The 225,453-nt window shown below is 60.7% G+C and carries 216 protein-coding genes and 3 tRNA genes (2 of these 219 running past the window's edge); 123 read left to right on the top strand and 96 right to left on the bottom strand.

What is annotated here, in order from left to right; all coding sequences use genetic code 11:
• On the bottom strand, positions 1–914 hold the 5' portion of the coding sequence (argJ, locus tag M0H32_RS10145) for a bifunctional glutamate N-acetyltransferase/amino-acid acetyltransferase ArgJ (protein ID WP_248153509.1). The gene continues 328 nt to the left of window position 1, outside the view; only the first 914 of its 1,242 coding nucleotides appear in the window; it begins with the start codon at positions 912–914; the stop codon falls past the left edge of the window.
• Between the two features lie 154 nt (positions 915–1,068).
• A complete protein-coding gene (locus M0H32_RS10140) occupies positions 1,069–1,953 on the bottom strand; it encodes a peptidylprolyl isomerase (RefSeq protein WP_248153507.1) in 885 nt (294 codons plus the stop codon).
• A 270-nt stretch (positions 1,954–2,223) separates the two neighbouring features.
• Here M0H32_RS10140 and secA point away from each other — a divergent pair, with 270 nt between their 5' ends.
• From secA to M0H32_RS10105, 7 genes are all read left to right on the top strand, one after another.
• Positions 2,224–4,992 (top strand): preprotein translocase subunit SecA, encoded by a 2,769-nt coding sequence (gene secA, locus M0H32_RS10135; protein WP_248153505.1) that lies wholly within the window; start codon positions 2,224–2,226, stop codon positions 4,990–4,992.
• Positions 4,880–5,695, top strand: a complete 816-nt coding sequence (locus M0H32_RS10130; RefSeq protein ID WP_282449313.1) for a sulfotransferase family 2 domain-containing protein — start codon at positions 4,880–4,882, stop codon at positions 5,693–5,695. Before secA ends, M0H32_RS10130 begins: the two co-directional genes overlap by 113 nt.
• A 93-nt stretch (positions 5,696–5,788) precedes the next feature.
• Positions 5,789–6,823 carry a glycosyltransferase family 2 protein gene (locus tag M0H32_RS10125; RefSeq protein ID WP_248153501.1) on the top strand — a complete coding sequence of 345 codons (1,035 nt, stop codon included), beginning with the start codon at positions 5,789–5,791 and terminating at the stop codon, positions 6,821–6,823.
• Complete coding sequence (locus tag M0H32_RS10120) at positions 6,813–7,241, top strand: GtrA family protein (RefSeq protein ID WP_248153500.1); 429 nt, start codon at positions 6,813–6,815, stop codon at positions 7,239–7,241. The genes M0H32_RS10125 and M0H32_RS10120 overlap by 11 nt, the downstream gene beginning before the upstream one ends.
• An 18-nt stretch (positions 7,242–7,259) precedes the next feature.
• Positions 7,260–8,765 carry a glycosyltransferase family 39 protein gene (locus tag M0H32_RS10115; protein WP_248153499.1) on the top strand — a complete coding sequence of 502 codons (1,506 nt, stop codon included), beginning with the start codon at positions 7,260–7,262 and terminating at the stop codon, positions 8,763–8,765.
• A gap of 59 nt (positions 8,766–8,824) precedes the next feature.
• On the top strand, positions 8,825–10,039 hold the full coding sequence (locus M0H32_RS10110) for an adenylate/guanylate cyclase domain-containing protein (protein WP_248153497.1): 1,215 nt from the start codon (positions 8,825–8,827) through the stop codon (positions 10,037–10,039).
• A gap of 35 nt (positions 10,040–10,074) precedes the next feature.
• Positions 10,075–10,869 carry an alpha/beta fold hydrolase gene (locus tag M0H32_RS10105; RefSeq protein ID WP_248153496.1) on the top strand — a complete coding sequence of 265 codons (795 nt, stop codon included), beginning with the start codon at positions 10,075–10,077 and terminating at the stop codon, positions 10,867–10,869.
• A 190-nt stretch (positions 10,870–11,059) separates the two neighbouring features.
• On the opposite strand, the gene M0H32_RS10100 is transcribed toward M0H32_RS10105, so the two are convergent.
• Positions 11,060–12,244 carry an NAD(P)/FAD-dependent oxidoreductase gene (locus M0H32_RS10100; protein ID WP_248153494.1) on the bottom strand — a complete coding sequence of 395 codons (1,185 nt, stop codon included), beginning with the start codon at positions 12,242–12,244 and terminating at the stop codon, positions 11,060–11,062.
• Positions 12,245–12,386: 142 nt separating this feature from the next.
• The gene (locus tag M0H32_RS10095; protein WP_248153493.1) at positions 12,387–14,324 is read right to left on the bottom strand and encodes a methyl-accepting chemotaxis protein; all 1,938 of its coding nucleotides are present in this window, start codon (positions 14,322–14,324) and stop codon (positions 12,387–12,389) included.
• Between the two features lie 209 nt (positions 14,325–14,533).
• Here M0H32_RS10095 and M0H32_RS10090 point away from each other — a divergent pair, with 209 nt between their 5' ends.
• Positions 14,534–15,400, top strand: coding sequence for a DMT family transporter (locus M0H32_RS10090; RefSeq protein ID WP_248153491.1), 867 nt, complete (start codon positions 14,534–14,536; stop codon positions 15,398–15,400).
• A 13-nt stretch (positions 15,401–15,413) separates the two neighbouring features.
• Here the strand turns inward: M0H32_RS10090 and M0H32_RS10085 are convergent, their stop codons facing one another.
• Positions 15,414–16,319 carry a YihY/virulence factor BrkB family protein gene (locus M0H32_RS10085; RefSeq protein ID WP_248153489.1) on the bottom strand — a complete coding sequence of 302 codons (906 nt, stop codon included), beginning with the start codon at positions 16,317–16,319 and terminating at the stop codon, positions 15,414–15,416.
• Positions 16,320–16,481: 162 nt separating this feature from the next.
• Here M0H32_RS10085 and M0H32_RS10080 point away from each other — a divergent pair, with 162 nt between their 5' ends.
• The gene (locus tag M0H32_RS10080; protein ID WP_248153488.1) at positions 16,482–18,170 is read left to right on the top strand and encodes an acyl-CoA dehydrogenase family protein; all 1,689 of its coding nucleotides are present in this window, start codon (positions 16,482–16,484) and stop codon (positions 18,168–18,170) included.
• A 198-nt stretch (positions 18,171–18,368) separates the two neighbouring features.
• On the opposite strand, the gene M0H32_RS10075 is transcribed toward M0H32_RS10080, so the two are convergent.
• Positions 18,369–18,794, bottom strand: a complete 426-nt coding sequence (locus M0H32_RS10075; protein ID WP_248153486.1) for a DUF4399 domain-containing protein — start codon at positions 18,792–18,794, stop codon at positions 18,369–18,371.
• Positions 18,795–19,049: 255 nt separating this feature from the next.
• Here M0H32_RS10075 and M0H32_RS10070 point away from each other — a divergent pair, with 255 nt between their 5' ends.
• The 3 genes from M0H32_RS10070 (at position 19,050) to M0H32_RS10060 (ending at position 19,961) form a co-directional block, all read left to right on the top strand.
• Positions 19,050–19,214, top strand: coding sequence for a hypothetical protein (locus M0H32_RS10070; protein ID WP_248153485.1), 165 nt, complete (start codon positions 19,050–19,052; stop codon positions 19,212–19,214).
• 41 nt (positions 19,215–19,255) lie between these two features.
• Positions 19,256–19,504 carry a hypothetical protein gene (locus tag M0H32_RS10065; protein ID WP_248153484.1) on the top strand — a complete coding sequence of 83 codons (249 nt, stop codon included), beginning with the start codon at positions 19,256–19,258 and terminating at the stop codon, positions 19,502–19,504.
• An 82-nt stretch (positions 19,505–19,586) separates the two neighbouring features.
• The gene (locus tag M0H32_RS10060; RefSeq protein WP_248153483.1) at positions 19,587–19,961 is read left to right on the top strand and encodes a YkvA family protein; all 375 of its coding nucleotides are present in this window, start codon (positions 19,587–19,589) and stop codon (positions 19,959–19,961) included.
• Here the strand turns inward: M0H32_RS10060 and M0H32_RS10055 are convergent.
• Positions 19,958–20,422, bottom strand: a complete 465-nt coding sequence (locus tag M0H32_RS10055; RefSeq protein ID WP_248153481.1) for a translation initiation factor IF-3 — start codon at positions 20,420–20,422, stop codon at positions 19,958–19,960. The genes M0H32_RS10060 and M0H32_RS10055 overlap by 4 nt on opposite strands.
• A 313-nt stretch (positions 20,423–20,735) precedes the next feature.
• Between M0H32_RS10055 and infC the strand changes: the two genes are divergently transcribed.
• Positions 20,736–21,275 (top strand): translation initiation factor IF-3, encoded by a 540-nt coding sequence (gene infC / locus M0H32_RS10050; protein ID WP_248153557.1) that lies wholly within the window; start codon positions 20,736–20,738, stop codon positions 21,273–21,275.
• Positions 21,276–21,344: 69 nt separating this feature from the next.
• Here the strand turns inward: infC and M0H32_RS10045 are convergent, their stop codons facing one another.
• Positions 21,345–21,575, bottom strand: coding sequence for a hypothetical protein (locus tag M0H32_RS10045; RefSeq protein WP_248153480.1), 231 nt, complete (start codon positions 21,573–21,575; stop codon positions 21,345–21,347).
• A gap of 71 nt (positions 21,576–21,646) precedes the next feature.
• Between M0H32_RS10045 and M0H32_RS10040 the strand changes: the two genes are divergently transcribed.
• Complete coding sequence (locus M0H32_RS10040) at positions 21,647–22,564, top strand: LysR family transcriptional regulator (RefSeq protein WP_345779327.1); 918 nt, start codon at positions 21,647–21,649, stop codon at positions 22,562–22,564.
• Between the two features lie 317 nt (positions 22,565–22,881).
• Here the strand turns inward: M0H32_RS10040 and M0H32_RS10035 are convergent, their stop codons facing one another.
• Positions 22,882–24,009 (bottom strand): porin, encoded by a 1,128-nt coding sequence (locus M0H32_RS10035; RefSeq protein WP_248153477.1) that lies wholly within the window; start codon positions 24,007–24,009, stop codon positions 22,882–22,884.
• Between the two features lie 706 nt (positions 24,010–24,715).
• Between M0H32_RS10035 and M0H32_RS10030 the strand changes: the two genes are divergently transcribed.
• Positions 24,716–25,132, top strand: coding sequence for a Ros/MucR family transcriptional regulator (locus tag M0H32_RS10030; protein ID WP_248153476.1), 417 nt, complete (start codon positions 24,716–24,718; stop codon positions 25,130–25,132).
• A 59-nt stretch (positions 25,133–25,191) separates the two neighbouring features.
• On the opposite strand, the gene M0H32_RS10025 is transcribed toward M0H32_RS10030, so the two are convergent.
• On the bottom strand, positions 25,192–26,106 hold the full coding sequence (locus tag M0H32_RS10025; RefSeq protein WP_248153474.1) for a GlxA family transcriptional regulator: 915 nt from the start codon (positions 26,104–26,106) through the stop codon (positions 25,192–25,194).
• Between the two features lie 97 nt (positions 26,107–26,203).
• Between M0H32_RS10025 and M0H32_RS10020 the strand changes: the two genes are divergently transcribed.
• Complete coding sequence (locus M0H32_RS10020) at positions 26,204–27,049, top strand: MBL fold metallo-hydrolase (RefSeq protein ID WP_248153473.1); 846 nt, start codon at positions 26,204–26,206, stop codon at positions 27,047–27,049.
• Positions 27,050–27,268: 219 nt separating this feature from the next.
• Here M0H32_RS10020 and M0H32_RS10015 read toward each other — a convergent pair whose 3' ends face one another.
• The 4 genes from M0H32_RS10015 to ppk2 form a co-directional block, all read right to left on the bottom strand.
• Positions 27,269–28,273, bottom strand: a complete 1,005-nt coding sequence (locus tag M0H32_RS10015; RefSeq protein WP_248153471.1) for a Gfo/Idh/MocA family protein — start codon at positions 28,271–28,273, stop codon at positions 27,269–27,271.
• Positions 28,274–28,299: 26 nt separating this feature from the next.
• The gene (locus M0H32_RS10010; RefSeq protein WP_248153470.1) at positions 28,300–28,818 is read right to left on the bottom strand and encodes a COG3904 family protein; all 519 of its coding nucleotides are present in this window, start codon (positions 28,816–28,818) and stop codon (positions 28,300–28,302) included.
• 171 nt (positions 28,819–28,989) lie between these two features.
• Positions 28,990–29,181 (bottom strand): hypothetical protein, encoded by a 192-nt coding sequence (locus M0H32_RS10005; RefSeq protein ID WP_248153469.1) that lies wholly within the window; start codon positions 29,179–29,181, stop codon positions 28,990–28,992.
• A gap of 39 nt (positions 29,182–29,220) precedes the next feature.
• A complete protein-coding gene (ppk2, locus tag M0H32_RS10000; protein ID WP_248153467.1) occupies positions 29,221–30,129 on the bottom strand; it encodes a polyphosphate kinase 2 in 909 nt (302 codons plus the stop codon).
• Positions 30,130–30,311: 182 nt separating this feature from the next.
• On the opposite strand from ppk2, the gene M0H32_RS09995 reads away from it, so the two are divergent.
• The 7 genes from M0H32_RS09995 to M0H32_RS09965 all read left to right on the top strand — a co-directional run bounded on the left by M0H32_RS09995 (position 30,312) and on the right by M0H32_RS09965 (position 38,594).
• Positions 30,312–30,959, top strand: coding sequence for a TetR/AcrR family transcriptional regulator (locus M0H32_RS09995; protein WP_248153466.1), 648 nt, complete (start codon positions 30,312–30,314; stop codon positions 30,957–30,959).
• Complete coding sequence (locus M0H32_RS09990; protein ID WP_248153465.1) at positions 30,956–32,563, top strand: carboxyl transferase domain-containing protein; 1,608 nt, start codon at positions 30,956–30,958, stop codon at positions 32,561–32,563. The genes M0H32_RS09995 and M0H32_RS09990 overlap by 4 nt, the downstream gene beginning before the upstream one ends.
• A gap of 3 nt (positions 32,564–32,566) precedes the next feature.
• Positions 32,567–33,082, top strand: a complete 516-nt coding sequence (locus tag M0H32_RS09985) for an O-acetyl-ADP-ribose deacetylase (protein ID WP_248153463.1) — start codon at positions 32,567–32,569, stop codon at positions 33,080–33,082.
• Complete coding sequence (locus tag M0H32_RS09980) at positions 33,082–35,076, top strand: acetyl-CoA carboxylase biotin carboxylase subunit (RefSeq protein WP_248153462.1); 1,995 nt, start codon at positions 33,082–33,084, stop codon at positions 35,074–35,076. The genes M0H32_RS09985 and M0H32_RS09980 overlap by 1 nt, the downstream gene beginning before the upstream one ends.
• Positions 35,063–36,694 carry an acyl-CoA synthetase gene (locus M0H32_RS09975; RefSeq protein ID WP_248153461.1) on the top strand — a complete coding sequence of 544 codons (1,632 nt, stop codon included), beginning with the start codon at positions 35,063–35,065 and terminating at the stop codon, positions 36,692–36,694. The genes M0H32_RS09980 and M0H32_RS09975 overlap by 14 nt, the downstream gene beginning before the upstream one ends.
• A 254-nt stretch (positions 36,695–36,948) precedes the next feature.
• Positions 36,949–37,809: a hydroxymethylglutaryl-CoA lyase gene (locus tag M0H32_RS09970; protein ID WP_248153459.1), complete on the top strand. Its 861-nt coding sequence runs from the start codon at positions 36,949–36,951 to the stop codon at positions 37,807–37,809.
• Positions 37,806–38,594 (top strand): crotonase/enoyl-CoA hydratase family protein, encoded by a 789-nt coding sequence (locus tag M0H32_RS09965; RefSeq protein ID WP_248153458.1) that lies wholly within the window; start codon positions 37,806–37,808, stop codon positions 38,592–38,594. Before M0H32_RS09970 ends, M0H32_RS09965 begins: the two co-directional genes overlap by 4 nt.
• Positions 38,595–38,731: 137 nt before the next feature.
• Here M0H32_RS09965 and M0H32_RS09960 read toward each other — a convergent pair whose 3' ends face one another.
• The 7 genes from M0H32_RS09960 to M0H32_RS09930 all read right to left on the bottom strand — a co-directional run bounded on the left by M0H32_RS09960 (position 38,732) and on the right by M0H32_RS09930 (position 46,178).
• Positions 38,732–39,475 (bottom strand): hypothetical protein, encoded by a 744-nt coding sequence (locus M0H32_RS09960; protein ID WP_248153456.1) that lies wholly within the window; start codon positions 39,473–39,475, stop codon positions 38,732–38,734.
• A 287-nt stretch (positions 39,476–39,762) separates the two neighbouring features.
• Positions 39,763–40,584: a response regulator gene (locus M0H32_RS09955; RefSeq protein ID WP_248153455.1), complete on the bottom strand. Its 822-nt coding sequence runs from the start codon at positions 40,582–40,584 to the stop codon at positions 39,763–39,765.
• A gap of 257 nt (positions 40,585–40,841) precedes the next feature.
• Positions 40,842–41,645 (bottom strand): hypothetical protein, encoded by an 804-nt coding sequence (locus tag M0H32_RS09950; protein ID WP_248153453.1) that lies wholly within the window; start codon positions 41,643–41,645, stop codon positions 40,842–40,844.
• Positions 41,646–41,726: 81 nt separating this feature from the next.
• Positions 41,727–42,530, bottom strand: a complete 804-nt coding sequence (locus M0H32_RS09945) for a hypothetical protein (RefSeq protein WP_248153452.1) — start codon at positions 42,528–42,530, stop codon at positions 41,727–41,729.
• A gap of 95 nt (positions 42,531–42,625) precedes the next feature.
• Positions 42,626–42,701 (bottom strand) — tRNA-Thr (locus M0H32_RS09940).
• Positions 42,702–42,881: 180 nt separating this feature from the next.
• The gene (locus tag M0H32_RS09935) at positions 42,882–44,765 is read right to left on the bottom strand and encodes a heme biosynthesis HemY N-terminal domain-containing protein (RefSeq protein ID WP_248153450.1); all 1,884 of its coding nucleotides are present in this window, start codon (positions 44,763–44,765) and stop codon (positions 42,882–42,884) included.
• A 78-nt stretch (positions 44,766–44,843) separates the two neighbouring features.
• Positions 44,844–46,178, bottom strand: a complete 1,335-nt coding sequence (locus tag M0H32_RS09930) for a COG4223 family protein (protein WP_248153449.1) — start codon at positions 46,176–46,178, stop codon at positions 44,844–44,846.
• Positions 46,179–46,236: 58 nt separating this feature from the next.
• On the opposite strand from M0H32_RS09930, the gene M0H32_RS09925 reads away from it, so the two are divergent.
• Positions 46,237–46,893, top strand: coding sequence for a hypothetical protein (locus tag M0H32_RS09925; protein ID WP_248153448.1), 657 nt, complete (start codon positions 46,237–46,239; stop codon positions 46,891–46,893).
• 20 nt (positions 46,894–46,913) lie between these two features.
• Here M0H32_RS09925 and M0H32_RS09920 read toward each other — a convergent pair whose 3' ends face one another.
• A complete protein-coding gene (locus tag M0H32_RS09920; protein ID WP_248153446.1) occupies positions 46,914–47,630 on the bottom strand; it encodes a uroporphyrinogen-III synthase in 717 nt (238 codons plus the stop codon).
• A 7-nt stretch (positions 47,631–47,637) separates the two neighbouring features.
• Positions 47,638–48,564 carry a hydroxymethylbilane synthase gene (gene hemC, locus M0H32_RS09915; protein ID WP_248153444.1) on the bottom strand — a complete coding sequence of 309 codons (927 nt, stop codon included), beginning with the start codon at positions 48,562–48,564 and terminating at the stop codon, positions 47,638–47,640.
• Positions 48,565–48,693: 129 nt separating this feature from the next.
• On the opposite strand from hemC, the gene tsaD reads away from it, so the two are divergent.
• Positions 48,694–49,764, top strand: a complete 1,071-nt coding sequence (tsaD, locus tag M0H32_RS09910) for a tRNA (adenosine(37)-N6)-threonylcarbamoyltransferase complex transferase subunit TsaD (RefSeq protein WP_248153556.1) — start codon at positions 48,694–48,696, stop codon at positions 49,762–49,764.
• Positions 49,765–49,779: 15 nt separating this feature from the next.
• Here the strand turns inward: tsaD and M0H32_RS09905 are convergent, their stop codons facing one another.
• Entirely contained in the window at positions 49,780–50,175 is a 396-nt protein-coding gene (locus tag M0H32_RS09905; protein ID WP_248153442.1) for a hypothetical protein, read from the bottom strand.
• A gap of 237 nt (positions 50,176–50,412) precedes the next feature.
• On the opposite strand from M0H32_RS09905, the gene M0H32_RS09900 reads away from it, so the two are divergent.
• The 9 genes from M0H32_RS09900 (at position 50,413) to M0H32_RS09860 (ending at position 57,201) form a co-directional block, all read left to right on the top strand.
• A complete protein-coding gene (locus M0H32_RS09900) occupies positions 50,413–50,916 on the top strand; it encodes an NUDIX hydrolase (protein WP_248153440.1) in 504 nt (167 codons plus the stop codon).
• A gap of 26 nt (positions 50,917–50,942) precedes the next feature.
• Positions 50,943–51,419 (top strand): NUDIX hydrolase, encoded by a 477-nt coding sequence (locus M0H32_RS09895; protein ID WP_345779326.1) that lies wholly within the window; start codon positions 50,943–50,945, stop codon positions 51,417–51,419.
• Entirely contained in the window at positions 51,406–52,413 is a 1,008-nt protein-coding gene (locus tag M0H32_RS09890; RefSeq protein WP_248153435.1) for an NAD(P)H-dependent glycerol-3-phosphate dehydrogenase, read from the top strand. Before M0H32_RS09895 ends, M0H32_RS09890 begins: the two co-directional genes overlap by 14 nt.
• Positions 52,414–52,722: 309 nt before the next feature.
• Positions 52,723–53,013 (top strand): YciI family protein, encoded by a 291-nt coding sequence (locus tag M0H32_RS09885; RefSeq protein WP_248153433.1) that lies wholly within the window; start codon positions 52,723–52,725, stop codon positions 53,011–53,013.
• The gene (locus M0H32_RS09880) at positions 53,014–53,439 is read left to right on the top strand and encodes an EVE domain-containing protein (RefSeq protein WP_248153431.1); all 426 of its coding nucleotides are present in this window, start codon (positions 53,014–53,016) and stop codon (positions 53,437–53,439) included.
• Between the two features lies 1 nt (position 53,440).
• On the top strand, positions 53,441–54,100 hold the full coding sequence (locus M0H32_RS09875; RefSeq protein WP_248153429.1) for a class I SAM-dependent methyltransferase: 660 nt from the start codon (positions 53,441–53,443) through the stop codon (positions 54,098–54,100).
• A gap of 152 nt (positions 54,101–54,252) precedes the next feature.
• On the top strand, positions 54,253–55,425 hold the full coding sequence (locus M0H32_RS09870) for a M20 aminoacylase family protein (protein WP_248153427.1): 1,173 nt from the start codon (positions 54,253–54,255) through the stop codon (positions 55,423–55,425).
• Positions 55,426–55,631: 206 nt separating this feature from the next.
• Entirely contained in the window at positions 55,632–56,426 is a 795-nt protein-coding gene (locus tag M0H32_RS09865; RefSeq protein WP_248153425.1) for an AlbA family DNA-binding domain-containing protein, read from the top strand.
• A gap of 1 nt (position 56,427) precedes the next feature.
• The gene (locus M0H32_RS09860; RefSeq protein ID WP_248153423.1) at positions 56,428–57,201 is read left to right on the top strand and encodes a sulfite exporter TauE/SafE family protein; all 774 of its coding nucleotides are present in this window, start codon (positions 56,428–56,430) and stop codon (positions 57,199–57,201) included.
• A gap of 68 nt (positions 57,202–57,269) precedes the next feature.
• On the opposite strand, the gene M0H32_RS09855 is transcribed toward M0H32_RS09860, so the two are convergent.
• The gene (locus M0H32_RS09855) at positions 57,270–57,503 is read right to left on the bottom strand and encodes a hypothetical protein (protein ID WP_248153421.1); all 234 of its coding nucleotides are present in this window, start codon (positions 57,501–57,503) and stop codon (positions 57,270–57,272) included.
• A gap of 634 nt (positions 57,504–58,137) precedes the next feature.
• On the opposite strand from M0H32_RS09855, the gene leuB reads away from it, so the two are divergent.
• The 7 genes from leuB (at position 58,138) to M0H32_RS09820 (ending at position 64,013) form a co-directional block, all read left to right on the top strand.
• Positions 58,138–59,250, top strand: coding sequence for a 3-isopropylmalate dehydrogenase (leuB, locus tag M0H32_RS09850; protein ID WP_248153419.1), 1,113 nt, complete (start codon positions 58,138–58,140; stop codon positions 59,248–59,250).
• Between the two features lie 185 nt (positions 59,251–59,435).
• Complete coding sequence (locus M0H32_RS09845; RefSeq protein WP_248153417.1) at positions 59,436–59,855, top strand: hypothetical protein; 420 nt, start codon at positions 59,436–59,438, stop codon at positions 59,853–59,855.
• 229 nt (positions 59,856–60,084) lie between these two features.
• Entirely contained in the window at positions 60,085–62,259 is a 2,175-nt protein-coding gene (locus M0H32_RS09840) for a methyl-accepting chemotaxis protein (RefSeq protein WP_248153416.1), read from the top strand.
• Positions 62,260–62,347: 88 nt separating this feature from the next.
• Positions 62,348–62,737: a VOC family protein gene (locus M0H32_RS09835; RefSeq protein WP_248153414.1), complete on the top strand. Its 390-nt coding sequence runs from the start codon at positions 62,348–62,350 to the stop codon at positions 62,735–62,737.
• Positions 62,738–63,082: 345 nt separating this feature from the next.
• On the top strand, positions 63,083–63,640 hold the full coding sequence (locus M0H32_RS09830) for a hypothetical protein (protein ID WP_248153412.1): 558 nt from the start codon (positions 63,083–63,085) through the stop codon (positions 63,638–63,640).
• A 26-nt stretch (positions 63,641–63,666) separates the two neighbouring features.
• Positions 63,667–63,741, top strand: a tRNA-Gly gene (locus M0H32_RS09825).
• A gap of 59 nt (positions 63,742–63,800) precedes the next feature.
• The gene (locus M0H32_RS09820) at positions 63,801–64,013 is read left to right on the top strand and encodes a VOC family protein (RefSeq protein WP_248153410.1); all 213 of its coding nucleotides are present in this window, start codon (positions 63,801–63,803) and stop codon (positions 64,011–64,013) included.
• Positions 64,014–64,187: 174 nt separating this feature from the next.
• Here the strand turns inward: M0H32_RS09820 and M0H32_RS09815 are convergent, their stop codons facing one another.
• Together M0H32_RS09815 and M0H32_RS09810 are read right to left on the bottom strand one after the other, a co-directional pair.
• Positions 64,188–64,619 (bottom strand): YqaA family protein, encoded by a 432-nt coding sequence (locus M0H32_RS09815; RefSeq protein WP_248153409.1) that lies wholly within the window; start codon positions 64,617–64,619, stop codon positions 64,188–64,190.
• Complete coding sequence (locus M0H32_RS09810) at positions 64,616–65,065, bottom strand: MarR family winged helix-turn-helix transcriptional regulator (RefSeq protein WP_248153407.1); 450 nt, start codon at positions 65,063–65,065, stop codon at positions 64,616–64,618. The genes M0H32_RS09815 and M0H32_RS09810 overlap by 4 nt, the downstream gene beginning before the upstream one ends.
• A 67-nt stretch (positions 65,066–65,132) precedes the next feature.
• Here M0H32_RS09810 and M0H32_RS09805 point away from each other — a divergent pair, with 67 nt between their 5' ends.
• Positions 65,133–65,537 (top strand): antibiotic biosynthesis monooxygenase family protein, encoded by a 405-nt coding sequence (locus M0H32_RS09805; RefSeq protein WP_248153406.1) that lies wholly within the window; start codon positions 65,133–65,135, stop codon positions 65,535–65,537.
• Positions 65,537–66,016: a cytochrome b gene (locus M0H32_RS09800; RefSeq protein WP_248153404.1), complete on the top strand. Its 480-nt coding sequence runs from the start codon at positions 65,537–65,539 to the stop codon at positions 66,014–66,016. The genes M0H32_RS09805 and M0H32_RS09800 overlap by 1 nt, the downstream gene beginning before the upstream one ends.
• Positions 66,017–66,096: 80 nt before the next feature.
• Here the strand turns inward: M0H32_RS09800 and M0H32_RS09795 are convergent, their stop codons facing one another.
• Complete coding sequence (locus M0H32_RS09795) at positions 66,097–68,310, bottom strand: esterase-like activity of phytase family protein (protein ID WP_248153402.1); 2,214 nt, start codon at positions 68,308–68,310, stop codon at positions 66,097–66,099.
• Between the two features lie 240 nt (positions 68,311–68,550).
• Between M0H32_RS09795 and M0H32_RS09790 the strand changes: the two genes are divergently transcribed.
• Entirely contained in the window at positions 68,551–69,750 is a 1,200-nt protein-coding gene (locus tag M0H32_RS09790; protein ID WP_248153400.1) for a multidrug effflux MFS transporter, read from the top strand.
• A gap of 323 nt (positions 69,751–70,073) precedes the next feature.
• Complete coding sequence (locus M0H32_RS09785) at positions 70,074–71,156, top strand: pyridoxal-phosphate dependent enzyme (RefSeq protein ID WP_248153399.1); 1,083 nt, start codon at positions 70,074–70,076, stop codon at positions 71,154–71,156.
• 30 nt (positions 71,157–71,186) lie between these two features.
• Here M0H32_RS09785 and M0H32_RS09780 read toward each other — a convergent pair whose 3' ends face one another.
• Complete coding sequence (locus tag M0H32_RS09780) at positions 71,187–71,678, bottom strand: arsenate reductase ArsC (protein WP_248153398.1); 492 nt, start codon at positions 71,676–71,678, stop codon at positions 71,187–71,189.
• 248 nt (positions 71,679–71,926) lie between these two features.
• Here M0H32_RS09780 and M0H32_RS09775 point away from each other — a divergent pair, with 248 nt between their 5' ends.
• The 6 genes from M0H32_RS09775 to M0H32_RS09750 all read left to right on the top strand — a co-directional run bounded on the left by M0H32_RS09775 (position 71,927) and on the right by M0H32_RS09750 (position 77,079).
• A complete protein-coding gene (locus tag M0H32_RS09775; protein ID WP_248153396.1) occupies positions 71,927–72,064 on the top strand; it encodes a hypothetical protein in 138 nt (45 codons plus the stop codon).
• A gap of 111 nt (positions 72,065–72,175) precedes the next feature.
• The gene (locus M0H32_RS09770; RefSeq protein ID WP_248153394.1) at positions 72,176–73,210 is read left to right on the top strand and encodes an aspartate-semialdehyde dehydrogenase; all 1,035 of its coding nucleotides are present in this window, start codon (positions 72,176–72,178) and stop codon (positions 73,208–73,210) included.
• A 79-nt stretch (positions 73,211–73,289) separates the two neighbouring features.
• Positions 73,290–74,021, top strand: coding sequence for a TenA family protein (locus M0H32_RS09765; RefSeq protein ID WP_248153393.1), 732 nt, complete (start codon positions 73,290–73,292; stop codon positions 74,019–74,021).
• 12 nt (positions 74,022–74,033) lie between these two features.
• On the top strand, positions 74,034–74,927 hold the full coding sequence (locus M0H32_RS09760) for a DMT family transporter (protein WP_248153391.1): 894 nt from the start codon (positions 74,034–74,036) through the stop codon (positions 74,925–74,927).
• A gap of 69 nt (positions 74,928–74,996) precedes the next feature.
• Complete coding sequence (locus M0H32_RS09755) at positions 74,997–75,359, top strand: hypothetical protein (protein ID WP_248153390.1); 363 nt, start codon at positions 74,997–74,999, stop codon at positions 75,357–75,359.
• Positions 75,360–75,363: 4 nt separating this feature from the next.
• Positions 75,364–77,079, top strand: coding sequence for a methyl-accepting chemotaxis protein (locus M0H32_RS09750; RefSeq protein WP_248153388.1), 1,716 nt, complete (start codon positions 75,364–75,366; stop codon positions 77,077–77,079).
• A 72-nt stretch (positions 77,080–77,151) separates the two neighbouring features.
• Here the strand turns inward: M0H32_RS09750 and M0H32_RS09745 are convergent, their stop codons facing one another.
• From M0H32_RS09745 to M0H32_RS09735, 3 genes are read right to left on the bottom strand one after another with little or no spacing between them, the layout of a single operon-like run.
• Positions 77,152–80,268 carry an efflux RND transporter permease subunit gene (locus M0H32_RS09745; protein WP_248153387.1) on the bottom strand — a complete coding sequence of 1,039 codons (3,117 nt, stop codon included), beginning with the start codon at positions 80,266–80,268 and terminating at the stop codon, positions 77,152–77,154.
• Entirely contained in the window at positions 80,265–81,398 is a 1,134-nt protein-coding gene (locus M0H32_RS09740; protein WP_248153386.1) for an efflux RND transporter periplasmic adaptor subunit, read from the bottom strand. Before M0H32_RS09740 ends, M0H32_RS09745 begins: the two co-directional genes overlap by 4 nt.
• Before the next feature lie 16 nt (positions 81,399–81,414).
• The gene (locus M0H32_RS09735) at positions 81,415–82,302 is read right to left on the bottom strand and encodes an ABC transporter six-transmembrane domain-containing protein (RefSeq protein WP_248153384.1); all 888 of its coding nucleotides are present in this window, start codon (positions 82,300–82,302) and stop codon (positions 81,415–81,417) included.
• Between the two features lie 484 nt (positions 82,303–82,786).
• On the opposite strand from M0H32_RS09735, the gene M0H32_RS09730 reads away from it, so the two are divergent.
• Both M0H32_RS09730 and M0H32_RS09725 read left to right on the top strand, forming a co-directional pair.
• Positions 82,787–83,875, top strand: a complete 1,089-nt coding sequence (locus tag M0H32_RS09730; protein ID WP_248153383.1) for an HD-GYP domain-containing protein — start codon at positions 82,787–82,789, stop codon at positions 83,873–83,875.
• A 274-nt stretch (positions 83,876–84,149) separates the two neighbouring features.
• Positions 84,150–85,232 carry an HD-GYP domain-containing protein gene (locus tag M0H32_RS09725; RefSeq protein WP_248153382.1) on the top strand — a complete coding sequence of 361 codons (1,083 nt, stop codon included), beginning with the start codon at positions 84,150–84,152 and terminating at the stop codon, positions 85,230–85,232.
• A gap of 56 nt (positions 85,233–85,288) precedes the next feature.
• Here the strand turns inward: M0H32_RS09725 and M0H32_RS09720 are convergent, their stop codons facing one another.
• The 7 genes from M0H32_RS09720 to M0H32_RS09690 all read right to left on the bottom strand — a co-directional run bounded on the left by M0H32_RS09720 (position 85,289) and on the right by M0H32_RS09690 (position 92,505).
• Positions 85,289–85,807, bottom strand: a complete 519-nt coding sequence (locus M0H32_RS09720) for a DinB family protein (RefSeq protein ID WP_248153381.1) — start codon at positions 85,805–85,807, stop codon at positions 85,289–85,291.
• Positions 85,808–85,818: 11 nt separating this feature from the next.
• On the bottom strand, positions 85,819–86,529 hold the full coding sequence (locus M0H32_RS09715) for a carbonic anhydrase (RefSeq protein ID WP_425607308.1): 711 nt from the start codon (positions 86,527–86,529) through the stop codon (positions 85,819–85,821).
• Between the two features lie 67 nt (positions 86,530–86,596).
• A complete protein-coding gene (locus tag M0H32_RS09710) occupies positions 86,597–86,908 on the bottom strand; it encodes a P-II family nitrogen regulator (RefSeq protein ID WP_248153379.1) in 312 nt (103 codons plus the stop codon).
• Between the two features lie 4 nt (positions 86,909–86,912).
• Positions 86,913–87,950, bottom strand: coding sequence for a sodium-dependent bicarbonate transport family permease (locus M0H32_RS09705; RefSeq protein WP_248153554.1), 1,038 nt, complete (start codon positions 87,948–87,950; stop codon positions 86,913–86,915).
• 116 nt (positions 87,951–88,066) lie between these two features.
• Positions 88,067–88,444, bottom strand: coding sequence for a hypothetical protein (locus M0H32_RS09700; protein ID WP_248153378.1), 378 nt, complete (start codon positions 88,442–88,444; stop codon positions 88,067–88,069).
• A 118-nt stretch (positions 88,445–88,562) separates the two neighbouring features.
• Positions 88,563–90,311, bottom strand: coding sequence for a sensor domain-containing diguanylate cyclase (locus M0H32_RS09695; protein ID WP_248153377.1), 1,749 nt, complete (start codon positions 90,309–90,311; stop codon positions 88,563–88,565).
• Positions 90,312–90,507: 196 nt separating this feature from the next.
• On the bottom strand, positions 90,508–92,505 hold the full coding sequence (locus M0H32_RS09690; RefSeq protein ID WP_248153376.1) for a protein meaA: 1,998 nt from the start codon (positions 92,503–92,505) through the stop codon (positions 90,508–90,510).
• 277 nt (positions 92,506–92,782) lie between these two features.
• On the opposite strand from M0H32_RS09690, the gene ccrA reads away from it, so the two are divergent.
• Complete coding sequence (gene ccrA, locus M0H32_RS09685) at positions 92,783–94,078, top strand: crotonyl-CoA carboxylase/reductase (RefSeq protein ID WP_248153375.1); 1,296 nt, start codon at positions 92,783–92,785, stop codon at positions 94,076–94,078.
• A 201-nt stretch (positions 94,079–94,279) separates the two neighbouring features.
• Positions 94,280–94,819 carry a CAP domain-containing protein gene (locus M0H32_RS09680; RefSeq protein WP_248153374.1) on the top strand — a complete coding sequence of 180 codons (540 nt, stop codon included), beginning with the start codon at positions 94,280–94,282 and terminating at the stop codon, positions 94,817–94,819.
• Positions 94,820–94,844: 25 nt separating this feature from the next.
• Here M0H32_RS09680 and M0H32_RS09675 read toward each other — a convergent pair whose 3' ends face one another.
• From M0H32_RS09675 to M0H32_RS09665, 3 genes are all read right to left on the bottom strand, one after another.
• On the bottom strand, positions 94,845–95,363 hold the full coding sequence (locus M0H32_RS09675; RefSeq protein ID WP_248153373.1) for an SH3 domain-containing protein: 519 nt from the start codon (positions 95,361–95,363) through the stop codon (positions 94,845–94,847).
• Positions 95,364–95,527: 164 nt separating this feature from the next.
• Entirely contained in the window at positions 95,528–95,962 is a 435-nt protein-coding gene (locus M0H32_RS09670; RefSeq protein ID WP_248153372.1) for an SH3 domain-containing protein, read from the bottom strand.
• Positions 95,963–96,140: 178 nt separating this feature from the next.
• Positions 96,141–96,872: a glycoside hydrolase family 25 protein gene (locus M0H32_RS09665; RefSeq protein ID WP_248153371.1), complete on the bottom strand. Its 732-nt coding sequence runs from the start codon at positions 96,870–96,872 to the stop codon at positions 96,141–96,143.
• Positions 96,873–97,057: 185 nt separating this feature from the next.
• Here M0H32_RS09665 and M0H32_RS09660 point away from each other — a divergent pair, with 185 nt between their 5' ends.
• Positions 97,058–98,251 (top strand): cation:proton antiporter, encoded by a 1,194-nt coding sequence (locus M0H32_RS09660; protein ID WP_248153370.1) that lies wholly within the window; start codon positions 97,058–97,060, stop codon positions 98,249–98,251.
• Between the two features lie 69 nt (positions 98,252–98,320).
• On the top strand, positions 98,321–99,130 hold the full coding sequence (gene xth, locus M0H32_RS09655) for an exodeoxyribonuclease III (protein ID WP_248153369.1): 810 nt from the start codon (positions 98,321–98,323) through the stop codon (positions 99,128–99,130).
• A gap of 185 nt (positions 99,131–99,315) precedes the next feature.
• On the opposite strand, the gene M0H32_RS09650 is transcribed toward xth, so the two are convergent.
• Entirely contained in the window at positions 99,316–100,290 is a 975-nt protein-coding gene (locus M0H32_RS09650; RefSeq protein WP_248153368.1) for an NADPH:quinone oxidoreductase family protein, read from the bottom strand.
• Between the two features lie 159 nt (positions 100,291–100,449).
• On the opposite strand from M0H32_RS09650, the gene M0H32_RS09645 reads away from it, so the two are divergent.
• Positions 100,450–100,995 carry an RNA methyltransferase gene (locus M0H32_RS09645; protein ID WP_248153367.1) on the top strand — a complete coding sequence of 182 codons (546 nt, stop codon included), beginning with the start codon at positions 100,450–100,452 and terminating at the stop codon, positions 100,993–100,995.
• Positions 100,996–101,057: 62 nt separating this feature from the next.
• Positions 101,058–102,401, top strand: a complete 1,344-nt coding sequence (locus M0H32_RS09640) for an NADase-type glycan-binding domain-containing protein (RefSeq protein ID WP_248153366.1) — start codon at positions 101,058–101,060, stop codon at positions 102,399–102,401.
• A gap of 10 nt (positions 102,402–102,411) precedes the next feature.
• On the opposite strand, the gene M0H32_RS09635 is transcribed toward M0H32_RS09640, so the two are convergent.
• Together M0H32_RS09635 and M0H32_RS09630 are read right to left on the bottom strand one after the other, a co-directional pair.
• Positions 102,412–103,131 carry a M15 family metallopeptidase gene (locus M0H32_RS09635; protein ID WP_248153365.1) on the bottom strand — a complete coding sequence of 240 codons (720 nt, stop codon included), beginning with the start codon at positions 103,129–103,131 and terminating at the stop codon, positions 102,412–102,414.
• Positions 103,121–103,687 (bottom strand): sigma-70 family RNA polymerase sigma factor, encoded by a 567-nt coding sequence (locus M0H32_RS09630; RefSeq protein ID WP_248153364.1) that lies wholly within the window; start codon positions 103,685–103,687, stop codon positions 103,121–103,123. Before M0H32_RS09630 ends, M0H32_RS09635 begins: the two co-directional genes overlap by 11 nt.
• 378 nt (positions 103,688–104,065) lie before the next feature.
• Here M0H32_RS09630 and M0H32_RS09625 point away from each other — a divergent pair, with 378 nt between their 5' ends.
• Together M0H32_RS09625 and rlmN are read left to right on the top strand one after the other, a co-directional pair.
• Complete coding sequence (locus M0H32_RS09625) at positions 104,066–104,572, top strand: invasion associated locus B family protein (protein WP_248153553.1); 507 nt, start codon at positions 104,066–104,068, stop codon at positions 104,570–104,572.
• Positions 104,573–104,882: 310 nt separating this feature from the next.
• Positions 104,883–106,040: a dual-specificity RNA methyltransferase RlmN gene (gene rlmN, locus M0H32_RS09620; RefSeq protein ID WP_248153551.1), complete on the top strand. Its 1,158-nt coding sequence runs from the start codon at positions 104,883–104,885 to the stop codon at positions 106,038–106,040.
• Between the two features lie 293 nt (positions 106,041–106,333).
• Here the strand turns inward: rlmN and M0H32_RS09615 are convergent, their stop codons facing one another.
• The 3 genes from M0H32_RS09615 to M0H32_RS09605 all read right to left on the bottom strand — a co-directional run bounded on the left by M0H32_RS09615 (position 106,334) and on the right by M0H32_RS09605 (position 111,455).
• Positions 106,334–108,475, bottom strand: coding sequence for a methyl-accepting chemotaxis protein (locus M0H32_RS09615; protein WP_248153363.1), 2,142 nt, complete (start codon positions 108,473–108,475; stop codon positions 106,334–106,336).
• Positions 108,476–108,803: 328 nt separating this feature from the next.
• A complete protein-coding gene (locus M0H32_RS09610) occupies positions 108,804–110,990 on the bottom strand; it encodes a xanthine dehydrogenase family protein molybdopterin-binding subunit (protein ID WP_248153362.1) in 2,187 nt (728 codons plus the stop codon).
• A 3-nt stretch (positions 110,991–110,993) separates the two neighbouring features.
• On the bottom strand, positions 110,994–111,455 hold the full coding sequence (locus M0H32_RS09605; protein ID WP_248153361.1) for a (2Fe-2S)-binding protein: 462 nt from the start codon (positions 111,453–111,455) through the stop codon (positions 110,994–110,996).
• Between the two features lie 180 nt (positions 111,456–111,635).
• Between M0H32_RS09605 and M0H32_RS09600 the strand changes: the two genes are divergently transcribed.
• Entirely contained in the window at positions 111,636–112,256 is a 621-nt protein-coding gene (locus M0H32_RS09600; RefSeq protein WP_248153360.1) for a TetR/AcrR family transcriptional regulator, read from the top strand.
• 44 nt (positions 112,257–112,300) lie between these two features.
• A complete protein-coding gene (locus M0H32_RS09595; protein ID WP_248153359.1) occupies positions 112,301–112,951 on the top strand; it encodes a hypothetical protein in 651 nt (216 codons plus the stop codon).
• Here the strand turns inward: M0H32_RS09595 and M0H32_RS09590 are convergent, their stop codons facing one another.
• The 3 genes from M0H32_RS09590 to M0H32_RS09580 are packed head-to-tail and all read right to left on the bottom strand — an operon-like array spanning position 112,952 to position 116,078.
• Entirely contained in the window at positions 112,952–114,505 is a 1,554-nt protein-coding gene (locus M0H32_RS09590) for an efflux transporter outer membrane subunit (protein WP_248153358.1), read from the bottom strand. It lies immediately after the preceding gene.
• Positions 114,506–114,513: 8 nt separating this feature from the next.
• Complete coding sequence (locus M0H32_RS09585; protein ID WP_248153357.1) at positions 114,514–115,665, bottom strand: HlyD family secretion protein; 1,152 nt, start codon at positions 115,663–115,665, stop codon at positions 114,514–114,516.
• Positions 115,662–116,078 (bottom strand): DUF3302 domain-containing protein, encoded by a 417-nt coding sequence (locus M0H32_RS09580; protein ID WP_248153356.1) that lies wholly within the window; start codon positions 116,076–116,078, stop codon positions 115,662–115,664. Before M0H32_RS09580 ends, M0H32_RS09585 begins: the two co-directional genes overlap by 4 nt.
• A 252-nt stretch (positions 116,079–116,330) precedes the next feature.
• Here M0H32_RS09580 and M0H32_RS09575 point away from each other — a divergent pair, with 252 nt between their 5' ends.
• Both M0H32_RS09575 and M0H32_RS09570 read left to right on the top strand, forming a co-directional pair.
• On the top strand, positions 116,331–117,551 hold the full coding sequence (locus M0H32_RS09575) for an argininosuccinate synthase (RefSeq protein ID WP_248153355.1): 1,221 nt from the start codon (positions 116,331–116,333) through the stop codon (positions 117,549–117,551).
• Between the two features lie 10 nt (positions 117,552–117,561).
• Positions 117,562–118,245: a hypothetical protein gene (locus M0H32_RS09570; RefSeq protein ID WP_248153354.1), complete on the top strand. Its 684-nt coding sequence runs from the start codon at positions 117,562–117,564 to the stop codon at positions 118,243–118,245.
• A 40-nt stretch (positions 118,246–118,285) separates the two neighbouring features.
• On the opposite strand, the gene M0H32_RS09565 is transcribed toward M0H32_RS09570, so the two are convergent.
• The 4 genes from M0H32_RS09565 to folP form a co-directional block, all read right to left on the bottom strand.
• Positions 118,286–119,395 (bottom strand): phosphatase PAP2 family protein, encoded by a 1,110-nt coding sequence (locus M0H32_RS09565; RefSeq protein WP_248153353.1) that lies wholly within the window; start codon positions 119,393–119,395, stop codon positions 118,286–118,288.
• A 176-nt stretch (positions 119,396–119,571) separates the two neighbouring features.
• Positions 119,572–120,798 carry a sulfatase-like hydrolase/transferase gene (locus M0H32_RS09560; protein WP_248153352.1) on the bottom strand — a complete coding sequence of 409 codons (1,227 nt, stop codon included), beginning with the start codon at positions 120,796–120,798 and terminating at the stop codon, positions 119,572–119,574.
• 312 nt (positions 120,799–121,110) lie between these two features.
• Positions 121,111–121,644: a 2-amino-4-hydroxy-6-hydroxymethyldihydropteridine diphosphokinase gene (gene folK, locus M0H32_RS09555; RefSeq protein WP_248153351.1), complete on the bottom strand. Its 534-nt coding sequence runs from the start codon at positions 121,642–121,644 to the stop codon at positions 121,111–121,113.
• On the bottom strand, positions 121,645–122,478 hold the full coding sequence (gene folP, locus M0H32_RS09550) for a dihydropteroate synthase (protein ID WP_248153350.1): 834 nt from the start codon (positions 122,476–122,478) through the stop codon (positions 121,645–121,647).
• 190 nt (positions 122,479–122,668) lie between these two features.
• On the opposite strand from folP, the gene M0H32_RS09545 reads away from it, so the two are divergent.
• Complete coding sequence (locus M0H32_RS09545; protein WP_248153349.1) at positions 122,669–124,243, top strand: alkaline phosphatase D family protein; 1,575 nt, start codon at positions 122,669–122,671, stop codon at positions 124,241–124,243.
• Positions 124,244–124,454: 211 nt separating this feature from the next.
• Here the strand turns inward: M0H32_RS09545 and M0H32_RS09540 are convergent, their stop codons facing one another.
• Both M0H32_RS09540 and M0H32_RS09535 read right to left on the bottom strand, forming a co-directional pair.
• Positions 124,455–125,666: a multidrug effflux MFS transporter gene (locus M0H32_RS09540; protein ID WP_248153348.1), complete on the bottom strand. Its 1,212-nt coding sequence runs from the start codon at positions 125,664–125,666 to the stop codon at positions 124,455–124,457.
• Complete coding sequence (locus tag M0H32_RS09535) at positions 125,663–126,124, bottom strand: MarR family winged helix-turn-helix transcriptional regulator (RefSeq protein ID WP_248153347.1); 462 nt, start codon at positions 126,122–126,124, stop codon at positions 125,663–125,665. Before M0H32_RS09535 ends, M0H32_RS09540 begins: the two co-directional genes overlap by 4 nt.
• Positions 126,125–126,328: 204 nt before the next feature.
• Between M0H32_RS09535 and typA the strand changes: the two genes are divergently transcribed.
• Positions 126,329–128,152, top strand: coding sequence for a translational GTPase TypA (gene typA, locus M0H32_RS09530; RefSeq protein WP_248153346.1), 1,824 nt, complete (start codon positions 126,329–126,331; stop codon positions 128,150–128,152).
• A gap of 116 nt (positions 128,153–128,268) precedes the next feature.
• Here the strand turns inward: typA and M0H32_RS09525 are convergent, their stop codons facing one another.
• Positions 128,269–128,817, bottom strand: coding sequence for a DUF805 domain-containing protein (locus M0H32_RS09525; protein WP_248153345.1), 549 nt, complete (start codon positions 128,815–128,817; stop codon positions 128,269–128,271).
• 276 nt (positions 128,818–129,093) lie between these two features.
• Between M0H32_RS09525 and M0H32_RS09520 the strand changes: the two genes are divergently transcribed.
• Together M0H32_RS09520 and M0H32_RS09515 are read left to right on the top strand one after the other, a co-directional pair.
• Complete coding sequence (locus M0H32_RS09520; protein WP_248153344.1) at positions 129,094–129,990, top strand: sulfurtransferase; 897 nt, start codon at positions 129,094–129,096, stop codon at positions 129,988–129,990.
• Positions 129,991–130,312: 322 nt separating this feature from the next.
• Positions 130,313–131,365, top strand: coding sequence for a MaoC family dehydratase (locus M0H32_RS09515; RefSeq protein WP_248153343.1), 1,053 nt, complete (start codon positions 130,313–130,315; stop codon positions 131,363–131,365).
• A 210-nt stretch (positions 131,366–131,575) separates the two neighbouring features.
• Here the strand turns inward: M0H32_RS09515 and M0H32_RS09510 are convergent, their stop codons facing one another.
• The 3 genes from M0H32_RS09510 to M0H32_RS09500 form a co-directional block, all read right to left on the bottom strand.
• On the bottom strand, positions 131,576–132,841 hold the full coding sequence (locus M0H32_RS09510) for a L,D-transpeptidase family protein (protein WP_248153342.1): 1,266 nt from the start codon (positions 132,839–132,841) through the stop codon (positions 131,576–131,578).
• 308 nt (positions 132,842–133,149) lie between these two features.
• Positions 133,150–134,109 carry an acetyl-CoA carboxylase carboxyltransferase subunit alpha gene (locus M0H32_RS09505; RefSeq protein WP_248153341.1) on the bottom strand — a complete coding sequence of 320 codons (960 nt, stop codon included), beginning with the start codon at positions 134,107–134,109 and terminating at the stop codon, positions 133,150–133,152.
• A gap of 183 nt (positions 134,110–134,292) precedes the next feature.
• Positions 134,293–135,126 carry a DUF3108 domain-containing protein gene (locus M0H32_RS09500; protein WP_248153340.1) on the bottom strand — a complete coding sequence of 278 codons (834 nt, stop codon included), beginning with the start codon at positions 135,124–135,126 and terminating at the stop codon, positions 134,293–134,295.
• Positions 135,127–135,469: 343 nt separating this feature from the next.
• On the opposite strand from M0H32_RS09500, the gene rpmB reads away from it, so the two are divergent.
• Positions 135,470–135,766, top strand: coding sequence for a 50S ribosomal protein L28 (gene rpmB, locus M0H32_RS09495; RefSeq protein WP_248153339.1), 297 nt, complete (start codon positions 135,470–135,472; stop codon positions 135,764–135,766).
• Positions 135,767–135,784: 18 nt separating this feature from the next.
• Positions 135,785–136,471: a queuosine precursor transporter gene (locus M0H32_RS09490; protein WP_248153338.1), complete on the top strand. Its 687-nt coding sequence runs from the start codon at positions 135,785–135,787 to the stop codon at positions 136,469–136,471.
• A 211-nt stretch (positions 136,472–136,682) separates the two neighbouring features.
• Here M0H32_RS09490 and M0H32_RS09485 read toward each other — a convergent pair whose 3' ends face one another.
• From M0H32_RS09485 to M0H32_RS09470, 4 genes are all read right to left on the bottom strand, one after another.
• Entirely contained in the window at positions 136,683–137,723 is a 1,041-nt protein-coding gene (locus tag M0H32_RS09485) for an esterase-like activity of phytase family protein (protein ID WP_248153337.1), read from the bottom strand.
• 17 nt (positions 137,724–137,740) lie between these two features.
• Positions 137,741–139,651, bottom strand: a complete 1,911-nt coding sequence (gene cobT, locus M0H32_RS09480) for a cobaltochelatase subunit CobT (protein WP_248153336.1) — start codon at positions 139,649–139,651, stop codon at positions 137,741–137,743.
• Positions 139,652–139,658: 7 nt separating this feature from the next.
• Complete coding sequence (gene cobS, locus M0H32_RS09475; RefSeq protein WP_248153335.1) at positions 139,659–140,645, bottom strand: cobaltochelatase subunit CobS; 987 nt, start codon at positions 140,643–140,645, stop codon at positions 139,659–139,661.
• Positions 140,646–140,708: 63 nt separating this feature from the next.
• Positions 140,709–141,299 (bottom strand): DnaJ domain-containing protein, encoded by a 591-nt coding sequence (locus M0H32_RS09470; protein WP_248153334.1) that lies wholly within the window; start codon positions 141,297–141,299, stop codon positions 140,709–140,711.
• Between the two features lie 188 nt (positions 141,300–141,487).
• On the opposite strand from M0H32_RS09470, the gene M0H32_RS09465 reads away from it, so the two are divergent.
• Positions 141,488–141,784: a BolA family protein gene (locus M0H32_RS09465; RefSeq protein ID WP_248153333.1), complete on the top strand. Its 297-nt coding sequence runs from the start codon at positions 141,488–141,490 to the stop codon at positions 141,782–141,784.
• An 849-nt stretch (positions 141,785–142,633) separates the two neighbouring features.
• On the opposite strand, the gene M0H32_RS09460 is transcribed toward M0H32_RS09465, so the two are convergent.
• The 3 genes from M0H32_RS09460 to M0H32_RS09450 are packed head-to-tail and all read right to left on the bottom strand — an operon-like array spanning position 142,634 to position 145,741.
• Entirely contained in the window at positions 142,634–143,977 is a 1,344-nt protein-coding gene (locus tag M0H32_RS09460; protein ID WP_248153332.1) for an HlyC/CorC family transporter, read from the bottom strand.
• Complete coding sequence (aroB, locus tag M0H32_RS09455) at positions 143,974–145,092, bottom strand: 3-dehydroquinate synthase (RefSeq protein WP_248153550.1); 1,119 nt, start codon at positions 145,090–145,092, stop codon at positions 143,974–143,976. Before aroB ends, M0H32_RS09460 begins: the two co-directional genes overlap by 4 nt.
• 49 nt (positions 145,093–145,141) lie before the next feature.
• Positions 145,142–145,741, bottom strand: a complete 600-nt coding sequence (locus M0H32_RS09450) for a shikimate kinase (protein ID WP_248153331.1) — start codon at positions 145,739–145,741, stop codon at positions 145,142–145,144.
• A 178-nt stretch (positions 145,742–145,919) separates the two neighbouring features.
• Here M0H32_RS09450 and M0H32_RS09445 point away from each other — a divergent pair, with 178 nt between their 5' ends.
• The 3 genes from M0H32_RS09445 to M0H32_RS09435 all read left to right on the top strand — a co-directional run bounded on the left by M0H32_RS09445 (position 145,920) and on the right by M0H32_RS09435 (position 148,690).
• Positions 145,920–146,063: a hypothetical protein gene (locus tag M0H32_RS09445; RefSeq protein WP_248153330.1), complete on the top strand. Its 144-nt coding sequence runs from the start codon at positions 145,920–145,922 to the stop codon at positions 146,061–146,063.
• A gap of 3 nt (positions 146,064–146,066) precedes the next feature.
• Positions 146,067–146,990, top strand: a complete 924-nt coding sequence (gene xerD / locus M0H32_RS09440; RefSeq protein ID WP_248153329.1) for a site-specific tyrosine recombinase XerD — start codon at positions 146,067–146,069, stop codon at positions 146,988–146,990.
• A 77-nt stretch (positions 146,991–147,067) separates the two neighbouring features.
• Entirely contained in the window at positions 147,068–148,690 is a 1,623-nt protein-coding gene (locus M0H32_RS09435; RefSeq protein WP_248153328.1) for an AMP-binding protein, read from the top strand.
• Positions 148,691–148,696: 6 nt separating this feature from the next.
• Here M0H32_RS09435 and M0H32_RS09430 read toward each other — a convergent pair whose 3' ends face one another.
• From M0H32_RS09430 to M0H32_RS09420, 3 genes are all read right to left on the bottom strand, one after another.
• On the bottom strand, positions 148,697–149,827 hold the full coding sequence (locus M0H32_RS09430; RefSeq protein ID WP_248153327.1) for a GNAT family N-acetyltransferase: 1,131 nt from the start codon (positions 149,825–149,827) through the stop codon (positions 148,697–148,699).
• Positions 149,817–151,196: a lipopolysaccharide biosynthesis protein gene (locus tag M0H32_RS09425; protein ID WP_248153326.1), complete on the bottom strand. Its 1,380-nt coding sequence runs from the start codon at positions 151,194–151,196 to the stop codon at positions 149,817–149,819. Before M0H32_RS09425 ends, M0H32_RS09430 begins: the two co-directional genes overlap by 11 nt.
• Positions 151,197–151,606: 410 nt before the next feature.
• A complete protein-coding gene (locus M0H32_RS09420; protein WP_248153325.1) occupies positions 151,607–152,167 on the bottom strand; it encodes a TetR/AcrR family transcriptional regulator in 561 nt (186 codons plus the stop codon).
• Positions 152,168–152,283: 116 nt separating this feature from the next.
• Between M0H32_RS09420 and M0H32_RS09415 the strand changes: the two genes are divergently transcribed.
• The gene (locus M0H32_RS09415; RefSeq protein WP_248153324.1) at positions 152,284–153,051 is read left to right on the top strand and encodes an SDR family NAD(P)-dependent oxidoreductase; all 768 of its coding nucleotides are present in this window, start codon (positions 152,284–152,286) and stop codon (positions 153,049–153,051) included.
• 53 nt (positions 153,052–153,104) lie between these two features.
• Here M0H32_RS09415 and M0H32_RS09410 read toward each other — a convergent pair whose 3' ends face one another.
• Complete coding sequence (locus tag M0H32_RS09410) at positions 153,105–153,503, bottom strand: YchJ family protein (RefSeq protein ID WP_248153323.1); 399 nt, start codon at positions 153,501–153,503, stop codon at positions 153,105–153,107.
• Between the two features lie 92 nt (positions 153,504–153,595).
• Between M0H32_RS09410 and M0H32_RS09405 the strand changes: the two genes are divergently transcribed.
• Entirely contained in the window at positions 153,596–154,567 is a 972-nt protein-coding gene (locus tag M0H32_RS09405) for an endonuclease/exonuclease/phosphatase family protein (protein ID WP_248153322.1), read from the top strand.
• 223 nt (positions 154,568–154,790) lie between these two features.
• Here M0H32_RS09405 and M0H32_RS09400 read toward each other — a convergent pair whose 3' ends face one another.
• Positions 154,791–155,150, bottom strand: coding sequence for a c-type cytochrome (locus M0H32_RS09400; RefSeq protein ID WP_248153321.1), 360 nt, complete (start codon positions 155,148–155,150; stop codon positions 154,791–154,793).
• A 187-nt stretch (positions 155,151–155,337) separates the two neighbouring features.
• Here M0H32_RS09400 and ggt point away from each other — a divergent pair, with 187 nt between their 5' ends.
• Positions 155,338–157,083 (top strand): gamma-glutamyltransferase, encoded by a 1,746-nt coding sequence (gene ggt, locus M0H32_RS09395; RefSeq protein WP_248153320.1) that lies wholly within the window; start codon positions 155,338–155,340, stop codon positions 157,081–157,083.
• Between the two features lie 76 nt (positions 157,084–157,159).
• Here ggt and map read toward each other — a convergent pair whose 3' ends face one another.
• The 4 genes from map to M0H32_RS09375 are packed head-to-tail and all read right to left on the bottom strand — an operon-like array spanning position 157,160 to position 159,123.
• Positions 157,160–157,933: a type I methionyl aminopeptidase gene (gene map / locus M0H32_RS09390; protein ID WP_248153319.1), complete on the bottom strand. Its 774-nt coding sequence runs from the start codon at positions 157,931–157,933 to the stop codon at positions 157,160–157,162.
• A gap of 1 nt (position 157,934) precedes the next feature.
• A complete protein-coding gene (locus M0H32_RS09385; protein ID WP_248153318.1) occupies positions 157,935–158,141 on the bottom strand; it encodes a ParD-like family protein in 207 nt (68 codons plus the stop codon).
• Positions 158,142–158,195: 54 nt separating this feature from the next.
• Positions 158,196–158,702, bottom strand: coding sequence for a TetR/AcrR family transcriptional regulator (locus M0H32_RS09380; protein WP_248153317.1), 507 nt, complete (start codon positions 158,700–158,702; stop codon positions 158,196–158,198).
• Between the two features lie 52 nt (positions 158,703–158,754).
• On the bottom strand, positions 158,755–159,123 hold the full coding sequence (locus M0H32_RS09375) for a hypothetical protein (RefSeq protein WP_248153316.1): 369 nt from the start codon (positions 159,121–159,123) through the stop codon (positions 158,755–158,757).
• A 224-nt stretch (positions 159,124–159,347) separates the two neighbouring features.
• Between M0H32_RS09375 and M0H32_RS09370 the strand changes: the two genes are divergently transcribed.
• The 4 genes from M0H32_RS09370 (at position 159,348) to M0H32_RS09355 (ending at position 165,101) form a co-directional block, all read left to right on the top strand.
• Positions 159,348–160,133 (top strand): ThuA domain-containing protein, encoded by a 786-nt coding sequence (locus tag M0H32_RS09370; RefSeq protein ID WP_248153315.1) that lies wholly within the window; start codon positions 159,348–159,350, stop codon positions 160,131–160,133.
• A gap of 75 nt (positions 160,134–160,208) precedes the next feature.
• On the top strand, positions 160,209–161,276 hold the full coding sequence (locus M0H32_RS09365) for a Gfo/Idh/MocA family protein (protein ID WP_248153314.1): 1,068 nt from the start codon (positions 160,209–160,211) through the stop codon (positions 161,274–161,276).
• 675 nt (positions 161,277–161,951) lie between these two features.
• Positions 161,952–163,859 carry a DUF262 domain-containing protein gene (locus M0H32_RS09360; RefSeq protein ID WP_248153313.1) on the top strand — a complete coding sequence of 636 codons (1,908 nt, stop codon included), beginning with the start codon at positions 161,952–161,954 and terminating at the stop codon, positions 163,857–163,859.
• A gap of 342 nt (positions 163,860–164,201) precedes the next feature.
• On the top strand, positions 164,202–165,101 hold the full coding sequence (locus M0H32_RS09355) for a hypothetical protein (protein ID WP_248153312.1): 900 nt from the start codon (positions 164,202–164,204) through the stop codon (positions 165,099–165,101).
• Between the two features lie 95 nt (positions 165,102–165,196).
• Here M0H32_RS09355 and M0H32_RS09350 read toward each other — a convergent pair whose 3' ends face one another.
• The 5 genes from M0H32_RS09350 to M0H32_RS09330 are packed head-to-tail and all read right to left on the bottom strand — an operon-like array spanning position 165,197 to position 172,376.
• Positions 165,197–165,937 carry a M48 family metallopeptidase gene (locus tag M0H32_RS09350; protein WP_248153311.1) on the bottom strand — a complete coding sequence of 247 codons (741 nt, stop codon included), beginning with the start codon at positions 165,935–165,937 and terminating at the stop codon, positions 165,197–165,199.
• The gene (locus M0H32_RS09345) at positions 165,934–168,903 is read right to left on the bottom strand and encodes a type I restriction endonuclease subunit R (RefSeq protein ID WP_248153310.1); all 2,970 of its coding nucleotides are present in this window, start codon (positions 168,901–168,903) and stop codon (positions 165,934–165,936) included. The genes M0H32_RS09350 and M0H32_RS09345 overlap by 4 nt, the downstream gene beginning before the upstream one ends.
• Positions 168,900–170,222 (bottom strand): restriction endonuclease subunit S, encoded by a 1,323-nt coding sequence (locus M0H32_RS09340; RefSeq protein WP_248153309.1) that lies wholly within the window; start codon positions 170,220–170,222, stop codon positions 168,900–168,902. The genes M0H32_RS09345 and M0H32_RS09340 overlap by 4 nt, the downstream gene beginning before the upstream one ends.
• On the bottom strand, positions 170,212–171,738 hold the full coding sequence (locus M0H32_RS09335; RefSeq protein ID WP_248153308.1) for a type I restriction-modification system subunit M: 1,527 nt from the start codon (positions 171,736–171,738) through the stop codon (positions 170,212–170,214). The genes M0H32_RS09340 and M0H32_RS09335 overlap by 11 nt, the downstream gene beginning before the upstream one ends.
• An 11-nt stretch (positions 171,739–171,749) precedes the next feature.
• Positions 171,750–172,376: a restriction endonuclease subunit S gene (locus M0H32_RS09330; protein ID WP_248153307.1), complete on the bottom strand. Its 627-nt coding sequence runs from the start codon at positions 172,374–172,376 to the stop codon at positions 171,750–171,752.
• A gap of 180 nt (positions 172,377–172,556) precedes the next feature.
• Between M0H32_RS09330 and M0H32_RS09325 the strand changes: the two genes are divergently transcribed.
• From M0H32_RS09325 to M0H32_RS09300, 6 genes are all read left to right on the top strand, one after another.
• Positions 172,557–172,808: a hypothetical protein gene (locus M0H32_RS09325; RefSeq protein WP_248153558.1), complete on the top strand. Its 252-nt coding sequence runs from the start codon at positions 172,557–172,559 to the stop codon at positions 172,806–172,808.
• A gap of 127 nt (positions 172,809–172,935) precedes the next feature.
• The gene (locus M0H32_RS09320) at positions 172,936–173,109 is read left to right on the top strand and encodes a YegP family protein (protein WP_248153306.1); all 174 of its coding nucleotides are present in this window, start codon (positions 172,936–172,938) and stop codon (positions 173,107–173,109) included.
• A gap of 478 nt (positions 173,110–173,587) precedes the next feature.
• Positions 173,588–173,869 (top strand): helix-turn-helix transcriptional regulator, encoded by a 282-nt coding sequence (locus M0H32_RS09315; protein WP_248153305.1) that lies wholly within the window; start codon positions 173,588–173,590, stop codon positions 173,867–173,869.
• Positions 173,869–176,046, top strand: a complete 2,178-nt coding sequence (locus tag M0H32_RS09310; RefSeq protein ID WP_248153304.1) for a VapE domain-containing protein — start codon at positions 173,869–173,871, stop codon at positions 176,044–176,046. The genes M0H32_RS09315 and M0H32_RS09310 overlap by 1 nt, the downstream gene beginning before the upstream one ends.
• 374 nt (positions 176,047–176,420) lie before the next feature.
• Positions 176,421–177,659 carry a tyrosine-type recombinase/integrase gene (locus tag M0H32_RS09305; RefSeq protein ID WP_248153303.1) on the top strand — a complete coding sequence of 413 codons (1,239 nt, stop codon included), beginning with the start codon at positions 176,421–176,423 and terminating at the stop codon, positions 177,657–177,659.
• Between the two features lie 236 nt (positions 177,660–177,895).
• The gene (locus tag M0H32_RS09300) at positions 177,896–178,060 is read left to right on the top strand and encodes a hypothetical protein (RefSeq protein ID WP_248153302.1); all 165 of its coding nucleotides are present in this window, start codon (positions 177,896–177,898) and stop codon (positions 178,058–178,060) included.
• 200 nt (positions 178,061–178,260) lie between these two features.
• Here the strand turns inward: M0H32_RS09300 and M0H32_RS09295 are convergent, their stop codons facing one another.
• Positions 178,261–178,818 carry a hypothetical protein gene (locus M0H32_RS09295; RefSeq protein ID WP_248153301.1) on the bottom strand — a complete coding sequence of 186 codons (558 nt, stop codon included), beginning with the start codon at positions 178,816–178,818 and terminating at the stop codon, positions 178,261–178,263.
• Between the two features lie 57 nt (positions 178,819–178,875).
• A complete protein-coding gene (locus tag M0H32_RS09290; RefSeq protein ID WP_248153300.1) occupies positions 178,876–179,595 on the bottom strand; it encodes a hypothetical protein in 720 nt (239 codons plus the stop codon).
• 141 nt (positions 179,596–179,736) lie between these two features.
• Between M0H32_RS09290 and M0H32_RS09285 the strand changes: the two genes are divergently transcribed.
• Positions 179,737–179,943 carry a helix-turn-helix domain-containing protein gene (locus M0H32_RS09285; RefSeq protein ID WP_248153299.1) on the top strand — a complete coding sequence of 69 codons (207 nt, stop codon included), beginning with the start codon at positions 179,737–179,739 and terminating at the stop codon, positions 179,941–179,943.
• 204 nt (positions 179,944–180,147) lie between these two features.
• On the opposite strand, the gene M0H32_RS09280 is transcribed toward M0H32_RS09285, so the two are convergent.
• Positions 180,148–180,222 (bottom strand) — tRNA-Gly (locus tag M0H32_RS09280).
• A gap of 244 nt (positions 180,223–180,466) precedes the next feature.
• Here M0H32_RS09280 and M0H32_RS09275 point away from each other — a divergent pair.
• From M0H32_RS09275 to M0H32_RS09260, 4 genes are all read left to right on the top strand, one after another.
• Positions 180,467–180,988, top strand: a complete 522-nt coding sequence (locus M0H32_RS09275; protein WP_248153298.1) for a prolyl-tRNA synthetase associated domain-containing protein — start codon at positions 180,467–180,469, stop codon at positions 180,986–180,988.
• Positions 180,989–181,125: 137 nt separating this feature from the next.
• A complete protein-coding gene (trxA, locus tag M0H32_RS09270) occupies positions 181,126–182,106 on the top strand; it encodes a thioredoxin (protein ID WP_248153297.1) in 981 nt (326 codons plus the stop codon).
• Between the two features lie 83 nt (positions 182,107–182,189).
• On the top strand, positions 182,190–182,867 hold the full coding sequence (locus tag M0H32_RS09265; protein ID WP_248153548.1) for an LON peptidase substrate-binding domain-containing protein: 678 nt from the start codon (positions 182,190–182,192) through the stop codon (positions 182,865–182,867).
• Positions 182,868–182,897: 30 nt separating this feature from the next.
• Positions 182,898–183,092, top strand: a complete 195-nt coding sequence (locus M0H32_RS09260) for a Trm112 family protein (RefSeq protein ID WP_248153296.1) — start codon at positions 182,898–182,900, stop codon at positions 183,090–183,092.
• Positions 183,093–183,316: 224 nt separating this feature from the next.
• On the opposite strand, the gene M0H32_RS09255 is transcribed toward M0H32_RS09260, so the two are convergent.
• Positions 183,317–183,613 (bottom strand): YggT family protein, encoded by a 297-nt coding sequence (locus M0H32_RS09255; RefSeq protein ID WP_248153295.1) that lies wholly within the window; start codon positions 183,611–183,613, stop codon positions 183,317–183,319.
• A gap of 226 nt (positions 183,614–183,839) precedes the next feature.
• Here M0H32_RS09255 and M0H32_RS09250 point away from each other — a divergent pair, with 226 nt between their 5' ends.
• Positions 183,840–184,643, top strand: coding sequence for a MipA/OmpV family protein (locus tag M0H32_RS09250; RefSeq protein WP_248153294.1), 804 nt, complete (start codon positions 183,840–183,842; stop codon positions 184,641–184,643).
• 273 nt (positions 184,644–184,916) lie between these two features.
• Here M0H32_RS09250 and M0H32_RS09245 read toward each other — a convergent pair whose 3' ends face one another.
• From M0H32_RS09245 to M0H32_RS09225, 5 genes are all read right to left on the bottom strand, one after another.
• Positions 184,917–185,747 carry a pentapeptide repeat-containing protein gene (locus M0H32_RS09245; RefSeq protein WP_248153293.1) on the bottom strand — a complete coding sequence of 277 codons (831 nt, stop codon included), beginning with the start codon at positions 185,745–185,747 and terminating at the stop codon, positions 184,917–184,919.
• Positions 185,748–186,145: 398 nt separating this feature from the next.
• A complete protein-coding gene (locus M0H32_RS09240; RefSeq protein WP_248153292.1) occupies positions 186,146–187,159 on the bottom strand; it encodes a patatin-like phospholipase family protein in 1,014 nt (337 codons plus the stop codon).
• A gap of 308 nt (positions 187,160–187,467) precedes the next feature.
• Entirely contained in the window at positions 187,468–188,250 is a 783-nt protein-coding gene (locus M0H32_RS09235) for a 3-hydroxybutyrate dehydrogenase (protein WP_248153291.1), read from the bottom strand.
• A 295-nt stretch (positions 188,251–188,545) separates the two neighbouring features.
• Positions 188,546–189,433 (bottom strand): 4-hydroxy-3-methylbut-2-en-1-yl diphosphate synthase, encoded by an 888-nt coding sequence (locus tag M0H32_RS09230; RefSeq protein ID WP_248153290.1) that lies wholly within the window; start codon positions 189,431–189,433, stop codon positions 188,546–188,548.
• 122 nt (positions 189,434–189,555) lie between these two features.
• Entirely contained in the window at positions 189,556–190,341 is a 786-nt protein-coding gene (locus M0H32_RS09225) for a hypothetical protein (protein WP_248153289.1), read from the bottom strand.
• 218 nt (positions 190,342–190,559) lie between these two features.
• On the opposite strand from M0H32_RS09225, the gene ispG reads away from it, so the two are divergent.
• From ispG to queF, 8 genes are all read left to right on the top strand, one after another.
• The gene (ispG, locus tag M0H32_RS09220) at positions 190,560–191,819 is read left to right on the top strand and encodes a flavodoxin-dependent (E)-4-hydroxy-3-methylbut-2-enyl-diphosphate synthase (protein WP_248153288.1); all 1,260 of its coding nucleotides are present in this window, start codon (positions 190,560–190,562) and stop codon (positions 191,817–191,819) included.
• A gap of 21 nt (positions 191,820–191,840) precedes the next feature.
• A complete protein-coding gene (gene pdxY / locus M0H32_RS09215) occupies positions 191,841–192,737 on the top strand; it encodes a pyridoxal kinase (protein ID WP_248153287.1) in 897 nt (298 codons plus the stop codon).
• Positions 192,730–193,467: a DUF429 domain-containing protein gene (locus M0H32_RS09210; protein WP_248153286.1), complete on the top strand. Its 738-nt coding sequence runs from the start codon at positions 192,730–192,732 to the stop codon at positions 193,465–193,467. The genes pdxY and M0H32_RS09210 overlap by 8 nt, the downstream gene beginning before the upstream one ends.
• A 12-nt stretch (positions 193,468–193,479) precedes the next feature.
• Entirely contained in the window at positions 193,480–194,226 is a 747-nt protein-coding gene (locus M0H32_RS09205; RefSeq protein WP_248153285.1) for a hypothetical protein, read from the top strand.
• A 382-nt stretch (positions 194,227–194,608) separates the two neighbouring features.
• Positions 194,609–195,298 carry a 7-cyano-7-deazaguanine synthase QueC gene (gene queC, locus M0H32_RS09200; RefSeq protein ID WP_248153284.1) on the top strand — a complete coding sequence of 230 codons (690 nt, stop codon included), beginning with the start codon at positions 194,609–194,611 and terminating at the stop codon, positions 195,296–195,298.
• Entirely contained in the window at positions 195,291–195,674 is a 384-nt protein-coding gene (gene queD, locus M0H32_RS09195) for a 6-carboxytetrahydropterin synthase QueD (RefSeq protein WP_248153283.1), read from the top strand. The genes queC and queD overlap by 8 nt, the downstream gene beginning before the upstream one ends.
• Complete coding sequence (gene queE, locus M0H32_RS09190) at positions 195,671–196,399, top strand: 7-carboxy-7-deazaguanine synthase QueE (RefSeq protein WP_248153282.1); 729 nt, start codon at positions 195,671–195,673, stop codon at positions 196,397–196,399. Before queD ends, queE begins: the two co-directional genes overlap by 4 nt.
• 318 nt (positions 196,400–196,717) lie before the next feature.
• Positions 196,718–197,185, top strand: a complete 468-nt coding sequence (queF, locus tag M0H32_RS09185; protein ID WP_248153281.1) for a preQ(1) synthase — start codon at positions 196,718–196,720, stop codon at positions 197,183–197,185.
• A gap of 369 nt (positions 197,186–197,554) precedes the next feature.
• Here the strand turns inward: queF and M0H32_RS09180 are convergent, their stop codons facing one another.
• The gene (locus M0H32_RS09180) at positions 197,555–198,151 is read right to left on the bottom strand and encodes a hypothetical protein (RefSeq protein WP_248153280.1); all 597 of its coding nucleotides are present in this window, start codon (positions 198,149–198,151) and stop codon (positions 197,555–197,557) included.
• Between the two features lie 330 nt (positions 198,152–198,481).
• Complete coding sequence (locus tag M0H32_RS09175; protein ID WP_248153279.1) at positions 198,482–198,871, bottom strand: bleomycin resistance protein; 390 nt, start codon at positions 198,869–198,871, stop codon at positions 198,482–198,484.
• A 184-nt stretch (positions 198,872–199,055) separates the two neighbouring features.
• Here M0H32_RS09175 and M0H32_RS09170 point away from each other — a divergent pair, with 184 nt between their 5' ends.
• Complete coding sequence (locus M0H32_RS09170) at positions 199,056–199,742, top strand: hypothetical protein (protein ID WP_248153278.1); 687 nt, start codon at positions 199,056–199,058, stop codon at positions 199,740–199,742.
• Positions 199,739–200,947, top strand: coding sequence for a helix-turn-helix domain-containing protein (locus M0H32_RS09165; protein WP_248153277.1), 1,209 nt, complete (start codon positions 199,739–199,741; stop codon positions 200,945–200,947). The genes M0H32_RS09170 and M0H32_RS09165 overlap by 4 nt, the downstream gene beginning before the upstream one ends.
• 85 nt (positions 200,948–201,032) lie before the next feature.
• Here M0H32_RS09165 and acnA read toward each other — a convergent pair whose 3' ends face one another.
• Complete coding sequence (acnA, locus tag M0H32_RS09160) at positions 201,033–203,708, bottom strand: aconitate hydratase AcnA (protein WP_248153276.1); 2,676 nt, start codon at positions 203,706–203,708, stop codon at positions 201,033–201,035.
• A gap of 454 nt (positions 203,709–204,162) precedes the next feature.
• On the opposite strand from acnA, the gene M0H32_RS09155 reads away from it, so the two are divergent.
• The 19 genes from M0H32_RS09155 (at position 204,163) to M0H32_RS09065 (ending at position 223,402) form a co-directional block, all read left to right on the top strand.
• A complete protein-coding gene (locus M0H32_RS09155; RefSeq protein ID WP_248153275.1) occupies positions 204,163–206,955 on the top strand; it encodes a bifunctional aconitate hydratase 2/2-methylisocitrate dehydratase in 2,793 nt (930 codons plus the stop codon).
• 480 nt (positions 206,956–207,435) lie between these two features.
• Entirely contained in the window at positions 207,436–208,161 is a 726-nt protein-coding gene (locus M0H32_RS09150) for a DUF4129 domain-containing protein (protein ID WP_248153274.1), read from the top strand.
• On the top strand, positions 208,158–209,483 hold the full coding sequence (locus tag M0H32_RS09145) for a hypothetical protein (protein WP_248153273.1): 1,326 nt from the start codon (positions 208,158–208,160) through the stop codon (positions 209,481–209,483). The genes M0H32_RS09150 and M0H32_RS09145 overlap by 4 nt, the downstream gene beginning before the upstream one ends.
• On the top strand, positions 209,473–210,429 hold the full coding sequence (locus tag M0H32_RS09140) for an AAA family ATPase (RefSeq protein WP_248153272.1): 957 nt from the start codon (positions 209,473–209,475) through the stop codon (positions 210,427–210,429). The genes M0H32_RS09145 and M0H32_RS09140 overlap by 11 nt, the downstream gene beginning before the upstream one ends.
• A 17-nt stretch (positions 210,430–210,446) precedes the next feature.
• A complete protein-coding gene (locus tag M0H32_RS09135) occupies positions 210,447–211,724 on the top strand; it encodes a DUF58 domain-containing protein (protein WP_248153271.1) in 1,278 nt (425 codons plus the stop codon).
• A complete protein-coding gene (locus M0H32_RS09130) occupies positions 211,724–212,722 on the top strand; it encodes a stage II sporulation protein M (RefSeq protein WP_248153270.1) in 999 nt (332 codons plus the stop codon). The genes M0H32_RS09135 and M0H32_RS09130 overlap by 1 nt, the downstream gene beginning before the upstream one ends.
• Positions 212,722–213,642, top strand: a complete 921-nt coding sequence (locus M0H32_RS09125) for an RDD family protein (protein ID WP_248153269.1) — start codon at positions 212,722–212,724, stop codon at positions 213,640–213,642. Before M0H32_RS09130 ends, M0H32_RS09125 begins: the two co-directional genes overlap by 1 nt.
• Positions 213,643–213,834: 192 nt before the next feature.
• A complete protein-coding gene (locus M0H32_RS09120) occupies positions 213,835–214,611 on the top strand; it encodes a DUF7847 domain-containing protein (RefSeq protein WP_248153268.1) in 777 nt (258 codons plus the stop codon).
• 108 nt (positions 214,612–214,719) lie between these two features.
• On the top strand, positions 214,720–215,577 hold the full coding sequence (locus M0H32_RS09115; RefSeq protein WP_248153267.1) for a hypothetical protein: 858 nt from the start codon (positions 214,720–214,722) through the stop codon (positions 215,575–215,577).
• Positions 215,578–215,784: 207 nt separating this feature from the next.
• A complete protein-coding gene (locus tag M0H32_RS09110) occupies positions 215,785–216,567 on the top strand; it encodes a hypothetical protein (protein WP_248153266.1) in 783 nt (260 codons plus the stop codon).
• Positions 216,568–216,666: 99 nt separating this feature from the next.
• A complete protein-coding gene (gene ccmA / locus M0H32_RS09105; protein WP_248153265.1) occupies positions 216,667–217,383 on the top strand; it encodes a heme ABC exporter ATP-binding protein CcmA in 717 nt (238 codons plus the stop codon).
• Positions 217,380–218,051, top strand: coding sequence for a heme exporter protein CcmB (ccmB, locus tag M0H32_RS09100; RefSeq protein WP_248153264.1), 672 nt, complete (start codon positions 217,380–217,382; stop codon positions 218,049–218,051). The genes ccmA and ccmB overlap by 4 nt, the downstream gene beginning before the upstream one ends.
• A gap of 82 nt (positions 218,052–218,133) precedes the next feature.
• Positions 218,134–218,901: a heme ABC transporter permease gene (locus M0H32_RS09095; protein ID WP_248153263.1), complete on the top strand. Its 768-nt coding sequence runs from the start codon at positions 218,134–218,136 to the stop codon at positions 218,899–218,901.
• Between the two features lie 4 nt (positions 218,902–218,905).
• Entirely contained in the window at positions 218,906–219,088 is a 183-nt protein-coding gene (gene ccmD / locus M0H32_RS09090; protein WP_248153262.1) for a heme exporter protein CcmD, read from the top strand.
• Positions 219,085–219,720, top strand: coding sequence for a DsbE family thiol:disulfide interchange protein (locus tag M0H32_RS09085; protein WP_248153261.1), 636 nt, complete (start codon positions 219,085–219,087; stop codon positions 219,718–219,720). The genes ccmD and M0H32_RS09085 overlap by 4 nt, the downstream gene beginning before the upstream one ends.
• Positions 219,721–219,872: 152 nt before the next feature.
• Positions 219,873–220,646 carry a DUF1223 domain-containing protein gene (locus M0H32_RS09080; protein WP_248153260.1) on the top strand — a complete coding sequence of 258 codons (774 nt, stop codon included), beginning with the start codon at positions 219,873–219,875 and terminating at the stop codon, positions 220,644–220,646.
• Between the two features lie 269 nt (positions 220,647–220,915).
• A complete protein-coding gene (locus tag M0H32_RS09075) occupies positions 220,916–221,809 on the top strand; it encodes a cation diffusion facilitator family transporter (protein WP_248153259.1) in 894 nt (297 codons plus the stop codon).
• A 28-nt stretch (positions 221,810–221,837) separates the two neighbouring features.
• A complete protein-coding gene (locus tag M0H32_RS09070) occupies positions 221,838–222,662 on the top strand; it encodes a carbohydrate ABC transporter permease (protein ID WP_248153258.1) in 825 nt (274 codons plus the stop codon).
• Between the two features lie 56 nt (positions 222,663–222,718).
• Positions 222,719–223,402 (top strand): HAD family hydrolase, encoded by a 684-nt coding sequence (locus tag M0H32_RS09065; protein WP_248153256.1) that lies wholly within the window; start codon positions 222,719–222,721, stop codon positions 223,400–223,402.
• Between the two features lie 53 nt (positions 223,403–223,455).
• On the opposite strand, the gene M0H32_RS09060 is transcribed toward M0H32_RS09065, so the two are convergent.
• Positions 223,456–224,676, bottom strand: a complete 1,221-nt coding sequence (locus M0H32_RS09060) for an ammonium transporter (protein WP_248153255.1) — start codon at positions 224,674–224,676, stop codon at positions 223,456–223,458.
• A 314-nt stretch (positions 224,677–224,990) separates the two neighbouring features.
• Positions 224,991–225,453 carry the 3' end of an ammonium transporter gene (locus M0H32_RS09055; RefSeq protein ID WP_248153254.1) on the bottom strand. Its footprint extends 878 nt past the window's final position, so 463 of the gene's 1,341 nt are visible here — the last part of the coding sequence; its start codon lies off the right edge, out of view; it ends in the stop codon at positions 224,991–224,993.

Raw genomic sequence — 225,453 nt, 5'->3', positions numbered from 1 at the left:
CTGGCAGAGGCATCGCTCTCGGCGCCTTCGACGCGCACTTCGACGAATTTCCGTGCGCCCTCGCCGTCGCGCACGATCTGATGCGCCAGATCGACCATCACGTCGCCAAGCGCGGCCCGCAGCACATCCACCCGCGGATCGTCCAGGCTGGCCACCGGCTCGACACCGGCTTCCGCGGCTGCCCCTGTTGCAAACAGCAACACCGTGTCGGATGTGGATGTGTCGCTGTCGACGGTCACGGCGTTGAAGCTGCCGTCAACCTCGCCGCTCACAAGCGCCTGCAGCACCGCCGGCGCAATCGGCGCGTCAGTGAAGATGAAGGACAGCATGGTCGCCATGTCCGGCGCGATCATGCCCGCACCCTTGGCGATGCCGTTGATCGTCACCGTCGCGCCGTCGAGTTCGATAGCGGCGGTGGCCACCTTCGGATAGGTGTCTGTGGTCATGATCGCCTTGGCTGCGTCCAGCCAGGAGGCACTGCCCTGATTGGCCTTCAGCTCATCGACGACGCCCGAAAACTTTTCCGCGGGCAGCGGCTCGCCGATAACGCCTGTCGACGCCAGGAAAATCTCGGCTTCGGCGCAGCCAAGCGCACCGGAGACAATCTCGGCGGACAGTTCAACGGCCGCCTTGCCCTTCTTGCCGGTAAAGGCATTGGCATTGCCGGAATTGACCAGAAGAGCCCGCGCCTTGCCGGCGCCGACCCGTGCCTTGCACCAGTCAACCGGCGCCGAGGAGCATTTGGACTTGGTAAAGACCCCGGCGACCGACGTACCCGCGCTCACCGTGGCCAAAAGCACATCCGTCCGGCCCTTGTACTTGATCCCGGCGGAGGCGGTGGCAAAGGCCACGCCCTTGATCTCCGGCATGTCCGGATAGGAGGCAGGTGCGAGGGGGGAAACGGTCGTCGACATCGAAGCAGTCCCGGTCAAAGAATGAATTGACGTTCCCTAGCCATAAGCACTGGACCTGCGCAAGTCTTTTCGACCTGCAGTGCCCCGTCAATCCAGACAGCAAAAACCCGGCAGCCGTGGCCGCCGGGTCCTTAAGTTGGGGTGTTAAGCCGTCTTATTCGGTCGTCGCGGCGGCACCGGCGGGCGCTGCCTCCGTTTCGTCGGTCTTTGCCAGGTCCTCATCGATTATTTCAATGGCGACCTGGTCCTTCAGCTCGGCCATGCGCGCGTCATAGGCTTCGCGCATCAGCTGCTGGCGCAGACCTTGGGCAACCTCCTCCAGCTCCGGTTTGGCCTGACGGCGCTTGTCGTTCAAGAGGATCACGTGCCAGCCGAACTGGGTCTCGACCGGTTCCTTGGTGTAGGACCCCGGCTCAAGCGCGAGCGCGGCCTCTTCGAACGGCTTGACCATCTGGCCTTGCGTGAAATAGCCGAGGCTGCCGCCATTCGGGCCGGACGGGCCGGTCGATTTTTCACGGGCCAGTTCGGCGAAATCGGCGCCTTCGTCGAGCTGTTTGATGATCTCTTCGGCTTCCGCCTTTTCCTTCACCAGGATGTGACTGGCGCTGAGTTCTTCCGGGCCTTCGTAATCCGCAAACTGCTCGTCGTAAGCGGCCTTCACGGTGTCTTCGGTGATGCCGCCGTCGATCTTCTGGCCGAGATAGGCGTTGCGCAGCGCGCGCAGTTCCAGGAATTCCAGCTGTTTCTGGAAATCGGGATCCTTGTCCAGGCCGGCTTCACGCGCCGCATGCGCCATAAGCTCCATGTCGATCATGACGTCCAGCAGCAGCTTGCGCCATTGCGTCGGCGGGAAACGCTGCAATTCCTGGCCAAGGTCCTGAGCGGCAAATGCCATATCGGCTTCCGTGATTTCCGCGTCGCCAACCTTTGCGACCACGTCGCCGGGCTCTGCCGCGGACAACGAAGCGGATCCGAGCGTCAGGGCCAGGAAGGAAACGGCAAGCGCCTGAGCCGGCCTGCGCATCGAAATTCGGAACATGAGAAGTCCTTTACCTATCGGAACTGTAAACTAATTGCGCCCGACCTTTCGGAGGGCGACGCTACTTTGCGCATTCCTGCGGCGTTGACAAGCATTCAGCCCCCTCTTATCTGTCGAGCGTTCCGGCTGCAAAGTCCGGATGGCATCTTTTCGGCCGCGTTCACCGGCCAGCGCGTTGCGCTTGGCGGCAACGTGGACAGCAATTGAGACGATTTCATGGGCAGGCGCCGGACAGCCAGTTGGCGCCGCCCGTTAGGGAAGGACCGCCACATGGCTGGCCTTGGCGCTTTAGCACGTAAGATTTTCGGTACGGCGAACGACCGGAAGGTAAAGACATTTCGGGCAGGGGTCGAACAGATCAATGCCCTTGAGCCGGAAGTTCAGGCGCTCTCGGACGAGGCCCTCAGGGCACGCACCGAAGAGTTCCGCACCCAGCTGAAAAACGGCGCGAAGCTTGACGATCTGCTCGTCCCGGCCTTTGCGACGGTCCGCGAAGCGGCCCGCCGGGCGCTTGGCCAGCGGCACTATGACGTGCAGCTGATCGGCGGCATGGTGCTGAATTCCGGCGAAATCGCCGAGATGCGCACCGGTGAAGGCAAGACGCTGGTGGCAACCGCGCCCGTCTACCTCAATGCCCTGAGCGGCAAGGGCGTGCACGTGGTCACCGTGAACGACTATCTGGCGCAGCGCGACAGCGACTGGATGGGCCAGGTCTACAAGTTCCTCGGCCTGACCGTCGGCTGCATCACGCATGGACTTTCCGATGAGGAACGCCGCGCGGCCTATGCCGCCGACGTCACCTACGGCACAAACAACGAATTCGGCTTCGACTATCTCCGCGACAACATGAAGCATGACCGCGCATCGATGGTTCAGCGCGGCCACTCCTTCGCGATCGTGGACGAGGTCGATTCCATCCTGATCGACGAAGCGCGGACACCGCTGATCATCTCCGGTCCGCTGGAAGACCGCTCCGAGTTCTACAACACCGTCGATGCCTTCATCCCGCACCTGACGGACGAAGACTACGAACTCGACGAAAAGGCGCGTTCGGCAACGTTCACCGAAGCCGGCAACGAAAAGCTCGAAAATCTCCTGAGCGAAGCGGGCCTCCTGAAGGGCGAGTCGCTTTATGACGTTGAAAACGTCTCCGTCGTGCACCACCTGCAGCAGGCGCTGAAGGCACACAAGCTGTTCCAGCGTGACAAGGACTACATCGTCCGTAACGGCGAAGTGGTCATCATCGACGAATTCACCGGCCGCATGATGCCGGGCCGCCGCTTCTCCGAGGGCCTGCACCAGGCCCTGGAAGCCCGCGAAAAGGCACGCATCCAGCCGGAAAACCAGACCCTGGCGTCGATCACGTTCCAGAACTATTTCCGCATGTACGACAAGCTGGCCGGCATGACCGGCACGGCCTCCACGGAAGCGGACGAGTTCGCCGACATCTACAAGCTCGAAGTGGTCGAGATCCCGACCAACGTTGACGTCAAGCGCATCGACGACGACGATGAGGTCTACCGGACCGTTCAGGAAAAGTTCAACGCCATTGTCCAGCTGATCGATGACTGCAAGGAGCGCGGCCAGCCGATTCTGGTCGGCACGACCTCGATCGAGAAATCCGAATATCTGGCCGAGCTCCTGAAAAAGCACGGTTACAAGCAGATCGATCTCAGCGATCCGGCGGCCTTCGCGGCGGCCCAGAAAAAGGACGGCGGCAAGAGCAAGGTCTTCGCCGTGCTCAACGCCCGCTACCATGAACAGGAAGCCTTCATCGTTGCCCAGGCAGGCCTGCCGGGCGCCGTGACCATCGCGACCAACATGGCCGGCCGCGGCACGGACATCCAGCTCGGCGGAAACGCCGAGATGCAGATCGAAATGGAACTCGGTGACATGCCCGAAGGCGAAGAGCGCAGCGCCAAGGAAGCGTCGATCCGCTCCGAGGTTGAAGTGCTCAAGCAGAAGGCGCTGGCTGCCGGCGGTCTTTACGTGATCGGCACCGAGCGTCACGAAAGCCGGCGCATCGACAACCAGCTGCGCGGCCGTTCCGGCCGCCAGGGTGACCCGGGCCATTCAAAATTCTTCCTGTCCCTTCAGGACGATCTGATGCGCATCTTCGGCTCCGAGCGCATGGATTCCATGCTGCAAAAGCTCGGCCTGGAAGAAGGCGAAGCCATCATCCACCCCTGGATCAACAAGGCTCTGGAAAAGGCGCAGCAGAAGGTCGAGGCACGCAACTTCGACATTCGTAAGAACCTTCTGAAATTCGATGACGTGATGAACGACCAGCGCAAGGTGGTCTTCGATCAACGCATCGAACTGATGGACAGCGACGCCATCCAGGACGCGGTCTCCGACATGCGCCACGACGTCATCGACGCCCTGGTTGCCAGCCACATTCCGGAACGCGCCTATCCTGAACAATGGGATACGGAAGGCCTTCAGGAAGAGGTCAGGAAATACCTGAACCTGGATCTGCCTATCAAGGATTGGGCGGCCGAGGAAGGCATTGCCGACGAGGAGGTCAAGGACCGCCTGCGCAAAGCCGCCGACGAGGCCATGGCCCAGAAGGTTGCCAAATACACACCGGACATCATGCGTCAGGTGGAAAAGGCGGTGCTCCTGCAGACGCTCGACAATCTCTGGCGCGAGCATCTGGCCAACCTCGACCATCTGCGTTCGGTCATCGGTTTCCGCGGCTACGCTCAGCGCGATCCGCTGCAGGAATACAAGACCGAAGCCTTCACCTTGTTTGAATCCATGCTGACCCAGCTGCGCCAGATGACCACCGCCCAGCTGCTGCGCGTGGAACTGGTTACCGAGCAGGCACCGCAAATGCCGGCGGAGCCGGAAATGCACGCCCATCACATCAACCCGCTTACCGGGGAAGATGAGATGGCGCTGGCAGATGCGCAGATTGGCGCGGCTGCTCCGCGCGATCCGAACGACCCCTCCAGCTGGGGCAAGGTCGGCCGCAACGAAGCCTGCCCCTGCGGGTCCGGAAAGAAATTCAAACACTGTCACGGCGCACTCGTCTGAGCGCCGTGACACGCCCCTAACGAGAACGCAGCTCAAAAAGGCGCACCTCTTTTTCAAGAACCGGAAGCAGCCGCAATGCTGCTTTCTCTGGATCCCGAAGACCGCGGGCACATCGTTTTTGAACTGGCTCCGAGCCGAGACCGGCATGGAGGAGCTGCTGGAGCGCAAGACCGCTCCGACATTTCCAAATGTCGGAGCGGTTACCTTCGGCCACTACAATTACGTGACCCTGGTCGAACTCGGCTATGTTTCTCAGAGCAATAACAGGAACTCCTACAAGTTCACCGTTGTGCGCAATCCCTACACGCCTGCGATTTCGCTCTACAATTACATGATCGACACCGACAAGATCGGGGATATGTCCTTCGAGAAGTTCCTCGATGAAGTCCTTATGAACAGGCCGCCAATCGGACCTTACAACTCCTGGGGTCTGTCTCAGACCAATCCGCAGATCGACTGGCTGATCTCGCCGAAAGGCGGCCTCATTGCCGATCAGGTGTTCCGCTTCGAGGCGCTGGACACGGTTGAAGCCGAGCTTTCGGCCGGGCTTGGCTTTACCGCCCGCTCGCACCTGCCCAAACTCAACACCTCGAAACAGTCGCCGCAGTTTCAGCAAAAGATCCTCGACAGCCGCGAGAACATCGAGAAGATCAACGAGATCTACAAACGCGATTTCCTCTGGTTCGACTACGAAATGCTGTGATCCCCCAACGGCGCTGAGCCGTTTCCCGCATTCCACTGGCCTTTTTCGTGAAATTACGGCAGGTTGCGCCGGTTGAAACCATCCGAGCCGCATATGCAGATACCCGTCTCTTCCAATGTCTATGTTTCCCGCCGCGAGGAAAAGCGCCCGGCAAGCCCCCTGTTGAGCCTGGTCGTGCCCGTTTTCAACGAGGAAGAAGTCATAGAGCATTTTCTGGCGGCCACGAGACCTGTTCTGGACCAGACGGGGTTTGACTATGAATATGTTTTCATCGACGACGGCAGCCGGGACGGCACTGCGGAAATTCTCACCCGGGCCCTGAAAAATGGCCTGCCGGGACGGCTGCTCGGCCTGTCCCGGAATTTCGGCAAGGAAGCGGCGCTCTCCGCCGGTCTCGAAGCGGCCAGGGGCGACATCGCCGTGATCATCGATGCCGACCTGCAGGACCCACCCGAGCTGATCCTGCAGATGCTGGACGGCTGGCGCGCCGGATATGATGTTGTCTATGGCCTCAGGATCGACCGCTCGTCCGACACGCTTATGAAGCGTTCGACCGCCGATATGTTCTACCGGTTGTTCAACCGACTCGCCAACATCAACATGCCCGCCAATGCAGGCGATTTCCGGCTCATCGACCGGGTGGTGATCGACGCCCTCCTGCGCCTGCCGGAACGCAACCGGTTCATGAAAGGCCTGTTTGCCTGGGTCGGTTTTCCGGCGATGGCACTGCCTTATGAGCGCCCCGCCCGCAAGGCCGGAACCGGCAAGTTCAATTACTGGAAATTGTGGAACTTCGCGCTCGACGGCCTCACCGGCTTCACCACTTTGCCGCTTCGCGTCTGGTTCTATGGCGGTGCGCTGATTTCGATCGGTGCCTTTGCCTACGCGTTTTATCTGATCTTCCGGGTTTTCTTCAGCGGGATCGACGTTCCGGGCTATGCCTCGCTGATGGTGGCTCTCCTGTTCTTCTCCGGCGTTCAGCTGCTGTCGATCGGCATGATCGGCGAATACATCGCCCGCCTGTTCAACGAAGCCAAGCAGCGGCCGGTCTTCATTCTGCAGGATGTGATCGAGGGTGCGCCGGCAGGCGGCGCGGAACAAACGGACACGAAGGCCGATGTCCGATAACCATCGCCAGAACCTGAAGAGGGAATCCGCCGCCGCCGGCAAGTTCGCGCTTGTCGGCATTCTGGCGACCTTGACCCATGCCGCTGTGGCGACCGGCCTGCTTCAATCCGGCACCCTGCCGGCCTTTCCCGCCAATATCTGCGGCTTTCTGGTCGCTTTCGGGGTTTCCTTCAGCGGTCACTATTTCTGGAGCTTTGCCCACCTGCGCCAGCAGGGCAAAGCCTTGAAAAGCATGACACGGTTTCTTGTGATCGCGCTTTCCGGCTTTGCATTGAATTCCTTTGTCCTGGCGCTCTGGCTGGAGCTGACGCCCTGGCCGGATCTGTTCGGCCTGCTGGTATCGATCGCCATCGTGCCCGCCCTGTCCTTCCTCGGTGCGCGGTTATGGGCCTTTTCCCATCACCCCGCCGAAACCTGACCCTTGCGAGACACCCGCATGACGGCCCCACGCGCAGCCCTGATCTATGGCGGAGTGATCTGCCTGCTTTATGCCCTTGTCCCGACACTGACCTTCCCGACCCCGCCACTTGATGTGGTCGAGGGCTTCGCCTGGGGACGGGAGATGCAGCTGGGTTACACCAAACATCCGCCCATGCAGGCCTGGCTGCTGGAGCTGAGCTACCGGCTGACCGGCGGGGGCACTTATGGCGGCTACTGGCTGAGCGCGCTCTGCGCCGCACTGGGATATCTGTTCATCTGGCGCCTGGCGCGGCGCCTCGGCCTGACCGACTGGCAGGCCTTCTGGGCCTTGGTCCTGACCAGCGTGACGTTCTACTTCACCCTGCCGATGCCGGAATTCAATCCGAACATCCTGCAGGTGCCCATCTGGGCCGGAATGATACTCTTCTTCCACCGGGGTCTGGACAAAGGTCGCCTGAGCGACTGGATCCTGCTCGGCGCGCTCGCCGCCTTCGGCCTTTATACAAAATACTTTGTTGCGCTTCTGATCGGCACCATCGGTCTCTACACCCTGGTGTTTGCCGACGCCCGGCGCCATCTGTTCACGCCCGGCCCCTGGGTCTGCATGCTGATCTGTGCACTCCTGCTGGTGCCGCATCTGATGTGGCTGGCCGAGACGGATTTCCTGACCTTGCAATATGCCGCCAGCCGCAGCAAACCTGCGGCCGGCTTCGCCGATCACCTGGTCAATCCCATGAATTTCCTCGGCGCGCAGATCGGAAACCATGCCGGCCTGATCCTTGTGCTGCTGGCTGGTCTCGGCTGGACGGGCCTGAAACAGGCCCGTGCGCGCAGATTGGCGGCATGTCACCCGCTGCCGTCCTACCAGGAGCGCTTCCTGCTCTGGTTCGCCGCCTTGCCGCTGGCCGTCGTTCTGCTGGCTTCCGCCGCCACCGGCAACGAATTCGAGCATATGTGGGGCACGCCGATGTTCGTGCTCTCCGGCATGCTCGCCGTTCGGTATCTCGCGCTGCCCACGCTGTGGCCGTTTCCGCGCCGGGCCCTGGTCACGGCCATCGCCATCCAGGCGATTTTCCTGGGCGTTTTGTTAGGGCAGGCCGTGCTGGAACCGCACTGGAAAACAAAGCACACACGGATCCACTATCCGGCCGGGGAGATTGCACAGCATCTGGCCGGCGTCTGGAAAGCGGAAACGGGCACTGACCTTGCCTATGTTGCCGGTGACATGTGGTCGGCCGCCAATGTTACGCTCTATGCACCTGGCCGGCCGTCCATGTTTTACCTGCACAGCCGGACGCTTTCTCCCTGGATCGATCTTGCGGACGTGCAGAACAAGGGCCTGATGATCGTCTGGCGCGGTGACAGCGACCGGCCAATCAACGAAATAAGGGCCTATTATCCGGACGTGAAACGTGACGGCTCCAAATCCTTTGCCTACCTTGGAAACGGCAAGATCCCGGACGTCACCATAAACTGGTCGATTATTCCACCCGGCACTGTTGCGGAAGCGCCCGAAAATTAACCGCCACAGCTGTCCACGACCGTCTGGAAACCCGCACAAAAGACCACTACCTTGGCGCCATGATCAGTATGGCGGAAATCGACGGCATCGAAGACTGGCTGATTGGCCAGGCACTTGGCACACCGGATATGGCGGCAATGTTCGGCGAGATGTGCGAACGGCTGCGCCAGTGCCATGTACCCATCGACCGGGCAATGCTGGCGTGGTCGACCCTGCATCCCTTGATCGAAGCCGAGATCGCGTTCTGGGAAAGCGGCAACGCGGTCCAGCACGAAACCATCGCCCATTCGGAGGAAGAATCGGAGGACTGGCTGAAGAGCCCTGTGCGCGCCGTTCTGGTCAGCGGTGAACCGATGCTGCGCCGGCGGCTTACCAACGCCAACGCCCCGATGGAATTCCCGCTCCTGGAACGTCTCGCGGAGACCGGTTACACGGATTACATGGTCGTACCGACACCGTTCGACATTCCCTCGATCCCCAGCGAATTCAACAGCACGGGCCTTGTCGTCAGCTGGGCCACGCGGGAACCGGCGGGTTTTTCCGACGAGGCCCTGACCGCCATCAACTACATCCAAAGGCGGCTGGCACTGGCGGCCCGCGCCACGCTCGAAGGTCAGATCAGCAGGACCATCGCCGAGACCTATCTGGGTAAGATTGCAGGCAACAAGGTGTTGAGTGGCCAGATCCGCCACGGAGACGGCGAGACCATCGATGCGGTGATCTTTTTCTCCGATATGCGCAACTCGACCGCGATCGCTGAGTTTCTCGGCCCGGACGCCTATCTCAGCTTTCTGAACACCTATTTCGAGGCCACGGCCGGCGCCATCCTCGACCGGGGCGGCGAGGTGCTCGACTTCATCGGCGATGCCGTTCTGGGTGTTTTCCCGATCGGCCCCCAGGACCTGGACGACGCCATCCGATCCGCGATCGCCACTGCGGATGAAAGCCGCAACCGCCTTCGCGCCCTGAATGCCGACCCGGCACTTGCCCATCCTCTTCAGGCCGGCATCGCGCTCTCGGTCGGCTCGGTCATGTTCGGCAATATCGGCGTCGCCCACCGGCTGACATTTTCTGTCATCGGCCAGACGGTTCACGCGGCCGCCCGCATCGAAAGCCTCACCAAGTCCGTCGGCACGGATGTGCTCATGACGGAAGATATCGCCCGGCTGGCGGGCACAAGGTCACAGCCGGTCGGCTCCTTCGAGCTCAGCGGCTTCACCGACCCCCAACCGCTGTTCACGCTTGCCGAAGAATCCAGCGCCACCCCGTCCTGACACCCGCCTTTTTCCCACCTGACAAAGCAGACTTCATGACAGATCTCCGCCCGAATGCCCCAAAACACCTGCCCCACCGCGAGCAAGCCGCAACCGGAGAAGACAACGGCGCACCGATCGTGCTGCTGCACGGTTTTGGCGGCGACCGGCAGACCTGGCTGAACATCCAGACCGGACTTGCCCCCCGCAAGAGCTCCATCGCGTTTGACCTTCCGGGGCACGGCGAGGCGCTCGACTGGCCACGCATCGGCAATGCGGGCATCGCCGCCAAAGCCGTTACACAATCCCTGGAAGCGCTGGACATCCCGCGGGTGCATCTGGTCGGCCATTCCATGGGCGGCGCCGTCGCCGCCCTGATCGCGCTGCGCAATCCCGACCTGGTCGCCAGCATGACCTTGCTTGCGCCCGGCGGTTTCGGCCCGGAAATCAATCACCGCCTGCTGCGCCGCTACGCGGTGGCGTCGGATCCGGAGATGATGGAAGTGCTGCTGGAGCAGTTCTTTGGCTGGGAGTTCAAACTGCCGAAGTTCCTCGCCAAAACCGCGGCTGAGAGCCGGGCGCGGCCCGGGGCCGCGGCGGCCCTTGAGACGATTGCCGGCGAAATCATCGACGGAACAGTGCAAAAGACCCTGCCCCGCGACGAACTGGCGGCCCTGACCATGCCGATCAAGGTCGTGTGGGGCACACAGGACCGCGTGTTGCCGACCCGCCAGGCGCACAAGCTGCCCGGCACCGTCGCCACGCACATCTTCGAGCGTGTCGGCCACATGGTGCATCTGGAAATCCCGAAGGAAACCACCCGGCTCATTCTGCAGAATGCGGTTGGCTGAGTAAATGTCTGCTGCGACCGAACGCATCAGACATTCCTGCCCCTTCCATCGTCATTGCAGGGCTTGACCCTGCAATCCATGCCGTTGCTTTGCCACAAGGATGGCATTGCAGTTTGGGCCAGCAATGGCGTGGATGCCATGGTCAAGCCATGGCATGACGAGAATTATACACTTCCGCAATCTGCCCGCCTCATGCCTCCGGCAGCAGGTCGTCGCGCCAGGTCTCGCCGATGACCCGGCGGGCCATCATGTGCGAGCGTGGCGAGTTGATGCTGTCGACGGCAATCAGCCGGCCGTCTCTCAGATAGGCGACATAGAATTTGCTGTCTGCGGGCGAGCCGGCGACCTTGGTCTCGTCATAGCCTTCCGACAGGCCGGCGATCTGGAGCTTGATGTCATATTGGTCGGACCAGAACCAGGGCAGCGGGTCGTAGTCGACGTCCTGGCCGAGCAAGGCTTGCGCCACTGCCTTTGCTTGGTCGATGGCGTTCTGGACGCTTTCCATGCGCACGGAGCGCTGGTAGCGGCCGGAATAAAAGCGGGTGCAATCGCCGGCCGCAAAAATATCCGGATCGCTGGTCTGGCCGCACCCATCCACCAGAATGCCGTTGTCCACTTCCAGGCCAGCATCTTCCGCCAATTTGTCATTGGGCTCGGCGCCAACGGCGACCAGCACCAGCTCGGCCGGAACAACTTCACCGCCGCTCAAACGCACACCGGTGACACTGTCGCCCCCTTCAATGGCCTCGACACCGGTGTTGAGCTTCAGATCGATGCCCTCGCCCTGGTGCAGCGTGGAGAAAAAATCGGACACCGTCTGGCTGACCACCCGTTTCATCGGCCGGTCCAGCGCCTCGATCACGGTGACGTCCTTGCCGAGCGACCTGGCGACGGCGGCGACCTCCAGACCGATATAGCCGGCGCCGATGATGGCGATCCTTCGGCTTGCCTGCATCATGTCCCGGATCACGTCGACATCGGCAATGGAGCGCAGCGTGACGACACCTGTCTTGTCGGCCCCATCCAGCTTGAGGAAGCGCGCGTTCGTGCCGGTCGCCAGGACGAGCTTGCCATAGGGCAGCGTGTCGCCGTTTTCCAGTTCCAGGCGCTTGGCAGCCCTGTCGATCCGGGTCACGCGCGTGTTCGGAATATGATCGATGTTGTTGGTGGTGAAGAACGCCGGCGGACGCAGCCACAGGCCTTCTGCGCCGATTTCGCCTGCAAGAAATTTTTTCGACAGCGGCGGGCGTTGATAGGGCGGATGGGGTTCGTCACCGATGAGCCGCAGCGGACCTTCAAATCCGCCCTGCCGCAGGGATTGGGCAACCTGCGCGCCGGCCTGACCGGCGCCGATGATGACGATTTCTTCCTGCATTCCGCTCCGCCCTCTTCAAGCACGCCCTCTCGGGCTATCGTGAGAAGAATGGCTAGCACGAAGAAACACGGTCCGCCAGAAGGGCGAAACGCCGCGTCGGGTCTGACGCGGCGTTTTGTAGGAAATCGGATTTGCGGGCCGGTCAGGCGCTGCGCACGCCCTGGAGGAACTGCGCCACTTCCTGCCGGATCAGAGCACCCTGCTGGCCGAGCGATTCTGCCAGTTGCTCGACTTCCGAACCGTTCGAGCGCGCCAGTTCCGCCGCGGAACCGACCGCTTCCATGCGGGTCACACCTTCTTCCGAGCGGGTCGAGGCGCTGGAGACGTTTTCGGAAATCACCTGCACCGCTTCGTCCTGCTGCTGCACTGCTGAGGCAACGGCCGAGGCAAGGCCTTCCATGTCGGCAATGATCCGGTTGACGTCTTCGATGGCTGCCACGGCCTGGCCGGACGATCCCTGGATCGCCTCGATCTGGGTGGCGATGTCTTCGGTCGCCTTCGAGGTCTGGTCGGCGAGCTGTTTCACTTCCGCGGCCACAACCGCGAAGCCCTTGCCGGCCTCGCCGGCCCGAGCCGCCTCGATGGTGGCGTTCAGCGCAAGCAGATTGGTCTGGTTGGCAATATCGCGAATGAGGCCCATGACTTCGCCGATCCGGTCGGCAGCACTCGAGAGTTCCTGCATCGTCGACACGGTCGAGGAAGCGCTCATAACCGCCTGCTGGGCGACCTCGGTGGACTTGTTGGCCTGGCTGGCGATTTCGGCAATCGACGCTGCCAGTTCCTCGGCCGAATGGGCCGCGGAGGTCACGTTCTCGGCCGCGGTGCGCACCGCATCCTTGGCCTCGCCCGACTGATTGGCAACATCGTCGGCGGATTGTTCCATCGACTGGGACGTCTGGCGCAGCTCGCCATTCGCCCTGTCGAGACTGTCGAGAGCCGCGGACACCGTGCCTTCGAAACGGCCGATCAGGCCGTCGAGCCGGGCGACGCGCTCCTCTCGCTGGCGGTTTTCCAGGTCCTGGGCGCTGGCGAGCTCCGCGCGTTCCACGGCATTGTCCCGGAACACCTGCACCGTGCGGCTCATGGAGGCCAGTTCGGTGTTGCCGGCCATTTCGGGAAGGTCGAGATCTGTCTGACCGCTGGCCAATGCTTCCATCGCCGCCTGCAGGCGTGCCAGCGGCCGTGCAACGGACTGACCGATCAGGATCGCGATGGCGGGCAGAAGGATCAGGAGAACCAGGATGGTGCCGCCAATGGCATAAGCTGCGATGGACCGGGCCGTTTCCAGCTGCGCCGAGGCTTCCATCTGCATGGTATTGGCCGCCTGGTTCAGTGATGCGATGTGCGGCGGAACAAGACTGAACAGATCCTTCAGCAGCTGCTCCTGCTTGGCTTTATCGGCGTTGGCGACCGTGTACTCGTCGAACGTGACCTTGTACTGGGCCATATTGTCGGCGAGTTCCTTTTTGATCGCGTCGGAGATATAGACCTTTTTCAGCAACTTTTCGAAAGCGGCAAACTGGTTGTCGAACACTTCCTTGGCCGCAGGAGTGTTGTTGAGCGTGAACTCTTTCTCGGCCAGCTGTACCGCCAGGATCGCGCGGGCCAGTTTTTCAAAATCCGGTCCGCCTCCGAATTTCATTTCCTCAGCAAGACGGTCCTTAACGGCCCCGGCATACTGGTTGAGACCCGCGAGCTGTCCCTGGGTCGCGTCATAGCCGATTTTCTGCTGCACCGCGTCGAGCATTTCGAAAGCGCCCTTGGTGCCCGCGAGCGTGTCACGGACATCGGCAATTTCGGCGGAATAGGCCGCGGCAGCCGGGTTGGTCTCAACCTCGTTCAGAATGCCGTTTGCCGTTTCGAGCTCGGCCGCGAAAGTTGCAAAGCTCTCCGATGACGGCGCGCTGAGATAATGTTCTTCAATCGTGCGCAGTTTCCCGCCGGCTTCAGACAGGCTGCCGACCTGTTCCGCCAGCGTCGAGCTGCCGCTCATGCGCGCGAAGGCGGAATTGAGCTCGCCCTGGCTCCAGAAGAAGACCCCGCCTATTGCCAGAAGCCCGACAATCGTAAACAGGCTCAAGGCAAGAATCCTGACCTTGACCGACAAGTTGAACAAGATCTGAAAAGGTGATTGAGATCCGAAGGCCACCAGCGTATGTCCCTTAACACGAACGTTGGCCCCGTAGAGTTGGCTAAAATTGCCAATTTACAGTTAACACCCAGGCGACACCGCCGAACCCACGCTCTTCTTCCGCTACGGCATTTTTCTCTTAGCCTTTGAGGTGCCTCTTGATTTCCCTTGCCAGACTATCGCCGGCAATCTTCGTGCTTCTGTGGTCGACCGGGTTCGTTGGCTCCAAACTGGGCGCCCCGTATATCGATCCAATGGTGTTTTTGACAGTGCGGTTCGTGATCGTCCTGCCCGTGCTGATTCTGTTGGCGATGCTCCTGGCAAAGTCCTGGCCAAAGACACCGGTGGCCATTTTGCACTGCGTCGTCACCGGCATGCTGGTGCACGGGATCTATCTCGGCGGGGTCTTCTGGGCGATCAAGCAGGGCATGCCAGCGGGGCTGTCGTCGATCATTGTCGGGCTTCAGCCCGTGTTGACGGCCCTGATGGCCGTCGCGCTTCTGAACGAGACGATTTCGGTGAAGCACTGGCTATCCATGGCGATCGGCGCGACCGGCCTCGCGCTGGTGCTCGGCCCCAAATTCGACCTTGGCGGCTCTGGCATCACGCCGGCAACCATCGGTGTGGTGTTCATTGCGGTCGCCGCCATCAGTCTCGGCACCGTCTATCAGAAGCGGTTCGTACAGCAGACCGATCTCCTGGCCGCGACGGTCTGGCAATATGTCGGCGCCCTCATCGTCACCGCTCCACTCACCCTGACCGAAAGCTGGCGGATCATGTGGTCCGGTGAACTGATCTTCGCCATGGCCTGGCTTGTGCTGGTGCTGTCGGTCGGGGCCATTCTCCTGCTGATGGTGCTGATCCGTGACGGCGCGGTTTCGAAGGTCGCCAGCCTGTTTTATCTGGTGCCGGTCGCCACCGCGGTGGAAAGCTATTTTCTGTTCGGCGAGACGCTGACCTTGATCCAGATTGCCGGCATGGCCCTGGTGATCGGCGCGGTTCTGACCATTCGAACGGCCAGATAGGCCGACAGGACCATCAGAAACTCGGCGGCGTTGCCTCTGCCGGAACGGTCATTTCCCGCCGGTCTCTCTGGCGCTGCCAGTAGCGCCGCTGCCGCAAGATTGCGGCATTCAGTTCACCGCCCAGGATGAACACCAGCGCGCAGATATAGAGAAAGATCAGCGCGGTCATGATCCCGGCGAGACCGCCATAGGTGGAGACGTAGTTGGCGAAGCTGGCGAGGTAAGCACCGAAGGCGCTGCCGGCAATGATCCACATGACCAGGGTCGCCAGGACCCCGGGCCACAGATCCCGGAACCTGCGGGTGCCCGACGGTAGCAGCCAATGTGTGATGAACAGCCCCATCACCAGAAGCGAGCCGGCCAGCGTGAACCGGGCGACATTGATCGACAGCAGAAAGGCCTCCACCTTGGGCATATAGGCTGTAAGCGCCTCCAGCCCGAGCGGCGCCAGAACCACGAGAAACGTATAGGCGAGCAAAATGCCGGCCCCGAACAGGACCAGCGCGATGGACTGCAGCCTGAGCAGCACGAACGAGCGGTGCTCGTGCTGACGGTAGGCCCGGTTCAGCGCCGTGCGCAGGGCCTCCACGCCATTGGAGGAAAACCACAATGCCGCCACCGCGCCGAAAGTCAGCAAGTCTCCACGGCGCACCGTGAGGACGTTCTGGACCTCGCGCACGACCGGCGAGGCGACGCTTTCCGGCCAGGCATCGAACAGAAGCTCCGAAACGGTGTCCGCGGCGCCGGTCATGCCGAAAAAAGCCGCCAGAGAAGCAATGAAGATCAGCAGCGGAAACACCGCCAGCAGGCCGGACAGGGCGACATGGCTGGCCATGGCGAAACCGTCGTCGCGGGCAAAGTGGCCAATCGCGTCCTTGAGGACGGCATAGATCACAAGGACTGTCTGTCGGGCGCTCATGGCCTTTGATGTGGCCTTTGCGATGGCCCGCCGTCAAGCCCGCCCGCAAAATTCCCCTCGTCCAAAAGGTCTATAAATTCGCTCTCGACAAATACCTGTGTGCGACGCAACATAGCTTCAACAAAAAGCGCCCCGGCGCAACAAATGAAAACGGAGATGGCCATGTCCACCGCAGCGCTTCCGGCGGCAGAAAATCGGGAAACCCTTCAAGAACGAACGGAGGCGGCCGTAAACACCCTCGACCGGCTGCTCACTCTCGCAGCGCAGCGTGTGCGCGAGCTGGTGACCCAGGACGGCCGGATCTCGTCGACCCGGATGGAACAGGAACAGCGGGCCACGCACGGCCTCGCCTGGCTGGCGACCTATGTCGAGGCACTGCGCCAGCTGGATGCCTATGCGCGCCGCCTGTCGGGTGAAGGCCGGTACGGCACTCTGGAAGACCGGATCGTCCAGCTCGGCTTTGCCGAATACCTGGCGCAGATCTTCGGCGGCATTCCGATGAACCAGGGCGAGTTCGTGCGCCTCGCCGATCTCGGGATCTCCTTTGCTGAAACCCAGGAGTTTCACACGCCCGAAATCGCATCGCTGATCGACACCGGCAACACGCCGGAGATCCGTGCCGAGATCACCAGCCTGATCCGCGACCAGGCCGGCCACTCCACTTTCGGCGATCCGGGTCTCGACGAGACCATGGAGCAGATCCGCAACGAGATGCGCCGCTTTGCCGAGGGCACCGTCGTGCCCCATGCCCATGAGTGGCACCTCAACAACGAGTATATCCCGCTGGAAGTCATCGAGCAGATGTCCGAGCTCGGGGTCTTCGGCCTGACGATCCCTGAGGAGTATGGCGGGCTCGGCCTCGGCAAGGAGGCCATGTGCGTGGTCTCCGAGGAGCTTTCCCGTGCCTATATCGGCGTCGGCTCCCTCGGCACCCGCTCCGAAATCGCAGCCGAGCTGATCCTGTGCGGCGGCACAGAAGAGCAGAAACAGCATTGGCTGCCGAAAATCGCGTCCGGCGAGATCCTGCCGACCGCCGTCTTCACCGAGCCCAACACGGGCTCGGACCTGGCCTCGTTGAAGACCCGCGCGGTCAAGGACGGCGACACCTGGAAGGTCTCGGGCAACAAGACCTGGATCACCCATCCGGTGCGTGCCGACATCATGACGCTGCTCGCCCGCACCAATCCGGACGAGCCGGGCTACAAGGGTCTGTCGATGTTCATCGCCGAAAAGCCCCGCGGTACGGATGAAGATCCGTTCCCGGCCGAAGGCATGAGCGGCGGTGAGATCGAGGTGCTCGGATATCGCGGAATGAAGGAATACGAGATCGCCTTCGACGGCTTCGAGGTCAAGGGCGAAAACCTTTTAGGCCAGGTCGAGGGCGAAGGCTTCAAGCAGCTCATGCAGACCTTCGAGGGCGCCCGCATCCAGACAGCGGCCCGAGCGCTCGGCGTTGCCCAGTCCGCGCTCGACCTCGGTTTGAAATACGCCGAGGAACGCATCCAGTTCGGCAAGGCGCTGATCCACTTTCCGCGCGTCTCCGACAAGCTGGCGCTGATGAGCGTGGAACTGATGATCGCCCGCCAGCTGACTTATTTCTCGTCCTGGCAGAAGGATTCGGGCAAGCGCTGCGATCTGGAGGCCGGCATGGCCAAGCTGCTCGGCGCTCGCGTCGCCTGGGCAGCAGCGGATAACGCCCTGCAGATCCATGGCGGCAACGGTTTTGCGCTGGAATATGCCATTTCCCGCGTGCTCTGCGACGCACGCATCCTCAACATCTTCGAGGGCGCCGCGGAAATCCAGGCCCAGGTCATCGCCCGCCGCCTGCTGGAAACGCGTGGCAACGCATGAGCAATGAAAGGCGGCATCGCCGCCTTTCCCTTTCCGGAGCGGTCTCCCGCTCAAAATCGTCATCCTGAGTGTCTGGCCCGAAAGTGATGGCCGGCACGAACTCATGAACAAGCAGTCCATCCATCGAGACAGCGCTAAGCGCTTCCTCTGGGTGACGGTGTTTTTTGTTTCGCGCAGTGGGCTGAATGCCTGACGCTTCTATTCCACCGTCACGGTGATCTTTTCCGACATCACCGGCGGGTTGTGCGGAATGTGGGTCCAGTCGCCAAGCACCAGCTGCAAGGTGTGGATGCCCGGCGTCAGCTCGATGCTGGTTTCGGTCTGACCGCCGCCGAAATGCTTGTGATGATCGTCGGCCGGGATCGGTTCATCCAGTTCTTCACCCTCAATTGCCTCGTCGATGATGAGGTGGTGGTGGCCGGTGTTTTCCTTGTCATCCACACCGGCCGGGGCAACCCCCATGCCGGCAAGCCCGAACTGGATCAGCACGGGGCTTTTCACCGTGTCGCCATCCTTCAGATTGATGAAATAGAGTTTCGCGCCGTCCGGCGCCGGCGTTTCTCCCGCCGCTGCGGGCAGGGCAAAGGCGAGCGATGCCGCAAGTGCAATCAGGCTGGATTTCATGATGATTCTCCCTATCGGTGTTGGACCCCAATCCGCCTACAGGTAGCAAGATGCGCCCAATGGCCCATTGATGAAAGTGACATGGATCACATTTCTGGCCGGCCGGGCAGTTGACCGGGTCAAAAGGCAAACATCAGCTCGTGACGGCCGGCGCTTCCCATCCCTCGCGTGGAACCATAAGGCCCGCGACGCGTTTTCAGCACATATCCGGTCCGATGGCCGGGTTTGGGACCATAGACATACAAGGGCGACACCATGATTCATCACGGTTTTCTCATCGCGGCCGACCGGTATGACGACATCCTTCAGGAACGCATCCGAACACGCGAGGCACGGGACTGGAAACGCCTGGCCTTCGGCTTTGGCCTGAGCGGCATTCTGCTGTCGCTGCTCGCGCTCACGTTTCTGCTGGGTTACTGAGCCGTAAGCCCTGCGCCAAGTGACAGACAGGAGCATAAACCATGACCAGCCACATCACCGGACAGATCTCTGAAATTCTCAAGGACGATACGCGATCCGCAGCCGCGCGCATCGAAGCGCTGCTGAAGCTGCGGGAGGACGCGCGCGCGCTGCAACGTGCGGCCACCGAAAGCCCGATGGGCAACGACGATGCCGCGGATTCCGGCCTCAGGGAAATCGACCGCGCACTCGCGAAACTCGGGCACCGCGACAATGCCCAAAAGGACGAGAACAGTGCCGCAACCCTTTAGCGGAAGGCCCGCTCACTGCTCCGACAATTGAACCGGCAAGCGCCTGATCCTATCTTAAGACGAGGAGAAGGCAGGCACCGTCATGAACACAACCTTTCAAGACATGGGCTTCGACCCCGAAATCCTTGGTCCCGAAGACGAGCAAAAAATCACCATCCGGGAAAAACTGCTGGCGACAGCCAAGAAGGCTGCCCGGCAGGTGCCGTTCATGGAAGACGTGATTGCCGGCTATTATTGCGCGCTCGATCCGTCAACGCCGACCAAGGTGCGCGCCACCCTGTTGGCGGCGCTTGCCTATTTTGTGCTGCCGGTGGACACCATTCCCGATTTCATCCTCGGCATCGGTTTCGGCGATGACGCCACCGTCCTGATGGCGGCCTTCGCCATGATGCGCAGCCATATTCGCAACGATCACTATGACGCCGCGCGCGAAGCGCTCAAGGACGACAAACTTTAGTCAGCCTGGTCATCGGGCTGTTTTGCGCCTCTGCGCCTGGCTCTGCCGTGCCACCCACCGGAACTGCGTCCGGCGATCAGCCAATAAATCGCACCGGCCACGAACCCGGCGGCCAGGGCGACCGCGCTGCCCGGTCGCAAATCGGCCGTACCGACCTCTTCCCCGAGCGTCCAGAGCGCGAAGGCCAAGGCCCCAGCGGCGCCGACGTGAAAGATGATGCTGCGCAAACGGGCCGCCTCCGCCAATCCGATCAGGACAGTTGCCGGGACCAGGGCGGTGGCGCCGACAAGGCTTGCGGTGACCAGTCCGGCGCCGATTGTTGCGGCAAAGCCGACCGGATCGGTTTCCGGTGTCCCGCCCCGGAAAAAGCCCCAGGAAAGGAACAGCCCGCACCCCAGAACGGCCGCAATGAAGCCGATGACCACTTTCAGGAGTTGATAAAGAAACTTTCCGCCGTCCAAACCACCGGTCCTTCTTGAACTGAATGTGCTGCCGTCTTGCTTGATCTCGCACCGGCCGGATTGCAACTCTATGCAACGGGAGCTCTGGAGCCGTATCAAAATCGGGTCAGTGTCCGTACCAGGGCCGGATTCACGGCTTGCACCCAGAAGAACCGCTGTTTTCGGTTGACTTTTTGCCTGTTTCGCAGGAGCTTAGGGGATGGCGTCAGGCCATGCACGCATTATCTCCTTGGTACTGTAGTCCCGAGGCTTTTCGTGTAGGCACCGAGCCAAATTCTGACGTCACATTGAAACCATAGAGGAGATTGCGACCATTCGCCGTCCGTTCCGCGCCCCGCCTCCTACGAAGGAAGGCCCGCGCACAAACCAAGAAATTCGCGTACGCGAAGTCCAGTTGATTGACCATGAAGGCGCCAACCGCGGCGTCATTCCGACAGAAGAGGCGATGGGCATCGCCATGGATGCCGGTCTGGACCTTGTTGAAATCCAGCCAAACGCCAATCCGCCTGTCTGTAAAATCCTGGACTATGGCCGGTATAAGTACCAGGCCCAGAAGAAAGCCGCAGAGACCCGCAAAAAGCAGAAGACCGTCGAGATCAAGGAGATCAAGATGCGTCCGAACATCGACACCCATGACTATGAGGTGAAGATGAGGAACATGCTGCGTTTCTTCAATGACGGAGACAAGGTGAAGGTCACGCTCCGCTTCCGGGGCCGCGAAATGGCGCACCAGGACCTCGGCATGAATCTTTTGAACAAGGTTCGCGAGGAAACCAACGAAATCGCCAAGGTCGAATCCGCGCCCAAGCTGGAAGGCCGCCAGATGGTGATGGTGCTCGCGCCGATCAAATAGGCAACAGCACAGTTCGAGAATTTCGAAACCCCGCTTCGGCGGGGTTTCTTGTATGCCGGCGAACCGGACCTATCTGCCCGAAGGATACATTTGCAGCAGATACTGGACGTCGACTTCATTGGCAAAGGCATGTGGCCGCGACAGCACCAGGTCGCGCAGGCAGTCCTGATACGATTGCCGGTCTTCTGTGGCCCTGGCCTTCTGCCTGCCTCTCTCCTTACCGGATAGCAGGCTGTTCAGCCGCACGTACCAACCGAACAGGCAGGCATCGCCGCGGCGCCTTGTTGAAAGTGCGGACATCTCCAGGCTCCTTTGCATATTCAGCGTTCAGGAATGGTACGGCGCAGCACATTCGGCTGGTATCCGTTGCAATGTTGTGTTGCTCTACAGAAATGAAGAGCCGTATCTCGAATTGGACGGACATTCAGACTTTTCTTGCGGTGTATCGCGAGGGATCGACGCTGGCGGCCTCACGCTTGCTGGGACTTGCCCAGCCGACCGTTGCCCGGCGGATCGAGATCCTGGAACACCATCTGAACCTCCCCCTCTTTGAGCGCGACACACGCGGATTTCATCCCACTGGTCATGCCAGGGCCCTTCTTGCAACGGCGGAAGCGGTCGAGGCCGCCATAACGGACTTGGAAAAAGAGGCGAGCGGCCTGGCGTCTCCAGGACCGATACGCATCACCGCCTATTCCGCGAACTTTTCACCGCGCGTCAAAAAGATCTTCAACGAGTTCACGACAGGCCACCCCGGGGTAAGGCTGGAATTCCTGCCGGGCATGAAAATGCTGGATCTGGAAAAGGGGGAGGCGGACATTGCCTTGCGCCTCACGCGCACACCGCCTCCAGCCGATCTTATCTGCAGAAAGATCAGCACTGCGCAATATGCCCTCTTCGGGTCCCGGACCTACTCTGCAAAACATGGACTGCCGGATTCCCTGGACGATCTGGCAGGCCACTCATTCGTGACATTCGAGCGCGAGGATGTTTCCAAGGTCATGCATTCCTGGTTGCTGGATCACGTCGCTCCGGAGCAGATCGCCCTCTCCTTCAGCGAGTTCGAGCTGATGCATGCCGCGATCCAGTCGGGCATGGGTCTGGGCATCCTGAACCTGAAGCTTGTCGAACAGGACACCGACCTTGTCCGCTGCTGCGATCCCATCGAGGAATTGTCGGCGGAGCATCTCATGCTGATTTCGAAACAGGCCTACAAACGCCCGGAAGTGCGGCAGTTCACGAAATTCTTCGCGCCCCGCTATACGGCGCTTTTCAAGGACGAAACCTGACGGCAGCTTCGCGGCGGCTTCGAAGTAAAGTGCCAGCCCCAAAAAAGTCCTTTCAGCTGCGCGGACCTTGAGCTGCCCCCAAGATCTCTGGCATTTCCAGGGCAAACGAGTCGCGGATCTCCCGTCAGAAACAGGCCCGCCACCCTTGGCGCTGACCTCCCGCAATTCGCCCCCCCCGGCATGGACGGCACATGTTTGCCACCCAGCACATATCTCACCGCCCCCTTCAAAGGGGACGGCCCGGCAGCTTGGAAACTGCCGGGCCGCATGACTGACTGGAGGTTTGGAGGTCTTCAGCCAGGTAAGCTGTCGTCCGATCAGAACGTGCGCTGCATACGAACACCGAAGAGGAGTTCGTCCGTGTCGCCCTGATTGTCGATGTCGACATTGGCGTAACCAACGTCCGCACCCATCACGAAACCGGACACCGGCGACCACTGCACGGAGCCGTCGATGGCGTAGCGGGTGACGTCGTTGAGGCCGGCGGCCGCGTCGATATCGGCGTAAGAACCGTCAATCGCAAGGCCGACCGTCTGCGTTGCCTGGATATAGGCACCGGCGGACAGCGAGTAACCCGTGGAGGTGTCGCCGCCATTGTAGTCGGCTACACCGTCATAGGTGGTGATGTAAGCCAGCGCGCCGTCGGCATAGAAGCCCTGGAAGAACACGTTGGAACCGGAATTCGCGAACGGCAGGTTGATGCTGGCACCACCGCCGACGGCCCAGCCGAGCTCGTCTTCGCCGCCATTGGCGCGGTTGTTGGCAGTGTTCGGATAGACCTGGTGCAGGGCACCGGACAGCTGTGCGTTACCCCAGCCCTGGGAGACGCCAAGCGCGGCGACAACGTCCGGCATGCGGGTACCGCCATAGGAACCGTATTCACGCTCGGACCGGTCTTCCAGCGCGAGGGTCGCGGAGAAGCCGTTGCCGAACGCGGCGGTATAGGCGATCTGGTTGGTGGTCACGTCGGACCAGTCGCGATCGACAACACCGATGAAAGCCTGACCGGTATAGATGTCGAAGTTCGACGTCAGACGGCCGGCTGTCAGGCCGCCCCACTGGATGTAGGCGTTTTCAAGCGTGGTCGAGGTCGCACCGTTGGTGTTGGTGGAATAGATCGACACATAGGACCGCAGCGTGCCGAATTCGGTCGCCGTGCGAGCGTCAAGGTAGACGTAACCGCGAGCCAGCCAGGAATAGCCATCGGCGTCGCGATCGCCGAACGCACCGTCTTCCAGAACGTTGTTCACCACGAACTGGGTCCGGACACGGCCGCCGACACGCAGGCAGGTTTCGGTGCCCGGGATGTAGTAGAAGCGCGCGCCATAGGCATCGCATACACGCACGTAGTCCACCGGCTCCGGAGCGACCGGGAGGTCGGCCGCCTGGGCAGTGGTTGCAGCCGCCACGGAGGCAGCAGCGAGCATCAAGCTCTTGAGTTTCATTTCGTTACTCCAGTTTCGGTTCCGCGCTGGGGGAAGGGGGATTGCAAATACTTTAATGCGATCCGCTGCGCGAATTTATCAACTTACACATATTGAGCTTTACATCACCCAACTTGGTGTCAGCGCCCCTAAAAAGACAATCCAATCGTCTTTCCGCAAGCGTAAAAATTTCGAATCCGAACATTGAGACTTGGAGTCATATTTTTACAACACATTGATTAACATGCTATTTTTTTGATCATTCACTTTTTGAACCGCCCCCTTGAACACATTGGAAACGGACCCCATATGACTGCCTTTTTCATTACTAACGTTTACTTGAAAATATTTCGAACAAATTTTGACAGCTAGTCTTCTTGCGCATTGAAAAACCGCCCTTCGAGTGCTTCGACGGCGACCTTGAATCGGTCAAATTTGGCTTAAAATGAGAATGCACTTGTCGTACTTGTTAGGATTTGTTGGAAAAATTAGAAAAGTTTCCGCTATCCAGTGCGCCGTGCAACGAATTTCTTGCGTATTACAGACAGCACTCGAGCGAGACCGGGTTGCCCGCCCCTTTTTTCGTGTTTCTGACATTTTATTTGTAATTTTTTGTATCAGTACTTGAAAACTGAAGTCGTGAAACAAATCTATTTAGAGCCCATGCCCAATCGGATATCCGGGCGAATCAGATGCATGCATCCTCCCCCCGTAACAAGGAGCCTCCATGCTGGAGCCAGAAGAGGGAAAAGATGTCCAGGCCGCCAGTCTCGTGGAGCTGACGGCGGATATCGTCTCGACCTATGTCACCAACAATGCCATTGCGAGCGGGGAGCTGACCGGCCTGATCCGCGACGTGCACGGCGCTCTTGAAAAGGCCGCGACCACGCAAAGACCTGCGGAAGCCCCCGTTCCCGCTGTCCCGATCAAGAATTCGGTGACGCCGGAATTCATCTACTGTCTGGAGGACGGCAAACCGTTCCGCTTCCTGACCCGTCACCTGAAGACCAAGTACAATCTGACACCGCAGGAATACCGTCGGAAATGGAACCTGTCGGCCAATTACCCGATGGTCGCGCCCAAATATTCAGAAAAACGCGCGGAAATGGCGAAGGAATCGAAACTCGGCCACCGGCGCGGCTGATCCGTGCCATGCGGCATACGCAAACCGTTCGAAGACCCCGCCCTTGCGGGGTTTTTCGCTTACTGGCGGTGGTCCCGACGATATTGGTCCCGGAAGGCACCCGGCGTCAGCCCTGACAACCGTGTGAACAGCCGCACAAAGGACGGCGGGTCGTTGTAACCGACTGCGAAGCAAATCTCCGAGACGCTCTGCTCGGTATCGATGAGCAGATCGCGCGCGCGCTCGATCCTGAGTTCCTGCAAATAGGTCTTCGGCGCAAGGCCCGTAGCGGCCTTGAACCGCCGCAGGAAGGACCGGCCAGGCAGGCCGCTTGCCTGCGCGGCGTCCGCAACAGTTACGGCTTCTTCCCGATACCGCTCCAGGAAATGCTGCGCTTTCAGGACGGCGGTATCGCCATGGCGCAGACCGGGCAGGAAACGGCGGAACCGGCGCTGATCGCGGCGACGGAAGTCGACGATGAAATGACGCGCGGTGTCCACCGCGACCCCATACCCCAGAAAACGCTCCACCAGCGCCAGCGCCAGATCGACCCAGGCCATCAACCCGCCGGCGGTGACGAGGTCGGTATATTCGATCAGGAGCTGGTCCGTATCGAGCCACAGGTCCGGATAGTCGGTCTTCAGCCGCTGCTCCAGGCCCCAGTGGGTCGTGACCTTTCGTCCGCCGGCAAGACCGGCCGCTGCCACGAAACTCAGCCCGGTGCAGGCCGAACAGACCACGGCGCCGTTCCGGTGCTGGGTTTGCAGAAACGCGGGCAGATCGGGCGTTTCCTCCGGCTGGAACGGCCCCATGGAGGGCGGCAGGATCACCGCGTCATAGGCAGCGTCGCTCTTAGGAAAATCTTTCAGAACCTCGACATCGACGGTGCCCTGCCCTGCCTGCCCGGCAAATCCCAACACATCCTGAAGGCCAAGCACGGCCGATTGAAGAGCGCCCCGATAGGCGAGGACGGCGATTGTGATCGGCTTTGTCATTTGGCTGATTTAGCACATTCTTTGTCATTTGCGCCAATCGTCTCCTCACCCGGCGCAACCTAGTCTCCTGAGCAACAGCAATTCGAAGGAGACCCAGATGCTTGATACCGATATCGCGCCCTGCCCGACCGCCGCTACGACCGTTGGCGATCTCACCGTCACCGCGCTGCCGGACGGATACCTGGACATTCCGGCGGCTTATTTCTCAAATCTCACGCCGGAAGAAGCTGAACGCGTCACGCCGGCTGCCCGCTTCGGCGCCAACACCTGGCTGATCGAAGCCGGGGACCGCAGGATCCTTGTCGATGCCGGCTCAGGTCACTGGCTAAAGGAGCGCTTTCCGGCGAGCGGCGCCCTGGATTGGGCGGGAGATGACCGGGCCAGGGACCGGGCAGACATCACGGATATCATCGTCACCCACATGCATGCCGATCACATCGGCGGCCTTGTCGCCGGAGCCGCAAGTCTCTTCCCGCAGGCGGAAATTCATGTGCAGGCCGTCGAGTGGGACTTCTGGACCGATGAGGCTCTGCCGACCTCCGCACCGGAAGACCGGCGCCCGCTGATTGCGCTGATCCAGTCCCTGGCCGCGCCGCTGAAAAATCAGATCCGGCTGCATTCCGGCGAAACGGATCTTGGCCACGGCATCCGCCTTGCCCCCGCTCCCGGCCACACGCCGGGCCATCAGATCGTGCATCTGTCCTCGGGGCCTGACCAACTCCTGCTCCTGGCCGACACAGTTGTCTCGGACGCGCTGCAATTCGCCAACCCGGAAGTACGCTACGCCCTCGACAGCGACCCGGACCAGGCAGCGGTGACGCGCAAGAAGCTGTTCGAGCGGCTAACCGCCGACGGCATTCCGTTTGCAGCAACGCATCTGGCAACGGAGAATTTCGGAGTGCTGAAACGTCTGGGCGAAGGGTTCTGCTTCCAGCCCCTTTAAAAGCTGACGCCACGCGGCTTCCGCAACAATCTCTCCAACCGTCATCCCGGCCAAGCGCAGCGCGAGCCGGGATCGGGGAGCCACGACCAGCAGAAAGTCCCTCGGCTCTCCGGTCCCGGATCTTCGCTGCGCTCCGTCCGGGAAGGCGGGCTGAGGGGGGAGCTACAAACAAAAAGCCCCGGCCGAAACCGGGACTTTGATCTTTCCGGAGCAGCGGATTCAGCCGACGCTGACCCAGCCGCCTGTGTCCGCCGAGGCGAAGATCGCGTCGAGGATCCTCATGTTCTGCACCGCGTCCTGCGCACCATAGGGCAACGGCGCCTCTCCCAGGATTGCCCGGCCGAACACATCGGCGAGTTCGGCATATTGATCGCACGGCGCGATGATCTCGGAGCGCATGGCGCCGTCGCCGAGAATCGAGCCATCGTCGAGGCGGATCTGAACCGCCTCGCCCTGGGGCGCGTTGAACGGGATGACGATCTCCAGGCGTTTTTTGGTGCCAACCAGCTGGATGCGCTGATAGGGCGTCAGCTGGGTCGAGACCGAGAAGGTCAGATGCCGGTTGTTGCCGAAATCGATGAGGGCGCTGGTCATCCGGTCAGTGCCGAAATCCGGGTCCCGGTCGATCAGCGAGACAACGCGTGCCGGTTCGGCGTCGAAAAAGAACCGCCCGGCCAGCATGGTGTAACAGCCGATATCGAGCAGCGCTCCGCCGCCGATATCCGCCTTGTTGCGGATGTTTCCCGGATCATTGTTGAAATAGCTGAAGAAGGTCTGGATCGCCTTCAGCTCGCCCAGCGCGCCGGAGCGCACGATCTCGCGCGCTCTGAGCCATTGAGGGTGGGCCCGCACCATGAAGCCCTCGGCGACCAGCTTGTCCTTGGGCAGATCGAGCAGCTGCCGGGCTTCGTCCGCATTGAGAGCGATCGGCTTTTCGCACAGCACATGCTTGCCGGCATTGACTGCCTGGACCGTGACCGGGACATGCATGTGGTTCGGCAACGGATTGTAGATGGCATCGATCTCCGGATCGGCGAGCAGATCCTCATAGGAACCATAGGCCTTCTCGATGCCGAGGTCCTTGGCCGCGGCCTGCGCCTTGTCCAGCCCGCGGGAGGCGATGGCATAGGCAACGCCGGTCGCGGAGCGCTGAATGCCGGGAATCACCTTGTCCAAGCCAATTTTCGCCGTCGAAACGATGCCCCATTTGATCTTGTCTGCCATTTGCGCGCTCCCGTTTCGGCGTTGGTTCACTCGGTTACCAGGTGATAGTCCCGGATTTCCCGTTCTTTCATCACATGTATGCCGTCTGACGGCGCCGCTGACAATGTGAACCAGTAGAAACGATCGTCGCCAAGCATCGCTTCGGTGTAGCTCCGGGCTTCGTCATGGGCCGGGCTGTCCTTCGGATAGTCGGCGCCGTCCCGTGTCCCGTCGTCCCAGGAATGCACGCCCAGAACCGCACCATCGCCGATGGTGCGCTGAACACCGGCCAGGAAAAGATCGACGCCGCCGGAATAGATCTCCGCCCCGGCGGGCACATGGGTGGCAAGGCCCAGTTTCCGGACACGGTAGCCGAGCCGGACATTGGTGGCATCGTCGCTGGAGCCGGAAATATCGGTCAGAACCAGCGTGGTGATCCCGGGAAAGGCCCGGTAGAGATCGTCGAACTGCTCTAGGGTCTGTGGACAATTAGGATTTGGTCTTGGTTTGGATGCAAATGGCTCAATTTCCAGAAGCAAAGGCGCGGGAAGGGCCGGCCCTTTCAAGCCTTTGCGACGCCGAAATGAGCCATTTGAGCCAAATCCCCATTGCCAATATCTGGGGGGACGCAGCGGATTTCGGTTTCGCGTGCGTCGGAAAGTCCTTGTGGTGTCGACACCACTGCGGACTTTCCTCCTGCTCGAAGACCGAAATCCGACAAGCGCCAAGACCGAAACCTAATTGTCCACAGACCCTAGGGTCAGAGCGTTGATCTCGCCGCTGAGCACCAGTGTATCGCCTTGCACGTCGAACCGGGTCGTCGGGATGGCATTGGCGAGATAATCGTCGGTCACCCTGGCACCGGCGACAAATCCGGCAACCAGAAGCATGAAGAACGCGACGGCCAGCCAGAAGGCGGGCCGCCGCATCAGAGGGGGGCGTTCTTCGCGAAACAAGAGCGGCCGCGATCAGAATTTCTGCGGCACGTAGAGATGCTCCGGCAGCACCTTGCGTTCGTAGTCCTGATTGTAGACCCGCTCAGGCAGGTGGATCGGATCGTGCGGCACATCTTCATACGGGATCATCGACAGCAGATGATTGATGCAATTGAGACGCGCCTGCTTCTTGTCGTTGCCCTCGACGATGAACCACGGCGCTTCGGGAATGTTTGTACGCTCGAAGGTCTCTTCCTTGGCCTTGGTATAATCTTCCCAGCGCACGCGAGACTCCAGATCCATCGGCGACAGCTTCCACTGCTTCAGCGGATCGTGAATGCGCATCAGGAAGCGCAGCTGCTGTTCCTCATCCGTGATCGAGAACCAGTACTTGATCAGGCGCACGCCGGAGCGCACGATCATGCGCTCGAATTCCGGTACGTCGTTGAAGAACTGCTCCACCTGATCCTCGGAGGCGAACCCCATCACGCGTTCGACACCGGAGCGGTTGTACCAGGAGCGGTCGAACAACACCATTTCACCCGCAGCCGGCAGATGCGGCACGTAGCGCTGGAAATACCACTGGGTCTTTTCTCGGTCGGTCGGCGCCGGCAGCGCCACCACACGGGCAACCCGCGGGTTGAGGCGTTGGGCTATGCGCTTGATCACCCCGCCCTTGCCGGCCGCGTCGCGGCCTTCGAAGACGATGACGATCTTTTCGCCGGTGTGCTGAACCCAGTCCTGAAGCTTCACCAACTCGGCCTGAAGGCGCAGCAATTCGTGGAAGTAGGTGTTCCGTTCGAGCGGCGACTTGTGTTTCTTTTCCGAAATGAAGGCGAGATCCTTGGCGACCAGCAAATCGTCGATCTCCATTTCAAGCTCTTCATCCAGGCTGTCCGCCCATTCGGCCTCAACCCAGGTCTTTGCGCTCTCTTCGCTCATCAATCGGTCCCTCTAAATATTCCGGTAAAACGCTCGCATGACTGTGAACAGGTTATCCATGTAAGTTTTTTGACACTGGCCCCTCTTCGCAAGTCATTCTTTGATCTGGCCCCCTCATTCCGAAAAAAGACACTTGTAAATGAATGATCGTTCATTTACTTTTCACATTGAGGAGGAGCAAAATGGCAAACGCCGCCGCAAAAACGCAGATCCGCGGCCCGTCCAGGCCGAAGGGACAGGAAACCGCCGCGCGGGTGCGTGAAGCGGCCCTGAAACGCTTTGCCGCGTCCGGTTATGCCGCTGTCTCCATGCGCGAAATCGCTGCCGATGTCGGCGTCCGTCCCGGCGCGCTCTACAATCACTTCCTGACCAAGCAGGACATCCTGAAGGACCTGATGCTGTCGCATATGGCCGATCTGCTGGAGGCCTGGGACAGCTGCGACCTTGGTTCGGACATGGACCCGCTGGAACGGTTCGTGCGCTTCCACATCCGCTACCACCTGGAAAAGGCGGACGAGGTGTTCATCTCCTATATGGAGCTTCGCAATCTCGAGCCGGAGAATTTCGACGTGGTCGAAGCCGAGCGCCGCCGCTACGAGGCCATCCTGACGGAGATCCTGCTCGAGGGCGCTGCCGCCGGACGGTACGCGGTCGCGGAACCGAAGGTGGCGACCCGCGCGATCATCGCCATGCTGACCGGCATACCGAGCTGGTACCGCGCCGGCGGGCGGCTTTCAAAACAGGACATCGAAGAGCTTTATCTTGAACTCGCGCGCAAGGCCGTTGCGCCCGACGCCCCCCCATCCTTGACGGGAGACCGGATGACATGAGCATCCTGAAATCGAGCCTTTCGCCCAAATCCGAACAATTCACCGCCAACAGGGCCGCGCATGAAGCCGCCATGGACGCGGTCAAGGCCGCCGCCCGGACCGCCCTTGACGGCGGCGGCGAGAGCGCCCGCCAGCGCCATGTCTCCCGTGGCAAGATCCTGCCGCGTGAGCGCGTTTCGCGCCTGCTCGATCCGGGCTCGCCCTTCCTGGAAGTCGGCATGCTCGCCGCCCACGAGATGTATGACGGTGCGGCACCGGCCGCCGGCATGATCGCAGGCATCGGCCGGGTCGAAGGCCAGGAGGTGATGATCCTGGCCAACGATGCCACGGTGAAGGGCGGCACCTATTATCCGATGTCGGTCAAGAAACACCTGCGCGCCCAGGAAATCGCCCAGGACAACAACCTGCCCTGCATTTATCTGGTCGACAGCGGCGGCGCCAACCTGCCCAATCAGGACGAGGTTTTCCCGGACCGGGATCATTTCGGCCGGATCTTCTACAACCAGGCCAACATGTCGGCCAAGGGCATTGCCCAGATCGCCGTCGTCATGGGCTCCTGCACCGCCGGTGGCGCCTATGTTCCGGCCATGTCCGACGAAACCATCATCGTCAAGAACCAGGGCACGATCTTCCTGGCCGGCCCGCCCCTCGTCAAAGCCGCGACCGGTGAAGAAGTGACGGCAGAAGATCTCGGTGGTGGCGACGTGCACACGCGCCTCTCCGGCGTGGCCGATCATCTCGCCCGCGACGACGCCCATGCGCTGGCGCTTGCCCGCCGCGCCATTGCCAGCCTCAACCGGACCAAGATTTCATCCGTGGCCCTGCAGGCACCGGAAGACCCGCTCTACGATCCGGAGGAAATCCTCGGCGTCGTGCCGGCGGATCTGAAAACGCCCTATGACATCCGTGAGGTGATTGCGCGCACGGTCGACGGCTCGCGCTTCGACGAATTCAAGGCGCGCTACGGCACCACGCTGGTCTGCGGCTTTGCCCATATCCACGGCATGCCCGTCGGCATCATCGCCAACAATGGCGTGCTCTTCTCCGAAAGCGCGATCAAGGGCGCGCACTTCGTCGAGCTCTGTTCCCAGCGCAAGGTGCCGCTGGTTTTCCTGCAGAACATTACCGGCTTCATGGTCGGCCGCAAATACGAGAGCGGCGGCATCGCCAAGGACGGTGCCAAGCTGGTGACGGCGGTGGCGACCACCTCCGTGCCGAAGATCACCATGCTGGTCGGCGGCTCCTTCGGCGCCGGCAATTACGGCATGTGCGGCCGCGCCTATTCGCCCCGTTTCCTGTGGACCTGGCCGAACTCGCGCATTTCGGTGATGGGCGGAGAACAGGCCGCCGGCGTTCTGGCGACCGTTCGCCGCGACGGCATCGAACGCAAGGGCGGCTCCTGGTCCGCGGACGAGGAACAGGCCTTCAAGCAGCCGATCATCAACCAGTTCGAGGAACAGGGCCATCCGCTCTATGCCACCGCCCGGCTCTGGGACGACGGCATTGTCGATCCGCGCAAAACCCGCGACATTCTGGGTCTCTCCCTATCGGCGGCACTGAACGCGCCGATCGACGACACCCGCTTCGGTCTGTTCCGGATGTAAGCCATGAGCCGCATCGACACCCATCTCGGCGACATCACCAGGCTTGACGTCGACGCCATCGTCAACGCGGCGAATTCCTCGCTGCTCGGCGGCGGCGGGGTCGACGGCGCGATCCATCGGGCTGCCGGTCCGAAACTTGTTCAGGAATGCCGCTTGTTGGGCGGCTGCAAGACCGGCCAGGCCAAGATCACCAAAGGCTACAAGCTGCTGGCCCGGCACGTCATTCACACGGTCGGCCCGGTCTGGCACGGCGGCCAGGACGGCGAGCCGGAGCTGCTCGCAAGTTGCTACGAGACCAGTCTGCGCCTGGCAGTGGAGAATGGCTGCAGGACAGTGGCCTTCCCCGCCATCTCGACGGGCATTTACGGCTACCCGGCGGACAAAGCAGCCGGGATAGCCGTCGCTACACTCCACCGGGTTCTCAATGACCTGCCGGACATCCAAACCATTACTCTGGTCGCCTTTGACGCGGCGAGCCTCGACCATTTGACAACTGCGCTCGGGAGGGCGGACAGCTGATGTTCAAGAAAATCCTCATTGCCAATCGCGGCGAGATCGCCTGCAGGGTGATGGCGACCGCAAGAGATCTCGGCATCAAGACCGTTGCCGTCTACTCCGACGCGGATGCAGGCGCCAAGCACGTCGCCATGGCCGACGAAGCTTACCGCATCGGCCCGGCACCCGTCGCCGAGAGTTATCTTAAGACCGATCGGATCATCGAGGTCTGCCGCCAGAGCGGCGCGGAGGCCGTTCACCCCGGCTACGGTTTCCTGTCGGAAAATCCGGATTTCGTCGAAGCCCTGGAACAGGCCGGAATTGCCTTTATTGGCCCGAGCGCGAAATCCATCCGCGCCATGGGCCTGAAGGACGCCGCCAAGGCCCTGATGGTCGAGGCCGGCGTGCCGGTCGTGCCCGGCTATCACGGCGACAACCAGGATCCGGCGTTTCTCAAAAACGAAGCCGACAAGATCGGCTATCCCGTCCTGATCAAGGCCCGCGCCGGCGGCGGCGGAAAGGGCATGCGCCGGGTCGACGATCCGAAGGACTTTGCCGATGCCCTGAAAGGCGCGCAGCGCGAAGGCGAGGCCAGTTTCGGCGACGGCCGTGTCCTGATCGAGAAATATCTCACCAAACCGCGCCACATCGAGATCCAGGTCTTCGGCGACAGCCACGGCAATGCCGTGCATCTTTTTGAACGCGACTGCTCGCTGCAGCGCCGCCACCAGAAGGTGATCGAGGAAGCCCCGGCGCCGGGCATGCCGGAAGACATGCGCAAGGCCATGGGCGACGCGGCGGTCAAGGCGGCGAAGGCCATCGACTATTCCGGCGCCGGCACCATCGAGTTTATTGCCGATGTCTCGGAAGGGCTGAAGTCCGACCGGTTCTATTTCATGGAAATGAACACCCGCCTGCAGGTGGAACATCCGGTCACCGAGATGATCACCGGCGAGGACCTGGTCGAGTGGCAGCTGCGCGTTGCCTCCGGCGAAAAACTGCCGAAGAAACAGGACGAGCTCTCCTTCAGCGGCTGGGCCTTCGAGGCAAGGCTTTACGCGGAAGACGCGCCCAAGGGCTTCCTGCCGGCTATCGGCACGCTGGAACATCTTTCGCTGCCGGAGGCAAGTGCCCGCGTAGACAGCGGCGTGCGCTCAGGCGACGAGATCACGCCCTTTTACGATCCGATGATCGCCAAGGTGATTGTCCACGGTCCGACCCGCGAGGCCGCGCTCGGCAAGCTGCTGGCGAGCCTGGAAGCGACCGAGGTTGCCGGCTGTGTTACCAATGCCGGTTTCCTGGCCGCGCTCTGCCGGCACGAAGGCTTCGCAAAGGGCGACGTCGACACCGGCCTGATCGACAGGGATCTGGAAAGCCTGATCGAAGAGCCGGCCATGCCGGAGGATGCCGTTGCCCTCGCGGCCCTGACGGCCCTCGGCCTGACCAAACCGGCCACCGGCAATGATCCGTTCGAAACGCTCGCGGGCTGGCGCATCTGGAGCGCTTCGCGCCAGTTTGCCTTGCTGGAAATCGGCGGCGAGCGCCATGACGTGGAGGTGCACGCCCTTGGAAACCGGCGGTTCCAGGTTCATCTGGAGACTGGTGCCCGCGACTACAAGCTGATCGAGGTTGCGGCCGGTGCGATCACCTATGACTGCGGCGGCCACCGGGCCCGTGCGGTCGTCGCCGACGGCAAGAAAGGTCTGACGGTGTTCCTGGGAGGCCATGCCTACCCGGTTGGACTTCCCGATGCCCTCAGCGCCGACGAGGAAGCCGGCGGCGCGGGCGATCAGCTGATCGCGCCGATGCCCGGTCTCGTCAAAGTGTTGTCGGCCAAAGCGGGAGACACTGTGACCAAGGACCAGCCGCTGCTCATTCTGGAAGCCATGAAGATGGAACACACGCTGAAAGCCCCACGCGACGGCGTCATCGGCGAGGTTCTGGTTGCCGAAGGCGAACAGGTCACCGACGGCACCATCCTGCTCGCGCTGGCGGAGAAAAGCGATGCTGCTGCCTGAGGCGACAAGCTACGACGAGTTGAGGGAAAGGTTCACCTGGGACATTCCCGATCGGTTCAATATCGGCGTCGCCGTTTGCGACGACTGGGCCGACAGGGAGCCGAACCGGGAAGCACTCGTCTTTGTCGACGAAAACGGCGATGAGGCGCATTACAGCTATGCCGATCTCCAGCGCCTCTCCAATCAGCTGGCCAATCTTCTGAAAAGCCGTGGCATCCAGCCCGGCGACCGCATTGGCGTTCTCCTGCCCCAGCGCCCGGAAACCGCCTATGCCCATATCGCCGCGCTGAAACTCGGCGCGATCACGATCCCGCTGTTCACGCTGTTTGGCGAAGAGGCGCTGGAGTACCGGCTGAAGGATTCCGGTGCCAAGGCCGTCATCACGGATCTCGGCGGTGCCGCCAAGCTCGCGCCCTTGCGGGACAAATTGCCCGATCTCACAACCGTGTTCTGCGTCGACGGCGAGAACGGCGCCGCCCAGGATCTGGCCAGCCACATGGCCGGCCACGAGGACACGTTCCGTGCGTTCGACACCGCCCCGAACGATCCGGCCATCATCATCTACACCTCCGGCACCACCGGCCAACCCAAGGGCGCTCTCCATGGTCACCGGGTGCTGCTCGGCCACTTGCCAGGCGTCGAAATGAGTCACGACTTCCTGGGACAGCCCGGCGACCGCATCTGGACACCGGCGGACTGGGCCTGGATCGGCGGACTGCTCGATGTGCTTCTGCCAGCACTCTATCTGGGTGTGCCGGTGGTTGCCTGCCGGTTCCGGAAATTCACCGCCGAAGCCGCGTTCCAGCTGCTTCAGGACCAGAGGATCCGCAACACCTTCCTGCCGCCGACCGCGCTCAAGATGATGCGCCAGGTGGAAGCCCCGGAGAAAAACTGGCGGCTTGACCTGCGCTCCGTCGCCTCCGGCGGCGAAACCCTCGGGGCGGAGCTGATCGACTGGGGCCGCAAGACCTTCGACCTGACGATTAACGAATTCTACGGCCAGACCGAATGCAACATGATCGTCTCCAGCTGCGCCAGGCTGATGGAGGCGCGTCCCGGCATCATGGGCCGGCCCGTGCCCGGACACACGGTCCGCGTTGTCAGCGACGCGGGCGAGGAACTTCCGCCCGAGACGCTCGGCAACATTGCCGTCAGGCGGCCCGACCCGGTGATGTTCCTGGGCTACTGGAACAACGAAGAAGCGACAGCGAAGAAATTTGCCAGCGAGTGGCTGCTGACCGGAGACACCGGCATGACCGACCAGGACGGCTGGATCCGCTTTGTCGGCCGTGACGACGACGTCATCACCTCGTCGGGCTACCGCATTGGCCCGGGCGAAATCGAGGACTGCCTGATCCGTCATCCGGCCGTTGCCATGGCCGGGGTCGTCGGCAAGCCGGACCCGCAGCGCACGGAAATCGTCAAGGCCTTCATCGTCCTGAAAAGCGGCATTGAGCCAACGGACTCGTTGGCCAGGGAAATCGCCGAGTTCGTCAAGACCCGCCTTGCCGCCCATGAATATCCGCGCGAGGTCGAATTCGTCGACGCCCTGCCCTTGACCACCACCGGCAAGGTCATCCGCCGCGAGCTGCGCGCCAGGGCGGAGGGGGAGGATTAACAGTTGCATGCCTCTCGATTGTCATCCTCGCGAAGGCGAGAACCCAGTAATCGCTGGTGTTTGACAACTCCCCTTCCATCGTCATCCCGGACGGAGCACAGCGAAAATCCGGGATCGGGGAGCCACATGCCTGTTTTGTCGGGGTCGTCAACCAACTGGCACCTAGACTCCCCGGTCCCGGCTCGCGCTGCGCTTGGCCGGGATGACTAATTGAGGCTGCAAAGAAAACGGCCCGGAACCAAGAGAAGAAAACCATGCCCGACTTCGTCACCCTCTTTGAAATGGGACCCCGCGACGGTCTGCAGAACGAAAAGCTGTTCGTGCCGACCGCGCAGAAGATCGACCTCGTCGACCGGTTGTCCGCCTGCGGTTTCCGCAAGATCGAGGTCACCAGTTTCGTCAGTCCAAAATGGATACCGCAAATGGCGGACGCTCAGGAGGTCATGGAAGGCATCTACCGGCATCCGTCGGTCACCTATGCGGTGCTGACGCCGAATGTGAAAGGCTACACGGCAGCCAAGAAAGTGTCCGCGGACGAGGTCGCGATCTTCGGCTCCGCATCGGAGGGCTTTTCGAAGAAGAACATCAACTGCTCGGTCGCCGAGAGCATCGAACGGTTCAAGCCGCTGCTGGAAAAGGCCCGCGAAGACGGCATACCGGTTCGCGGCTATGTCTCCTGCGTCACCGACTGCCCCTATGACGGCCCGACCCCACCGGAAAAGGTCGCCGAAGTGGCCTCCACTTTGTTCGAACTCGGCTGCCACGAGATTTCGCTCGGCGACACGATCGGCGCAGGCACGCCCGAAACCATCGGCCGCTTGCTGGACGCGGTTCTTGGTGCTGTGCCGGCCGACAAGCTTGCCGGCCATTACCACGACACCAAGGGTCGCGCCCTTGAAAACATCGAGGTCAGCCTGGAGAAAGGCCTCAGGACCTTCGACAGCGCCATAGGCGGCCTCGGCGGCTGCCCCTACGCGCCGGGCGCCAAGGGCAATGTTGCCACCGAATCCGTTGTCGACCTGCTGGACCGCAAGGGCTTCGACACCGGCCTCAAGCGCGATCTCCTGGCCGAGGTTGCCGAATTCGCGAAATCCCTCAGGAGCGTGGACGCATGAGCTTTGATACTCTCACCATCGAAACCGATGCCCGTGGCGTTGCCACGCTGACGCTCAACCGTCCGGACAAGCACAATTCCCTGTCCGCGCGGATGATCGACGAACTGACCCGGGCCGCAGCAGCGCTTGGCGCCGACGAGAAGGTGCGCGTAGTCGTTCTGACGGGGGCTGGCGCCAGCTTCTGCGCCGGTGGCGATCTTGGCTGGATGCGCGAGCAGTTCGAAGCCAGCCGCGAGACCCGCATGACGGAAGCGCGCAAGCTTGCCATGATGCTGAAGGCGCTCAACGAGCTGCCGAAACCGCTGATCGGCCGGGTCCAGGGCCAGGCATTCGGCGGCGGCATCGGCATGATGAGCGTCTGCGACACGGTGATCGCCATCGACAGTGCCAAGTTCGGCCTCACCGAGGTCCGGCTCGGCCTGATCCCGGCCACCATCAGCCCCTATGTGCTCGCCCGCATGGGCGAGGGCAAGGCCCGCCGGGTGTTCATGTCGGCGCGGATTTTTGGCGCGGAAGAAGCAAGAGACCTGGACCTTGCTGCCAGGATCGTCTCTGAAGCGGATCTCGACGCCGCCGTTGAGACGGAAATCAAACCCTATCTTGGCGCGGCTCCTGCGGCCGTTGCGGCCTCCAAGGCGCTCGCCCGCAGCCTCGGCACCCCGATCACCGACGCTGTCATCGACGACACCATCCGCCGCCTCGCCGACACCTGGGAAACCCCGGAAGCGCGCGAGGGCATCTCGGCGTTCTTCGACAAGCGCAAACCGGACTGGGTGATGAAGTAACGGCAACTACGGAACATTCTTCCCGCTTGCCGAAAAGACTGTCGTCATCATGAGGAGGTGCGCAGGTCCTCATCAGGATGACGTCCAAGGTTGTGGCGACCGCTTAAATAAGCATTCCAGCCACCAAACCAAAATTCTCAACTGCCGGTGTTGCGCCTGGCATGTTCGATCAGGGCTGCGATGCGGGCGACGTCCTTTTGCTCCGACGTGGCCGGCGGCGCTTCGCGCTCCGGGCCGCCATACATGCGCTCGCGGCGCTCGCGGATCTTCCTGCGCTGATAGTCGCTGATGCCGTCCGGAAGCTCCATGCCGGCGCGGTCGATGCTGATCAGGATGCGCTGCAGATCGGGAATCAGCTCTGAGGAAATCGTGAACTTGGCGCCGTCCTTGCGCTTGAACACCAGCGTCTTGGTGCTTTCCGCGCCGTTCAATAGAACAGCTGACCGCGGCCCGCTGGAGCCGATCGTCGATTGCCACCAGGCGGCCCAGCCAGAGGCTTCCCAAAGGCGGACCTCGATTTTTTTCAGCTCCTCGTACATCACCCGGACCTTCAAACCGAACTGGGTGAATTCAAAACCATTGCTGAAAAAGCGAACCCAGGACGTTTCCTGACGGGCCGCAACGACGAACAGGACCAGCGAAAGGGATGCAGGGGCCAGGCAAAACAGCGCGGCCAGGGCCGCCGCTCCGCCCCAGTCGCTCATGCCGATCAGCGCCAAGGAGAAGAATGCGACGCCAAGCACCATGCCAATGCCATCGAGAACGATCACCGACGGCTGGCAGACCGGTTTGATGGCGCCGGACGGTGCCTTGGGTCTGGGCAACGCTGCATAGATGCCGGCGGCGGCAATCAGGCACAACAGGCTGCTCAGCACCGACATGAAAAAATAGCCGCCAACGATGCTGAGAACGCTGAGGCATAAGGGTATGATCCGGCGAAGAAGTTCAAGTTTTGCTGTTTTGCCCACACCGCTCTCCAAGCAATCAAACCGTGGAACCGATACGAACTGGGGGAAGACTGACCGATTCTTTCATTGAATCAACTGAACCACTTCAAATCAAGCAGAGGCTCGAACTATCCAACATCAATGTAACCAAGCCGGAAATCGGCGTGGCGAAATTTTAGGTCTAAATGGAAACAATCGCGTGGACTGAGAAATACCGAGGCTCAGGACGCCCTCGACTCCCGCCCCAGGAAGCTGAACTTTTCCCGCACCTTGCCGAATTTCGGCGCATGCAGCGCCAGGAACTCGTGCATGATGGTGTCAATGTCGTCGGCGTTGAACGGCTTCTTCAGGAACCCGTTGATGCCCACGAAAGCCGCCGAGCGTTCCAGATAGGACGTGTCGTTTGTCGACATCATGTAGATGCCGATCTTGCTGGACAGATCCCGGATAGATCCGGCCAGCTCGATGCCGTCGACGCCGGGCATGTGAAAATCCGTCAGCACCAGCCGGAACTTGCCGGATGCCAACGCGCGCAGAGCGGACTGGGCGCTGTCGGCCTCCGAAATCTCGAAGTTGAACCGGCTCTCCTCCAGGATCTTGCGCGTCAGCTTGCGCATCGTTGCGCTGTCGTCGACGATCAGGATCGGATAGGCCGCCGTCATCGTCATGTAGGTGGCGATGATCTCCGCGACCTCTTCGGAGTGAAACGGCTTCTTCAGGAAATGGTAGGCGTGCAACTCGCGCAGCAGGGATTCGGTCTTCTCGTCCAGACTGGCGGAGATCGCGACCGTCAGACAATTGGTCGACTTGGTCTCACGCATGGCGGCGACCACTTCGGGACCACTGAGCCCGGGCATGTTCATGTCGAGGAAGGCGATATCTATCTGTTTGCGCTTCAGAATGTCGAGCGCGGATTGGCCATTGTCGACATTGTCGACTTCGATATAGCGTTTGCTGCGGTGAACTTTGACGCCGTCATTCACGACTTCGCGTGCGATGGCGGTGTCATCTGCGACCAGAACGCGGATCATTTTATGCAGCAATTTCGGTCACCTCTTCGCGCTGCGCGCCCAGGGGCTCGAGGCCTTGTCTAATTTGACAAGCATTTTAGTGAAACAATCGTGTATTTTCGGTTACTGGCACTTGTATTACAAATTGCAACCCTGAGTCATGGCCAGAAGAACACAAAAACACCAAGAATCCACCCTTTAGATATTACGTTAGAACGCAAATTCTCCTTGTAAAATGACGCGAACGTCAAGTATTCCAGAAGGTGTTGGCAGTCATGGAAACCTGCTTTCTACTCAGTGAAAGGGCCAGGATCCTTCGGTTCTTCCGACAACCTGAACTCCGCATGCGGCCCCAGGATCTCGCGCAGTCGCCCGTTCAAACGCATATCCAGGATGCGCGGGTTGACCGCGTTCAGAAAGCGGTGTCCGACGGCGTTGTCGTGACAAATGAACGTGACGGGAAAGCGCAGGTTCATGAAATTCAGCGGACTGACATGCAGCGCGTCTGGCATGTTCAGCTGATCCAGGGCCAGCGCCGTGTCAGGATGGTGGCCCACAAACGCATCGATCCGACCCAGTTCGACCATCCGGATCAGCTGCTCCTCCGACTCGATCGGCACGAACCGGTCCGCGTTTTTGCCCAGTGCATGAATGGCGCCGGATCCCCTGATATAGCCGACACGTTCCGGCTCGAAATCGGCTATGCGCGCGTCGGGCGACGCCTTGCCGGCGGTATAAAGGCGTAGCGAGACGATATCGACCTGTTCGGACGTCACCAGGCGGTTGGCGACATCGTCACTGACCCTCATCGCTCTAAGGTTCGTCGGAAACAGGCAGGATTTTTCATCGCCGAGGAAACTGGTTTTCGACCGTGTCAGAGGTGCTGGCTCCAGCGAAATTTTCATCGGGCTGTCCGCGAGGATCTCTTCCAGAAACAGATCGTATTGTTTGCCACTGCCTTGCATCAGACGATGGGGCAGCTGGTTCAGGTAGAGGGTGATGTCATCGGCAGCAAAGGCAGCAGGTCCGTTCAGCGGACTGGCGAGCCAAACGGCGGAAAGCAGCAGGAATGCGTGTCGGACCGTGCCATTCATTGTCGCCCAGTCTGCCTCTCGCGAGGGCCTGTTTCAAGCAGCTTTGCTGCCACGGGCACCGCCGCGCGAGATGATGGCCGCCTAATTGACGGTTTCCTCGGGGTCTTGCGAGGACGGGAATTCTGCATGCCGCCCGAGGATCTGCCGCAGGTGGCCGCTTTCGCGCAAGGTGAGGATACGCGGATCGAGCACTCTTTTTAGAAGATGACCGGCCTTGGTGTCATGACAGACAAAAGACACCGGAAATCGCAAGTTCCGGAAAGCGTGCGGACTGGCGAAAAGCGCATTTGGCTTGCCGAGCTTGTCCAGCGCCAGTGCGGTGTCTGGATGGTGACCGAGAAAGGCATCCAGGCGTCCCAGTTCGAGCATGGCGATCAGCTGCTCCTCGGAATTGATCGCCAGGAACCTGTCCGCCTTCGGGCCGAGAAGGTGAATAGCTCCAGATCCCCTGATATAGCCGACCCGTTCCGGCGCGAAGTCATTCAGGTCCGCACCTGTCTCCTGTTTCCGGGTGGTGTAGAGGCGCAGCGACACCACATCGACAGTCTCCAGCGCCATCACCTCGGAGACTTTGTCTCCCATGTTCAGCGCGACGACATTGGCGGGAAACACACAGGACCCCGGATCGGACTTGAACAGGGCCGTCGTCCGTTTGAGCGGCGCCACCAGACGCACGACCTCGACATCCGCGCCGTCAAGCAGCTCATCGAGCAGCAGGTCGTATTGCCGGCCACTGGTTTCCGTCAGGCGCTGCGGCAGGTAGCTGAGGTGCAGCCGGATCGCCTCGCCGGCAAGGGCAGGTAACAAGGTTGTCGAAGACACCAGCCAGAAGGCAGCGGTCAGGAGAACAAAGGAAAAGGCCACGAACCGAAAAATCATGCTCAAGCTTGCCTCTGGGGCAAGTGTCTTTCAAGCGCGGACGTGAAACGGCACACACTTTTGCGAAGGAAAGCGTGGTTCAGGATCGGACACTTGAGAAGTGGTGCCGCTGAAGGGACTCGAACCCCCGACCCCATCATTACGAATGACGTGCTCTACCATCTGAGCTACAGCGGCAAAATCTGGCGAACCAGGCGGCGCTTTTCAAAAGCGCGGCGACTCGGACATGGCCGAGTGCGCCGCTAATTACCGGAGCTTGGCGCCGGATGCAAGAGCCGATTCATGGTTCTGGACGGAAGAAGTATCGTTCCGCCGCCCGCAGCTTTCCTGGGCGCCAGGGATCGCGCCTCCATTGTCTCAGTTGAAGAAGCGCGGCCTGGGCGTCTTGTCTGCCTTGTCCTCTTCCTCGTCTTCGGGTCCCGGATCGTCAGGCATGCGCGACAGCGGAAATTCGATCGGGCGGTTCATATCGTCCTTGTCGGAAGACTTTGCTTTGGCCTCGTCCGCGTCGCCAGATTTGGCAGCCGCCTTGCCGTCGGCCGTGCCGTCCGGTTCTGGCGCCGGTTTGTCCGCGCTGGTTGCCTCTGCCTTTGTGCCGTCCGGCTCGGGCGTCCTGGCCTCTGGCTTGGCAGGGGCCGAGACCTCGCCGGCCGCATCGGGAAGGTCTTTCAGGGGCGAACTGTGTTTGACGTCATCCGTGGTGCCCTCATAGCCCTGCTTGCCGACAGGTGCCGCAGCCGCGGGTTTGGCGGCCACGGCTGGCTCCGGGGCGACAGGCTCGACCGGCTCGGCTTCCAGAACGACCGGCTCCTCGTCGTCCCTGCCGGCGGATGAGGCCGTTTCCTTGACGGTGGTTACCGTCGCCGGACCGGCTGCCGGCAGCGCCGGCGCTTCGAACAGGCTGTCTTCCAGGATCGCGCCGTCGTCGTCCGACAGGCTGTCCGGCGTCACCCACTGGAACGCATCCAGCTTGCCGGTCACCGGCGAGACGGCCTGCCATTCGGCGGAGATGACACCGTCGGCCATCCAGATCTTGTCCATCGGCGCGCTGACGGCACGCGCCAGCCAGTCGCGCATGCGGCCACGGTCGCCATGTTCGGCTTCTTCCAGCTCGGCCATCAGCACGAAGGCCTTCCGGGTCGGCTCCGACTGCAGCACTTTTTTCAGCTGCTTGCGGGCTTCGTCGAATTCGCGGGCTTCCATTGCCGCCCGGGCAATGGCCATGGCGCCTTCAGGCGTGTTGGCGCGTTGCGCCGACAGCGACTTGACCCGCTTCAACCGGTCGACGGCGGCATCCCCCGTGCGCACATGGGCATAGGTTTCGGCAAGGTCCGGATGCGGCGACAGGCGCCAGGTGGCTTCCAGAACCTTGGAGGCCTTGCGGATGTCGCCACGACGCGTCGCCAGACGCGAGGTGATGACGGCGGCCGGAACCAGGTCGAGCGCAAGGCCATGCGCTTCCTTGGCGAGCGAATAGGCGCGCTCGGGCTCGCCGTCTTCCAGTTTCTGCGCCAGCGCCGTCAGGATAACCGCCCGCTGGCGGCGGTAGGTCTTCTTGTCGAGCATCTTGGCGGCGTAATTGCGTTCCAGCGTCTTCAGCGCCTCGTCCCAGTGATGGGCAACGGCCTGATAGCCGAGCACCGCCTTGCCTGCCCATTCCAGGCCCGGCGAGGTCTTGGCGGCCTCTTCCGCATAGTGGCGCGCGGCCACCGGCTCGCGATGCCGTTCAGCTTCGACAAAGAGGCCATGCAGCCCAAGCGCCTTGGTCGCGGGATCTTCCAGCATGGCTTCAAACCGTTGGCGGGCTTCATCGTCCTTGCCGGCGAGCTGCGCGGTCTGCGCCAGCAGCAGCTGCGCCGCCGGCTCGTCAGCCAGAAGGCGGTCGGCGTCGAGCGCGTGCCGCCGGGCCAGCTTGGCATTGCCGGTTCCAAGCGCGATCAGGCCCTGGGAGAGGGCGTTGTAGCCTTTGTCCTTGCGGCGGCGCCGGAAGAAGCGGCTGGCGATCTGCGGCGATTTCAGAACGACGCGGATGGCCCAGACGATGCCCAGGAACACCGCCAGGAAGGCGGCAGCGACAAGTGCCACAACCGTCGGCGACTGTTCCCAGATATTTGTCCCGACCTGCTCGCCGTTTTCATAGACCGGCCAGGAGATCTGGATCGTGCCGGGCAGATCCGCCATCCAGGCAAAGCCCGCGGCGATGGCAAACAGCAGGAAAAAAAAGACGAAGACGCGGATCATTCTTCTCGCTCCCGAGCGGTGCCGGGCACGGCCGGCCGTAAGTCATGTTGTGTCGGCATCCGGCGCGACGCCGGCCGATCAGCTGTCCTTTTTCGCCAGCGCATTCAGCACCTCCTGCGAGGCCTTGTCGGTGAGGCTGTCCACCTCGACACGGGCTTCGGCGCGCGCGGCCCAGTCGCTGGCCGCGGCCTGCCCGGCCTCCGGCAACGCCTTGTAGGCGGCGAGTGCCGCCGCCAGATTGCCGGCCTTGACCGCATTTTCCATGCGCTGCAGGGCGGCATTGGGACCATCGCCCTCACCATTGCCGGACCGGCGCACGGTGATCAGCGATTCCGCACTCGACAGCAGGCTGCCCAGGATGTCGCCCGAACGGTCCGGCTCGGAGAAGGTCTGGTAGACCTTGCGCGCCACCGGCGGGAACTGGGCAATCAGCACGGAGACCGGTTCAACACCGGTCTTGGCATGGGCTTCCAGCGCGGCCAGGTCGAGGTCGCCGGGCAGGCCAGCCTTGACCGCCGCAAGCTCGGTTTCATAGGGGCGGCCGGAATCCACCGCCGATTTCAGCGCGGAGACCGACAGGGCCCGCGCGGCCACTTCCCGGGCCGTTGCATCGCCCATGGTAGCTTCCACCGCCGCGACGCGCTTGGAAAGGGCTTCGATCTCGGCGCGGATGCTTTCCAAAGCCGCCGAATTGGCCTCGCCGACCGACTTGATGTCCGCCGACAGGCTGGACAGGGTTTCGGTCGCCCGGGCCTGGCTGTCGGCAAGGGTTTTCAGCGAGACATCCGAGGTCGACACGGCGGTTTGCGCCGCCTTGGCGGTCGCTTCGGTGTTCGACAGCCGGGTCTCAACATCGGTGAGCGTAGACTTCAGTTCGCCAAGCTGGCCTTCCAGCCCGGTGACCGAGCCGGACAGTTTGTCGGCCTCGGACGAGGTGGACGTGCTGCTGGCTTCGAGGTCGCTCAGGCGTTTTTCCAGCGGCGCCAGATCCACCTGGCTATCGGACTGCGCGGATTTTTCAAGGGCCGCCAGTCGGTCTTCCAGCGGTTTCAGGTTGACCGGCGCACCGTCGCCGCCGCTCGGAGCCGAGGCGACTTCGCTGCGCAAGCTCTCCATGTCCTTTTTCAGGGCATCGACCGCCGGGGCGAGATCCGCCGAAGCCGAAGACACAGCATCGTTCAGCTTGCCTTCCAGCGCAGTGACCTTGCTTTCCAGCGCCGATACGGCGCTGCCGGTGTTCTGGCTGGAAACGGTTGAGCTGACATCGCCAAGCTTGCCTTCAAGATCGGCAATCTTGCCTTCCGCGGCCTTGAGCGCGTTGGTGACTTGCTGATTCTGTTCCGGGTTCAATTTCACCAGACCGGCCTGATAAAGGCCGAAGCCGCCACCGAGGACGAGAATACCGCCGATCACCGCGGCAATCAGTACGCCGAACGCCCCGACGCCGCCACGTTCTTCCGTAGCGGGCGGATTGGAAAAACTCGTCGATCCGGCTGGCCGGGAGGTGCTCGACGTGCTGCTGGTTGAGGAAGACGGCCGGCTTGAAGAACTGCTGGTCGAAGAGCTGGATGCAGACGTGGTGCTGCCGGGCTTGGCCGAAGACGTTGTCGAACCCGGCTTGGTGTCGGTTGGTTTGCCGGCTCCGGTTGAAGAGGTCGACCCTCCAAGGGTGCTCGACGTTGTTCCAGAGCCGGTCGCGGTGCTGGAGGAGCCGGTGGGCCCCGCCGTGCTGGAGCCCGAGGAAGGCGACCCTGAGCTGCCGCCAAGGGTCGATCCGGAGCTTCCGGTCGTGGGCGAACCCGTGCTGCCGCTGGTCGAGGAGCCGCCGGCAGAGCCTGGCTTGGAGGTGCTGGAAGACGCGCTCGTGCCACTCGAACTCGAGCCGATTTTTTCCGCCGTCAGATCGATGGTCACCGGGCGTTTGCCCGCGCCGGCGGAAGAAGCGCTGCTGCCGGGCTTGTCGCCCGCGCCAGAGCCGCTGCCGCCCGATGAGGATGTTCCGCCAGAAGATTTCTTGTCCGTCGCCATCTCATCTCCTCCTGAACCCGACCGGTCCCAAGACATTCACTATACACACCTCTTTGCGAAGCGGTACCGCCGCGGCAAAGACTTTTGCGCAGCGCAATAGAACGACTCCCCCGGATCTGGTTAACACTGTGTTAATGCCAGATCCAGCAGGGCATTTTCATTCGGCGCCGGCGCCACCCGGACATCCATGATCTCAGATAGGGGTGCTCCCGCCTGCTGCGAAAGGGCGTAAACGGGCAATTGGCGAAAATTGTGGTCGGGGCACGCGGCTGCAAGCAAAGCGCGAAAAGCCTCCGCGCTGCGCCTGGAATAGATCAGGACACAATCGAAGGCGTTGGTTTGCAACGCGGAAACCACCTCCTCCGGCAGGCTGTCGACCTGCACCATGCGGTAGACGTCAATCGTCCGGCAGGACAATTTGCCGCCGCTCAAGAGGCCCTCCAGATCCCCGGCCCGGTCCTGTGCCGCCGGGTAGAGCACCGAGCCCGGCTCAATCCTGTCCCTTCCATCGAGAATCAGTTTCGCCAGGGCGGCGACATCGCCGTCCGCCGAAAAAATCTGGCCGAACCCGGCCTGCCGGGCAGCCTCCGCCGTGGCGTCACCGACAGTATAGACCGGCAGGTTTCGCAGCTCCGCGCTCTGTCTGTGCCCTGCAAGGACCGCGATCGCACGCCGGCTGGTCAACGCCAGGGCGGAAACATGCGCAAGGTCGAACCGGGCCGGAGGATTTTCCACGCAATGCAGAACCGGCGCCTCATCGGCGCGGTGTCCGGCCGCCCGCAGGCGCTCCGCGGTGCGCCGGCACTCAGGTTGCGGCCGTGTCACCAGGAAACGCATGCCTTGCTCAGGCCTCTGCCAGGAAACCCGGCCCCATCCTGGCCTTCAGGTCTTCGCCGACCGACCGCCCGATCCGGATGGCATCCGCAGCCAGCCCGCTCGCCGTCGCCTCATGGGCTTCGGATCCGTCCGGCTTCAGAACGATGCCCTTGAACTGCAGCGTGTCGCCGTCAAGTGTCGCCAGGCCGCCGATCGGTGTGCGGCAGGAACCGTCGAGCACCGCCAGGAAGGCCCGCTCCGCGTCGAGCCGGACCTGGGTGGCCTGATCGTGTATGGCGGCAAGTTTTTCCAGCGTTGCCGTATCGCCTACCCGGCTTTCAATGCAGATGGCCCCCTGGCCGACGGCCGGTAGAAAGTCATCCGTTTCCAGGAGGCTGGTGATCTCACCCTCAAGCCCAAGACGGCGCAGGCCGGCGGCCGCCAGAAGCGTTGCGTCGACCGCGCCCTCGGCCAGCTTGCGCATGCGCGTCTGCAGGTTGCCCCGGTACATGACCACCTCGATGTCCGGCCGGATCCGCTTGATCATTGCCTGGCGGCGCAGCGAGCTGGAGCCGACCACGGCGCCCTGCTTCAGATCGGTCAAGGTCTTGGCTTTCGGCGACAGGAAGGCATCGCGCACATCCTCGCGCGGCAAAAACGCCGTCAGCGCCAGACCGTCCGGCAGCACGGTCGGCATGTCCTTGGACGAATGCACCGCGATGTCGATCCGGCCATCCAGAAGCGCTTCCTCGATTTCCTTGGTAAAGAGCCCCTTGCCGCCGACTTCCGACAAGGGCCGGTCCTGGATCTTGTCGCCTGAGGTCTTGATGACGACGATTTCAAACGCGTCTTCGGAAAGGCCATGGGCCGCCATCAGCCGGTCGCGGGTCTCATTGGCCTGCGCCAGTGCCAGCTGGCTGCCCCGTGTGCCGATGCGCAAAGGATTTGATTGCAAGGTTTACCGTCCAGATGCTACGCCCGGCAGGAACGCCGGACATATGTTTCTTGATTGATACGTGTCCTAACACAGGCCACCGCACCAACACCAATGACTTCAGTCAATTCGAAAGACAATGCGACCAATCTGACGGTTCTGGGCATTGAGACCAGCTGCGACGAAACCGCCGCGGCTGTCGTGTGCGGTCCGGCTAACAAGAGAATTCTGTCCAGCACCATCCGCTCGCAGATTGACGAGCACACCGAATTCGGCGGCGTCGTACCGGAAATCGCCGCGCGCGCTCATATCGAGATCCTTGACCGGATCGTCGCAGGGGCAATGCACGAGGCGGGCTGTTCCTGGGACGATATCGACGCGGTCGCCGCAACCGCCGGCCCGGGCCTGATCGGCGGGGTCATCGTCGGCTTCATGACCGCCAAAGCGATCGCCATGGCCGCAAACAAACCTCTGGTCGGCGTCAATCATCTGGAAGGCCATGCCCTGACCGCGCGGCTGACCGACGATCTGGCCTTTCCGTTTCTTTTGCTTCTGGTCTCCGGCGGCCACAGTCAGTTTCTGCTTGTACGCGGTGTCGGCGACTACGAGCGACTCGGCACCACCATCGACGATGCCATCGGCGAAGCCTTCGACAAGACCGCAAAACTGCTCGGCCTGCCCTATCCGGGAGGCCCGCATGTGGAAAAGATGGCCGCCAAGGGCGACGTCACACGGTTCAGACTGCCGCGGCCGCTGCTCGACCGCCCCGGCCTCGACATGTCCTTCGCCGGTCTCAAGACCGCGCTCAGAACCCAGGCCAAGAAACTGGAACCGGTCGACGAGCAGACAATCTGCGATCTCTGCGCCGCCTTCCAGCGCTCCGTCTCCGATGTCCTTGCGGCGCGCACCAAATCGGCGCTGGCGCTGTTCAAGGACCGTCACCCGGACGCGGAGCCTGCAATCGTCGTGGCCGGCGGCGTTGCCGCCAACCAGGAAATCCGGCGCAGCCTCCTGGCTGCCGCAGATGAAGCCGGCGCCCGCTTCGTGGCCCCGCCGCTCACCCTTTGCACGGACAATGCCGCGATGATCGCCTGGGCCGGCATCGAACGCCTTCAGCTGGGACCCGTCGACGACATGGCCCTGTCGCCCCGTCCGCGCTGGCCCCTCGATGCGGCCAATGCCGGTGTGCTCGGGGCGGGCAAGAAGGGCGCAAAGGTCTAGGCCCCGGTTCAGGGATCAGCCGACCACCCGGTGGCCACGCCCGGCCATGCAATTCATGACGATCTGTTTGCGCTCACCATGAGCCTTGATCGCTCCGCCGCCAGCGCCAATCGCGCCACCTGCCAGCGCGCCGACAACCGCACCGCCCGGCGCCGTATTGTCGTCGGCCTCCACGGCACCCACCACCCCGCCAATCGCCGCTCCCGCCAGGGCAGCCATTTTGGTTTCGTCGTTGAAGAGACCGCGCTGTTCGGCCAGTTGCTTGCACTGCGCGAGATCTTTTTCATAGGCATAGCCAAGCGGTCCGTCGACGATCGGCCGGTAATTCGAACCCGTTTGCCCGCAGGCCGTCAAACCAAGGAAAATCGCGTATGGGGCGATCAGAAACGGATTTTTGAAAGTCGTCTTCAAGGGAAAACTCCAAGATAAGTCGCTCTTCCGCCACCGTCGGCGGGCGCAGCATATCTAGGTTTCCGCAAGTTACAACGCAACAAAAAATTATTGTTTTACGATAATTTTTCGATCCAAAAATCCTCCCTTCCTTTCCTTCTGCAGAAATAGTCGAGAGAAATCACAAACTTGCCCTTTTGTGTGCCCATGCGGCCTGTTAGGAAACCGCAGGGCAGCAACAAGGACAGATTTGAAGAGATGCGCGTCTACCACAAGGCCTATGTCTATCTGACCTGCGGCACGGACCTTCTGGTCTTCCATGAGCCCGACACGCCCTGGCTTGGACTGCAGGTGCCTGGCGGCACCATCGATCCGGGCGAAAGTTTCCTGCATGGGGCCATGCGCGAATTCGCCGAGGAAACCGGGCTGGAGCTGGACGCCGCCTTCGACCAGTTCTCGAACCAGGACCTTCCGTTCGAGACGATACCGCCGGTCGGACAGTACCGGCCGCATCCGGACCGGCCGCTGCTCGGCCGGCATATCAGGCGCAATTATCACGTCAGGCTTGCCGCCCGGCCTCGGGACGAATGGGAGCATTATGAAATGCATCCGAGCAGCGGCGGCGTTCCGATTCGCTATCACTTCTTCTGGATCGACCTGTTCGGTGCCCGGGCGATGGACCCGGAAAATTTCTTTGCCGCTTTCGGCGCGCCGCTTGCCGGTCTGCGCGAACGCGTTGCCTTGCTGGAAAACTCCGCCTGAACCCGTTTGTTTTCAAGGATTTGACAGTGCAGATCTACCACAAATCCTACATTTACCTCACCTGCGGGCCAGGGCTCCTGGTATTTGAGGAACCCGATTTTCCGGAAGTTGGACTGCAGGTGCCCGGCGGCACGCTCGACCCCGGCGAGAGCTATCTTCAGGGCGCCCGGCGCGAATTTGCCGAGGAGACCGGACTTTCGTTGGATATCGCCCTCGAATCGTTCGCCGACCAGGACCATATCTTCGACACTGTTCCCAATTGTCTCGACGGCCTGCATCGCCGGCGGCATTTTCACGGCCGGATCCGTGAAAAGCCCGCGACAGAATGGGAACACTTCGAAACCACACCAAGCACGGGCGGACCTCCGATAAGGTTCCGCCTGTTCTGGATCGACCTGTTCTCAGAGGATGCGCCCGCCGAGACCCTCTTTTTCGAAGGGTTTGGAGCGCAGCTTGAAACATTACGGACGCGCATGGAAAGGCAGATCGATGGGCGCCATTAAGACTGTCGGTGTCATTGGCGGCGGCGCCTGGGGCACAGCTCTTGCTCTGACCGCAGCCCGGGCCGGCCGGGAGGTACGCCTGTGGGCGCGCGACCCCGGAACCGTTTCCGACATCCGCTCGAAGCGGCAGAACCCGCGTTATCTGCCGAAAATCACCTTCGACGAGGAGCTGGCCGCGACCGGTTCCCTCGACGAGGTCGCCGATGCCGACGCGCTGCTGCTGGTGACCCCGGCACAGACCACCCGCGCCATGCTGGCCGCCCTGAAGAAAACCGGCAAGGTGCGCGGGCCCGTCGTGCTCTGCGCCAAGGGCATCGAACAATCCTCCGGCAAGCTGCTCTCCAAGGTACTCGCCGAGGAACTGCCCGGCGTCGAACCCGGTGTCCTGTCCGGCCCGAGCTTTGCCGATGACGTCGCCAGGGGCCTGCCGACGGCAGTCACGGTGGCAGCCAATTCCGCCAAGACCGCGCTCAGCCTGTGCGAAGCACTGCAATCGCCCTGTTTCCGGCCTTATGCATCGATCGACATTCTCGGCACCCAGATCGGCGGCGCCCTGAAAAACGTGCTCGCCATTGCCTGCGGCGCGGTCGTCGGCCGCAAGCTTGGCGCCAGCGCGCAAGCCGCCCTGACCGCGCGCGGCTTTGCCGAACTTTCCCGGCTCGGCACCGCCATGGGCGCCCAGGGCGAAACGCTCACGGGTCTCTCCGGCCTCGGCGACCTGGTGCTGACCTGTTCCTCCAGCCAGTCGCGCAACTTCTCCTTCGGGCTGCGTCTCGGCGAAGGTTTCATGGCTTCGGAACTGATCTCCGCCGGCGGCAAGCTTGCCGAGGGCGCCTATTCGGCCCGGGTCGCGGTCAAGCTGGCCCGCAAGCACGATGTCGAGGTGCCGATCTGCGAAACGGTGGCGAAGATGATCGACGAGGACCTCACCATCGACGATGCCCTCAACACCCTCATGGCCCGCCCGCTGAAATCGGAAACGGCGGGGCTGTAGGCAGACTTCTACCTCGCAGGAACGCTCTGCAGGTGTCGCAAGGCACAACCCAGTCCCCTTCCCCCTTGTGGGGAAGGGTTAGGGATGGGGGTGCATGGCGAAGCCATACCCCTTTCTTGCTCAAGACCCCCACCCTTGTTCCCTCCCCACAAGGGGGAGGGAAACCCGGCGGCGAAGGCCTTGCCCGATTGCCTGCTTCAATCCTCTAAAATTGATCCTGTCGGGATTTGCTGTCCTCATTCCCCCATTGAGTTTCCCCGATCCCGGCCCTAGTTTCGACGCAGATTCGACAATTTGAGGGTCTTCTTCATGCTTTATGCGCTGATCTGCACCGACAAGGCCGGTGCCCTGCAGACACGTCTCGACAACCGCGCCGATCACATCGAATTCCTGAAAGGCCTCGGCGACAGCCTCAAGGCGGCCGGACCGTTCCTGGATGACGATGGCAACATGACCGGGTCTCTGGTGGTGATCGAGGCGGCCAACCGTGACGAAATCCTTGCCATCTCGCAGGAAGATCCCTACGCACGGGCCGGACTGTTCGAAAGCGTTGAAATCCGCCCGTGGAACTGGGCCATCAAGAACCCCGAGGTGAACTAAGTGCAGTACTGGCTGATCAAATCCGAGCCGGACAAATGGTCCTGGGAGCAGCAGAAGGCCAAGGGCGACGAAGGCGAGCAGTGGGACGGCATCCGCAATTACCAGGCCCGCAACAACATGCGCGCCATGGAGATTGGCGACAAGGCGTTCTTCTACCATTCCAATATCGGCAAGGAAGTGGTCGGCATCGTCGAGGTTTGCAGCGAGATCCATCCGGACACCACCACCGACGACCCGCGCTGGGAATGCGTAGACTTCAAGGCCGTTCGCGACATGCCGAAGCCGGTCACGCTGGCTGAGGTCAAAGCCGAACCGCGCCTGGAAAAGATGTCGCTGGTGACCTCCATGCGCCTCTCCGTTCAGCCGGTCACGCCCGAGGAATGGAAGGTCGTCTGCGAAATGGGTGGGCTGAAAGAGCCGGCCTGAGATGTCCAGGATCCAGGATCCGGTTGCCTTCATCCTTAAGGAAACACGGGTCAAACCCGTCCCGCATGCGGAGGAAATCCTGCTGCATGTGGCCGATGAAGCCATGGATCTCTGGCAAAAGACGGAAGAAGAGCTGGGAGACCTCGGTCTTCCGCCGCCCTTCTGGGCCTTTGCCTGGGCGGGCGGCCAGGGGCTTGCCCGCTACATCCTCGACAATCCGGCGCTGGTCGCCGGGAAACGCGTCGTCGACTTTGCCTGCGGTTCCGGCCTGGTAGGCATTGCCGCGATGAAGGCCGGCGCCGCCACCTGCCACTGCGTCGACATCGATCCCTTCGCGCTGGAAGCCACCAGGCTCAACGGGGCGCTGAACGAGGTGACGCTCAGCGCCGAGACGGCCGACATCACCGGGGCCGCCGTTCCGGAGGCCGATCTCGTCATTTGCGGCGATGTCTTTTACGACCGGCAAATGGCCGACAAGGTGCTCGGCTTCCTCGACCGGCTCCAGGCCGCCGGCATCGATGTTCTGGTCGGCGATCCCGGCCGCTCCTATCTGCCGCAGAGCCGCCTCCTGGAACTGGCTGCCTACCAGGTTCCGGTGGTCGGCGCGCTGGAAGACAATGAGATCAAACGCACCCGGGTTTTCCGCCTGACGAAAAAATAATCCGGAATTGGGATCCGCCGCGAACCAATCCGACGGATGTTCTTTCGGTTTAAAAGTTTTTCCACCCGCCCACTTCCCCTTTCTGCAGCTTGCGATAGGTTAGCGCTTCAGGCGCGTACCGCGCAGTTCATCAGTGCTTCCAGGAGTCCTTCATGCCCATCGTAAACCGCCTTGCAGATCTGGCCGACGAGATCACCGCCTGGCGCCGCGACATTCACGAAAACCCCGAGGTTCTTTACGAGACGGTGCGCACGGCCGAGAAGGTGGCCGAGCTCCTGCAGAGTTTTGGTGTCGATGAAATCGCGACGGGCATCGGCAAGACCGGCGTGGTCGGCGTGATCAAGGGCCGCAACGGCGGCGCCGGCAGGACCATCGGCCTGCGCGCCGACATGGATGCGCTGCCGATCGAGGAAGCCACACAGAAGCCTTACGCGTCCAAGATCCCCGGCAAGATGCATGCCTGCGGCCATGACGGCCACACCGCGATGCTGCTGGGCGCGGCCAAGTACCTTTCCGAGACCCGCAATTTCGACGGCACGGTCGTGGTGATCTTCCAGCCGGCCGAAGAAGGCGGCGCAGGCGCCAAGGCAATGATCGACGACGGCCTGATGACCCGCTGGCCAATCGACGAGGTCTACGGCATGCACAATTTCCCGGGCATGCCGGTGGGTGAATTCGCGATCCGCAAGGGCGCCATCATGGCGGCCACCGACGAATTCCGCATCGAGATCACCGGGCGGGGCGGCCACGCCGCCAAACCGCAGGAAACCATCGACCCGATCGTCGTCGGTTCGCAGATGGTCTCCGCGCTGCAGACGATTGCCAGCCGCAACGCCAATCCGCTCGATTCGGTTGTTGTCTCCGTCACAGTGTTCCAGGGCGGTAACGCCTTCAACGTCATCCCGCAGGAAGTGCTTCTGCGCGGCACCGTGCGTACGTTGAGCCCGGAAATGCGCGACCTCGCCCAGACCCGCATGGAAACCATCGTCACCTCCGTCGCCGCAACCTTCGGCGCCAAGGCCGAGCTGACGTTCCGGCGCGGCTACCCGGTAACCGCCAACCATGACGCCCAGACCGATTTCGCCGCGGAGATCGCCGAGGGCATTGCCGGCATCGGCAAGGTCAACCGGGACATCGAGCCGATGATGGGCGGTGAGGATTTCTCCTACATGCTGGAAGAGCGCCCCGGCGCCTTCATCTTCGCCGGCAACGGCGACAGCGCCGGCCTGCATCACCCGGAATACGACTTCAACGACGACCTGATCCCGGTCGGCTGCTCCTACTGGGTCAAGCTCGTCGAAACCGCCCTGCCCGCGGCGGCTTGAGGGCACAAGCCTCTCCATCGTCATCCCGGACGCAGCAAAGCGGAGATCCGGGACCGGGGAGCCAAGGCCCAGGGTCTTTTCGCCCGCGCGAGAACCGGTGGCTCGCCGATCCCGGCTCGTGCTGCGCTTGGCCGGGATGACGACGATAGATTTTTGCCTTAAGAGTGACGCCGGTTCCGACCGGCGTTTTCTTTGGGCATTTAGTTATGACGCTTTCCCCGTTCAGGTTTTCCTTTCTCGCGGCCTATCTGCTGGTCGGCGCCGTCGTCGGCGTGCTGGTGATCCATCCGCTCAATCTGGTGGTAATCTGGTGGGAACTGGCGCGTTTCTCCGAAACGGCCCCCGGCCTGTTCGAATTTCTCCACGCGCGCCTGTGGCTGGTGCTGCTGCCGCGCCATCTTGATGTGGCGGTCGCCTATACCGTCGTCGGCGCCATCGTCGGCCTTGCCTTCGGCATCTTCACCCGCAATTACCTGCAGACCTCCAAGGCCTATCAGTCCCTGCGCGAAGAACAGACCGCATTGATACCCGAACTGATGAAACAGGGCGAAACCGGCCGGGTGGAATTCAAGTCCTCGCTGCGCTGGGACATGCAGGAAAACCGCATCAACCGCGGCCTGGAAACGGTCATTGCCAAGACACTCGCCGGGTTCTTCAATGCCGAGGGCGGCCATCTTCTGATCGGCGTCGACGATGCGGGCCAGCCGCTCGGTCTCGACAAGGACCTGTCGACGCTGAAAAGCCCGGATCTGGACTCGTTCGAGCGCACCGTCAACGACATCGTTTCAAGAACGCTCGGCGGCGACCTCTGCCCCTATATCCACACGGTGTTCGCCAAGGTCGAGGGCAAGGACGTTGCCATGATCATCGCCAGCCCCGCCCCGCGCGCGGTCTATCTGGAAGAAAACAAGGCCTCGGTCTTCTACCTGCGCAGCGGCAACTCGACGCGCAAGCTCGACGTGCGCGAGACCGTCAACTACGCCAACAAGCGGTGGTCCTGAGATGGGCGCGTTCTGGGACCTGATCCAGCCCGATCAACTAGGTACGGCAGCGACCGCGCTCTTGGTCGCCATGAGTTTCCTGACCTCCGCCATCACCGCCGCTGTCGGCCTTGGCGGCGGCGTCACGCTGATCGCGGTGATGGCGATGGTGATGCCTGCCGGCGCCTTGGTGCCGGTGCACGGCGTCGTCCAGTTCGGCTCCAATGCCGGGCGCGCGCTGGTGCAGCTGAAACATGTCGACTGGCTGATTGCGCTCTGGTTCGCCATCGGCGCGGCATTCGGCGCGGCCATTGGCGGGGCGATTGCCGTGGAACTGCCGGCCGCGGTCCTGAAAGCCGGCATCGGCCTCTTCGTGCTGTGGATCGTCTGGGGCAAGGCGCCCAAATTCGGCCGGGCGCAAAAGCGGGTGATGGCCGCCGCCGGCTTCGCCTCCACCTTCCTGTCGATGTTCTTCGGCGCGGCCGGTCCGATCGGCGGCGCGGTGCTCTCCACCCTCGGCCTGCCGCGCCACGGCTTTGTCGCCAACCAGGCCGTCACTGCGCTGATCATGCACATCTTCAAGATCATCGCCTTCGGTGCTCTCGGTTTTGCCTTCGCGCCCTGGGCCGGGCTGATCGTGCTGATGATCGCTAGCGGCTTTCTGGGCACCCTCGCCGGCAGCAAGCTGCTCGGAAAGATGGACGAAAAGACCTTCAAGACCGGCTTCAGATGGGTGATGACCGCGCTGGCGCTGAACCTGCTCTGGCAGGCGGGACGCGGCTGGTTCGAAATCTGACTCAAATAATAAGCCTCTTCAGGCACCCTTTACTAAAAAATCAAAATTACAACATTCAAAGACTGCAACTATCTAAATTCTTGTAAATATTCGATGAAATTTCTACCCGTTGCCTCTAATTTATCCCCCTCAATATCTGAATAAACATCCTCACCCAAGAATAGTGATATTGCCTGAATTACGCATTCCTGATTCTCATTTCCTTTTGAATTCTTCGTATCATTCACGCCTACCACAGACGTAAGCCCCTTCGCAGGAACTTTAAAAACTAAACAGCTATCTGACGTTCCCTTAAAATACATCGATATTTCCTGAGTAAATCCAGGAAAAAATTCTTAGTTTTTTCAAAATTCAAATGCCCATTCTCAATGTAGTCTTCGCCAGATATAAAAATAAGATTTGGCTGTTTTTTGAATATTTCGAAACAGATCCATAAAATGAGTAAATTTGGAACATAGATATCAGGAAGCCTTCATTCTTGTGATCCTCAAATGACCAAGCAGGATTTAGAGGCGGAATTTTACCCAAGATTTCTTCGGCATCGGCGCTGCAACTAAATATACAAATTCCAATACAAACAAAAATCAAGTATACTAGCAAGGATTCAGAAAAATTTGTAATATTCTCAACCTTTAATCAACTCTACAATCCTACAGTCTTAATATTATTTCACTTCTCATTTGAGAAATACTAAATATTACATAATAAACATTAATATCACCTTTTGCCACATTGAAATACATGAGTTTTTTGCTTTCGCTGTATTCCACCGTTTTTCACTCTCATCCGACACAACACGTTTGCTAAGTTATCAGTCCTTGAACTTTCCTGCCCGAACGGTTGAGCAATTCGCAACTGGGTTCAGCTTGCAAGTACCCATCCAACGCGCTAACCCATCGCCATCGGTTTTTCTAAAATATGCGGGATGGAGCGTCCATGGCTTCTCAAAATCTTCTGCTGCTGCCGGGCGACGGCATCGGCCCGGAAATCATGCAGGAAGTGAAGAAGGTCATTGCCTGGTTCAATGACAAGGGCGGCATGTCCTTTGAAACCGACGATGGCCTGGTCGGCGGCTCCGCCTATGACGCCCATGGCCAGTCGATTTCCGAGGAAGACATGGCCAAGGCCATGGCGGCCGACGCGGTCATCTTCGGCGCCGTAGGCGGTCCGAAATGGGATGACGTGCCCTACGAAGTCCGCCCGGAAGCCGGTCTGCTGCGCCTGCGCAAGGACATGCAGCTCTTCGCCAACCTGCGCCCGGCAATCTGCTACCCGGCGCTTGCCGATGCTTCGTCCCTGAAGAAGGACGTCATCGAGGGCCTCGACATCCTGATCGTGCGCGAGCTGACCGGCGGTGTCTATTTCGGCGAACCGAAGGAAATCATCGACCTCGGCAACGGCCAGAAACGCGGCATCGACACCCAGGTCTACGACACCTACGAGATCGAACGCATTTCCGGCGTCGCCTTCGACCTTGCCCGCACCCGCGGCAACAAGGTGACCTCAATGGAAAAGCGCAACGTGATGAAATCCGGTGTGCTCTGGAACGAAGTCGTCACCCAGACCCACAAGAACGGCTATCAAGACGTCCAGCTGGAGCACATGCTGGCCGATGCCGGCGGCATGCAGCTGGTGCGCTGGCCCAAACAGTTTGACGTCATCGTCACCGACAACCTCTTCGGCGACATGCTCTCCGACGTTGCCGCCATGCTGACCGGCTCGCTCGGCATGCTGCCGTCGGCGTCGCTCGGCGCGCCGGACGGGGTCACCGGAAAGCGCAAGGCGCTGTACGAGCCGGTCCACGGCTCGGCGCCGGACATTGCCGGCACGGGCGCCGCCAATCCGATCGCCATGATTGCCAGTTTCGGCATGGCGCTGCGCTATTCCTTCGAGGAAATCGAGGCGGCCAACAAGCTCGACAAGGCGATCGCCAACGCCCTCGACAAGGGCCTGCGCACCAAGGACATCGCCTCGGAAGGCCAGGCAACCGTGTCGACCTCCGAGATGGGCGACGCCATCGTCGCGGAACTCGACGCGCTCAGCGCCTGATTTCCAGCCAGTGTAAAACGACTATTGCGCGAAAAGCCGTCCATGCACCCTGCGTTCAATAGAACGCAGGGTGCATGTGTTTCACTGCGATCAACTTTGGACAGCTCAAGCGATTTCGGTTGAACTGTCGTTGATCTGGAGGGTATCCCGGTGGCGGCTTTTTCATTCAAACTCCCGTTGGTCCCATGAACGAAGACAAACTTGCGCCCTTTCTCGGCACCTGGATCCTCGATACGGAGGAAAGCGACTTCGAGCAGGGCGAGCCGCCGAAAAGCGCCACGCTAAAGATCGACGACAATTTCGGCATGGCCGTCTTCACCATGAACCAGGTCTCAGCAGACGGTGAGGTCACCAACGATTCCTTCGAGGCCGTGCCTGACGGGCCGGAGGTCAAGCTCGGCAAGAGCGGTCTCGTAGACGCCATGCGGCTGGTCTTTCAGAACGACCGCAACCTGGTGTCCGAAGCCCGCCGCGGCGGCCTGACAATCATGAAAGCGGAGCGGGAACTGTCCGACGACGGCGGCACGCTGACGGTGACCCAGACTGTGCACTTGGTAGATGTTGCAAGCTTTAAGAACATTTCGGTTTACCGCCGCGCACAATAATCAACGTTAAAAATCTCAAGATCTCCGCTTACTCTCCCAACGTGAATTTGCGAGAAGTATTTTTGCAAAATCTTGAAACTGTTTGTTTTTCCCAAAACCGTTGAATAAACATCTCGATTTTTGCCATCTACAACCTATCAAAACTGCCCAGTTTTTCATCAACACAACCTCAGATTTAAACAGGTATTAACCTCATTCAATAACTCTGGATTGAAATCTGGAGGGTTCCATGTGGAATAGTCTTTCCATTCGCTACAAGATTCCCGCAGCCATTTTAGGGGTTGCACTGAGCGTCGGCACCGGCATTGGCCTGAGCAGCTATTTTTCCGCTGCGAAGGAAATCCGCGAACTGACAGAAAGCAGATTGCAGGCCATCGCCCAGGGCCGAGTCACCGAATTGTCGGATTATCTCAGCGCGATCGAGGCGGATCTCCTGCTTGTCAGCGAATTGCCGTTCACGCAGCAGGCCCTGGAAGAGTTTTCCGCAGCCTTCACCGCCATCAAGGGCGACGCGACCGCTGCGCTGAAGACTGCCTATATCGCCGAAAACCCCAATCCCCTCGGACAAAAACATCTTCTGGACGCGGCCGGTTCCGGCACAGAGTACGACGCGGTCCACGCCCGTTATCATCCCTGGTTTCGCGCTTTTCTGACCGAACGCGGCTATTACGACATCTTCCTGTTCAACATGGAGGGTGACCTCGTCTACACCGTCTTCAAGGAAGAGGATTTCGCCACCGCCTTCAACGCCGGCGGCCCCTGGTCCGGCACCGACCTCGGCAATGCCTTCCGGGCCGCGGCCCACAGCCCAAACGGCCAGAACCATTTTTTCGATTTCGAAGCCTACGCGCCCAGCCATGGCGCTCCGGCGAGTTTCATTGCCAAACGCATCGAGAAAGACGGCGAGGCGATCGGCGTTCTCGCCTTCCAGATGCCAATCGACCGGATTAATACGATCATGAGCCGATCCGCGGGCCTCGGCGCGACGGGCGAAACCGTCATTGTCGGCAGCGACCGGTTGCTGCGGAACGATTCCAGGTTTTCCGAGGCCAATGACATTCTGACGACCCGGGTCGGCAACGAGGCGGCCGGTGAGGTTCTTAACGGTACGCCCGCGCTGTTCACGGGTCCAAGCCATCGTGACAGCCGCTTCACACAGGCTGGCGTGCCGCTCGACTTCCTGGGAACGTCCTGGGCGATCTTCGCCATGCAATCCGAGGACGAGGTCATGGCCCCCCTGAGCAGTCTGAAGGCCTGGATGGCCGGCGTCGGCCTCGTTCTGTTCGTCGCTGCGGTTGCGGGCGGATTTGGCCTGGCCACCACGATCACGCGGCCTCTTGGCCAGCTGATCCGCAACATACGCGAATTGATCGACGGTAATCTGGAGATCGATATCGACGGTACCGACCGGGCGGACGAGATCGGCGACATGAAACGCGCCGTAGCCGTCTTTCGTGACAACGCGGTCGAGGTCAGGCGCAACAACGAGGCTGCCGCGGCGCGGCGTGCATCGGAAGACCGGCGCCGCCAGGAGATGGACCGGACAGTAGACCTCTTCCGGACACGGATCTCGGAGGTTCAGGACCGGCTGACAAGCCTGTCTTCAGTGATGAACGCCACCGCCCAGACGCTGGTGGACGCGGCAGGGTCGGCTTCAACCGACGCGGACGGCGCCCTGTCGGCCTCCCGCCAATCGGATGAAAGCGTACAGGCATCTGCCGTCGCGGCGGAACAGCTGCGGATTTCCATCGAGGAAATCAACCAGCACTCGGACAAGGCGCTGCTGACCACACGCGAGGCGGCGGAGGCGGCCCAGGCCACCGACCGGGATGTCACGGCCCTTGCGGGGGCGGCTGAAAAAATCGGCGCCGTCATCTCCATGATCCGTGACATCGCCGAGCAGACCAACCTTCTGGCGCTGAACGCCACAATCGAAGCGGCGCGCGCCGGCGAGGCCGGCAGGGGTTTTGCCGTGGTCGCGGCGGAAGTGAAGGAACTCTCCACGCAGACAGCCAAGGCGACCGACGAGATTTCCGCGCAGGTTGCCGCCGTGCAGACCTCCACGCTCAAGGCGGTCGAGGCGATCCGGTCCATCGGCACGCGCATGGACAGTGTCCAGGAAATGACCACCGCCATTGCGTCCGCCGTCGAGGAACAGGGGGCGGCCACCGGCGAAATCAGCAAGGCCATGTCCATGGCCGCCGACGGCAGCACAAGAGCCGCCGGCAATGTTGCCGGCCTGCAGGGATCGATCGACGCCACCCGCAACAGTTCCAGCGAGATTGACCAGCTCTCCGGAACCCTGTCGGCTGTCAGTTCCACCCTGAGCGGCGCGGTTGAGGAGTTCCTGTCCGCCGAGGTCTGGCGGCAAACGGAGGCCGAAGACAGGTTCGAGGCGGCATGATTGCGGACGGGGCAGTGCTTGCGGGGATTGTCGCGCGACAGCCACTTCGCCGCGGTCTATAAGCGGCGAAACAGCCGCGAGGACCACAATGAAACAATCCATCGGCGCCATCGCCCTGGTCGTGCCCGAGTACGATGAAGCGCTTGCCTTCTATTCCGGAAAGCTCGGCTTCGACCTGATCGAGGACACCGCGCTCAGCGACAGCAAACGCTGGGTTCTTGTGGCACCGAAAGGCAGCACGGAAGCCCGGCTCCTCCTTGCCAAGGCCGACGGACCGGTGCAGCAGGCGGCTGTCGGCAACCAGACCGGTGGCCGTGTGTTCCTGTTTCTGAAGACGGACGATTTCGACCGGGATTTCGGGTCCATGCGCGCCGCCGGTGTCACCTTCCTCGAAGAGCCACGCACCGAAGCCTATGGCAAGGTTGCCGTCTTCCAGGATCCGTTCGGCAACAAGTGGGATTTGATCCAGCACTTTTGATCGATCCCCCCCCACAAACTCAGCGTCATCCAGACGTGGTAACTCAGGATGACATTCTTGGGGCTGGCAGGTCTGTGTAACTCACGCGTCATGCCCGAAACAGTTGGGCGCATACGAAGGCGCCAAATCGTCGGCCCTAAATGGCGCAAAGACAAAAGTGAGAAGCAGGTGAGAAACGCGTGAATGACAGAAAAAATGGTACAGGTGTGGAAAACGTGAGTTCCGCGAAACAAGGTTGACACAGCGTAAAGTTTGAAATAGAAAAAGCCAAGGTGCTGGTAACACCTTGGCTTAAATCTGTTGGCCCCTCAAGAAGGAGGGCACGGGCTTTCTGTGCCTCGCACTATGATAGAATCACATGACCCCGATTTTGTCAAGCGTCAGGCGGCATATCATCGCCGCACGGCTGATCGCTTCCACAAAGATGAAATCCGCTGTAATCGGCATCTGAATTTCGCTGCTGAATTTGATGCGCTGGCTTCTCGTCTTGAGGAAACGCTTCAATTTATTGCTGAAGCAAAAGAGCGGAACAACTCATCTACTCAGATCGCGCCTCCTGGCCAGCTCCGTATCGGTAACCTTGACGAACTTCCTGAAGAGCTTCGCAGCCAGCTCAAGATCTCTGAAAGTGACCAGCTTGAAATGGATATTGTGGAGGTGATCCGCAGTCTGGACAGCTGTGCAGCGATCGACGAGATTCTGGTTGGTTTGTGGCGTAAGACCGGCAAGGTTGAAGATCGCGATTTCGTTGCCCGGAAGCTCTATCGGATGACGCGCGCCAACACGATCAATAGCGTCCCAAAGAAGAAGGGTTACTTCACTACCAACGTTGACTCAAACGTTAAAAGCTCTGAACTCATCGATTTGGAAGAGATTAGTGCAGCATTGAAAGATCAATTGTAAAAGGGCCGGAAATCCGGCCCTTTTACGCGGCGGTAGTTTAACGGTAAAACAGCGTTCTTCCCAGTCTGCCGATGCGGGTCCGAATCCCGTCCGCCGCTCCAAATCCAATCCGGACCTTAAGGTCAATATATATGACCTTTTTGTTAAAAAGTCGAGAACTTTGAAATGGCTGACAAGTAAGAAGGTAGCGCACGGCAAGCCAGTCTGCGCTGGAAAAAGCTTTGCCGCTCAGCCCAATTTGGGAAATTTGGTCATTCGGATGGATACCGCACTCGTGTTTATCAAGGAAAAGCCACGCAGCAAAGCCTTTGGCAAGGTCGCCGTCTTCCAGGATCCGTTCGGCAACAAATGGGCATTGATCCAGCACTTTTGATCTATCGCCCGCCACAAACTCAGCGTCATCCTGAGGAGGGCCGCAAGGCCCGTCTCCAAGGATTGACCCCAGGCATTGGAGCAAGTGGCCGATCCTTCGAGACAGCGCTGACGCGCTTCCTCAGGATGACGTCCTTGGGGTGGACAGGCCGGTGTAAGTTCCCGGAAAAAACCTTCAAACCACCTGCAGCGTCAACAGCGCCACCAGGACATAGCGGGCCGCCTTGGCAACAGCCACAAGCAGCGTGAAACTCCAGAGCGGTTCTTTTAACACCCCGGCCGCCAATGTCAGCGGATCGCCGATCACTGGAGCCCAGCTGAGCAGCAGGCTCCAGCGGCCGTAACGGTGGTACCAGCCGGTTGCCCGCTCCAGCTTGTCCGCTTTCACCGGGAACCAGGAGGCCTCGGAAAAGGCGGCCGCGCCGCGGCCGAGTGCCCAGTTGACCATCGATCCGAGCGTGTTGCCGATGCTGGCGACGGCCACAAGCAGAACAACCGGATCCGTGCCGGCGAGGATCAGACCCGAGAGGCCCAGTTCGGAACCGGCCGGAAACAGCGTGGCGGCAAGAAATGAAATGCCGAAAAGCCCGAGGAGACTGCCACTCATTCAGCGGAGCCTGTTTCCGCCGACTGCATCGCCGCGATCGCCCGGCGCATGTAGTCCAGAAACTGATCCCGTTCGCTTTCTGAAAATCCGGCCAGGGCCTCGGCGTTCTGCGCCAGCGCCGCGCCGATGGCCTCCTCTTCCAGCGATTTAGCCCGGTCGGTCAGAAAGATCTGCTGAACCCGGCCGTCCTCTTCGCTTGCCCGGCGGCTGATCAGCCCGTCACGCTCCATACGCGCCAGCGTGTTGGCGAGTGTCGCCTGTTCAATATCCAGGAGTTCGACCAGTTCCTTCTGCGTTCGGCCTTCCTTGGCCCAAAGCGCGACAAGCGCCGGGAACTGGCCCGGCGACAAGCCGAGCGGCTTGATCCGGCGCTGCAGGCCGGATGCGAACAGGCGCGCCATGTGATTGGCGAGATAACCGGCGGACGTGTCTTTTTTGAAGTTCATGCCTTGCATATACGATAGATAGCTTACTATATAAATAAATATAGCTTGCTATATATAGGAGTAAATCATGTCCAACACCGTCTTTCACCGCTGCCGCAACGTTTTCCTGGCAGCCATTCTCATCGCAACCACAGGAACCACCGCCATGGCAACCGACCCTGCAGCCGGCAAACCCGTCACCCTGATCAACGTGTTTGAAATCCCTGAAGGGCAGCTCGACCAGACCATCGCATTCTGGGAGAAAGCCCGGAACTTCCTGAAGAAGCAACCGGGGTTTCTCGACACGAGTCTGCACCAGTCCCTTTCCCCGGATGCCCGGTTCCAGCTGGTCAATGTAGCCAGATGGCAGAGCCCGGCAGCCTTTCAGGCCGCTATCGAAAAGATGCAGAAGAGCGACCTTGGCGGCGGCATGCGCGGTGCCGTCTTTCACGCGGCGCTTTACCGGGTGATCCGAACAGAGGAGGACAGGTAATGGCCGGCCGGCGCCTGCACTGGCTGATCGCCGGTCTGGCAATGGCTGCGCTTGGCAGCGGTTACGTGCTCACATGGCCCGACGCCTATTCGGCCTCCCTGTTGCGGATCCACCTCGCGTTTGGCGTTTCGGCCGGCCTGCTGTCACTTGCAAGGGTTCTGGTCTGGCTCACCGCCGGCGCACCGCCCCCTGCCTTCGAACCAGGCTCGCGGTTGCAGGCGCGACTGGCAAAGGGAGTGCACGTTCTGCTGCGCCTTGTACCGCTGCTGCTGTTCGTCAGCGGGGTTGGCATGCTTGCCTTGTCCGGCTCGTTCGGCGCCGTTGCCCGCGGCACGCTGACCGGTCTGGCGCCGTATCAGGATCTTCCACCACGTAACCTGCACCACGCCGCCGCCTTCCTGCTGGCCGGCCTCATCGGGCTACACGGCCTCGCGGCCTTTTGGCATCGGCTCAACCTTCCGGGCCTGAAAGCCGGGTGACCCATCTGTTAAAAGAAAAGACCCGGCAGTCAGGGACCGCCGGGCCTTCGGTCAGGTCTTGGGAGACCGTGAGCCTATGATCAGTTCAGGCGCGATGCCGGGCCGAGGTCGATCAGCTGGGTTTCGCCCGGTGCATCGTCGACACCGTCATTGTCGGTCACAAGGATCAGGCGGCCGTCGGCAGTGATCGTCAAGCCTTCCGGCTTGTCCAGGATCCAGCCCTTGGCCTTGGCCATTGCCGGTAGAACATCGACCTTGAAGGTCTTTTCCAGCACCGGAAGTTCTTCGCCGTGGGCGGCCGGCGTGACGCCTTTCAGGGAAACGGTCGTGATCTGCTTGATCGCGGCGTCTTCACCGCCCTTGTTGTCCCGCTCCAGGACGGCGAAGGTGCCATCGCCCAGGGAAACGATTTCCGACAGGCCGACCCAGCCACCAGCCGCGCTTTTCGGCGTGTCGAGCGGGTAGTGGACAAAACCCCAGGATTTGTCGGCCGGATTGTAGATGGCCAGCTTGGTCATGCCCTTCGGATCGTCTTTCCATTCCCGCTGAACGGCAACGGCGACCAGGGTCTGCCCGTCCATCTCGAATTCGGCAACACCCTCGAAGGAGAAACGCTGCGCCTGGTCGATCAGCGACTGCGGCAGCAGGATCTCTTCCTCAACGGCGCCGTTGGTGCCAACTTTCAGGAGCAGGTGACGACGGTCGTTTTCCGGGTGACCTTCGGATGCGAGCCAGAAGCCGCCGTCCTTTGCGACCGAAATGCCTTCCAGGTCGAGCTTGGACTGATTGAACCCGGTGACGGTAACAAAGGACGTGATCTTCGCCGGCTGGGAGGCGATGTCCAGCGTGTAGATGCGGGCTTCGTCATAGAAGCTGTCGCTGACCGCATAGAGCGTGTTGGCATCAAGCGGATCGGCGGCCAGGCCCGAGAGAGCGCCCCAGCCGATCGGCGCGCCTTTTTCCGGATCGGTTTCGGAAATCACCGACGGGTAGGACGGCGTTTCGGCGCCATACTGGTAAAGCGAGACATGCGCGCGCACACCGTCTTCGTCGACTTCGTTGGCAACGGCGAAAAGGTCCCGGCTCGGGATCGCCACAGAGCCTTCCGGACCGACATGGGTCGGCAGCAGCTGGACGAATTCCGGCTCGGCGCCTGTGTCCTTGTAGACGGCAACAAAATTGCCGCGCTCGGAATTGACGAAGATCAGGGTCTCGCCCCCGAATTCACCGACGGTAACGCCTTCCGGTTCGGTGCCTTTCTTGTGGGCGCGTTTTGCCGGGTAATGGCCATGGGCCATGCCCAGATGTTCCAGCTGGTTGCCGCTGTCGAACAGGACATCGCCCTTGGCATTCCAGATGGTGAAGCCGCGCGAACCGCCTTCGTAATCGCCCTCGTTGGCAGTGACAAAACGCTCGTCATCGATCCAGGCGACGCCGTCCGGCTCGCGGCGGACGTCGACAGTGCTGCCGGACGCGTCGCTCATGCGCGCCTTCTTGACCGGAACGTTTTCCGCGGAAGCCGCGCCGGCGGAGAAATGTGCAACGATGTCGCCGGAAACCAGGTCGACAATCGCAATGTGATTGTTTTCCTGCAGGGTAACAACGGCCTGGTTCCTGGAGTTGATGGAAACGAATTCCGGCTCCGGATCGCTCGGGGCGATCTCAGCGAGGCCCGTCATGTCGACGATGCGCACGGCATCGCAATTGGCCGGCGCCCCATTTTCGTCGAGATCGAAGATGGCCAGGTGGCCGGCCGGCATCTGCGGGATGACACCGTCATTGAGGTCTTCGTCGCGCTCGTTCTCGATCGCGATGGCGACAAACTTGCCGTCCGGGGAGATGGCGGCGCTGTCCGGCTGGCCCTTGGCGTCGCATTTTGCGGTGATGCCCATGCCGTCAAGCGCGATCACAGCCATATGACCGGAGGCGTTGACATAGTCTTCCGACGTGTTAACGCCCGCATAGGCGGCTTTCGCGCCGACGGCGACCGAGGTCGGCTCACCGCCAAGGGCAACGCGGGCCAAAGGCTGGATGGTCAGCGGGTTGGCGGCATTGACGAACACGACGGCTTCACCCGGGCTGTCGGTGAAGACCAGCGTGCGGCCATCCTTGGACGCATAAATGATTTCCGCGACGGTTTCGGTTGCCTTGTCGGCGCCTTCCGGCAGGGTCTTGTAGACAGGGTAGGAATTGATCCGTTCAAAATAGTCCGCATGCGCTGCCGGAACGGCCCCGAGACCGAACAGAACAGCAAGGCTGACGCCTTTCAAAAAACGCCCGCGAAGGTTCGCCATTGCACTAGCTCCCATAAAACTTGGGTTGAGGGTGGCGGCAAGCTAGTGGGCGCCCTTGCAATATCGGTGACACTTGCATGAAGCTTTCATGACAAGCCCATGCGGCAATCTTTTACGTCGGACCTTGAATCGGCGTACGACACTCCCCACCTAAATGGGATCTGGACTTGGCCGGCCCTTCATTCCATTCTCCAGATCTCCACTTCAGCGCTTTCGGCGCCTTTTTTATTGGAAAATCCTATGCAGATTGGATACCTGCGCTCCGCCGTCGTGCTGGGGCTGTTGGCCGCTGTCGGCCCTTTTGCGATTGATCTTTATTTGCCCGCGGTCGGTGAAATCGTCACCAGCCTTGAGACCAACGATGCCGCCGTGCACATGACCTTCACGGTCTACTTCATTGCCTTTGGCATCGCTCAGCTGATTTATGGCCCGCTCGCCGACCGGTTCGGCCGCAAGCCACCGGTGTTCCTCGGACTGGCCGTCTTCATTGTCGGATCGTTTCTCTGCGCCACCGCGGACGACGTGTCGGCACTTACGATCGGCCGGTTCGTCCAGGCACTCGGCGCGGCAGCCCCCATGGTGATCGTCCGCGCCGTCGTACGCGACCTGCACACCGGCACGGAAGCGACCAGGCTGATGGCGCTGATCATGCTTGTCTTCAGCGTGTCGCCGATGCTGGCTCCCCTGACCGGCAGCCTGATCATCGAATTCGGCAGCTGGCGGCTGATCTTCGTGGCGCTTGGCGTGATTGCCCTCGCTGCTGTCACGCAGATGGCCCTGCTTCTGCCGGAAACCCTGCCGAAAGACCAGCGTGCAAAGATCGACCCGACTGCGATGATCCGCAGTGCGGCCGACCTTCTGACGGACGCCAAGTTCATGGGCCTGACCCTGATCGGCGGATTTTCGCTGGCGAGTTTCTTCGTGTTCATCGCTGCCGCTCCGCTGGTCTACATGACCCAATACGGCCTGAGCCCGATGGGGTTCAGCCTGGTTTTCGCCCTGAACGCCATCGGCTTTTTCGCCTCGTCGCAATTCGCGGCGATGCTCGGCCAGCGCTTCGGCATGGCCCGGGTGGCCCTGCTGGCGGTCTGCGGTTTTACCGCATCAACGTCACTCCTGACCGTTCTGGTCTGGAGCGGGGTCGACGACCTGCCGGTGCTGATGGCCTTGTTCTTCATCGGCAACAGCTGCCTCGGCCAGGTCATTGCGCCGGTCATGGTGATGGCGCTGGAAGAGCATGGCGAACACGCCGGCATGGCGTCCTCGCTCGGCGGCACGTTCCAGATGGTTGCCGGCGGCGTGATGATCCTGGTCTGCAGCCCGTTCTTCGACCGCACGGCTTTGCCGCTGACCGGAGCAGTCGCCGCCTGCGCCCTGATCGCGCTTGTGCTGGCCTTGCTGACCCTGCGCCCGGAGCTTCAGCGCAGCACCGCCGCCTGAAAGCCCTGACGTGATCCTTGTAGCCGCCTGAGCCTGCCTCGGGCGGCTTTTTTCATGCGATCTCTTCGCAGGCTAGAGCCTTCCCGGTAAAATTCTCAATTTTCCGCGACGGCACGCCCTTTCAATAGTCTGAAAGCGTCATTGCTGGTGCGCGGACTTGAATTCGCTCGCGCCTGCTGGTGACCTTTGGTCATCTGAAATGCTACGACTCAGCGACAACAATTTGTATCGCTGGGTCAGGACACACCATGCCAGCCGATTGCCGGCGGACCGGTCCGCCGGCCATGCGCATCTGGCTTTAAGAACAAGAACGGGGACACCGCATGGACGCATTAAAGAACGTCTGGCTTGGAAAAGGCCTTCCGGACACCGCACCGCTGGCGGAAGGGACCGTTTCGGAGGTCGCCGTCTTCGCCGATGCCTTCCTGGAAAGAAGCACCGACAACCGGCCAACGCCTCTTCTGGACTTGCCGGTGCTCGCAACCGAGCTCGGCATTGCGGCGCTCTCCGTCAAGGACGAGCGCTACCGCATGGGCCTGGGCAGCTTCAAGGCGCTCGGCGCCGCCTATGCAATCGCCAAGAGAGCAGGGCAGAAGGTAGAAGAAGGCGGTGCGCGTGATCTGGCGACAGCGCTCCAGGGCATGACGTTTGCCTGCGCCAGCGCCGGCAATCACGGCTTGTCCCTCGCCGCGGGCGCCCCGCTTTTCGGTGCGAAGGCGGTTGTCTTTGTCTCGGAGACAGTGCCGGAGGCCTTTACCGTCAGGCTGCAGCTTCGCGGCGCGAAAGTTGTCCGGGCCGGCGCGACCTATGAGGACAGCATGGCGGAAGCCCAGAGGCAGGCCGAAGAACAGGGCTGGGTCCCGTTGCCCGACAGCACCTGGCCTGGCATGACGGATGCGGGGCGGGACGTCATGGAGGGCTATCTGATCATGGGCAACGAAATTGCCCGGCAGATCGCAGCCCCGCCGACCCATGTCTTTCTGCAGGCCGGGGTCGGCGGCCTGGCCGCGTCCTGCGCCGTCAGCGCCCGAGCCACCTGGGGCCAGGATGTCACGATCGTGGTGGTCGAACCGGAAGACGCGCCTGCGCTGAAAGCCAGCATCGCGGCCGGCGAGCCGGTGACTGCGCCGGGACCCGTCTCGATCATGGGCCGCCTCGACTGCAAGGAGCCGTCCCATCTGGCGCTGAAATACCTGGCCCGGGAAGCGGATTATTTCGTCACGATCTCGGACACCGAAGCCGCTGAGACGGTCGACTGGCTGGCTGGACATGACCTTGCCACCACCGCCTCGGGCGCGGCCGGCATTTCCGCGGTTCATCACGCCGGTTCCTTGCGCGATGCCTTGAACCTGACCGGTCAGTCCCGTGTCCTATGTTACCTGTCGGAAGGACCTGAAGATGGCTGAGGCGGATTTCCCGGAGAGCAAACTTGCCCGTCAGTGCATTCGCTGAAAGGCGTCAAGGCAGTTGCGCAGGGACAATCTGTCGAGCTGGCTCTTCGGCATGTTCATGAAGGACGCCAGCCCTTCGCTCAGGCAACGGAAGGTCTCAGCGTAAACCGTCTCCGCCGGCGCTGCACCGGAAGATAGCGGATCCGGCAGCGGCCAAAGGGCAGTCGTCGGATGCCCCGGCCAGACCGGACAGGTACTCTCCGCGTCCTGGTCACAGATCGTGATCATGAAGTCGAGTTCCGGCATGTTGGCCCGCATCAGGTCCTGCAGGCTCTTTGCATAGGCGCCTTCGGCGTTGCAATTCATCCGTCTCAACAACCGCAGAACCTCCGGGCGCACTTCCCGGGCGGGATCGGTTCCGGCGGAGAAGGCGCGGAAACGGCCGTGCCCCTTTTGATTGACGATGGCTTCGGCCATGACCGAACGCGCGGCATTGCGAGTGCATAAAAAGAGGATGTTGTAGGCTTCGTCACGCATGACCTGTCGCCTGTCCCATATTTTGGAGCGCGTGTTCAATCGCCCAAATTGACGTAGCGTGAATTGAAGAAGATAACAGGGACTGTCCTCGTCACCGTTCACCGCGTACAGCCGTGCCCACGGCAATTCGTCACTTTCAAGCAACAAGTTGAATACCAATCGGGCACTTCCATCGCATTCCTTGTTGACTCGCGCGGATTTCCGGGCAAAAACACCGCCGTCTCACGTTTTGACGATTGCGAGCCCCAATGACCCGGCTGAAAGCCGACATTCTGGATATGATGTCTCAGGCCCTTGCCAGCGCGACTTTCATGCGCGGCGAGACCCGGACTCCTGCCGCAACCGCTCTGAAACGCACACCGAAGACCACCAAAACCACCGCTTGACGGTGCCGCTCATCCCGCCTCCCCGGGGATGGGAGGCGCCGGGAGCCGGCGACGCCCATCCAGATCCAGGGCAGCCGGCGCAGCGGGGAGACGGACAAGGACTACTCAAAGATGGGTTTCAAGATCGCAATCGCAGGCGCCACCGGCAATGTCGGCCGCGAGATGCTGGACATTCTCGCTGAGCGCGGTTTCCCGGCGGACGAAGTCGTCGCCCTTGCCTCGCGCCGGTCCCAGGGCACCGAAGTCTCTTTCGGTGACAGGACGTTGAAAGTGCAGGCCATGGAGAATTACGACTTCTCCGACACCGACATCTGCCTGATGTCCGCGGGCGGCACCGTTTCCAAGGAATGGTCGCCGAAGATCGGTGCCAAGGGCTGCGTTGTCATCGACAACTCCTCGGCCTGGCGCTACGACGCGGACGTGCCCCTGATCGTTCCGGAAGTGAATGCCGATGCCATCACCGGCTTCACCAAGAGGAACATCATCGCCAATCCGAACTGTTCGACCGCGCAGCTGGTCGTGGCGCTGAAACCCCTGCATGACCATGCCAAGATCAAGCGCATCGTCGTTTCCACCTACCAGTCGGTCTCCGGCGGTGGCAAGGAAGCGATGGAAGAGCTGTTCAACCAGACCCGCGCCGTCTTCGTGAACGACCCGATCGAACCGCAGAAATTCACCAAGCGCATCGCCTTCAATGTCATTCCGCATATCGATAGCTTCATGGAAGACGGCTACACGAAGGAAGAATGGAAGGTGCTGGCCGAGACCAAGAAAATGCTCGACCCGGCCATCAAGGTGACCTGCACCGCTGTGCGCGTGCCGGTCTTCATCGGTCACTCCGAGTCGGTCAATATCGAGTTCGAAAACGAGATTACCGCGGACGAAGCCCGCAACATCCTGCGCGAAGCGCCGGGCTGCCTCGTCATCGACAAGCAGGAAGACGGCGGCTACATCACGCCCTATGAAAGCGCCGGTGAAGACGCGACCTACATTTCCCGCATCCGCGAAGACGCGACGGTCGAAAACGGCCTGAACATGTGGGTGGTCTCCGACAACCTGCGCAAGGGTGCCGCGCTCAACACGGTTCAGATTGCCGAGGTTCTGGTCAATCGCGGTCTGATCACGCCGAAAAAAGCTGCGGCCTGAGCCGGGATTTGATAACGAGTTGAACAGGCGCCATCCGGCGCCTGTTTTTCTTTGTCCGATCGAGGAGCATGGCCCTGCCATGTCCAAGCAGTTTGACGGTTCCTTCCGGGAATACCTGGCAGCCGAGCCGGAGGCCCGGTTCACCGACTGGCTGGCGGCCCGCGCCGAGCCTCATTGGTCCATGGCGTGCACGCATCCCTTTACCACGGCGATTGGTGACGGGACCATGCCTCGGGAAGCCTATGCGCGCTACCTGATCGAGGATTACACCTTCATCACGGATCTGGCCTCGACCCTTGGCTATCTGGTGGCCAAGGCGCCCGGCATGCCGTCCAAGTCGCGGCTCTCCGGGTTCCTGGCCCTGCTGACCTCGGAAGAAAACGACTATTTCCTGCGCTCCTTCGACGCGCTCGGGATTGCTCCCGAAACATACCAGGCTGCGGCCCAGGGACCGGTCACACGTCGGTTCTCCGACCTGTTGCTGTCATCCGCCGGAAACGGCTCCTACGAGGACGGCCTCGCCTGTCTGCTGTGTGCGGAATGGTGTTATCTCACCTGGGGGCTGCGGGAAGCCCAAAAGCCACGCCCCGATGCCTTCTATCTGGCGGAATGGATCGACCTTCATGCCGTCGCCGGCTTCCAAACGTTTGTCGGCTGGTTGCGCGAGGAAATGGACAGGCTTGGACCGGACCTGCCGCCCGAAAGGCAGGAGAAAGTCGCTGCGCTCTTCCGCAAGATGAGCGTATTGGAAGTCGCCTTTTTCGAAGAGGCCTGGACAGGACAGACCATTGCAATCCCGGACGGGTTATAACGGACACCGATCATGTTCCTCTATGAAGCCGCCGCCCTCGGCGCGGCCACCCTCTGGGCCCTGACGGGGCTGCTTTCCGCCGGTCCCGCCCAGCATCTGGGCGCGATCGCGTTCAACTGCACCCGCATGGTGCTGGTCTCGCTGATGCTGACGGCCTGGGTGGCATTGACCACGGGCTGGAGCTCGATTGGCAGCGATCATTTCCTGCCGTTGGTTCTCTCCGGCTTCATCGGCATCTTTCTCGGCGACACGGCTCTTTTCCTGACGCTCAACCGTATGGGCCCGCGCCGCACCGCGATGCTGTTTTCGCTGAACGCGCCGATGTCGGCCATCCTCGGCTGGCTGATCCTCGGCGAACACCTGAGCGGATTGCAGGTTGCCGGGATCGGCCTGACCTTCCTGGGTGTGCTGCTGGCCATCCGTTTCGGCAAGCGCAAATCGCAGCTGCACAAGTGGGAAAACATCCGCGGTCCTGTCTGGGCCGGCGTACTGCTCGGCCTCGCCGCCGCGCTGTCGCAATCCATCGGTTCGCTGATCGCCCGGCCGATCATGGAGACAGGCGCCGACCCGGTCGCCGCCTCCAGCATCCGGGTTGGCGTTGCAGCGATCGGTCTTGTGCTCCTGACCCGGCTGCCATTTTCCTGGGTCAAGCCGGCCGGCCGGCTGACCCTGCCCATTGTCGGCATCATCGCCGTCTCCGGCCTTCTCGGCATGGGCCTCGGTATGACGCTGATCCTCTTTGCCCTGTCCGGCGGCGAGGTCGGCGTTATCGCGACCCTGTCGGCAACCACACCTGTGATCCTGCTGCCGATGCTGTGGTGGCGCACGAAGGAAATGCCCGCGCTCGGCGCCTGGGCCGGCGCCGCTCTGGTGGTCGCCGGCAGCGCACTGCTGTTTGCCGTTTAAGCAACGATCCCTCTCAGGATCGCCTCGCCTCAGACGGCGCGCCGCAAAGGCCCAGGGCATCGTCTCTGCATGTGCAGCCTCGAACCGGCGGATCTCCGTCGAGAGTTCCATGGCCTCACCGATCGGGTCGCGGCCTTCCAGAAGATAGCACCGTCTCGCAGTCTCCACCTGAAATGCCAGCACGGTGCCGTCCGGGACAACGATTCGGCAACTCTCCCGATCGATGGTGAGTTCAGGACAATCCGCAATCTCCAGACCGAGAACCAAGCCGTCCACAAGGTCGTCTTCCAGCGTGCTCGCGGCTTGATCCGCAGCCGGCAGGTAAACGTCGAAACAACGCACCAAGCTGCCGCAGAACCAACCAAAGAAGAGCCTGTTCCGAATAATTTACCAATTCACGCAAATATTGCGCGCGAAGAGGAAATTGGGTGATTCGATGAAAAATTTACTGACGCGCCTCAGTGTCACCTCGACACTGGCTATCGTATCTGCGGGTGTATTGACCATCTCGATGGTGGTTGTCGGCATTCTTCTGTACCAGGTTGCTCTGGGGCAGGCACAGAACGCCGCGCTGAAGAAGCAGGAAGTCAATCTTCGCGTTGCGGCCACCCTGTTTCAGGAACGGGTTGAAACCGCAAAGATCGGCTGGAATTCCGCCGGCAACGTTACCCGGATCGAGTTGGCGGAAATCCCTGAATTCACCAGCCACGACATGATCGATTCCATTGGGCGCATGACCGGCGAGACGGCGACCGTATTCGCCTGGGACCCGGAGACCAAGGACTTCTGGCGCAAGACCACCAACATCATCAAGGGCGACGGCAAGCGCGCTGTCGGCACGCCACTCGGCCAGAACGGCGCGGTTTATCCTGTTGTCACCAAGGGCAAGACCTTCAACGGCCAGGCAACCATCCTCGGCAAGGATTACTTCACCGTCTACCAGCCGATCTTCGCCGCGAAGGGCGATGTCATCGGCATTCTCTATGCAGGCGTTGAAAAAGCCGCGGTCGAAGCCAATGTCTGGGAACTCATGAGCCGCTACACGCTGCTGGTACTGCCGGTTGTCGTCGTTTCCGTCCTGTTGCTGATTTTCGCCATCCGGCAGCAGCTGCGCCCGGTCACGCGGCTTGCCGAAATCACCTCCCGGATCGCGCAGGACGACCTGCATGACGAGGTTCCCTTCAAGGAGCGCGGCGACCAGATCGGCATGCTTGCCGAGGCCGTCAACACGCTCCGCACAAGGGCCGAAGAGCGGCTTGAGCTCACCGAGCAGCAGCGCAATTCCGAAGAGGCGGCCCATAGCCGCCAACACAAGGTGCACGACCTGATCGAAACCTTCCGCTCGAGCGTTTCCAACGTTCTGACTTCGGTCAATGAAACCGTCCAAGGTCTCGAGGGAACGGCCGCCCATCTGTCCGACCTCTCCGGTCAGAGTGCGTCCAGCGCGATGGAAACGCTGAATTCGGCTGATGAGGCCACATCCAGTGTGCAGACCGTTGCCAGCGCCGCGGAAGAATTGTCGGCCTCGATCGACGAGATCTCCCGCCAGGTTGCCCAGACAACCGAAGTTGTCGACCGCGCCACCGAAGGCACACGGGTCACCAACGAAAAGGTTGAGGGGCTGGCAGCGTCGGCTTCGAAAATCGGTGAAGTCGTCACGCTGATTCAAGCGATTGCCGAACAGACCAACCTCCTGGCGCTGAACGCAACCATCGAGGCGGCCCGGGCGGGTGAAGCCGGCAAGGGCTTCGCGGTCGTGGCCGCGGAAGTCAAGGAGCTCGCCACGCAGACCTCCAAGGCGACCGAGGAAATCAGTGCGCAGATTTCCGCGATCCAGGAAGCCACCCGGGAATCCGTCAGCGCGATTGCAGAAATCACGACCATCATGGAAGAGGTGAACTCCTACACCGGCACCATCGCGACCGCGGTCAGCGAACAGGGATCCGCCACGGGCGAGATCTCCCAGAACGCGCAGCGCGCGGCAGAAGGAACGACGTTCGTGTCCTCGCGCATGTCCGATCTCTCCGGAACGGTGAACCAGACCTCCGAATCCTCCCATTCGGTTCTGGACGCCTCGGGACAGCTTGCCGCCAGGACCGAGGAGCTCAAGCGGGAAGTCGAAACCTTCCTGAACAACGTCGCCGCCGCCTGAGGCAGCTTTCGGCAGGAAACAGAAAGGCTCGAACCCCAGGCCTTTCCTTGCAAACGGCCGCCGTTGACAGGATCACACCGGCACAGCGGCCGCTTTCCCGGTTACCAGCCGGCGGATGTCGCCGGCGATCGCCAGGAGCACCGGGATCAGGATCAGGGTGATCAAGGTGGCGAAGATTTCGCCATAGGCGAGCGACACGGCCGCCGGGATCAGATAGCGTGCCTGTTCCGACGTCTCGCTCATCAGGGGCAGCAGGCCGGCCACGGTGGTGGCGGTGGTCAAAAAGATCGCCTGGAACCGGTCGATGCCGCAGCGCCGCACCGCCTCCTCCCGCTCCATTCCCTCGGCCCGGGACTGCACAAAGGCGGTCATCATCACCAGCGAATCGTTGACGACCACGCCGATCAGCGCCAGCACGCCGAAGAAGGACAACAGGGAGAACGGCAGGCCCATGAACACATGGCCGATCACCGCACCGACAAAGCCGAACGGCACCACCGACAGAATGATGAGCGGCTTGAAATAGCATTTCAGCGGCACAGCCATCAGCATGTAGATCAACAGGCACGCGATCACGATGGCCCTGAGCAGGCCGCCGCGCATCTCACCCACCTCCTCGAGCTCCCCGCCCAGTTCGATGGTCAGGCCCGGATATTTGGCCGCCAGCGCCGGAGCCTGACGTTCGAGAAGGACCTGACCGATCTCTTCCGGTGCAACGATCTCCCGATTGACATCGGCAAGGACCGTCGCCACCAGCTCGCCGTTGCGCCGTTCGATCTTCTCCGAAACATACCGGGCCTTGACGTCGGCAACCGTCGACAGCGGAATCCAGTCGCCGGTCTCGCTCTTGAGGCGCAGAACCATCAAATCCTCGACGCGGTCGCGGGCATCCAGCGCATTGCGCACCACCACCTTGACCTCCGAGGCGCCGCGCTGAATCCGCTGCGCCTCGCCGCCGCCAAAGGCATAGCCGATCTGGCTCGCCAGGCGTTCCGGCGTAAACCCGAGCGAGCGGGCTTCCGGCCTCAGCGTCAGGCGCAGTTCCGGCTGCCCGGTCAGGAACGTATCGCGGATATTGGCAACGCCGTCGATCGTGGCAAGATGGGCCCGCAGCTCGAGGCTGGCCGCTTCCAGCATGTCCCGGTCCCGGCCGATCAGGCGGATCTGAAACCCGCCGCCAAAATCCTCGAAGCCGGAGAAACTGAGATCCGAGACACCTTCCAGCGGCCCGATCCGGGACCGCCAGTTTTCCAGAATGGCGAGCGTGCTCAGGCCCGGCCGTTCCTCGGATGGCGTCAGCTCCATGTAAAGCTCGGCCGAGGTCGTGCCGCTGACAACGGCAAACAGATGCGCCATTGGTCCCTTGCCGGACGGCGTCTGCAGGGCCGGATCGCGGTTCAGGTCCAGTGCGGCCTGCTCGATCACCGCAACCGTTTCCCGGGTCAGGCCGGCCGGCGCGCGCTGGTCCATGGTCAGGGACACTGAAATCACCTGTCCGGGCACATTGGGGAAGAACACCGATTTGATCTTGCCGGCCGACATCAGTCCGAAAACGACCGTGGCCACGGAGACAAACAGGATCAACACCGCGTACCGGTTGCGGAGCGACCATCCGAGCACCGGCGCATAAAGGCGATCGCGGAACCGGTGCAGGCCGCCCCGGGCCACCGACTGAACCCGCTGCCAGAAGCGCGCCACCCAGCCCGGCCTTTCCGTGCCCCGCATATCGATATGCGCCAGATGCGCCGGCAGGATCAGCTTGCTTTCCATCAGCGAGAACAGCAGCGCCAGGATTACCACCCCGGCGAACCCCGCCAGAACCTTGCCGAGCGGGCTGTCGATCAGCAGCATAGGAAAAAAGGCCGCGACCGTGGTCAGAACACCGAAGACGGTCGCGACCGAGACCTTTTCGACCCCGACCTCCGTTCCCTTGATCGGGTCGGAGATCCTTTTACGCTGTTCGAAGACACTTTCGCCGACAACCACCGCGTCATCGACCAGAATGCCCAGCACGATGATGAAGCCGAACGTGGTGATGTCGTTCAGCGAATAGTCGACCCAGCCCGAGGTCGCGACGGCAAAGGCACCCGCCAGAGCGATCGGAATGCCCATGGCCACCCAGAACGCGAGCTTCACGTCCAGGAACAGCGCCAGCAGCAGCGCGACCAAAAACAGCCCCTGAACCGCGCTGTTGCTCAGGAGCTGCAGCCGGTCGGCGATGTAATCCCGCGAGTTGCCCCAAACGGCGATGTGCACTCCCTTCGGCAAGGACAACTCGGCCTTGTCGACGATTGCTTTCGCCGCGTCGGATACGAGCAGAAGATTGTCCTTGCGCCCGATCAGAACCTCCATGCCGACGGAGGGTTTCCGGTTGAAGCGGGTTTCGATGTCGGTTTCCGCAAAGCCGTCTTCGATCCGGGCAATGTCCCCCAGAAACGTGGTCGTTCCATCCGGCCATTGCACAATCGGGATCTGCTGGAAGTCCCGCAGTTCATAGGCCTGGTTGTCGGCCCTCAGGCTGATGGCGCCTCCTTCCGTCCTGAGGGTTCCTCCCTGAAAATAGAGCGAGGCTTCGCGGATGCGGGCAATCACATCGGCGATGGTCAGGTCCAGACGTTCCAGGGTTCCCGGCTGAAATTCGATGGAGACTTCCTGATCCTGGATCCCCCAGTCCTTGATCCTGGAGATTTCCGGACTGGCCAGCAGATCGGCGCGCAGGTCGCGTGCCAGGCGTTGCAGGGTTTTCAGATCCGCATCGCCATAGACCTGAACGTAAAGCGCCGGCACGTCGAGATTGTTGGTTTCAATGACCGGCCTGCGGGCGTCCTTCGGCAGATCGAACAGTCCGTCGACCTTGAGCCGGACAGTGTCGAGCAATTTTTGCAGGGCATAACCGTTGGTTTTCTGGATCGAGACGACCGAGAGATCGGGTACGGAGGTGGAGCGGATCGACTTCACGCCCTCCAGGCCTTCGAGCGCTTTTTCAATCTTGCGCGTGACCTGCTCATCCACCTGCGCGGTATAGGCATTGGGATAGCTCGTGGTCACGGTCACCGTGTCCGGCGGGATCTTGGGAAAGCCTTCGATGCGCACGGTGAGCAGCGAACTTGTCCCGGCGACCAGGATGAACACCATCAGCAAATTGGCCGCAACCGGGTTGCGGATGAACCAGTTGGTCAGCCAGGTCAAAGCGCGGCCTCCCCGGCAACGGGCGCGACCGTCTGGCCGGGCAGGTAGGCGCTCATCGGCAGGGTCACAACGCGGTACACGGCCCCCTCCGCTGCGCCTGCCGGTGCCGCTACGATGACCTCTCCCGCAGTGCGAAACAAAGCCTTGCACCCAAATCGCTGCAGCCGGTCGTCCGCGTCCAGATACCAGACAAAGCCATTCTGGGTGAGCGCGCTCTCGGGAACCTGCAAGGTCTTGTCCATTGCTTTGCCCGGAAGCAGAACCCGCACGAACTGCCCCGGCAAAATGGCCTGGTTTTCCGCCTTGTCGACTTCGAGAAACAATTGGTACCGGCGCGACTTCGGATCGAGAAAACCGCCACCACGCCGGATATGGGCAACTCCAAGCGGCCGGTCGGCGTCACTCAGCACCTGTGCCGCCTCGCCGGACCAGTTCGGATCCAGTAGCGCCCACTCCCGCTCCGTCAGCGACACGCTGATATCCAGCACCCTGTCATCCAGCAAGGTGAACAACACATCGCCTTCGGTCACCGACTGGCCGGGGCTGACGGCCCGTTTGGTGATGATGGCATCGAACGGTGCGCGCACCTGCGTCGACCTCAGGTCATAATCGGCCGCCTCGACCCTCGATTTCGCCGCGGCCACCGATTGCGCGGCCACACGCACCTCGGGCAGGTGAATGGCCATGTCCGGCGGGGCGATGGCCGGCTTCACCGCTCGCCAGTCCTTCAGCGCGATATCCCGCTTCTTTTCCGCCCGCAGCAGGTCAAGTTCGGCCTTCTGAAGGGCAAAACGCGCCTCTTCAAGCCCGGCCAGATAAGGGGCATTTTCCAACTCGACCAGGACGCTCCCGTCCCGGACTCGGGCGCCTTCCAGCGCCGCCGGGGCGACTTCGCGGACCACACCTGCGACACGCGACCTGATATCCGCCTGCCAGCGCGGAGCGACTTCGGCATAAACCGACACGGTGCCGGTATGCAGGCCGGTCCGTGCCTCGACAAAGCGCACCGGGCGCCGCTGCACTTGGGTGGAGCTGTCCGAGACCTCCGCCGCATCCTCCAGCGTGCCGACAAACAGGACCGCGCCAGCCAAAAGGCACAACGCCAGCGAAATCCACAAAGCTTTTTTCATAGTCTGTTCCGAGCGGTCAGGGCTGAGACGGCAGTTGGGAGGCTGGCGCGGGGGCGCAGTCTTCCGGTCCGTTGAGGCGGTGGCAGATTTCACTCAAGCGCGACCAGCTTTGCAGGGCGATCGGCAGCAGCAGCGCCGCCTCGACATAGTCCCAGGAATAGGTGGCGATGGAGAAGAACTGACCGGCGGAAACGCCGTCGATCCGGCTCCCCTGCAGGAGGTTGAAGGCAACAAAGGCGATCTGCAGCAGAAAGATGCCGCCATAGAGCACCGCTTCCGTGTCCGATATCGTCACTTCATGTCTGCGCAGGGTTCTCAGATGGCGAAACACACCGCGCCGGCCACCTGCCGCCAGAACGTCGATCTGCCGCTCCTTCTGGTCGTTCAGCAATCCGTTGAACCGATAGAATGTCCTATGGAAACAAGCGTAGACCAGCAGCATGCCGGTCACGACCAGAGCGCAGGACAGGCCCAGCCGGACATCGAACCAGGTCAGCACCACAAGGCTGAAACCGATCTGCACGACGGCGGTCATCAGCTCTGGCACCTGAATTTCCAGAAAATCCACCAGTTCGCGGGACATATCGATGCGAACACTGTGTTTGGACACGTTCAGCGCGGAGTTGCGGCGCTGAAGTTCCGAGCCGAGTCGCAGCCGGATGGTTCCGTAGACCCGGGTGTCGTAGAACCGCCGTCCGACGGCGACACAACCGAGTGTAATCAGAATGGCCACAAGCCAGCCGAGTTCCTGCACCCGGCCGGCCAGTAATCCGTCGATCGTCATGCCGACACTTAACGGCACCAGGGCCAACAGGCCGTTTTCCATCAACACGATGGCCCAGGTCACCGCAATTCTGCCCGCGAAACGCTTCAGGACATATGCCAGGTCAATCCTAACCCGCATCTCCGACTTTCCTTGTTGCGACCGATCAGACCCTGTCGATTGGCCCGATGAATTCAATGCCTGCGCCGGTTCACCGCCCACGCGCCGAATAATGAACGAACGTTCGCTCTTGATATAGTCGTCAGATTGCGGCTTGCCAAGCCTGCACCGCCTCGCGGCCCGGAAAATGAGTTCTGTCACCCACCGGGCTTCGCATCGTTTCATGCCAGCTAGAGCATCTACGGACGGGTTCTGTTCATCGAAATTCGCGTCAAATCGATTGCATGCCGAGGCCCGGACCTGGACCTAAAAAGCGCCGCTGACGGTTCTTTAACGAAACGGCTGCACGATGAAGCGCGCCTGCAATTTCATGAGATTCAGGCCGGTCCGAAATCCGACAATAGACATTGAGAGAAACCGCGCTGACAGTTTTTACTAAGTATTTTTTTACGATTTAATCTCAGTCTTGCTATTCCGATACTTACAAAAAGATTGTTCTTTGTGCATGACGCAAATCCTGGCAGTCTCGACGAATTGGAAAGACTTCCCAAAGCAGTTCGCGAAACTCGCAACCGCTTATCCTGTCAGGTATGTGCCGTTTTCCAGGTTCACCCGGGACGACGTGGCCGAAGACACGCTGCTTCTCATCGACTTTCCCAAGATCGCCCCCGGCGACCTGAAAATGCTGAAGCCTTTCACGAAGGCCAGCGAAAACGCCGCCGTCGGGCTTGTGGACATGAAAAGCCGCGCGCAGGTTCTCCAGGCACGCGAATTAGGCGTCTTTCACCTTGTTGATCGGGATGACAGGTTGTCCAACCTGTTGATGAAACTGAAAAATGTCCTGGGCGACTATTCCAAACCGGACCTGCCGCCCGGTCTGCCTCCCAAAACGGCCCAAACGGTCGAATCGACGTCGGCTGCCCTCAACCTGATGTCTGTCGCCGCGCTGTCCGGCACACCGTTGCCGGTGCGTTTGCTGGCCGGCAGCGCCCGGGACATTGCGATCACACTCGAGTCCGACGGGCTGGACACATGGCTGAGCGCGGTCCAGAGCCACCACAGTCACACCTATTGCCATACGATGATGGTGGCCGGCCACGCGGTCCGGTTTTCCAAGGCTCTCGGCATGGCCGAACAGGATCAATACCTTATGGGCCTCGGCGGCCTGGTCCATGATCTCGGCAAGGTCAAGATTCCCCTGTCGATATTGGACAAGCCAGGAAAGCTCACCGCCCTGGAACGCCAGCTCGTCAACAAGCACCCGGTCTATAGCCGCGAGATTCTCGCCACCCGCAAGGAAATACCAAAGGCCGTGGTCGACATGGCGCTGTGGCATCACGAATTCATCGACGGCTCGGGATATCCGGACGGTCTCAGCGGAAGCCAGATTTCAAAGCGTGTCCGGCTGATAACGATTGTCGACATCTATTCGGCACTGACGGAAAAACGGGCCTACAAGGAAGCCGTCCCGCCCAGCAAGGCGCTGGCCATCATGGCAAACATGGAAGGCAAGCTGGATGCGGGTCTCCTGCGCAAATTCCGCAGCATGGTTCTGAATTCGGATTTCGGTCGCATCCGCCGCAGGGTGGGTTGATCTACGGACTGAAGCACTGGTAACCAGCGGCCAGCACCTCTACCAGTTGGCGATTACTCCTAAGTCACGTTCGAGCCTCGCCACACAAGCCACGACATTCCGAGCAAACAAAGCATTCAACAACCGCTTTGTTTATCATTGCTAGTTTTGCCAATCAACTCGATCCAGAATCACTGCATTGGCCATATCTAACCTGCGCTTAATAAATGTTTTTTTATGAATTGACGTTAGCATAAGAGAACGCCATCAACGTCATCCGAGGCGATTTAATGCCATGAAAATTGTTCTAACAATTACCGACGCAAAAAAAGCGTCTCGGCATTTTCTTGGCATTGCTTCAACCTATCCGGCGAAACTTATCGAGATTTCCGATCTCACACCACGGCTGCCGGACAACACGATCATCCTCGTGGATTTTCTAGGCGCGACATCGGCGGTCATCACTCATCTGAAAGAACTACGTGAGAGATCAAATTACCCATTGATCGGATTTGCCGATCCAAAAAACCGTCAGCAGATTATGCAAGCCCGTGAACTCGGCTGTCGGGATATCATTGACCGAACGGAACAACTCGACTCGGTGCTCCTGAAGTTACGCAAACTGATCGGCGACTATGCGCGTCCGAAGCTGCTTAACAGATGCTCCCCCAGGATGGCGGAAACCGTTACGTCCGCCTGCTCTACATATTCTCAAGTGTCATCTGCAGCCCTGACCGGCGGTCCACTGCCGCTTGCAAAACTCAAAACCAGTATCGACCACATTACCAACACCATCGAGGCTGAAGGATTGAACGCCTGGTTGTCGGCTGTGGAGCTGCATCACAGCCACACGTTCTGCCACACGCTGATGGTCGCAGGTCACGTCACGAATTTCGCCAGGCTACTGGGCCTGTCAAAAGAGGAAAAATCCATTTTGAGCCTGGGAGGCCTTGTCCATGACCTGGGCAAGGTCAAGATACCGCTGTCGATCCTGGATAAACCCGGCAAACTGACGGCCACCGAACGCGAGCTCATCAATCGGCATCCGGTGTTCAGCAGAGAAATCCTGAAAGACAACACTGCAGTTCCTGCGGAGGTCTACGACATCGCGGTGTCACATCACGAATGTCTCGACGGTTCAGGCTATCCTGACGGGCTGAAGGCGTCCGAAATATCCGAGCTGGTCCGGATCACGACGATTTGCGACATATATTCCGCGCTGACGGAAAAACGCGCCTATAAGGACGCCATGAGCCCTCGGCAAGCATTTGCAATCATGCTGGACATGAAAGGCAAGCTTGACGATGGGCTCTTGCGGAAATTTCGCGATGCGGTGCTCAGCACCGAGTTGGGCCAGCTGCGGCGCGCAGCCACCTGAAAACCTGAAGTCGTGTAACCTTGAAATTGCGTGGCGAGGCGCAAGACGCGGCGGCTCTACCCCTCATGCTCAACGATCAGATCCGGCATGAACGGCAAATCCGTCACGCCGATATCCTGGCCCGCCTGGGTCAGCAGTGTCGACAGTTGCCCACGGTGATGGGTCTGGTGATTGAACATATGCGTCACCAGCAGCCAGCGCGGCCGGCTGCGCGGCGCCGGGTGAGTGACGCCTTTCCATTCCAAGGTCCCGGCAAGCCATTCCGGTGTCAGCCCGTCCGCAAATGCCGAAATATCCGCGCACATCTCGAGATGAGCTGATTTGAGAACCTCAAAGTGCTCATAGAGATCAACCCCCATACCCTTGATCTCATAGGGCGTGCCTGTGAAGCGGCGCATCCAGGCGCGATCGGCAAACAGCAGGTGGTTGAGCGTGGAATGGATGGATCGGAAAAAAGCACCGCGATCGGCTTTTCGCTCCGCATCGCTCAATTGCCCGGCGGCGGCATAGGCTTTTTCCGTCATCCAGGCATTATAGGCGGCCATGCGCTGATAGAGCACGGGATCGATATGCATCGGGAATCCCGTCAGACCGAATTCGCAACAGCTTTGATCGGAGGATGGGCGACTTCCTCAAAGCGCTCGGTCCTGTCATTCAACACCCTCAATTCAGCAGACCCGATGTCGAACCATGCGCCGTGGAGCTGCATACCTCTGTCGCGCATCGCCTCCTCGACAAACGGGAACGTCATCAGGTTCTTCAAAGACTGGCGAATTCCGGCATATTCCATGGCGAGTTGCGGGTCGTCAGCCTTGTCAACCGGCATACAGGCCATGGCAATCGCCGCGGGCTCCAAAAGTTTGATCCAGCGGCCGATAAACTGACCTGTCTCCATCGGTGCATTGGCATGTTCGCGAAAAGCCTTGATCCCGCCGCACTGACCGTGTCCGAGAACCACGATGTGTTTGACGTTCAGACCTTTGACGCCGAACTCGATCGCCGCACTTGTGCCGTGCTGACCTTCCGTGTCTTCGTAGGGCGGCACCAGGTTTGCAACGTTGCGCACGACGAACAATTCGCCAGGCCCCATGTTGAATATACCTTCCGGGGTCACGCGGCTGTCGCAACAGGAAACAACCATGACTTCGGGTGTTTGACCGTAGAGCGCAAGGCGTTCATGGGTTTCCCGATTGCGGACAAAACCCTTGTTTAAATACCGGTCGTAACCATCCAGCAGGTGCGTGGGCAAGCTCAATTGCAGATCTCCTGACTGCGTCCGCCAACACGTACGGACCATCAAGAGGCCTTTTTACCAGTTCCCCAAAGGGAAAAAATCAGATGATATACGTATATTACCGTAGAAATCAGAACCGCTCGGCCCTGAGAACGGAACAATCGGACACCGACACAACGCCAATATGACGTTCCACGACGCCGAATGCCGCATCCAGGAGCGTATCGAGCCGGTCCGGCCGGATGATGCAGATGATCTGCACCATGCCCCCCGCACGGGACACCTGCCCCTCCCGGCTCCAGCGCCCTGACCGTCCGCTGCCCCCCATTACAGGCAGGATGGTGTAGCCGGTCACTCCGGCCTCATCGAGAGCATCCGTCAACCGCGTCTCCAGGGGCGCTTCGATGGTGATTTCGACCCTCTTGGCGTCTTTCATCTCCATGCGCTTATCCTCCGATGGCCTGGGCGATGCTGAGATAAAGGGGAATACCAAGTGTCAGGTTGAAGGGAAAGGTGATCCCCAGGGACATGGTCAGATAAATCGACGGATTGGCCTCCGGTAAGGCCACGCGCATCGCTGCCGGCACGGCAATATAGGAAGCTGAGGCGCTGAGCGTCATCAACAGCACCGTACCGCCGGCGGAAAGACCGATCAGCAACGCTGCGCCGAGACCTGCAAGCGATCCAAGCACCGGCATGAGCACGCCAAACCCGATCAGGCCGGGGCGCAACTGATGTGCGCTCGCGCGCAGGCCACGTCCAGCCACGAGGCCCATATCGAGCAGAAAGAGGCAGAGCACTCCCTTGAAAGGCGAAACGATGAAGCTCTCTATGTCGGCGAGTCCCTTCGGCCCGGTTAAAAAGCCGATTACAAACGATCCGACAAGCAGAACGATCGAACCGTTGAGAATGATTTCACGCCAAAGCCCTTTTGTGTTCCGGCCCCGGTCAGATCCGTCGACCGGCTTGGCGAAACGGGCCACCAGCCACAGCGCCGACAGGATCGCAGGCGCTTCCATGACCGCCGCCACGGCAACCATGTAGCCTTCGCTGGCAATGCCCTGACTTTGGAGTACAGAGGTTGCCGCTACGAAGGTCACGATGGAAATCGAGCCGTAATGCCCCGCGACCGCCGCTGCATCGGTTACGCTGAGCGAGGTCATCGCCCGCAACAGGCCGAAGGCCGCGAAGGGAATGGCAAAAGACAGAACGAGACCGGCCAGCATGGATAGGAGAAGATTTGCATCAATCCCGTGATCGCTCACGCTGACGCCGCCCTTGAACCCGATCGCAAACAGCAGATAGATTGACAGCGCCTTGGCCGCGGCCTCCGGCACGGACAAGTCCGAACGAACCAACGCCGCCAGGAGACCAAGAGCAAAAAAGAGGATGATTGGCGAAAGCAAATTCTGCGCCGCCAATGCCAAGATCGTTTGTGCCAATGCCCAGTAACTCCTGTTTACCGACCCCGGTCGGCGCGTCACGAAATGCAAGCGAATACGTATGATTACGTATTCGCGGCGGGTCGTACCAAGGACGCTGGGGCACTGCAATGAAAATCGACGCGTTTAAAGCCTTTGGCTAAGGCCTGGGCACAGTCTCAAGTCGCCACATTGACCTCATGTGGCGGCTCGACATCATCATGGTCTTCATAGGCATGACGGATATTGTCCGGCGGAAGCCGGTCAATCGGCCCCGGCAGCGGATGGACCGGTCCGTGATCGATGCCCGGTTCAAGTGCTTGCAATGCCGCTGCGCGATAGGCTGCGACCCCATCCAAGGTATGGTTTTCAATATGATGCGCATCAATAAGCACAGCCGGATTGTCCGTCGACAGTCCGGGGTTGGTTTCATGGCGCTCTGCGGTGTCACGCTTTTTTCTGCGGTCGTAACCGGTGCCGTCACCGTCCCGATCCGCGGGATACTCTGTCGCATGCGCCACGACCTGGGCCGATGCCGGCCTTTCAATCGTCGCCATTCCGGCCTCCTGGCCTGTCAGAGAGATCCGCCTTCTGGCGGAACTCTCCGAATCTCTCAACAAAGCGTTAACAAAGCTTTACGCAAGGGTAATCGTCTGTTTTCCAACAGACAATGCATCAGGCCGATTGGGAACGGAGCATTGGCCCGTCAATGCAGACCCGGTTGCGGCCCGAGGATTTGGCGGCGTAAAGCGCCTTGTCCGCTCGGGCAATGATGTCCTCGACATCCCGATCCGACGCCCCTGCCTGTGCCAGGCCGATGCTGACGGTCACAGAGATCCGATGCGCCTCGGAAGTCACCACATTTGACGCGATCTTCAGCCGGATGCGTTCGGCCAGGGTCCAGGCACCGTTGGCGTCGTTCTCCTTCAGCAGGAGAATGAATTCCTCACCACCGAAACGCGCCGCCTTGTCGGTGGTGCGGATCTCTTCGGAAATAATCTCACCGATCGCCCGGATGACCTCGTCTCCGGCTCGGTGGCCATATCGGTCATTGACGGTCTTGAAGTTGTCGGCGTCGATCATGAGGATGCTGAAAGGCCGCCCGTGGCGAACGAACATGGCAAAACTGTCCTCGGCAAACGGCTTGAATGCCCGCCGGTTCAGCAAACCCGACAAGGGATCCATATCCGCGAGAGTCCTGAGATTGCGAATATCGGCACCCAGCTGCCGGTTACGCTCCTCGCTCGAACGGATCTGCCTGGAATATTCGTCGCGCAGGACTTCCAGTTTGGACTGTGCGGTTTTCTCCGCTTCCTCGACACTGCCGAGACGGCGCAGCAGCGAGCGGATGGACGCCGACAGTTGCGAGACTTCACGAGATCCGTGCTGGCGCGGCACGGTCACGGCATCCTCGTCCCGACCGATTCGGTCCATGACCGTCACCAAGTCGAGCAACGGACGGGAAATCGTTCTGGACGCGATCCACGCGAACCCGGCTCCAAGCAGAGCGACAGCCAGGCCTATCAGCACGATGTTCATGACCAGGTCATTTGCTCTTTCATAGACCACGCTGAGCGGTTGGCGGGCGGCGACCTTCCAGCCAAGCCCTTCGTAGTCGGCAAGCCCGGAGGTTTCCACGACCGCGGTCATCTGGTCTGCAAGATCCGTGTCAAATACCTCGCCATCCTTGCCGTCTTCGACTTGCTGTCCGACCAGCACGGTGTCTTCCTGCGAGAGCACCAGAACTTCCAGGTCCTCCATCGACAGGTTGTTGTGCAGCACTTCGCGGCGGGTCTCTTCCGCCCAGGACCAGCTCATATGCGCCCCGAGAACGCCGGCAAGCTTGCCCGTCTCGTCGTAGACAGGCATGGCCACATCAACGAACCGGAACGGGTCTTCATCCGGGCTGGTGCGCAGCAGATGATCCAGCATCTTGGCCAGGTGAACGTCTTCGGCCGTCGGCCGTTCCAGGCCGTTGATGAACCAGGGCCGCTGCGCAACGGAGGCCCCTTCGAGCATGCCTTTCGTCGCCGCAACGACGGTACCGTCGACCGATGCGAAACCGATCCAGGCATAATGATCCAGACTGCTCTGCAATCGTTCCAGGGTCTTGCGGATCACGGCCGGGTCGCGCGTCCAAACCGGCCGCAGGAAATCCAGATCGGCAACGTTGCGAACTTCCCGGAAACGGTCAAACATGGTCTGGTCAAGCCGCTGCGCCATCGTGCCGGCAATCAGCGTCAGGTCCCGGCGTGCTTCCTCAAGCGCTTCGTTGCGCGCAATAAGGGAAGCACCAAAAGCGGCCGCGGCAACCGCCAGAATGCACAGGCCGGCGGCGAGGCAGGCGATTTGCCGCCTGAGGCTCATCGTGTCGCGCACAACACGATGGAAATAGCGCCAATTCTTTAGAGACTTGTCTGCCATGCAAAACCCTGCGCCTCGTTTGGGGCATAAGGACAAGGCTTACATAAAAAATCTGAACAATCACTGAAATAAAGACTAGAGGAACAAATACACCATACATGCGAACCAAAACAACATCTTTGCACACTTAAAAATTGCAATACTTACGCCATGGAAAAATGGGATGAGTTGCAGCAAGACAACTCACTCCTCTGCGTCAAGCGGCTTTTTCCGCCACGGTACCGACGATGCGGACAACGTCCGCCATGATGTCCGTAAGCTGGAAGTCCTTCGGTGTATAGACCGCCGCAACCCCCATGGCCTTCAGCCGGGTGGCGTCTTCTTCGGGGATGATGCCGCCGACGACGACCGGAATATCGTCCGCACCGGTCGCCCTGAGACGATCCATGACATCGCGGACAAGCGCCAGATGCGATCCTGACAGGATCGACAGGCCGATCACGTGCACATCCTCCTCGACCGCCGCATTGACGATCTGGGCCGGGGTCAGGCGAATGCCCTCATAGACGACTTCCATGCCGCAATCGCGGGCACGCACGGCAATCTGCTCCGCGCCGTTGGAATGGCCGTCCAGGCCGGGTTTGCCGACCAGGAATTTCAGCCGGCGCCCGAGCCTCTTCGAAACCGCTTCGACATCACCGCGCACGGCAGCAAGTTCGCCGGCGTCGTCCCGCACCGCCTGACCGACGCCCGTCGGGGCACGATACTCCCCGAACACCTCGCGCAGGACCTGCCCCCATTCGCCGGTTGTCACCCCGGCCTTGGCCGCGGCTATGGACGGTTCCATGATGTTGCGGCCTTCCTGGGCTGCGGCCTTCAGGTCCGTCAGGGCGGCGTCGACCGCAGCGGCGTCCCGCGCGTCCCGCCAGGCCTTGATCTTTTCGATCGCCTCGTCTTCCACATGCTCTGGCACCGTCAGAATGGCGCCGTCATCGCCACCCGCGAGCGGCGACGGCTCGCTTTCGGTCCACTTGTTGACGCCAACCACCACCTGCTCGCCGGCCTCGATGGCGGCCAGGCGCGCCGAATTGGCTTCCACCAGCTGCCGCTTCATATAACTTGAGTCGACCGCAGCCACCGCACCGCCCATGGCGTCGATCCGGGCCAGCTCCTCGCGGGCCTGAGCCTTGAGATCCTCTACCTTTCGGGTGATTTCTTCCGAACCGTCGAAAATGTCGGCGTATTCCAAGAGATCGGTCTCATAGGCGACGATCTGCTGCATGCGCAGCGACCATTGCTGGTCGAAAGGCCGCGGTAGACCCAGAGCCTCGTTCCAGGCCGGCAGCTGGACCGCGCGGGCGCGCGCGTTTTTCGACAGCACCACGGCGAGCATTTCGATCAGGATGCGGTAGACATTGTTTTCCGGCTGCGGCTCGGTCAGACCGAGCGAATTCACCTGGACGCCATAGCGGAACCGGCGATAGCGCTCGTCCTCGACGCCATAGCGTTCGCGGCAGATCTCGTCCCAGAGTTCTGTGAAGGCGCGCATCTTGCACATCTCTGTGATGAAGCGCATGCCCGCATTGACGAAAAACGAAATCCGGCCGACCGCCTTCGGGAAATCCTCTGCCGGAATGGCGCCGCTTGCCTTCATGCTGTCCAGAATGGCCACCGCCGTCGCCAGGGCGAAGGACAGTTCCTGCACCGGCGTCGCGCCTGCCTCCTGCAGATGGTAGGAGCAGACATTCATCGGGTTCCATTTCGGCATGTTGGAATAGGTCCAGGCGATCACGTCGGTGGTCAGTTTCAGCGACGGCGCCGGCGGGAACACATAAGTCCCCCGGGACAGATATTCCTTGATGATGTCGTTCTGGGTCGTGCCGGAGAGCAATGACCGGTCCGCGCCCTGCTCGTCCGCGGCCGCGATATACAGCGACAGCAGCCACGGCGCGGTGGCGTTGATGGTCATGGAGGTGTTCATGCGCTCCAGCGGAATGTCCTGGAAAAGGGTACGCATGTCGCCGAGATGGGCCACGGGCACGCCAACCTTGCCGACCTCACCACGCGCCAGCAGATCGTCCGGGTCATACCCCGTCTGGGTCGGCAGGTCGAAGGCGACCGACAGGCCCGTCTGGCCCTTGGCAAGATTGCCACGGTAAAGCCGGTTCGATTCAGCTGCCGTCGAATGGCCCGCATAGGTCCGGAATATCCACGGACGGTCCCTTTCCGGTCGGCTCTCACCCGGTCCACTCATACCATAGTCCTCCTAAGGCCTTTGACTGCCAGTTTTTTGTCATTCGGCGGCACCGCGTCAGCCTGTTCTCCCCAACAGTCGGCGGCGCCCGCAATATGCATGTTAGCGAAAGTTTCTCCCGCAATGCAAAATATGCTTGGCATCAAAACGCAAGTTAAGCAATAGTCGTATAGATACGCGCGGCTTTTTTGAACAATAGTTGCGCAAAACCGGGTTTCGGCCCGGCTAAGCATTGTGCAAATGCGAAATTCTGAGGCCATAGCCCTGGGAGGGGAGAATGACAGCAACCGCCGAAGCCAATGACAACCGAACGCGCGAGGATGCTCCGGTGAAAGACCTTTACGAGATCGGCGAGATCCCGCCGCTCGGTCATGTTCCGAAAAACATGTATGCCTGGGCGATCCGGCGCGAGCGCCACGGCGCCCCGGAAGACGCCATGCAGCTTGAAGTCGTGCCCACCTGGGAACTCGACAGCAACGAGGTGCTGGTTCTGGTGATGGCCGCCGGCGTCAACTACAACGGTATCTGGGCTGGCCTCGGCCAGCCGATCAGCCCGTTTGACGGCCATGGCGCCGCCTACCACATTGCCGGCTCGGACGCCTCCGGGATCGTCTGGGCGGTCGGCGACAAGGTCAAGCGCTGGAAGGTCGGCGATGAAGTCGTGGTTCACTGCAACCAGGACAATGGCGACGACGAGGAATGCAATGGCGGCGACCCGATGTTCTCGCCGTCCCAGCGGATCTGGGGCTACGAGACCCCGGACGGATCCTTTGCCCAGTTCACCCGCGTCCAGGCCCAGCAACTGATGCCGCGGCCCAAGCACCTGACCTGGGAAGAAAGCGCCTGTTACACGCTGACCCTGGCAACCGCCTACCGCATGCTGTTCGGCCACCATCCGCATGAACTCAAACCCGGTCAGAATGTCCTCGTCTGGGGGGCCTCCGGCGGCCTCGGCTCCTACGCCATCCAGCTGATCACGGCGGCCGGCGCCAATGCCATCGGTGTCATTTCCGATGAAGACAAGCGCCAGTTTGTCCTGGATCTCGGCGCCAAGGGTGTGATCAACCGCAAGGACTTCAATTGCTGGGGCCAGCTGCCGAAAGTCGGCTCGCCCGAATATGCCGACTGGTTTGCCGAGGCCCGCAAGTTCGGCAAGGCGATCTGGGATATCACCGGCAAGGGCAACAATGTCGATATCGTCTTCGAGCACCCAGGTGAAGCGACCTTCCCGGTCTCGACCCTGGTCTGCAAGAAGGGTGGCATGGTCGTGATCTGCGCCGGCACTTCAGGCTTCAACTGCACCTTCGACGTCCGCTACATGTGGATGCATCAGAAGCGCCTGCAGGGCTCGCACTTTGCCCATCTGAAACAGGCCTCTGCCGCCAACAAGCTGATGATCGAGCGGCGCATCGACCCCTACATGTCCGAAGTGTTCCCCTGGGACCAGATCCCCAAGGCTCACACCAAGATGTGGAAGAACGAACACGCGCCCGGAAACATGTCGGTGCTCGTCTGCGCCCCGACCACGGGTCTCAGAACCTATGAAGACGTGCTGGACGCCTGCAAGCGCTGACAGCGGACCTCCCTGAAAGGCCGGGGCTAAGCCCCAACAAGCCTTATGCAGCCTGGCCAGCCCGTTCCGACGGGCTGGTTTTTTCCTTGCAAGGCCGACGACGACAGCCCTTGCCGTAATTCCGCTGTGTTGTCGTTTCATGACCGGAAGATCCGCGTGCGAATCAGCGCGGTCACGTCCTTCGCTGCCGGGGAGCAACCATTGGCAATTCGATTTCCGACCGTGAAACGGTGTTTCCTGATGGCAGCCGCAGGCGTCGCCGTGCTTTCCCTAGCCGCGTGCATGGGCGACCGCCTTCAGACGCCGCCTTTCTACCAGGACATGGCAAGGGTCGACGGCCAGGTCGATGCGGCCACGGCCGCGCAGATGATCTCTCAATACCGGGTCAACAATGGCCTGTCGCCGGTTGTCCCGGATTCGCGTCTGACGATGATCGCCCAGAGCCAGGCCGCCGCGATGGCCTCGGCCGGATCGGTGCAGGCCTCGCTCAAACCGGAGCAGCAACTGGCCGCGCGCATGGCCTCGATCGGAGAGCCAAGGACGGCAGCATCGGAAAATGTCAGCGCCGGCTACCGGACCTTTGCCGAAGCCTTTTCCGGCTGGCGGGAATCGCCGAAACACAACGAGGTTCTCTTGAACAAGGACGCCACCCGGCTCGGCATCGCAACCGCCTACTCGCCGACGGCCAAGCACAAGGTGTTCTGGTCGCTGGTCATGGCCGCGCCCAAACCGGCTCAATAAGCCCGTCGGGACAGCCCACGGGTCTTCAACAGACCTGGTGTTCGAAATAGCGGTCGGGATAGCGCGGGCACGGTTGCCGCGCGAACGGATATAGCTCCACATCATAGTCATAGGCCTGCACCGGCGGCGGCGGTGCGGCCGCGACCGGATCGCCCTTGTAGACCGGCCCGCCCTTATAGACCGGCGCCGCCGCGGAAACCGGATAGTCCCGCTGGGAACGCGGCACGCCAAGATGGGGACCGGCCACCGGAATCGGCTGCCCCTGATAACGGCCGTTGCCGCCATAGATCAGGTATTGGCCGGCCACCCAACCCTTTGAACCGGCAAAAGCCACGTCGCACCAATCGAAGCTGACCGTACAGCCATTGACGGTCACGCGCCCGCCCTGCGGGATTGTAAGGATTACCCGGTGACCGGTTCCCGGCCCGCCGCGCATGTTCAGGTCGGCGGTCGTGGCGGCGGGTGCCGGGCCCTCGGCCCGCCCCTCCACCGGCAGTGCCATGACGGTTAGGGCGATCAAAGCCAGCGACACGCGTAAGCGCATGATCAGAACTCCGAAAAGCTGAGCCAGATGCTCTCCACCGGGACAGCCTCTTGGCAAATGATTGCTGTGGCCCGTTTGCGGGCCATTCGGTGTCTGATCGTGACGTTCGAGGCTTGCGCCCAGCTTGTGCTGGAGTGAGCCCTAACCCAATTCTTGCACGCGGCCTAGTAACGGCGCGGATAGCCCGGGGCATAATAGGGCCGGTAGGGATACGGGCGCACCGGCTGCACCACCACGGGCGGCCCGGCATAAATCGGGTAGTTCCGGTGATAGCGCGGCACACCGAGATTGATCCCGGCATTGGGGATCGGCTGACCGTAATAAAGGCCGTTTCCGCCGTAGCTGAGATACCTGCCGGACACCCAGCCCTTGGCATTGGCAAAGGCGGCATCGCACCAGGAGAAATCGGCCGTACAGCCAAAGACCGTCACGCCGCCGCCACGCGGGACGGTGGTGATCACGGGATAATTCGTGCCGGGTCCGGCGCGCATATTGAGGTTCGCGGTCGAATAGGCAACGGCCGGTCCGGCGGCCTGAGCAGCCGTCGGCAACGCCGTTACCGCCAATGCGGCAAGCCCAAGCAACAAGCGGGTCAACATGGTCAAAATCTCCGAAAACTGCGCCCTGACACCTGAGACAAGTGGGCCTACATGATGGCGAAAATATAGCGCGGCCGCTCCTTCGCCGACGGCTTGCCGCCAAAAGATGTGCCATGCAGTTTGCGTCCGGCTTGTGTTTGCCTGATCACAGGCCGAATTTCCCGGAACAAGTCGCCGGTCAGCGCTTCAGATTGCCGTTGAGCCAGTCCCGGAACTGCGACTTGGTGCCGAAAAACGCATTCCGGTCGACGTCGCCGCGCACGCCCGGGACGCGGCCCTCGGCGGTATATTGCCAGAACACCCAATCGTCGCGCTGCTCATAGATGTTGTTCGGGTAGCTGGCGACGGACCGCAGCCAGAACTGTTCACCCTTGAGCGCCCCGACCAGACGGTCCCGGTGGAAGTCGACAGAGGAATAGATCACCGGCCGCTTGCCGTAATGTTTTTCCATCTCGTCCAGGAAAAGCTTCATGTCCCGCAGAATTTGAGCACGCGCCGGCCGTTTCTGACAGGTCTTGGAATGGGCGTTCCACTCCATGTCGAGCACCAGCGGAATCGCCTGGGGATCGACGGGGATGATCTCCTTCACCCAGGCGATCTGCTCCTCAACGGGCCGGCAGAAATAGTAGAAGTGATAGGCGCCACGCGGGACTCCGGCCTTGCGTGCCGCGACCCAGTTGTCGACAAAGCGCGGATCGACATGATCACCGCCTTCCGTTGCCTTGATCCAGGCAAAGGCCACGCCGCCCCTCTTGGCCGCTTCCCAGTCGACATCTCCCTGCCAGCGGGAAATATCGATCCCGTGAACCGCATAGTCCTCCGGGGTCGGATCGGGAAAATCATAGGCTGTACAGGCTCCCAGAAAGAGGAACCCGAATACGGTGCAAAATTGCCTGACCAGTTCCAGCAAAGCGACCTCGATAGGTTAAAAAAAGCTTTCCGCCCGTGCCCAAAATGCGTTGGATTTCCTAACGGAGTGTAGACAAAATGACGATTTCTCCGCAAAATCACGTATCCACTTTTGCCTCTTAGCCCAACTAGGGCGGGATTGCGGCGGATCAAAGACGGATTTGGCCAAATCCCCCATCAATAGACATGGATATTGCCCAAACACTGATGGCCATCGGTGCCCTGCTGCTTGCCGGCATGCTGGCGGATGCCATCGGCCACAAGACCCAGCTGCCGCGCGTAACCCTCTTGATCCTGTGCGGCCTCGTCGCGGGTCCGGCGGGTCTCGACCTTCTGCCCAGCAGCCTGACCGACCTCTACGAGACCCTGGCCGTGCTGGCCCTGTCCATGGTTGCCTTCCTGCTTGGCGGCAAACTTTCCAAAGTGCATCTGCTAAACAGCGGCCGGTCCGTCGCCATCATTTCCGTCAGTGCCGTCCTGTGCACGGCGTTGATTGTCTTCTCCGGCCTATGGCTACTGGGCTTTCCGGTAGCGCTCGCCCTGGTGCTGGCCGCCCTGGCAACGGCAACGGACCCCGCCGCGACCAGCGACGTCATCCGCCAATACCGCGCCAAGGGGCCCTTCTCGACCACGCTCTCCGGCATTGTCGCCGTGGACGACATCTGGGGCATACTTGTCTTCGCGGTTTTCCTGATGGCAGCTCAGGCCGTCGCCGGCGGCGACGGTTCCGGCGCGCTTCAGCACGCGGCCTGGGAGATTTTCGGTTCGATCCTGCTTGGCGCGGTTGTCGGCCTGCCCGCAGGCTATCTCTCCGGCCGTCTGCAACCCGGCGACCCGACCCTCGCCGAGGCCCTGGGGATTGTTTTCCTCACGGCCGGCCTGGCGCTGTGGCTCGACCTGTCCTTCCTCTTGTCCGGCATTGCCTGCGGCGCCATGGTGGTCAACACGGGCCGTCATCACAACCGTCCGTTCCATGAGGTCGAGCATATCGAATGGCCCTTCATGATCTTCTTCTTCGTGCTGGCCGGCGCATCGCTCGAACCCGCCCTGCTGATGAAGCTTGGCCTTCTGGGCACCGCCTATATCCTTCTGCGGCTGATCGGCCGCCTGGCGGGCGGCTGGTTAGGCGGCAAGTTCACCAGCGGCACGGACACGGCCAAAAGCTATCTCTATGGCCTGTCGCTGCTGCCACAGGCCGGGGTTGCGCTCGGCATGGCGCTGGTTGCTGCTGAGACCCTGCCCGCCTACCGGGCCGAAATCCTCACCGTTGCGATCGGCTCCACCGTGGTGTTCGAGCTGATCGGACCGGCCGCCACCCAGGTTGCCCTCAAGAGCGCCGGAGAGACCGGTCGGGCACCGGAGGCGGACGACGACGCCTGAAGTCTATTGCGCTTGGAGCCCGAATCCTTATGACTTGGCGGATCTACAACGACCCTTGGCAAATCTTTCATGACCGACCGGCTCAAACTCGTCACCTGGAACATCAATTCCGTGCGCCTGCGCATGCCGATTGTGGAGCAGCTGATCGACGAGATCGCGCCGGACGTGATCTGCCTGCAGGAAACCAAGTGCCCGGACGCCAACTTTCCGGAAAATGCTTTCCGCAAGGCCGGTTACGAGCACATGGCCATCAACGGCCAGAAGGGTTATCACGGCGTTGCCACGATTTCCCGCCTGCCGCTGAGCAACATCGAGAAGCGCGAATTCTGCCAGATGGGCGACAGCCGCCATGTCGCCGTCGACGTGCCATTCAACGGCGCCAGCCTGCGCCTGCACAATTTCTATGTGCCTGCGGGCGGCGACGAACCCAACCGGGAGATCAATCCGAAATTCGGCCACAAGCTCGATTTCATGGCCGAAATGCAGGACTGGCTCCAGGGCGCGGAAACGGCAAAACCGGCTGTTCTGGTGGGCGATCTGAATGTCGCCCCTTATGAGCATGACGTCTGGTCGCACAAGCAGCTTCTGAAGGTTGTCTCGCACACACCGGTAGAAACCGAACTCTTTGAAAAGCTGCGCGAAACCGGTGGCTGGCTCGATGCCATGCGCCAGTTCACGCCGCTGGAGGAGAAGCTCTACACCTGGTGGAGCTACCGGTCCAAGGACTGGTCGAAGGCCGACAAGGGCCGCCGCCTCGACCATGTTTGGGTGTCGCAGCCGCTTGCCCCCCACATCAAGGGCACATCCGTCCTGCGTGACGCCCGCGGCTGGGAAAAGCCGTCGGATCATGCGCCGGTGATTGCAGAATTCGCGGTCTGAAGAGTTTAACCGCGGGAGCAAGGAGCCTGTCCTTCGAGACAGGCCTGCCGGCCTTCCTCAGGATGACGCTTGTTCTGTTGCTCTCTCAGAGCCAACTGAAATTTCGGCGTCATCCTGAGGAGGGCCAACGGCCCGTCTCGAAGGATCGGCCACATAGTCTTTCGAGAACGCCCGAAAGCGCTGCCTCAGGGCGTGACAATCACCTTGCCGCGCACTTTCCGCGCCGCGATTTCCTCAAGCGCGGAGGCAATGTCCTCCAGCGCATAAACGCCGTGAATATGCGGCTTCAGCTTGCCTTCCTCGACCCAGGCCAGCAGCTGTTCCATGTTGCGCTTGTTGCCCTCCGGGTCCCGGGTCACGGCCGCGCCCCAGAAGACGCCGCGCAGATCGCAGCCCTTCAGCATGACGATGTTGAGCGGAATTTTGGGAATGTCGCCGGCAGCAAAGCCGATCACAAGAAAGCGGCCGCCCCAGGCGGTTGCGCGCACCGCCTGCTCGGACAACTCCCCGCCAACCGGATCGTAAACGACGTCAACGCCCTTGCCTCCGGTGAGCTCCTTCAGGGTTTCCTTCAAGGGCTGCTCGGAATAGTTCAGCGTCATGTCGGCGCCGAGAGATTTCGCGAAGCTGAGCTTTTCCTCTGACGAAGCGCAGGCAATGACCTTGGCACCCATGATCGAGGCGATCTCGACCGCGGCCTGCCCCACACCGCCGGACGCACCCAGCACCGCGACGGTCTCACCGGCTTTCAGATCGCCCCGGTCCCGATAGGCGTGCAGCGTGGTGCCATAGGTCACCGCCAGGCCGGCGGCGGTCTCGAAGGAGACCCCGTCCGGAAGACGCACGATGTCCTTGGCCTCGACCACCACTTTTTCCCGGGCGGCGCCCCAGCCGATATAACCCATCACCCGATCGCCGACTGCGAACTCCGTCACGCCCTCGCCGACCGCTTCGACGACACCGGCAAACTCCGCGCTCGGAGAAAACGGCAACCCGGGCTTGTACTGGTATTTGTTCCGGATGATCAGCGTGTCGAAGAAATTCAACGCGCAGGCCTTCACCCGGACAACAATTCCGCCGGGTTCCGCCTCCGGATCGGCAAGGTCCTCGATCACGAGGCTGGAAGGCGGACCAAAGGACTTGCAAAGACAGGCTTTCACGGCAACCTCTTGAGTTCGGACAGACAGGGGACGTTATCTCGGGCAGACGGTATCAACTCGCGTTCGTGCCCGGAATTGGCATTCCGGATAACCGGCAAAACTTTCGGCTTCCCGAATAATCGGCTATGAGGCTGCCAAATCTAAAACAACGGAAATCCCATGCGCGGCTATTTTGCGATCGGGGCCGAAGGCCTGTCAAAGCGGATGAACCTGGGCACGCTGATGCGGTCCGCCCATGCGTTCGGCGCGAATTTCTTCTTCACCGTCGACGCGGATCAGAAGATCCGCAAGGCGCCGCCCTCCGACACGTCCAAAAGCCCGGGGCATCTGCCGGTCTTCACCTGGGACAGCGTCGACACGATGGATCTGCCTCGCGGCTGCCAGCTGGTTGGCATCGAACTGACGGATGACAGCATCGACCTGCCCAGCTTCGGCCATCCGCTGCAGGCCGCTTATGTGCTCGGCCCCGAACGCGGTTCCCTGTCGCCGGAAATGCTGGCGCGCTGCGACCATGTGGTGAAGATCCCGACCAAGTTCTGCATCAATGTCGCCATGGCCGGCGCGATCGTCATGTATGACCGCCACCGCGCCCTTGGCCGCTACGCCGAACGCTCGATCACGGCGGGCGCTCCCAAGATCGAACGGCCGAAACATGTCAGCGGCGGCCCGGTGATGCGGACAGGCAGAAAAGTTCCCGGAACCTGAAAACGGGACTTGCGTTCAACGGCCCCTGGCGGTTTTCATGGCTGGGCTGTGGGAGCCATTGCATGACAGGATTTCTCAAACTTTTGAGCGGGGGAATGTGCCTCGCTGTCTGCCTTCTGGCCGGTTCGGCATTCGCGGCTGGAAAAACGGCGCTGGTGATCGGCAACGGCGCCTATCAGACGATGCCGTCTTTGCGCAATCCGGCGAATGACGCCACCCTGATCGCGAACAAGTTGGCCGGGCTCGGTTTTGAGGTTGTCCGGATCATCGACGGCGACCGCCGGGCGTTCCGGGAAGGCCTGACCCGATTCGGACGTCAGTCGGAGGGGGCAGAGGTCGCGCTGGTTTTCTATGCGGGCCATGGCGTTCAGGTGAATGGCCAGAACTGGCTCTTGCCCGTCGATGCGGAGATCGCGGCCTCCACCGACCTCCCCGCCCAGGCGCTCAAGGCCAATGACCTTCTGGAAATCATGGACATCTCGGGCGCGCGGCTGAAGCTGGTCTTTTTCGACGCCTGCCGCAACAACCCGCTGCCAAGATCGTTGTCCCGCGGCGCCGCCAACGGCCTCGCCCGGCTGGAGGCCAATGCGGCGGGGATGATGATCGCCTTCGCCACCTCTCCGGGCGATGTCGCCCTTGACGGGTCCGGCAACAACAGCCCGTTCACCGAAGCCCTGGCCCGCCTGATCGACACGCCCGATCTGGAAGTGCGGCACCTGATGGGGAAGGTGCGCGAGAGCGTCTATTCCTCGACCGGCGAACGGCAGCTGCCCTGGCTCAATGAAGCGCTGATCGGTGAATTCTATTTCGGTGGCCGCACCGGAGACGGCCCACCGGTTGCCGCCAAGGTGCAGGACCTCCATCAGCAGCCGACCGGCGACGCCGACCAGATCACGCTCAGCCGAACCGAGCCGCGGCAGCAGCCCGTGCCGAATTACGGTGGCGGCTTCTGCCAATCAGCCTCCGTGTCCGGAAGCAGGCTGCAATTCTGCGCCAGTTCCGTGCTCGATCCGCAACTCGGCAACCGCTACGGGCCCGGCAATCTCTTCGATGGCAAGCTGTCGACCGCCTGGGTGGAAGGGGTCGCGGGCAACGGCGCCGGCCAGAAGCTGCTCATCGCCTTCGACCGCCCGCGCCTCCTGTCCGGCTTCGACCTCGTCAACGGCTATGCCAAGAACCGGGACATCTACGCCAAGAACGCGCGGGTGCGCAGCGCGGTGCTGCGCCTGTCCGACGGCAGCAGCCAGCGCCTCGACCTGCCCGACACCATGCGCTCCAATCGCTTTTCCTTCGGCGCGCCCTTGGAAGTCACCTGGATGGAACTGGAAATCGATTCGGTTTTTCCCGGCTCGAAATATGCAGATACCGCCATTTCCGAGTTCGTTCCCGTTTTTGCCGACTGGTGACAAAGGCGCGTCAACGGCGCGTGATCGCGAAGTCGAAAGAGCGGGTCGGGAACGGCTCGCCTTGAAGCGTAAAGTGCCACCATTCGCCGGAATAGTTCTTGAACCCGCCTTGCCGCATCAGGTCAAGCAATGTCCTGCGGTGGTGTTGCGCCGTTTCAGGGACTGCGTTCGATGCGGTTTTGCTCGCAGGATCGAAACAGTCGAACGGCGTTCCGAAATCAAGCGTCCCGCGGTCCCGGCGGCTGCAGACATGCAGCGCACCCGCTTGCTCACCAGATAGAAGATCAAGCGCCACATCGACCGTGGAGCCGCGCGCGTGGCTGCTCTTGGCTCCGATATATCCCTGCCGGATCAGGTCTGACCGCGCCACGCTCGGATAATAGTCGGGGTCTGTTTCGTGGCCACGGCTCACCCAGGCCACCATTGCATCCACCGCGCTCTGTGGCCGGTAACAGTCGAACACGACCAGCGTGTAATTTTGTCTCACCGCCGCGCTCTGAACCTTGCCGAGCGCCTTGGCCGCCGCCTCTGTCAGGATGCATTCGCCGGCTCCGTATCCCGGAAGACGCTTGCGCATGAAATTCCGGCGCGTGGCATAGCGCATGTCCTGGGTGATATCCGGCACGACATCGCGCAGATAGACAAACCCCTCGGGCAGATCGCCGGCCTCGGCACGCAGGCTCCAGACCGCCGCAAGACAACAGGTCAGGCAGATCCGCCTAATCCACATCGACGGCCTCGTCGGCCTCGATCAGTTGGCGCAACCGGCCGAAAGCCAGGCGAATGCGCGATTTGACCGTGCCAAGCGGCAATCCGGTTTCATCGGCGATTTCGCTGTGCGACTGGCCGATGAAAAAGGCGAGCCGGACGACTTCACGCTGCTCTTCGGGCAATTGCGCCATGGCCGCGCGCACCCTTTCTTCCCGCAACCTGGCATCCATTTCGTCGGCAACATCAGGCAGCGGCGTCGGCTGCAGTGCGGGTTCGTCCGGATCCAGTTCAGCTGTTTTCTGCCGCCGCAGCCGATCGATCCGCCGGTTGCGCGCCACCCGGTAAAGCCAGGTGCTGGCGGAAGATTTTTGGGGATCGAACAGATCCGCCTTGCGCCAAAGCGTCACCATAACGTCCTGCGCGATTTCTTCGGCAAGGGCTTCGTCGGCCCCCTGTTTCATCAGGTAGCCCTTCAGCCGCGGCGCGAAATGATCGAACAGCTCGACAAAGGCCGCTTTGTCCCGGTCCCGGGCCACCTTGACGATAAGAGCGGAAAAATAGTGCGCCTGCGCCAAGAGCCCCTCAACTCCCTGACGGACCCAGGAAAATCCTGGGGTCAGTTGAACGCGCCCAGACCCCGGAACGCCGACCGTTTTTCAAGTGGTGGATCATCATGCCTTCAACAATGACAGGTGCAGAACGCCCGAACCTTGTTTCAATCTTTAGCATGTTCGTGCGATTTCGAAAGAGGAACAAGGCCCTCTGCCACACTGTTGCCGCCTTTTGCCGTGACAGCCAATGGGAAAATAGGAGCTCCGAAGAACACAAACAGCGATTGCCGGGCTTCAACCCTTTCGTAACCCGCTTTAAGTTATCATTAAAGCAAGGTTTATATGCCAGACGGCAATTGAATTAAATTTGACGGAAACTCTAATCCAAACGGTGTGGAGATGATGAAAGCAAAATCGCTGGTTCTGGCCATCGCAGGTCTAGCCGTTTCGAGTGCAGCGGCTTTCGCACAAACCCCGACGCTTCTGAAGCAGCACAAGGATTGGGCGGCCTATGCGCTGACCGGTGGAAGCGGCAAGGTTTGTTATGCGCTGACGAAGCCAACAACCATGCTTCCGGGCGACCGCAATCATGGCGATGTCTTTTTCTTTATCACGTCCCGCCCGGCGGAAGGCGTGAGCTCGGAGCCGAGCCTGCTCGTGGGCTATCCGTTCAAGGACAAGTCCACCGTGGTCGTGGATGTCGACGGCAAGGGCTTCAACCTGTTCACCAACAATGACGGTGCCTGGGTGGAAAACGCTGCGACCGAAGCACAGCTGGTCGCCGCCATGAAGGCGGGCCGCGAAATGACCGTCAACGGCGAATCCAGCCGCGGCACGCGCACGAGCTACAAATTCTCGCTGTCAGGTGTGACCGCCGCGATCGACACGGCAGCCAGCGCCTGCCGCTGATCGCCTGCTCCCCTATCTGTTTGAACCGACACCCGGCCGGGCCCGCAAAGGCCCTGCCGGGCTTTTCAGGTTGGGCGGATCGCTGCGTGCATAGCTCCCCTGCACGCCTGAAAACTTGATTTTTTGCCGCGTTTGTGGTTTTGGGTGCGCTTGAGTTCTTACCTGCAGGTCAGGTAGCCGGCCGCCGCGTTCCTTGAAGAAGAATACGCCGAGATGAGTGCCGGACGAGACAACGGATCACGACATGGCGATTACGCTCGACATCGCGCGGGACAATCCGAACGCGCCCACCGTTTCAGCCGCTGACGGCATGCTTGCCGCCGGCGACGACAAGCCGACCCTGATCGGCCTGTCGCGCGAGGAGCTCGGAGAAGCGCTCGGCACCATCGGCGTGCCGCAGAAACAGTGGCGCATGCGCGCTTCGCAGCTGTGGCACTGGCTTTATGTGCGCGGTGTCTCCGACTTTTCGCAAATGACCAACATTGCCAAGGACCTGCGCCAGAAACTGGACGAAGCCTTCACCATTGCCCGTCCGGAAATCGTCGACGAGCAGATTTCGGTCGACGGCACCCGCAAGTGGCTGTTCCGGTTTCCGCCCCGCGGCGCCGGCCGCCCTGTGGAAGTGGAAACCGTCTACATCCCGGAAGAAGGCCGCGGCACGCTCTGTGTCTCTTCCCAGGTCGGCTGCACGCTGACCTGCACCTTCTGCCACACCGGCACGCAGAAAATGGTCCGCAATCTGACGGCCGAGGAAATCCTGTCGCAGATCCTGATTGCCCGCGACCGGCTGGGCGACTTTCCGGATGCCTCGACGCCCCAGGGTGCGATCGTTCCTTCCGAAGGCCGTCTGGTCACCAACATCGTCATGATGGGCATGGGCGAACCGCTTTACAATTTCGACAATGTCAAACAGGCGCTTCTGATCGCGTCGGACGGCGACGGCCTGTCGCTGTCCAAGCGCCGCATCACCCTGTCGACCTCGGGTGTCGTGCCGGAGATATTCCGCACCGGCGACGAGATCGGCTGCATGCTGGCGATCTCGCTGCACGCGGTGAACGACGAGCTGCGCGACTTGCTGGTGCCGATCAACAAGAAATGGAACCTCAAGGCCCTCTTGGACGCCTGCCGGAACTATCCGGGGCTCTCCAACGCCAAGCGCATCACCTTCGAATACGTGATGCTGAAAGGCGTCAACGACAGCAACAAGGATGCGCTCGACCTGGTGCGTCTGCTGAAAGGCATTCCGGCCAAGATCAACCTGATCCCGTTCAACCCGTGGCCGGGCACCGACTATGAGTGCTCCGATTGGGAACGCATCGAGGAATTCGCCGACATCGTCAACCGGGCCGGCTACGCCTCGCCGATCCGCACCCCGCGCGGCCGCGACATCTTCGCCGCCTGCGGCCAGCTTAAATCGGCCTCTGAACGCATGCGCAAGAAGGACCGCGAGGCGCTTGCGGCGTCTTGAGCGGGCGGTCATAGCGAGAACAGGAAACGGCGGCCCATGGCCGCCGTTTTTGCTTTCCTATAAGGACACATTCCATCTGAAGTCATCCCGGCCAAGCAAAGAGCGAGCCGGGATCGGGGAGCCAAAGGCTCTGACCGGTAAGGTCCTTTCCAATCGGAGGACTTCGGCTCCCCGGTCCCGGGTCTTCGCTGCGCTTCGCCCAGGATGACGAACTCAACTCATTATAGACAAACAGCCCAAGGCCAGAATCTCGGCACAGAGATACTGGCCACCGGCTTAGTCTCCGACCGTCCTCAGGCGGCCGCGACGTTTTGCAGGAAATCCCCCACGGAGGCGCTGAGCGCCTTGAGTTTTTCGTTGGCGTCGTGGGTTGCCTTGTCGACCGACTCTGCCGAATGGGAGGTCGATTTCACGGACGAACTGACATTCGACATGTTGTCGCTCGCGGCCCGGGTTCCGGACGACGCTTCCGAAGCGCTGCGGCTGATTTCGCCGGTGGCCGCGTCCTGCTGCTGAACGGCGGCGGCGATCGACGCCGTGTTCTCGTTGGCCTTTTCCATGATCGCGGCAATGCCCTCGATGGCGGCAACGGCCTGTTCGGTCGCCACCTGGATCTCGGAGATCTGCGTGGAAATCTCCTCGGTCGCCTTGGACGTCTGTGTCGCCAGCTCCTTGACCTCCGCCGCAACCACGGCAAAGCCCTTGCCGGCTTCGCCCGCCCGGGCCGCCTCGATCGTTGCGTTGAGGGCGAGAAGATTGGTCTGTTCGGCGATCGCCTGGATGAGTCCGATCACCTCGCCGATCCGCGCCGACCCGGAGGACAGCAATTCCATCTTCTGCGTGCTGGCGTGAGTCTGATCCGTGGCATCCGCGATCACACGGGTGGTTTCCTCCACCCTCTGGCCGATCTCAGAGATCGAGGAAGACAGTTCCTCGGTCGCCGCGGCGACGAGCTGGACGTTGCCGGATGCCTGTTCGGTGGCCGACGCCGCACTGTTGACCTCCTGGGACGCGTCGGACGCCGTCGTCATCATGGACGCGGCGCTCGACTGCATTTCGGACATGGCGGTATCGACCGCGCTGAGCATTTCCGAGGATTGGTTGCGGAAATTCTCGATCAGGGATTCGATGCGCTGCTGACGGACGGTGCGCTGGCGCTCTTCTTCCTTGCGAGCCTCTTCCAGACGCGCCTGTTCCGCCACACCGTCGCGGAAGCCGGCAATGGCCTTGGCGATCTCACCGAGCTCGTCCCGGCGCTTCGCTTCTACGAATTCAACACTGACATCGCCGCCGGCGAGTTTCGTCGCGCTCCGAACCAGACTGCCGATCGGATTGACGATCGACCGCGCGGCCAGCCAGCCGACCAGCATCATGACACCGAAGATCGCGACACAGATGAGGGCGATCTGGTTGCGCAGGGCGATGACCGGCGCCAGGATTTCGTCATGGGCCTCGGCGGTGACAACCGCGAGCTTGGCGCCCTGGAATTCGAGCGGCACCGCCGCCGCGAGATAGTCCTCTCCGCGGAAATTGTCCAGATGGCCAAGCGCGGTCTTGCCGGTCAGGGCCGTATCGACAATCGACGCATCGAGGCTCGCCTGTAGAATGTCATTCTCATCGGGCGTCTTTGCGCTATCGTTGCGGAACAGCTTGTCTGCGCCGACCAGGATGGCTTCGCCGCTTTCTCCCATTCCCTTGGTGTCCGCCATGACACTGTTGATATTGTCGATCGGCATCTGGAAAACAAGCACGCCGATTTTCTTGCCGTTTTCGACGATAGGGGTCGATATGAAGCTCGCCGGGGCATCAAAGCTCGGCGCATAGGGCTTGAAGTCGAAGAAGTGGATCGCATCCTGGCTGCCGTTCCAGGCTGCCTTGAAGGCGTTGCCGAGATCCGTTTCGGCGTACTTGCCAGTCTTGAGATTGGTGGCGTAGTCCAGTTCCTTGAAGACGGTATAGACCAGCGAGCCGTCCTCGGCGAACAGGAAGATATCATAGTAGCCGCGCGTCTTGAGCATGGTGCGGAACCAGGGATGATATTTGCCGTGCGCCTGATCGTAGACCGTGTCGCCCGCGCTCATCAGGGCGTCTTTTTCGCCGGTCGGATTGGGATTGTCGTGAATATAGGCGCTTTGCAACACCGCCTGTGCATCGCCGTCATGCCCGTCCCATGCGCCTTTGAAGTCTGTCAGCGCTGTCTTCACGAACGGGCTCGCCGCCGTAACGGTCAGGTCCTGGACAATGGACTCCAGATAGTGCGACAGGTCCTGCGCCCGCGTCTCCGCCAAAGCCGAAAGACGCAGCTTGGCCTGATCTTCAATATTCGACGAGCTCACCCAATAAGCGAGCGCCCCCACGAAAAGGGCTGCTACGACGGAACAGCCGGAGATGATCGCCGGAATACGAAATCGTAGCTTGGAAAGTTGCACAGCCATGGCTCACTCGTGTTTTGGTGTTTATTTACCTAGCGTCGCGCCAATGGATTTCCGGGAAGTTAATTCCAATTGATTTACTACATGTTTTCAAAAATAAAGGACATAAAATATTTCTTATTATTACCTAGAGTGGAAGATTCTCATAAAGTGAACTGGAATTACGAAGTAAGTTACCTCATTAGTTGCATTTTTCTATTTAGGGAACCATTTTTGATTTTGACCAATCCGGGGATGCATTCCTTCAATAATTTCGAATCCCGACAACAACAGAACTCCTCACGCAAAAGGCCGCCCGGAGGCGGCCTTTCGCTTGACGTCGCTGATCGGATCAGACCAGGCCGTTTTTCGCCAGCGGCAGGGTGGTCACCCAGTCGCCCTTGGCCGCCGCAATAGCGTTCGCAACTGCCGGACCGATCGGTGGGGTACCGGGTTCGCCGATGCCGGTCGGGGCCTCGTTGGAGGCAACGATATGCACCTCCACCTCCGGCATGTCGGACATACGGATCGGCTCATAGGTGTCGAAGTTGGTTTCCTCGACAACCCCGTCCGCCAGCGTCACCTGATTGCGCAGGATCGCGCCGAGACCGTAGCCGATGCCGCCTTCGACCTGGGCGCGGATATTGTCCGGGTTGATCGGTGTGCCACAATCGACGGCCGCCGTCACCTTCTCCACCTTCACCGTGCCGTCGTCCCGGAAGGAGATCTCCGCGACCTCGGCCACATAGGAACCGAAGGACTTGTGCACGGCGACACCGCGATAACGGCCTTCCGGCGCAGGCGTGTCCCAGCCGGCCTTTTCAGCCGCCAGCTTCAGGACACCCACTTTGCGCGGATCGTCCTTGATCATTTCCAGACGGTAGGCCACCGGATCCTTGCCGGCTTCCTTGGCGAGGCGGTCGATCATGGTTTCCATGACATAGGCGGTGTGGGTATGGCCCACGGAGCGCCACCACAGAACCGGAACCTTCGTTTCCTGGAAGGCCTGATCCATGTTCATCAGCGGGAACGCATAGGTCGTGTCATGCGCGCCTTCGGTCATGTTGTGATCGACGCCGTCCTTCATCAGCATGGCTTCGAACGGCGTGCCCTTGACGATGGACTTGGCGGCAATGTTGTACTTGAACGCGGTGACATTGCCGTCGGCGTCCAGGCCGGCCTTGATCTTGTGCGCAGACATCGGCCGGTAATAACCGCCGACCATGTCGTCCTCGCGGGTCCAGACGATCTTGACCGGTGCCGGCTCCATGCCGGCGGCCTGCATGGCCTTGGCAAGCGTGGTGATTTCCACCACCGGATGGGCATCGGCCTGCGCGCGCCGGCCGAAGGAACCGCCGGCCCAGAGCGTGTTGATCTTGACCTTCTCGAAGGGAATGCCGAGCACGGTGGCCGCGACATTGTGGTCGATGGTCGGAATCTGCGAACAGAACCAGAATTCGGCCGTTTCGCCATCGAACATCATGGCGATGTCCAGCGGTTCCATGGCGCCATGGGCCAGGAACGGGAATTCGAAATCCGCTTCGATCAGCCGGTCGGACGCGGCAAGCGCTGCGTCGACGTCACCGTCTTCACGCACCTTGACGCCCGGCTTGGCGGTCAGTTCGGCGAGTTCCGCGAGCATCGCATCGCTGGAACGGGTCTCGGCCTCGCTGTCGTCCCATTCGATCTCGAGCAGCTCGCGCCCCTTGATCGCCGGCCAGGTGGACTTGGCAATCACGGCGACCCCGTTCGGGATCTGAAGCACGTTGACAACGCCCGCAACCTTCTTGGCTTCGGTCGCGTCGAACGACTTGACCTTGCCGCCGAACCGCGGCGCGCGGGCGACCACGGCCACCAGCAGATCGTCGCGCTGGAAATCCATGGTGTAGGTCTTCGGCGCACCGACCGTCTTGTTCCTGACGTCGAGACGTTTGAACGTCTTGCCGATATAAACCCACTGATCCGGAGTTTTCAGGACCGGTTCCGCAGGCACGTCCTCATTGGCAGCCAGACCTGCCAGCTCGCCGAGCGTGGCGGACTTGCCGGAGCCGTGCGAGACCACGCCTTGCGAGACGGTGATCTCACCGGCCGGCACGCCCCAGTCCTTGGCCGCGGCGGCAATGATCATGGCCTTGGCCGCGGCCCCGGCGGCGCGGTACTGCATGAAGGAGTTGGCCATGGCGGTGGAACCGCCGGTGCCCTGCACGCCGAACAGCGTGTTGGCATAGACCTGCGGGTTGGACGGGGCGAACTCAACCGTGACCTGGTCCCAGGACGCGTCGAGTTCGTCGGCGACCAGGGTCGACAGACCCGACGCGGTGCCCTGGCCCATGTCGAAATGCTTGGACACGACCACGACCGTGTTGTCCGGACGGATATGCACGAACGGCTGGATGAACTCGCCCTCGGCGGCAGACGCGGTGCCGCGCGGCAGGTTCATGGCCAGCACCAGACCGCCGACAGTTCCGGCAGAGATCTTCAGGAAGGACCGGCGGGTCGGCCGGGACGCTTCGAGCGGCTTTTGCAGGAGATGCAACATGGATCAGCCCTCCATCTTGTCGGCGGCAAGGTGGATCGCCTTGCGGATACGGGCATAGGTGGCGCAGCGGCAGACATTGCCGTCCATGGCCGCGTCGATGTCGTCGTCGGTCGGCTTCGGCGTTTCGGCCAGAAGCGCGGTCGCAGCCATGATCTGGCCGGACTGGCAATAGCCGCATTGCGGCACGTCCAGTTCGTTCCAGGCGGCCTGGACGGCCTCGGCTGCCTTGTCGTTGATGCCTTCGATAGTGGTAATGTTGGCGCCTTCCAGGTCGCCGACAAACGTCTGGCAGGAGCGGATCGGTGTACCGTCCATATGGACGGTACAGGCACCGCAAGAGGCGATGCCGCAGCCGAATTTCGTGCCGGTCATTCCAAGCTCGTCGCGCAGAGCCCACAGGAGCGGGCTTTCGGGATCGGCATTGAGCGTGCGCGTTTCCCCGTTGATTGTGAGTGTAACGGACATTTGGGGGGCGTCTCCTTTGGCTGGCCTTATCTGGCTAAAGGATGTAAACTACACAGTGCAGTGTAGTCGCTGGATCTGCATCTGTAAACGCCCTAGTTTACATAGGGCCGGTTTTTTGGGATGAAAGGGTTGGGCTTGCATTCTCCTGCAGGGACGGTGGCAGGAGGGAACGGGAAGTAAATGTCCGTATCGGATCAGAAGAAAAAACAGATCGTCGTGGCGGCGATCGCGGAGTTCCAGGAAAAAGGCTATGCCGGCGCCAGCATGGACCGGATCTCCGAACGTGCCCAGGTTTCCAAACGAACGGTCTACAATCACTTCGAGAGCAAGGACGCACTGTTTCGGGCCATCAACCAGTGCCTGGCCGACCAGGTCAATTCCGCGCTCGAGCTGCGCTACGATCCGGACCTGCCGATCCGCGACCTGCTTGTCCGCCTTGGCTGGGCGGAAGGCGACCTGATGATCAATCCCTGTTTCATGGGCCTTGCCCGCATGGTGATGAGCGAGACCATCCGCGATCCCGACCTCGCCGCCGACATGGACAGCCGCATGACCAAGCTCAACGTCTTCCGCGAATTCATCGAGCGGGCGGCCAGCGAGGGCAAGCTCCATGTCGAGGACCCGTCTCTGGCCGCCACGCAGTTTCTCGGCCTGATCAAGTCACGGTCCTTCTATCCGAACATTCACAGCGGCCGCGTCACCGAACGGCCCGAAATGGAACGGATCATCGAGGAAAGCGTCGACATGTTCCTGGCCCGTTACGGGGTCAAGGATGCGGAAAGCCAGGCGGCGGCGGAGTGAATTGCCGATTAAGCCAATTCTATAGACAATACAGTTGCTGAAGAATGTCTTCCAATACCCTTGTTCTTGAGCCGGATCCGGTCAAAAAACGCCTTGTGCTCCTCGGACTGCCGACCATTGCCTTTGTAGCGATCGGTGCAGTCATGTTCGCTGTTTTCAAGGATTTTCGGGTCGGCTTCATGTTCTACCTCGCCATTGGCGGGGTCATCTACTGGTCTGTCTTCCGCTACTTGAAATCGACGCCCCAGGACAGCCGCCTGGAACTTGGCAGGGATGGCCTGGACCTGACCTTGTCCGGAACCGTGAGCTTTCACAAATGGGAGTCGCTGTCTCGCATCACTCTTGTGGAACAGGTCTCGGAGGACGAAAACGGCAAGTTGCATGCGCATTCCCATTTTCTGGCACTGCGTTTCCTGACCTCCGACACTGAAAATCCCGACAGCCCGACACAGGTTTCGAACGCGGATCTTCTGATCCCGATAGACCTGTATATCTCCCACCACCGCTATTCAGGACGCACTGAAAAGCAGGAGGCTGCCTGCAAGTCGGCTCTGGATCTTGCCAATACCGTGAATGCCTGGCGGGACTATGCCCTGAACCTGGAAATTGCCGCAGTCCAGACGCCGGTCGTGCAGACTAGAAACAATGTTTTGCCTGACCTGTCGCTGGAAATCTACGCCAAGCTCACGAGCTGATCACCCCTTCTCCCCGACCGGCTTTTCCAGGAGCTGCCCCCAGCGGGTGCGTTCGGCCATCTGCTCCCGTGTCTTCTCGGAGATCAGCCCCTTGACGTTCTCCGGCACCCAGCCGCCGCCGAGGCCCTTGTAGACTGCAATCAGGTTGGTCAGCACATTGGCTTCGGCCGCGATCAGGCGTTCCTGAGTCGCCAGCAGGCTGCGCTGAGCGTCGACCACCCGGTTGTAGGAGGCCGTGCCGTCCTCATATTGCGCGTCGACTTCCGCGACCGCGTCGCGGGCCGCCGCCAAGCTGCGGCGCAGATAGACAGCCTGCTGCTTGGACCGCAGAAAGCCCGTCAGCGCATTCTCCACTTCCGAATAGGCGGACAGCACCGTGTTTTCATAGTTGAGCAGCGTTTCCTGGAACTTGGCGTCCTGGACCCGGACATTGTTCTGGATGCGGCCGTAATTGAGGAAGTTCCAGGAAAAGCCCGGATTGATGAAACCGGCCGTGGTGCCGTTGTTGAAGAGATTGGCAAAATCATCCGCCCGAACGCCAATCGCACCGGAAATGGAAAAGGCCGGAAAGAGATCCGCCTTGGCAACGCCGATCTGCGCCGACTGGGCGGCGGCCACATATTCCGCGTAGCGAATGTCCGGCCGACGGCGCAGCATTTCCGCCGGAACGCCGATGGCAACCTCCGCCGGCGCCCTCGGGAAGCGGGCCTTTGTGCCGAGCCGCGACTTCATGCCGCCCGGCGGCTCGCTGAGGAGCAGGCTGAGCGCGTTATAGACCTGGGCCAGCTCCGCTTCGTAAGCAGGAATGCCGGCGAGCGTGTTGTTGTAGAGAACCGTCGCCTCATTGACGTCGAGCTTGGTCGCCGCGCCGTTCTCCAGGCGCAGCCTGGTGATGTCGAGCGATTTCTTCTGCAGGGCGGCGTTGCTGCGCGAGGCCGCGATCAGCTGCTGCAATTCGCGCACCGTGACATAGGTCGCGGCAATGTCGCCGGTCAGCGTCACCAGGGCATCGTCATAAGAGGCGATGCTGGCCTTCAGATTGGCATCCGCCGACTGGACATCGCGGCGGATCTTGCCCCAAACATCGATTTCCCAGCCGGCGTCGAAGCCCGTCTGCACCCGGGTGATGTGGTCGTTGACGAGGCCGATCCGCTCCAGGTCGCGGATGAACGGGTCTTTTGCGCTGAAGCGGATGCTTTTTGAACTGCCGTTGATTTCCTGCACCTGCGGAAACAGTTCACCGCGCGCGATGCCGAGCTGGGCGCGTGCCTGGTAGACCCTGACACCGGCGGCCTGCAGGCCGACATTCTGCCGGTAGGCCTGGGCGATCAGGCTGTTGAGCGTGTCGTCCCGGAACACATGCCACCAGGGCACGGACTGGGCGCTGCGGCTGGTGAAACCGGTGCGGCTGTCGACGGGCAGATTAGCGCCCTTGCTCCAGCTGTCGAGCACGGGCGCTTCCGGGCGTTCGAAATCCGGTCCGACCATGCAACCGCCGGCGAAAAGCGCGCCGCCGAGAGCGATCCATCGCGCTGTCTTCCGAAAAAGCCCCATCCCCAAACTCACACGTCGAACGGCACGATGAAATTGACCCAGGTGTAGAGCCTGAGATTGACCCGGCGCAGCACGGCCACCCAGTCGCCGCCACCGCCGGTATAGATCGCCGCCGCACCATGGGCGCCGGCCGGATAGCGTTTCAATGCCGGATCGTCGCTGAGATCGATCTCGACCGCGAACCGCCCCTGCGGGCTCATGAAAAGAAACTCGGGCACCCGGCCATGGGGCACGATCTGGCCCTGGCCGGTTCCCTCCCAGATGGCCTTGACCTTGCCCTTGAAGATCTGGCCCGGATAGATGTCGAGCGCGACTTCCACCGGCATGTCAGGCTCCACGAATTTCAGATGTTCCTGATAGAAGGTCGCCAGGAAATAAGGATCGGCATCGGCCACGAAGGCCGCGATCGCGCCGACCCGGAACCCGCCGACCACAAGTCCCGGCCGCGCCTGCTGCGAGATGATCACCCCGTCCTCCGGCGCGTAGATCGTGGTCTGGTCGACGTAATATTGCGCCTGGTCGACCTGCGCCTGGGCGGCGGCTACCTGGGCATTCACCCCGCCGATCTGGGCCTCGACCGCGAGCTGGGCCTTTTTCAGATCCGCTTCGGCCTCGGCAACCTGGGCCTTGGCCGAAATCAGCTTCGAGGTCCACTGGTCAAGCGTTTCCTGCTTGGCGCCACCTTTCGGCACCAGGTCGGTGTAGCGGTCGACCTGCTGCTGGGCATAGGTCTCGTTGGCCCTGGCCTCGTCGAGGGAATCCTGCGCCTGATCGACATCTTCCTCCAGGATCTTGGCGTTCTGCTGCGCGCTGACCAGGTTCGCCTGCGCTTCGGCGAGCTGGGCCCGATACAGCGTCTTTTCGAACTGATAGAGCTTGTCGCCTTTCTTCACTTTCTGGTTCTGGGCGACGAACACCTCTTCCAGCACGGTCGGATGCGGCAGGCGCGGCGCGATCTGGATGGTCTGGCGGATGACATGGCCGTCGATCGTATAGGGCGTAAAGAATCTCAGGAACACGATCAGCAGAAACAGGACGTGGAAGCCCACCCAGAAGGAGACCACGCCCCAGGCGATGTTGAATTTCAGCCAGCGGAACCGGTAGAACACCAGCCACATGAAAATCGCATAGGCGGCCAGGATCAGAAGAGCGATGGTCATGCGGCGGCCCCGCCTTTCGGCCCGTCCGGCGCGCCCGGGGGCGGCAGATCGGCCGCCTCGACATCCGATAGTGTCGCGGGCACCGTTTCAATCGCGCTGTCGCCCGCCTTCGGCGCTGCCGGATCCCCTGAGCCGTCTCCGGTCACACTCACCTTCGGCAGCTTGCGCACGTCGACTGTCATGGAATCGTGATAGGCCCACATCAGCGCGTGGAACCACGGAAACACCGTGAAGAGGCCGATCCAGCCGCCGAGCTTGACCGATTCCGCATGCGGGTGATTGCGCTTTTCCGCAAGTTTCCCAGGCAACCCGCCCAGCGTGACCATGGCATAGAAAAACGCGACGATGACCAGGAGCAAAAGCACGAAGGTCAGGTAGTCATACCCGTCGAGCTCAAAATCGATCAGACCCATGCCACCTCCCAACACCGGCCGGGCCGCAAGGCCCCTGTTTCACCTTTTGTGAATACCCTCGGCTGCCCGCCGGTCAATTGCAAGTTTCCTGTGCTGCGCGTCTCGCGCCCGGCTGTTGTTTCGTGGCGACACGAACGGCGACCATTTGACGGCTTAGAGGGACTTGCGCACCGCATAAAACCGGCTAAATTGCGGCAAATTTTCAACCGCGCGGGTTCCCCCGCAAGAACGACGAACTGGACCTTCCCAAAAATGGCGCATGGTGACATCAAGAAAGTCGTGCTGGCCTATTCCGGCGGCCTCGACACCTCCATCATCCTGAAATGGCTGCAGACCGAACTCGGCTGCGAAGTGGTGACCTTCACCGCCGATCTTGGCCAGGGCGAGGAGCTGGAGCCGGCCCGCAAGAAGGCCGAGATGATGGGCATCAAGGAAATCTACATCGACGACCTGCGCGAGGAATTCATCCGCGACTTCGTCTTCCCGATGTTCCGCGCCAATGCCGTCTATGAAGGCGTCTACCTGCTCGGCACCTCGATTGCCCGGCCGCTGATCTCCAAGCGTCTGATCGAGATCGCCGAGGAAACCGGCGCCGACGCCATTGCCCACGGCGCCACCGGCAAGGGCAACGACCAGGTCCGTTTCGAGCTGTCCGCCTACGCGCTCAATCCCGACATCAAGGTAATCGCGCCATGGCGCGACTGGACGTTCAAGTCGCGCACCGACCTGCTCGACTTTGCCGAGAAGAACCAGATCCCGGTGCCGAAGGACAAACGCGGCGAAGCGCCGTTCTCCGTCGACGCCAACATGCTGCATTCGTCTTCCGAAGGCAAAGTCCTGGAAGACCCGGCCGAGGAAGCGCCGAACTACGTCTTCCAGCGCACGGTCGATCCGACCGAGGCGCCTGATGTCGTCACCGAGATCGAGATCGGCTTCGAAAAGGGCGATGCCGTCTCTCTCAACGGCGAGAAAATGTCGCCGGCGACCCTCTTTGCCAAGCTCAACGACTATGGCCGCGACAACGGCATCGGCCGTCTCGACATGGTCGAGAACCGCTTCGTCGGCATGAAGAGCCGCGGCATCTACGAGACGCCGGGCGGCACCATTCTTCTGACCGCGCACAGGGCGATGGAATCGATCACCCTTGATCGTGGCGCCGGCCACCTCAAGGACGAGCTGATGCCGCGCTATGCCGAACTGATCTATAACGGCTTCTGGTTCTCGCCGGAGCGCGAAATGCTGCAGGCCCTGATCGACAAGAGCCAGGAGCATGTCACCGGCACGGTGAAGCTGAAGCTCTACAAGGGCAATGTCATCCTGATCGGCCGCTCCTCGCCCTATTCGCTCTATTCCGAAGAATTGGTCACCTTCGAGGACGACCAGGGCGCCTACGACCAGAAGGACGCCGCTGGCTTCATCAAGCTGAACGCCCTGCGCCTGCGCACGCTGGCCAAGCGCGACCGGATCGGCTGAGAGGCTCATCATGACTGGACCGGCGGCTGCAGAGTTGACAGAACGGCTCGCGGCCGCCGGTTTTTTATGTCTCGGCGGTTTTGAACCGGAGCCGTCCAGCCTGGTGCCGCCGCTGCCCGGCGGCGGTGCGGCAAGGTCGCTGCTTCTGATCGGCAGCACCGGCCCGTCGATCTGGCGGTCCCTTTCAAAAAGCCCGGAAACGCTGGATGGATACGCCGATCCCCTCGATCGTTATACCCGGCGGGTTCTGACGGAGATCGCTGCGACCGAAGGTTTCGGCGTGGTTTTTCCCTTTGACGGGCCGCCCTATCACCCATTCCAGCAATGGGCGAAAAAATGCGGCGGCTTTTCGCAAAGTCCGATGGGTGTCCTTGCGCACAGGGACCTTGGGCCCTGGGCCGGCTTCCGAGCTGCCTTTCTCTCTGAAAACCCGTTGGTAACTGGCGAGGGCACTGGAGCGCCCGGCCCATGCGAGAGCTGTGGCGGCAAGCCCTGCATCAACGCCTGCCCCGCAAACGCCCTGTCGGAAGCGGCCGGCTATGACGTGCCCAGGTGCCGCGCGCATCTGAAAGCGGATCGGAACGCCGACTGCTGGTCGGGCTGTCTGGCCCGCCGGGCCTGTCCCTATGGCGCGGAACATCAGCAGGGTCCGGCCAATGCCCGGTTCCACATGGAAAGCTTCATAGGCCACTAGGCGATCAGGGTCTCCCCGGGCGGCAAAATCCTTTTCACGCTCAGTGATGCGCCGGATCTGCGCCGAAGAGGCCCTTGTAACAGGGGCGGCAGGCAATCAGGATCGATACAGTCACCGCCAGAGCCGTTCCGGCGATCACATCGACAAAGTAATGACCGCCGAAGACCGGCACCGAGGCGATCATCACCAGCGAGAAGCTGGTCACCAGCCCGGACAGCGGTGTCCTGAAAAACCCGGCGATCAACAGAATGCCACCCGCGGTGTGAAACGAGGGAAACGTTGCCAGGCCAGCGGCCGAAACAAGGTTGATCGATGGAAATTCGGCCTCTCGCAGTGCCATCAGCTGCTTCAGATGGTAGACGCCGGGAGCCTTGCCAAAGCCCGCAATCTGATCGATCGGACCGAAATGATGAGCGACCGCCGCCAAAGCGGGAAAGAACAAGGCAATGGCCGTCGAAAGCGTTGCCGTGATCAGGAAGATTTCGCAGAAATATCGGGCGCGGGCGGTGCGCCCCATAAAGATGAGAGCAATGAAGCCCAAGAGGCTGGCGCCGTCGAACGCGACATAGGCGATCTTCAGGATCATCGCCAGGACCGGATGGCTTTGGACAAAGCCGAAATAGCCAAGCCAATCAAGCCCCAGGCTCTTGTCCCAGGCATCCAGAATGGGATCGGCTAACGGAAGGGCAAGGCTCATCGTCAGGTGGTTGAACACCCGCAGGGTCGCGAGGGCGAGAAAAATGAACACCACCCCCTTCAAAAGGAGTTGGAGCCGTTCCCGCTGGATCGCGCTGAAGGAACTGCGCAATCCGACATAGGCCTCGAGCAGAAGACAGGTCAGAACAATAAGAACATAAGGCAGCGTCGAAACGAGGGGAATAGAAACCCTAAGAAACGCTCCGAGACAAAATGTCGTCAGCGCGACCGCTGAAAACAGGAACCAGTTGAGCGTGCCGGGAAAGGCAAGCTGACGTCGTTGCCCATGCCCTGGCAAATTGGCGGCAATTGGCGGAGACACTGGGGAAAATGCAGAACTCTCTTTGCCGAAGCTGAACCGGGTCGAAATCGTCATGTCAAAAGCACTGCAACTAAAAAAGAACGGGTTGGCAGCCAAAATACAATTTAAAGCTTTAATGAAATGTTTCTGCATATGTCTAAAATTACAGTGTCATAACTTGGCATAATACTTCGCAGGGCCTGGGCAAAGCCGTGTCCGCCGCAGGCAAGGCGAGTCGGCATTGTTTGCAGGAGGCAGGCCACGCCTATTCGGCCCGGGAGAATGAAAAGTCCTCTCAAGCATAGAACAGCGTGCTTTAGGAAGGCCAGCTAGCCGGAACCACCCAGCTGTGTCGCAGCCAAGGTCTCTTTCCGACGTTTCGACGAAGGCCTCAGGTGGATCCAGGCAACGCGGCCGGGCGCGAACAAGCCCCGGGCTTTCCGGCTGAACAGCGGCGGATGGTGGTCGCCGACGATCACGATCTCGGTTGGCGCAAGGCCATCACTCAAGGCAATGTCCCGCACGAGATGCGAGATGTTCAGCCATTGCTCAGCCATGCGGCAAAGTTCGAGATCTTTGAACCTGGTGTCTTCCTCGCATCCGAGCCTGGGTGGCACTTCGCCCGGCTGCACGGGTTTGTGCGAATTGAGGGTCAGCCAATAGGCAAACTTCCTGTTCCCGTCCGCCTCCAGCAGAAACCGGCCAACCGCTTCCGCCGCGTCCGTGTCGCAATAGCCCACAAATGCAATGCCACAGGTCGGCAGGTTCCGGCTTTCGTCGAACCCCATCCTGTTTTCCAAAAAGTTCAGCTCCTGAAAGCCGATTTTCGGGTACCAGTCGAACCGCTCGAAGAAGTTGCCGGTGAAGGCGTGAAAGGCCGCGGTCCTGTAGCCGACTGCGAGCGCTTTTGCCGGCAGGCAGTCAACGGCGTCCCTTGTCCGAAAGTCCCGGTAATCCGCCTTGAGATTGCAAAGCTCCCGCGCTTCGCCTGACGTGGTCGAGCCGAAATAGACGGCATCTCCCTGAGCGACGTCATAGGCTTCCCGCACGTCTTCCTTGAGCAAGGGATTCCAGACCGCATCGCGCAGCTCCTGCGATCGAAAGGCGCCGAGCCCCTCGACCACGACAATCAGCACGTTGCGCTCGGCCGTGTCGTCCAGATGGGCTTGCACATTGCCATAGATGCTGGCGGCATCCCCCGTCGGGACGAAACTCTCCTCGATGCTGCTGGTAGCAAGCGCATATTCAGATGGCAAGGCGTTGAGCCACCAGTCCAGACCAGCATAGACGGCCAGCACCACGAAGAAGGGAGCCAGATTGATGGCCGCGCGGTGCCGCTTGGCATCCACCACGACCGTGTAGGTCAAGGCGAAGGACACCAGCAGCACACCGAGCGCCGCCATGTAGATCACCGAGTTTCCGAGATTGAGATTACCGGCATAACGCAGGGAATCGAACAGCATCGGCAAGGGCATCTGGAAGAAATTCGAGATCAAGACCAGGGCGTCCACGGTCATGACCGCCAAAAGCAGCACGAAAAACACGGCCCGCGGCACAAATAGTCCCAACAGGCACACGAGTGACAGCAGCAGCACAAAAAAGGTTCGAAACGGACAATAGAAGAAGCTTAGAAGGATATAGGTTGCATTCGGGATCAATATTGACAAAAACGCGAAGCGCATTGCGCGTTTTGACAGTATCTTTTTCGCTTTGAGGCAACTGAAGACTCTGTCTGCAACTTCAGGCATTGCAACCCCGATCTTGAACACATCGGATTTTTACCGGTAACTCTTAAGTTAGGATGAAAGCTCCCTAAAGGAATCCGAATACATCGCGCTTGCGAAACACTCGACTTCCAAAGAGGTCGGTCACTCGTCCGACAAACGCACCACGCCGTCCTGATCCGGACAAGTCTCAAGCGCCTCGGCGGCCGTGCGGCCATCTGCCAGGGGCGCGTCCGGCCAGATCTCGGCCAGGGGGATCAGGACAAAGGCCCGTTCGCCCATGCGCGGATGCGGAATTTCCAGATCCGGCTCGGCAATCGTCGCCATGCCGCAGATCAGCACATCGACATCGATCACCCTTGGACCCCAGCGCACCTCGCGCACCCGGCCGAGCTCGTTCTCGATTTCAAGGCAGCGCCGCAACAGCTCTCGCGGGCTCAAGGTGGTGTCGATAACCACGCAGATATTGATGAAATCGTCCTGCTCCACCGGCCCCCAGGGCGGCGTGCGGTAGTTGGACGAGCGCGCGACCAGCGTGATCCCTGCCGTCTCCTCCAGCCTGGCAACCGCAGCGTCAAGGTTCGCCTCCGGATCGCCAAGATTGGAGCCGAGCCCCAGGGCGCACCGGGTGGGCGCGCTGCGTGTCGGTGCTTGTGGCACAGTCGATGAAGTGGTCATTCAGGTCGGGTTCCGTTCCAGCCGGGTTGCCTCCAGCATACGCGCGCAATGCACATGCGGACGTACGTCATGGGCCCGAACGATCGCCGCGCCCTTCAGCATGGCGGTCAGATGTACCGCCATGGAGCCAAAAAGACGGTCTTCCATTTCCGCGTTGAGGACCGCGCCGATCATGCGTTTGCGCGATGCACCCGCCAAGAGCGGCAGACCGTGCTTGGCCAACGTGTCGAACCGGTTCAGAATCCGGAAATTCTGATCAATGGTCTTGCCGAAGCCGAACCCCGGATCGAGAATCTGCTTGTCTTTCGCAATGCCGGCCCTGTCGGCAAGCTTCATGGAGGCCTCAAAGAAACGGTCGATATCGGCCAGGATGTCGATCTCAGGATCGACCCCGGTCCGATTGTGCATCATCACCACGTGAACGCCGGCCTCGGCGACACAATCGGCCATGGCCGGGTCCTTCTGCAGGCCCCAGACATCGTTGACGATCACCGCTCCCGCGGCGCAGGCCCGACGGGCAATCTCCGCCTTGTAGGTGTCGATGGAAACGGGTGTGCCCATGGCGATCACCTCGTCCAGGATCGGTTCCAGCCGCGCCCATTCCACGTCCAGTGGCACCGGTTCGGATCCGGGGCGTGTGCTTTCGCCGCCGACATCGAGAATATCGGCGCCTTCGGCTATCATCTGCCGCGCGTGCGCAAGGGCCGTTTCAGCCACCGCATGTTTGCCGCCGTCGGAAAAGGAATCCGGTGTGACATTGAGAATGCCCATCACATGCGGGCGCTCGTTGGTGCGATCGAAGCGCGGCAGGTCATAGGATGTTTGGGTCGGCATGAAAGCGTCCTTCTGACGGTACATCCACGGTTTGGCGTGTCGGACCCGGCGGGTCAAGGCGCACAAGCGGCACCGTCATGAAAATTTCGGACAACGGTCTTGGAACCGACATTCCAATGTCACGGGATGACCGCACCTGTGTCTTTTGCCAAGGACCCGCGCCTGCGGGTCCCAGCCAGGAGTTTTCAAAATGTCTTCACGTGTATCACGCCGCAATTTTCTGAAATCGTCGGTGGCCACTGGCCTCGCCCTCACGTCCCCGCTTGCAATGCCGGGTATTTCCCGCGCCGCATCGCGCCCTGAAATCACCCATGGCCTGCAGTCGGGCGATGTTGACGCCCAGTCCGGCATGATCTGGGCGCGCACCGACCGGCCGGCCAAAATGCTGGTCGAGGTCGATACCACCGGCTCGTTTGAAACGCCGCGCCGCCTGGCGCCGATCGATGCCCTGCCGGAGAGCGATTTCGCCGCCAAGCGCCTGTTGGAAAACCTGCCGTCCGACCAGGAAATCTTCTACCGGGTTGCCTTTGCCGATCTGAACGACGTCAACGCCATCTCCGAGCCGATGACCGGCCGTTTCCGCACCGCGCCGTCCTCGCGCCGCGACGTCCGCTTCGCCTGGTCCGGCGACACCGCCGGCCAGGGCTGGGGCATCGACACCGACCGGGGTGGCATGAAGACCTATGCCACCATGGCCAAACACCAGCCGGATTTTTTCATCCATTCCGGTGACACCATCTATGCCGACGGTCCTATGAAGGAGAGCGTCGAACTGAAGGACGGCACGATCTGGAAAAACATTCTCACGGAAGAAAAATCCAAGGTTGCCGAGACGCTGGACGAATATCGCGGCCAGTGGAAATACAACCTGCTGGACGAAAATCTGCGTGCCTTCAACGCGGAAGTGCCGACCTTCTTCCAATGGGACGATCATGAAGTCGTCAACAACTGGTCATCCGCCAAGGATCTCGTTTCCGACGACCGTTATTCGGAAAAGAACATCCACCTGCTCGCGGCCCGCGCAGGCCGCGCCTTCCACGAACTGACACCGATCCGCTACACACCGTCAGAACCAGGCCGTGTCTACCGCAAGATCTCCTATGGTCCGCTGCTGGACGTGTTCTTCCTGGACCTGCGTTCCTATCGCGGCCCGAACGGCGCTTCCATGGAAGAGACCCTAACGCCGGATGCCCGCATCCTCGGCGCGGAACAGCTGGCCTGGCTGAAACGTGAGCTCCTGAACTCCGACGCCACCTGGAAGGTGATCGCCTGCGACATGCCGATCGGCCTGATCGTCTGGGACAACTGGAAAGAGCAGGCAGGCGCCGAGGCTATTGCCAATGGCGATCATGGCGCGCCGAAGGGCCGCGAACTGGAATTCGCCGATCTGCTGCGCTTCATCAAGACCGCGGACATCGACAACATTGTCTGGCTGACCGCCGATGTGCACTACACCGCCGCGCACTACTACAATCCGGACAAGGCCCAGTTCCAGGACTTCAAGCCGTTCTGGGAATTCGTTTCCGGCCCGATCCATGCCGGCACCTTCGGTCCGAACGATCTCGATAGGACCTTCGGCCCCGAAGTGAAATACGTGAAGGCCCCGACCGCCGAGCAGGGCGCCAACCTGCCGCCGTCCATGGGCCTGCAGTTCTTCGGCCTGGTCGACATTGACGGCCAGTCCGAACAGCTGACAGTGCGCCTGATGGACCGCGACGACCAGGAGCTGCACAAGGTCACGCTGGATCCGGTACGCCGGGGGTAACAGACCACGTGCAATGGCGGGCCGGGAAACCGGCCCGCTTGTTTCTCGAAACACCCCACCTTCGTCTTCCCGGCCAAGCGCAGCGCGAGCCGGGACCGGGGAGGCACAAGCGCCGCCAGCAAGGCGCTAACACCATCTGGCCCGTGGCTCTCCGGTCCCGGATCTTCGCTTCGCTGCGTCAGGGATGACGATGAAGGGGCTTGTTTCTCGGCTACTCGGCAGCTGCCATGTGCAGCGCCTGGCTCTTGCAGATCTGATTGAGGACTATACCGGCAATCGGCATGGCCGGCAGCACCACCGCCAGACCCAGGACCGGGTCGTGCAGAGCCGCGATGATCAGGCTGGCGACAATACCGCCGCCGAACTGCAGAAACCCGACCATGGAAGACGCCGCCCCGGCAATGTGCGGAAACGGCGCCATTGATTCCGTGAAGCTCGCGGGCAGCACCAGGGCGAGCCCGAACACGAACAGCGCCACCGGCCCCATCACTGTCAGGATAGTCGGCTGCTGGGTCAGCGTCAGCAGGCACATCAGCGCCGAGGCAACCACCCAGATTGCCATGCCATAGGGCACCAGCCGGCGGGCCTCAAACCGTCTCAACAACCGACCGGTCAAGACGGTGCCGGAAATGAACGAACCGGACTGGATGATCATGGTCAGGCCGAATTCGGACGGCGACAGGCCGACCTCGTAGATCAGGACAAACGGCAGGACGGTGGCCAGAGCATAGAGATTGCCAAGGCCGAAGCCGATCAGCAGGCTGGGCCCAAGAAAGCGCGGATCCTTGAGCAGCGTCGTGTAGTTGCGCGCCAGCTGCGCCGGCTTCAGATGATGGGTTCCCGGGCTCGGATTGGTTTCCACCTGGAAAAAGGCAACCGCGACCATCAGAAGGCCGCCGTAAATGACCATGCACCAGAACACTTCCTGCCAGCCAAACAGCTCCAGCACGAAGCCGCCGATGGTCGGAGACACCGCCGGCCCGAGCGCCAGCATCATGGCGACGGTGTTCATGATCCGCGCCGACTCCTGTCCGGTGAACTGGTCCCGGACGATGGCCCGGGCGACAGCGATGCCGACCGCCGCGCCGATCCCCTGAAGTGCCCGGGCGAACACCATGAATTCCACCGTCGGCGCAAAGGTCGCAAGAATACTGGAAACGAGATAGAGCGTCAGGAAGGCGAGGGTCACCGGCTTCCGGCCGAAGGCGTCCGTCAGCGGACCGCAAATCAGCTGCGTGACCGCGAACCCTGCGAAATAGGCCGTCAGGGTCAGCTTGACTGCGCTGTCGCTCGTCCCAAACGCTTCCACCAGGGCCGGCATGGCCGGTGTATAGAGCGCCATCGAAATGGGGCCGATGGCAACAAGCCCGGCCCCCAGAAGCGATGTGCGTCTTGCGCTCATGATCGAGCTGTCGGCGGTCATTTCTGTTTTTCCCTGGACGCCTCCTGCAGCAGGCTGTCCTTCATGGTCTGTAAAAGGGCTTCCAGTGTCTTCCGGTCCTCGGGCGCGACCTCCTCGAGGGCCTTGGAGCGCACCTTCTGAAGGGCTTCACCGATCCGCTCCAGCAGGGGATTGGCATCGGGCAAAAGCTCGATCAGCTTGGCGCGCTTGTCGTTCGGGTCCGGGCAGCGCCGGATCAGACCGGCCTTTTCCAGCGTGTCCAGGTAACCCACTAGGGTCATCGGCTCGACATACATCCGGTCGGCCAGCATGGCTTGGCGTTCGCCGGGGTTGCGCCAGACATAAAACAGCGTGCGCGCCTCGCCGGCGGTCAGGCCCGTGTCGACCCTGGCCAGTTCCGCATCGAAGCGCCGCCGGAGCAACCGTGCCAGATCCACGACCAGCATTGTCACGCCGACATTCGGAGAAGGTAGGCCCATCACCGCCCCTTTTTTAATAAGGTTACCTTACGAATATGTGAAGCCTGGATGCGCTGTCAATCCGCTGAAGTGACACTGCATTGCACAATTCCCCCGCGCCACGTATAAAGGCGCCAAAATCGGCAGGGCTGCCGATCCTGAGCCAATCAACATCCAGACATGTCCGGGTCCGAAAAGGGCCCGTTCTGTCTTTTGGAGCCACTCATGAACCTTCGTAATATTGCCATTATCGCACACGTTGACCATGGCAAAACCACCCTCATTGACGTTCTTTTGAAGCAGTCCGGCGCGTTCCGCGACAATCAGCGCACCGAAGAGCGCATGATGGACTCCAATGACATCGAACGTGAACGCGGCATCACCATCTTGGCGAAAGTCACCTCGCTGGTCTGGAAAGACACCCGCATCAACATCGTCGACACCCCGGGCCACGCCGATTTCGGCGGCGAGGTCGAGCGTATCCTGCACATGGTAGATGGCGTGATCCTGCTGGTCGACGCCGCCGAAGGCCCGATGCCGCAGACCAAGTTCGTGCTTGGCAAGGCGCTGAAGCTCGGCCTCAAGCCGATCGTCGCCATCAACAAGATCGACAAACCGGAACAGCGCGCCGACGAAGTGCTCGACGAGGTCTTCGATCTGTTTGCCGCCCTGGACGCCAATGAAGACCAGCTGGACTTCCCGGTGCTCTACGGTTCCGCCAAGCAGGAATGGATGGCGCTGGAGCCGGATGGACCGCAGGCAGGCATGGATCCGCTGTTCGACATGGTCGTCGACAAGGTGTCTCCGCCGCAAGCTGAACCGGGCGAGTTCAAGATGCTGGCAACCACCATTGAATCCGATCCGTTCCTGGGCCGCATCCTGACCGGCCGCGTCGTTTCCGGCACTGCTCTGCCGAACATGCCGCTGAAAGCCCTCAACCGCGACGGTGCCGTTGTTGAAAACGGCCGTGTCTCGAAGATCCTCGCCTTCCGTGGCCTGGAACGTCAGCCGATTGAAAAAGGCGAATCCGGCGATATCGTCGCGATTGCCGGCATGACCAAGGCGACCGTTGCCGACACACTGTGCTCGCCGGCCATCACCGAGCCGCTGCAGGCCCAGCCGATCGATCCGCCGACCCTGTCCATGACCTTCCGCGTCAATGACAGCCCGCTTGCCGGCACCGAAGGCTCCAAGGTCCAGTCCCGCGTCATCCGCGAGCGTCTGATGAAGGAAGCCGAGGGCAACGTTGCCCTGAAAGTGGAAGAAACCGACGAGCCGGACGCCTTTGTCGTCGCCGGCCGCGGCGAATTGCTGCTGGCGATCCTGATCGAAAACATGCGCCGTGAAGGCTTCGAGCTCGGCGTCGGCCGTCCGCGCGTCGTCTTCCAGTATGACGAGGCCGGCAACCGTCTGGAGCCGATCGAGGAAGTCATCATCGACGTCGATGAGGAACATTCCGGCGTGGTCGTTCAAAAACTGCAGGAACGCAAGGCCGATCTCCTGGAGATGAAACCCTCTGGCGGCGACCGCACCCGGCTGGTCTTCCATGCCCCGACCCGCGGCCTGATCGGCTACCAGGCCGAGCTGATGTCCGACACGCGCGGCACCGCAATCTTCAACCGCCTGTTCCACGGCTACGAGCCCTACAAGGGCCCGATCCAGGGCCGCCACACCGGCGTGCTCCTCAGCAACGGCACCGGCGAAGCCGTTGCCTATGCCCTGTTCAACCTGGAAGACCGCGGTCCGATGATGATCGACCCGGGCACCAAGGTCTATCCGGGCATGATCATCGGCGAGCACACCCGCGGCAACGACCTGGAAGTCAACGTCCTGAAGGGCAAGCAGCTGACCAACATCCGCTCCGCCGGCAAGGACGACGCGGTCAAGCTGACCACGCCGAAGAAGCTGACCCTGGAAGCCGCGCTCTCCTACATTGCCGACGACGAGCTGGTCGAAGTGACCCCGAGCTCCATCCGGCTTCGCAAGGCAGAACTGGATCCGCATGCCCGCAAGCGCGCCGAACGCGCGGCCAACAAGGAAAGCGCGTAAGTCTCAGGACTTGCCGAAATGAACAGAAGCCCGGGGCAGCGCCCCGGGCTTTTTCTTTTGGGAAGATTCCCAAACCCGCGCCCTTAGAAGATAGCAAGTATCTCGGATTTCAGAATTTATTCGAAGACGCCAATCAGACCGGACGAACTTTGTTCATCATCAGTCGGCGGGCCATATTTATTAGGGCCTTTTGTCGGAGCAACACTCATTAGAAACGCAAAAACAGCAAAACTTAACACGGTAATCGTTCCAAAAAACACCAGAACACCAATGACATTTCCACTTCCTAAAAGTGGTGGCAAGAGGGGCAGCAGAAGGAAACCTAAATATGGAAGTAAACAAAGGAACATGTATTTCGACGATTTGTTCCAATCATGCAATCTCCGGATTGCAACATTTTTCGAGGCAGATGTAGTCCCGATGCTCACAACACCACCTAGGACCATAGAAATGATAGGAAGTTCGTGTTCATCCCGAACGTTCCAAGTATAGCCTGAAACTAGCTCAACAAAACATATCAGCAGAACCAGTAGGATCAGAACTGACACGCACAAAAAGAACGACCAGAATTCACGACGGCTCGCCCGCCCTTTCGAGTCGAAGTGCTTTTCCCACAAGCAGGTAACGAAATAATTCCATACTGTTTTGCCCGTATTGACACCCATCATTTCCGCCTGAAACAAACCTCAAAATATAGATAACCAACTTATTCCATGACCTCCATATTCCGGCAAGACACGGGTGTCCAACAATGGGCTCAATTCCCCTGCCGCAATCCCATTGCCAAGAACAGCCGGTTGCTTGGATCAATTTGTCAAACCACCCACCAACTTTGAAATGCCATCCCTGTTGCCGCAGCGGGAACAAACTAGAATTCGGCTCAATACCGTGACAGGCGGATTGCGTTCTTTTAGCAATCGTCCAAGCAGGAAACCGACACGATGAAACGCTTCGCTCTCGCCATTGCCCTGGCAACCGGCCTTGCCACGTCTGCCGCTGCCGACACGTTCGGTCCGCTGGTGGACGCGGAGACGCTTGCCGCCGCGCTCGACAGCGAGATGCCGATCCTGCTCGACATTCGCAATGCCGGCTACGAGGACGGTCATGCGGAAGGGGCACTGTTTGCCCCCTATCGCATGTTCCGCGGCCCGGACCAGAACCCGGGCGCCCTCTTCGACATCGAGAAGCTGGAAGCCGAGTTGGAAGAGCTCGGCCTGGAACAGGACGTGCCGATCGTTATCCTGTCAGAAGGCAAGACCGATACCGATTTCGGGTCTGCCGCGCGCGTTTACTGGACCCTCAAATCCACTGGCTTTGAAGACCTTTCGATCCTCAATGGCGGTCTCTCCGCCTGGAAGGCGGCCGGCCTGCCGGTGAGCACGGCGACGGAATCCGCCTTTCCGAGCGAACTCGACCTGACCCTCGACACCACCTGGCTGGCGACCACCGCCGACATCGCCGCCGTTGTGGCAGGCGAAGCCAATGCCCTGCTCGTGGATGCCCGTCCGGCAGAGTTCTACACCGGCAAGGAAGCGCACGAAGCCGCCGCCCGCCCTGGCACCCTGCCGAGCGCGATCAACTACGCCTATACCGCCTTCTTCAAGGACGGCTCCCCGGCGATGTCGACGGCTATTGATGCGGACGCGCTCAAGACGTCTCTCGGCGTCGAGGACGGCAAGCCGACGGTCTCCTTCTGCAACACCGGTCACTGGGCCGCCAGCCACTGGTTCGCGGTCTCCGAACTCGCCGGTGTGAAAGACGCCAAGCTCTATGCCGGCTCGATGGTCGAATATTCCCAGTCCGGCAACGAAATGGCCAACACGCCGGCCGTCAACTGACGGCAGCCTTAGACAATCGCAACGAGAAAAGCCCGGGCATGTCCCGGGCTTTTTCCTTTCTCCCCCTCCCTCGTCATCTTCTCCCTCCTCCGTCGTCATCCCGGACGAAGCGCAAGCGAAGATCCGGGATCGGCGAGCCGAGGTGGTCGATGACAGGTCATTGGCTCCCCGGTCCCGGTTCGCGCTGCGCTTGACCGGGATGACGATGGAGGGGATCTTCGGACCAGCTATTGAGTTTTTCTCCCCATCGTCAAAACGTCTCACTTGCCTGTGTGCACTGCGATAGGCTTAATTCCTACAAACACGACCCGGGGAGGCATCGGTGAGCAAGACCAATCGCGGCAATTATTTCGAGGATTTCAAAGTCGGCCAGGTGATCCGGCACGCGACGCCGCGCACGGTGACCAGCGGCGACCAGGCCCTTTACACTGCGCTCTACGGCTCCCGCTTCGCCGTGCAGTCCTCCGATGCCTTTGCCCGCGCGCTCGGCTATTCCCACGCGCCGGTCGACGATCTCCTGACCTTCCACATCGTCTTCGGTAAGACCGTGCCGGATATCTCGCTGAATGCCGTCGCCAATCTGGGTTATGCCGGCGGGCGTTTTCTCGCACCGGTCTTTCCCGGAGACACGATCTCGACCGTTTCCGAAGTGATCGGCCTGAAGGAGAATTCCAACGGCCGCACCGGCGTCGTCTATGTGCGCTCGACGGGCTACACCCAGAACGGCACCGAGGTGCTGGACTATGTGCGCTGGGTGATGGTCAACAAGCGGATCGTCGCCAATGCCGCGCCGGAGCCAGTCATTCCTGAACTGCCCGCGGCCCTCGACCCGCAGTCGCTCGGCATGGCCGTGCCGCTGCTCGACACCGCCAACTGGGACAATGACCTGGCCGGTTCCGAATATCGCTTCGCCGATTATGAAATCGGCGAGAAGATCGATCATGTCGACGGCATGACCGTTGAGGAAGCCGAGCACCAGCTGGCGACCCGGCTTTACCAGAACACCGCCAAGGTCCATTTCAACCACCACACCGAAGCCCATAACCGCTTCGGCCACCGGCTGGTCTATGGCGGTCACGTCATTTCGATTGCAAGGGCGCTGTCCTTCAACGGCCTCGCCAACGCCTTCCACATTGCCGGTATCAATGCCGGCCGTCATGTCGCGCCGCTCGCCGCCGGCAACACGGTTTATGCCTGGTCGGAGGTCCTGGACAAGGCCGATATCGACGGCCGCTCCGATGTCGGCGCCCTGCGCCTGCGCCTGGTCGCTACCAAGGACCGGCCCTGCCACGATTTCCCCGGCCTCGACCACGAACACAACTACCTGCCGGAAGTGCTGCTCGATTTCGATTATTGGGCGCTGATGCCGAAATAGGGTTTCGACCTCACCGCATGAACAGGTGTCACCCCAGGTGCGCGAAGCAAGACCCGGGGCCCACTCGTTTGCAGAGAATCTGTTGGGGATGCTGAGGTGGCCAGTCCAAACACCTGCTGCTTCAGCAAGCGGGTCAGCGAGGAGCCCCCGGATCTGCGCTGCGCTTGTCCGGGGTGACACTCAAGGCAAATAGGCTTCGGAAACCAGCCCCTATTCCGGCTTGGCCGCGGGCACCGCTTCGGTGGCGATCGGGCCGACGCCGGCGCCTTCATCCGAGGCCTTGGCGCCGAACGGCACCCAGCGCTTGAAGAAACTGCCGACGGAGCTGCCGCCACCCGACTGCTCTTGCGCCGCATAGGCATTCTCGACTGCGGCTCCGGGCCGCTTGATGGCTCCTGGCGCAGCATCCGCCGTCTGCTGCGGCTGTTCCACGGGGGCTTCAGGTGCTGCCGGGGCCGCCGCGGCGGTCGCGGTTTCCGTGGCGGGGGTCTCTTCCTCGCCGCCGCCGAGCACCTCGGCCAGGGCGTTGGAACGCTCGTCCCAGCGTTTCTGGCGCTCTTCGCGGGCGTCGAGACGGCTTGCAAGCTGCTGGTATTTTTCGTTGTCCCGTTTCTGCTTGGCCGCGATCACGGAAGCGATCCGCGGATTGACCTGATAATCGGGGCATTTGCCGCTGGCGCGGAAAGGCACGCCTTCCACCAGCGGCACGGCGTCGAAGACGTATTTCTTCTCGCAAACCGAAATGTTCGGCGGCGTCTTGGTGACCTCGAAATGGTCGTAGCCGGTTTTCAGCATCTGCCAGTATTCCAAATGCGGGCTGTTGCGGTGCCGCGCCATGTTTTCAGGCGTCATCTGGAACGGAAAGGCCTGGACCTGGAACGATCGCTGGCCGCCCTTGAAGCTGTCGCGCGCCAGCGAATAGATGTCCTGGACCTGTTCGTCGGTCATGGCATAGCAGCCGCGCGAGGAACAGGCGCCATGTACCATCAGATGCGAGCCGGTCCGGCCATGGGCGCGGTCATAGGTGTTCGGATAGCCGAGATTAAAGGCCAGATGATAGCTCGAGTTCGGGTTCATCAGCGCCGGCGTGATTTCATAGAAACCCTCGGGTGCCTGCCGGTCGCCTTCCTTGAATTTCGGACCCAGCTTGCCCGACCATTTGCAGATCTCGTAATCTTCCAGAAGCTTGAACTTGCCGTCCTTGGCCTGTTTCCAGACTTCAAGCTTGGAATCTTCCTTGAAGATCCGGATCATGATCGGCGAGGTCAGGCTCATGTTCAGATCGCTCATCTTGCGCTTGAGCGACGCGCTGACCGGCAGATTGGCTTTGTTGGGGCTCGCGCTGAATTCGTCGCCCTGACAGCCTGCCAGAAACCCCGCCACGAGCAGGGCCGCGCCGATACGAACGGTGGAGCGGCCGCGCGGCAGGTTCCGCATACGGACTGTTGGCGAGGCAAAGAGACGCCCAAAGACCATGCTACTATCCCGAACTGAACGAAATCCGGCGCGGTTCCGGAGCATTTCCGGCGTCCCTGCCTGGATTTTCCAAGTCTACGCCCCCGCGGGCAAGGCTAGGGGGTGATGGTTGACGATAAGTTACTGAACCCGGATTGCCCCTGCGACCCACATTCTGGTGATAGGAACAAAAAATATCCAGCCCGGACCTCAAAGCCATCCCACCTTCGCCTGAATGACGGCAAATTCTGGCCACAGAATGGCAAAAGGGCCGCCCCAGGGCAGCCCTCGCCGGAATTGGACCGAATTTTCTTCAAGTTCGACCGATATCAGCTCAGCGACCGGCCGATTGCGATGAATTTATCGCGGCGCTGCTTGCGGATCTCGTCCGGCGACAGGCCGACGAGACCCTTCAAGGCGTTTTCGATTTCCTTGCCGGCATTGTCGATGACGATCTCGCGCGCGCGGTGCGCGCCACCGATCGGCTCATCGATGATGCCGTCGATCACGCCGAGCTGCTTCAGGTCCTGGGCAGTGATCTTCAGGGCGGTTGCCGCATCCTGCGCCTTGGCGCTGTCGCGCCACAGGATCGACGCGGCGCCTTCCGGCGAAATCACCGAATAGATGGCATGTTCCATCATCAGGACCTTGTTGGCGGTCGCGATTGCGATGGCGCCGCCAGAGCCGCCTTCGCCGATCACAACGGCGACGGACGGCGTGCCGAGCCCGAGGCCAACATCGGTGGAGCGGGCGATTGCTTCCGACTGGCCGCGCTCTTCCGCGCCGCGGCCCGGATAGGCACCGGACGTATCGACAAAGCTGATCAGGGGCAGGCCGAAGCGTTCCGCCATCTCCATGATGCGCACGGCCTTGCGGTAACCTTCCGGCCGGACCATGCCGAAATTGTGCTTGAGGCGAGTTTCCGTGTCATGGCCCTTTTCCTGGGCGAGCACGGCCACCGACTGGCCGCGGAACCGTCCGATGCCGGCGATCAGCGCGGCGTCCTCGGCAAATTTGCGGTCGCCAGCCAACGGCGTGAAATCCTCGATCAGGCCGGAAATATACGCGACCGCGTGCGGCCGGTCCGGATGACGTGCCACCAGTGTCTTCTGCCAGGGCGTCAGCTTGGTGTAGAGATCCTGCAGGGTCTGCGAGGACTTTGCCTTCAGCCGGTCGATCTCGCCGTCCACATTGACGGCTTCCCCGTCCTCGCCGGCCAGCGCCCGCAATTCCTGGATCTTGCCTTCAATATCCGCAACGGGCTTTTCGAAGTCCAAATAGCTGTGCATGTACTCGGTTACCTGAAACAAGCCGGCGCCGCCTCGCGAATGGCGGCGGCCCCGGAAATTCTGTCAAGAGGCATACAGATGCCTGGATGCATACGTGGAGGGCTGTAACAAGAGACGCAAGTGGGCGCAAGTCTCGCCATCTGCGCCGCAGCGATAATGATCGCGCCTTTTCGCGTCAAAATCTCAATCCGCTGACGCGCTGTCGCTGCCCGCGCCGCTGATATTGAGTTTGGTGGCCTCGACCACAAGGCGGCCGTTCTTGGTATCGATCGAAATCCGGTAGGGAATGAGGACATTGTCCCGGCCCAACGGCGCGATCCACACTTCCATATTGGCCCGGGCCATGTATTTGACCGATTCCTTGGACGGGCGGTGCCCGGCGACCGGAACCCAGCGCGCCTTGCAGACAACCACCGGACCGTCATAGCCGTGGCCGGAGACTTCCTTGGTGCCCTGGTAGCTCAGTTTGATGTCGAACCGGGTCCAACCGTCAAACACCGGCAGTTTGCGCGAACAGGCCTTGGGGCCCAGGCTGTCCTTGGCGCGGCCGACCGGCATCAGGGCCGCGCTGAGCGGATCGATCGCGTTGCGGGTATGCCGGCTCGTGATCTTGATCCGTTCCTTGTTGGGCTTGAACTGGGGCGCGACTTCAGCTGAGCGGATATTGCCCGAGCCCTGACTCAGATTGACATAGAAATCGAGATTGGCGGCATGAGAGGCCATGCGGTACTTGGACGGCACCACCCGGGAGCCGACCAGCCAGCCGGACGCTTCCGCGCCGCCCTTGCCAGTGGAGAAGAGGGTGCCGATGCCGGCCGGTTCCAGCCCGACCTTGGCGGAATAAGCATTGCCCTGCATCACCAGGGAGAGGGTGCCCTGACCGACCTTGAAGCCGGCGATCGAGATGCTGTAAAGGCCGCCGACGCTGCTCTTTTTGGCTTCCGCCGGAGTGACCAGCAGTGCTGCGGCAAGCATTGGCAAGGCGACAAGGCGCCCGAGAGACGTCAAACCAAACACTTTCAAAACCTCCGCCCTGCCTGAAAGGCAGCGAATTGCGCCCCCGCGCTCACAGTGTTCCGTGCCGGAAACCTTAGCATGAATCCCTGTCGCAGAACGACATCAATCATTCTAAATTATGGTAACCCACTGGTTAACAATCGGCAGTTTTGCGAATTAAAACACAGAATCGCGGCAAAGCGGCGGATCTGTCTTGACGTTGGCGCGCGGTGCCATTATAGCGGGGCAACTTTTTCCGAGAAATGCCGGAGACGATGTCGCCGGGCCTCAGGTCCGCGCCGGTTCCGGTTTGGACTTGCTGGGTTCCTGTAACGGCCCAGCCGCGAAAACAAAAGGTGATATCATGGCACGCCGTTGCGAACTCTCCGGCAAAGATGTGATGACGGGCAACAACGTCTCTCACGCGAACAACAGATCCCGCCGCCGGTTCCTGCCGAACCTGTGCAACGTTTCGCTGATCAGCGACACGCTGGGCGAGACCTTCAAGCTGAAAGTCAGCGCCCACGCCCTGCGCTCCGTCGAGCACCGTGGCGGCCTGGACGCCTACCTGATGAAGGCAAGCGACGACCAGCTGTCCGACGCTGCCCGCAAGATCAAGGTCAGCGTCAAGCGCAAGCAGGCTGAAGCCGCTGCCGCTTAACCCTTAAAGGGTCAGGACATGACAGACACCCGGAGCTTTTCCGTGGCCAATTTCGCCATCGCGATCTTCGCGATGGCGATTGTCGTTGCGGCCTCGAATTTCCTCGTTCAGTTTCCGGTCCAGCACGTCATCGGCGGCGTCAACCTGGCCGACACGCTGACCTGGGGCGCGTTCACCTATCCGATCGCCTTCCTGGTCACCGACCTGACCAATCGCCGCTTCGGTCCGAATGCTGCGCGCAAGGTGGTCATCAGCGGTTTTGTGGTCGCGATTGTCGTGCCGATGATTTTCTGGTCCTTCAACGAGGCCTTCACCACCCCGCGCATCCTGATCGCTTCCGGCACGGCCTTTCTGGTCGCCCAGTTGCTGGACGTGACCATTTTCGACCGCCTGCGCCGCCAGACCTGGTGGAAAGCCCCGATCACCTCGTCCCTGATCGGTTCGGTGATCGACACCATCCTGTTCTTCGGCATCGCCTTCTCGGCAAGCTTCGCCTTCATAGACGGCCTGTTCGGCATGAAAGACGGCTCGCTCGCCTTCCCGGTGCCGTTCCTGGGCATGGCCCAGGACACCGAGGTGCTTCTCTGGGTCTCCCTCGCCGTCGGCGACTTCCTGGTGAAGATGCTGGTCGCGATCGCCCTGCTCGCCCCCTACCGGATCGTGCTGGGCCTGTTTCAGGCAAACCCGGACAGCCGGACCGCCTGAGGCGCACCAGAAATTGTCCAAAACCTATCCGTCATCATCCCGGCCAAGCGTCAGCGCTGAGCCGGGATCGGGGAGCCCGAAGTCTTGTTTCTGTAAATGAACAGCAACCGAGAGGCCCGTGCCTCCCCGGTCCCGGATCTTCGCTACGCTGCGTCCGGGAAGACGAAATCAAGTTTTCAGGCAAAACCAAGCTTGGCTTCAGCGCCTCGCCTCACTCCTCCAGCCTAAACCTCAAGAACAGCGTCCGCTGAAGGATCGAGCGGTTGTCGTCGGAGACGAGTGTCAGGATAGTGTCGCCTGTTTCGCTCTGGTGCACGGCGAGCCCTTCCATGTTGTCGATCTGGGTGTTGAAATCGGCTTCCAGCAACAGCTCGCCCTCGATGAGGGCATCGGCCTTGAGCTCCGCCGCAGAAATGCGGCGCAGGCGCATGCCGATCAGGTCGCGCAGATTGAACCGCCGCTCCATCACCAGCAGATCACCGTTCGGCAGGAACGCCGCGTCCGTCGCATCGAAGCGGTCGTGACGGCGGAGCGTGAAGCGCTCGGTTCCGCCCGGACCAAGAACAAAGCCCGTGAGGTCGTGCAGATCGCTTGGGGCGGATTCGGCGATGGCGATCAGATTGCCCGAAAAAGGACTGTCTTCAGGCGCCGCCGCCAGGGATTCCAGCCCGGCATTGCGCGGCAGGGCGCGGATATCCTCCGGCAGGGCGACCTCGCCGATCATCCGTTCGTGCCCGGTCGTGAGCGGCCAGGGATAATGGTAGACGGCGTTGCGGGTCTCGGCAGTGACATAAAGGCCGGAGCCGTCCAGCGTCAGCGCTTCCGTATCATGTCCCCAGCGGGCGTTGAGCGTCTTGCCGTCTGCGCCCAGAAGCGGCGCGAACCGCACATCAGAGAGATCAAGCGGTTTTCCGTCAGCGGTCTGTTCAACCCGACCGACGACCCAGTGCCCATTGTCGGTCACCGCAAGAATGCCTTCGCCGCGGTCGAGGGAGATCAGTCCGGAGAGACCGCCGACCTTGCGGTCGGAGGCCAGGATTTCCAGACCTCCCAGAAAGGTGAGCTTGCCAAAGCGGGTTTCGTCCTGGCCGATATGAAAGGTCTCGATCGGCTTGGTCCGGGTCCTGACGGCCTCGCCCTCCGCGAGCAGCTCCAGGGCTACCGCCGGCAGGATGAGACATGACATCAGAGCCGCCCCACCGGCTGCGAGCAGCCAGTTGCTGAAACCGGAGCGGGACCCTGGTGCCGTCATGACTGGGCTCCGGCCGCCTAGCGGCGACCGCCCCGGCGCCGTCCGGCGCGTGTGGAAAAGGCGTCGCTGACCTCGTCATCGAAGAGGTTTGCCAGCTGGTCTGTCATGGCGCCCGCCAGTTCCTCCGCATCGACAATGGTGACGGCGCGGCGATAATAGCGGGTGACGTCGTGACCGATGCCGATGGCGATCAGTTCGACCGGAGACCGGGTCTCGATTTCCTCGATGACGTAGCGCAGATGCCGCTCCAGATAGTTGCCCGGGTTGACCGACAGCGTGGTGTCGTCCACCGGTGCGCCGTCTGAGATCATCATCAGGATGCGGCGCTGTTCCGGCCGCGCCAACAGGCGGTCATGGGCCCACAGCAGCGCTTCGCCGTCGATATTCTCTTTCAGCAGCCCCTCGCGCATCATCAGGCCGAGATTGCGCCGGGCCCGCCGCCAGGGCGCGTCCGCGGACTTGTAGATGATGTGACGCAGGTCGTTCAGCCGGCCCGGTGTCGGCGGCTTGCCGGCCCCGATCCAGCTCTCGCGCGACTGGCCGCCCTTCCAGGCCTTGGTCGTGAAGCCGAGGATCTCGACCTTGACGCCGCAACGCTCCAATGTGCGCGCCAGAATATCGGCGCAGGTGGCGGCGACCGTGATCGGCCTTCCGCGCATGGAGCCGGAATTGTCCAGAAGCAGCGTGACCACCGTGTCGCGGAAATTGGTGTCGCGCTCCTGCTTGAAGGCAAGCGGCGACATCGGATCGGTGACCGCGCGGGTCAGGCGCGCCGTGTCGAGCAGCCCTTCCTCGAGATCGAAGTCCCAAGCGCGGTTCTGCTGCGCCATCAGCTTGCGCTGCAGGCGGTTGGCAAGGCGGGCGACAGCCCCCTGCAAATGGGTCAGCTGCTTGTCCAGGAAACCGCGCAGCCGGTCCAGTTCGGCGGTGTCGCAAAGTTCCTCGGCCGTCACCGTCTCGTCGAACTGGTGCGTGAAGACGCGGTAGTCGCTTTCCGGACGGTTGGAGAAGGGCGTATCGGGCCGGTTGCTTTCGCCCGGCTCCTCGGTGTCCTCCGCCATGTCCTGGTCGGCGAAGTCCTCCATGTCGGCCTCGGCGGCTTCCGTATCGCCTGAGTCCTGTTCCTCGCCGGAGAGCTCCATTTCCTGCGGCGAGGCTTCCTGCTCGCCGCTGTCCTCTTCGCTGTCGTCGCCGGCTTCCGCCTCGTCGTTGTTGCCCTCGTCCTCGTTCTGGTCGGGGTCCATGTCCTCGTCGTGATCGCCGAGCTCATCGGCCATGTCGAGGGATTTCAGGACGTCTCGCAGGCGCGAGGCGAAGGTGTTCTGATCCTCGACTTCGGCTTCCAGCCGGTCGAGATCGGAGCCGGCCTTGTCCTCGATCCAGCCGCGCCACATGTCGACCAGCTTTGTCGCGCTTTCTGGCGGCTTGGCACCGGTCAGGCGCTCACGCACCATCAGCGACAGGGCATCCTGGAGCGGGGCTTCCTCGCGGCTGGAAATGTCCGGCGCGCCGGACTTTCGGAACTTGTCGTCGAGCATGGTGGCAAGGTTTTCGGCCACACCCTTCATGCGCCGGGCGCCGACGGCCTCGCAACGGGCCTGCTCGACCGCCTCGAAAATCGCACGAGCATCCGGGCCTTGCGGCATGTTCTTGGCATGCACGGCCTTGTCGTGGCAGGCGATGCGCAGGGCCATGGAATCCGACAGGCCGCGCGTGACCGCGATGTCGCGCGCGTTCACCTTGCGCGGTGGTTCGGGCAGGCGCGCCGACATTCCGGAAATGCCGGGCCGGTCACCGGAGAAGATGACCTCCAGCTCCGGCTCGCCGGAAATCGCCCGCATAGTGCCACTCACCGACTGCTTGAACGGTTCGGTGCTCGGCGCGGGCTTGTTGCCCGGAAGCGTGTTGTGACCCGGACGCGGTGCCATGCAGACCTCAGCTCATGACGACGTTGACGGAGGATTCCGGCAGATCTTCGCCGAAGCAGCGCTGGTAGAATTCCGCCACCAGGGACTGTTCCATGTCGTCGCACTTGTTGAGGAAGGTCAGGCGGAAGGCAAAGCCGACATCGCCGAAGATTTCCGCGTTTTCCGCCCAGGTGATCACGGTCCGCGGGCTCATCACGGTCGACAGGTCGCCGTTGATGAAGGCATTCCGGGTCATGTCAGCGAGACGCACCATCTTGGAAACGGTGTTGCGGCCCTCGTCCGTCTGGAAATGCTTGGCCTTCGACAGGACGATATCGACCTCGTTGTCATGCGGCAGGTAGTTCAGCGTCGTGACGATCGACCAGCGGTCCATCTGGGCCTGGTTGATCTGCTGGGTGCCGTGATAAAGACCGGACGTGTCGCCGAGGCCGACCGTGTTGGCAGTCGCGAACAGGCGGAAGGCGGCGTGCGGACGGATGACGCGGCTCTGGTCGAGCAGGGTCAGGCGGCCGGAAGATTCCAGAATCCGCTGGATCACGAACATCACGTCCGGGCGGCCGGCGTCATATTCGTCGAACACCAGCGCGACGTTGTGCTGGTAGGCCCAGGGCAGGATGCCGTCCTTGAATTCGGTGACCTGCTGGCCGTCGCGGATGACGATCGCGTCCTTGCCGACGAGGTCAATACGGGAGATGTGGCTGTCCAGGTTGACGCGGATACAGGGCCAGTTGAGACGCGCGGCGACCTGCTCGATATGCGTCGATTTGCCCGTGCCGTGATAGCCGGTCACCATCACGCGGCGGTTATGGGCAAAGCCTGCCAGGATCGCGAGCGTGGTCGCCCGGTCGAACAGATAATCCTCATCGCGCTCGGGCACATGCTCGGACGGGGCGGAGAATGCCGGCACCTTGAGGTCGGACTTGAAGCCGAAAACCTCTTCTACAGAAACTTCAGTGTCCGGCATGGCCATGGCCGCAGTCGTCGTCTCAGTCATCAGTCCTCCGCTGTCCCGGGAGCCGGGAAGGGTCAATTGGGGAAAGCCGGCAGGGCTGCAGGCTTAAAGGAAACCGGCTTTTTTCAGGACGTTATAGGCCTGAATGATTTCCCGCAGGCGGTCTTCGGAAGACCTGTCACCGCCATTGGCATCCGGATGGTTCAGCTTTACCAGCTCCTTATAGCGCGCTTTGATCTCCGCGCCACGGGCCGTGTAGGGGAGATTGAGCACATCCAGGGAGCGTTTTTCAAGCGTTAGTAGCTTTCTTTGCCGCGGACGGCGCACCTGATCCGCGCGCCGTTGCGCATTTGCACGCATACCGGCGCGGGGATCGTAGCCGTCCGGCCCGTCGGCCGCCTGCTTGTTGACACCCATTTTCCAGGTCGGCCGGTGGCCGGTCAGGCTGTCTTTCTGGTAGGTGCGCACGTCGTCGTCGCCCATACCGGTGAAATAATTGTAGGACTTGTTGTATTCGCGGACATGGTCGACGCAGAAATTGAAATACTGGCCTTCCCGGTCTCGTCCTTTCGGCGCCCGGTGCATGCCCGGCCGGTTGCAGCCCGGATGCTCGCAGACAGGATGACGGCCCTCTTCGGCCCGTTCCTTGTCCGGCTTGACCCGGATACCGTCAAAGAGTTTTGAGTCCAGTTTCATGAGGCAGAATATCGAAGTCCGTCGGCGCGCGGGCAAGCCGCGCGAGGTTGCATTGTCGAGGTATCCAAAGCTAATTTCCCGTCAACGGCAAAGGACCGGCCCGGGAAATGAACAGCCCGCGACTTTATCAGCCGGGGCCGCCGCAGCAAAGACTTGAACTTCGAAATCCGCACCTCTACGTGAATAGCATGAGCACCAGACAGACCATCACCGACAAGCTCACGGCCGCCTTTCAGCCGTCCTTTCTCAACGTCATCGACGAATCGGAGAACCATCGCGGCCATGGCGGCTGGCGCGAGGGCGGCGAGACACATTTCCGGGTCCAGATCGCCGCTGCCGCCTTTGAGGGTCAGTCACGGGTCGCCCGCCACCGGGCGATCAACGAGGTACTGGCGGACGAACTCGCCGGCGGTGTCCACGCCCTCGCCCTCGAAATCCGTGCCGACAGCGACCCCGATCCGCGAGCTGCAAGAGCTGGCGCATAAGCGCGGGCTGTAAACTGCTTTAGACTAGGGTCAGGACCCATGAATCCAGCCTGGACCAAGCTTCTGTTCGTGGAAATCAAACGACTGTTGATCGTGCTAATGATCAGCATGATTGTCTCAGCATTGTTGATTTATTCGGGAATAAAGGGACTAGCATATGTCATCAGCATCAAGCCTGATGATATCCAGTCCATCGTCGAGACGAACATTGCCGAAGACGCACGCTTGCGTCTTGTGTACAAGACCACCTCATTTACTTGTGCTCTTGTGATTTACGAATTGGAGGGCGCGAATGACGGCCCTATCCAATTCAGGGAACGGACCCCCCCGCTGCTTCGGTTTCCGGCTCCGACATATCAACCTGGTATCGCACCGCGAATGTCGCGTCATTCGTAGAGTGGATCGGACGCGATTCCGAGGCTCTGGTAGCTCACAACCTGCTTGCAGGGCGCAACTGCGCTTCAGAAGATGAATCGCGTCTTGCGAGCTACAGGCAAGCAATCTACGAGGACGGCGACCTGGTAGTCGGCGCAAACAAGAGCTTCTCGGAATTGATTCTCTATGACATGAAACAAGGCTTGGTATTTCATGTTCTGAGAGGCCGCTGATCCGGTCGGCACACTCCAGTTTTGGAACCTGATTTTCATTTCCTTGAAACCCCCACCCCTAACCCCTCCCCACAAGGGGGAGGGGAATTCTGCAGAATTCGCCGCGTACCTTGAATTTCAAAAACTGTCTGAAGCCAACGACTTAAGCCTCAAGGCATGGCCTAGTCCCCCTCCCCCTTGTGGGGAGGGGTTAGGGGTGGGGGTTCAGAAAAAAGAACGCCTTTCAGCCAAACGCTCCCGCTCAGCCGCCCGCCTTCACCGCACCGGAGTCACTTGGTGGCGCTACCGGTGCCGTCGGGGCCTTGACGCCCGGGATCTGGCCGAGCGGCATGATCCGGAGCCGGGTGATGCGGTTCTTTTCCCGGCGCAGCACCGTGAAGCGGAAACCGTGGAAGGTGAAGATCTGGCGTTCTTCCGGGATCATGCGCGCTTCGTGAATGACGAGGCCGGCGATGGTGGTCGCCTCGTCGTCCGGCAGGCTCCAGTCGGCGGCCCGGTTGAGGTCGCGGATCGGCACGGAGCCGTCGACAATCACCGATCCGTCCGCCTGCGGCCGAAGGCCTTCGAGTTCGACATCGTGTTCGTCGGCAATCTCGCCGACAATTTCTTCCAGAATATCTTCCAGCGTCACCAGGCCCATCACCTCGCCATATTCGTCAACGACGAGCGCGAAATGGGATTTGTGGCGCAAAAACGCGTTCAGCTGGTCCTGCAGGCTGGTGGTGTCGGGCACGAACCAGGCCGGCGCGGCAATGTCCAGTATGTTGATCCTGGCCGCGTCGCCCCCCGCCGCATGCAGCGCGCGCAAGAGATCCTTGGCATGTAGTACGCCGACGAAATTGTCGCTTTCCCCGCGCCACAGAGGCAGGCGGGTATAGGGCGAGGCCAGCGCCGCGTTGACCAGCTTGCCCGGATCGTCATCCGCGTTCAGCGCCACCATGTTGGTGCGGTGAACCATGACATCGGAGACTTCCAGCTCGGCAAGGTCGAGCAGGCCGCCGAGGCGGTCGCGTTCGCCTTTTTCCAGACCGCCTTCGATATGCTGAAGATCAACCGCGCCGCGCAGCTCGTCATGCGCGGACAGGATCGAGGCGTCGTCGCCGACGGTGACGCCGACCATCTTCAGGATCGCACGCACGATCCATTCGACGCCAATCACCACCGGGCCGAACACGGCGACAACCACGCGCACGATCGGCGAGACCGTGACGGCAAAGCGTTCCGGATTGGAAATCGCCCAGGTCTTCGGCAGCACTTCGGCAAAGATCAGCACCAGCGCGGTCATCACCAGGGTGGCAAGCGCAACACCGGCCTCGCCGAACAGCGTCAGAAAGACGGTCGTCGCCAGCGCCGACGCCAGAATGTTGACCAGGTTGTTGCCGAGCAGAAGTGCGCCGATCAGCCGTTCCCGGTTGGAAATGAGCGCCATGGCCACGCGGGCGCGCCAGTCTCCGGTCTTTTCCAGCTGGTGCATGCGCGCGCGCGATGCCGCGGTCAGCGCCGTTTCCGAGCCGGAAAAGAAGCCGGACAGGAACAGGAGCACGAAGATGGCGGCAATCGCCAGCCAGAGAGCCGTTTCCGTCATGCCTCGAGTTTCTCCTTCAGGAACTCCGAAACAACCGCCGGGTCGACGCCCTTTTCGACAAAGGCTTCGCCGATGCCCCGGGTCAGGATGAAGGTGAGCGCGCCGCGGCTGACCTTCTTGTCCTGCGCGATGATGTCCATGAATGTTTCCACGGGCGGCAGCTGGCCGGGAATGGCCTGAACGGTCACCGGCAAACCGACGTCGCTCAGGTGCTTGTGCACGCGGGCCACCGTCTCGGCATCGATCAGGCCGAGCCGCTCGGAAAACTCATGAGCCAGCATCATGCCGATCGAAACGCCCTCGCCGTGCACCAGCCGTTCGGTTTCATAGGATACGGCGGATTCCAGCGCGTGGCCGAAAGTATGGCCGAGATTGAGCAGGGCCCTCCGGCCGCTTTCCAGTTCATCCGCGGCGACCACATCGGCCTTGGCCTGGCACGAGCGGGCAACCGCCTCGTCGCGCTCGGGACCGCCTTCGAACACCGCCTGCCAATTGTCTTCCAGCCAGGCAAAGAAATCCGCATCGCCGAGCAGGCCGTATTTTGCAACTTCCGCATAGCCGGCCCGGAATTCGCGCGGCGACAAGGTATCGAGCACGGCGGTGTCCGCCAGCACCAGCGCGGGCTGATGGAACGCCCCGATCAAGTTCTTGCCGTGCCGGGAATTAATGCCGGTCTTGCCGCCGACGGAACTGTCCACCTGCGCCAAAAGGCTGGTCGGCACCTGGACAAAAGCCATGCCGCGCCGGACCGAGGCGGCGACAAAGCCGGTCAGGTCGCCGACAACACCGCCGCCCAGGGCGACAACCGCGTCGCCGCGTTCCAGGCGGGCCGCCAGAACCTCGTCGCACAGGCGCTCGAACTGGCTGAAACATTTGGTGCTTTCGCCGGCCGGCACCTTGATCACCGTGTGGCCGAGACCGGCGGCAGCAAGGCTTTCGGAAAAAGCGCTGAGATGCAGGCCGGCGACGGTTTCGTCAACAACCACGGCCAACCGCGCGCCGGGCAGCACCGCCGCGATTTCCGATCCCGCGCTTTCCAGAAGGCCGCGCCCGATGCGGATGTCGTAGCTGCGGGCTCCCAGATCCACCCGGACCAATTTTTCGTCCCGGCCCATCAGGGCTCGGGCAACCACCGTGTCTGCCATTCTGTCACGCCACTCGAAATCAAGAATAAGATGTCTGCGAGGCCGTCTCGTCCTCGCGATCGAAGAGATGATCCGCCAGGGTGACGACAATCTCGTCGACCACCGCCTCATGCGGCACCTCCCGGGAAACCACCGTCAGGGCTGCCTTGGCATAGACCGGTTCGCGGGTCGCCATCAGCTTACGCATGGTGCCTTCCGGATCCGGGTTCTGCAAAAGCGGCCGGGTCGACCGGCGGCGCACCCGCGCCATCACCGTATCGAAATCCGCCTTCAGCCAGATAGAGAGGCCCCGTTCGGCGATCTCCGCACGTGTCGCCTCGCTCATGAAAGCGCCACCACCTGTCGCCAGAACCTGCGGCCCCTCGCGCAGCAGCCGGGCAATGACCCGTTCCTCGCCGCTGCGGAAATAGGTCTCGCCGTGTTCGGCGAAGATCTCGGCGACCGTCATGTTGGCGGCCCGCTCGATTTCGGTATCGGCGTCGACGAATTCAAGACCGAGCCGTTGCGCCAGGCGCTTGCCGACTGTGGACTTGCCGCAGCCCATGATGCCGACCAGAACGATGGATCGCTGCCCCAGGGCGCGGACCAGGCGGGCCAGATCGACGGATTTCGCGTTCATGCCTGCGGCGCCTCCATCCGGGGGCCGCGTGTTATCGTTTTGTCTCATGGCGGCGTTTTAGCATATTCGGCAAAAAAGACACGGGGGAAGTCCGGCTTCAAGCCCCGGGCTTTGTCTTGCATCCCCTCTGGCCTGTTGAAACAATCGCCTATCCGATTCGCTCTGGGAGACATCCGACGTGCCCACCCTGACCCGCCTGCTCTTCGTGCTGCTGCTCCTGGGCGCGCTCGGCTATGGCGCGGTCTATTCGCTGGCGACCTTTGTCGACCCGCGCGAGCGCGAGATCGAGGTGCGCGTGAAGAAGGACGGCTTCGGCCGGTAGGCGATGGCAACCGGCTTCGACCTTGAAAACTTCCTGGAGATGCTCGCCGCCGAGCGCGGCGCGGCTGAAAACACGCTTGCCGGATATCGCCGCGACCTGGAGGACTTTTCAGGATTTCTCGGCCGCAAGAAACTGGCCAGCGCCGCAACCGAAGATCTCTCCGCCTATCTCGGCGACCTGAACCGGCGCGGTTTCGCCGAAACCTCACAGGCGCGAAGACTGTCGGCCCTGAAGCAGTTCTACAAGTTCCTTTATGCGGAAGGGACCAGGGAGGACGATCCGACACGAACGCTTTCCGCCCCGAAGAAACGTGCCAGCCTGCCGAAGGTCCTTTCGATGGAGGATGTCGACCGCCTGATCGAAACGGCTAGATCAGCAACGCAAGTAGCGCATAAGAGCGCCGCCGCCCGCCTGCGCGCCCAGAGGATGTACACGCTGATCGAGGTGCTCTATGCCACCGGTCTTCGCGTTTCAGAACTGGTCGCTCTACCGGTTACCGCGGCGCTGCGCGACGCGCGCCTGATCGAGATCCGGGGCAAGGGTGGCAAGGAGCGGCTGGTGCCCCTGTCGCCACCCGCGCAGGCGGCCATGAAGGACTATGTCGGTTTGCGCAGTGCCGAAGGCGCCCATGAAAACAGCCCCTGGCTGTTTCCGTCCCATGGCGGCAGCGGTCACCTCACCCGCCAGCATTTCGGCCGCGACCTGAAGGACCTGGCGATTGCCGCCGGCCTGGACGCCGGCAAGATCTCACCGCATGTCCTGCGCCATGCCTTCGCTTCGCATTTGTTGCAGAACGGTGCCGATCTCAGGGTGGTGCAGCAGCTTCTGGGACACGCGGATATCTCGACGACGCAGATCTACACCCATGTGCTGGATGAGCGTCTGCGCGAGCTGGTGGAAAGCGCTCATCCACTGGCCAGGAAGTAATCCGCTAGATCTATTGCACCGCAACAACTCTCCCCCTAAACTCCGCTGCCTAATTTTACAGCACCGGACGCCTCTTCATGCTGCAACGCGCCAGCAACTTCAAAACGCTGACATCGCACTTCCGTTGGTCATTGCCTGAAACCTACAACATGGCCGCAGCCGTCAGCGACGCCTGGGCCAGGCACACCCCTGACCGCCTGGCGATCCGGCAGGTGCTGGCCGACGGCGGCCGCCGCGACTGGAGCCATCTGGAGCTTAACCGGGCGGCCAACCGTTTCGCCAATGCCCTCAAGGCCCAGGGCATTCAGCGCGGTGACCGGGTTGCGCTGCTGTTGCCACAGATCCCCGAAACCGCGATCGCCCATCTGGCCGCCTATAAGATCGGCGCCGTTGCCGTCCCGCTCGCCGCCCTGTTCGGTCTGGATGCCCTGAGCTACCGGCTGACCGATTCCGGCGCGAGAGCCCTGGTGACGGACACGGCGGGCCTTGCCAAGCTCTCCGAGATCCGAGACGGCCTGCCCGGCTTGGAGCTGGTCGTTTCCGTGGACGGGCCGGAAACCGGCGTGTTGGCCTTCGACGCGCTGCTCGCCAAGGCTTCGGACCGGTTCGACACGCTGGCGACGGCACCTGACGATCCGGCGCTGATGATCTACACCTCCGGCACCACCGGCCAGCCAAAGGGCGTGCTCCATGGCCACCGGGTGCTGCTCGGGCACATGCCCGGCATCGAACTGTCTCAGAATTTCCTCGGCCAGGAGGGCGATCTGCTCTGGACCCCGGCCGACTGGGCCTGGGCGGGCGGACTTCTGAACGCTCTGTTCCCGGCTCTCAGCCTTGGCGTGCCGGTGCTTTCATTTGCGGCCCGGAAATTCGACCCGGAATACGCCTTCCGCCTTCTGGAAACCGAGGGCGTCCGCAACGCCTTCATTCCGCCGACGGCACTGAAAATGCTGCGCACGGTCGACACTCCGGGCAAACGCTTCAATCTGAACTGGCGCAGCGTCGGCTCGGCTGGCGAAGCGCTCGGCAAGGAGACCTATGACTGGTTCCGGGAGGAATTCGGCTTCCCGGTGAACGAGTTCTACGGCCAGACCGAATGCAACGCCGTGCTTGGCTCTGCGGCCGAGCTTGGCGTCAGCCGGGCGGGCGCCATCGGCAAAGCCACGCCGGGTCATGAGGTTGCGATCATCGACGACGACGGCAATCCGCTGCCGGCCGAAACCCTCGGCCAGATCGCCATTCGCCGGCCCGACCCGGTGATGTTCCTGCAATATTGGAACAAGCCGGAGGCAACCCGTGAGAAATTCATCGGCGACTGGATGATCACAGGCGACCAGGGGCTGATGGACGAGGACGGATATGTGCATTTCATCGGCCGCGACGATGACATCATCACATCCGCCAGCTACCGCATCGGCCCCGGCGAGATCGAGGATTGCCTTATCAAACACCCCGCTGTTGCGCTGGCGGCGGCCATCGGCAAGCCGGATCCGCTGCGCACCGAAATCGTCAAGGCCTTCATCGTGCTGAAATCCGGCGAGCAGGGCGGCGCGGAGCTGGAGGACAACATCCGGCGCTTTGTCCGCGACCGCCTGTCGGCCCATGAATATCCCCGCGAAATCGAATTCGTCGATGGGCTACCCATGACCACCACCGGCAAGATCATCCGGCGGAAATTGCGCGAGCGCGAAGAAGTCTGAACACGTTCAGCCGTTTAGCCGCCGCTTGACCGCTCTGGCGACGCGGCGCAGGCGTCGCTCCAGCTTCACATCCGCCTTGCACAGCTTCTGTTTCAATCCGCCCAGGCGTCCTTGCGCAAAGAGAAGGGTTCCCGTTTCCAGCCGCCCGCGCCAGAGAGGCTCGATCATCGTGTGGCCGGGGATCGCCAGCGAATCCGCGCCCTTGAAACCAGGCGAAGCCAGATTGATCTTCAGCGCCTGAAGCGCGATCTGAGCTCCCGGTGAATAGCGGGCAAAATCCTCGTCAAAGGCGATTTTCCAGGAATAGACCCTGCCGCCGTCAAGAAACAGCACCAGCGCGGCCACAAGGGTGTTTCCGGCCCAGAGCTGATCGATACGCACACCTTCGGTGGCCGCCCGCTGTTCGACGGCCAATCGGGCAAAGGCCGCCGTTTCCGGCAGACTCAACAGCGCCGTGCCGGAGCGTCCCTTCCAGCCCGCCGCTTCCAGATGCAGGAACGCCTCGAATCCCTGGAGCGCGTCCGAGCCGCTGAGGCTGGCGAACCGCACCTTGCCGTGATCGCCCAGGCGGCGCATGAGCCGCCGCATTTCCTTGCGCCGCTTGCCGCTGTCGGCCTCGGCCAACTGGGCCTTGCCCTTTGCCCCGGAACCATGGCTCGCGCGCTCCGCGCGGGCAAACACGACCGTTTTGTGCGGCACCGCCGCCTTCAGGCGGGCCGCGGTTTTGGAATGCAGCGGCAAATAGGGAATGGCAAACAGACCGCCCGGATGCGCACCGGCTTCCAGGAAGGCACGTACCGCCTCGTCCGAGGCCTCCGGATGCAGGAGCGGCGTTCCGAGCGGCGCGTACTCCGTCGCCCAGGTTGCGTTGGCCGGCAGCACCAGACCCGGCCGGGTCCGCCCGACCGGGGCCGCAAGCAACCAGCGGCCGCTGCCGCGTTCGCGCGTGACCAGCAAGCGGACGGAAGCCGGGCCCATATGGTCCAGATAGGGGCGCAGGAAATCCGGTCCGAAAAAAGGATTGGGATCGAGCGCTTCGAGCCCGATTGCCCGCCACGCCTCCATCGGCACGTCTGCGCCGAGCGGATCGAGAAATACGATGTCATGGACGTCGGAACGGGGCGAATCAACGGTCAACAGGTCGGTTCCTGGAGGTCAAAAGCAATGGCAGAACAAATGTTGTGATATTGAGCTTGCGTTTTGCGGCCGTGGCAAGGGCGGTGGCTTCGAAAAGAATGGCGATGCTGGTCGCAACGGCCGCGCCCGCCAGACCAAAGGGCGGGATCAGGATCAGATTGAAAACAACATTGAGCAAGAAAGTGCCCGCATAAATGCCGGCGCAGGTGTTCTGGTGGCCGGTCATGGTCAGAAGGGCGTCTGCGGGCCCCACCGAGGCGCGCGCCAGCACCCCGACCATCAAAAGCGCGATCAAGGCATAGCCCTCTTCGAACCCGGAGCCGAACAGGCGCAGCAACAGCGGCGCGATCAACAGCAGACCGGCACCGGCGGCCAGGGACGGCCAGAAGGTCCAGTGCGTGGCTTGGGCGACATAGCTGGCAAGGCCGTGGTGATCCCGGTTGTGCGTATAGCTGGAGAACCGGTGCGCGGAGGCCGCGCGCACGGCGAAATAGACAAAATGCACCAGGGCCAGTGTTCGCGATGCCGCGAAATAGACCGCAACCTGGTCCGGATCCTGAAAAAAGCTGACCATGATGACATCGGCGCTGGTGATCAGCTGCAAGAATCCGTCCACCATCAGCATCGGCATGGAGACGATCAACCAGGCTTTCAGCTCAACCCGGCGGGGTCCGGTGGGCACTTGCGGCGCCAGACGCCGGCGCAGCCGAAGATACTGATAGCCCGCCACCAGGACGGTGGCGGCAACCGCAACGACCGCCGTGGTCAAGGCATCCGCCGTCAGCCCCGCCAGCAGGACCGCCGCCAGCAGCAGAAGCAGGATCGCCAGGGGCCGCCAGATATAGGTCGGCAGCATGGCAAGGAAGGTCCAGTCATGACTGCGGGCAACCCCGTCCTGAACCAGACCAAAGGCGAAAAACGGCAGCGCCAGCAAAACCACCATCAGCGGCTGGACATAGTTGGGATCGATGACCGGCCTCAGCAGATAGGTCAGGCCGATCCCGGCAACCGCGACGGCGGAGCCCATGAAGAACGCGACCTGGCCACTGGCGCGCAGGAACCCGCGCAAACCGTCAAGATCACCAGCTTGCCGGTATTGCGGAATGAACCGGTTGGCTGACGAGGAAAAGCCGCCGCAGGCCATCACGCCAAGCACGATCACGAAGGTCCAGGCGACGGAGTAGATGCCGTAGTCATGCGCCCCCATGAGCCGGGCGAGCACGATCTGGGACAAATAGGCAAGCGCCGCCCCGGCAATCCTGACGGCGAAGGTTGCCACGGCCATGCGCCCCGCCGCCTGGCCGTCACCGCCGTTCCCGCGCAGAAAGTCGGAGATCTGGTCGCCCCCTTTCCCCAAAACCCGAGGCAAGGCGGCGTCCTGCAAACGCTTCGTCCAGGAGTTGGCGGAAAATCGCACTGAGGGGTCCCTTGTGAATTCTATTCCGTATTTGTGACATGAGGGACTTAATATTCTATGGCAATCAATCGCTCACGTATGGTTCCGTTTCACAGATACGTGAAAAGCTTAGCCGGTGGCCAGAAGTTTGCTGTCATCCGGGATTTCGTATCTCCAGCGACAACCGCGCTTGACAGGCCTGAGCGAATCCAGCAAACATCAGAACAAATAGAGAACAAATTCTTCTTTTAACCTTTCGACCGGTCCGCCAAACCGCCGGTCCCAGACGATTGCATTGCGGATGTTGAGGGCTGCCTCCCCTTCTATCCGCAAATTGGTCCGGTCCCTGCTCCCGCCGCCATCCGCAGGGACCGGACGATTTTTTAGTCCAGGCCTGGCTTGATCTTGCTGAACAGCGACGGTTGATTGTGAACCCGCGCAAGCAGAAGCCCGCCCTCAAGCTGGGCCAGCACTGCGAGGCTCCGGTCCTCGATCTCCTGACGGGTTCTTCTCTGGCCCCAATCCGTTTTTTCAAGACTGTCCGTCAGCCAGGCGGCCGTTCGATTGAAGAAGGCGCGTGCCTCTGCAGCCAGCTCTTCCGGCAACCCGGCGGACTCCGCGGCCAGCACACCGCACAGACACATCCGGCCATCTTCGCCCAGCGCCGCCGCAAACGCCTGCCGGATCCTGTCCAGAACATCGGCCGCATCTGCAGGCACGCCTTGGTCCCGTCCCAGCTTCTCCAGGAACCTGTCGGCATAACGGCGGGCAACCTTGACTCCGAGATCCGTTTTGGCCGGGAAATAATAGTGCACGCTGGAGCTTTTCACGCCGACTTCCGCCGCAATCTCGCGAAAGCTGAAGCCGTTGTAGCCGCTCTCGCGGATCATGCGTTCGGCCAGGTCGAGAATTCTGGTTTCGGTCTCTGCGGATTTCCGGCTCATCGGCACCTCGTTTTCTATCGACTGATAGATAGGCCTTGACATCGGAATTCACAATCCCAATCTTGGGTCCGTTGTAATTTACCTATCGATAGATAGATAAAACATGGAGACCAGACATGACGGACAAGATCGCATTCCTTCTGGGCGGAACCTCGGGCATGGGCCTCGCCACCGCGCACCGGCTCGCCGCCAAGGGCATTCCCCTGATCCTGACGGGCCGCAGCAGCGCCAAGCTGGAAGGCGCCAAACGGAACCTGGAGGCCCGTCACGGCGTTTCCGTCGACACCTGGCAGGCGGATATCACCGATCCCGATGCGGTGGCGGGTCTTGTGCGCCGGATCGATGGCCTCGACCGGCCGATCGGTTATCTGGTCAATGCCGCCGGTGCGTTCAGCCCGAAGGCGTTCTTGGACCACACGGTGGAAGACTACGACCTCTACCACGCCTATAACCGCGGCACGTTTCTGGTCACCCAGGCGGTCGCGCGGAACATGGCCGGGACCGGCGGCGGCGCCATTGTCAATCTGGGGTCCATGTGGGCACATCAGGCAGTCAAGGCCACGCCCTCTTCCGCCTATTCCATGGCAAAAGCCGGACTGCATGCACTGACCCAGCACCTGGCGATGGAACTGGGCGACAAGGCCATCCGGGTCAATGCCGTCGCACCTGCAGTGGTCGAAACTCCGATCTACGGCGCGTTCATTCCGCAGGACCAGATCGCCTCGACATTGAAAGAAGGGTTCAACGCCTTCCACCCGATCGGCCGCATCGGCACGGCGGACGATGTTGCGGCAGCCGTTGACTTCCTGCTGTCGGAAGACGCCGGCTGGGTCACCGGTGCCATTTGGGACGTCGACGGCGGCGTCATGGCCGGACGGAACTAGTTGACCTCAGACTGAATCAGGCGTCCGGCCATACAGTCCGGGCGCCTTTTCAATTATTCCGGCACGGCCTCGACATAATACCAGCGGCCCGATTTTTTGCGGAACCGGCTGTTTTCCCGGTGCACGTTGAGCTGCCCCCCGGAAAGATAGCGCGCCTCGAACAGCACCGTCCCGTCCCGGTCGTCTTCGCTGCCCTTGTCGGTTTCCAGAACCTTCAAGCCCGTCCAGTGGCTTTCCGCGGCCCAGCGCGCGGTTCCCGGGCCATCAAAGGACGCCTGGTATTTCGGCCAGAGCGTCTCCTTCAGATAGGCGATGTTCTCCCGGACATAGGCCGTATAGCGCGAACGCATCAAGGCCTCCGCCGTCTTGGGAGCGGCTTGTCCCGTCACATAGGGACCGCAACAGAGCTCGAACTCGGCTCCGCTGCCGCAGGGACAAGGTTGACCGGTCATCGGCATCTCCTTCGCTGATCGTCCAGCTCTCTACCACTTGGCATCCCGCCCCGCTATGGTCTGTGGTGACGATCCCGCAAACAGGCTGCTGCATGAAAATCGCGACCTTCAACATGGAATCCTTCGGTGACGACCGGCATGACCCGGCCGAACTGGCGCCCCGGCTGGACGCCCTCAGACCGAAGATCCTGGAGCTGGACGCCGACATTCTCTGCCTGCAGGAAGTCAATGCGCAAAAGCTTAAAGGCATGCCTGCCCGGCAGTTTCAAGCTCTTGACCTGCTTTTGGAGGCCACGCCCTACCGGAGCTTTCACCGCGCAACCAGTGAAAGGCCCTCCGGCAAGGGGCCCGGCGACCGGCACAATCTGGTGATCCTGTCCCGCTATCCGATCACCCGGACCGAAAGCCTCTACCAGGCCCATGCGCACCCGCCCCACTGGCAGCCCAAAACGGCGCAGCCCGCCTATGACCGGCCGCAGAGGATCGAATTCGACCGGCCGGTGCTCAAGGCTGAGATCGATATTGGCACCGGAAAACCGCTGCATCTGTTCTGTGTGCATCTGCGCGCGCCGATTGCCGCCATGATCCGGGGTGGCAAGCGCCCCGACCGCCGCTGGCGATCGGTTTCGGCCTGGGCGGAAGGCTACCAGCTGTCTGTGCTGAAACAGACCGCCCAGGCGCTGGAACTGCGCCTCGCGGTCGAGGATCTGTTCGCCGAGGATCGACAGGCACAGATCGTGCTCGCCGGAGATTTCAACGCCACCAGCGAAACCGGCACGATCCGGCTGCTGCGCGCCGATCCGGACGACACCGGTTCACCGGAGCTGGCGGACCACCGGCTTTACCAGCTCGACGCGGCCCTGCCTCCGGAAAAACGCAAGACCGTGATCCACCGGGGCAAGGGCCAGGCTCTGGACCACATTCTGGCGAGTGCGGAGATGGCGGGCCGAACCACAGACCTCAAGGTGTTTAACTACGATCTGCAGGATGAGGTCCTCAACAACAACGGCGAGGATTATGCCGGCTCTTATCATGCGGCCATGCTGGCGGAGTTCGAGATATAGAGCGTTTTTGCCGCGATCTTGATCAGGTCTGGCCACCCATTCGACGTCATCCTGAGGAGGGCCGAAGGTCCGTCTCGAAGGATCGGCAGCAAGTTCCACAACAAGTGGCCGATCCTTCGAGACAGCGCTAACGCGCTTCCTCAGGATGACGTCGAATGGGTGGCAAACTGCCTGTTCTTGCAGGTCTTACATGGCTGATGGAAATGAGCGGCAACCAACTTTGTTATGGCGCCAGCGAGCCGATATAGGCCGCAAGATTGGCGATTTCCGTGTTGCCGAGACTCATATTCGGCATCTGGGGATGCGGATTGGCAAGGAATGTTGCCAGTTTTTCTTCCGACCAGTCCGGATCCTTGGCCATGTCGTAAAAACTTGGCAGAGAGACACTGGAGGCAACCGCCTGATCCTCCGCCACCAGGTGGCAGGCGGAACACCATTGCAGGGCCAGCGCCTTGCCAGCGGCCGGATCGCCGGCCAGCGCCGGTTCCGTTGTCAGCAGGCCCATAACAAGCGCCGCAATCGCCGGAACAGCGGCTCGGTTCCGCCGGTTCACCACACTCGAATTTGTAACTGCACGTGTCATGGGATCTCCTTGGCTCGGCCGGCTACACGAAGACGACGGTCTTGTGCTCAACAGATTGCGATCTATCTGATCATGGTGCCTTGCGTTGGATCAAGACCTGCCGCACCCGTATGCAATTTGAGCGCGCATCACATTGATTTTCGCGTCAAAGCTTTGCAAGATCTGCCGCACATCGCCGGAGGACCTCATGAAGCATCACCTGAAATCAGCGTTTGTCGCGATATCCCTCGGGATCGCAGCCCTTTCCGGATCAGCGTTGCCACTCGCGGCGCAGGACGCTCCGATCTATTCCCTGAAGGACCGGTTCCAGCCGGTCACGGCTCAAAACGGCATGGTCGCCAGTCAGGAGGCGGTCGCGACAAAGGTCGGCGTCGCCATCCTGCAAAAGGGCGGCAACGCGGTTGATGCGGCGATCGCCACCGGGTTTGCCCTCGCCGTCACGCTGCCGCGCGCGGGCAATCTCGGCGGTGGCGGTTTCATGCTGATCCACATGGCCGAGGGCGGCGAAACCAAGGCGCTGGACTACCGCGAAAAGGCGCCCGCCGCCGCCTTCAAGGACATGTTCCTGGGAGAGGACGGTGAGCCGGACAATCAGAAGTCCCGCTTTTCGGGCCTGGCCGTCGGCGTGCCGGGCACGGTTGCCGGCTTTGCCGAAGCTTTCGAGAAACACGGCAGCGGCAAACTGACCTGGGCCGAACTTGTCGAGCCGGCGATTTCTCTTGCCCAAACCGGGATCACGGTTACCCCGGATCTGTCAGCGTCTCTGACCGCCTCCGCCAAGCGTCTTCTCAACGATCCCGCGTCCAAGTCCATTTTCTACAAGACCGGCGGCCTGCCCTATCTGCCGGGAGAGATCCTGAAACAGGAAGACCTGGCCGCCACGCTGCGCCGGATCGCCGACACGGGCGCGGCCGGCTTCTATACCGGAGAGACAGCGGAGAAGATCGCGCAAAAGGTCCAGGACGCCGGTGGCAGCATGACTGTCGAGGATCTGGCCGCTTACAAGCCGGTCTGGCGGACACCGGTCACGGGCAGCTATCGCGGCTATGACATTGCTTCCATGCCTCCGCCCTCGTCTGGCGGGGTGCATATCGTCGAAATCCTCAACATGCTCGAAACGTTTCCGGTCAGGGAATACGGCCTCAACTCCGCCGACAGCATTCATGTCATGGCGGAGGCCATGCGCCGCGCCTATGCGGACCGTTCCAAATTCCTCGGCGATCCGGACTATGTCGAGGTTCCGGTCAAGGGCCTGACCTCCCGCGCCTATGCCGCCGAGCTGGTCAAGACCATCCGGATGGATGCCGCTACCCCCTCCGAAGAGATCAAGCCGGCCGATCCCTATCCTTACGAAAGCAACGAGACCACGCATTTCTCCGTGGTCGACAAGGACGGCAATGCAGTCTCCAACACCTATACGCTGAATTTCTCCTATGGCGTCGGCCTGACCGCGGACGGCACCGGCGTCCTGCTCAACAACGAGCTGGATGATTTTTCCGCCAAACCCGGCGTTCCCAACGCCTATGGTCTTGTCGGCGGCACCGCCAATGCGGTCGAGGGCGGCAAACGGCCGCTTTCCTCGATGAGCCCGACCCTGGTGTTCAAGGACGGCAAGCTGTTCCTGGCGACCGGCTCGCCTGGCGGCAGCCGCATCATTACGACCACCTTGCAGATCATCCTGAACGTGATCGACCACCAGATGAACATCGCCGAGGCCACCGCCGCGCCGCGTATCCACAATCAGTGGCTGCCCGACGAGATCCGCATCGAGGAAGGCCTGTCGCCGGACACGGTCCGCCTGCTGGAAGGACGCGGCCACAAGGTCGAGGTCAAGAACGCCATGGGCTCGACCCAGTCGATCATGTCCATCGATGGCGTCCTGGCCGGCGCCTCCGATCCGCGCCGCCCCGGGGCACTGACGGCCGGGTACTGATCGGCGCAACAATTTGGTCCGGAGCCAGCGGCAGAGTGGCTCCGGTCTGAACCGGCGCGGATCGAAAGAATGACCGCTAGCAACCCAGCAGGTTTGTTTCGTCCCGGCGCAGGGTCAGGACTTCCACGCCAGTCCCGGTAACGGCAACCGTGTGTTCGAATTGCGCGGATAGCCTGCGGTCATCGGTCACGACCCGCCAGCCGTCACCCTCGGTCGAGACCTTGCGGCTGCCCTGGTTGAGCATGGGTTCGATGGTGAAGACCATGCCCTCGCGAAGTTTCATGCCTGTTCCGCGCCGGCCGAAATTCAGGACGTTCGGCTCCTCGTGCATGTCGCGGCCGATGCCGTGGCCGCAATAGTCGCGCACCACCGAGTATCCGTTCTTCCTGGCGTGGCGTTCGATGGCAAATCCGATATCACCCAGATGCGCTCCCGGGCGCACCTGCCGGATCCCCTGCCACATCGCGCTTTGCGCTGCCCGGACAAGGCGCCGGGCAGCCGGCGAAGCTTTCCCGATCACGTAGGTCTTGCTGGAATCGGCGATGAAGCCGTTCTTTTCCAGGGTGATGTCAAGATTGATGATATCGCCGTCGCGGATGATTTCGTCCTTGTCGGGAATGCCGTGACAGACAACATGATTGATCGAGCAATTGAGCACATGCTCGAAGCCGTATTGCCCCTTGCTTGCCGGCCGGGCGGCAAGGTCGACCGTTATGAACCTGTCGACCATATCGTTGACCTGCAGGGTCGACAGGCCGGCAAGGTCCTGTCTGTCCAGCATCTCGAAGACGGACGCCAGCAATCGACCGGACACCCGCATCAGTGCCAGTTCATCCGGTGTCTTGACCATGTCAGGCGGCGGCCTCTTCCGAAGCCTGGTCCCCGGCAGCCTCCAGCTGCATTTTCACGATCTCGTTGAAGGACAGCGTCGGATTGGCTTCGGCCAGCTTGCCGATTTTCATCCAGAACTCGGCCTGCGCATTGATGGAGCGGCACATGACGGCGCCTGCCCGCCGGATGTCCTCATGCAGCTCTTCGCCGATCTTCACAATTCCCATGGCCGTCTCCCAAACCCCTTTGATATATAAAACGTATACGTTTCATATAAAGAGTCAAGACTTGTCGGCAGTCCCCAAGGCCCGCGCCACAAGCCCGGCGAAACGCCGGTCGAGCGCCATGCGTTCCTCGGCCGGCATGTCCGGCCAAACGATCTGGCAGCCGACAAAGGCGGCATATTCGATCCGGGCAATGTCTTCGGCCAGGTCCGGGTCGAGCCCCTGGTCCCTGTAGAGGCCGGCGACAAAACCGGTGCGCAGGTCATCGACCTCGCGGACGATGGCGCGTGCCACCGGGTTCGCTTGCGCATATTGGCGGACCGCCCGTTCCAGCGCATGATCGGCGCTGTTGGCAAGCCTCGACAAGGTCTGTGCCCGCTGCTCGCCCGTTTCTGCCAACGCCTTTTCGGCAATGTCCAGCGTGTGCCGCTGTTTCCAGGCCTGCATCAGGTCCGCGACAAAGGCGTCGTGGTCGGCAAAGTGATGGTAAAACGACCCACGCGTCCGCTCCCCGGCCTCGCACAGCGCCTCGACGGTCAGTCCGGCAGGGCCTTGGCGCGTCAATTGCGTCAGACCAAGGCCCAGCCAGTCTGATTTTCCAAATCGTTTTTTCAGTTCAGAGCACTCCACCGGTGATGCCGAGCACCGCGATTGGCAGGAACAGCCAGCCTTGCGGCATGTTCTTGTATTTCTGCTTCTTGAGCGGCGGCACCGCAAGCCCCAGCAGACAGAAGCACGTCACCAGAGCGGTCGCGACCCAGCCGAGGTCCAGACTGTCCGCCCGCACGCCCGCAAGCGCGAACATGACCGCGATGACAGCCAGCACGATGGTGACAATGTGCCAGCAGTAATAGGTCACATATTTTGGCACCGGGTGCAGGTCCGCCTTGAGCAGCGGCACAGCGATGGTCCTGCCGCCGGCAAACGTGTGGATCAGGCAGACGGCAGCCGACAGGCCGGCAGCCGCTAACAGAAAGATATTCATCCAAACCTCCATAACATACTATACAGTATGGTATGTAAATGAAATCGAACAGGCCCCCAATGCGGCAAGCGGTCACATCCGCGCACCGCCTATTGTTAGCTTCAGGCGAAGGAGTGTTTGACAGCTTCGAAAGCCTTTGATAGCGCTATTCAAAGCGCTTTGGGAGACTTGTAGAAGCGCCCACCCACATCTGCCAACACCACATTTTCCAGGGAGAGGCTGCAATGCCGATCAAAGCCGTGGTTTGGGGCGAAAACGTCCATGAACAGAACAACAAGATTGTCGCGGAGACCTATCCGGGCGGCATGCATGCCTGCATTGCCGAGGCCCTAAACCAGGATCCGGAGATCAGCGCCACCACCGCCACCCTGCAGGAGCCGGACCACGGCCTGACTGCCGAGCGCCTTGCAGAGACCGACGTCTTGCTGTGGTGGGGCCATGCCGCCCATGGCGAGGTCTCCGATGCCGTGGTCGAGAGGGTCTGCGACGCCGTCTGGTCCGGCATGGGCATGCTGTTCCTGCATTCGGCCCATTTCGCCAAGCCCTTCAAGCGCCTGATGGGGGGCCCGTGCAATCTTACATGGCGTGAGGCCGGCGAGCGCGAACGCCTGTGGGTCACCAGCCGCAACCACCCGATCACAAACGGCCTTCCGGACAGTTTCGAGCTGGAGATGGAGGAAATGTACGGCGAACCCTTCGGTGTGCCCGAGCCCCTGGAAACGGTCTTCATCAGCTGGTTCCAGGGCGGTGAAGTGTTTCGCTCCGGCCTGACCTACAAGCGCGGCGCCGGCAGTATCTTCTATTTCCGCCCCGGCCACGAGACCTACCCGACCTACCACAACACGAATGTGCAGCAGGTCCTCAGAAACGGCGTCAAATGGGCGTTCAACCCGATGGCACGAGTTGCGGACCCGAATGCCGCCCCAAATGTCCCGGTCGAAGCCGCACCGGAAAAAATCGAGGAACGCGGACCCAAGCTCCACGCTCATGGCGAGGACGGCTTCCGCTAAGGACCTTTCCAGCCAGTTCGGACCGGTCTTTCCAAAGACCGGTCCACTCTTCCCGCCAACGCTGAGGAGACAGCAATGGCTTCAGCAGCAAAGCCGCTCCGGATCCTGATCCTTGGGACCGGCAACATGGCCCGCACCCATGCGGCCGCCTTTCTAAAGATCGACGGTGTGGAACTCGCCGCCGGGGTCGACCGGCGTGCCGGCGTGCTCGCCGAATTCTGCGACACCTATGACATTGCCAACCGGTTCGAGACGCTCGAGGAAGCACTCGCCTGGGGCGGCTTCGACGCCGCCGCCAACGTGACGCCCGATGCGGCCCATCACCCGACAACCCTTGCGCTTATGCATGCCGGCAAACATGTGCTCTGCGAAAAGCCGCTGGCGACCAACGCCGCCGATGCCTGGGAAATGACCGAACTCGCCCGCGCCAAGGGCCTGATCGGCATGGTCAACCTGAGCTACCGCAATGTCGCCGTCCTGCAAAAAGCCGCTGAACTGGTCGCCGAGGGAGCGATCGGGGCGCTGCGCCATTTCGAGGCCTCTTATTTGCAGAGCTGGCTGACTCAGCCCGCCTGGGGCGACTGGCAGACGGAAAGCCAGTGGCTGTGGCGCCTGTCGACGGCGCATGGCTCGAAAGGTGTGCTCGGCGATGTCGGCATCCATATCCTGGATTTTGTCACTTTCGCCGCCGGCAGCCCGGCAAGCGAACTTTCCTGCCGCCTGAAGACCTTCGACAAGGCCGAGGGCGGCCGGATCGGCGACTACACGCTCGACGCCAATGACAGTTTCACGCTGCAGGCGGAGTTGGAGAACGGCGCGCTCGGCACCGTCAGCGCCACCCGCTTTGCCTCCGGCCACCACAACGACCTGCGTCTGCGGCTTTACGGCACAAGGAGCGGTCTCGAGGTCCTGTTCGAAAAGCAGACGGAAACTTTGCGCATCTGCGACGGCGCAAATCTGGAGGCGGCCTCATGGCGGGAGGTTTCCGTCGAACCTGTGCCGACGGTCTATGAGCGGTTTGCCGCCGCAATCCTTAGCGGCGCGCCAGCGGACCCGGATTTCGACCACGGCGCCCGCCTGCAAGTGGCGCTGGATCTCGCCGAACGGTCCAATGCCGAAGGCGGCAGGTTCCTGAAGGTCTGAGAAGGGGCCCCGAAAGCAACCATGTGCCACGGCGGGGCAAAAGCCCCGCCGTGGCGAGTTGGGTACTTGAGGCAAAGCAGGAACGCGGCCCGGCCCCACAAAGGACGCCCCTCCGCTATCTGCACTGGCACTCTAGCCCGGCACCACCTGACACTTCCTTCAGGTTGCAGGCAGGGTTTGCATCAATGTTTAGACGAACCATGAAATAACGCTGGGCGAACGGTGATTGAACCGCGGTTTCCCGCTGTGCCTGGCCCAAAAACAAAAAACCGGCTTTCTTTCGAAAGCCGGCTTCTCGGGCCATTCGGCCGAACTGGAGCGGGCGAAGGGATTCGAACCCTCGACCCCAACCTTGGCAAGCGGGAAATTGTACTGTCGAAGCATTTGCGGAGATTGCTTTTGCGTTCATCTAAATACACCAGAGTGTCGGGTTCGGCCTTTGTTGGGGTTGGTAATTTATGAACCAACTTATACTCGAATTAATCGCCGTGAGTTGCAGCGAAATAGCGAGATGGTAACCACGGGGTGACCGTGGCGAATTGAACAAGTGAATGGAGTGGTGATTTCGCTCACCATGCCTACATTCTGCAAAGCTTGACCTGTCTTGGTCGATTAGGATAGCTGCAACTATGGGTTTTTGTTTTAAAATGCCAAGCCTTTAAGGATACAAGATTTATGGACGCTGACGATCACCCTGTGGAAACGATATTGGCTGAAGCGCGCCGCTTTATGGTGCCGCTTTATCAAAGAAAATATCAGTGGGGCGATGAGCGGCTCGTACCATTCTGGGAAGACGTTGAAGCTAAAGCTAGCGAAGTTCTAGAGGGGGAGAGCAAGTTCCAGCACTATATGGGTGCATTGATCTTGGCACCTATTGGGGAAGGCGCACAGATCGGTGTGACGCCCCGTGTGCAAGTCGTTGATGGTCAACAGCGACTAACAACATTCCAGCTTTTTCTTGTGGCACTACGCGAAGTTGCTCGCCAGCACGAATGCCTCGACATTATCTCGTATGTCCAAGATTACATTTTTAACCCTTTAAAAAGCAAAGACTCGGACCCACTGACGCGGTTCAAGCTGACCCCGACACCATCGGATCGAGAGGTGTTTCACGACATTCTCGACCTCGATTACTGGAAAGTTCGGGGCAAGTATGGGCGTTATTACTGGGGTACCGGCGTTCCGAAAAATACACCACTTCGTGCTCTCCGGGCATATGACGAATTCAAAAAGCGTATAAGTCGCTTCTGCCAATACGGTCCAGTTATTAATGAATATGAGAACGATATTGAAGCGGCCGAGGAAGCGGATACGGGAGAGGCGATAGAATTAAGGTTGGAAGCCTTATTAAAAGCGCTTCTTAATCGGATGAAGCTTGTTGTCATTACTCTGGGTGAAGACGATGATGCGCAAGTGATCTTTGAAACCCTAAACTCCAAGGGTGAGCCGCTCTTGGCAATGGACCTTGTCCGGAATAACATTTTTTACCGAGCTGAAAAGCAGACAGCGCAAATCGAAGAGCTTTACAAGGAGCTGTGGGATCCCTTTGATGCAGCTTGGTGGCGAGAGGCCGCGCCTTTTGCGCGTCCGAAACGACCGCGTATCGACCATTTTCTTTCGCATGTACTGACAGCAGAGACTGGCGAGAAGATATCCATGCGCGAGCTCTATGCTGAATATCGCGCATTCGCTGTACCAAAAGGGCGACCGCGTTTTCCAAACGTTGAAGACGAACTCCGACTCCTCGAACGGCATGCTCCAACTTACGAAACGCTAGAAGGGCGAAAATCGTCGAACGAGACTATAGCGTGGCTAGGTCGTAAACTTGCCGCATGGCAAGTAACGACCGCATATCCGGTCGCCCTTCAAATTGCCGTCGCAAACGTCGATGGCGGGGAAAAAGATGTTCTCGCACGCCTGATCTATTCATACATCGTTCGGCGTGCGATGTGCGGACTGACTGCAAAGAACCTCAATCGCGTTTTTCAAGCTATTGCACAGAGGTTTGTAGAATCGGGTCCATCGGTGTCGACGCTTGTTGAATTTTTCGATGAGAGGCCCGGCAATAGCACGCGCTTCCCTAGTGACCAGGAAGTTCGAAGTGGGTTATTGAGCAAGCCTCTGTATCAGAACGCACCAGATGCTCGGAACAAGGACATCTTGTGGGAATTAGAATTAGCAAGTCGGTCAAAGCTCGCTGAAAAAATCGAGATGCCTGATGGTCTGTGGACCGAGCATGTAATGCCGGTTTCGTGGACGGACGAGTGGCCATTTCCTGGCGGAGTAATTCTTGAGCGATCTTCCCCTGACCCGCGAGTAGCCGTCAGAAACGAGCTTCTTCACACGATAGGAAATTTGACGCTTATCTCTGGCAGTCTGAACATTTCCTCGGGGAACAAGAGCTATTCGAAAAAGAAAGAAAAATTCGAAGAGCACTCAGGATTGTTTCTGAACAAGTGGTTCAACAAGGCGGGTTTTTGGGACGAGAACTCGATACGTATGCGAAGTCAAAAGCTTGCGGATGATGCGCTTAAGATCTGGCTTGGCATTGAAAAATATGGCGGCAAGATTCACCAAACGTAGTGCGTCCGTTTCGAAGTGGTGGTGTGAGAATGATCATAGCCGACGTCAGATCTGTAACATAATGGAGCTTATGCGAGGCCGCTAAATTGGCTTTGGGCCTCTTATTTTTATTGGTCGAACCACCAAACGATAGTTTGATGGGTTGCAGGGACCTATCCACTAAGAAAACCCTAGTAGTAAAAAGAAATCAGCAGATTCCAAAATTGACAATCAAAATTGGGGATGTTCTATTTTGGGTTGCACTAGATCGATATTTCCAATCCCCCCTTGGAACGTCTAAATTAACTATAGATGAACTGATGACCAATATATATATATCAGTTATATTTTGGAGCTATGCTCATGTTAAAGCAATTTAAACCTATGAAGCGATGGACTTTAGGGCATCTCCACAGGAGCCTTCATTACTTAAGTGAGCAGACGCCTAAAAACATTACGGGCGTGTCGGAAGTTGGTCTTGAATACACGATATACGACCGTTCAAGATTTAAATCTGGCAGGGGGATAATACACGCACTTACCGTGCAAAGTAATATACGGGTAAAATCTAATTCTTTTGATGATTATGTATTAGTTTTCAATTTTTATAGGGAATTAAAATCAAAATATAGCAAGTTACATATACTCTCAAGAATATTAAAAGTATATCATCTAGATCATAAATTACCAATACCTAAGCAAAAATTGTACTCACATTTTGGGAATATGGATATGAATCCGTTCCCTTTTAAGAATGAGTTTCGACAATATACGAAAATTAGAAAAATACATTATTATATCGGAGGATGGTCAAAAGAAAGATTGGAAGGTCTTTTAGATATTTCCGAATTGGCAGCAAAAAGAGAAGCAGACCGAACCCATTATAAAATCACAAATCTTAGAGATGGCAAATCATTCAATTTAATAACTACATTTACTTCGATATTTCTAGCATATTTAGCTATTTCACCTAAAACATCCTCTGATGTAGACATCAGTGGAATATTTGTCAAATTTCTTAAAAGGTTAGAAGTTCCTGGAGGTTTTGACCCTCTTTGGGCAAATATATTTACATGTATCGCCATTTGGTTTGCGATACGCTTTGTATTTATTGCCTATTCGACGATTAGGATTTTTTGGCTATCACGCCATCTTGGGGAAATTGAACTATTGGATTTTGCGATCCGAATGGCTGCCTCATCGAGGCTTCCGCGCACTTTCGAACTAAAACAAGTGTCTCAAAGGGACAGCTTCACCAACTAAAATCAGTCTCATTTGAGATTAAAGGGCTTATCCAAGTGGTTGGGACGTAGGAATTGTCATAATCGATCTTATGCGAATTCGTGTTCGTGGTGCGCCTACCAAATCAGCCGGTGCCCAATCCGGTCCAATCGTTCAATCCTGCTTTCATAATCCGGCATGATTGTTTCAAGTGAACGCCAGAAACGATGCGAATGATTGTGTTCGAGGACGTGGCAAGCTTCATGGGCAATGACATAGTCGATGAGGGACGTCGGAGCCATGACAAGGCGCCAATTCAGTCTGATCTTGCCGCTCTTGTCGCAACTTCCCCAACGCTTTGATTGATCGACGACACGAAGGGCAGGGGGGGAAATGCCAAGATCGGAACTGACAATTTCGAGCCTCTCGGGAAATCGAGCTTTCGCCTTTTCCATGTACCAATGGCGCAATCCGGAGCGAATTGCAGATCGGCGGACAAGTTCGTTCTGCTGTGGCAAGACGGGGGCCACAAGCGTTTGGCCGCGCGCCGCCACACGGGTCAAGACAGCTGCCGGATCTTCAATCACCCGAAGCCGGTAAGGCCGACCGAGATAGTGGAAGCTCTCCCCGCTCACAAACTCTTTCGGCTGCGTTTCGGTCGCCAGATCGCGGTAGGCTGACTGCTTCTTGAGGACCCAAGGCGCCTTTTTCCGGACATAACCATTCACATCGCTGTCGGTCATGTCCACAGGCGCAAGCACCCGTATTCCGTCAAACCCGACGGAGATTGCGACCGTCTTCCGGCGAGACGTGCGTTCCAGTCGATAGGTGATCGTCTCGCCGCCATAGGAAAACTTTTGCTCGGGCGCTGTGCTCATTTTACAAGCCTTGCCCGCGCCACATCCATGATCTTGGCGGTTGATGCCTCCATCGCACTGAAGTCCGCTTTGGCCGAACGAAGATGCTCCTTGATCTTGCGGCGCATCTGGCGCTGCACGTCTTCCTTCATTTGCCAGTCGATGACCTGGGCCATCTCTTCGAGATCGGTTGCGATATGGGTTGCGATTTCCTGGCGCGTCGCTTCATCGACGTCGGGCGCAAAGTCTATCAGCGGCAGGATGGCACCGGATGTTCCGGACAAGTGGTATCCTACTGAACCTCGTCGCAGTTCTGCCGAACGGCTGGCAAGTTCGTCCAGCCGGGCAAGCTGGCTTGCCGCGCTGACACGGTCAGTCCTTCGCCGCGATATGAGCTCTTCTAGGTCTTCCCACAGCGACGAATAGGCCGTCGGGTTTTCTTCCCGGTGGACATGGATTTCGTGCCGAATGGCATGCTCTATCCGGGCAGCCTTGGCCTCTTCCGAATGCAATTCGGCGACGCTTTGCAGGAATGCGGGATCGAGAATGTCCGTCGGCTGCAAGAGCTGTTCGACACCTTCCGATTGAAGATGCGAGGCAATCAAATCACCGACTTTTGCGCCATAGGGCCGTACATCAAAACGCTCGTCGCTGAACGTCCGGCGCGCAACTGCCCTTACCCGCGACAACCATTTAAGGTCGCTGGCATAGGGCTCTTCCAACGCTTTCGGATCGGGGAGCACCATATCCATCGCTTCCGCGAAGCGCTGGTAGTCGAGTTCGAAGCGGGCGCGAATGTCTTCCTGCTCCAGCAGAAGCACGCAAGCTTCCTCATCAGTCCGGTCGATATTGTCGAACAGGCGCATTGCTGCCCGGTGGCGGCTTTCAAGAAGCTGATATTTCTCCGAAGCTGGGCGCATGGCCGAGAGGACACCGTCGTCCTCAGAAAACATTTCGAGCGCTTCCGAGATGCGGCGGTTGTCACCCCAATAGTCGACAATTAGTCCGTACTTCTTGCCGTCGGCCGTCCGGTTCACGCGTGCGATTGCCTGGAGCAGCGTATGCTCCCGCAAAGGCGCATCGAGGTACAGCACCTGCTCAACCGGCGCATCAAAGCCTGTCAGCAGCATGTCGCAGACAACGAGGATCTTCAGCGGATCATTCTTGCGCTTGAAGCGAGCGACCAGGTCTTCGCGCTCGCGCTTGGAGTGATGATGCCGTTGCAGCCGCGCGCTGTCATTGTTGGCAGTGGACATGATCACGGCGCATTCCGGCGCGCCGAGATCGCGAAGCGTCTCGACATAGGTAACGGCCACATCGCGGCTGGCTGTCACGATCTGCGCCTTGAAGCCGTTTGGTTCAATCGTTGAGCAGTAATGGGCCAGAATGTCCTGACAGATCATCCGCACCCGCTGTTCCGCTCCGGCCACCTTCTCCTGCAAGCGCGTGCCGCGCTTCAGTTTCTGGATCTCCTCGTCACTTAGTTCCGGAAATGCATTGCGAATATCGGCTTCGAGTTCCCGCCCATGAACGCGCATGCGGGCATCCCGCATCTCGTAGAAGATCGGGACCGTTGCCTCATCTTTCACCGCCTGGTGAATGAGATAGCGATGAATGTAGTCGCCGAACACACGCCGGGTCGCCCGGTCCTTCTTGTCAATCGGCGTACCTGTGAAGGCGATCATGGTGGCATGTGGCAGGCCAGCGCGCATGCGGGCAGCCAATGCGCCATACTGGGTGCGGTGCGCTTCATCAACCATGACAAAGATGTTTTCGCCTTCCGAGATCACGTCGGTCCGTTTCGGAACAGCTGACTGGAACTTGTGAACCGTTGTCAGCACCGTGGTGCCCGCCCCGCCGGATAGCAGATCGCGCAAATGCTCGCCGCTCTCTGCCTGAACCGGATTGGGGAAGCCCGCACGCTGGAACTGGCCAGTGATCTGGCCGTCAAGTTCGGTCCGGTCGGTGACGATCACAAGCGTCGGGTTTTCGGCCTCCGGCAACCGGCGCAGCTTGATGGCGAGGAACACCATGGTCAGCGACTTGCCTGACCCTTGAGTATGGTGGATCACCCCGCCGCGCTTTTCCGGCCGGGGGGCGAAGCGGATGCGCTCGATGGTCCGGCCCACCGCCACATATTGCTGATAGCGGGCAATCTTCTTGATCCGCTTGCCTTCAATGGTCTCGAAGATGATGAAGTTGCGGACCAGATCGAGCAGGTTTTCCGGCGCCAGCATTCCGGCAAGCAGGGCATCTTGTGGTGTCGGGGTCCGGCCCAGCCGCGAGGACAATGCGTCGCTGCTCATGGGGTACGGATCGCGCCAGTCAGCCCAGAAGCGGGGTGGCGTGGCGGTCGTTCCGCTCTTGGCGACATCACGCGCAAGGGCAAGCGAGAGCTGCGAAACCTCGAACAGGCGCGGCGCGCCAAGACCCTGAAACTCCTCACGCCCCTCATAGCGGCGGAACTGGCGCAGTGCTTCGCCTATCGGGTCCGACAGTGCAGGCGACTTGCATTCGATCACCACAAGGGGAATGCCGTTCACATAGAGGATGATATCCGGGACGATCTCCTGACGCGGTCCCTTGACTGTGACCTGACGGGCAAACTCGAATGTGTTCCTGTCTTCCTTATCGAAATCGAAATAGCGCACGCTCCGGTCCTGCCGGCGTCCGGCAGAATCCGTGTGTGGCAGCGTGATGCCATAGGTCAGCGCGGTGTAGGCTTTCTCGTTTGCGTCAATCAGGTCAACGGCCGAGATGCGCGTGATGGCGGCAATGGCGCGGCGTATGCCGTCTTCATCAATCCATGGATTGAGGGTCTTGAGTTGGGTTTCGAGCCGACGGGTCAGCAAGACATCGGTTGGGCCATCGCGCATGCTCGCGACATCGCCGGGCAGAAGTTCGCGATAATCGAACAGCACCCGCAGCAGGTCGGCTGCCGGGTCTTCGACAAACTCGCTTTCCAGCCGGTCGCGGTCGGTGTTCATGCAGTCACCGCTTCGGATTTTGACGCTTCCGCCTGCCGGTTCTCAAACCGGGCAATCATGGCGGCGGGGAGGCGCAGCCTTCCCGACAAAAGTTCCTGGGCCAGCGCAGCGCGGGTATTCTGAAGTTCGGCGAGTGAACGTTTCTCCGTTTCTATGCGGCGATCGAACGCTTCACCGACATCCGCAATCTTTTCCTGCTCGTCCTTTCGTGGAAGCAGGATCTGGAGACGCTTGAACGGCGGCATGTAGATATCCGGCAGCACCGATCCAGCCATGAGGCGCTGCCATTCTCTTTGCATGTGACGGAAGACTTGCATCAGGTATCCGGGGACCAGCTTTGGGCCGCAAACCCAATTTGCAAAATGCTGACTGGTACACATCTCACGGCCCATGATCGAACTTCGTCCGACATTGGCGGTTCGTTGAAACACTACAGTCCCTGTCGGAAGCATCCTTGCAGAAGAATTCTTCAAACCTTCAGGCCCAATGGTTTCCGCAGTTTCGGAAATCGTGTTCCGTGTCAGCGCATCTGCATCTTGCAGCGATATCCACGGAATATCGCCTTCCCAATAATGGGCCTGCTTTCGGTCAGGCGTGTGACCGCTTTCGAGCTTCGCGACACTGGTGAGACGGACCATCTTCCAGTCAGTCGGGATTTGCTCGATCCCTTCTGCGACGCGGCCCAGAACCCAACGTTCAGGCAAGTCTTTCATGGGCACACCTGCGCGGCGAATGCCCTTGGTCAGCAACTCGCGCATGACCGCCTTCTTGCTCTCGCCAAGAGTGCCGATCAGTTCCCGTTTGCGCGCAATTGCGTCCTCGACCGACTGCAGGACTTCGGCGATGGCCAACTGCTCGGCATAGGGAGGGATAAAAACAGGGATCGAGCCAAAATCAGAGAAGGATGTGTTCTTTCGCTTGCCTTCAAGATTGCCACCCTGACTAAGCGCCTCGTATCGCCCAACCATACGTGGAAGCCGTATCAAAGCTTCCAAGTATGACGGGTCAACCCCCGCTTCGTGCACGAAAACGTTGTATGCAGGGCTGATCATTCCAGGTGAATTGCCGTGAAATCGGCCCACAGCACCGTAGTACATTGCCATTGGCGCCATGGCGAACTGGCCAGGCTGGATAACCTTGTATCGAGAGACGTCGGCGCTGGCGATTTCCTTGCCGTAGGTATCGGATTGGGGAACAACGCCGCCTTTCGTTACGCTAAGCAAGGGTAGGCGGGGACCACTTCCGACAGGCACCTCAATTTCCCGGCAAATCTCCTTGAGCCTGATTTCCGCCCAACCGGAGGGGACTTCAACCGACATAGCCCATCTCTTTCAGCAGCTCATTCATGCGGGCTTCGGCAGCGTCGCGGGCTTTCTCCGCTTCCCAGAGCTTGTCCAGCTCGGCTTTCACGTTAATGGGCTTTTCCGGTTCGAGCGTGTCGATGTAGCGCGAGATGTTTAGATTGAAGTCATTCTCCTCGATCTCGGTCATGGGAACGATGCGGCTGAAACGCTCCGTCTCGATCCGGTTGCGATAGGTATCGACAATTGTCCTGATATTGCCGTCACCGAGCACAGCCTTCTTCGGCCGTTCCTCATATTCCTTGGAGGCGTGGATGAAGAGAACGTTGCCGCGCTGCTCCGGCGCCTTATTACGGTTGAGAATGAGCACGATGGCCGGAATGCCGGTTCCCGCAAACAGGTTTTCCGGCAGGCCGATGATCGCCTCGATCAGGTCTTCCTCCAGCAGCGCCTTGCGGATGCGCCCGTCGCCGGACCCGCGAAACAGGACACCATGCGGCATGACCACGCCGCAGACGCCATCCTTGTTGAGCGTCGCGAGCATGTGCTGCACAAAGGCATAGTCACCGATGTTCTTGGCCGGGATGCCATACTTGAAGCGGTTGAAGCTCACCTTCTCGCCTTCGCCGCCTGCTTCATCCGCACCCCACTTGTCGAGCGAGAAGGGTGGGTTCGCTATCACCCGGTCATAGAGAATGAGATTTCCGTCGCCATCGAGCAGGCGCGGATTGCGGATCGTGTCGCCTTTCTCGATGCGGGCATCGCGCAGCCCATGCAGCAGCAGGTTCATCTTGGCGATGGCCCATGTGCCGAGATTGCGCTCCTGCCCGTGCAGCGTGACATTGATCGACTCGCCAAGGCGCTTGCCTTGTTTGGTACCGACATATTCCGCGCTTTGGATCAACATGCCGCCGGAACCGCAGGTGGGGTCGCAGATGCGCATGCCGGGTGCAGGATCGAGCAGTTGCACGATCAGGTTGACCACCTGGTGCGGGGTATAGAACTCGCCGCCCTTCTTACCTGCGTCATCGGCAAAATATTCGATCAGGTATTCATAGGCCCGGCCCAGCATGTCCGGTTCGGAGAGCGACCGGTTGGCGAGATTGATGCGCGAGAAATGGTCGACCAGGCCTGCAAGGACGACCTCCTTGTTCTTGGGGTCACCAAGGCGGGATTCGCTGTTGAAGTCGATGTTGACGAGGACGCCTTCAATCGCCGGATTGGCGTCTTCCAGCGCTTCGCATGCCTTGTTCAGCGTCTGGCCGATCTCGACCGTCGTCTTCTTGATCTTGTTCCAGCGCGCACGCTCCGGCACGAAGAACTCGTGCTCGTCAGGATCGCTATAGGCAATGTCAGCCGGAAGACCGTCGCGGATGAGCTCCGTGGCCTCTTCTTCGAAGCGGTCGGAAAGGCGCTTCAGAAACAGGAAGCCGAGGATGTAGACCTTGTAGTCCGAACTGTCGATCGAGCCGCGCAGATAGTCGGCTGCCTGCCAAAGATGATTGTTGAGCGCGTCGCGCGTCAGCTTTTCCATTCCCATCTCCCCTAATTCTTCTCGCCGAACAGCCGCTGGTTCATCAGTTGGCGGGCGAGATCGCGCCGCAATTCGGCGGCACGGATCGCATTCCTGTAGGCATCGCGCGTCTCGAGCATAATCGCCGCTATGCGGTGTTGTTCTTCCAGCGGCGGCAGGTTGAGTTCCAGCCGCTTCAGATCCTTGGCCGAGAGCGACAGAAGCGTCGTCGAGCCCCGGCGTAGCAATTCGATCTTCGGCCTGTATGCTTCGCTGGAAAGCAGGGCATAGAGCGCAGCGCCGACAACGCCAAACGCCGGGCGCACCACGATGATGTTGCTGCTCGCGACCGCGCCTTCCGTCTCCGGCCCGACCAGGCCGAATTTCATCGCGGTGCCCCGCCCGGTCAGAAGAATGTCGCCTGTCTGGACGCGATAATTCTCTGCCCGCTGGGGTTTATCGAAACCGACCGTATCTAATGCCTCGATTGGCGAAACAGCATCATCAACAAGATCGCGAACACCGATCATCGGTAGCTGTTCACCATCCCGCTGCACTGCTTCTTCGCGCGATACGCCTACACCGGCGAACACCTCGGCAATGTCGCCAAGACGCGTCGCATCACTCATCATTTCCTGCGGATTTGCGCTCCCCATCATGGACGCCTATGTCGCATTAGAAATTATGTATGTCAATACGTTTTGTCTGATTACGTAAAACGTAGTCGCATACTTTTTCAATTTCCCATGAAAATGAAGTTGACACGCGCCGCTGAGTCTGCGACATAGTCGTTGTCCGGTTGGGAATCGGGCATGAACGAAACAGCCAAGGAGTAATATATGGCAACACGCGCTGAGCCGAGCGGGCTCAAACTGACGGCATCGGATGCGGCCCTCATTCGCGGAATGATCGAGCGGGGCGATCGTCACCATGACATCGCAGCGTTCTTCGGAGTGAATCAGGGGCGGATCGCGGAGATAAAGGACGGGACCAGGTTTCCCGGAATCTCGGCAGCCGATGACGACGAACTGCCGCCGCAGGGTCCTTACCTGACCCCGAAAGCGGCATGGATGGAGAACCGGCTGCTGTAACAGCCGGCTTCCAAAAGGGGCGGAGCCCCGCTAGCAAATGTGCTTGAACAACACGTTTCTAGCTGGCCCCTCGATTTCAGTCAATGGTCCGGTGCTCCGTCGGACCTCATTTGGCCCAAGGAGGGCTATGATTATGTTCGAGGTGCTGAAAGCATCCAACGGTTACTACTGGCGCTTGAAGGGTGGCAACGGAGAGGTTCTCTGCCACTCCGAGGTCTACACGACCAAGCAGTCGGCCGAACGCGGGGCGGCAACCGCCAAGCGCATCGCACCGGGCGCGAGCGTCATCGACCGCACTTGAGAGTAACCGACACCAACGAAGACACCCCGCGATCGCAAGGTCGCGGGGTGTCTTCTTGTTTCGGAGAATAAGTCGAAACGAGACGAAGCCTGGTGATCGGACATACGAGGTCAAACTGATAAGCCTACCGTATGCAGCGTAACCTATACGTCGCGTGCCCTGCCGTTCCCATATATCCAAGCTACACACAGCAGCGCTGCTACGCGGGCGGGCGCATAACGGCAGCGCTTCGACGCTCTGACTGACCACAAAACGTGAACATGCGGAAATCCTTTACAACGCGTTGTGAACGGGCCTAAATTGCACCAGCTACTGATGAAGTGTGCTGACGCGCAGCGAGAGCTGCCTTCATGATGTAGCGCTTCAGACAAAACGACCGACGCGTATGCTGGTGTGTGGCCGATCCGCAAGGTTGAGAGGCTCTGCAGAGCGCTGCCAGTCGCATTTACACCCAAAACTCACTGGGTAGAGATGCACTGTGACTGCTCGCGCCGCCATCATCTCTGCCCCAAAAGGGAAAGATGTGATGGAAACAATTTTCCACTTGCCTAGTCTGAGCGCTGCGCCTGGAACAACGGCTGAACGCTTGCTCAATCTGAAAGACGCCGCCAACGCGGTAGGCGCCAAGTATTGGCAGCTGCAGCGAGCTGTTAAGCGCGGCGATATTCCCAGTTACACACCTTTCAACTCGCGCAAGCTGGTCAAGCTGTCCGAAGTGATCGCGTACATCGACTCCTGCCGTCAGGGAGGGGGCGAATAATGTCTCAAAATGCGATTTTTCCTGAAGGTGACACAGAAGCTGCCGTGCAATTTCTGGAAGACATGTTCCCAAGCCAACCCCGCCACCTTGTTGCCATCTCGAACAAAGGGCACGTTGAAGCCTGCACATTTCAGCCCTTCGAAGACGAGGACATGCGCGAGTGGATTGATGAACGCCAAGGTGTCGACAATCTCTATTTGCATGTGAATGGGCTGCGCCCAAACGTCCTGAACAAAAAGGCAAGAAAGGAAGACGTCCTCAGTGCACATTATGTGCATGTCGACATCGATGACCTCGATGCGGCGAAGCGCATTTCGGATTTCACCCCTCCGCCAACAGTGACTGTATTCTCTGGCGGCGGTTACCACCACTATTGGAAACTGGCCGAAGCTAGCGACGATTTAGTTCGCGTTGAAGCCATAAACCAAGCTGTAGCGAAAGCGCTTGGTGGCGACAATTGTCACAACATCGACCGGATCATGCGCTTGCCCGGAACCGTGAACCTTCCGAACGCAAAGAAGCTTGCAAACGGTCGTGAGTCGACACTCGCTTACATCGTGAAAGCAGACTGGTCATTGAGTTATTCGCTGGATGACTTCCCCCAAGGCGATGGGCCGGAACCAGCAGGACCGAAAGGCGCAATTTCGCAAGACGCTGCCCTGCTTTCAGTGAGCTTGGAGGCGATTCCCACAAGTGTTCTGCCGTTCACACGCAAGTTGATAACCGAGGGCGACGACCCTGACAGACCCCGAGATAGTGGGACCCCGCACTTTCGCTCCAGGAGTGAGACAGTTTTTCGGGTGGCTTGCGACCTTGCGCGCGCGGGCTGTTCTGAGCTGACGATTGCCGGTGTGCTTATCAATCCAGCATTCGGGATTTCGGACTCAATTCTCGACAAAAAGAAGCCCGAGCACTACGCGCGCCGCCAAGCCCGATCTGCCTTGGCAGCTATGTCAGACGGCTGGCCCGACCCTGACAAGTTCGGAAACCCCAAACCAACAATGCGTAACACCAGAGTTGCGCTTCAGCGGCTTGACATCAGCTTTTCGCACGACCTTTTTCGGCATCGCAAAGTCATCAACGGAGCTTTGCTCGATGAACAACAGGGGGAGATCAGCGACGACGCCTGCGCAATTTTGCGCGGGCTGATCATTGATGCCTTTAACTTCGATCCAAGAGCCGAAAATGTACGAGACGCCGCGACGCAGCTTAGCCTAGAACACGCGTTTCACCCTATACGCCAAATGATCGACGGGTTGAGTTGGGACGGTGTGCCTCGCGTCGACACGTGGCTGACCACATACCTTGGCGCCGAAGACACGGCACTCAATCGGGCAATTGGTAAAATCCTGCTCGTCGCGGCCGTAAGACGAATAAGGGAACCTGGCGTTAAATTCGACACCATCGTCGTTCTCGAAGGAAAGCAGGGTACAGGCAAGTCAACCGCCCTCACAATTTTGGCGGGCCCGGAAAACCACTCAGACAACGAAATCTTGACGCTCGACACCAAGGCCCAAATAGAAGCCATGGAAGGCGTCTGGATTTATGAGCTTAGCGAAATGTCCGGGCTGAACAAAAGCGAAGTTGAACGAATGAAGGCGTTCGCCTCACGGTCGGTCGACCGCGCACGCATGTCATACGCGCGCTTTTCGGTCGCACGGCCCAGGCAGGCAATTTTCGTCGGCACGACCAACGAAGAAAGGTACCTGAAAGACCGAACCGGCAATCGGCGGTTCCTGCCTGTAAAGACCGGTGAAATCGATCTTGAAAGGCTTCGAGCTGACAGAGATCAGTTATGGGCCGAAGCCTCCAAGCTTGAGCAGAACGGGGAAAGCACTATCCTGCCAAAAGACCTGTGGGCTCTCGCTTCCGTAGAGCAAGACGAACGCCTTGAAGAAGACCCTTGGCTTGAAAAGCTTACGCAAATTGATGGCAAGGCGTTTGGCGAAGAAGTTCGTGTTCTGACCGCCGACATCCTCGCCGAGACTTTGAGTATTCCACCTGACCGCCAACACAACGGACACATGAAACGCCTTTCAGCGTTGATGCGTGAACTCGGTTGGGAAACAGGTAAATTCAAAGTCAGCGGGAAGACTGCCCGAGGCTTCCGGCGCCCGAAGCCAGAAAACCACACTGACGACGGTGTTATTCCGGGTTCAAAAATGACGCCATTCTAGTGGTGGCGGTGGCACTGGTGGCATGTCCCTCAGGAATTTCTGGTGTGTAGCGGCGGGTGCAGCCGGGCAGCACCAGCAGGTGCGGCCCTAGTACAGGCTGTGCCACCGCCGCCACTGTGCCACCAGGCAGCGTGGAACAGCAGGGTCGTTTTCTGAGCTTTGTCAGACCGCGATTTCAACCTCGTTGAGCCGGGAATTCGAAACCCTAGAGGCCGCGGCGTCTCGCGGCCTCCCAAATCAAACCACGGCAGAGGTTACCGGCGCGGTTACCGCTGTGGTCGCTTCGAGCGCCTTCTGAGGCGTTCGGCGATTACTTGTGCGGGTAACGCCGCCGTGTTTTCCTCGTCGCTTTTTCATTTGGAAAGAGCAAGAACATGAAAAACTTCAATGTCTCAATCACTTCGACGACCCGCCGTCGCAAACTCAAAAACGGGACCATTGCCACTTATCCGCAGTGGTACTGCGAGTATCAGGATCCGCAAGTACACAAACGCCGCCGTCGCGCCTTCAATCGGAAGAAGGACGCAGAGGCTTTCAGGAACAGCCTTTTGCTGAAAGTGGCAGAAGGGAACTTCTTCGACGAGCGCAAAGCCCCAACTGTCGCAGAAGCTATCGACCATTGGCTTGGAACAAAGGACGGCTGCGTCAAGGCCTCGACCCTGAAGGGCTACAAAGTGGTGGCGAACGGCGCGATCCGTGGGCCTCTGCTTATCGGCACCAAGCAAGAACGTGCGGACTACACCGAAAATGGCATTGCCCCTAAAGGTGCTCGCTTCATCAAACTTCTGGGGCACGTGAAGCTGACGGACCTAAACACGGCCATGATCCGCGCGTGGCACAAGACCGTCTCCGAGCAGTGCGGGGCTTATACCGCGAACAGGGCCAAATCCCACCTCAAGTCAATCTTGGCGTTGGCAGAGGAAGACTTTGGCTCCCGCGCGCCTTCCATGCCGACTGGCCTCCCGCGTGCGCGACATAAGCGGAAGAAGGTCATCCTAACCCCTGAACATATCGCCAAGCTGGTAGCTTCGGCCAAGAAGGATCCTGAACACGGTGTCTACTACGCCTTCGCTTTCCTCGCCGGAACAAGGCCCTCTGAGCAGTTGGGCCTCCTGTGGAGCGAAGTGGACTTCGAGCGCGGTGTCATCCGCATCCGCCGCATCCAAGAGCGTGACGGCTCGCTAGCGGAAATGACGAAGACAGAAGCCGGGACACGGGACGTCCCCATGAGCGCCACCTTGCGCGAGATGCTCCTCGACTGGCGCGTCCGCTGCCCGAGGAACGGTAAGGAGCTTCACCGCGTCTTTCCTGGCCCTGGAAGGCTGCAGGAGTGGCCGAAGCCGCGTCTTGGAGGCGGTGGCCCGCTGCTCTACCAGAACTTCCGGAAACGCTATTGGGCACCCGCGTTCAAAAGGCTTGGCCTGCCCTACGTGACGCCGCACTCCGCACGCCACTCCTTCATCTCCACCCTGCAAGCGCAAGGAATTGAGGTGGGACTGGTTGCGCAGATCGCCGGTCATGCCAATCCAACCGTGACGCTCGGCCACTACACACAAGCCGTTCGAAACGGCAGCGCTGCCATTGAGGCGCTGGACAGGGCCTACAGCAGCTAGGGGGCAGTACCCTGCGTGCGCCGCGCCCTGCCCGCCGTACGCACGCTGGCGGGGGCCGCTTCCTGCGCCCCCTGCTACCGCCCAGCTGCAGTGGCTGCCCTGCGCGCTGCGGCTACAGGAACGGTATGTGGCGCGCCTGCAATATCAAATCCTTAATTAAATGTCTGATATTATTGAGATAATTGCGCAGAAATTCTCGCCATGTTTTCCTCTCCTGTTGAGCACAGGAGATCGCCATGAAGGTCTTGGTTAGAGACAAGCGCACCAACAAAGAGAAATGGCTTCCTTTGGAGAAGGCAGCGGAACTGATGCGCCTCGCCGCTGAGGAGCTTGAATGGGCGTTTGAAGAATTCGGGCAATGCGAGTGCGAAGACCACATTGCCGTAGACCAGAAATGGTAGGCTGACCACTCACCCTTGCATATTCGGAAAAGCGCGGGCATCGGTGTTGCCGATGCCCGCGCAATTGTTTGCCCCTGCTTTCCGGGGGAATTGCTTCAACCCTCCCCCCTTGCACGGGTCCCATCTGAGCAGCTGCCGGGGGACCCGTTTGGGCCTGGAACGCTTACCGCACAATATGCTTACGTACGTCACAGCCGAATTCACTCAATGCGGTAGTCGACTGAACTAGCTCCAACACCAACGACTCGCAGCGTCCTGCCGGACACCTTCACGCTTTGCCCCTTGCCGAGACTAAACTGGATTGGGCGTGACTGCGTTGCGTATTGCGACGATCCTCGCGCCGGGATGAATTTGTAAGAAGTTGATGTGGCCGTCCCCGAAACCGGCACTGTTCCAACGGTTCCGCTGATGTTTGTACGGGTGGTGCTCGGAATAACGACTGGTGTTTCGCTCATGGTGGTTGCGTCGCTTGTGACCGCTACATCTGTCCGCTCGAATATCGCGTTGCCCCCACGGCTTCCAACATAGCGAACGGTCGTTCCACCCGCGTTGGTCGTGCGGCCGAAGGCGTCTGCCTTCCCAAATGCATTGGGCAGAGAGCGGCGCGACCCGAAGCTCATGACCACGTCGCCTGGACCGGCTGTCCTGACGCTATGTGTGGTTGGCGTCACCAGCGATGTTTTGGTTTCGACGGAATTGCAGGCAGTGAGAGCCAGTCCAAGCAGTAGTGCGGTGCAGGTGAGCAGTTTCGTGGTCATTTCCGTTCCCAAGTAATTGAAGAAAGACGGAAATCGAAACACGCGTAAAAATCGCCGTCAATTATTGGCGCAAGGAACGTTCTCCCCGCGAATAAACTCCGGTTTCAGGCGCTCACAGGCCTCCATCACAGCAATGGCAAGTCGCGCGGGGCTCTCTGGATGGACAAGCAGAAAGAACACCACATGGGCGGTGGTGAAGGCCCATATGGCACAGTCTCCAGCGACGGATCGGAGCTGTTCAGCTCTTTGGGCCATGAACGTTGAGCGCTCGATGCGGGGAAAGTGCTGGTAGATCAGGAGTGACTTGCCATGGTCGTAGAACGCAGCCACTTCATCGAGATAAAGATATTTGGAGGAGTTTTTTCGCCCCTTCGGCAACGATACTTCCAGTCCGTTGTCCGGATCGAAAAATACCAGATCCGCGTTGCGGAACTGCGACGAACAGCGTGTCATGAAACTCGCACGGCCAACACGATCGTCAGGCAGTATATCGTTGAAGTAGGCAGCCCCGGAGATCGCGTCGCTGTCTTCAATGGTCTGCAATCGCCGCTGATCTGGCTCGGCGGCTGAGTGCGCCAAAATATCGAACAGGGTCGGGTCGAAATGGCGATAGCGATTTGCCTGTTGAAGGTATGCGAGCTTCCCGCCGTCGGAGCTTCCGTCTGGGGGCGTCAGCATCCAGCAAACACCAATTCGGTTCTTTCCGTCTGCTGACAGTGCTCTCAAAAGTGCATACTTTCGATAATCGTTGATGTCGCCGACGTATTGATGCTTCACGTCATTTACTCCGAATGTGAATCGGAGCAAGCATGTCAGAATACCCTAATTTGGGGTACTTTAATTTAGGGTATTATTGGAGCGCTGGTCCTTGCACTGGCGTTTCCATTGTCTTCACTTCGTTCCGAACTCTATCAGCGAATGATCACCCTGCTCGTGCAGGCGAGGAAAGATGCTGGGCTGACACAGGTCGAGTTGGGGAAGCGGCTTGGCCAGCGACAAACTTTTGTTTCCAAGTTTGAGCTTGGAGAACGACGGCTCGACGCGGCTGAGTTCATAGAGATTTGCCGAGCGATTGGGACCGACCCACACGACATAATCCGTATGGCAGAAACGAGCGCCTCCTGAGAGCATCGGTCGATACCAATCTAGAATGGTCTTTGCCGGAAACTAATCAACTGCGGCGACAGTGCGATTTCACGTTGTGTCGAACTAAGCATCTCGTAACCGCGCGGTAACCCTGGCCATCTGGACGCTGTTGAACGTGAAAAGAAGCAAAGGCCAAAAACAACAAAAGCCGCGGAGAGCCGCGGCTTTTGTTTATTTAGAATTTGGAGCGGGCGAAGGGATTCGAACCCTCGACCCCAACCTTGGCAAGGTTGTGCTCTACCCCTGAGCTACACCCGCATAGTGACCGTGTCCTGGGCGATGACCGCCCCGGCGTCGGTGGCGCAGTATATGAACTATGCTGAGACGGATTGCAACACCGAAAATGAAGAAAATTTCTTAGCTGTCTTTCTGTGGACTTTCTGGGGAGGAAACGCCGGAAAATCGCGGATTTCTGCCGCTTTTTGTGCATCAAACCCCTTGTCGCCACCGGCCAAATCGCGCTATTGAGCGCGGCAGCAGTAAAATTTTCGGGAAAAAACATATGCCGGCGAGCCGCGACGACCTCATGGCCTTTTTTCAGGATCTCGGCATCGAGGTCACCACCGTCGATCACGAGCCGGTGTTCACCGTCGCCGAATCCGGCGACCTGCATGACCGGATCCCGGGCGGGCACTCGAAGAACCTGTTCGTGAAGGACAAGAAGAGCCGCCTGTTCCTGATCGTCGCTCTGCATGACGCGGAGATCGACCTGAAGAAAGTGCACCAGGTCATCGGGGCGCAGGGCCGCGTCTCTTTCGGCAATGCCGAGCTCCTGATGGAGGTGCTGGGTGTCGAACCAGGCTCGGTCACCCCCTTCTCGCTGATCAACGACCGCGAGGCACAACGGGTCACCCCGGTTTTCGACGCGGCCATGATGCAGCACGACATGCTGAATTATCATCCGCTCAAAAACGATGCCACGACGACGATCTCGGCCGGCGACCTGCTGAAATTCGCCAAGGCCTGCGGTCATGAGGCACAGGTGCTTGCGGTCAGCGAAGAGGCCAAGGCCGCCGGGCTCTGAGAGCGGGCGACAATCGCGCGCGGCGCGTTTGTAATTCGGGCGCGATGGCGCCATGTTAGGGGCAACAACAGGCCTTTGACGGTTTTCACATTCAAGCGGGGCCAAAGCGTCCCGGCAACAGATTTTGAGGCGGGCGGATGAGCAACGGCAATTACAGCATCGGCGGTCAGGTTGGCGGCGGTTTCGGCGGCAGCATGGGCGGCGGATATGGCGGTGGCAATGGCGGCGGCGACGCACCGGCCGGCGGCGGCGACCTGATCTTCGACGTCACCACGGAAAGCTTCATGGCCGATGTCATGGAAGCCTCCCGGCAGCAGCCGGTGATCGTCGATTTCTGGGCACCCTGGTGCGGCCCGTGCAAGCAGCTGACACCGATCATCGAAGCCGCCGTGAAAGCGGCCGGCGGCACGGTGAAGCTCGCCAAGATGAACATCGACGATTATCCGGAAATCGCAGGCCAGATGGGCGTTCAGTCGATCCCGGCCGTGGTCGCGTTCAAGGACGGCCAGCCGGTCGACGGTTTCATGGGGGCCCAGCCAGAAAGCCAGGTGAAGGCGTTTATCGAAAAGCTCGGCGGTCCGGCGCCGGTCAACCAGGCCGACGCCTTGCTGGAGCAGGCGGCAGTGCTGCTGGTCGCCAAGGATTTCGGTCAGGCGGCCCAGCTTTACGGCGCCGTGATGCAGATGGAACCGGACAATGTCGCCGCCATTTCCGGCCTGGCGCAGTGTTATCTCGGCGCCGGTGAGCCGGAGCGCGCCCGCCAGGCCCTGGATCTGGTGCCGGAAGACAAGCGCGAAGACGAGGCCTATCTGGCCGCGAAGGCCGCCCTCGATCTCGCCGAGCAGGCTGCCTCCCTTGGGGATCTGTCCGAGCTGCAGGAGCGGATCGACAAGGATCCGCTCGACCTTCAGGCCCGCTTCGATCTCGCCCTCGGCCTCAACGGCAAGGGCGACAAGAACGGTGCCGTTGACCAGCTCATCGAAATCGTCCGCCGCGACCGGGACTGGAACGAGGACGGCGCCCGCAAGCAGCTGCTGCAGTTCTTCGAAGCCTGGGGCTTCAAGGACCCGGCCAGCGCCTATGGCCGCCGCAAGCTTTCCGCCGTGCTGTTTTCTTGACGAAAATCCAATCTGACACACATTAGGGACAGAGCTTGAGAACGGCGGTCTGCCGCAATAACGACAACAACGAAGGCGCTGAAATGCAGGCGGGAAATGCCATCTATGAGACCATCGCGGACCTGCCGCCGATCCTGCCCATTTTCCCGCTGTCCGGCGCCCTTCTGTTGCCGCGCACGCAATTGCCGCTGAACATCTTCGAGCAGCGCTATATCGACATGATCGACGCCTCGCTCGCCGGCAATCGGCTGATCGGCATGGTCCAGCCCTCACCCGACCGCCATTCCGAGGACCAGGACACGCCGGTGCTCGCCAGCGTCGGCTGTGTCGGCCGCCTGACCAGCTTTCAGGAGACCGGTGACGGCCGGTATCTGATCACCTTGCAGGGCATCACCCGCTTCGCGCTCGGCAAGGAGCTGAAGACCTATTCCAAGTTCCGGGAAGTCGAGTGTGATTTCGCCGCCTTTGCCCATGACCTGAGATGCGGCGAAGGCGAGGAGGAGGTCGACCGCAACGGGCTTTTGAGAACCCTGCGCGACTATCTCGACGCCAACAATCTGGAAGCCGACTGGCAGAGCGTTTCGGAAGCCGAGACGGAGGTGCTGGTCAATGCGCTCTGTATGATGTGCCCCTACGGGCCACAGGAAAAACAGGCCCTTCTGGAGGCGCGCGATCTCAGGACACGTGCCGAAACGCTGATCGCGATCACGGAAATGGATCTCGCCAAATCACAGAATGACGGCGGCACGACCCTTCAGTAACGTGCGCCGCGAGCCGAAGGCCTATGGAAGATGAACGAGCAACCGACCGAACGCGCCGTGGACCGCAAGCTGCTGGAGCTGCTGGTATGCCCGTTGACCAAGACAACGCTGGAATATGACGCGGATGCCAAGGAGCTGATCTCCCGCTCCGCCAAGCTGGCCTACCCGATCCGCAACGGCATCCCGATCATGCTGCCGGACGAGGCTCGCAAGCTTGAGGACTGAGGCAAAGACGACCTCGGACAAGCTCCCCAATTCAACTCTTTTGAGACAAATATCTATCCTGCGTCATCCCGGCCAAGCGAAGCACGAGCCAGGATCGGGGAGCCAGAAGAGCAAGGCCTTTGCTCCACGATCCATCGACACACCTCGGATCTCCGATCCCGGGTCTTCGCCCGGGATGACGAAATCGAGGTTCTTATGTTCTGGAACCGCGCAAACGCCTAGCCTTACATGCCGTAGCTGAGCCGGGCAATGAAGCTTTGCAGGAACCAAATGATCAGAAGCAGGATCACCGGGGAAATATCGACCCCGCCCAGATCCGGCAGGAAACGCCGGATCGGCCTGAGCGCCGGTTCGGTCAGATTGTAGAGCACCCGCCCGATCGTGTTGATGAACTGGTTGCTCGAATTGACGATGTTGAAGGCATAGAGCCAGGAGAAAATCGCGCTGGCGATGATGACGAGGGAATAGAGATAGAGGGCAAGGCCCACCACATCCAATAACGATCCGACTAATGCGCTCATGTACGATCCCAGTTCGAAGCTTTGATTTTCCTTCTCATGTAGCTTCCTGACAGCGGTGCCGCAAGGCGGCAAGCCGGTTAATGCCGAATTCCTTGTCTCTTGGCTGGTCGCGGCACTTTAGGTGCCAAAATGCAACAGTGCGGCAAAACCGCGAATTCTTAGGGTTTGAGTCAGCATCTGCCGTGCTATCTTCCAGCCAAAGAGATCTCCTGCTGGATGGGTTTTGATGTTGAAGCTGTTGTCGCGTGCCGCGCTGGCCGTTGCCCTGAGCGCCGTGTCCGGAGCCGCCCTGGCTCAAAGCGGCGAATTGTCCACTGAGGATGCCAACCGGCAGTTCGTGATCGACCTGGGTGTCGGCGCCTCGGTTCAGCCGCGCTACGAATCGGCTGATTCCTACCTCGTCTATCCGTTCCCGATCGTCTCCGTCGGCCGGTTCTACTTCCCGGGCCTCGGCCAGGTGGTCGACGGCCGCCGCAAGGCCGGCGTATTCTTCTATCCCTCGTTCAATTTCATCGGCGAACGCAAGGCCAGCGACTCGGTGGACCTGACCGGCACCAAGACCGTCGACTGGGCGCTCGAACTCGGTCTCGGCGGCGGCTTCCGCACTGAGCATTTCCGGGCCTTTGCCGAACTGCGCCAGGGCATCAACGGCCACACCGGCCAGGTCGGCCAGCTCGGCGTCGACGGCATCGTCTATCCGGCGGCAAAATGGGAACTCAGCTTCGGCCCGCGCGCCGATTTTGCCTCCGACGACTATATGGACACCTATTTCGGCGTCAGCGCCTCCGAGGCCGCCAACAGCGGTGGCCGTCTGACCCGCTACAATCCGAGTGGCGGCTTCAAGAGCGTCGGCCTGGCTGCCCGCGCCAGCTATGACTGGAACGACGATGTCCGCCTGCATCTTCAGGGCGGCTACGATCGCCTGATCGGCGACGCGGCCGACAGCCCGATCGCCAGGAACGGCAGCGAAAACCAGTTCAGTGTCGGTGTCGGCATGACCTACCGGTTCGCGTTCGACCTGTTCAAGTGATCGGTGTAATTTTTTAGAAAAACCGAAAATCCAAGACGAAGGGAGGCCAATAGCCTCCTTTTTTGTCGGCATCATTCTCCATCGCCCTCCCGGCCAAGCGAAGCGCGAGCCGGGACCGGGGAGCCAGAGAGGCGTGTTCACGCACCAACGCGTCGGCGCCCCGATCCCGGATCTACGCTGCGCTGCGTCCGGGATGACGACGGGCAGAAAGAGTTTCTTGGAAGTTCGGCGAAATCCGAAGTCCGCAGTCGTGCAAAGCGCCCTTTTGCGCACTCAATGGGAACACTCGATCAGCTCAATGCCCTGCGGCAGCTTGGTCGTGGCGTCGCCGCAGGCGCCCAGGATGCGGTCGGGATCGAGATTGTAGGCGCCGGTCAGATCCGCGCCAACGAGGCGGGTCCGGCGCAGCAGCGCCCCGTCAAAATCGACATCCCTCAGATTGGCCCCGGTCAGATCGGAACTGACCAGGCGCACGCCTGACATGTCCGCGCCGGAAAAATCCGCATTATGGGCATGGATCCGGTCCAGCTTCGCCTGGCGCAGCCGCGCGCCCTGGAAATTCGCATTGGTCAGCGTCATCCGCTCCAGATTGGCGTCGTCGAGTTTAGCGTCCTTGAACGAGGCACCATCCGCAACGGCTCTGAAGAGATACGCATTCCTCAGGTCAGCTTCCTCAAAACTCGCGCCATTGGCGATGATTGCATTGAGATCCGCATCGCGGAGGTCAGCGCCATGAAAGACGGTGTCGGTCAGATTGGCTTTTTCCAGGTCGACGGAGCGCATGTTGGAGCCGGAAAAATCGCTGCCGGAAAAATCAGCGCGTTCGGCTTCCGTGCGGCGGAAATCGGACCGGTTGAAGTCAGCATTCCGCAACACGGCTTCCTTGAGATCGACCTCGCGCAGGTTGGCCCGGGCAAAATCGGCATTCTCGACAGACAGAAAACGAAGTTCGGCAAGTCTCAGGTCGCAGCGCGGGCAACCGCCCTTGTTTTTGATCTCCGCCATCCGTTCCGCGTCGCTACCGGCTTCAACCGCGGTTGCAACGCTCAGCATCGCCATCAGACCGAAACAGCCTGCCAGCAGTCGGGTTACCCTGTCGCTCATCTTCTGTCCTTTTGACTGTCTTCCCAAGAAATAGGTCGCCATTGCGACAGTTTAAGGTCCCTGGACTGACAGTGTATTGAAAAAAGTGCAAATGCCGGGAGAAACAATCTGGTCGCGGAAGGCGAGGGAGGGAAGAAACGGGCGGGGTCGCAGATGCCCGCTTCTTCCAACCACATCAAGCGCTGACGACGCACTACCTGACAATCAGCGTGCTCACCAAAACGCAAAAGCCTTGCCAATTGGTTGTCAGGCAAAACCGGACAATATCTGGGCCTTGAAGCAACTCAGAACACAAGATGCTGGAATTGTTCAGACTTTCTTTAGATCCCCTGCATTGCATTCTGCGATGCCGGCTGCAAACACGGCTAACAAAACCTTAACAGGGCAGCCCGATACGCTCAGGAGAATTCGCTGCGCAAATCGAGCGTCGAGCGTTTGCCGATGTCGTCGAAATGCCGGTCAAGCCAGGCCTTGGCGGTGTCGCGGCCCAGATCGCGCAGATGCGTCAGAAAGCTCCATTCCGCATTCATCTTCGAGGAGGCCTGCAACGGCTTCAATTCGCCCGCCGAGATCCGGTGCATGTGCACCTTCATGTAGTCCTCACTTGACAGCTGTCCGTCCTCGATCAGCCGGGTGACGAAGTCGATTGCCCGGAGTTCGCGCAGGAGAGTCGAGTTGAAGGTGATCTCGTTCAGGCGGTTGACGATTTCCCGGGCCGTTTTCGGTACTTCCCGGCGCTCGGTCGGATTGATCTGGATGAGCACAACATCCGGCGTTTCGGTCTCGTAGAACAGCGGATAGAGCGGCGGATTGCCCATGTAACCGCCGTCCCAATAGGGCTCGCCGTCGATTTCCACCGCCTGAAACAGTTGCGGCAGGCAGGCCGAAGCCATCACCGCGTCCAGCGTGACTTCCTTTTCCCGGAACACCCGGATCTTGCCGGTAAAGACATTGGTCGCGGCAATGAACAGCTTGATGCGCGAACACTGATGCACCTTGCCGAAATCGACCGTCTTTGCGACCACGTCCCGCAGCGGATTGACGTTGAGCGGATTGAATTCGTAAGGAGAGGCAAACCGTGAAACCACGTCGAAAAACAGATAGCTCGGCGAATGGTCGAGGCTCCACGTCCCTAAGAACATGTCCAGCGGCGAGCGCTGGATCGGGCTGAGCTGCGCCTCGCGGCTGACTTCCCCCCAGAAGCTCTCCAGGCTTTCGCGGGCGCCGTCCTCACCGCCCGCCTCCATGCCGCTGGCCAGAACGACCGCATTCATCGCGCCGGCGGACGTGCCCGTGATGGCATCGATTTCAAACCGGCTGTCTTCCAGGAACCAGTCCAGCACCCCCCAGGTGAAGGCACCATGGGCACCGCCGCCCTGGAGGGCAAGGTTTATCTTTTTGGGCGCGGCCAAGGCGGCCTCCCTCCTGTTTGAGGTCAGCGAGCTGCCTTAAGAGTCTGGCCCATAAATGAAGATGAAATGGTTTGAAGCGAATTGGTCTTCATCAAGGAGCGAAAGCGCAGGAAATGTGGTTCATTTTCAAGCCTTTCGCGACGCAGAGGAAGACCAATTCGGTCAAATCCGAAGGACATGGAAATGGCTTCACCCCGTGTCGTCAGCGCGCTTGACCGGGCAATAAGCCCGCTCCGCGCACCCTTCCTATCGGTGTTTCGCCATTTCTCATGCCATTTCGACTTCATTTTTGGGCCAGACTCTAAGGATCAGTGCGCCGTCCAGCCGCCATCAATCGGCAGGATGGAACCGGTGATCGACGATGCTGTGTCGGAGCACAGGAACACGGCGTAGCCGGCCACCTGCTCGATGGTGACGAATTTCTTGGTCGGCTGAGCCGCCAGCATCACATCGTTCTTGACCTGCTCCTCGGTCATGTTGCGGGCCTTCATCGTGTCGGGGATCTGCGCCTCGACCAGCGGAGTCCAGACATAGCCCGGGCAGATGGCGTTGACCGTGATGCCCTGCTGCGCCACTTCCAGCGCGACGGTCTTGGTCAGGCCGGCAATGCCGTGTTTGGCGGCGACATAGGCGGATTTATAGGGCGAGGCCACCAGGGCGTGGGCGGAGGCCGTATTGATGATCCGGCCCCAGCCGTTTTTCTTCATGCCCGGCAGAGCCGCGCGGATCGCGTGAAAGGCTGAGGTCAGGTTGATCGCAATGATGGCATCCCATTTGTCGATCGGGAATTCGTCGACCGGAGAGACGAACTGGATGCCGGCATTGTTCACCAGGATGTCGACGCTGCCGAACTCCTTTTCCGCGTCGGCGATCATGCCGGCGATCTCGTCGCCCTTCAGCATGTTGGCGGGAGAATAGATGCAGCGCACGCCGTAATCGGTCTCGATGGCGGCGCGAGTCTTTTCGATCTCATCCGCATCGCCCAGTCCGTTGATGACGACATTGGCTCCCTTTTCCGCGAAGGCACGGGCGCAGCCCAGACCAATGCCGGAGGTGGAGCCGGTGACGACGGCGGTTTTGTTGGCAAGCATTTTGACGATCTCCCGGATTTGGATATTTCGGCACAGAGTTGACCAGTTCTCGCCGCACTGCAACATCGAACTCGCGAAAAGTGATTGGCTGTAAGGTCGACAGTCCGTCTTCTGCTCGATCCCTGCCACACAATCAGCCTCATCCTGAGGAGCGCGCCCCGCGCGCGTCTCGAAGGACCGGCTGCACACTCTGGAACAAGCGGCCGATCCTTCGAGACGCCACTGCGTGGCTCCTCAGGATGACGGATTGGGAGAGGTAGCCTCTTCGGATTTCGTCGGCCAACTCTGGAAGAAATCAGCGCCGCTTCATGCGTTGCGCCCCGTCCAGCGCCTTCTGCGCCCGGGCGCGCGCGTCGCTGCGGCTGGCTTCGACCTTGGCCAGGTCTTCGTTTCGAAGCCCCAGTTTCTCCGCGAACCGTTCCCGGATCAGGCCGTAAAACGTGCCGTGCAGGCTGGCGAAGATCCAGACAAAGATCAGCATCGTGCCCATGGGAAACACCGCAGAGCGGATCTGTTGCCAGAGGAGGCTCGCCGGCAACAGGCCGTCGCTCATCCACAGCACCAGCGCCCAGACCCCGACCAGAGCGCCTGCCAGAAGGCTCATCACCAGGGCGGCAAAGGCCATTGCCCAGCCGAGCCCCCGGGTCGCATGCCAGCTTTCCTTCAAGGTCAGCGGGTCGTCGACGGCCGCCGCCGGCAGAACCACGGAAAACTTCTGAACCACCATCAAAACCACAAAGGGCGCCAGAAACAGCAGCAGCAGGCCGAAACCGGCGGTGAGCGCGGCGATGATAGAGGCGATGATGATCAGCGGAATCAGTGACAGCAGGCCGATCAGGCTAAGCACGATCTGATAGACGATCACCCGCACCGTCCGGGTCCCGAAGGCGATCGGAAAGTCATTTGCGCCGATCAGAATGCGGCGGACATAGGCAATGGCAATGGAAAAGCCGATCAGGAGATTGGCAATCCCGGCCAGCGTCCGGAGCGCGCCTTCGTCGGCGGTCGCGACCGGTTCGGTCATGTAGGAAACGGTCTTGAAACCGCTTTCGGGCATCAGCGATGCACCGATGGCAAAATTCAGGGCGGCCAGCAGCAGGATATAGGCCCAGCCGGTCCGGAACAGCGTGCCGATATTGTGCTGCGCCAGTGAAAGCGACCGTTCCAGAACGGTGAGAAACATATGATGCCCCAAGCTTGTCTTTGCCGGGGCAGGATACCGATTTTAGGCTGTCGCGCCAGCGCCTGTCACAAGATCAGACCGTCCCGGCTGCTCGGCCGGAAGGTAACCCGGATTGATGCCACTCAATCGAAGATTTGCGGCTCGACCGACTTTTCCATGGCTATCCGGTAGCCGGCCGTGATCACGGAGAGGCTCAGAACGGTCAGCAGGATCTGCAACAGCACGTTCAGGACCATGACCTTGACCTGAACGAGGATCAGCGGCAGTCCCGCGCCGGTCAGCGAGAGGACGTATTCGATCGCAAGACCCGCCAGTGAGAATGGCAAGGACAACACGATGACGGCCCAGAGCATGCGCCAGCCGAGCCCTTTGGAAATCCGGTGGGCTTCCTGAAACCCGAGCGGGCGCTCGAGCGCGGTCGCAGGCAGCACCAGGTTCAGCCGCATCAAGTGCGGCAGGACCAAGAACAGGAGCACTGCGAAAAGCCCGCTCATGGCAACCGGTAGGGGAAGCGCTCCGCCGACAACTGAAAACACAACAATCACGGGCACCACAACCACAATGGCGATCAGCATCAGCTGCACCATCTTCCACAGGAAACGAGCCTCCAAGCCGCCGAACCGCGCGAACAATGCAGGCGGACGCTCTCCAAGCATCGCGAACCGGTGCCAGGCAACGGCAATCGAAGCCGCGGCCAGGATGGCCACCGTGAAATTAAGCAGCAACAGGAGCGCTGCGCCCGGTCCGAGTGTGCTGGGATCGATTGTCCCGTCGATGGCCCCCACGGTGAAGAGCACGATGAAAGACAGGATCAGCTGGATGGCGATCCAGGTGCCGCAGACCTTGAACACCGCGTCCAGGTTCTGGAACACGAGAGAAATGGAATCCGTCAGCAACCGCTTGAACATGTATGCGCCTCAATACCAAACCGGCGGAACACCCCGCCCTCCAGCGAAGCTCTTACCCGCTGAAACAGCGCACCGCAATGATGGAACGGACGGCAAGACGCGCGTGACAATCTCCTCGCGCCATTGCCCTTTTTCGCCGCAGACCCTAATCATGCGCTGGAAAACCGGAAGCAATTCCCTCATATGGAGGGCAAACGTTCAAACCCCTGGTGTCCGTCATGATCGATGATTTCGCGAAAGCCCTGCCCCGCCGTTCTTCCATCGGCGTGAAGGTCGGCAGTGTCACCGTGGGTGGCGACGCACCGGTCGTCGTCCAGTCGATGACCAACACCGACACGGCCGACGCCGATTCAACCGTCGCCCAGGTTGCCGCGCTCGCCCGCGCCGGTTCGGAAATCGTGCGCATTACGGTCGACAGGGCGGAAGCTGCCGCGCAGGTGCCCCGCATCAAGGAACGGCTGGAGCGCATCGGCATCAACGTGCCGCTGGTCGGCGATTTCCATTATATCGGCCACAAGCTGCTGCAGGACTATCCGGACTGCGCCGCCGCGCTCGACAAGTACCGCATCAATCCGGGCAATGTCGGCTTCAAGGCCAAGCGCGATACCCAGTTTTCCCAGATCATCGACATTGCGCTGAAACACGACAAGCCCGTCCGCATCGGCGTCAACTGGGGCTCGCTCGATCAGGAACTCCTGACCAAGCTGATGGACGAAAACGCGGCAAGCGACACGCCGGTTTCCGCCGCCGCCGTCATGCGCGAAGCGATCATCCAGTCGGGCTTGCTGTCCGCCGAACGCGCCGAAAAGCTCGGCATGGGCAGGGACAAGATCATCCTTTCGGCTAAGGTCAGCCAGGTCCAGGACCTGATCGCCGTTTATGCCGATCTCGCCCGCCGCTGCGACTACGCGCTTCATCTCGGCCTGACCGAGGCCGGCATGGGCACCAAGGGCATCGTTTCCTCCGCCGCCTCCATGGGCATCCTGCTGCAGCAGGGCATCGGCGACACCATCCGCGTCTCGCTGACGCCGGAACCGGGCGGGGACCGAACACGGGAAGTCCAGGTTGCCCAGGAACTTCTGCAGGTGATGGGTTTTCGCGCCTTCGTGCCGGTGGTTGCCGCCTGCCCGGGTTGCGGCCGCACCACCTCGACGACCTTCCAGGAACTCGCCCAGGACATCCAGGACCACATTCGGGTCTCCATGCCCAAATGGCGCGAGCAGTATCCGGGCGTTGAAAGCCTCAACGTCGCGGTGATGGGCTGCATCGTCAACGGTCCGGGTGAATCCAAACATGCCGATATCGGTATTTCCCTGCCCGGCACCGGCGAAACCCCGTCCGCGCCGGTCTTTATCGACGGCGAAAAGGCCACCACATTGCGTGGCCCCGGCATCGCCGACGAATTCAAGCAGATGGTGCTGGACTATATCGAAAAACGCTTCGGCACCGGCGCCAAGTCTTCCTCCGACGCGGCCTGAGCCTCACAAGGAACACCTCCCATGATGCAGCCGGGCGCACCCGAGCCACAGAAGAAGCCGGTCCTTGTGATCACCTCGCAGGTGGTGCGCGGCGGCATCAGCGGCCGTGGCCTGACCTTCGCGCTGGAGCGGATCGGCCATGACGTCTGGTTCCTGCCGACCATCCTGCTGCCCTGGCATCCCGGCCAAGGCAAGGGCACCCGGATCGTCGCTCCCGCTACCGATTTCGCCGCCATCGCCGCGGATCTGGCGGCGTCCCCGAAACTTGCCGAAATCGGCGCGATCATGACCGGATATCTTGGGCATGCCGACCAGGCGGGGCCGATCTCCGAACTGGTCAGGGCCGTCAAAACAGCCAATCCGGACGCGCCTTATCTCTGCGATCCGGTCATGGGCGACCACCATGGCGACAGCGGCGCGCTTTATGTCCCCAAATCCACCGCCCAGGCGATCCGCGACGAGCTGGTGCCGCTGGCCGACATCGTCACCCCGAACGCGTTTGAACTCGGCTGGCTGACCGGCCGTGACGTCGAGACAGAAATGCAGGCGCTCGCCGCGGCACGTGTCCTTGGCAATGAACGCGTGCTGGTGACCTCCTCGCCGGCGCTGCGCCGCAACGCCATCTCCAACCTTCTGGCCGGCCCGCGCGGCGCCGTCGCGGCCGAACACGCCGCCATCCAGAACCCGCCGCATGGCACCGGCGACCTGATTGCCGGACTTTTCTTAAGCAACAGAATGGCCGGGCTCGACGATGAGGAAGCCCTGAAACGCGCCTCCGCCTCTGTGTTCGAGCTGGTCGCCCGCAGCGTCAAGAAGGGGGCGGATGAGCTTCTCTTCGCCGAGGAGCAGCAATCGGTTGTCAAGGCGATGGCGCTGGTGACCTCTCGCCGGGTGCTGGAAGCAAAGGCCCGTGCCTGACGGGGCCGGCATCTGGGTCGCCGGTGTCGACGGCTGCAAGGCCGGCTGGATTGCGGTGCTGCGCAATCTCGACGACCCGGCTGACCTGCGCCTGGAACTGTTTCCAACCTTTGCCGATGGTATCGCGTGGGTCCCGCATCTCGATGTCATCGCCGTCGACATGCCCATCGGCCTGCCCGACACCATTGGCCCACAAGGCCGGGGCCCGGAAAAGGCGGCGCGCAAGCATCTCGGCATGCGCCAGTCCTCAGTCTTTACGGTGCCCTCGCGCGCGGCGGTTTACGAAGAGGACTACAGGCGAGCCTGCGCCACGGCGGAAAGAACCTCACAGCCGCCGAAAAAAGTTTCCAAACAGTGTTTTTATCTGTTCCCGAAAATCCGCGAAATCGACGCCCTGATGACCCCGGTCCTGGAAGCTCGTGTCTATGAGGTCCACCCGGAACTCGCCTTCTGGCGGCTGAACGGCGAAGCCGAGATGAGCCTGCCCAAGAAGGTCAAGAGCCGCGCCAACCCGGACGGGCTCGACCAGCGCCGGGATCTTCTGGTGTCAAAAGGCTTGCCGAGGGCGTTCCTCGATCAGAAGCCGCCGCGCGGCTGCGGCCGGGACGACCTGCTGGATGCGGCCGCGAACAGCCTGATTGCCGAACGGATTTTTCTCGGGGAAGCAAAGCCGTTTCCGGAAGCGTATCGCCGGGACGAGCGTGGGCTCCGGATGGCGATCTGGGCGTAAGGGAGACCTGAATTGCTCCGAACATTGCTGCACGGGAGCCTGATCCTGTTGCTCACCCTGCTGACGCAGCTGGGTGGCCTTGCCTGGATCATCGCCCTGCCCTTCAAACGGCGGGTCCCTGCATTCCTGATCGCATATGCCGCCCTCAGTGTCTCGGCAATATGGCTGGCCCCGGCGGTCAGCGGCCGGGTGGCGCTGCCGTGTTTTTCCGATGGTCCGCTCAAAGTTCAGTCCTGGCTCTATTGCGGCCTGAACCGCAACTACGTGTCACCTGAGATCAAAACGATCTTGGACGATCTCTCGGCAGCCACAGACAGCAGGTATCCCCGAACACAAACGTTGGTTCTGGATGCAAATTTCCCGTTTTTCGACGGCTTTCCGTTATTGCCACATCTCTCTCACGACGATGGCGGCAAAGTCGATCTTGCTTTTCATTATCAAGATGCGTCCGGGTATCTGCGAGGCGCAACTCGTTCGCCCATCGGTTATTTCGCCTTTGAACAAGGGCCGACAAGCTGCCCGTCCGCGGCTTTGAGCCTACGCTGGGACTTTGATTTTCTGCAGCCGTTCTGGCCGGATCTTGAGATTGAACCAGAAAGGACCCGCTTTGCGGTCGCCTGGCTCGCCGCTGACCCTCGGACTGGAAAACTGTTCCTGGAGCCGCACCTCACCTCGAAGCTCGGCCTCGCGTCGCCGAAAATCCGGTTCCAGGGTTGCCGGGCGGCTCGGCATGACGATCACATCCATTTCCAACTGTAGCGCACCGGTTCAACTGCAATGCACCGGTCTTTCCGGTTTGGCTTCAAACACTGGACGGTCATCAACTCATTGCGTGCATTTCGTCTCTGATTGAGACCGTCCCCATTCTACGTCGCAGCTCTGCAAAACAATTCGTAGGAGGCATCGCTAATCCGCGCCGCCCTCCCACTCATCACCGCCTCGGGAGCCAACAGCCCCGATCTGCACTGCGCTTGGCGGGGATGACGACGGTTGAGGTTTGTCTTCTTGTCGAGCCTCACTCTTCCCTTTTCGCCAGAACCTGCTACAAGGCGCGCCGTTCCCTGACGGGAACCACCGGTCGCAGCCTACCCGGTGACGAGCGTCGCAACGGGCGTTCAACAGCGAAAACAAGGGACCAACGTTGAAAACACTTGTCATCTGTTCCGGCGGAATGGATTCCGTCACCCTTGCGCACAAAATCGCGCAAGACCATGAGCTGATCGGCCTGATCTCCTTCGACTATGGCCAGCGCCACAAGAAGGAGCTGGACTATGCGAAGGCCTGTGCCGAAACGCTCAACACCGAATTTATCCTGATCGACATTTCCAATATCGGCCGCCAGCTGACCGGCTCGGCGCTGACCGATGATCTGGACGTGCCGGACGGGCATTATGCCGAAGACACCATGAAGATCACCGTGGTGCCCAACCGCAACGCGATCATGCTGACCATCGCCTATGGCATTGCCGCCTCGCGCGGAGCCGAGGCGGTTGCGACCGCGGTTCACGGCGGCGATCATTTCATCTATCCGGACTGCCGCCCGGCCTTCACCGAAAGCTTCGAGGAAATGCAGCGCCACGCGCTGGAAGGTCTCGGCGAGATCAGGCTCTATACGCCTTATGTGCATGTCTCCAAGGCGGAGATCGCCAGGGAAGGCCTGAAGCTCGGCGTCGATTACCGGCAGACCTGGTCCTGCTACAAGGGCGGCGAAGAGCACTGCGGGCGCTGCGGCACCTGCGTCGAACGGCGCGAGGCGTTTCACCTCGCCGGAGGCATCGACCCGACCACATACGTGGACGCGGAGTTCTGGAAGGAGGCCTGCGATGTTTAGGATCACCAAGGAATTCCACTTCTCCGCCAGCCACCAGATCCTGGGACTTGGCGAGGATCATCCCTGCGCGCGGCTCCATGGCCACAATTACGTGGTCGAGGTCGAGCTGATGTCCGATGAATTGAACAGCATTGGCTTCGTGCGCGACTATCGCGAACTTGGCGAGTTCAAGCGCTTCATCGACGACACGCTCGACCATCGGCATCTGAATGACGTGCTTGGCGACGACTGCGTGACCGCCGAGACCATGGCGCGCTACTTTTACAATTGGTGCCGCCAGCGCTGGCCGGAAACCTCCGCCGTGCGGGTCAAGGAAACGCCGAAGACCTGCGCCGAATTCCGTCCTCTGACCTATCCGGGGGCGCGTGCGGCATGACCAGCGAACTCATAAGGGTCAACGAGATCTTCGGGCCGACGATCCAGGGCGAAGGCGCCCTGATCGGCCAGCCCACCGTCTTTGTGCGCACCGGCGGCTGCGACTATCGCTGCACTTGGTGCGACACGCTGCACGCGGTCGACAGTGCCTATCGGGACGAATGGTGCCCGATGACACCGGAAGCGATCCTGATGCAGATCGAGATCCTCTCCGGCGGACGGCCGCTGATGGTGTCGCTCTCGGGCGGCAATCCCGCGATCCAGCCTCTTGGCGACCTGATCGATCTCGGCCGCGGGGAAGGCTATCGCTTTGCACTGGAAACCCAGGGCAGCCTCGCCAAAGACTGGTTTTCCAGGCTTGACGTCCTGACCCTGAGCCCGAAACCACCCTCCTCAGGCATGGCGACCGACTGGCAGAAGCTCGCCGAATGTGTCGAGGCCGCCGGGCCGGACACCCAGACCGTGCTGAAGGTCGTGGTCTTCGACGAGGCCGATTATGCCTATGCCCGCGACGTCGCGGAACGTTATCCGGGCCTGAGCTGTTACCTGCAGCCGGGCAACCACACGCCACCGCAGGCCGAGACGAGCGACAGCTCGATCGACATGACCGGCATCCTGGAGCGGATGCGCTGGCTGGTCGATCGGGTCACCAAGGACCAATGGTACGCCGCCACCGTGCTGCCCCAGCTGCACACGATGCTCTGGGGCAATCTGCGCGGCGTTTAAAGGGAAAACCTCACCATCGTCACCCCGGTCAAGCGCAGCGCGAACCGGGACCGGAGAGCCACCAACCTGTCGTCCGGGATGCGTCAGAACCGATAGGCGCTCGGCTCTCCGATCCCGGATCTCCGCTGTGCTCCGTCCGGGATGACGATTGTGAGGAAGGTACGTTTCGAACGATCAAACGTTACCAGCAGCCTCATTCTTAGGAGCCGCGTCAGCGGCGTCTCGAAGGATCGGCGGCACATACAGGAACAAGCGGCCCATCCTTCGCGACGGACCTGACGGTCCTCCTCAGGATGAGGTCTTTTTGGGATAGAGAAAATGTCCGACAAGAGCATCTATGAAAACCTGACCCAGCTCGGGTCCTCCACCGAGCTTCCCGACGATCCGGACAAGGCCGTTCTGGAAAAGGTGCCGAACCCGCAGGCGGGCACCGGCTACATGGTCCGGTTCGTCGCCCCGGAATTCACCTCGCTCTGCCCGATCACCGGCGCGCCGGACTTTGCCCATCTGGTGATCGACTACGTGCCCCGGGATTTTCTGGTGGAGAGCAAGTCGCTGAAACTGTTCCTCGGATCGTTCCGCAATCACGGCGCTTTCCATGAGGACTGCACGGTTTCCATCGGCAAACGCCTCGTCGATCTGCTCGATCCGGAATGGCTCCGCATCGGCGGCTACTGGTACCCGCGCGGCGGTATCCCGATCGACGTCTTCTACCAGACCGGCCCGGCCCCTGAGGGTGTCTGGATCCCGGAACAGGGCGTGGCGCCTTATCGCGGACGCGGGTGAGGCCTGTCCGGCAGAGCCGGCAAGATGCGAACGATTTCGCTTTTTGAAGGTCGAAGGCTAGACACCATAGCGAAGCGCAGGGCGGCGCCTCACCAAACGCCGAGGTCATCCCGGCCTTGAGCCGGGATCCAATCCACGCCGCCGCTCATTACGCCGTTTGAACCGGCAAGATCGCAGCTGCGACTGTCTGGAAACAAAACGATCTGCTCTGGCAACGAGTGGATCCCGGATCTCCGCTGCGCTGCGTCCGGGATGACCGCACGAGGTTGCGGCTGGCGCTCTTATCCACCTGTCATCCGTCATTCCAGACTGATGAAGCGAGGCTGTACCCGATCCGGAATGACGGTGGAGCGAACAGCGAGAAAATCTTTATTCCGGTGCGGGCAGTGTCAAGCCCTCAGCTTTCTCTATCTCCTGGGTGGTCACCATCTCGAAATTCGGCGCCTTGGTGTCATAGACCGCCTTGACGATAAAATCGTCGCTCTTGCGGACCCAGTAGGTGTAGCGGTTTTCCGTGACCATGCCCTGGCTGATCGTGATATCGGCGGCAACAACGTCGACTGTTTCACCATTCAGCTCTTCTTCCGAGCAAGCGGTGTTGCGAATGGTGTCGGCATTGGCGAGCTTGTCGGCGCGCGCCTTGTCCGCGTTTTGGCCGGTCTCCATCTCGCGGATCTTGACCCAGGTCGCGCCCTCGTCCGAAGACTGGTAGAGCACATTGTTGTGGCCGAGGATCCAGGGCCCCGCCGGAGACGTCGGCACCGTCATGTAGTGATCCTGGGTCAGATAGAGGAAATCGTTGGTGGTGGCCGGCGCGCCCTTGAAGGCCGTGGTAACGGCCGCCTTGGTCGGCACGCCCTGGTCCAGCTGGAGATAGAGCTCCGTGAACCGGTCCTGGCACGGGTCCGCAAGAGCTGCCTGCGATACACCGGCAACCAGAGCAGCTGTCATAAAAATCGTCTTCATCAAATCCTCGCCTGGCAATGACTTTCATTCGATCGCAAATAGGGAACACTGTTTTCCAGCGGTAGGCAATTGGTCTTTCCGCAGGGTAAGCGTCCTGCCATCAGTCATTCTCGTGTCACTCTGGCGAAGGTTCAAGTGGCATCGCCGCACACGCCGAGGTCATCCCGGCCTTGAGCCGGGACCCAATCCACTTCGCGCCGCATCGCGTCGCGTCGATGGTGTGCGCACGAGGCGGTTGCGGCTTGTCCTCAGCTCCCACAGATCCGCTCTGGAAACGAGAGGGTCCCGGATCTCCACTGCGCTGCGTCCGGGATGACACCGAGGGAGAGGCTATCCGTCGATCCGGCTCTTGTGCTCGCCGAACATCAGCACATTGCCGTCCAGATCTTTCGTCTCGAACTCCCGCATCTCCCAGGGCTGGTCGGCCAGCGCTTCGGTGATGTTCGCCCCGGCCGCCTTGACCTCGGCATAGTAGCCGTCGACCCCGTCGACAAAACAATAGGCGGTTGCCGGATGCCTTGCCGCGCCGGACGACAAATGCAATTCGACCTGGTCCCGGCAGAGGATCGCATAGCGCGCCGGCTCCGCCTCCGTATCCGCCCATTCGAAGCGGGTCTCGAACAGCAGCTTGCCGCAGTAATAGGCGAGGGAAGCCTTCAAGTCGGCGACCGGGAGGACCGGGGCGATATGGGCGAGTTGTGGCGGTTTGGGATCGGGCATGAGGGAACCTCCAGAAGGACCGGACGGTGAGCCTGACGGACTTTTTCAGCTCAGGCAAACACGAAATTGAATACCGGTCGTTTCAATTCAGTCGACCAAAATCTGAACCGCGACCACTCAAAACTTTATTTTTTTAAAAGAATATGCCATAAACTTCGAAATGATTCCTTTTGGAGACCGTCAAGTGCAAGACCGCTTCGAAATCACAAAGGATCAGCTTGTTCAGAGTACTGACCCCGACTTTCTGGCAGAAGTAGCTGTCGAACTCGCCTGGATGTATAATGATACGTTTCATGAAGTTGATGCGGGAAATTTTTCGTGCCTTCACAGAAAAAATGAAGAATTTGGCCGCAGGCGATCTTTCGCAGCAGAAAAATCAATTCTTCGAGCCTGCGAAGCAAATAATATTCCCTATAAATATGAACGACTGGAATGTAATGGGCAACGAAAGTTGATTGTAAAAACGAGGAATGGGATTCTGATCCAAGAACCAATTCTTACCTTAGATCAAAAGCCTCATCCCTCAGAATACAAAAAAAGTCTTGCCGAGAGTCGCAGCATAATCAGGCAGTTGGAACTCGATTTGAATCTTCCGGACCGTCCTTATCGCACTCTTGATTGGAGTGGTGAGATTTTGGCGGTATTGCTTCATGCCCCTAGGGGCCCCCGCTTCGACGAAGAGAGCAAGGAACTTGGTGGATTGATGCTGGCAGTTCCAAATCAAGACTACAGCAATTGGATCGTGAGGATTGATATCCACCAGATCGCCGAATTTGGCCTCGCGCAAAACGCTCATCGTGCAGGTCAGCGAGACCAAATTGTCGCAAAACTTAAAAAGAACAAAAGAAACGAAATCAGAGTATCAAAATGAGAATGGGAGTTTTCAACTTTCAAGGCGAGCGCTTAAAAGAAGCGAGACAAGCGCGCGGTTTGTATAAAAATGCTCTAGCCGAAATGGCAGGGCTTTCTACTACTATTATTAGTAACTATGAGAACAACACTCATAAACCAAGCTCAGACGTCATTGATAAAATTTCTAGCGTGCTAAATTTCTCTGAAAATTACTTTCTGTCTCCAGCATTTGCCGAAAAAATCGAAAATATACATTGGAGAGATCTACAATCCGAAACAAAAACTGCTCGTGAAATGACAATCGCAAGGTGTCAATGGGCTTGCGAGGTTTTCTCTTTTATTTGCAGCGAAGTGGAATACTCAACAGCGAAATTACCAGATTTCGATCTACCGCCTGATCCTACAAATATTTCAAATGATGACATTGAACGAGTTGCCGTCGACCTTCGAAAACTTTGGGGGGTGGGAACCGGCCCTCTACCAGATGTTATTCTAGGAATAGAGAATTTGGGTGTGCCAGTTGTCAGTATTCCGCTCGCATCTGACAAACAAGATGGTTTTTGTTTCTATTCAAACCTACTGAAAACACACTTCATCGGAATTAATTCCAACACCAAAAGCGCGTGTAGAAGCAGGCTTGATGCAGCTCACGAGCTTGGGCACGCGATACTTCACAAACATCTCCCAAAAGAGAAATACGCCAACCGATCAATTCATAAACTTGTTGAGAAGCAAGCATTCCGCTTTGCTGGAGCGGTTCTATTTCCTGAGAGATCTTTCTACAAAGAAGTAGAAAGTTTTAGCGTTCAAGAATTTAAATCTCTTAAGAAAAAATGGGGCATGTCAATTGCCGCAATGATTGCACGCTCCTTTGATTTAGGAATGATTGATTCACAACAAAGATCAAATCTTTATCGCAACATGGGACGTCTTGGCATGCGCGGTCATGACCGTATGGAACCCTATGACGACACTATGGAGAAAGAAGAACCAAGATTAATGCGCCGAGGAATTGAAGCTATGTTGAACTCTGGAGTATTTTCAGCAAGTGCAATTTCCTCATCTATCCCGATCCCGGCGCATGAAATAGAAGAAATTGCAAATTTGCCGAAGGGCACTCTAACTGGCCAAATTTGCGAACCAAAAATCGAGCTAAAATCAGTAATCACAGCTAAGGATCTCGAAAGCGGAAAGGTAATCGAATTCAATAGATATTCGAAATAACAGGCGCTTCCAGAACATTGGAAACGATCCGGATTTAGGAGGGCTGTTGCAAAACAGCCCTCCATTCTGGTTTAAATGCCACCCTTCAGCCCGTCACCAGGTTCCGAAGCACATAGTGCAGGATGCCGCCGGCCTTGATGTATTCCAGCTCGTCCTCGGTATCGACGCGGCAGAGACATTCGATGGTTTTTGTGGTGCCGTCCTCGTAGGTGACCTCCACGTCCATCATCTGGCGCGGCTTGATATCCGCGATGCCCTTGATGGTCACCCGTTCCTTGCCGGTGATACCGTGCGACTGCCAGCTCTCGCCGTCTTTGAAGGTCAGCGGGATGACGCCCATGCCAACAAGGTTGGACCGGTGGATGCGCTCGAAGGATTGGGCGATCACGGCGCGCACGCCCAGAAGATTGGTACCCTTGGCGGCCCAGTCACGGGAAGAGCCGGTGCCGTATTCCTTGCCGGCGAAGACGACCAGCGGAATGCCGGCTTCCTTGTATTCCATGCAGGCGTCGTAGATCCATTCCTTCTTGCCGTCCTTCATGGTGACGCCGCCCTCGACGCCCGGAACCATCTGGTTCTTGATGCGGATGTTGGCGAAGGTGCCGCGCATCATGACTTCGTGGTTGCCGCGGCGCGAACCGTAGGAATTGAAATCCTTCTGCGCGACCTGGTGCTCGGAGAGGTATGTGCCCGCCGGGCTGTCCAGCTTGATCGAGCCTGCCGGTGAAATGTGGTCGGTGGTGATACTGTCCAGGAACAGACCCATGACGGCGGCGTTCTCGATGTCCTGGAGCGGTTTCGGCTCCATGGTCATGCCTTCGAAATAGGGCGGGTTGCGGACATAGGTCGAGGACACCGGCCAGGAATAGGTGAGCCCGCCCTCGACCTTGATCTGCTGCCAGTGCTCATCGCCCTTGAAGACGTCGGAATAGCGGGTCCGGAACATCTCCTCGTTGATGGAGGAGCGGATCAGGTCGGTAATCTGTTCCGTGGTCGGCCAGATGTCCTTGAGGAACACCGGGTTGCCGTCCTTGTCTTCTCCGAGAGGATCCTCGGCGATGTTGATGTTGAGGTTGCCGGCGAGCGCATAGGCGACTACCAGGGGCGGCGAAGCCAGGTAATTGGCGCGCACGTCCGGATTGACCCGGCCCTCGAAATTGCGGTTGCCGGAAAGCACCGAGCAGGCGATCAGGTCGTTGTCGCTGATCGCCTTGGAGATTGCCGGATCGAGCGGGCCCGAGTTGCCGATACAGGTGGTGCAGCCATAGCCGGCAAGGTCGAAGCCAAGTGCGTCGAGATCTCCCTGCAAGCCGGCTTTTTCAAGGTAGTCGGTGACCACCTGCGAGCCCGGAGCCAGCGAGGTCTTCACCCACGGCTTCACCGTGAGGCCGCGTTCGAGCGCGTTGCGGGCCACAAGACCGGCCCCGATCAGCACGGACGGGTTGGAAGTGTTGGTGCAGGACGTGATCGCGGCGATGACCACGTCTCCATTGCCAAGATCATAATCCTTGCCCTCGACCGCGACACGCTTGTCGAGTTCCCCGGCCTTCTTGAATTCGTCGGCCATGGTTTTGGCAAAACCGGTAGCGGCGTCCGAAAGATTGATGCGGTCTTGCGGGCGTTTCGGACCGGAGATAGCCGGCACGACGGTGGAAATGTCGAGTTCCAGCGTGTCGGTGAATGCCGGCTCTTCTCCGCCCGAACGGAACATGCCCTGGGCCTTGGCATATTCCTCGACCAGGGCCACGCGGTCCTTGTCGCGGCCGGTGGCCTCCAGGTATTTCAGCGTCTCGTTGTCGACCGGGAAAAAGCCGCAGGTCGCGCCATATTCCGGGGCCATGTTGGCGATGGTGGCGGCATCTTCCAGCGACAGGTTGTCGAGGCCGGGGCCGTAGAATTCAACGAACTTGCCGACAACGCCCTTCTGGCGCAGCATTTCAACAACGCGCAACACCAGGTCGGTCGCGGTGATGCCTTCGTTGAGCTTGCCGGTCAGCTTGAAGCCGATGACTTCCGGGATCAGCATGGAGATCGGCTGGCCGAGCATGGCGGCCTCCGCCTCGATGCCGCCAACGCCCCAACCCAGAACGGCGAGGCCATTGACCATGGTGGTGTGCGAATCCGTGCCGACCAGCGTGTCCGGATAGGCAATCGTTTCGCCGCCTTCCTCTTTGGTCCAGACGGTCTGGGCCAGATATTCCAGGTTCACCTGGTGGCAGATGCCGGTGCCAGGCGGCACGGCGCGGAAATTGTTGAAGGCGGACTGGCCCCAGCGCAGGAACTCGTAGCGTTCCTGGTTGCGCTCGTATTCCAGCTCCACATTCTGCCGGAAGGCGTCCTTGGTGCCGAAATAGTCGATCATCACCGAGTGGTCGATCACGAGATCGACCGGCACCAGCGGATTGACCTTTTCCGGATCGCCGCCGAGCTTGACCGCCGCATCGCGCATGGCGGCCAGGTCGACAACGGCGGGCACGCCGGTGAAATCCTGCATCAGCACGCGGGCCGGGCGGTAGGAGATTTCGTGAGACGAGGTCTTCGTCTTCAGCCATTCGGCGCAGGCAACGATGTCTTCCTTCGTGACCGTGCGCCCGTCTTCGAAGCGCAGCAGGTTCTCCAGGACTACCTTCAGCGAGAACGGCAGTCTGGACACGCCGGCAAGGCCGTTCTTTTCCGCTTCGGGGATCGAGAAATAGGTGTAGCTCTTGCCACCTGCGGTCAGTGTCTTTTTGCACTTGAAGCTGTCGAGGGACTGGGTCACGACGGGCGATCTCCTTAAATCTGTCCTTGGGCTCCGGCGCGCCGCGTCCGGTGCCCGGCATCATCTCTGAAGGCACCGGCGGCGAAGCTAAAACGCTTCACCCTCCGGTGCCCTTTCGCGGGGATGCGATAGAGAGCCTCTCCCTCCTGTCGCCACCGCAAATTGGTGCGCCGCACCTATAGCAATCTTTGACGTTCTTCACCAGACAGGCCGGCGCTGTCTGGTACATAGTTAGGGTGGCTGCCCGGCTCGTGCTAGGGTCAAAGTCAAGCCGCCAGAGTCATAGTGGGCCAACGCGCGGCCCCTGGAAAAGTTCCTGTCTTCAAAGGCCGGAAAGATATTGCATACCATTGTATACTGAACTAAAACGCGCTCAGCCAGCTTCTCCCGGCTCGCCAGACTGACAGCGACCCGGTGATCAAGCTTCATCCAACTCGAGGACGCCGGGATCATCATGAGCTTGTACCAGGACTACCTTAAAGAGATCGAGACGCGCAAAGGCCAGGGCCTGCACCCCAAGCCGATCGAAGACGCCGCGCTGGTTGAGGAAATCGTCGCCCAGATCAAGGACACGGGCAACGAGCACCGGCAGGATTCGCTCCAGTTCTTTATCTATAACACGCTGCCCGGCACCACGAGCGCGGCCGGCGCGAAGGCGAAGTTCCTGAAAGAGATCATTCTCGGCACCGCCAAGGTCGAGGAAATCACCCCGGCCTTTGCCTTCGAACTCCTGTCCCACATGAAGGGCGGCCCGTCCGTTGAAGTCCTGCTCGACCTGGCGCTCGGCGACGATCAGTCGATCGCGAAAAACGCAGCCGAAGTCCTCAAAACCCAGGTGTTCCTCTACGACGCCGACACTGACCGTTTGAAGGCGGCCTTTGAGGCCGGCAACGCGATCGCCAAGGACGTCCTGGAAAGCTATGCCCAGGCAGAGTTCTTCACCAAGCTTCCGGACATCGACGAAGAGATCAAGGTCGTCACCTATGTCGCCGCCGAAGGCGACATTTCCACCGACCTGCTGTCCCCGGGCAACCAGGCCCATTCCCGCTCCGACCGCGAGCTGCACGGCAAGTGCATGATTTCCGAACGCGCCCAGAAGGAAATCGAGGCACTTAAGCTGCAGCATCCGGACAAGCGCGTCATGCTGGTCGCCGAAAAGGGCACCATGGGCGTCGGTTCCTCGCGCATGTCCGGCGTCAACAACGTCGCTCTTTGGACCGGCAAGCCGGCCAGCCCCTACGTTCCGTTCGTCAATATTGCCCCGGTGGTCGCCGGCACCAACGGCATCTCGCCGATCTTCCTGACCACCGTCGGCGTCACCGGCGGCATCGGCATCGACCTGAAAAACTGGGTCAAGAAGCTGGGCGATGACGGCAAGCCGATCCTGAACAATGACGACAGCCCGGTCCTGGAGCAGAAATACTCGGTCGAGACCGGCACCGTGCTGACCATCAACACGAAAACGAAAAAACTCCTGAACGAAGCCGGCGACGAAGAACTGGTCGACGTTTCCTCGGCCCTGACGCCGCAGAAGGTCGAGTTCATGAAGGCCGGCAGTTCCTATGCCATCGTCTTCGGCAAGAAGCTGCAGAGCTTCGCCGCAGAGACCCTCGGCATCGACCTGCCACCGGTCTTCGCCCCGGCCAAGGAAGTCTCCCACGAAGGCCAGGGCCTGACGGCCGTTGAAAAGATTTTCAACAAGAATGCCGTCGGCGTCACCGAAGGCAAGGTCCTGCATGCCGGCTCCGACGTCCGTGTCAAGGTCAACATCGTCGGCTCCCAGGACACGACCGGCCTGATGACGTCCCAGGAACTGGAAGCCATGGCGGCGACCGTGATTTCCCCGACTGTCGACGGCGCCTACCAGTCCGGCTGTCACACGGCGTCGGTGTGGGATCTGAAGGCACAGGCCAACATTCCCAAGCTGATGAAATTCATGAACGGCTTCGGCCTGATCACCGCGCGAGACCCGAAGGACGCCTATGCGCCCCTGACGGACGTGATCCACAAGGTGCTGAACGATCTCACCGTCGACGACTGGGCGATCATCATCGGCGGCGACAGCCACACCCGCATGTCCAAGGGCGTTGCCTTCGGCGCGGATTCGGGCACCGTTGCCCTGGCGCTCGCGACCGGTGAAGCCACCATGCCGATCCCCGAATCCGTCAAGGTGACCTTCAAGGGCACCATGAAGGATTACATGGACTTCCGCGACGTGGTCCATGCGACCCAGGCGCAGATGCTGAAGCAGCATGGCGACAACGTCTTCCAGGGACGCATCATCGAGGTGCATATCGGCACGCTGCTCGCCGACCAGGCCTTCACCTTCACCGACTGGACCGCGGAAATGAAGGCCAAGGCCTCCATCTGCATTTCCAACGACGACACGCTGATCGAGTCGCTGGAAATCGCCAAGAGCCGCATCCAGATCATGATCGACAAGGGCATGGACAATGCAAACAAGGTGCTGCAGGGCCTGATCGACAAGGCTGACAAGCGCATCGCCGAGATCCGTTCCGGCGAGAAACCCGCACTGACGCCGGATGACAACGCGAAATATTTCGCCGAAGTCGTTGTCGATCTCGACCTGATCGACGAGCCGATGATCGCCGACCCGGACGTCAACAACGAGGACGTCTCCAAGCGCTACACCCACGACACCATCCGCCCGGTCTCCTATTACCGCGGCGAGAAGAAGGTTGACCTGGGTTTTGTCGGCTCCTGCATGGTCCACAAGGGCGACATGAAGATCGTCGCCCAGATGCTGAAAAACCTTGAGAACGCAAGCGGCAAGGTCGAGTTCAAGGCGCCATTGGTGGTCGCCGCGCCGACCTACAACATCATCGACGAGCTGAAGGAAGAAGGCGACTGGGAAGTGCTGGAAAAATACTCCGGCTTCGAATTCGACGACAGCGCGCCGAAGGCGACGGCCCGGACCGACTACGAGAACATTCTCTATCTGGAACGCCCCGGCTGTAACCTTTGCATGGGCAACCAGGAAAAGGCCGCCAAGGGCGACACCGTGCTGGCCACTTCCACGCGCCTCTTCAAGGGCCGGGTGGTTGAAGACAGCGCCGAGAAGAAGGGTGAATCCCTGCTTGCCTCCACGCCGGTCGTGGTCCTGTCCGCCATTCTCGGCCGCACGCCGACGATCGAGGAATACAAGACCGCCGTGGAAGGGATCGACCTGACCAAGTTCGCTCCGCCGCTGCAAAAGCCGCTCGACGCCAAGTCGGTTCACTTCTAAGAACCGGCGAATCGTGCCCTTCGACGGCCGCCGATGCCCCTCCGCCAAGGCAGAAAAGCCAGGGCGGGGACGGTTTCGGCGGCCGTTTTCTTTTGGGCAGTTCCAAATGCTTCCGAGTTTTTACCGATCCTCGAAGGCTGAGTTCCATCACATTCGAGCAAGTTGCGGATCCTTCGAGACAGCGCTAACGCGCTTCCTCAGGATGACGACTGCGGGTGTGGCCGACGGGCATTTGCTTCAACAAGAAGCGTCATCCTGAGGAGGACCGCAAGGTCCGTCTCGAAGGATCGGCCACACACCCAGGCAATCGCGCGCTCGCCGCAAAACAAACGTCATCCTGAGGAGGGCCATCAGGCCCGTCGCGAAGGAACGGCCTCTTGTACCGCCGGAATGAAGACCTTTTAGAAATTGCCCTGTCAGCAGCTGTCTATTGCGCCCCTATAGGCAAGCAAGTAAGAAACGGTCATGTGCCGTTTTTGGATGTTTTTTGTTCTTTTGATCCTGATTTCCCCTCTGCCCCAAGCCATGGCGCAGGAGGCTGTGCGCGAACCTGTCGAGATCGGAGCGTCGGGCGAGGACTACCTGAAATCGCTGCGCTTCCGGCGGATCGACACGGATGCGGCCTATTTCGACCCGACCGCGCCCGCGCCGGAGCTGAAAACCGACCAGCAGCCGACCAAACCCTCCGCCGATGAGGGCGCATCCGGCAAGCGTGGCGAATGGTCCTGGGACGACGCCTCCAACACCACGCGCTGGACCACTGGCATCATCATGGCGCTGATCCTCGGCGCCATCGCCTATGTGTTCTTGCGCTATGGCGGTTCCATGGCCGTGTCGCTGAAGCGGGAGGCCGGAAATGAAGGCAGGAACCGGCCGCGCGGTCCGGTCGAAGCCCCCGCCTGGGCGACCAAGACCGGCTCCTTGGAAGACATCCTGCGCATGAGCGACCGCCGCCTGGCGCTGATCCAGCTCATGCGCAAGGCCCTGGCCGCAACGGTGAGCGCCAACGGCATCCTGATGCAGCGCAGCTGGACCGCCCGCGACGCCCTCAGGCATCTGCCGGCCAGCCAAAGCCATCTCGACCGCCTGCGCGAGCTGGTCCTGGCCAGCGAACGGGTTCAGTTCGGCGGCCGCGATGTCACCGAAGACGAATTCCGCGGCCATCTGGACGGCTGCCGGCCACTGCTTGGAGCAGGCGCACGATGACCGACACCAGCAGCGCGCGCGCACCTCAGGGTCCCCGTATCGAAATGGTGATCATCGGCGCGATTGTCGTGATCATGCTCGGTGCAATCTGGTATGTCATGTCACAGCAGCAGCAGTCGCTGCGCCGCTCGCCCAGCGGGCTGGACGGCCTGCAGATATGGCTGACCGCCAACGGCGCCAGCGCGCAGAATTTCACCGGCGGCTGGCTGATCGACGAGACCACGGTCGGCTTGCTTGTCATACCCGTCTATGACAGTGCGCTCGACGAGCCCCGCACGCGCCCGACCACACCGGAAGAGCTGCTCTTTCAACAGGACGAATTCGACCTGACTTCGTCCGTAATCCAGAAAAAGGCTCGCCGGGTTCCGACACTGGTTGTCCTGCCCAAATGGCGCTCCGGCATGCGCCTGACCGGTCTCGCCCACCCGGTTCTGGGGGTTGAACGTGGTCGCCTGACGGCGACCCTGCGCAAACTCACCGGCGACGGCGACATTGAGCTGGTCCCCGCCCGCTCCCCCTTCACGGATTTTCGCTACCGCGCCGGCGACGGCCAGAGCATGACGGCCCGGATTTACGCCGCGCAGATGATCAGCGATGAAAACTGCACGCCGGTGATCGGTCGCCCGGACGCCATGCTGCTCGCGGAATGTCCGCTTGCCGGCACCGGCGACGACGAGCCGGGGCAGACCATTCTCGTTCTGTCCGACCCGGATCTGCTCAACAATCACGGCCTGCGCCTCGGCGAAAACGCCCGGATTGCGCTGGACCTTCTGGAAGACCGGGCCGGTGACGCCAACATCGTGATCGACTACAGCAGCGATGTCTGGTTACGCGACCCCTATGTCGAGCCCGAGCGTGAACGCACCTGGGACGATCTGGCCCGTTTCTTCGGACCGCCGTTCCTGGCGCTCTGGGCGGGTGCGGCACTGCTTCTGGCCCTGTTTTTGTGGCGGGCGGCGCTCAGATACGGCCCCATCCGGCCGGAAACCTCGGGCCCCGGCGCCGGCAAGGACATCGCGGTGCAGGCCCGCGCCCGGCTGCTGCGCCTGTCCGGCCAGGACGGCGCCCTGGCGCGCGACTATGCCGCCGCGCGCCTGGCGGCGACCGCGTCCCAGCTGTTCGGACCGGCCCATGCCCGCCATTATGCCGGCGAGCAGGCCTTCCTGACCTATACCGAGCGCCGGCACCCGGCGCTGGCGTCCCGGCTGCACGCCGTGCTGGACACCATTCACAAGCTGCCGGCGCGCCTGCCGGCGAGCGACGCCATCAGGCAAATCGACCAACTGGAACAGGTTTTGGAGCAAATCACCCATGACGCTTGACGCTCTGCGGGAACGCACGGAGGCCCTGAGGGCCGAGATCGGCCGAACGGTGCTCGGTCAGGACGAGGTTATCGACCTGATGCTGGTCGCGCTGTTCGCCCGCGGCCACGTTCTCCTGGAAGGCCCTCCCGGCACTGCGAAAACCTTGCTGGCGCGCAGCTTCGCAGCCTCGATGGCGCTCGATTTCGGACGAATTCAATTCACCCCGGACTTGATGCCCGGCGACGTGCTCGGCACCTCGATCTTCGATTTCCGCACCAACGCCTTCGTGCTGACCAAGGGCCCGGTCTTTTCCCAGGTTCTGCTGGCAGACGAGATCAACCGCGCACCGCCCAAGACGCAGGCAGCCCTGCTGCAGGCCATGAGCGAGCGCAAGGTCAGCATCGACGGCACCGACCATTCTCTCGGCCGCGAATTCATCGTGATCGCCACCCAGAACCCGATCGAGCAGCAGGGCACTTATCCCTTGCCCGAGGCCCAGCTCGACCGGTTCCTGTTCAAGCTGGTCATCGATTTTCCGCCTGAAGAAATCGAAATGGCGATCCTGCGCCAGCATGCCGCCGAGCCGCTGGAAGCCGGCCTGGAAACCGAAGCGCTGTCCAAGGTTCTCGATGCGGCGACGCTTGCCGAAACGCGCAGCCTCGTGGACAGCATCATCCTGAAGGACGACATTCTCGCTTATATCCTGCGCCTGATCCGGGCGACCCGCGAAAGCTCGGAAATCGCCTTCGGCGCCTCGACCCGCGCCGCCGATGCCCTGGCGAGCGCGGCACGGGCAACCGCCGCGCTCAACGGCCGTGACTTCGCCATTCCGGACGACGTCAAACGGCTGTTCGTCCCCGCGCTGCGGCACCGCATCGTTCTGGGCCCGGCCGCGGAAATCGAAGGCCGCAGCCCGGAACAGGTCCTGGAAAACATACTCAACCAGATCGAGGCTCCCCGCTGATCCGGCCGTCAAAAAGATTGCTTGTTTGTGGAGCGGCCGCGCTCGTCCTGTCGGTGATCGCGGTCGGGACCGGCGGTGCCGCGCGCGACATCGGCTGGCTGCCCTGGGTCATTCTCGGGCTGCTGGTGATCGCCGATCTCGCCCTCTCGTTCCGCCGCCCGAAAGCGCTCGATGTCGAAACCCCGGCGGAGGTCTTTGTCGGCGAACCCGCGAAACTGCGCTTCCGGATCAGCGGCGCGCCCGCGGACCTCAGCGCCAAACTGGACTGGCCCAAGGGTCTGAGCGGCGGTGGCGAATTCGGCTTTGACACCGGAACGGACGGCACTGCCACGGCTGTCGTCCCCTGTCGCGCGGTGCGCCGGGGTGTCTGGCACCTCGACCGTCTCTGGCTGCGCTGGCAGTCGCGGCTCGACCTCTTGGAATTCGTTCCGAGCCTGTCTGTCGGTGCGGAGGTTCGCATTATTCCGAACATCCGCCTGGTTCAGTCCGGGCAGATCACCACCACGGTCATGTCCACGCTCTACGGCGTCAAGGAAAACCGCGCCATCGGCGAGGGCTCTGAATTTCAGCAGTTGCGCGATTTCGTACCCGGCATGGACATCAAGACCATCGACTGGAAACGCTCCGCCCGCCGCCGCTCGCTGGTGGCCAAGGAGCTCCGAGCCGAGCGCAATCACCACGTCATCGTCGCGCTCGACAATGGCTACCTGATGCGCGAGGAAATCGGCGGCCTGCCGAAGATCGATCACGCGGTCACCGCGGCGCTCGCCACCGCCTGGGCGGCGTCGATCGGCGGCGACCTCGTCGGCCACTATTCCTATGACGTCAAGCCGCGCACCTTTTCCGCGCCCGCTCCCGGCCGGATCGCCTTCTCGCGCCTGCGCAGCTGGACCGCGGAGCTCGACTATGTCAGCCGCGAAACCAACCACACGCTTGCCCTGACCGAACTCAACGCGCGCACGCCCAAGCGCAGCCTGATCATCATTTTCACCGATTTTGTCGACACCACCTCGGCCGAATTGCTGGTCGAGAATATCGGCATCCTGGCCAAGCGCCATTTGCTGATCTTCGTCGCCATCCGCGATCCGGACCTGGAAAGCATGGTGGAAACCGCTCCGGACGATCTCGACGGGGCCGCGGCGCTGGTTGCCGCCAATCAGGCGATCAACGAACGCCGCCTGGTGTTCGAGCGGCTCAGCCGTATGGGCGTCACCATTGTCGATGCCAAGCCGAATGCGATCACGGCGCGGCTCATTTCGGCCTATCTTGAGATCAAAGCACGGGAGCTGATCTGATGAATGGCGATGAGCTGATCCGGTCCGCGAGGTTCCGAAAAGAGCGCGAAGCCGACTGGCAGCGACTCGAACAGCTGGTGCTGGCTGCCGAAAACCGCGGCTTGCAGCACATGGAATTCGCCGAAACCCGGGACCTCGCCTCCCTCTACCGCCAGGCCACCACGTCGCTGGCAATCGCGCGGGAGATTTCGCTCGACAAGGCGCTGCTCGGCTATCTGGAAGCTCTCACCGCCCGCGCCTATCTCTGTGTCTATGCGCCTCAGCAACGGCTTGGCGGCCTGATCGAGCGGTTCTTTACCAAAAGCGCGCCACAGGCCATGCGCCGCTCCTGGCTCTATATCCTGCTTGGTTTCCTGTGCATGGCCCTCGGCGCCTTTGCCGGTTACCTGCTCTATTTCGAAAACAATGACTGGTTTTATGTGTTCATGCCCGAGGAACTGTCGGGCGGAAGAGGACCGGACGCCACCACAGAGTCGCTGCTCGATTCGATCTATGGGCATGATACCGGCACCAGCGGCCTGGGCGCTTTCGCCACTTATCTCTTCTCGCACAACACCAGGATTGCGATTTTCGTCTTCGGCCTCGGAGTCTTTGCCTGCGCCCCGGCGATCCTGCTCACTTTCTACAACGGCCTGATGCTCGGCGCCTTTGTCGCGGTCCACATCGATCGCGGACTCGGTCCCGACATCGCCGGCTGGCTCTCCGTCCATGGTGTCACCGAACTCAGCGCCATCTGCATCGCCTGCGGCGGCGGCTTGCAACTCGGAGCCGCGCTGCTCTTTCCCGGAGACCGGACGCGTGCGGAGGCGCTGCGGCATGCCGGCCGGGACGCGGTCAAGCTGGCACTGGTGGCCGCGATCATGCTGGTGGCCGCCGCTCTCCTGGAAGGCTTCGCCCGCCAGCTGGTCAATGACACCGGCACACGCCTCATACTTGGCTGGGGCATCGGCGCGCTCTGGCTGGCCTGGTTCACCCTGGCCGGACGGGAGCGGACGTGATGCTGCGCCGCTGGAGAGAAAAACGCGGGGCGCGGCCCTCCCCAGACACGCTGATGCCGCCGGAAGGCGTGCCGCTGACGCTGCCGATCGCCGGTGTCGGCGTGCGTCTGGCCGCCCAGATCACCGACATCGTCATCACCTCCATCGCGGCGATCTGCCTGCTGATCCTGCTTCTGGTGATCAACCTGACCAGCCCGCAGACCATCGTCGCCGTCGGAGCGCTGCTGTTCTTCCTGATCCGCGTTCCCTATTACATCTGCGCGGAACTCGCCTGGAACGGCCAAACGCTCGGCAAGCGCCTGATGAAGATCAAGGTTGTTTCCCATGACGGCGGCCCGCTGACTGCCCATGCGCTTGTTCTGCGCAACATGATGAAGGAGGCGGAGGTCTTCCTGCCGGGAACACTGCTCCTGACGCTGAACGCGGCAACGCCTGCGGAATCGCTGATCTCGCTTGGCTGGATCCTGATGGCGCTTCTGATCCCGGTGTTCAACCGCTACCGGCGCCGCCTCGGCGACATGATGGCCGGCACACATGTGATCCATCTCCCGGTGCCTGTGCTGTTGAAGGATCTGGCCAGCGAAGCGCCACTGCCGGCACAGAACGCAAAGAAAATCATCTTCCTCGCCCACCAGCTCGACCACTATGGTGCGTTCGAGCTGCAGACGCTGGAATCGCTCTTGCGCAGCCAGGACAAGATCACGAGCCCGGCCGCCGCAAAGCAGCAGCAGGCAACGATCGAGGCCATCGTGGAAAAGATCCGCAAGAAGATCGGCTATGCGGACCCGGTCCCGCCCGCCGACCGGCTACGGTTCCTCAGGGCCTTCTACAACGCTCAGCGCAAACACCTGGAACAGCGCCAACTGTTCGGCGACAAGCGCGAGAACAAGCACTATGCTCAATCCTCGGAAGAGGCATAGCGGCGTTTCAGGCTAGTCACCTGAATCTGAAGTTCGTCTCATTTTTCAGCAAGCTCAGAACGAACTTCAGATTCAAAAAGGTGACTAACAAGACTAAGTTTCTAGTGTGGTTTTCGAATTTGAAATTCGCTACGGAAGATGCCGCCTCAATGAGGCGAATTTCAAATTCACCACACTAGCGGAGCGGACACCATGACGGAGACGGCGGATAACCCTCCTCGCATCCCTCTCGGGATCGGAGTGCTGATCGGCGAAAGTTTTTCCATTCTGTTCCGCAACTTCCTTCCCGTGGTGCTGATCAGTTTTGTACCGACCCTGATCGGTCTGCTGGTTTCGGGATCCCTGGTCGGTTTCGAGGCCGTGATCGGCTTTGAAGACACTGTGGCCACCGATGCAGCGCCTCCGGGAATGCAACTGCTCACGTCGCTCGTCGACACGGTGGTCTATTCCGTCACGACCGCCTTCCTGGTGCAGCTGGCCTATGATGCCAAGCTTAAGCGGCCGATGCGTTTCGGCCGTTACATCGGCCCGGCCTTGCGGGCGATTGTCCCGATCATGATTCTCAGTTTTGCCGTTGGCCTGATGGTTGGCATCGCCGCGATTGCACTGATCATCCCGGGCCTTTGGGTCTATGCGGTGTTTTCCGTCATGGAACCGGCCGTTGTGATCGAGGGTGTCGGTTTTGGCGGCCTGGGGCGCAGCGCCGAGCTGACCCGGGAATACCGCTGGCCAATCCTGGGGGCGCTGATCCCGATATTCGTCTACATGGCACTCATTTTCGCGGTCGCGTTTTTCCTGGTCAGCCTGATCGGCCTGTCCAATGGCCTGGCCTTGCCCGTCCTTCTCTTTGCCGCCATCTCCGCAATCGGGTCGAGCCTGGTCAGCATCTTCATTTCGCTGCTGTACGCGCGCCTGCGCGAGATCAAGGAAGGTGTCGGCGTCGATCAGATCGCCGCCGTCTTTGACTGACACCCTTGATATTTTGAAAGCCGTGGAGGAAAAACCCGAACGTTGCAGCCTGTTCATATCGGCTTGCTGCTCGCCTGAAACACATTTTGAGATTTTTGGAAAACGTCTTTGCACGACAATCAGACATCAACCCAAGCTTCTGGCCCTCTTCCAGCCATCCCTGCAACCCAACCGAAACAATCCCTTGGCGTTGGCGCACTGATCTCCGACACCTTCGCCGTCTTCTTCAGCCACATTGTCATGATTTGCCTGATTGGCCTGGTGCCGATGATTGTCGGTCAAGTGCTTCCAGGTCTGTTGCTTGGACTTCTGGCGGATAGCAGCGATCCCCTTGGTACCGGTCAGGTGATCTCATCACTGGTGATGGGACTTCTGCTGCTTTGCGTCTACACGTTTTCCACGGCACTTGTTATCCAGCTCACCTATGACGAGCAGCTCGGCCGCCGGGTCAGAGTGCGGGCGTATCTGCGCCCCGCCGTCCGGTCCGTGCCTGCAATTCTCGCGCTGAGTATTGCAATCTCCTTGATTCTGTTCGTCGCGCAGATGCTCCTTTTCCTGCTCAGTGCCGCATCCCCCTACCTGATGCTTGTCGGTGTTCCCTTCCAAATCGGCTTTGTGCTCTGGGTGCTTGCCGCGTTTTCGGTCTGTGCGCCAGCCGTCCTCTTCGAGCAAGCCGGCCTGCGCGGGCTTGGGCGCAGCTTTGAATTGACAAGGGACTACCGCTGGCCGATCGCTGGAACGCTGGCGTTGACCTGTGTCCTCATCGCCCTGTTCTACGTCATCCTGGGAGCCGTGATCATGGTTTTTACCATGGCATCCGGAGGTCTGCTCGGCGCTCTTCTCTTCGGCCTTCTGTCAACCGCAGGGACCAGCATTCTTGTCATCGCCGTGACCCTGATCTACGCCCGTCTGCGCGAGATCAAGGAAGGTATCAGCATCGATCAGATCGCCGCCGTCTTTGACTGACGAAGACGTCCGCAGATACCGAATGACATCATTGCATACGTCGATGTGTCAGGAGGCGACACAAGATAAACCCTCCTGCTTGAGGCCGCCTTCCATTAGACTTATGGTGTAGCCGCCAAAGAAAAAGACTTTGCCCTTCCAGGCCAACGAAAACAGAAAATCAAACTCCCCATTTACGATTATTATTAGACGAAACGGAGTAATCGAATGACTGATGTGTCTGCGGGCCAGCCAAACGCCCCTCTTGGAATCGGTTCGATCATCGGCGAAAGCTTCTCGATCCTTTTCGGCAAGTTCTTTCAGGTCGTCCTGATCGCCTTCGGCCCCGCGGTGATCGGCCTGGTGATTTCCGGCCTGCTGATAGGTTTCGGCGCAATGTCCGGCACGGCGGAACCGGACCTGTCCGGAGGCGCCGGCAGCGCTTTCGCCATCCTTTTTGCAGTCATTATCCAATTTGTCGTCTATGCCGTCACAACCGCGCTTCTGGTGCAGCTGGCCTACGATGCCAAGCTGGGCCGGTCGATCCAGATCGGCAGATATATCGGGCCGGCCTTTTCCTCGGTCCTGCCGATCGTTGTCCTCAGCCTCGTGGCCGGCGTTCTGTTCATGATCGGCTTTGCGCTGCTCATTGTCCCTGGTCTCTGGATCTACGCCGTCTTCGCGGTCATGGCCCCGGCCGTCGTCATCGAAAAGGCCGGCTTCGGCGGTCTTGGCCGCAGCGCCGCGCTGACCAAGGAATACCGCTGGCCGATTGTCGGCGCCTTTGTGCTGATCATCATCATCTCGATCGTCATCAACATGGTCGCCGGCCTGATCATTGGTGTGATTTCCGCCCTGGTCGGCAGCGTGATTGTTGACGTCATCCTGTCCGCCGCCCTGTCCACGATCGGTGCCGGTCTCGGCAGTATCATGGTTGCCCTGATCTATGCGCGTCTGCGTGAAATCAAGGAAGGTGTCAGCGTCGACCAGATCGCGGCTGTCTTCGACTGACCCGGGTTCGGCGGCCCCAGCCAGGCCGGGCCGCCTCACCGCCATTGATCCCCGCCCTGATCCCTGACGAAGATCAAGGCGGGGATTTTTTCTTGCGTCATGACTGAGCTGCCGACTAACAAGGCACCATCCATCATCCGCCGGAGCAGCCCGCTGAAACTCATTGCCGAAAACCTGACCATTGACCGCGGCGGCCGCCGGGTGTTCCAGGATCTGTCCTTCACGCTGGAAAGCGGTACGGCGCTGGTGGTCACCGGCGCGAACGGCATCGGCAAATCCTCGCTGCTGCGCACGCTGGCGGGTCTGGTGTCGCTGGCGGGCGGCGCAATGCATGTGGAGGGCGGCGAGGACGACAGACCGCTTGCCGAATACGCGCATTATTTCGGTCACCAGAACGCGGTCAAACCGGCGCTGACGGCGCTGGAAAACCTGGTTTTCTGGCAGAGCTTTATAGCCTCGGTCCGGATCGACGCCTTTGCCGGCGCCGCCGTTCCGCCGGAAGAAGCGCTTGCCACATTGGGCATCGGCCACACCGCGCAATTGCCGGCCGGCTATCTTTCCGCCGGCCAGACCCGCCGGCTCGCGCTTGCCAGGCTTCTTGTCACCCCTCGTCCCGTGTGGCTGATGGATGAACCCACCTCCGCGCTCGACACCGCGTCGGAGGCCCAATTGCTTGGCCTGATGAACGATCATCTTGGCTCCGGCGGCATGATCGTCACCGCGACCCATACCGAGCTCGCGCTCTCCAACACAAGAGTGCTGCATTTGCGCGCCGCGGAGCCTGTCCGCACGCTGACAGAGGAGCTTGACGCATGAGTTCCTGGGGCGTTGCGCTGTTCAACCGGGACCTGCGCCTGTCCGTGCGTATCGGCGGCAGCGCGCTGGTCGGCGTGCTGTTTTTCCTGGCCGTCGTCACGGTCATTCCGTTCGGGGTCGGTCCGGACCTGAACCTCCTCGCTCGCATCGGACCGGCGATCCTGTGGATCGGCGCCCTGCTGGCGACCCTGCTCGGCCTCGACCGGCTGTTCCAGGCGGACCGCGAGGACGGCACCCTCGACCTGATGCTGATGGCCGGCCGGCCGCTGGAGCTGGTGGTGTTGATCAAATGCCTGGCCCATTGGGTCGCGACCGGCCTGCCACTGGTGGTCGCCGCGCCGCTGCTCGGCATCTTTCTCAACCTGGACCCGGTCGCCATGGGCGCCGTCACTCTGACCCTGCTCGTCGGCACGCCGGCCCTGACCCTGATCGGCGCCATCGGCGCCGCGCTGACCGTGTCGCTGCGCCGCGGTGGTCTTCTGCTTGCCGTTCTCGTGATCCCCTTGGCGATCCCCGTCCTCATTTTCGGCGTCAGCGCCGCGGACGCTGCCATCCACGACCCGGTGCCGTTTCTGACGCCGTTCCTGATCCTCACCGCCCTCAGCCTGATTGCCGCCGTGGTCGGGCCGGTCGCCGCGGCGATGGCCCTGCGGTTTTCCGCAGACTGACGAGGCGCTTGACCAAACGCAATGCGGAGCTGCGGCAGACTGGTCCATTGATGCGGACGCGGCTCTAGATTAGAACGGTTCCATGGCAATCTGGGATTATGCAAACCCGACGCGTTTCCTGAGGCTGGTGCAGATTGTGCTGCCCTGGCTGACGGGCCTGTGCGTCCTCGCCTTCGCGGCCGGTCTCTATATGAGCTTCTTCGTGGCGCCGGATGACTATCAGCAGGGCGACACCGTGCGGATCATGTATATCCATGTGCCCGCGGCCTGGCTGAGCATGATGTGTTATTCCATCATGGCGGTTTCCTCGCTCGGCACCCTGGTGTGGAAACATCCGCTGGCCGATGTTTCGGCCAAATGCGCCGCTCCGATCGGCGCCGCCTTCACCTTCATGGCCCTGGTCACAGGCTCGCTCTGGGGCAAACCCATGTGGGGCACTTACTGGGTCTGGGACGCCCGGCTGACCTCCGTGCTCGTGCTGCTGATCATGTATCTCGGCCTGATGACGCTGTGGCGGACCATGGAAGACCCGATCAAGGCCGGCAAGGCCGCCGCGATCCTCACCTTGGTCGGCGCGCTCAACCTGCCGGTGATCAAGTTTTCGGTCGACTGGTGGAACACCTTGCACCAGCCGGCCAGCGTCATCCGCATGGACGGCCCCACAATTCACCCGGACATCCTGTGGCCGCTACTGGTGATGGCGGTGGCCTTCACGCTGCTGTTCTTCGTTTTGCACCTGATGGCCATGCGCAATGAAATCCTGCGCCGGCGGGTGCGCGCCATGCGCCTGCGCGCCGCCAGCGCCGCCCAGCCGGGCACGGCGGCGGCCACCGCCCAGCCCGCGGAGTAATCTCATGGATCTCGGACCGCACGCCGGTTTCATCATCGCCTCCTACGGCCTCTGCCTTGCAACCGTGATCGGGCTGATCGCCTGGGTGCACATCGACAAGGCCAACCAGGAAAAAGCCCTGAAGGAACTCGCCGCGCAGGGGATTTCCCGCGCCCGGCCGGACGGCAAGGACGCAACACCGTCATGACGGCACCCGACACCGAGGCCAATACCGGGGCCACTCCGGCAAAATCGCGAGACAACACCTCCAGCAAACGCAAGTTTCCGGTGCTGGTGCTGCTTCCGCTTGTCGTCTTCGCGGCCCTGGCGGCCCTGTTCCTGTTCCAGCTGACCCTGGGCGGCGACCCGCAGAAGATCCCGTCCGCGCTGATCAACAAGCCGGCGCCGGAATTTGACCTGCCCCCTGTCGAAGGCCTGTTGGCGGACGGCGCTCAGGTGCCGGGATTTGGCCATGCGGATTTCGCCGGCAAGATCTCCGTGGTCAATGTGTTCGCGTCCTGGTGCGTGCCCTGCCGCCAGGAACACCCGCTGCTGGAGGATCTCGCGAAGGTCGATGGCATTCAGCTGCTCGGTATCAACTACAAGGACAAGCCGGAAAATGCCCGGCGCTTTCTCGGCAGCCTGGGCAATCCCTACGACCGGATCGGCGCAGACACCGCCGGACGCACCGCCATCGAATGGGGCGTCTACGGCGTGCCGGAAACCTTCATCGTCGATGCCAAGGGCATGATCCGATACAAGTTCATCGGCCCCTTGAGCCCGTCGACCTACACCGAGGTGTTCCTGCCGGAACTTGAAAAAGTGATGGCGGGCGGCTGATCGAAACCCGCATTCCCGGCCAACACCGAAAAAACAGACCTTCTCACATTTCCGAGAATTTACAGGGAATCCGGCAAAGTCACCGGCTCGTGACTCGCGCTTGACGGCCCCTTTGCATATTTTGAGGGCAATCTAACAAGGGAAAGAGCCAAATGGTGGGAAGACTGTCCCGGAAAGCCGTCCGAGCTTTCCGAACCGGATCTGTTATCGTCGCCGGAATATTTGCTGTTGCCGCCGCCTCGGCACAGGCAAGCGCCCAGCCCGAAAAGGTCGTCGAGCTGTTCACCAGCCAGGGCTGTTCGTCCTGCCCGCCGGCCGATCATCTGGCTGAACGGCTGGTGAGTGAGGAAGACGATATCCTGACGGTGGTGCTGCCCGTCGACTATTGGGATTATCTCGGCTGGAAGGACACGCTCGCCAGTCCCGCCCATTCCCAGCGTCAGCGGGCCTATGCGGCGCGCCGGGGCGACCGCTCCGTCTACACACCGCAGATGGTCATCAACGGCGAAGAGCACGTGGTCGGCAGCCGGGAGCGGGATGTCCGCGCCGCCCTGACCCGCACGGAGCCGTTTATGGCCAGGGTCGACATGAAAATCTCGGACATGGTGGTTCAGGCAACCGTCGATGGTGCGCTGCCCAGGGGCGGCAAGATGGCGACGATCTATTTCCTGAGCATCAAGGAAGAAGCCCTGGTGGACATCGGCCGCGGCGAGAATGCCGGCCGCAAGATCCGCTACGTCAACGTGGTCCAGCATCTGCAGCCGATGGGCATGTGGTCGGGCGGCCAGGAAACCTTTCGCATGCCGAAATCGAAACTGATGCTCAAGGGCGATGCCCGCTGCGCGGTTCTGGTGCAGATCGAGGATCAGGAAGGCCCGGGGCCGATCATCGGCGCCGCGGTGATGGACTGGCACGGCGGTTCCTGACCGCCGCGCCTCCTTCGCCTAGCGCCTGTGACACGCATTTGGTGTGACCGAAAGTCAATGTTCCCCTGAAATCCAGAAAGTGCGCGCAGGTAACGGCTTGCCAGCGGCGCAAAAACTGCTACCCCTTGCCCGGCCCGGCCACCGCGCGGTGGACCGCCTCTTCCTCTGGAGGAAACACGGTCCCGCCATCACGAACGGCCGTAACCTTTGATTTCCGCCGCTCCGGGCGGAAATCCGGTCGAACCTGGATCGTCCTTGGGGGGACTGGCATGGACCTGAGCCGCAAGCTCCGGATTGCCGCTTTGAGCATCGTTGTCGGCGTGATCGTGCTCGGCCTGAAGACCGGCGCCTACCTGCTGACGGGCTCGGTTGCCCTGTTCTCCGATTCCCTCGAAACCACGGTCAACATCGCGTCTTCCATCGCGGCGCTGGCCGCCGTCTGGTTCGCCGCAAAACCGGCTGACAGCAACCATCCCTATGGTCACGACAAGGTCGAGTATTTTGCCGCCGTGCTTGTCGGCGTCATGATCGTGCTCGCCGCCCTGTCGATCTTCCGCGAAGCCTGGATCGGCCTGATCCATGGCGACAGTCCGGTCTATTCGCTGCCCGGGATTGCCATGAATGTTGTTGCCGCACTGATCAATGCGGGCTGGGCGCGCTTCCTGATGCAATATGGCCGCAAAGCCCGCTCACCGGCCCTTGTCGCCGACGGCAAACACCTGATGACCGACGTGGTGACATCCGTCGGCGTGCTCGCCGGTGTCGTCCTTGTGATGCTGACCGGCTGGAAAGTGCTTGACCCGGCCCTGGCCATCCTTGTCGGACTGGCGGTTCTGTGGTCCGGCTGGGAGCTGGTCAAGGAGTCCGTCGGCGGCCTGATGGATGAGGCTGCGTCCGGAGAAGTTCTGGAAAAGATCCGGCTGCTGATTTCCGAACACGGTGAAGGCGCGCTCGAGGCGCACGACCTCAGAACCCGGATCGCCGGCCGCTCGACCTTCGTCGATTTTCACCTGGTTGTTCCGGGAGACTTGTCGGTCAAGGACGCCCACGACATCTGCGACCGCATCGAGGTAGCCATCGCCGACGATGTTCCGGGCGCACGCATCACCATTCACGTCGAGCCTGAACACAAGGCCAAGCATTCCGGTATTGTTGTCCTCTAACATACGCTGTTTTCAGGAAAGGTCGTTCATGCCGTCTTGGCGCCGCTGGCCCGCACAAGTCACCGATCATCTCATTCTCATTGCCGGCGCCCTGTTCATGTTTCTGCCGGTCTATTCCCTGTTTGCCGCGACCACCCACGCTGCCGGCCGGGTGCAACCGCGCCTGGATCTGGGCGGCAGCACACTCGAGAATTACCGCGAATTTCTGACGGCCAGCGCTGGCTTCTCAGGCGATGTCACCGCGCTGACTATGCTCTGGAACTCCTTTCTTCTGGGTGCCGGATTTGCCGGGCTGAAGGTCGTCCTGTCGCTGCTGGCCGCTTACGCGCTGATCTATTTCCGGGTCCGCTTTGCCAGCGCCCTTTTCGCCGTGCTGCTTCTGACCCTGATGCTGCCACTCGAATCACGCTTCCTGCCGACTTATGCGGTGGTCGCCGAACTGGGCCTGGTCAACACAAGGGCCGGCCTCATCCTGCCGCTGGCGGCCTCCGGCCTCGGCACCCTGTTTTTCCGCCAATTCCTGCTGACCGTGCCGGACACGCTTCTGGAATCGGCGCGGCTGGACGGCGCCGGTCCCTTGAAGTTCTTCAAGGACATCCTGCTGCCCTTGTCCATGCCAACCGCCGCCGCCCTGTTCCTGGTGCTGTTTGTCAACGGCTGGAACCAGTATCTGTGGCCGGTCATGGTGACCTCGGAGGAAAGCACCTACACGCTGGTCCGCGGCATGCAGTTTTTCGGCACATCGAGCACGCGCGGGGTGATGCTTGCGATGGTCGCAATCCTGCCACCGGCCCTGCTTGTCATCTTGTTTCAACGTCAGGTCGTTAAAGGACTGTTCGACGGTTCACACTAAACTGGACCGGCCCTATCGTATGGAGCGGCCCTAACCACTTGGAAAGTAAGGCAAGCATGGCTTTTGAAGCGATCCTGTTTGATTGCGACGGCGTTCTGGTCGATTCGGAAAAGATCTATGTCGATGTCGAACGCGAGCATCTGGCCAGGATCGGCCTGGAGTATGCCCTGGACGAGTATATGGACCGGTTCCAGGGCCTCGGCAGCGATGATTTCTGGGCCGCGCTCGACGGGGATTACCGGGCACTCGGCAAGGGGCCGCTGCCGGAGAGTTTCGGTCCGGATCTCGACGCCGCCACTCTGGACCGGATTAGCCGGGAACTGACCGAAATCAGCGGCATCAAACAGCTTCTGGAGGCCCATGACGGGCCGCGTGCGGTGGCCTCGTCCTCTCGCCTGCACCGCCTGATCCACAAGCTCAAGCAGACAGGCCTCTATTCCTATTTCGACCCGCATATCTATTCCGGCGAGCAGGTCCCGAACGGCAAACCCGCGCCGGACCTGTTCCTGTTCGCGGCAGAAAAGCTGGGTGTTGCGCCGGCCGCGACGCTGGTCATTGAGGACAGTGCCAATGGTGTGAAGGCCGGGCTTGCGGCCGGCATGACCGTGTGGGGTTTTGTCGGCGGCGGCCACAGCCATGACGGCCATGCCGAGCAACTGCGTGCCGCCGGCGCCCATCGCGTCGTCGACAGTCATGACGATTTGGCGGGACTGCTGCTTCGTGACGCGACAGCGGCCTGAACAGCAAGGCGCGAACGGCTTGTCCAAAGCCGACCGCGCCGCTGTTTCAAGGCCTACCGGCCCAGATCGTGTTCCGGATTGGCGCTGATCTTGTGGATCGACAGGTCGGCGCCCTGATGCTCCTCTTCCGGGGACAGGCGCAGACCCATGGCGGCCTTCAAGGCGCCGTAGACGACAAATCCCGCGCCGAGCGCGTAGGCAACGCCCAGGACGGTGCCGATGATCTGCGACACCGGAGAGACCCCGCCAAGACCGCCAAGGGCTTCTAGGCCGAAGAAACCGGCGGCGATGCCGCCCCAGGCGCCGCAAATGCCGTGCAGCGGCCAGACACCGAGGACATCGTCGATCTTCAGCTTGTTCTGACAGATCTCGAAGCCGATGACGAAGACCGCGCCGGCAACACCGCCAACCACGAGGCTGCCCACCGGATGCATGATGTCGGACCCGGCGCAGACCGCGACCAGACCGGCCAGCGCGCCATTATGGACAAAACCCGGGTCGTTTCTGCCGACCACAAGCGCGGTCAGGATGCCGCCGACCATGGCCATCAGAGAGTTGATCGCCACCAGGCCGGAGACGCTTTCCAGCGAAGCCGCGGTCATCACGTTGAAACCGAACCAGCCGACGCACAGCATCCACGAACCCAGGGCTAGCCAGGGCAGCGACGAGGGCGGAATGCCGATCGGACGGCCATTGCGGTCATAGCGGCCGCGGCGGGCGCCGAGCAGAAGAACGGCTCCAAGCGCGATCCAGCCGCCGACCGCGTGCACGACGACAGAGCCAGCGAAATCATGGAACCCGGCGCCGAAGCTTGCCTCGAGCCAGCCCTGAAAGCCGAAATTGCCGTTCCAGATCAGGCCTTCGAACAGCGGATAGACGATACCGACCAGGGCGACCGTTGCCAGACATTGCGGCCAGAACTTCATGCGTTCGGCAATTCCGCCCGAGATGATCGCCGGAATGGCTGCGGCAAAGGTGGTCAGAAAGAAGAACTTGACCAGCGTCAGCCCCTGTAGCTCGAAGCCGCCGCCGCCACCGGACAGTGTCGCCGCATTCACCAGGAACGTCGTGCCATAGGCGACGGCATAGCCGACGAAGAAATAGGCCACGGTCGACAAGGCGAAGTCGACAAGGATCTTCACCAGTGCGTTGACCTGGTTCTTCTGCCGGACCGTGCCGACTTCCAGGAACGCGAAACCGCCATGCATGGCGAACACAAGAATAGCCCCGACAAGGACGAAAAAGACGTCCCCGCCCACTCCGCTTGAATTCATTTTGACCCCCAGTTAGGCAATTTGCCGTTTGTTTATGCGTTTCGGAAGCCGCAACACACAAAAAGCATGCCACTTGGGCAAGTGACCGGAAAAAAGGCTGTTTTCTGCCGATTTTGACGGCACATTTCAATCAATGACACAAAAAGGAGCGGACCAGTCTGATTAAATATTGATCAAGTGTCCGGTTTTTATGCAGACACCGATGCCCCCGCCTTCGCGCGGAACAAAAAAGAGCCCGGGGTTGCCCCCGGGCTTTCCAAGTTTGCGGTCTGAGCCAATAGACCGCCTGGGAGATTTTTGTCGGACGCCAGGCCTTAGAGGCGTCCGGAACCGATGCCGAATTCCGGGTAGGCTTCGACGCCGACCTCGACCTTGTCGAGACCGAGAGCCTCTTCCTCTTCGGAGACCCGGATGCCCATGGCAACTTTCAGGATCATCCAGAAGACTGCGGAAGCGACCAGGGTGAACACGCCGTAGGCAGCGATACCGACGATCTGGGTGCCCCAGGAAGCATCGCCATTGGACAGCGGCACGATGAGGGTGCCCCAGATACCGGCCAGCAGGTGGACCGGGATAGCGCCGACAACGTCGTCGATTTTAAGCTTGTCGAGCATCGGCACCGCGAAGACCACGATCGCGCCACCGACAGCGCCGATGAAGACGGACTGCCACACGCTCGGAGCCAGCGGCTCGGCGGTGATGGAGACCAGACCGGCCAGAGCGCCGTTGAGGGCCATGGTCACGTCGACCTTCTTGTAGAGAACCTGGGTGAGGATC

Origin of the sequence: Roseibium sediminicola (assembly GCF_023156505.1) — a bacterium.
Taxonomy (GTDB): domain Bacteria; phylum Pseudomonadota; class Alphaproteobacteria; order Rhizobiales; family Stappiaceae; genus Roseibium; species Roseibium sediminicola.
This window is presented reverse-complemented; position numbering and strand designations above follow the sequence as displayed.

What these genes read in the sequence shown, in the direction of transcription:
- M0H32_RS09385 (WP_248153318.1), bottom strand. Translation starts at nt 158,141, where the DNA reads ATGGGAATTGTGAAGATCGGCGAAGAGCTGCATGAGGACATCCGGCGG.
- M0H32_RS09525 (WP_248153345.1), bottom strand. Translation starts at nt 128,817, where the DNA reads ATGGGTGTCAATACGGGCAAAACAGTATGGAATTATTTCGTTACCTGC.
- M0H32_RS09860 (WP_248153423.1), top strand. Translation starts at nt 56,428, where the DNA reads ATGGGCGCGTTCTGGGACCTGATCCAGCCCGATCAACTAGGTACGGCA.
- M0H32_RS09780 (WP_248153398.1), bottom strand. Translation starts at nt 71,678, where the DNA reads ATGCGTGACGAAGCCTACAACATCCTCTTTTTATGCACTCGCAATGCC.
- M0H32_RS09675 (WP_248153373.1), bottom strand. Translation starts at nt 95,363, where the DNA reads ATGCGCTTACGCGTGTCGCTGGCTTTGATCGCCCTAACCGTCATGGCA.
- M0H32_RS09635 (WP_248153365.1), bottom strand. Translation starts at nt 103,131, where the DNA reads ATGTGGATTAGGCGGATCTGCCTGACCTGTTGTCTTGCGGCGGTCTGG.
- M0H32_RS09980 (WP_248153462.1), top strand. Translation starts at nt 33,082, where the DNA reads ATGTTCAAGAAAATCCTCATTGCCAATCGCGGCGAGATCGCCTGCAGG.
- M0H32_RS09415 (WP_248153324.1), top strand. Translation starts at nt 152,284, where the DNA reads ATGACGGACAAGATCGCATTCCTTCTGGGCGGAACCTCGGGCATGGGC.
- M0H32_RS09815 (WP_248153409.1), bottom strand. Translation starts at nt 64,619, where the DNA reads ATGAGTGGCAGTCTCCTCGGGCTTTTCGGCATTTCATTTCTTGCCGCC.
- queF (WP_248153281.1), top strand. Translation starts at nt 196,718, where the DNA reads ATGTCCGACAAGAGCATCTATGAAAACCTGACCCAGCTCGGGTCCTCC.
- M0H32_RS09060 (WP_248153255.1), bottom strand. Translation starts at nt 224,676, where the DNA reads ATGAATTCAAGCGGAGTGGGCGGGGACGTCTTTTTCGTCCTTGTCGGG.
- M0H32_RS09900 (WP_248153440.1), top strand. Translation starts at nt 50,413, where the DNA reads ATGCGCGTCTACCACAAGGCCTATGTCTATCTGACCTGCGGCACGGAC.
- rpmB (WP_248153339.1), top strand. Translation starts at nt 135,470, where the DNA reads ATGGCACGCCGTTGCGAACTCTCCGGCAAAGATGTGATGACGGGCAAC.
- M0H32_RS10110 (WP_248153497.1), top strand. Translation starts at nt 8,825, where the DNA reads ATGATCAGTATGGCGGAAATCGACGGCATCGAAGACTGGCTGATTGGC.
- M0H32_RS09485 (WP_248153337.1), bottom strand. Translation starts at nt 137,723, where the DNA reads ATGACGGCACCAGGGTCCCGCTCCGGTTTCAGCAACTGGCTGCTCGCA.
- M0H32_RS09590 (WP_248153358.1), bottom strand. Translation starts at nt 114,505, where the DNA reads ATGGGGCTTTTTCGGAAGACAGCGCGATGGATCGCTCTCGGCGGCGCG.
- M0H32_RS09660 (WP_248153370.1), top strand. Translation starts at nt 97,058, where the DNA reads ATGGATATTGCCCAAACACTGATGGCCATCGGTGCCCTGCTGCTTGCC.
- cobT (WP_248153336.1), bottom strand. Translation starts at nt 139,651, where the DNA reads ATGGCACCGCGTCCGGGTCACAACACGCTTCCGGGCAACAAGCCCGCG.
- M0H32_RS09965 (WP_248153458.1), top strand. Translation starts at nt 37,806, where the DNA reads ATGAGCTTTGATACTCTCACCATCGAAACCGATGCCCGTGGCGTTGCC.
- map (WP_248153319.1), bottom strand. Translation starts at nt 157,933, where the DNA reads ATGGTCAAGACACCGGATGAACTGGCACTGATGCGGGTGTCCGGTCGA.
- M0H32_RS09075 (WP_248153259.1), top strand. Translation starts at nt 220,916, where the DNA reads ATGGACCTGAGCCGCAAGCTCCGGATTGCCGCTTTGAGCATCGTTGTC.
- M0H32_RS09125 (WP_248153269.1), top strand. Translation starts at nt 212,722, where the DNA reads ATGCTGCGCCGCTGGAGAGAAAAACGCGGGGCGCGGCCCTCCCCAGAC.
- M0H32_RS09130 (WP_248153270.1), top strand. Translation starts at nt 211,724, where the DNA reads ATGAATGGCGATGAGCTGATCCGGTCCGCGAGGTTCCGAAAAGAGCGC.
- M0H32_RS09605 (WP_248153361.1), bottom strand. Translation starts at nt 111,455, where the DNA reads ATGTCCGTTACACTCACAATCAACGGGGAAACGCGCACGCTCAATGCC.
- xth (WP_248153369.1), top strand. Translation starts at nt 98,321, where the DNA reads ATGACCGACCGGCTCAAACTCGTCACCTGGAACATCAATTCCGTGCGC.
- M0H32_RS09375 (WP_248153316.1), bottom strand. Translation starts at nt 159,123, where the DNA reads ATGAATATCTTTCTGTTAGCGGCTGCCGGCCTGTCGGCTGCCGTCTGC.
- M0H32_RS09065 (WP_248153256.1), top strand. Translation starts at nt 222,719, where the DNA reads ATGGCTTTTGAAGCGATCCTGTTTGATTGCGACGGCGTTCTGGTCGAT.
- M0H32_RS09400 (WP_248153321.1), bottom strand. Translation starts at nt 155,150, where the DNA reads ATGACACGTGCAGTTACAAATTCGAGTGTGGTGAACCGGCGGAACCGA.
- M0H32_RS09295 (WP_248153301.1), bottom strand. Translation starts at nt 178,818, where the DNA reads ATGACCACGAAACTGCTCACCTGCACCGCACTACTGCTTGGACTGGCT.
- M0H32_RS09260 (WP_248153296.1), top strand. Translation starts at nt 182,898, where the DNA reads ATGAACGAGCAACCGACCGAACGCGCCGTGGACCGCAAGCTGCTGGAG.
- M0H32_RS09600 (WP_248153360.1), top strand. Translation starts at nt 111,636, where the DNA reads ATGTCCGTATCGGATCAGAAGAAAAAACAGATCGTCGTGGCGGCGATC.
- M0H32_RS09350 (WP_248153311.1), bottom strand. Translation starts at nt 165,937, where the DNA reads ATGAGCACAGCGCCCGAGCAAAAGTTTTCCTATGGCGGCGAGACGATC.
- M0H32_RS09890 (WP_248153435.1), top strand. Translation starts at nt 51,406, where the DNA reads ATGGGCGCCATTAAGACTGTCGGTGTCATTGGCGGCGGCGCCTGGGGC.
- M0H32_RS10040 (WP_345779327.1), top strand. Translation starts at nt 21,647, where the DNA reads ATGTTGTGTTGCTCTACAGAAATGAAGAGCCGTATCTCGAATTGGACG.
- M0H32_RS09070 (WP_248153258.1), top strand. Translation starts at nt 221,838, where the DNA reads ATGCCGTCTTGGCGCCGCTGGCCCGCACAAGTCACCGATCATCTCATT.
- M0H32_RS10125 (WP_248153501.1), top strand. Translation starts at nt 5,789, where the DNA reads ATGCAGATACCCGTCTCTTCCAATGTCTATGTTTCCCGCCGCGAGGAA.
- M0H32_RS09340 (WP_248153309.1), bottom strand. Translation starts at nt 170,222, where the DNA reads ATGTCGGTTGAAGTCCCCTCCGGTTGGGCGGAAATCAGGCTCAAGGAG.
- trxA (WP_248153297.1), top strand. Translation starts at nt 181,126, where the DNA reads ATGAGCAACGGCAATTACAGCATCGGCGGTCAGGTTGGCGGCGGTTTC.
- M0H32_RS09580 (WP_248153356.1), bottom strand. Translation starts at nt 116,078, where the DNA reads ATGGGTCTGATCGATTTTGAGCTCGACGGGTATGACTACCTGACCTTC.
- M0H32_RS09710 (WP_248153379.1), bottom strand. Translation starts at nt 86,908, where the DNA reads ATGGAGATGAAAGACGCCAAGAGGGTCGAAATCACCATCGAAGCGCCC.
- M0H32_RS09535 (WP_248153347.1), bottom strand. Translation starts at nt 126,124, where the DNA reads ATGGGCCTACCTTCTCCGAATGTCGGCGTGACAATGCTGGTCGTGGAT.
- M0H32_RS09230 (WP_248153290.1), bottom strand. Translation starts at nt 189,433, where the DNA reads ATGTTTCTCACCGTTCTGGAACGGTCGCTTTCACTGGCGCAGCACAAT.
- M0H32_RS09470 (WP_248153334.1), bottom strand. Translation starts at nt 141,299, where the DNA reads ATGAAACTGGACTCAAAACTCTTTGACGGTATCCGGGTCAAGCCGGAC.
- ccmD (WP_248153262.1), top strand. Translation starts at nt 218,906, where the DNA reads ATGGATCTCGGACCGCACGCCGGTTTCATCATCGCCTCCTACGGCCTC.
- M0H32_RS09740 (WP_248153386.1), bottom strand. Translation starts at nt 81,398, where the DNA reads ATGAAAAAAGCTTTGTGGATTTCGCTGGCGTTGTGCCTTTTGGCTGGC.
- M0H32_RS09145 (WP_248153273.1), top strand. Translation starts at nt 208,158, where the DNA reads ATGACCGACACCAGCAGCGCGCGCGCACCTCAGGGTCCCCGTATCGAA.
- M0H32_RS09435 (WP_248153328.1), top strand. Translation starts at nt 147,068, where the DNA reads ATGCTGCAACGCGCCAGCAACTTCAAAACGCTGACATCGCACTTCCGT.
- M0H32_RS09520 (WP_248153344.1), top strand. Translation starts at nt 129,094, where the DNA reads ATGAAACGCTTCGCTCTCGCCATTGCCCTGGCAACCGGCCTTGCCACG.
- M0H32_RS09465 (WP_248153333.1), top strand. Translation starts at nt 141,488, where the DNA reads ATGAGCACCAGACAGACCATCACCGACAAGCTCACGGCCGCCTTTCAG.
- M0H32_RS09800 (WP_248153404.1), top strand. Translation starts at nt 65,537, where the DNA reads ATGGCCGGCCGGCGCCTGCACTGGCTGATCGCCGGTCTGGCAATGGCT.
- M0H32_RS09080 (WP_248153260.1), top strand. Translation starts at nt 219,873, where the DNA reads ATGGTGGGAAGACTGTCCCGGAAAGCCGTCCGAGCTTTCCGAACCGGA.
- M0H32_RS09640 (WP_248153366.1), top strand. Translation starts at nt 101,058, where the DNA reads ATGACAGGATTTCTCAAACTTTTGAGCGGGGGAATGTGCCTCGCTGTC.
- M0H32_RS09695 (WP_248153377.1), bottom strand. Translation starts at nt 90,311, where the DNA reads ATGGCAGACAAGTCTCTAAAGAATTGGCGCTATTTCCATCGTGTTGTG.
- M0H32_RS09155 (WP_248153275.1), top strand. Translation starts at nt 204,163, where the DNA reads ATGAGCTTGTACCAGGACTACCTTAAAGAGATCGAGACGCGCAAAGGC.
- folK (WP_248153351.1), bottom strand. Translation starts at nt 121,644, where the DNA reads ATGACCACTTCATCGACTGTGCCACAAGCACCGACACGCAGCGCGCCC.
- M0H32_RS10015 (WP_248153471.1), bottom strand. Translation starts at nt 28,273, where the DNA reads ATGGCAGACAAGATCAAATGGGGCATCGTTTCGACGGCGAAAATTGGC.
- M0H32_RS09690 (WP_248153376.1), bottom strand. Translation starts at nt 92,505, where the DNA reads ATGAGTGGACCGGGTGAGAGCCGACCGGAAAGGGACCGTCCGTGGATA.
- M0H32_RS10025 (WP_248153474.1), bottom strand. Translation starts at nt 26,106, where the DNA reads ATGACAAAGCCGATCACAATCGCCGTCCTCGCCTATCGGGGCGCTCTT.
- M0H32_RS09920 (WP_248153446.1), bottom strand. Translation starts at nt 47,630, where the DNA reads ATGCGTTTCCTGGTGACACGGCCGCAACCTGAGTGCCGGCGCACCGCG.
- ccmA (WP_248153265.1), top strand. Translation starts at nt 216,667, where the DNA reads ATGACTGAGCTGCCGACTAACAAGGCACCATCCATCATCCGCCGGAGC.
- rlmN (WP_248153551.1), top strand. Translation starts at nt 104,883, where the DNA reads ATGCTTGCCGCCGGCGACGACAAGCCGACCCTGATCGGCCTGTCGCGC.
- M0H32_RS09540 (WP_248153348.1), bottom strand. Translation starts at nt 125,666, where the DNA reads ATGACCGCCGACAGCTCGATCATGAGCGCAAGACGCACATCGCTTCTG.
- M0H32_RS09285 (WP_248153299.1), top strand. Translation starts at nt 179,737, where the DNA reads ATGATCACCCTGCTCGTGCAGGCGAGGAAAGATGCTGGGCTGACACAG.
- M0H32_RS09795 (WP_248153402.1), bottom strand. Translation starts at nt 68,310, where the DNA reads ATGGCGAACCTTCGCGGGCGTTTTTTGAAAGGCGTCAGCCTTGCTGTT.
- M0H32_RS09845 (WP_248153417.1), top strand. Translation starts at nt 59,436, where the DNA reads ATGAACGAAGACAAACTTGCGCCCTTTCTCGGCACCTGGATCCTCGAT.
- ggt (WP_248153320.1), top strand. Translation starts at nt 155,338, where the DNA reads ATGAAGCATCACCTGAAATCAGCGTTTGTCGCGATATCCCTCGGGATC.
- ispG (WP_248153288.1), top strand. Translation starts at nt 190,560, where the DNA reads ATGATCGATGATTTCGCGAAAGCCCTGCCCCGCCGTTCTTCCATCGGC.
- M0H32_RS09570 (WP_248153354.1), top strand. Translation starts at nt 117,562, where the DNA reads ATGACTGGACCGGCGGCTGCAGAGTTGACAGAACGGCTCGCGGCCGCC.
- M0H32_RS09755 (WP_248153390.1), top strand. Translation starts at nt 74,997, where the DNA reads ATGTGCAGCCTCGAACCGGCGGATCTCCGTCGAGAGTTCCATGGCCTC.
- M0H32_RS09985 (WP_248153463.1), top strand. Translation starts at nt 32,567, where the DNA reads ATGAGCCGCATCGACACCCATCTCGGCGACATCACCAGGCTTGACGTC.
- M0H32_RS09110 (WP_248153266.1), top strand. Translation starts at nt 215,785, where the DNA reads ATGACTGATGTGTCTGCGGGCCAGCCAAACGCCCCTCTTGGAATCGGT.
- M0H32_RS10075 (WP_248153486.1), bottom strand. Translation starts at nt 18,794, where the DNA reads ATGAAATCCAGCCTGATTGCACTTGCGGCATCGCTCGCCTTTGCCCTG.
- M0H32_RS09950 (WP_248153453.1), bottom strand. Translation starts at nt 41,645, where the DNA reads ATGAATGGCACGGTCCGACACGCATTCCTGCTGCTTTCCGCCGTTTGG.
- M0H32_RS09265 (WP_248153548.1), top strand. Translation starts at nt 182,190, where the DNA reads ATGCAGGCGGGAAATGCCATCTATGAGACCATCGCGGACCTGCCGCCG.
- M0H32_RS09670 (WP_248153372.1), bottom strand. Translation starts at nt 95,962, where the DNA reads ATGTTGACCCGCTTGTTGCTTGGGCTTGCCGCATTGGCGGTAACGGCG.
- M0H32_RS09490 (WP_248153338.1), top strand. Translation starts at nt 135,785, where the DNA reads ATGACAGACACCCGGAGCTTTTCCGTGGCCAATTTCGCCATCGCGATC.
- M0H32_RS09245 (WP_248153293.1), bottom strand. Translation starts at nt 185,747, where the DNA reads ATGAGCGACAGGGTAACCCGACTGCTGGCAGGCTGTTTCGGTCTGATG.
- M0H32_RS09645 (WP_248153367.1), top strand. Translation starts at nt 100,450, where the DNA reads ATGCGCGGCTATTTTGCGATCGGGGCCGAAGGCCTGTCAAAGCGGATG.
- M0H32_RS09360 (WP_248153313.1), top strand. Translation starts at nt 161,952, where the DNA reads ATGGACGCTGACGATCACCCTGTGGAAACGATATTGGCTGAAGCGCGC.
- M0H32_RS09140 (WP_248153272.1), top strand. Translation starts at nt 209,473, where the DNA reads ATGACGCTTGACGCTCTGCGGGAACGCACGGAGGCCCTGAGGGCCGAG.
- M0H32_RS10120 (WP_248153500.1), top strand. Translation starts at nt 6,813, where the DNA reads ATGTCCGATAACCATCGCCAGAACCTGAAGAGGGAATCCGCCGCCGCC.
- M0H32_RS10045 (WP_248153480.1), bottom strand. Translation starts at nt 21,575, where the DNA reads ATGTCCGCACTTTCAACAAGGCGCCGCGGCGATGCCTGCCTGTTCGGT.
- M0H32_RS09250 (WP_248153294.1), top strand. Translation starts at nt 183,840, where the DNA reads ATGTTGAAGCTGTTGTCGCGTGCCGCGCTGGCCGTTGCCCTGAGCGCC.
- M0H32_RS09715 (WP_425607308.1), bottom strand. Translation starts at nt 86,529, where the DNA reads ATGGTCCGTACGTGTTGGCGGACGCAGTCAGGAGATCTGCAATTGAGC.
- M0H32_RS09460 (WP_248153332.1), bottom strand. Translation starts at nt 143,977, where the DNA reads ATGACGGAAACGGCTCTCTGGCTGGCGATTGCCGCCATCTTCGTGCTC.
- M0H32_RS09175 (WP_248153279.1), bottom strand. Translation starts at nt 198,871, where the DNA reads ATGCCCGATCCCAAACCGCCACAACTCGCCCATATCGCCCCGGTCCTC.
- ccmB (WP_248153264.1), top strand. Translation starts at nt 217,380, where the DNA reads ATGAGTTCCTGGGGCGTTGCGCTGTTCAACCGGGACCTGCGCCTGTCC.
- M0H32_RS09885 (WP_248153433.1), top strand. Translation starts at nt 52,723, where the DNA reads ATGCTTTATGCGCTGATCTGCACCGACAAGGCCGGTGCCCTGCAGACA.
- M0H32_RS09305 (WP_248153303.1), top strand. Translation starts at nt 176,421, where the DNA reads ATGAAAAACTTCAATGTCTCAATCACTTCGACGACCCGCCGTCGCAAA.
- M0H32_RS09585 (WP_248153357.1), bottom strand. Translation starts at nt 115,665, where the DNA reads ATGACCATCGCTCTTCTGATCCTGGCCGCCTATGCGATTTTCATGTGG.
- M0H32_RS09835 (WP_248153414.1), top strand. Translation starts at nt 62,348, where the DNA reads ATGAAACAATCCATCGGCGCCATCGCCCTGGTCGTGCCCGAGTACGAT.
- M0H32_RS09595 (WP_248153359.1), top strand. Translation starts at nt 112,301, where the DNA reads ATGTCTTCCAATACCCTTGTTCTTGAGCCGGATCCGGTCAAAAAACGC.
- M0H32_RS09785 (WP_248153399.1), top strand. Translation starts at nt 70,074, where the DNA reads ATGGACGCATTAAAGAACGTCTGGCTTGGAAAAGGCCTTCCGGACACC.
- M0H32_RS09610 (WP_248153362.1), bottom strand. Translation starts at nt 110,990, where the DNA reads ATGTTGCATCTCCTGCAAAAGCCGCTCGAAGCGTCCCGGCCGACCCGC.
- M0H32_RS09450 (WP_248153331.1), bottom strand. Translation starts at nt 145,741, where the DNA reads ATGAACGCGAAATCCGTCGATCTGGCCCGCCTGGTCCGCGCCCTGGGG.
- M0H32_RS10085 (WP_248153489.1), bottom strand. Translation starts at nt 16,319, where the DNA reads ATGAGCGCCCGACAGACAGTCCTTGTGATCTATGCCGTCCTCAAGGAC.
- M0H32_RS09505 (WP_248153341.1), bottom strand. Translation starts at nt 134,109, where the DNA reads ATGCACAGCTATTTGGACTTCGAAAAGCCCGTTGCGGATATTGAAGGC.
- M0H32_RS09150 (WP_248153274.1), top strand. Translation starts at nt 207,436, where the DNA reads ATGTTTTTTGTTCTTTTGATCCTGATTTCCCCTCTGCCCCAAGCCATG.
- typA (WP_248153346.1), top strand. Translation starts at nt 126,329, where the DNA reads ATGAACCTTCGTAATATTGCCATTATCGCACACGTTGACCATGGCAAA.
- M0H32_RS09975 (WP_248153461.1), top strand. Translation starts at nt 35,063, where the DNA reads ATGCTGCTGCCTGAGGCGACAAGCTACGACGAGTTGAGGGAAAGGTTC.
- M0H32_RS10020 (WP_248153473.1), top strand. Translation starts at nt 26,204, where the DNA reads ATGCTTGATACCGATATCGCGCCCTGCCCGACCGCCGCTACGACCGTT.
- M0H32_RS09420 (WP_248153325.1), bottom strand. Translation starts at nt 152,167, where the DNA reads ATGAGCCGGAAATCCGCAGAGACCGAAACCAGAATTCTCGACCTGGCC.
- M0H32_RS09855 (WP_248153421.1), bottom strand. Translation starts at nt 57,503, where the DNA reads ATGTATTTTAAGGGAACGTCAGATAGCTGTTTAGTTTTTAAAGTTCCT.
- M0H32_RS10100 (WP_248153494.1), bottom strand. Translation starts at nt 12,244, where the DNA reads ATGCAGGAAGAAATCGTCATCATCGGCGCCGGTCAGGCCGGCGCGCAG.
- M0H32_RS09355 (WP_248153312.1), top strand. Translation starts at nt 164,202, where the DNA reads ATGTTAAAGCAATTTAAACCTATGAAGCGATGGACTTTAGGGCATCTC.
- M0H32_RS09750 (WP_248153388.1), top strand. Translation starts at nt 75,364, where the DNA reads ATGAAAAATTTACTGACGCGCCTCAGTGTCACCTCGACACTGGCTATC.
- M0H32_RS10115 (WP_248153499.1), top strand. Translation starts at nt 7,260, where the DNA reads ATGACGGCCCCACGCGCAGCCCTGATCTATGGCGGAGTGATCTGCCTG.
- M0H32_RS09870 (WP_248153427.1), top strand. Translation starts at nt 54,253, where the DNA reads ATGCCCATCGTAAACCGCCTTGCAGATCTGGCCGACGAGATCACCGCC.
- M0H32_RS09615 (WP_248153363.1), bottom strand. Translation starts at nt 108,475, where the DNA reads ATGGCTGTGCAACTTTCCAAGCTACGATTTCGTATTCCGGCGATCATC.
- M0H32_RS09275 (WP_248153298.1), top strand. Translation starts at nt 180,467, where the DNA reads ATGCCGGCGAGCCGCGACGACCTCATGGCCTTTTTTCAGGATCTCGGC.
- M0H32_RS09700 (WP_248153378.1), bottom strand. Translation starts at nt 88,444, where the DNA reads ATGGCGACGATTGAAAGGCCGGCATCGGCCCAGGTCGTGGCGCATGCG.
- ppk2 (WP_248153467.1), bottom strand. Translation starts at nt 30,129, where the DNA reads ATGAGCGAAGAGAGCGCAAAGACCTGGGTTGAGGCCGAATGGGCGGAC.
- M0H32_RS09235 (WP_248153291.1), bottom strand. Translation starts at nt 188,250, where the DNA reads ATGCTTGCCAACAAAACCGCCGTCGTCACCGGCTCCACCTCCGGCATT.
- M0H32_RS09180 (WP_248153280.1), bottom strand. Translation starts at nt 198,151, where the DNA reads ATGAAGACGATTTTTATGACAGCTGCTCTGGTTGCCGGTGTATCGCAG.
- M0H32_RS09310 (WP_248153304.1), top strand. Translation starts at nt 173,869, where the DNA reads ATGTCTCAAAATGCGATTTTTCCTGAAGGTGACACAGAAGCTGCCGTG.
- M0H32_RS09255 (WP_248153295.1), bottom strand. Translation starts at nt 183,613, where the DNA reads ATGAGCGCATTAGTCGGATCGTTATTGGATGTGGTGGGCCTTGCCCTC.
- M0H32_RS10030 (WP_248153476.1), top strand. Translation starts at nt 24,716, where the DNA reads ATGCTGGAGCCAGAAGAGGGAAAAGATGTCCAGGCCGCCAGTCTCGTG.
- M0H32_RS09995 (WP_248153466.1), top strand. Translation starts at nt 30,312, where the DNA reads ATGGCAAACGCCGCCGCAAAAACGCAGATCCGCGGCCCGTCCAGGCCG.
- M0H32_RS09775 (WP_248153396.1), top strand. Translation starts at nt 71,927, where the DNA reads ATGACCCGGCTGAAAGCCGACATTCTGGATATGATGTCTCAGGCCCTT.
- M0H32_RS09575 (WP_248153355.1), top strand. Translation starts at nt 116,331, where the DNA reads ATGGCGCATGGTGACATCAAGAAAGTCGTGCTGGCCTATTCCGGCGGC.
- M0H32_RS09510 (WP_248153342.1), bottom strand. Translation starts at nt 132,841, where the DNA reads ATGGTCTTTGGGCGTCTCTTTGCCTCGCCAACAGTCCGTATGCGGAAC.
- M0H32_RS09875 (WP_248153429.1), top strand. Translation starts at nt 53,441, where the DNA reads ATGTCCAGGATCCAGGATCCGGTTGCCTTCATCCTTAAGGAAACACGG.
- M0H32_RS09300 (WP_248153302.1), top strand. Translation starts at nt 177,896, where the DNA reads ATGAAGGTCTTGGTTAGAGACAAGCGCACCAACAAAGAGAAATGGCTT.
- xerD (WP_248153329.1), top strand. Translation starts at nt 146,067, where the DNA reads ATGGCAACCGGCTTCGACCTTGAAAACTTCCTGGAGATGCTCGCCGCC.
- M0H32_RS09865 (WP_248153425.1), top strand. Translation starts at nt 55,632, where the DNA reads ATGACGCTTTCCCCGTTCAGGTTTTCCTTTCTCGCGGCCTATCTGCTG.
- M0H32_RS09735 (WP_248153384.1), bottom strand. Translation starts at nt 82,302, where the DNA reads ATGCGGGTTAGGATTGACCTGGCATATGTCCTGAAGCGTTTCGCGGGC.
- M0H32_RS10060 (WP_248153483.1), top strand. Translation starts at nt 19,587, where the DNA reads ATGAACACAACCTTTCAAGACATGGGCTTCGACCCCGAAATCCTTGGT.
- M0H32_RS10105 (WP_248153496.1), top strand. Translation starts at nt 10,075, where the DNA reads ATGACAGATCTCCGCCCGAATGCCCCAAAACACCTGCCCCACCGCGAG.
- M0H32_RS09770 (WP_248153394.1), top strand. Translation starts at nt 72,176, where the DNA reads ATGGGTTTCAAGATCGCAATCGCAGGCGCCACCGGCAATGTCGGCCGC.
- M0H32_RS09545 (WP_248153349.1), top strand. Translation starts at nt 122,669, where the DNA reads ATGTCTTCACGTGTATCACGCCGCAATTTTCTGAAATCGTCGGTGGCC.
- M0H32_RS09810 (WP_248153407.1), bottom strand. Translation starts at nt 65,065, where the DNA reads ATGAACTTCAAAAAAGACACGTCCGCCGGTTATCTCGCCAATCACATG.
- M0H32_RS09805 (WP_248153406.1), top strand. Translation starts at nt 65,133, where the DNA reads ATGTCCAACACCGTCTTTCACCGCTGCCGCAACGTTTTCCTGGCAGCC.
- queD (WP_248153283.1), top strand. Translation starts at nt 195,291, where the DNA reads ATGTTTAGGATCACCAAGGAATTCCACTTCTCCGCCAGCCACCAGATC.
- M0H32_RS09370 (WP_248153315.1), top strand. Translation starts at nt 159,348, where the DNA reads ATGCCGATCAAAGCCGTGGTTTGGGGCGAAAACGTCCATGAACAGAAC.
- M0H32_RS09830 (WP_248153412.1), top strand. Translation starts at nt 63,083, where the DNA reads ATGATAGAATCACATGACCCCGATTTTGTCAAGCGTCAGGCGGCATAT.
- cobS (WP_248153335.1), bottom strand. Translation starts at nt 140,645, where the DNA reads ATGACTGAGACGACGACTGCGGCCATGGCCATGCCGGACACTGAAGTT.
- queE (WP_248153282.1), top strand. Translation starts at nt 195,671, where the DNA reads ATGACCAGCGAACTCATAAGGGTCAACGAGATCTTCGGGCCGACGATC.
- M0H32_RS10005 (WP_248153469.1), bottom strand. Translation starts at nt 29,181, where the DNA reads ATGCGGCGGCCCGCCTTCTGGCTGGCCGTCGCGTTCTTCATGCTTCTG.
- M0H32_RS09320 (WP_248153306.1), top strand. Translation starts at nt 172,936, where the DNA reads ATGATTATGTTCGAGGTGCTGAAAGCATCCAACGGTTACTACTGGCGC.
- M0H32_RS09165 (WP_248153277.1), top strand. Translation starts at nt 199,739, where the DNA reads ATGAGAATGGGAGTTTTCAACTTTCAAGGCGAGCGCTTAAAAGAAGCG.
- M0H32_RS09960 (WP_248153456.1), bottom strand. Translation starts at nt 39,475, where the DNA reads ATGTCGGTGCTGAGCAGCCTGTTGTGCCTGATTGCCGCCGCCGGCATC.
- M0H32_RS09085 (WP_248153261.1), top strand. Translation starts at nt 219,085, where the DNA reads ATGACGGCACCCGACACCGAGGCCAATACCGGGGCCACTCCGGCAAAA.
- M0H32_RS09345 (WP_248153310.1), bottom strand. Translation starts at nt 168,903, where the DNA reads ATGAACACCGACCGCGACCGGCTGGAAAGCGAGTTTGTCGAAGACCCG.
- M0H32_RS10035 (WP_248153477.1), bottom strand. Translation starts at nt 24,009, where the DNA reads ATGAAACTCAAGAGCTTGATGCTCGCTGCTGCCTCCGTGGCGGCTGCA.
- M0H32_RS09410 (WP_248153323.1), bottom strand. Translation starts at nt 153,503, where the DNA reads ATGACCGGTCAACCTTGTCCCTGCGGCAGCGGAGCCGAGTTCGAGCTC.
- M0H32_RS09625 (WP_248153553.1), top strand. Translation starts at nt 104,066, where the DNA reads ATGAAAGCAAAATCGCTGGTTCTGGCCATCGCAGGTCTAGCCGTTTCG.
- M0H32_RS09935 (WP_248153450.1), bottom strand. Translation starts at nt 44,765, where the DNA reads ATGATCCGCGTCTTCGTCTTTTTTTTCCTGCTGTTTGCCATCGCCGCG.
- secA (WP_248153505.1), top strand. Translation starts at nt 2,224, where the DNA reads ATGGCTGGCCTTGGCGCTTTAGCACGTAAGATTTTCGGTACGGCGAAC.
- M0H32_RS09095 (WP_248153263.1), top strand. Translation starts at nt 218,134, where the DNA reads ATGGCAATCTGGGATTATGCAAACCCGACGCGTTTCCTGAGGCTGGTG.
- M0H32_RS10065 (WP_248153484.1), top strand. Translation starts at nt 19,256, where the DNA reads ATGACCAGCCACATCACCGGACAGATCTCTGAAATTCTCAAGGACGAT.
- leuB (WP_248153419.1), top strand. Translation starts at nt 58,138, where the DNA reads ATGGCTTCTCAAAATCTTCTGCTGCTGCCGGGCGACGGCATCGGCCCG.
- M0H32_RS09765 (WP_248153393.1), top strand. Translation starts at nt 73,290, where the DNA reads ATGTCCAAGCAGTTTGACGGTTCCTTCCGGGAATACCTGGCAGCCGAG.
- M0H32_RS09790 (WP_248153400.1), top strand. Translation starts at nt 68,551, where the DNA reads ATGCAGATTGGATACCTGCGCTCCGCCGTCGTGCTGGGGCTGTTGGCC.
- ccrA (WP_248153375.1), top strand. Translation starts at nt 92,783, where the DNA reads ATGACAGCAACCGCCGAAGCCAATGACAACCGAACGCGCGAGGATGCT.
- M0H32_RS09365 (WP_248153314.1), top strand. Translation starts at nt 160,209, where the DNA reads ATGGCTTCAGCAGCAAAGCCGCTCCGGATCCTGATCCTTGGGACCGGC.
- M0H32_RS09720 (WP_248153381.1), bottom strand. Translation starts at nt 85,807, where the DNA reads ATGCATATCGATCCCGTGCTCTATCAGCGCATGGCCGCCTATAATGCC.
- M0H32_RS09840 (WP_248153416.1), top strand. Translation starts at nt 60,085, where the DNA reads ATGTGGAATAGTCTTTCCATTCGCTACAAGATTCCCGCAGCCATTTTA.
- aroB (WP_248153550.1), bottom strand. Translation starts at nt 145,092, where the DNA reads ATGGGCCGGGACGAAAAATTGGTCCGGGTGGATCTGGGAGCCCGCAGC.
- M0H32_RS09325 (WP_248153558.1), top strand. Translation starts at nt 172,557, where the DNA reads ATGGCAACACGCGCTGAGCCGAGCGGGCTCAAACTGACGGCATCGGAT.
- M0H32_RS09330 (WP_248153307.1), bottom strand. Translation starts at nt 172,376, where the DNA reads ATGATGGGGAGCGCAAATCCGCAGGAAATGATGAGTGATGCGACGCGT.
- folP (WP_248153350.1), bottom strand. Translation starts at nt 122,478, where the DNA reads ATGCCGACCCAAACATCCTATGACCTGCCGCGCTTCGATCGCACCAAC.
- M0H32_RS09990 (WP_248153465.1), top strand. Translation starts at nt 30,956, where the DNA reads ATGAGCATCCTGAAATCGAGCCTTTCGCCCAAATCCGAACAATTCACC.
- M0H32_RS09405 (WP_248153322.1), top strand. Translation starts at nt 153,596, where the DNA reads ATGAAAATCGCGACCTTCAACATGGAATCCTTCGGTGACGACCGGCAT.
- M0H32_RS09120 (WP_248153268.1), top strand. Translation starts at nt 213,835, where the DNA reads ATGACGGAGACGGCGGATAACCCTCCTCGCATCCCTCTCGGGATCGGA.
- M0H32_RS09725 (WP_248153382.1), top strand. Translation starts at nt 84,150, where the DNA reads ATGAAAATTGTTCTAACAATTACCGACGCAAAAAAAGCGTCTCGGCAT.
- M0H32_RS10140 (WP_248153507.1), bottom strand. Translation starts at nt 1,953, where the DNA reads ATGTTCCGAATTTCGATGCGCAGGCCGGCTCAGGCGCTTGCCGTTTCC.
- M0H32_RS09760 (WP_248153391.1), top strand. Translation starts at nt 74,034, where the DNA reads ATGTTCCTCTATGAAGCCGCCGCCCTCGGCGCGGCCACCCTCTGGGCC.
- M0H32_RS09970 (WP_248153459.1), top strand. Translation starts at nt 36,949, where the DNA reads ATGCCCGACTTCGTCACCCTCTTTGAAATGGGACCCCGCGACGGTCTG.
- M0H32_RS09225 (WP_248153289.1), bottom strand. Translation starts at nt 190,341, where the DNA reads ATGTTCAAGCGGTTGCTGACGGATTCCATTTCTCTCGTGTTCCAGAAC.
- M0H32_RS09335 (WP_248153308.1), bottom strand. Translation starts at nt 171,738, where the DNA reads ATGGAAAAGCTGACGCGCGACGCGCTCAACAATCATCTTTGGCAGGCA.
- M0H32_RS09730 (WP_248153383.1), top strand. Translation starts at nt 82,787, where the DNA reads ATGACGCAAATCCTGGCAGTCTCGACGAATTGGAAAGACTTCCCAAAG.
- M0H32_RS10080 (WP_248153488.1), top strand. Translation starts at nt 16,482, where the DNA reads ATGTCCACCGCAGCGCTTCCGGCGGCAGAAAATCGGGAAACCCTTCAA.
- M0H32_RS09565 (WP_248153353.1), bottom strand. Translation starts at nt 119,395, where the DNA reads ATGCAGAAACATTTCATTAAAGCTTTAAATTGTATTTTGGCTGCCAAC.
- M0H32_RS10070 (WP_248153485.1), top strand. Translation starts at nt 19,050, where the DNA reads ATGATTCATCACGGTTTTCTCATCGCGGCCGACCGGTATGACGACATC.
- pdxY (WP_248153287.1), top strand. Translation starts at nt 191,841, where the DNA reads ATGATGCAGCCGGGCGCACCCGAGCCACAGAAGAAGCCGGTCCTTGTG.